A 181,846-nucleotide genomic window follows, 5' to 3' on the forward strand; every position below is an offset into this window, starting at 1 on the left:
TCCTCCGTTATCTGTCCCCGTTCCGCCTCCTGGGTTTCCTCCGTTATCTGTTCCCGTTCCGCCTCCTGGGTTTCCTCCGTTATCTGTTCCCGTTCCGCCTCCTGGGTTTCCTCCGTTATCTGTCCCCGTTCCGCCTCCTGGGTTTCCTCCGTTATCTGTTCCCGTTCCGCCTCCTGGGTTTCCTCCATTATCTGTTCCCGTTCCGCCTCCTGGGTTTCCTTCGGTGTTATTATTACTCTGTTCTGTCTTTTGAATGATAGGCTTGTTAACAGTGTTTACTAGCGGCATTATTCCATACTGCGTTTTATTAACTACATTTTCTACCTTGCTGTTATCTGTTTTTGTTCCTTCATTTTCTTTATTTGGTTCTTCTTTTTTAGGTTCTTCTTTTCCAGTACTAGTTTCTTTTTCGTAATTACCATTCAATTTCCATTCCCATGTTACAGGAGAGAAAACATCTATATTGATACTTGGATCTATTAGCTTCACATGAAGACTAATTTTCAAATCTCCCTCATTACGTGCTGATATTGCAACTGCTCCGTTTTGCAAGAATTCACTTGTACGGTCCACACCATCAATTAATAGTGAATCTGTACTTCCATATAACTCAAAGCCACTAGGAATACTTATATTCATAGTTTGTGAAGAATCCATTCGAATTACTTTCGCTGTATCACTGAATATAATCCCATCTTTAGACAAACTTGCTTTTACTTCTTTAATTGAATTCCCTAAAGATATTTTATTTACTGGTTCATAATTAAAATTATTTTCTTTATTATATTTATTCGTAAATTGGATTACGTTTTTCAGTTGTACTTTCGTTACATCAGGCAAATCACTTTGAACGATTTCTTCCATGTTCATACTAGGCAACTTTGTAATTAAATTTTCAATTTGTTGCTTGATACGAATATCTGGTTGTTTCATTAACGAATTTATAACTACTTCGTGTTGTCCATCATTTGATATAGACTTTTGTAATCGTTTAAGGATTGTCGCTTGCATGTCACTTTCTAATTTCTCTGCAAGTTCTGTATCATATTCTGACACTTGTTTTTTTACATCCGTTAAATATTTTTGTATTGTTGAAGCATCAGCTAAAATATTAGGATCTTTCTCTGAAAGTGTAAACTGATTTGCGATAATTTTATTCGCAGATTCTAATGCGCTTAACTGCTTTAAAACATCGCCTGAATTCATATCACTCATATACTGATTAAATTGATTTGTAAAATTATTCGCTAACAGATTATTATCAGTTTGTATTTTTTGAAAGTTATTAAATCCTTCTAAATACGTATTATTAGATTTATTCCCTTCATCTAATGCTTGTCCAAACCCTTTTAAAACATCTTGGAATCCTTTAAAACTATTAACAGAAATACCAGTGTAATCTTGTACCGTTTTAAATTGGTTTGTATAATTTGCCAACGGGCTATGTACATCTTTTTTATACATAGTCGTTTGATTGGTCCCTTTTTCAATTATTTTACCTATATTATCTTGTGCACCTTGCAACTTACCGATAACACTTGCAAAATAAACGTCGATGATTTGCTTATTAAAATCTTCTAAAATAGCAGAAGCTGTATTTTCTGCCTCAGCTTTCAAATCTTTATTCCCAGTTGCATTTACTTTGTAATTTAAAGTTAATTTCTCTGGAAGTTCTGAATCAATTGCAACAGCCTTTCTAGAAAAATCGTTAGGTATTACAATCATCATATTGTAATTATTATTTTTCAAACCACTTTCTGCTACACCACGACTTACTACGTACCATTCTTGTTTCGTATTTTTATTTACATTTTTAACAAATTGATCTCCAAACGCTATTTTATTACCTTCAAATACAGTACCTTGATCTTCATTTACCAATGCAACTGTCATTTTTTGCGTAGTATTCTCATTTGCTTTCTTAACATTTTGATTTAACGCTAAATAGGAGACCCCTGTTGATAACACAAGAGCTAAAATAATAAACAACAAGATGCTCCACTTGAACTTTTTCACTACCTATCACTCCTGCGACTGCGAGTCTTTTAAGTTAAAGACTTCGTATCTTACTCTAATTTTAAAGTAATTTAGCCATACAACGTATGGTTGCATGGCTAAATTATATAGTTCTTTTTATCTGTCTTATTGTAGACCGAAATTACGAGAAAGATCTTCGTCATGTCTTGCAACAGCTTCTGCAGTTTTATTAAGCTGCATATTAATTTCTTGTAATAACTCTGCGAAGTTTTGTACTTTTGGCTTTAATTGATTGAACTGTTGATCAAAACCTTCGAAAGCACGACCTTCCCATTCTCCTCTTAATTCATTTTGTAAGTTTTGTAGTTGACGTAAAATGTCCTCAATTTGATTTGCACCTTGTCCATATCGAGTCGCTTTCGATTTAAGCTCCTCTGGTGACATGCGAATTTGTCCTGCCATGAATAAATCCCCCTTAAAATTTAAAAATAGTAAAATTAACCAATAATCAATTCTACAAATTGATTATATCAATAATTTAAAAATTTCTAAACAAAAAAATGATATTTTTCCAAAATTTCTCTTTTACTATAATAACACTATATTATATAATATTAATTCAGTGTTTTTAGGCATACTCTATAAATCAACTATAAATTTAAAGAAAACCTTTTATTATATATATATCTTTAAGGACTTTTCCATTTTAAATTCCAGCAATAAAGTGCTCACTAAATCACTATTTTCCCTTCTCCACTGACTGTTCATTCTCACCAATCAAATTTTTAAACATATTGGGCTATTCCAGCTCTAAAAGCTTTCTTGTCATTATTAATCACCCCAAATAACGCTTCCTGAAGCGCAAATGTACTTTTATAAAAATACATTCGTTCCTTTACTGCTTCTAAATTAGGGTAATAGGCTGCAAATAGTTGTAAAAACTCCTCTCCATAACTAGCTAATATCCCTGCAAAATCATAAGCAGGATCCCCAATGCTCGCACCACCAAAATCTATGACTCCTGAAATATCCTTTTTTGTTGCACTATATAAAATGTTTGTCATGCCAAAATCCCCATGAACGAGACTCGGTGTAAAATTAAAATGACTCTCTTCATTTAAATACGTTTCAAAAGATAATGAAACTTCTTTTTTTGCCTCTTCTCTCATGTATGGATAAACATAATCTTTTAATTGACTATATAAACTATTTATTTCTAAATACATATCAGCACTATCATATTGCATAATACCTTCAAATATAGATAACGGAATTTCGTGCAACTCTTTTAAAAATCCCGCCAATGTGCACGCAAGTTTCTGTAATTGTTTTTCTTCATTTATTCCCGTAAAGATATTTTTCCAAAACGGGTCCCCTTCAATCATTTCATATCCTGCAAATACTTTCCCTGGTACTTCATCTTGAAACCCTTGATAACTCGGGTTGGGAATTTGAAGCGTAATGAAGGGTCTTATTTTCTCTAGCAACTGCGTTTCTATTCGCAGTTTCTGAATACCTTTTTCATATTTCGGGAAACGAAATACTATATTTTTATTTACAATTAATACATCATTATTTTGGCCTATTTCATTTATATAAGCGGATCTTATTTTTAATTCAGGACATACTCTTTGTAAATACGAAATATACTCATTTTCTTTTCTCATTCTTTCCCTCCTCCCGTTCAAGCCTATTGTTCTCACTTCAAAGTCATAATTACCTGTCTTTCAACAAAACCAAGCTCTTCGTACATCTCTTTCGCAAAATTTCCAGCAAATACATTCAAACGAATTTCTGAATAATTTTTTTGTAATTCCTTAATACCAGCCCCCATTAACTTTCTTGACAACCCTTTTCCGCGGTACTCTGGAAAAACATACAATTCGTATATAAACCCTAGTTTTTTGTGAGAAAAATAGTCCGTATTTTCCCCTATTAATATCCACCCCATTACATTGTTTTCTTTTTTAACGACTAAATAATATGCTCCCTTTTCTACAATCGGCCTTGTAATTTCAATTGCTTTCTCTGTACTTAACTGACAATTTCCCCTCGTTCCTTCAAAAAGCGATTGAGCTGCATATTGTATTATTTCGTCCGTTTCTTCCCGATTCGCCTTTTCTATCATTTTTCACAACTCTCCTCTTTAATAGGCATTAATATTGCTCGTTCAAGTTCCTCCGACTCAATCACAATTGCCATCAATCCCTGTTCCGTACTCGTTTCATGAGAGTCGTCCTTCTCCCAAAACACAGCTTGTCCCGCTTCCACCTTCACTTTTTCTTTATCTGCTCCGCATACATATCCTTCTCCGTCCACAATAAGAAGCAGCTGTGATGCAACTGCTTCATGATATCCAATTATTCCATTCTCTCGTAAATGCATAGCACCGATATGTACATTTCCTTGATGGTTTAATATTTTTGACATTATGAAATTAGATTGAAATGCTGAGATTTTCTTTCCCACTTTTTCACTAAAATCAAAAATTTTCATTACTAATCCTCCCTATACGTATAAAACCATCCTTACTGTCTGCATCATATGTCCTTCAAAATCTTCTTCAAATTCCTCTAATTGTGCAAAACCTTTCGCTTCATAAAAACGTTTTCCTTTTTCATTCGCTGCTTCTACATGAATGTATAGTTTCCGAATTCCTTTTAATTCCGTTAACCCTTTTTGTAATAAAGCACTTCCTACCCCTTTCCCTTGCTGATCTGGTAACAAATAAATCGCTCCTAATTCTGCTTCGTTTTGCAGTCTAACAGGCGAGAAATTCGCAAAGCCAATTACTTCTCCCTCGTCTTCCGCAACGAATAAATGTGTATTTTCAAGACGATATTTCATTTTTTCATCAGAATAGGCCTCGTCTAAAAATCTGTCTTGAATCTCTCTCGGAATAATTCTTTCGTATGTATCATGCCAAGCTATTTTCGCTACGGATTGTACAGCGTGAATATCTTCTTGCTTCATTTCTCTAATTACATATGTCATCTCGTTGTCTCCATTCTTTATAAATTATATTCTGCTAATATACTAGAAGAAATGGCAGAACCATTTTCATAATTCACTTTAATTAATTTTAATTTCTCAATTGAAGCTGTTGCATAATCAAATTTTTCATATATATATTCCATTACACTTAAAAACTGATTTGCATGTAACCTATTTGCAATCGTGCAATGCGGAACCCATTTTCCTGGCACGTAATATGAATTTAAATTATCATGAAAAATTTTAAAATAATCATGATAAAAATGATGAAACCTTATCAATTCATCTGTAATGGTCGGTGCTAGAAAGATTGTTCCGTTAGTAGGAAAAATTCCAACAGAAGGAAAAATTACCTCAGCCATATTCGCTTGAACAGCTACAAACTCCTCTAGTTTCTTAGTATACAAGTTAACATCTAACTCATTGTAATCAGCTAATGTAATATGAGGTTCTACTCCTGCTAATTGATTTGTGCCAATGATATTTGTTATTTCATTTTGTAATTCTATAATTTTATTAGTAAACACACGATCAAATGTAGCAATAATAGCGTACATACTTCCTTACCCCTTCGTTACATATAACGCTTCCCATTCTTCACGAATCATTCCCATTCGAATAGAATCATAGTACGTCCCGTTATAATAACGACATTTTCGCATCCTACCTTCTAAGCTCATTCCTATTTTCTCCGCTACTTTCATCATTCGTTCATTGCCAGACCAAGTCGTGATTCCTACTCTGCCAATCTCCATCTTTTCAAATAGTAAATCTCGATATAACGTTAACGCCTCTGTACCATAACCACCATTCCAGTAATTTGGATTATAAATAACAAGCCCCATCTCTAACCAACGCGTCGGTTTATATTCCCAATAAAACCCGATTGTCCCTATAATTTGACCGTTATTTTCTATAATTAAATTGGATAGAGGTTCTTCTTTTAAACGAGTTTTCATCTTCTCTTTATAAGACGAGTATTCTTGCATTGAAAACGGAAAATACGGTGCATCCCATTTTTTCCATTTTGGATTTTCTTCTTTAAATACGAGATCCCATAATGTTTTTATATCTGATTCTTCAATTGCACGAATTGTAACTTTATCCCCTTTTACTCTTACGTTTTGCATAATTTCCTCCTACACTCCTCTTTATTTCATATATAATTATAATATTTTTTCAGAAAAATCAAAACAAATATCCTTTATTATATTGTATAATTTTGTTATAAGATACCAATTATTCATGTGGAAAGCTGGTGATTCAATGAATAATCGATTTAGTATTACTTTATTTCTCACTATTATTACAACAAATATTATTCTCTATTTCTTCTTACCATTACGTATTGTTACAAAATGGGACTTCAATGGAACGCCTACATCAACAATGGATAAAAGCACTTTTGTTATCGTAAATATAATTATATGTACCTTCTTATTCTTTTTATTTTTAGCTTTATCTAAAGCAGCGAGTAACCAGAAATTTCTCCTTTGGATTGGCAACACAATTTTACTATTTTTATTTTTTGTCGATATTGTCATTGCTCTCATCGCTCTTGGCTTCACTCTTCCTCTTGATCATTTAATATTTTTAGCATTAGGGCTTTTATTTATATTAATAGGCTATTTCAGTTCCAAAATTAATACGAGTAAATCAACGGTTTCATTGGAATGGAATGATAAACACCTTGAAAAAAGAGCTTCAAATATTTGTAGTATTTCAATGATAATAGCAGGTATTTTCCTAGCCGGGCTTCCATTTATCGTTCCTGTTCCGTATAGAGGTTATGCTATAATCGTAATTATTTTAGGAATGACGCTTGCCATTTTACCGAGTACGATTTACTTACTTATGAAAGACAGCAAGCAATCTACTCATTTAAAAAGGTAATAAAAAAATAGGAGGCTCCATACCTCCTATTTCATCTTTTCTATCTCAACTAAAATACCTTTCTCTATCCAGCCTTCTACTCCGTCTCTTTTAATTAAATCATATCCTGAGCAGCTATTATCAATGAGAGACACAATGTCCCCTTTTCTTACACTTATTTGTGCACAAGAAATATCGGTTTTCACTGTGTATTCACCTGAATTAAGTTGCCTAATATATTCATTTTTCACAGAGAGTAATTTATTCGTTTCTCTTTGCTTACATACCGTATAATCTTTCATCTTCTCTATAGGATCTATGTAATAATACGGATATGTCACCCCGCCCTGCATTGATGTGTTCGCATTAAAATCCGCTATCACTTCAAACTCTGGAAAATAGTCTACATATGTATAAGAAAACGTATCACCTGCTCTTGTCCTTTGAATGATAAATGCGTTTAATTGTCCTGCTTCTTTAATCGCATTTCCACCGTCAATTGCAATAATCTTTTTCTCCTCATCAATAACTGGATTGTTAGACGGTGCCTTGTCTGAATAGTTTACAACAGGCCAATGACCGACAACTACATACTTATTTGCTCTATGTGATTTATTGAAAAACTCTGGCATTGCTATCGCATTTTTGCGCACTGTTTCTTTCCAATCTTCTTTATCATCAAGGCCAGCATGTACAAAAATATAATCTTCTGTTTCAATCGCTGTTGGTAATTCTGTTAGCCACTTTATTTCTTTTGAAAAATGCCACATCAATATGTTTTTCACTTCACAAATATCACTTTCTTCATTAACGGTAACACTCAATTCCGCTAGCCACTCATTAAAAATTGTATTCTTTCGCGTACATAAATAATTTATTAGCGCGGGATTTTCATTCACAAGTGCTTCAACTACAACTTCACAATTCCCTTCAATTACATAAACGTTTGGCTTGCTAACTACTAGATCCATCACATAGTTTACGACGCCAATGCTATTTCTTCCTTTCTCACAAAGATCACCATTAATAATTAAATAATCCTCATCTTTAAAATTAACTTTATGTAGTAGTTCATTAAAAAGATTTAATTCTCCATGAATATCAGAAATAATGATGACTCTTCCATCATTTGGTATAGATAATTTCTTTATTTTTTCCAAGTATAAACGCTCCTAACATTCTCCAAATTCAATATTCCCTTGTTATTTTCTAATATTCGACAAATTATATTACTGGACCTGTTGCTAGCTCAAATCCAGAAAAGAAAATAGGTTCCATATATTTTTAAACATGGAACCTACTTAATATTATAGCTCTTTATAAAAAGAATAGCTTACCTTATCATAGCCCTCTCTTTCATAAAAACGATGTGCATCCATTCTTGGAAACGCAGATGTAAGAACGATAGAGCTGCACCCTTTTTCTTTCCCCCATTTTTCTACATATGACAGCAGAACTTTACCATATCCTTTTGATCTGTGTGCTTCCGCAGTTACAAGATCATATACGAAAACATGTTTCTCATTATAAAAATTCGTACAAATCGCTACACCAGCTAGACTAACTGCTTCATGCTCTTCATTACGTAGCGAAAATAGTTTATAATTCTCTTCTTTCATTTTTTGAAACAAAGAACTTGCTTCTTCTCTTGAAAGTTTCGTTCGTAACTGCTGTAATACGGGAAATACATCATGTAAATCCGCTTCTGTTACTACTTCTCTAATATTCATTTTGATTCTCCCCTTACTATTTATAAAATTTTCTAAATGTTATATCATCATTATAGAAAGCCACTGCCCTTAGCTTAAGTGACAGTTTTATTCTTTTTTATAAGGCCAGTATGAAAAGGAGCGTCCACGAATGGATCTGACTATCCCATTAGTATTACAAAGTAAAACACCCCTTTACTTACAAATTTATGAATATATGAAACGAGAAATCTCTCATGGGTCACTATGTGCCGGTACACGCCTTCCTTCTCACAGAAATTTAGCAGTACAACTTAATGTGAGCCGTATTACAGTGGAATCCGCTTATCAACAATTACTAGCTGAAGGGTATGTAGAAAGCAAACCGAAACGTGGGATTTTTGTTGCAGAAGTTGATATTGATGTCATTCAAAAGAAACAGCAAATTGCGTCAAACAGTGCTAACAATAAAAAAGACGAACAATATGATTATGATTGTAGTCAAGGACTTATTGATCAAAAAGCTTTTCCAATAACAAACTGGAAAAGAGCAATACACGAAACTTTATTTCAGTATGAAAATGAATTATTTGCTAAGGAAGATCCACAAGGTGAGCTCGTTCTACGAGAACATATTTCAAAGTATTTATATCATGCTCGCGGGGTACATTCTTCACCTGATCAAATTATTATTGGAGCAGGTACGCAGCCTCTTCTTTGGCTACTACTTCAACTACTTGGTTCAAAAAAGGAATTCGGAATCGAAAACCCTGGATTTCACCGTATTCCTGCTATGATTCAAAGTTCTGGTCTTACCGTTCACCCCATCCCTTTAGATAATAAAGGGATTCATATTTCCGCTTTACGTGAATCGGGTTGTAATGTAGCGTATGTCACTCCATCTCACCAATTTCCACTTGGAATCATTATGCCGTTATCTAGAAGACTCGAGTTATTAAAATGGGCGAATGATTGTAAGGGCTATATTATTGAAGATGATTACGACGGGGAATTCCGTTATATAGGAAAACCTATTCCTTCTTTACAAGGACTAGATGCAAATGAACGCGTTATTTATATGGGAACTTTCTCGAAATCTTTTTTACCTTCTTTACGAATGGGATATATTGTTTTACCACCTCATCTGTTAAGAGCCTATGAAGAGCTTGGTGGTATGTTTAAACAAACAGTTTCTACGCTGCAACAACTTACCTTTGCCACCTTTATTCAAAATGGTGATTGGGAACGTCATATTAACCGCAGTCGGACGTTATATAAAAGAAAACATATTTCTTTAATTAAATCTATTACAAACGAGATGGGAAATAACGTTCATATACTCGGTGAACAATCCGGACTTCATATTGTACTTCACGTTCATAACGGAATGAATGAACAAGAACTTATTCATGCAGCCGCAAAAGAACGTATTAAGTTATACCCTCTCTCCACATACGATTCGGTTCATAATGTAATGGATGAGTCGTATGTATTGCTCGGTTTTGGCAGTATTCCAGAGGATTGTATCGAAACTGTAGTTCAATTACTGAAAAAGGCCTGGTTCCCTAAATAAGAATAGCTCCACGTAAGTTATACTTACGTGGAGCTATTTTCATTCACTATTTTTCTGATCTCGCTGCCCTTCCCGGACGTTTGACACCAGTTGTTTCTGTTGAATAGGAAGCTTCAATGATAGCAGTTGGATCTACAGAGAGAACGAGATCTTTCATTTTTGGATAAATGAAACGGTTTGTAATACAATAAATGATTCTCTTATGTTCTCCTAAAAAACCACCTTCTCCATGTAGATACGTAACGGATAATTGCAATTCTTTCATAAGCAGATCGCCTATTTCTTTATTTTTACCAGAAATAATCATGACGCTCTTTCCTTGATTAATACCATCTAATATGAAATCAATCATCTTCGTAACAATATAGAAAATTGCTAATGAGAACATCGCTTGTTCGATTGAAAATAAAATCGCTACAAATGTGAAAATAACTGCATTTACAGCAAGTAAAAATGTACTAATCGGTACTTTAAAGTGTTTGTTCATCCAAACCGCTAACATTTCTGATCCATCTATTGCTCCACCCATTTTAACAACAATCCCAACGCCTATTCCAAACAGTACGCCACCATAAAGTACAATTAATAATTCAGAAGTTGTAATCGCCGGAAATGGTTTTAAATAGATTAATCCGAGTGTTGTAACTACATTTGCATAAGATGTACGGATGAAGAACTTCTTCCCCATTACTTTTGCGGTAAATAGCAGGATAGGAATATTAAGTCCTAAAAACACTCCGTAAAGCGGTAATCCAGCAACTTTATTTGCCATAATAGCAATGGCCGTTACCCCGCCATCTACTAAGCCATTAGGTGCTAAAATAAGCTCTAATGAACCCGCTACAATAATCGATCCAATTGTTAATAATACGTATTCAAATACTCTTTTCATTCATTACCCCCAAAACTTATGTATTTTCTTAGTATTATTTTAACGTAATTTTACTACTGATTCAAAGATATGAGTTTATATACACAAAAGTTTCACCTTTACAGTGATTTTTTATGTAATTTATTTATAGAAACACACTTACATATTACAGTAAGTGTGCTCCAAACATTTATTTAAGTTTTGAGTATGAATTCATTTTCATTTTTAATATTTCATCAACTGCCCTATTATACCCACCAGCATTTCGAAGTGACTCTCCAACTTTACGACTATTTTCTTTAAACGTTACATCATCCATTACTTTCTCTACAGTCTCACGTAACAATTCAGAACTTAATTCTTTACGATTAATCCTTATTCCAGCCCCTACTTCAGTCACTCGTTGCGCAACTAAAGGCTGATCTCCTGTTACAGGAATTACAACTAACGGGACACCGTAATATAGTGCTTCACTCGAACTATTCATACCACCATGTGTCACGAATACATCAGCATGCTGTAATATTTCTAATTGCGGTACGTAATTATACAACTTAAAGTTATTCGGAATGTTTTCAAATTGATTTATATTTATCCTCTTACCAACTACTAATACGACTGTCGCTTCTACATCTTTAAACGCTTCAAAACATTTTTCATATAGTTCAGGTTGTTCATTAAAAACTGTTCCCATAGAAATGAAAATCAATTTTTCATCTTTTAAATCCTCCATAGAAAAGCTGTCTACTTCTTTTCGAGTAGCAATTGATGGGCCGACAAACTTATACGATTCATCGAATACATCTGAACGCGGCTGGTATTCTTTTGAAGTATATACGATAGTAATATCACCAGGATGATTCATAATATCATACATACTATTACATTTCATTCCATACTGCCTATTCCATTTTTCCATTCCCGCTAAACAAGATTGATATAATGGATTCGTTTCATCTACTTGTCTTGATTCTTGTTCATCATTAAAAGTAATGTACTGATTAAAAGCAAATGTTGTACAAGAAGAAACGCTAGGTAATTTTAAAACATTGGCTATAATACGTCCTACGGGAAAATGATTATCGTATATCAAGTAATCGTACTTTTCTCCTTTTGTTTCTTCTACAATTTGAGTCACAATACGCTCTGATGCCTCAATCATATGAGATAGCATCGTCAAAGGACTCCCACCTTCATTTACTCGTTCCATAATATTAATTTGAGAGAGGAAATTCTCAAACACTCGGAATTCTGCACCTGTTGCTTCAATCTTCTTTCTATAATCTTCAATACAATACGAAACAACTGTCTCCCCTCGCCGAATTAACTCACTTACAATAGCTAAAGTCGGATTTATATGACCTTCTCCAGGGAAATTTATTACGAGTACATTTGCCATCATATTCTCTCCTATCTAATATTATTAATAATTAATTATATTAATTAATTTAAAACTATTATAAAGGAATCTATTCTATTTCTTCACATTTTTCTCTTCATTTTATTATTGAGAAATATTTTTCATAACCAACATTATAATTCTTATAAAAGAGCGCTTAACTCTTCATTTACTGAAAATAAGAGATTTACATTCGGGTGTTTTTACAGATTTATCATCAGAAATATTATTTTGATAATTCATACAAAAGTAGAAAAATATAATTTTCACACTGATTTCTCACTATAAATTTATTTAAGTTCTATGTTGTCCCTATCATTATCCACTTGGAACATATTCTGTTATATAATGAATTTATAGAATTTACAGAAAAAGGAGCGTTTTTATGCTACAACAACTATTCACTTCACCTATTTTATCTGTCCAAACTTTACACCCAGGTTATGAAGACCATGCAAGCGATGTGTTTCTTGTTAAAACAGCAGCTGAAGAAGTTATTGTTCGTTCCTCAAAAATAACGGAAGAGCCAAACAATGATTTTTGGTGGGGATGTAAAAACCTATTTGGAATTGACCCAAGGAACGTACATCATTTAGAAGCTGTACATACATTGTTGCAAGCACATACTAATCTTCCTATCCCCGCAATATTAGAAAAACATATTTTAAATGGTCGTGAGTTCGTTGTAGCCGAAAAGTTAGTAGGTAACACAGTTCAATCTTTTATCGGGCAACCAGATTCTATTTTATTCAATCTAGGAAAAGGGCTTGCAGAAATACATAAATTTAAAACCGATTACATAGGAAATGTACCAGGCTCATTTCAAGTTACACTAGATGAATTCCAATCACACATTTTGAATGTGAGTAAAGAGATTGTGAATATGTTTTATTCCGATAATGAAAGCATACAAAATGCATTTCCTACTTTTGAATCACAACTTTCTTCCTTACCAGCACCAAAGGAATCAACGCTCGTTTTAATTGATATGGACCCTACTCAGTTTTTATCAGATGGTACAACTATTACGGGATTAGTAGATACAGAAGCCTACGCAGTTGCTCCCCGGGAGTTTGATTTTATCGGCTTAGAATATATATTTACTGAAAAAGAGGCTCATGCTTTTAAACAAGGTTACGAAACCATTATGCCCATTCCCCGTCTTGAAGAATGTAGACATCCCTATCGATATTTGTACCGATTATTATCTGTTCAGGGCAGCGTGGAGTTAGAAAAGTGGCTAAGTCATCCAGTCTATTTTTAAATACGAATGAGAGGGATTATGAAATGAATATTGAACAAAAGAAATCTTTAACAGCAAATGCAATTCAGCAAATGAAAGATTTAGCTCATATTTGCGGGGAATACGATCAAATTGATTATTCGTCAAATTTACATATAAACTTTTTAACTGCTCGTACTAATGAAGAGATAAATGATTTTCTACTTTATGACGATACTCAATTAATCGGTTCATTAAGTATGTATGACTTTGAAAGACCAACAAAACTGGAGTTAATAGGGTTTGTTCATCCGAACTATAGGAAACAACATATAGGCACTACTCTTTTACAAGCTGCAATAAAAGAAATACGAATAAGAGAGGCAGATGAAGCTCTTCTTATTACGAATGGAGATTCTATTTCCGGGAAAGAATTTGCAAAACATATGAAGTTACCTTATTTATATAGTGAATATAGTATGGAGTTCAAAGCAAAAGAAGTTCAAAAAACACCAAAGAATACTATACAGTTCCCTCTTGCCTCTTCAGAATCACTTCTTGATCTTATTGAAATTTCCAGTAAAGCTTTTGGAGATTCAGCAGAAAATACCGCTATATGGTTACAAAAAATGATGAATTCACCTTCTCATCAAGTTTACAGTGCTCTTATCAACGAAAAATTGATAGGAACGATTACAGTTTCTGAGCAAGAACAATCTACTACACTATCAGGATTCGCCGTTCATCCTTCTTATCAAGGTAAAGGATATGGTAAAGATATTCTTAGTTATATGGTACATACCCTTATTACAAAAGGAATTTCAACAATTGAATTGGACGTCGAAACGAAAAATAACCACGCTTTAAAGCTATATACACAATGTGGTTTTGAAATAAAAACGAAGCATGACTATTATAATGTAATGAATTTTGAGGAGAATACATATGTTTAAAAAACCAATTTATTCTAATTATAATATTTTTGCAGACATCTATAATAAACATTGGGGACATTTTGCTGAACACTCCTATCCAGCCTATCATAAATTCGTTTTACAAGACGCTCCTCCCCACTCCCGTATATTAGATCTTTGCTGCGGGACTGGTCATCTTACTAGGAAACTACTTGATCATAATTTTATAGTAACTGGTATAGACGGTTCTGCAAAAATGATCGAACACGCACTTCACAATGCGCCAGATGCATCCTTTATCGTCGGCGATGCACGCTTTTTTAAAGTAGATGAGCCTTTCCACTATGTCATCTCAGCAGGTGATAGTTTAAATCATATACTGACATTAGATGAGCTCAAAGATACTTTTCATCATGTTTATTTAGCATTATATGATGGAGGTACTTTTGCATTTGATATGAATATGGAGAAAGGTTTTCTTGAAAAATGGATTGCTTCATTTCATATTTCAGCGGAAGAATATGTATGTACGATTGATTCTACATATGATAACGAAAATAAAAAAGCAGAAATGAACTTTATACTATTTCAACATGATATAGATAATAATTGGAAAAGAAGTGACTTTACTTTTGAAGAAGCTTGTTATTCCAATGAAGAAATAATATCTTTGTTGAAATCCGTTGGTTTTAAGAATATTCAACTACACGGTACAAATAGAGCATTTTTCATTTGTCAAAAATAAAAAAACTGAATCATATCGATTCAGTTTTTTCTTAGTATATTTACGAAAGCAGTCGTTTCATTATTTTCTTTATAAACTCGCGGGATTCTTCTGTCTAACATACATGTAACTTCATAGTTAATTGTACCTAACATATCCGCTACTTCTTCTACCGCAATTTCTTCTTCGCCTTGTTTACCGTAGAATACTACTTCGTCCCCAACTTGTACTGGCATTGCTTTTGAAACGTCTAACATGAGCTGATCCATACAAACACGGCCAATAACAGGTACTCGAACTCCATTTATTAATGCATGCCCTTTATTAGATAACTGACGATTATAGCCATCAGCATAACCAATCGGTACAGTTGCAATCCATTCTTCACCAGTCGTTACATACGTATTCCCATAACTTACACCGCGATTCTTCTTCGCATGTTTAATATGAGCTACTTTTGATTTTAACGACAACGCAGGCTGTAAAGAAACGACTGCATGATCTACCTCTTTTGAAGGATACATTCCATATATTCCAATACCTACACGGACCATATTTTGAAATGTATTGCTAAGCTCCATTGAACCTGCACTATTTGAACTATGAATATATGGAATATGAATTCCTAATTCTTTTGCTGTATTGACAGCTTTCTCAAATAAACTTGTTTGCATATTCGTATATGATTTATCAATTTCATCTGCCGTAGAGTAATGTGTAAACATTCCTACTACCTCTACATACTCCATACGGTTTAATTCTTCTAAAAATGGTTTAACCTCTTCTTCTTGTAAACCGATACGACTCATTCCTGTATCAATTTTCACCTGAATTTGCGCTTTCTTTTGAAGACGGTTTGCGATTTCATTTATACCTTGTAAATCTTCACTTCTATAAACAGTCATCATAACGTCATATTGAATTGCCTCTTCCGCAGCTGCTACTGATGTATAACCTAAAATTAAAATCGGCACGTTAATTCCTGCTTCTCTTAACTCTATCGCTTCATCTACAAATGCAACTGCAAGCTGATTTATTCCTACTTCAATAGCAGCTTTCGCAACTTCAACCGCCCCGTGGCCATACCCATTTGCTTTTACAGCAGCCATCATTGCAATATTTTCATCATTCACACGCTTTTTAAATTCTTTTACATTATGTTTTACTGCATTTAAGTCAACTTCAATAATTGTATCTCTTCCATATTTCAAACTCATTGGTCTAACTCCTAACTCAATAATTGCATTCCATTCTATTTCACGTTTCATATGACCTTTTACAATATAATACTTTTCAATATGCTAGTCAAACTACTAGAATTTTCGGAATTTTGAGTATGATATAATACTCTTAAGAAACTATTATATACGGAGAAGAGGAGAATTACAATGTTTGTACAATCTGCATTGCATCAACTACAAGTTGCTGTTGATACTTCTATTCAAATGCTTAACCAATATAATGAAGATAGTTTAAAAATACAACCAATTCACTCGAAGCGATCTTTATTTGAAATGTGTGCACATCTTTCTCTGATTTGCCATGCGGATTTACTCATTTTAAATGGTAGTACGGATAAAGAGTTACGTACTTTTTATTTAGAATATACACCGGAAACAATTGCCCATATGCAACAAATAATGATTGAAGGATACAATCTTCTCTCTAAAACATTTCTTTCCTATTCCCAAGAAGAATTAGCAGAAGTTATGACTGCCTATTGGGGTGTTTCTTATTCTCGGTTTGAATGGTTACTTGAAATTCTCTCACATTTTTATCATCATCGTGGGCAAGTTCATATTTTATTGTGCGAGCATATGAAAGATCCTCGCATTCCTTTATTTGAGTGATTTTCCACTCATTCATTATCCAATTTACATATCATCAAATACACGTTCATTATTAATAAATAGAGAAGCAATAAATCCAATAAAAAGTAACATTCCTAATAAAATAAACGTTTGAGTATAACTTCCTATTTTCATAAGATAAATAGAAATGAGGGGTCCTATACTAGTACCTAAAAATAAAACAAAGGTATAGATAGAAACTGCTATTCCCCTTGCTTTCCCTCCCAATTGGCCGACAAGAGCAACTAAAGACGGAACGGATATAGCAATACCTATTACAAAACAGACACTCATTATGACTAGAAGGGGCAGATACGAAACAAAGCCCATTGCACTTAGACTAAAAATAGCGACCAGCAATCCACCTTGAAGAACTTTCCTTACTTCGAACCTCTTCGTTAAACGACCCGCAATTGGTGATAGAATCATACCAAATAACCCCGCTAAGCGAAAATAAAGGATTTGTTCTGCAGTTAAATTATAAGTAGGAGAGCTCAAATAATTCCCTAAAACAGTATACATATTAACAAAAGCCATCAATAAAACAAACGCAATCATATAACTCAATACTAAGCTTTTATGTGTAAAGACTTTGCCCATCTGCTTAATCGGTCCCAAAATATCAGTATAGGATTGAGATATCTCCCCTTTCGGAAGAGAATATTGAATCCATACAGCAGTAATCATATAGACCACGCTAAGAAGAAAGAACACCATATGCCATCCAAAATGTTGACTAACAACCGTACTTATTACCTGACCTACAATTCCAGCTACTAAAAAACCGGTACTAACAAATCCTATTGTTGTAACCTTTTTTTCTACTGGAAACATTTCTACAACATAAGCTAACGCTACCGGAGAAAATGTTGCTGCTGCAATACCCTGTAAGCCCCTAAAAATAACAAGCCACAATATACTATCCACAAACCCTAAGGAAAACGAAATAATCGACAGAGCAAGTAATCCAATGAAGATCACTTTTTTTCGCCCATATTTATCAGAGGTTGCCCCAAATAACAAGCAACCTATAGCAAATCCAACAGAAAATATACTGCCTGTAGCTGCAGATTGTGCTAGTGAAACATTAAAAAGATCTGAAAATAGTGCAATTAAAGGGATTGTTACATATAAGCTAGACATAACTACCATACCCGACCAACATAATACAACGGTCATTATTGTGTAATTCTTTTCACTATTTATTTCCTTTCCTATTTCCATCATAATATCTCTCCCTTATTACAATTTTTTTATCAATTTAAAACCTCTAAAGTGCGCAAAATGGTATTTCTTTAACTGCTGCTTATTTTAATTACATCGTAAAAAGTATGACTGCCTCAAAAGTTAGTCAAACATATAATAAGGTAAGCTAATTATATTCCCAAATAAATAAGTTGATCCTCATAATCAACTTATTTACCTACCTTCTCCTAATTTCACCTGCATATTTATTTGTATTTTATTTAATAGCTTCTCTAAAACTTGACGCTCTTCTTGATTAAAGTCGTCAACTAACGAAGCGCAAGATAACCAAAAAGTTGGTAAAGATTGCGTTACTAATTCTTTTCCTTTCGAAGTAATTTTCACTTTTAACCTTCTTCGATCTTCAGAATGATGAAATCTTACGATTAACTCTCGTTTCTCCATCCAATCTAATAAGCCAGTGACAGAAGCACGTGTTATCCCTAATCGACTCGCAATATCCGAAGGACTCATGTTCACTTCTTCCCCATTTGATTCCATTTCACGCAAAATAAACAACAGTAAAAAATCTAATTTACTTTCCGATATACCAAGTGGAGCTAAATCTACGTCAACAGCATCAAGAACATTATCAGACGTCCATAACATTAACAAACCAAGTTTTGCTGCGATTGGATCCGTATCCGCTGATGCTGTCTTTTTTATTAACTCTGTATACGGCCCAATCCCTAAAGGAAGAGAATCATTTTTTGAACCCATTTATCTTCACTCTCCTTTCCTTTTAATTAATTAGCTTACCTAACTACTTTTTCATTATACTCACATTTTTACTTTTATTGCAAGAATATTGTTAAACAAAAAATCCTGTCATGAAAACAGGATTTTTCAAACTGACTAGCTATTATCTTTAAATAATACGAAACTCCTTTAAGGCAAAGGAAATACCACCTTCACTTGCCTTCTTTGTAACGAAATCAGCTTTTGTTTTTAGTACTTCTCCGCCATTCCCCATCGCAATTCCTAATCCTACATATTGCAACATCTCAATATCGTTTCCACCATCACCAAAAGCAATTGCTTCTGATTTACAAATGTTTAAGTGATCCAATACTTTTTGAATTGCGGTGAGCTTCGATACTTTATTATCTTCCAATACATTTATGACATAACCATGAAAACGGTCGAATGTAAGCATTGGGTATTTTTCAATAAATTTTTGAGATTCTATTTCATCCGCATACAGACATAAACAATAGATCTCTTCAGACAAATCCTTGCTTTTTTCAGGGTACTCCCCTAAATTTAACGTCTCGCTAAGTGCTTGCATTACACGCTCATTATCTGAGGCTATTCCGTTCATTGTAAAACCCTCAGTAAAATAAGAAACGCCGTGACCATGTAATTCTGCAAACTCTGAGATATCATGAACGATTTCACTGGAAAGTACTGATTTATGTATAACTGATTCCTCACACTTAATATGTGCACCATTTGCAGAAATAAACGTATTTATGCCTAGTTCCTTAAATTGCGAACATAAGCTATATGGTCTCCCTGTTGTAACAACTACGTGAATTCCTTTATCTATTAATCTTTGTATCGCTTCTTTTGTACTTTCGTGCATACTTCTATCAATCTCACTTAAAAGCGTACCGTCAACATCAAAAAACACTACTTTGTACACGGGTCTTTACATCCCGTCCAAATGATTCGTATCATTAATGAAATGCACCGTTTTTTGTTCGCCATCAATTTCAATTAAGCTTATTCCCGTATCTCCCATTTTAAAATAATAGTCCATTGAAATGGGCATTTTGAAAAACGCACGTAATAGACTATTTATTACACCACCGTGTGCAACGATTGCTATCCGTTCATAAGTATTCTCCGTCACGATTTTAGAAAAGATTCCTTCTATTCTCATTCTAAATTCAATAAATGATTCCCCATTTTCAAAACGGTCATGAAGAAACTTTGGCTCTGGATATTTCTTTGCTTCTTCAAAAGATAAGCCTGCTTGCACTCCGTTATTAAACTCCATTAATTCCTCTTCTAGTTGAATTGGGCATCCAATTCCTTCAGCTAACGTTTCACCAGTTTCACGAGCACGCTTTAATGTACTTGCCCAAATGAAATCTGGTGGAAAATCTGCTTTCACTTTCTGTACAAGCCTTTGCACTTGCTGTCTTCCCTTTTCTGTTAATTCAAAGTCAGCTCGTCCTTCATGTACATGTAAAATATCTGCTTCGGATTCACCGTGACGTATTAATAATATTTGCACTTGTTTCCCACTCCCTTGTTTAATATCCACAAAATTCTATTATATCATATTTTAAATTTTCTTTAACAAAAATATATTACTTTGACAGTTTTTTAACCGTCTAGTAAACGTGTTATTCCACTTAACAATTCCAAACACTCTAAACTTATAATTCTTTGAAAAGTGACAAACAAAAAAGCCCTATCCATAATGGCAAAGGACTAATATTTTTTATCCTACTCAAAAATAAAAAGAGAAATGGCATCCCATTTCTCTTTTTCACTCTTATTGTTCTTTTGGTGTATCTGAAGAAGGCAATTTCTTCGCTTGTTTTTCTTTAAAGATTTCTCCAATTGCCCCGAGAGTACCAAGTGTTTCAATTGCATTAGACGGAATAAAGACTTTATTTGCTGGACCTTTTGCAACCTCAATCAATGATTCAAATGATTTATAAGCAAGTACGCGTTCATCTAAATCTGCTGCACGAAGTAATTCAATTCGATTTTGTTCTGCTTTTGCAATTTCCTCAATCGCTCTTGCTTCCCCTTGCGCTTCTAGTTCTTTTGCTTCCTTTATACCTTCAGCTTCTCGAATACGTGCTTCTTTATCACCTTCAGCCATTAAGATTTTACTTTGCTTTTCACCTTCAGCACGAAGAACTTTATCTTGTTTTGCAGCTTCAGCTTCTAAAATAATCGCACGTTTATTACGTTCTGCTTTCATTTGTTTTTCCATCGATGCTTGCACATCTTTTGGCGGATTAATATCAACAACTTCAACACGCTCAATGCGAACGCCCCATTTTTCTGTTGCTTCATCAAGTGCTAAGCGAATTTCTGTTGAAATTTTTTCACGACCAGATAGCGTTTCATCCAGTTCCATTTTACCGATAATTTGGCGCATCGTTGCAGAAGTAATATTACGAACACCATATTCATAGTTCGAAATACCATATGTCGCAAGTTCTGGTTCTACAATTTGATAGAAAATAATTGTATCAATCTCTACTTGTACATTATCTTTCGTAATTACCTTCTGCGGTGGTACATTCGTTTGTTGAATACGTAAGTCATGATATACACGAACGCGGTCTACAATTGGTATTAATAAATTTAATCCCGGCTCCATAATACGCTGAAACTTACCAAATCTTTCAACGACTCCAACTTTTTGCTGTGGAATAATTTTAATTGTTAATGCGATAAATGTAACAACAATTAGTGCGAAAATAATCGTTAATGTTAATGCTACTGCCATATTTATTCACTCTCCTTTTTTACTTGTAATATAGTACTATGCCTCTTTATAACAATAACTTTTTCTCCAGCATCAATTGGATCATCTGCAATAGCTGTCCAAATATCTCCATCCACCTTCACAATACCATTCGCTTCTTTTGTAATCGCTTGCATAACAATGCCTTTTTTACCGACAAGCATATCTACTGTATCAGTAAAACCTTTTGCTTCTCGAAAGTTTTTTGAAATTCTTTTCGTAAAGAAAGTCAATGTTAAACTTACAATTGCACCAGCAACAACTTGTAACAGTAGTGCTTCAGGAGCAAACAAAGCAATTAGACCTCCGACAACAGCTCCAATTCCAAGCCAAAGCATATAAAACGTAATCGACAACATTTCCGCAATAAATAAAATACCAGCTATTATAAACCAAATCACCCAAGCAGCCATATGCAACCCTCACTTTCTTTCTCATTTTCTATATGTATATGAAGAAAAGAATGGTTTATCCGCCCTTTCTTATACCAGGGCATTTACTACAAGCTATTGTACATATTCACTGTTATAAAAAGTATTAATAAAATACTATATTAATATATTCTTCATTATACATGAAAATCCCTTTCAAAAAGCGACAAAAAAATGAAATTCTTTCGAAAATTTAATTTTCAATTTATAATTATTTTAACTACTAAAATATTATTTTTTAGGAAGGTGGTGTGCTTGTTGCAAAACCGTTCACTAATTTACTATTTAGGCTCTAAAATATGCATTACTCTCGCTGACATCGTATACATCATGATTATTACAACTCATATGTATATCACAACGAAATCAGCTACATTAACCGCTCTTTTTCCATTAGTACAAGTCATAACTAATCTTATAGCAAATACATCTGCACCACTTATAATGAATCGTTTTTCATCTTATTCATTACTTTTCACACTACAATGGACAAAAACTGCTCTATTATTTTTATTAATGATATTATTCCCATCCCTGTCCACAAATATTGTAGCACTATTCATTTTCATTTTTTTCATTTCATTATGTAGCGGTTGGAGCGCGCCATTATTATACGGTATCCTTCCTCGCCTTACACGAAAAGAACAATTAGTAAAAGTAAATAGTATTTTTTCCTTTTCCACACAAATTGCGCAAGCCGCTGCTTATTCATTTACAAGTGTCATCGTTCTTCATATCGGTGCTACTTCTACACTCATGATGAATAACATTTTGATGATTTTTGGATGTGTTGCACTACACCTTTCATTACGTTCCCTACATACTGAACGAGTAATAGAGCCTTCTTCTTCAAAAGGCGCTGCTTTATTGGAAGGTTGGAAACTCTTATTTCAATACCCTTCTCTCCGTATCGTTACATGTATGGACTTAATTGAAACTTTCGCAGGGACAATATGGATCGGTGCTATTACAATGGCTTATGTAACGACTGTTCTTCATAAAGGAGAAGAATGGTGGGGATATATTAATACAAGTTATTATGTAGGGACGTTAATTGGCGGGATATTAGCATGGAAAATGAGTACATACATTCAAAACAATTTAATACGCTCCATGGCGATAGGCTCTCTTATGTTTAGTATTCTTACATTTTTATATGGTATGACAAGTAGCGGGTTTATTGCGCTTTTTCTATGCGTTCTAATGGGGCCATGTTATCAAATTAGAGATATTTCTCAAACGACAGTACTACAATCTAGTGTAGCCCCTACTTTATTATCAAAAATGTATACAGCTCATGGTGCAATCCTCTCGACAGCTTCTGGTCTTTCTATGCTTAGCGTTGGAATTATTACCGACCTGTTCGGTGTTCGTACTATTTATATTCTCGCTTCTTTCCTTATATTGTGCTCTGTTTGTTTATCATTTAACTTATTAAAATATGATAAAACAGAGCAAAAAGATATTTCACTTTAATTAACAAAATAAATAGGACAGGAATTCCTGTCCTATTTATTTTATTCATGATAAGTTAGGGATTTTCCGATGCTTTGTCGCTTGTTCAAAAGCGTATGCTAGTTTAATCAAGGTCCCCTCAGAAAAAGCAGTGCTTGCAAGAGTAATTCCAAACGGTCTCCCGTTATCCATATATCCCGCCGGTATTGCTATAGACGGATAACCTGCTTTCGCACATATAGTGGAGCCTATATAAGAAGGGAACAGAATCGCATCAAGATTGTATTTTTCCAGTGCAAAATCAATGCCTTGTTCTTGAGAAAAATATATATCTTCTAATCTTGCATTTAAATATTCTGGATTTCTTAACGTATTAGGAACATCTTTTCTTCTCTCCAACTTAGTTTGTCCATATTTCAAAGCTCTTTCTGCTATATTTTCATTAAACTCCATTAACTCTGAAATAGAATGCACTGGAATAGTAGAAGGTAATTTTGAAAGATAGTTATCTAAACTATGCTTTAATTCATAGAGCGATACACCCCAGCTCCATTCTCTATGAAAAGACGGAATATTAATATCCTCTACTACTGTCGCACCCCCACTACGCAACACTTCAATCGTTTCCTTAAACAATTTTTCATCATACTCACCAGTTTCATAATAATCTTTAGGTGCATTGCTAAATACACCAATCTTTGCGCCATTTAAGCCATTAACATCAAGATATTTTGTATAATCCTGCTCTGCCATACCTTCACTTTTATGAGTAGCTACATCCTTCTCATCTACCCCAGTTAAACTCCCTAGCAAAATAGAAGCATCTGTTACCGTTCTAGCAAATGGTCCCGCTGTATCCTGTGAATAAGTAAGCGGAATAATTCCCCTACGACTAATTAGACCAACAGTCGGTTTAATACCGACTACAGAGTTTTGAACAGCTGGACTCAATATAGAACCATCTGTTTCCGTTCCAACAGATACTACTGTAAAATTAGCAGCAACTGCTATCGCAGATCCTGTACTTGAGCCTCCAACAAACATATCATCCTCACCTGTACCATAAGGGTTTATTGTTTGTCCACCTCTTGCACTATATCCAGCCCACATATCAAAAGACATTCCATTTGCTAATTCTGTCATATTTGTTTTTCCTATTATCACTGCTCCTGCTTCTCGCAGCTTTGTTACGAGAAATGCATCTTCAATACTTATATTTTGTTCTAGAGCAATCGTACCTGCACTTGTATGCATAGAGTCGTTCGTTTCAATATTGTCTTTAAGTAAAACAGGTATACCGTGTAGTGGACCTCTTACACCTTTTGTTTTTCTTTCATGATCTAGCGCTTCTGCAATAAAGATAGCGTCTGGGTTGATTTCTAAAATAGAATTGATTTTTGGTCCGTCTTGATCATACTTTGCGATTCTATGAAGGTAATACATAACTAATTCTTTTGAAGTTAATTGCCCAGCTGCCATTGCTTTTTGTATATCATGAATTGTTAATTCTTTTTGTAACAGTGTATTGAACTGAACCTCCATCATCATTCTCCTTCTATAAAGCCTTTTATTGATTACATGTACCTATTAGTTTTTCATTTTCTCCACTCCTCACATATACAATTACAATCCCTTTAAAAGAATTCAACTTACCAATATAAAAACCTTTTATTTCCTGAAAAATAAAAAAAGTCTGAAACGAATGAACTTCCGCTTCAGACCCTTTTATTACTTTACATATACTTCATCTAACAAATGTAAAAACTCACCTTGTTTCCCAGCTAATGCAGGGCATTTTGCAATATCAATCCATTCGTAGCAAAATACTAAACCTTCATCTTCCTCACCGGCACTTACAGTATGTTCCCAATTATCCTTTACATCTGTTGGTAACGTTACGTGGAAAAAATGGCGTTTTTGATATTCCTTTTTCTCCTTTACATGTATGATGTAGTCGGCTAGGAATCGTTCTATGCATAAATGACGTAATCCAGACTCTTCTTGTACTTCACGTAACACTGCTGTTTCTAACGTTTCCCCTTCGTCAACTGTTCCCCCTGGTACTTGTATACCAGCTTCAGGTATATCACGATGTTTAAAAACAAGCAGTTGCATAACTCCTTCTTTTTCTCTTGTTACATACACGTGTACCTTTTTCTTATATAACACCGTCATAACCCTTCTCTCCCCTCAATTGTTCACTCTGTTACTTCTTCAAGTGTCAGTTGATTTTCATATAAATATGTAGCTTGTGGATTTCCCACATACCTCACGTGCCATGGTTCAAATCGATAGCCCGTAAGCGATTCTTTCTCTTTTGTATATCGAATGACAAAACCAAATTTATGGGCATTTTCAGAAAGCCACTGCCCTTCTTTCGTTTCACCAAAAATTGTCTCTAACTGAAACTTAGCAGATTGCGATGTAATATCCATAGCTAGTCCAGTTTGATGTTCACTCGTTCCAGGAACTGCACTCGACATTGCTGTTTTTGCTTCTCCATCTTGTTTTTTATACATCGTATTTAATGCTTTTTGTCGATCAAAAGATCTAAATCCAGAGACTGCAAAAAGGAAAATACGCTCCTTATCAGCTTGCTGAAACATTTCCTCAAGTGCCCCTGCTGCCTCTTTCCTCATTTTTTTCTTTTCTTGATCACCTTCACTTGAGTAACGTACTTTCGGAATAACTAAATCTGGCGGTCTATACCCATCTGGCAAACGCCTACTTTTATTCACAAGCACAAGTATCGAATTCGGATTACTAATGACCGCAATATCACCATCCATATTCGCAATCGTTTCTTTCGCTTTCGGAAATATGTTATTTACATTTACCTCGCGCGCCTGCTTATCCTTATACATTTTATAATTGATTCCTGCTACTCCAACAATGAGTATCATCGCTACGATACCAAGTAGTGTCCATCTTTTTTTCATATAACGACCTCTTATTTTAATAATTTGGCCATTTCATACTCATCGATGTTCTCTCCATCGATAATAAGAGCAGCTCTTTTGACACCTTCTTTCTCAAATCCAGCTTTTTTATATAGTGCCTGAGCTCTTGTATTGTGGGCCATTACCGTTAATTCTAAACGCCATACATCATGTAATCTTGCCCACTTCTCAGCATCTTTAAACAATCTCGTCCCGATACCTCGCCCGCTATACTCTTGCAAAATACCAATTACAATACTTGCTACATGTCTCTTTCTTTGAATATTATTTCCATTCACTAAAATAAACCCTACTATACTTTCTTCTTCAACTGCTACGAATATTGTTGCATATTCATTTTCTATAAAGCGATGAATCATTTGTTCTTGTTGCTCGGTTGTAAATTTTCTTTCTCCTGGTTCATATAGCATAAATTTCGTTTCTTCATCTAGTTGCTTACTTAATTGCAAAAATGGTGCTGCATCTTCTATTTTGATCTCCCTAATCACTTCTATCACCCTACCAGTTTTATAATAAAAAGTTTTCCTTGTAAAAAGATTTTCTCTACTTTCCCGAAAATCCCTTTGTAAATCTCCCAGTATAATTTGACAAATTTCGATATTAATATAACAACGACAAATTATGTCTATTCTGTGACGTCTCATCATGACAAAAAACGCAAGCATTACACTCACGTTTTTTCAGACTCTCCCACAAATTTATGTTTCATTTTATCCATTCACCTTTTCTGCCTGCCAGAAATATTCACCAAATGCTTTAGCAAGGGCATCAATCGATCGATTTAGTTCTTCCTCCGTATTATCTACGCCACCAACTTCAATTAATATCGCTTGCCCTGACAAGTCTTGATTGTAGACACCATTTCCTGTTTGGAATCCTTTTTGAATGACACCACGACTCACTCCTGGATACTTCTTGCTAATCGTCTCATGTAAAGCCGTTGCTAATTGTAAGTTCTTTTCATAATTTTTATTGCCTTTCCCTATTACGAAAGCAAGCTTTGCATATGATTTATCTCCAATTGCTTTTGTCGTAACATTCTTCCGAGCACTATCACGATGTAAATCAAAGAAGTACTGCAGTTCTTTATTGCCGGTCATTGCTTCTTGTACAATTTCCCGCGACATTTTGTAAGAACTATTACTATTTAACCCTTTACTAATCAACTTTTGGCCGACATCAGTCTTGTCGTTAGCAGCTCCAATCCCTTCACTTTCTAATTGTTCACGAAATCGTTCGCCGACTATTGAAATATTCGTGACAGAACTGGTCGCTTTATTCGGATTTGGATCGTTTGCTAAATTTAGTAACGGCAAATAAGATTCCCAGCTATGCGAATGATAAATAAACGCAACTTGTCTTTTTCCTGTCGTTTGAGCCGGTTGCTTTTTCTCTTTGTTCGTATCTGGCTTTTGAGCCTGTCCACCTTCACCAGTCCGTTCTTTTACCACTTCTTCAAGTGGAACGCTCGACTCTATCGGTAAGTTAGAATAATTTGTCCCTTCACCCGCAATTACAATTTCTGTATCGTACTTACCAAAACCAGGTAGCTCTTTGCCGACAAAACTGCGTACATCATTAAAACGAATATTCGTAGCCATCGAAAAGAGAAAAGAAGAAATCGAAAAATCTTGATTTAAATTTCGATACTCCTGTGTAAAATAATGATTCTCTTTCCCAAGTACGTACATGTAACCATTCATCGATAACTCATTTAACCAATTATATAAATACGTTGACTTTGTCTCTTTCATAGAAGTTACCATCATACTAATAAGAAAAAAAGTCGCAAGTACTGTAGCAATAATAAGTAAAATTAACTTACGTACACTTGTGAATTTCACATAAAAAAAGCCTCGATTCATACTATCACCCTCTCTATTCCAAGTTATGTACAAGCTCTAGAGAATAGACCGTCTAAATTCCGGCTATATTGTTAATGAGGTGAAATGAATTGAAGCTACTAATTGGAACATTACCCTTTGTACTATCATTTATTTTTTATTGGCTTGCTAAGCATCCTACAATCCGTGTTGCTTTACATATTTCAGCTTACTTAGCACTTTATGTACTCGGTACAATTATTTCTATTAATATATATGACGTTTTAATACAAGATTTAGTTTTTATGACAAGCATTCATGGAATTTTACTAAATCCATTTTTTCTTATATCAGGAGCGTATGTAGGGATATACACCTTGCACTTAATCTTGTCTTACATTATTACGAAAATAAAAAATGGAGCGTAATGAAATGCAACCACCATTCATCTGTCATACATGCAAAAAAAGAATTGCGCGAAAGAAAGATCTTATTACTGCCACATCGTACTTCCGCTTTTATTTATTTCACAGTGATTGCTTTAAGCGACAGCAAGTGTTCATCTCACGATTTATCCCCGTAAATACGCTTTTTAATTTCTTTCTTATTATATATGGACTTATTTTTGGTAGCATGCTTATGATTACAGAACCATCTATTATTTGGGTGATTTTCTTATTTCCCATTTTATATCGGTTTCTTTCCTATTGTTATGTTGAACGTTTTTTCTCTACATAACGTGCAGACTGTCCTCTAGGAATACTTAAACATTCCCACTCGTTTTCTTTTAACATTTTACCGATGTAAATAATTTGTCCTATATGCAAAGCATAATGAGAAATTTGTCTTTCTATTGCTTGCATGACAGTATGTGCTTCACCACGAATATATACCGTCTGTAATAAATCTTCTGGCGTTAGCACATGCATCGTTTTCAAAACATATTCCCATCCTTCATTCCATGATTTGAGTACCTCTTCCTTAGAAGAATAACCAGCTTCAAATTCAGCATCTCGGTTACGATCTATTTTTTCACCATCAGACGTTAAAAAGTCCGTCCATCTAGAACGCATATTACCATGCAGATGCTTTATAATAACCGCTATACTATTTGTTGCTTCATGAGAAGACCATTCGATTTGTTCATATGATAATTGAGAAAGCACCCGTTCCCCTTGTTTCTTTGTTGCTTTAAAATTCGAAATCGCACATTGTAAATATTCTCGTCCAATATCCATGTTCCCCCGCCTTTACACTAACTAATTTTCGTTCCATTTGGTAATTCCATATTAGGCTGTAGTAATACGACATCACCATCTTCAGGTACTCCTCCAAGAACAAGCACTTCTGATTTAAATCCAGCTACACGTTTTGGCGGAAAATTTACAACAGCAACGATTTGCTGACCGATTAAATCTTCTGGGGTATATCTCTTCGTAATTTGAGCACTCGACTGCTTAATTCCAAGCTCTCCAAAATCAATTTCTAGTTTAATTGCTGGAACTCTAGCTTTTTTAAATTCCTCTGCATGTGTTACAGTTCCAATTCTTACATCCAAAGTTAAAAAATCTTCAAAATTAGCCAATTTATCATTCCTCCCAATTATTACTTAGACAAAACACAAAAATTCCCTTTTAAAAAAAGAAAGGCGCCTAAGCACCTTTCTTTTGTAGTTCACTTGATTCATTTGATTTATAGAAGAAGAAACCGAGGATCCCGCCAATACATGATGGGATTAACCATCCTATTCCTTCATTATATAATGGTAACATTTGTAGTACGTTAGAAATCGCGTCAATTTTAATATTCGCACTTTCTAAACCGTTAAAGAAACTAATTAACAATGCGCCTAAAATAGCCCCAATATAAATGGTATTACGCTTCCCTATCCATTTATGGAAGTAAGAAAGTACAATTAATACGATTGCAACTGGATAAATGATCATTAACACTGGTAAAGTGACTGCAATTAATTGTGTTAAACCTAGGTTAGATACAATTAAACTAAACACACATACCATCGTTACAATCGCTTTATGCGAAAGTTTTGGGAATATGTTTGTAAAGAAACCAGCACAAGCTGATGTTAATCCAACAGAAGTTGTTAAACAAGCAAGTATAATAACAAGTCCTAATAAAATTTTACCACTTGTTCCATATAACTCATTTACAACATTCGTTAAAATAAGTCCACCATTCTCCGAGACACCAAGTGATGTACTCGTTGAACCAAGATAAGCAAGTGATAAATAGATTAACGTTAAACCAAGTACAGCAATAATACCTGATACTACTGTTATTTTTGCAACTTCACTACTCTCTTTTATCCCTTTAGAGCGGATAACTTGTACAACGACAATTCCAAAGACAAGTGCACTAATTGCATCCATCGTTAAATATCCTTGAATAAATCCACCAAAGAAAGCATTTTCTTTGTATGCCGCTAGCGGTGCAGCTGGTTCTCCAATCGGATCAATAATTGCCTTTCCGACAATAACAGCAACAATCAATACTAACAATGGTGTAAGAAATTTCCCGAACCAATCCACTAATTTAGATGGATTTAATGATAAATACCACGTTATTCCGAAGAAAATTATAGTGAAAAGAAATAGCATGTACCACTCTGAAACCAATGCCTCTGATAGAAATGGCTTCATACCCATTTCAAATGAAACAGCTCCCGTACGCGGAATCGCGAAAAATGGTCCAATCGCTAAATAACTAATCAATGGGAAAATAAACGCAAATACAGGGTGAACTCTAGAAGATAGCGCTTTCAAGTCCCCCTCTACAAACGCGACAGCTGTTACAGCTAATAGGGGTAATCCGACTCCCGTTACTAGGAATCCAATTGTAGCAATCCAAACATTCTCTCCAGCTTGTTGCCCTAAAACTGGTGGGAAAATTAAATTTCCTGCTCCTAAAAATAGTGCAAATAACATTAAACCAATTGCTACCGTATCACCTGGCCTTAAACGTCCCTTCATACTTTTCATTTGCATAGCACTTTTTCATTGTTTTTCTCTATTTTCACAATATGCTATGCATCCTCCTCTCTGCTCAAGATGATAAAATATGCCCCTTACAAAGCAGTGTCTTTCTCCATAATTTCTCCATTCCCCTTATTCTTACTCTAACTATTAATTTTTGATTTTTTTGAATTTTTAACTCATTAGAGTGGTATTGCGTGGAGTATAGTTGTCAGACCTCTTTGTTTTTATCACACATATAGTAACATATTTAGTTGAAAAATAAAAACATATTTTCAAATTGATTTTTTTGAAAATCAAAATTATCTACATTTTTCATTCTTTCACACAAATATTGTTACAATCTCAACTTTTATCCTATCGTTATTTTCAAATAATTTTATACACGTAACATAGTAAAAGCCATCCAACATAATTAGATGGCTTTTGTATGTTACTCTATCGTTTCAACTTCACGTGGATTTTTCATCTCTTCCACATACACAACTCTAAATCCATGATCTTCTAAATCTTTCAATAACGTCTCTAATTCACCATCGTTAAACTCTTCTCCTAATGTAAACATAATTCTACGAACTAATAAGGCATCATTATCAAAAGTCATTAAACTTTGGATACCTGTATATTTTTTTAATACTGTCGATAATTTTTGAATGGCCCCATTATAATCTTGTGTCCCAATCATGACAGAATATTTACTAGAATGAACGCCCCAAGCATCTTCTAATAACTCGAAAACCTTTTTATGCGTTAAAATTCCAAGAAAGACTCCATTTTCATCAACTACTGATAAATAAGGTAATTTTTTTATTGTAAAAAACACTTTAAAGAACGAAGAATCTTCTCTAACATAACCTTCTTTATCGTTTAATAATTGTACTACACTCTCTTCAAGCGAACCTTTATATTCTAAAATATCTACTTTGTATACATTCCCTAAATATTTCTCTTTTTTTTCATCTAAAACTGGTACACAACGATACCCAGTTTTATTTAAATGCTCCAGTGCTTCCCCTATCGTAATTGAACTTGAGCAAAATAAAACTTCCCTTTTCGGCACATAATTCCCTTTAATCCTCATAAACAGCCTCCTTATGTTAAAATACTTTCTGTGCCATAACTATATTATATTTTCAGAAAAAAATAAATGATTTATTTTACTTTTCTGAAAATTATTCATTTTCTTGTCATAATTTATTCACGTTTCATTCACTTATATCCCCTACAATACTAAATTTCTTTAAGAAAAATATATTGTAACTTACGCCAAAAAAAGCTAAAATAAGAATAAGAATTTTCTGAATATTCTAAGAGTAGGTGATTACATGTCTTTATTGCGCTCACATATATGTAAATTTATCGTTGGTGTTCTCATTATATTTATCATTAGTCCTATTCCTGCATTATTCATTACACATAAATACTCATACATAACTGGCTTTATAAGCATTTTTCATAACTTCGCACAACTTTCTTCTATGACAATTCCAAAGATTGATTGGATGCACGAATCTATCTTTTTCTCAGCAAATCAAATGGTTAACACTTCTAATCATTCAACACCGTTATTCCCTTACATATGGGAAATATATTTTTTATCGATTGTTCGTTTTACCTTTACTCTTGCAATCGGATTCTTTATCAGCTTAGGGATCGGCCATTTATTTTTTAAAGCACCTCAATCGGTTAAGAAGTTCACTTCTTTATTAAAATGGATACCGTACTCTTTTTGTACTGTATTATTACAATGCTCAGTCTTATTACTACTCCTATACATCACAAAATTGATAAAGCTTCCTTACTACTCATCTTTTATCATCGTTTGTAGTACTTCCATGATTATCGTTATGCAAGCAATAAAAAAGTGGGTTCCTTTCTTAAGTAACACAAATGAATATGAAATAAAACAATCTTCTTTCCTTGTAGATACATTGTTTTTAGCGCTTACTTCGAATCACAAATCTATTCTAGGTTCCATTATTCTTTCATTCGTTATTATGGAATGCGTTTTTCATGCAAGCGGACTATTGCAATTTATCGTTCAATTCGGCGGAAATGCCCCTGTTATTGTTACAATTAGCTTATTACTTTTGTATATCCCATATTGCATACTCTCTTTCCTTCAAACACTATGGACGACAAATCACGTTAAACAACAATCATACGCTTTAACGAGAAGTATTCCAAAACCTTAATTTGAAATAACCCTCTATAATCTGAAAGTAGGGGGTTATTCCTTTTGTATAGCGGACAAAATAACAGCAAATTCAAAAACAATTGCAGAAACATACCAATATTTACCCTTTTTCTTTGACTATTCTTTTCGTTTGGATTTATTATAAAAGTATAACATAATCGCAGGAGGTGACATCTTTATTCCAAACTACGGAATAGAGAACACACTTGGACATATTAAATATTTTTCTCATCTTTGTACTCATCCTTATTTCCGGCTTTTTCGTTGCATCAGAATTCGCTGTTGTAAAAGTACGAAAAAGTCGCATTGACCAACTTGCAAATGAAGGCAATAAACAAGCTTTAGCTGCAAGAAGTGTCCTATCTAATTTAGATGTTTATTTATCAGCTTGTCAGCTCGGGATTACGATTACTTCTTTAGGGCTTGGTTGGCTCGGTGAACCGACTGTGGAACATTTACTACGACCGCTCTTTGAAAAGATTAATATTACTGGAACAATGGCGAATACTTTATCCTTTATTATTGCTTTTAGTGTTATTACATTTTTCCATGTTGTATTAGGTGAATTAGTTCCAAAGTCTTTCGCCATTCAAAAAGCAGAAGCAATCACACTTAAGTTTGCACGACCACTTATTTTATTTGATAAAATTATGTATCCATTCATTTGGCTACTTAATAGTACGGCAATCTTTTTCACAAAACTACTCGGTTTAGAGCCTGCGAAAGAAAATGAACTTGCCCATTCTGAAGAGGAACTACGACTCATTTTAGGTGAAAGTTTCAAAAGCGGCGAAATAAACCAAACCGAATATAAATATGTAAATAATATTTTTGAATTTGACGACCGGGTCGCGAAAGAAATTATGGTCCCTCGTACAGAAATGATTTGCTTATCTACAGAAAATACGTTAGAAGAGAATATGGATATCGTCGCAACTGAAAAGTATACACGCTATCCGATCATCGAAAAAGATAAAGATGATATTATCGGTATGATCAATACGAAAGAAATATTTCACGATCAAACGAAAAACATTCATAAACCACTTGAATCTTACATACATCCAGTACTAACTGTATTTGAAACTGTTCCAATTCGCAAAACATTAGTACATCTACAAAAGAATCGCGTTCAGATGGCAATCGTTATGGATGAATATGGTGGTACTGCTGGACTTTTAACAATGGAAGATATTCTTGAAGAAATCATTGGAGAAATTCAAGATGAGTTTGATGCGGATGAATCACCTATGATTGAAAAACGTACGCCGAAGCTTACTGTTTTAGATGGGAAGGTGCTCATTTCTGAAGTAAATGATATGTTTGGCCTGCATATTGATGATAGCGATTTAGATACAATTGGAGGCTGGCTCCTCTCTCAAGCAGTTGATTTAAATATTGAAGCTGGTTATTCCATTGAATTTGCCGGTTTTCAATTTAAAGCACTAGAACTTGATGGACATCAAGTGAAAAAAATTGCGGTGCATAAATTAGACACGAAGAAGGAGTTATAAAGTGACAGTATTATTAACAATCTGTATCATTGCCTGTTTCATTGTTTCATTTCTCGCCTTTATTTATCCTATCATTCCAGGCATCCTTGCTGTCTGGGCTGGATATTTAATTTACCATTTTGGTATAAATGGCGGAGAACTAACAACTTCCTTTTGGATTATTCAAGTCATTTTCACACTATTTATTTTCATTGCTGATTTTATTGCAAATGGATATTTCTTAAAGAAATACGGGAGTTCTAAATGGGGAGAGCGTGTCGGTATGATTTCTATCATTGTCGGATCTTTCTTCTTCCCACCATTCGGTTTAATTATCATACCGTTCTTATCGGTATTTATTACAGAACTAATGCATAAAAAAGCGCCAAAAGACGCCTTTCTAGTAGGAGTTGCTACTGTAGTTGGTTTTTTAAGCAGTACAGTAGCGAAAGCTATTCTCCAAATCATTATGATTCTCATATTTGTATGTTATATCATCTTTTAATCATCCCAATTTCGGGATGGTTTTTTTAATATGAAATACCTACTCGACTATTCTTATATTTGTTTTCACTACACAGATTCCACGTAAATTGCGCTGTATCACCAACTGTTATTTTCGCTCCCCCTTCTGGTAATACATCTTTTTCAGTTCGATACACTCCTGTCACATCACCGTCTATTAAATGCGTCGGACAAACGACCGTCCAACATAAATTACTACTACTAAGTATCTTATATGCAGCTAAATGATCTTCTGCTGCTGTTGTCATTTTCCTTTTTGATTCAGCTGATTGAAAACGATATAAATTTAGATTTGTTCTTGCTTGTAAAATACCAGCTGTTCCTATTGTAATGATCTTATGAACCCCTACTTCTTCCATTTTCTTTATAATATGTGGCATACTCTTTGCCAATGTCCCATTTTGATCCGTTCCAAGTGCACTAATTACTATATCGCTTCCTTCTATCACTTTCTTTATATCATTTTCATTCCATACATTACCTTCTATAACTCGTAACCTTTCATGATTTATTTCTATTCTATTTAAATCACGCGCTAATGCAGTCACTTCAGCTGCATCCTTTAATGCTAATTTTATTATATTTGAACCTACTCGACCAGTTGCTCCCAATATACATACTTTCATTTGTTTTCCCCCTTTTTCATTCTTTCTCTATTTTTCAATAATTTTAATCAATTTTCAACAAAAAAGCTTCCTCATATATAAGAGGAAGCTCTATTATTATTTTACCCCGCTTTAACGGGCAGTAAGACCCCACCTCAAAATTCAGTAAAAACAAAGAAGTTAGATGGGGATCAACTGCCCGTAAAAGCCCGATTGGTTCAACTAATAATCAGTGGGGGATGCCCCCACTGATTAAAGTTTCACTTTATTTCTTTTCTTTAGAATCTGTAGATTTCTCAGTTCCACTTGTTTCTTTATCCTTTTTGTCCTCTTGTTGTGTTGTTGTATCGTCTTCTTTCTTCTTGTCCTCACCTTTACTACAACCTACCATTAATAAAGAACTTGCAAGTGCCATAGCAGTTAATGATTTAACCCATTTGTTCATTTGCGTTTCCTCCTTTAGATAGAATATGTACAACCCCCATATTACTCTCTATTTTTAAAGGAAAGATTGAAAAATAGTAAATAAACGGTAAATATTTGTAAATTTTCTGATAATAAATACAGACACCTATTCTTTTTTTCTCCATGAAAAGTAAAAAAACTAAGGCGCCTATCTTTCCGCCTTAGTTTCTTATGCAAACTCCTCATTTTCATATACATGTTTAATCTTATACTCTTTCTTCACAACATATTGCCATACACTATAGGCATAACGATTCATTTTCAGGAAGCAATTTTCTAAAAACGAGCGGAATTCTGGATTCGCAACTTCAACTGCTACTTGAGCGAACTTTAGTGCTAACCGTTTTAAATGCGAAATATAACAAGTTGCAATATGGACATCCCCTGTATATTTACTATCAGTCTCCTTTTCCATTTCATGAAAATGAGATGAAATTGGTTCACAAGTTATATGCTGTACATTCTCTCCTTCTTGAAAATTCACTTGTTCATTATACGCTTGCAACATATATGGTAAATGATGCTGTAATAGCTCCTTTAATTCTTCGTCTCTTACCTTTCCTGTATACTCCCCAACCTTATAAATAAGCATATAACTATACCTCATTAATTCTTTCATACAATCCATGAAAATGCCTCCCTTCTCTTTTGTCTATATGTTATAAATATGATGCTATAACATTTGCTATTCTTGCTAAAAACCAATTCCACTTACTAATTTTCTCAAAGTCTTCTTCTGAAAATCTTTTTGATTTATGAAAGTCTTCTTTTAATCGGCTCCATACGTCAGCAACAACTGTTGTATCATATATGATACAGTTAGACTCACAATTTAAATAAAAACTTCTATTATCAAAATTCGCTGTACCTATATCAACAATTTCTCCATCAATGATTGTTACTTTCCCGTGAAAAAAACCATTCCGATATTGATAGATCTCTGCTCCAGCATGGTTCATCTCTCTCAAATACGGATAGGCAGCTTGTTTTAACAATACTGCGTCGCTTTTAAATGGTACGAGAATTTTCACATTGACACCTCGGTTTAATGCACCTTTTAACTCTTTCATCATTTCTTTACTTGGTACAAAATATGGCGTAGCAATAATTAAAGACTTTTTAGCCTGCTTTAAAAGCGCTCCATATTTTTCCCATAACCCTTTTCCATTTGAAAATAAATATTGATATTTTACATGTCCAATTGCAGGTATACTTTTATGTACAGGCATTTTTTCTCCCGTATCTTCTTTCCAGTCAGCAGCAAATTTTCTTTCCATATCCGTGGCACCATTCCCGTTGACTCGCACATGATAATCACGCCACGGGCCAAATTTCGGATCTTGTCCAAGGTACTCCTTTCCAATATTAAAGCCGCCGATATATGATACTTTTCCGTCAATCGTAACAATGCGTCTATGGTTTCGTTGATGCAACGAATAGAATAAATGTTTCAATTTAGGTTTTTTACTAAACGTAAACTGGACACCATTGCTGTTTAGTTGACGAATTATCTTTTTCTTCAGCTTATATCCACCTATTCGATCAACTGACAATTTCACTTCTACTCCACTCGATGCCTTTTTCTCGAGTAACTGCAAAAATTCTTTGCTTATTTCATCTTTACCTACAATATAAAAATGGATATATATGTATTTTTCTGCATTACGTATATCCTCAAATAATTTCGTATATAACTCTTCACCGTTCGTATATAGTTGAAATTCACCTAATCGAACTTGTCCTAATTCATATTCACTAGCCATTTTTTTCCCCATTTCCACATCGATGTTCATCCATATGAATACACCTATTAAACAAAGGATTACAACGAAAAAGTGTTTCATGGATATTTTCCTTCCTCCACTTACTGTTATTTCTATATCTTCCCTTTTTTAATACAATATCATTCAAGAAAATATGTCATTACATGATATATGTCCATATCAAACGATAGCTCATTTGCATATTGTATGTTGTATCTTAAAATAAAAGGAGGAAATAACAATGGGCTTCGCACATGGTAATGGATTCGCGCTATTAGTCGTATTATTTATCCTCTTAATCATCGTCGGTGCTGCTTGCTTCTGCTAAGTAGTTATCGTCATATGATATGTGGATGAAAAAACTATAAAAGCGGACACCTATTTTTAGGTGTCCGCTTTTCATATGAAAAATATTTCCGTTTGTTATTGTACCTTTAACGACTACATATTCAACTCAAAAAGTTAATAATGTAGCTACTTTCTTACTCTCCGCCTTACGTATATGGCGTTGTTCTGCACGTAACACTGCAATGCGATGTAATTCTTTCTCTTCTTCTGTTTCAGGGATAACTCGCGGCACAGGAACCGGATTATTTTCCTTACTAAGCGCAACAAAAGTAACAAATGACGTTGCTGCTATACGTTTCTCACCTGAAATTAAATCTTCTGCTACTACCTTCACAAATACTTCCATAGAAGTTCTACCCGTCCAAATTACAAAAGATTCATAACTAACACAATCTGAAGAGCGAACAGGATGTAAGAAATCTACCCAATCCATAGATGCTGTGACACATTCTTTTCTTGCATGTCTCGTTGCTGAAATAGAAGCAACCATATCCATCTCGGCTAATATCTTCCCACCAAATAGCGTATTATGATCGTTCAAATCTGTTGGAAATACTCGGCTCGTTTTAAACACTCTAGACTCATTCGCTGTTTTCCCTTTTACTTCAGTCATTGTTATCACCTCTTTGATTATTTAACCCGCTATTTGCAGACATTAAGACTCCCACCACAAAATTCGGCTGGAGCAAAGAAGTTCGGTAAGAGTTCTATTTCCTATTAACACTAGAACGGCATGAGCTTACTATCACTACACGTTTAATATTAACAACATTCAGAACTCTTAGTCCACAAAAAAGAACCGATGTTATCAATCGGCTCCTCTAAATACATATTGTTCTTTTGGCGGTTCAACCTTATTCCATTTCGTTACTTCTAATACAGGGATATTCGCATGGAATGGCTGATAAAATTCCGTTGATATTTCTCCTTCAACTTGAATCCAATCATCATTTTTCCATTCTACACCTTCTGGTTTTTTCACTAACATACCATATACACCAGAATCCGCTACACAATGTATAATCCCGAAACGGAATAAGAAATATTGTTCTTTTTGAGAAGAGTCATCTTTGAAAACAAACCCTTTAAAAGATAATTTTTTCCCAGTAAACTCGCCAGGATAATTATAAATTGTTTCCATTCCTTTTAGAAAATCTTCATCTTTTAAAGTAATACTATCTTTCGTAACAAACTCTTTTTTCCCCTTTTCCATTACACCACGGTATCCTTCTTTCCCGTAATAAATGCTCGTATCAGGTCTTAGAAATTGCCTTGTCATAAATGGATCTGTACTTTCTGCTTGCGCAACAGGAAAATGAAATCCTTTCGCCTTAACGATATCTGAATCTAACGTTGCAATCGGGAAAAACAATCCTGAGACAATCGGAAAACAAAACAATGAGTACGAAAATGCTTTTTTCCACCATGTATTCTCATCTTTTGAATGATCATGCCCGCAATGGCTATGATCACAACTACAATCTTGTTTTTCTTGTTCTTTCTGATGTTCTTTTTGGAATACGATAATAATTTGAACGACCGTTAAAAAACCTAAAATAATAGCTGCTGTTGTTGATAAATAAGCATACTTCATATTGATATACTTCGTAATATTACCGGAAATATGAAGCTGCGCGATTAAGATTGTAAAACCTAACAATATATATGCTCGAAACATAACCTACCACCCCATCGCATAAATGAGTAGTGAGCTTGCATAAACAACAAGTGTAACTGTAACTGTAACGACAATTACAAATTTCGTTTTAAACGTTGCAAGCATCATAAACATATTTTTAATATCCACCATCGGTCCATATACGAGGAACGCGACAAGTGACGCTGTTGAAAATGTACTTTGGAATGACGAAGCAATAAACGCATCCGCTTCTGAACAAAGTGATAATATGTAAGCTAGTCCCATCATAACAGCTGGTGAAGAGAACGGCCCTTGTCCTATAGCAAGAAGTGTTGAAGTTTGTACGAACGTTTGAACTGCCGCTGCAATTAACGCACCTAATACTAAATATTTTCCCATCGAGAAAAATTCCTCAACAGCATGCGTACATACATCCCACATTTTTTTACGTAATGGACGCTTATGATTCACTTCTGGGAAGTGATCATCTCGTAATTGATGTTCTTTAAACATAAATGATAATATAATTCCAACGATAATTGCTACGATAATCGCTACAATAGAACGATACCATACCATGTGCATACTACTTCCAAAGGCAACGTATGTTGCAAATAATACGACTGGATTAATGATTGGTCCAGTTAACATAAATGCAATCCCGGCATATGGCGGAACCCCTTTTCCGATTAATCGCCTTACAATCGGAACGATTCCACATTCACAGCCCGGAAACATCATCCCTAAAAAAGTAGCCATTAAAACAGACAGAAATCGATTTTTCGGCATCCATTTTGCTACCATATCTTCTGTTACAAACATTTGAATGAATCCTGAAATAAATACACCAATGAGCACAAAAGGAAGTGCTTCGATCAATATGGAGATAAAAATTGTATTCATTTGCAGGAATGCTTTCGGTAATTGAAACAATTCCATGATGTATTTCCTCCAACTTTTCATTAACAATATGTAATTTTAACCTCATTTTATGAATTGGACAAGACTTATACGGAATTCACCCCTTTCATATACATTACATTTTATAAGTTATATTCTATTCAAAATTTAGGATTTCATAGCAAAAAAGCTGCTCTAGCGCAGTTACACAACTATGCTAGAGCAGCTTTCTTCTCATTAAAAGTAACGTTTCTTCCAAAAAACAAATGCTAATGTGAAAGATAGTGTTACACATATTATGAGTACAATTACAAAACCATGTGCTTCCCCTTCAAACGGTACCTTTACGTTCATTCCAAAGAAACTAGAAACCATCGTTGGTAACGATAAAATGATTGTAATAGACGTTAACAGTTTCATAACACTATTTAAATTATTTGATATAACGGAGCTAAAAGTATTCATCATTCCACTTAAAATGTGACTATATATTTCCGCCATTTCAATAGCCTGTTTATTTTCAATTAATACATCTTCTAATAAATCTTGATCGTCTTCATACATTTTTAAAAATGTACTATTACGCATTAATTTTTGAATTACAATTTTATTCGCCTTTAATGATGTTGTAAAGTAAACTAAACTTTTTTCAAGGCCTAGCAATGTGAAAATCTCTTTATTTTTCATCGACTTATTTAATTGATGCTCTAAATCGATTGTTTTTCTGTTAATTTGCTTTAAGTATCTTAAATAATAAGTAGAAATCGTATATAAGAGCTGAAGTGCAAAGCGTGTCTTTTTAAACGTATAAAATTCTTTAATACGTTGATTAATAAAGCGTTCAAAAATTGGGTTTTCTTCTAAACAAATTGTCACAAAGCAATCTGGCATTACAATCATACCTATTGGAATCGTGTCATAAATCGAATTTCCTTCTTCATCATGTCTAACTGTTGGAATATCCACGATTATTAAAGTATTATTGTCTTCCTTTTCAATACGAGAGCGTTCTTCATCATCTAAAGGGTCTTTAATGAAATCTAAGTCTACATTTAAAGTTTGTACTAGATATTGAATTTCTTCTTCCGTTGGATGAAGTACATTAATCCAGCAACCCTTTTGCATTTCCTCAACCTCTTGTAGTTTTCCGTTTCGGTCTGTTAAATAAATATTTAACATACTATCACCCCGATTCTTTTTACATGTAGGAATCTACCTCTCTTACATAACAGTTTTTGAACCGCCATTCTCAGCATATGAAACATACGTTTAAATTTCAATAGAAAAATTATTTTGAAAACGTTTTTATAAGAAAAATATTCTAAACAAAGAAAAAGACAGAGTGCTCTCTGCCTTAAAAAGCTTATGTTGCCTTTATAACATATTTAGAAAGCATCCACAAGTTAAAGCCAACTGAAATCGTATAACCAGCGTATGTTGAAATAATAAAACTTACATAATCGAAATAAGGAAGCAATACGATATTTAAAACTATCTTCACAATAATACCAATTACTAATCCTAGCACTGTTTTCTGTTGTTGATTAATTCCTTGTAACATCGCAGCTGTAACTGTAAAAAGCGAAAATAGTATACAGGCAGGAGCATAATACTGTAAAATAACTCTCCCCATCTCCGGATCATTTCCGGCACCAAATAAAAGAGTATATACTGGTTTTGCTAACAACATCATTCCAATTGCCGCTGGTACCGTAATTGCTACTACTAATACATTCGTCCTCGTAAAATGTTTGTACAGTAACTTCACATTCCCTGCTGTATAGGCTTTTGTCATCTCAGGTACGAGAGACATACTAAAAGCAGTCGCAACGGAAACCGGGATAAGTACAACCATCTGGACAAGACCAATTATTGCATTAATCTTCTCCGCTTCTCCTTGCATATACCCTATTTGTATAAGTAGTTTATTAATTGTAAATGTATCAATCGTCTGATACAACGGAATTGCTAAACCAACCACAACAAACGGTATTGAATATGTAAAGAGCTCCTTATACAGCGAGAAGAAAGATTTCGTTGTTTGCGGTATACTTGCCATCTCTTTTTTCTTTAAGTGCTTTCTCCTCCTTATGTAATACGCACTTAAAACTGTTAATCCACCTATCGCTCCCATAAAAGCACCGAACGTTGAAATACCAACCGCTAGCGAGATAGAAGCTTTTAAAATATATAAAACGACAAAGCTTCCTATTAATATGGTTAAGACCCGAAAAAATTGCTCAACAACTACACTTAAAGCAGAAGGCCCCATCGATTGAAACCCTTGAAAGAAGCCCCTTAATAAACTCATTACTGGTACAAGTATTAACGCAAAACTTACAATTTGAATATTATTAGTAACCGCTGTTATACTATTCCCCGTTTGATCATTTCCATCGATTACAAGTTTAGCTAAATGTGGAGCTAATATATATAGCGCTAAACATGAGATGACTCCCATTATTAACATAAAAAAGATACCACTCTTAAGTACTCTCTTAACTGTATGATAATCATTCAGTTGATCATATTTTGATACCATTTTTGAAACTGCAAGTGGTAGTCCCATCGTCGCAATGCTGAGCATAATCGTATATGGGCGATAAGCATACGTGTATAAAACGTACCCACTCGTACCGACCATTGCTGTAAACGGTATAACATATATAAATCCTAACATTTTAGATATCATCGTTGCCATCGTTAAAAATATCGTTCCACGTATAAACGGTGACCCTTTCATCACATTCCTCCGCTACGCTTTATTATTACACATTATGGACAACTCCTTTTTTTTAGAACCGAAACAAATAAAAAAAGCCAATGAACAATCATTGACTTTAACGCGCTGCTTTTTTCTTTTTTAAATACTTTAAACCGAAGTATAAAGCAACAAAGAGAACAGCTCCTATAATTATGTAATGTGTGTAATCAGATGCATACTCTTTAATGTGTCTCCAATTTCCACCAAGCTTTTCACCTAAGTATATAAATAGTATTGACCATGGAATAATCGCAACTACAGTATACAGTGTAAATAGTTTTAATGGCATCTTAGCTAATCCTGCTGGAATAGAGATTGCATGACGTACGACTGGGATAAAGCGTGCAGAAAAAATCACTCCTGCCCCGTAACGCTTAAACCAACCTTCTGCTATGTCTAAATGGTGTTTATTAATAAGTAGATATTTTCCATATTTCTCTACAACCGGACGCCCTCCGTAATATCCAAGCCAGTATAAAAAGATTTGGGCTAAAGTACCACCAATAGTTCCGGCGATAACTGCACCAACAAAACTAATTTTACCATCCGCTACTAAAAATCCAGCATACGAAAGTACAATTTCACTCGGGATAATTTCAATCATTAAAGCTAGCGCTACTCCAAAGTAACCTAAGCTTGCAAAAAATTGCAATAACTGATCTATTATGCTTGCTAACATTTTATTTTCTATCTCCTTTTTTCTTCACATACCATCCCATTATTACATAAAGGTCGCATTCTGCCAATATCTTCATTTCAACAATTTTATCGGCATAAGCATGATTAATCTATTAAAGTTTCTTTTTGAGGTTCTTTCATGTAGGCAAACATTTCTTTAATTTGCTCTTCTGTATTTCTAGCAATCGATAAATTAGGCAATTCATTCTCACCAAAAAACTCCAAATCTTCTGTTTCAATACTAGTTTTCTTTTCGCCACCAATAATCTTACAGCTAATAAAAATTTTATATACGTGTGTTGCTGAAGGCGATGGTTGATGTTTTTCTTTATCAAATATAGCGAATAGCTTAAAATCATCTACTTCATAACCCGTCTCCTCTAAAACTTCTTTTGCTGCTACTTCTGTTGGCGTATAACCGATATCGGCCCATCCACCTGGCAATGCCCATTTCCCATCACTTTTTTCTTTCACAAATAATAACTTTTCATTTTGAAAAACGACTGCTCTTATATCAACTTTTGGTGTTTGATAGCCTGTCTCACTTGCAAATAATTTCTCTACTATTTCCCAATCTGTCTTTGTGTAATGTGACATCATCGAAATGGAAATATCCCGTAATTGTTGGAAACGCTCTATATCATACACATCTTTAGAATACGTTAAACCCGCTTGGGCTATAGCTTGTATTTGTTTTACCCAATCAATCCATTTTACCGTCATGTTTCCACATCCCCCATACTCTTTTAAGTGAATAGTAAGTCAGTTTTGTTGATACATCTTTATTATACAAAAAAAGAGATTGATAATGTTCCAATCTCTTTCAAAATTAATCTAATTCATGTAAGTGGTCTTGTATATACTTTCTTCTTTTATTTATATATTCATCGATCATATCAGCTTCTTGATCAAATGTTTCTAATTTTTCTTTCATATATGGATCTTGTAGTAAATATGGACGAATCGATTCAAACAAACTTTCAACTTTCGGCATCATAAACGAAACCGTAAATTGTTCTTCTAGTATTTCTTCCAAAATACTTCGGTATTGCTTTCTAAATACAGGTATATCTAACAATCTTGCACTTAACGTGTTATAGCCTTGAATGCGAATATACTCATGATTAAGTGGTCTCCCTTGTACATCTCGCCCCCAAGTTGCATCATAATCCCACGGTATCACTTCAAATAAATTTGTTTCATCGTTATGATATAGTGCATAGTTATGAACGAAACCATCAAAGTTTTGTGTGAAAATAACGCCAGCTAACCACCTTAAATATTTATCAACATGTAGAAACTTCCCAATTTCTTTTTCATAAGCTTCCCTCGACAAAGCATTCGCTTGAAATACAAATTCACTCAGTTGTTCTTCACTATTTTTATTCGAATATTTAAATTCATAACCCGCAAAGAGCTCGGTCTTAACATCTTTATCTCTCTCACTCATTAAAGAAAAATTCGCATCATCATCTATTGCATAATAAATAGAACCACTTGGTAATCCTCTATTTTTCAAAAAGTTTTCATCAACTGATTCTAACTGTAAATATACACCTTGAATTTGACCATTAATTTTTATAAATACATGTTGTGATTTTGGTGAAAGTACACCAATATCATGAAAAAAGTCTAAAGATAATTTGTTTCGTATGAGAGACGGATCCATAAACTCAGAATTTAAATGAATTTCTTTCGCACCTTGAAATTTTTTCGGTTTATAAAACATAACATGATAAGACTTTTTCTCAAACTCACGAATATGAGCCCCCCGGTATACGATATCAATATCATACTTCTTTTTTCCATAAGTTAATTTTGCTGGCACTGGACTATCTGACCAAATGTCTTTTTTTAATTCCACTAAGTACATTGGATGAATAAAAAAATCATATGAAGGTAGCATGTTTTCTCATCCCTTCTCAGTTCTCTTCATTCAATGTATGCGCCTTGTCTTGTCCATACATCCGCTATCATCCATTTATATAAAATTACACTCTTGTCTTGTTCAGAAAGACGTCATATCTCATATCATGTTAAGGAAAAAGAATACCTTTTCACCTGAATACATGATAAGGAGGATTTCTATGAAACGTGATATTAGAAAAGCTGTTGAAGAAATCAAAAGTGCTGGGATGGAGGATTTCTTACACCAAGATCCAAGTACTTTTGAGTGCGATGATGATAAATTCTCTCATCATCGATGTACAACAGGTTGTAAATGTACAACTGGGGGTAAATGTCCAAGAACAAGATGTACTCGCGTGAAACATTGTACTTTTATTACAAAATGTACGCACGTAAAAAAATGGACATTTGTTACAAAATGTACTCGTGTGCGCGTTCAAAAATGGACATTCGTTACGAAAGTGACTCGTAGAAAAGAATGCGTTTTAGTTACAAAACGTACTCGTAGAAAACATTGTACTTTCGTTACAAAATGCATACGCTTTGAAAAGAAATTTTTCTGGACAAAACGAAGTTTCTGTAAAAAATGCGAATTCTTCCCGCATAGAGACGGTCACTCGTGCGATGATTCATGTGATCATGGCAGAGACTGTCACGATAATGGACACAAATGGAATGATTGCAAAGGCGGACATAAATTCCCATCTTGCAAAAACAAGAAATTCGATCACTTCTGGTATAAAAAACGTAATTGCTAGTTTTTATGCCTACAAAAAAAGGCCGTTTTGCGGCCTTTTTTACGTTCATTGAAAATGACTTATATCTGCAAATTGCTTCACTTCACCTTTATCTTCTTCAAATTCTATTATACTTAGACTAGCACTATGCATAAATGGATCATCCCACACATTTTCTATTTCAATACCCGCAAAATGTCCTACAAGTAGTTTTGCCGCTGCCGCATGGGAAACAATTAATATACTTTCTCCTTTATGCTTTTCTAAAAGAAGCTGTATCCCCTCAATTACCCTTTTATAAACAGACTCAAAATTTTCTCCTGATGTTGACTGAAAAAGATGTGGCTCATACCAAAACAATTGTATTTCATCTGGGTATTCCCTTTCTATATCAGCGATTGTCTGTCCTTCCCATATACCCATGTTAATTTCATAGAAATGCTCATCCGCTATTATCGGTATATCACGATCGCCCTTTATTAACTCTGCAGTATGAAGGGTTCTTTCACTCGGACTACTATAGATCGCATGGATAGATAAATCTTTCATTCGGTCTCCTAATTGCTTTGCTTGTAACATACCATTTTCAGTTAAAGCAGAATTTTTCCGGCCTTGCATTCGTTTCGATACATTCCATTCCGTCTCACCGTGCCTTGTTACATATACAGTTGTTTTCATTTCACATTCCCCCTTACCATTTTGGCCGCAATTCCCACGGTTCTACTCGTCCTACAATCCATTCATCACATTTATTCTCAATTCCTTTTATTACCCCATCCGATATTTCTTCATGGGTAAGCCATCTCCCGTATGTATCTTCTAATATAAAACCTAATATTATTCTATGGTAGCTACATCGCGTACCACCTATTTTTTGTGCGGGTATACGCGACGCTTTACTACCAAAAATATGAAAAACGTTGTATGTTTCAGACGACAAATCCACTTCTCTACATATGAATGACAACGTATCCTTCGCACTTGCGTGTACCCATGCGACAACTAATGTTATTGGGCCATTCTGCACAATTGTGCTTTTAATAGCTAGCTTTACATCGTCATCATTATGATAATCTAACGGAAGACATGTGATACTTTCTGGCGCAGCACTCTCTCGCTTAACATTTTCTAATTTCACTTTATCTCGTCCAATAATAGAAACATGAAATCCTTGCTCACAAAGCCACATAGAAACTCTCTTTAGCATTCCTGTTCCACCAATTACTAGCGCATGCAACTTCTTCCACCCTTAGTAAAATGTCATATGAGACTTATCTTCCCTATAATAGTTCAGTCGGTCTTGCAATGTCCCTGAATGAAATTCAAACTTATGGCCGTCAGGATCAACAAAATATATAGACTTACAATCCCTTACATCCCGTTCTCTTCCTTGTAAAATATGAACATCGTTTTCTTCTAATCGTTGCAGTAGACGTTCAAAGTCTTTCTGTTCAACTGAAAACGCAATATGCGTATAAGATTGATGAATCTCATTTCTCGGAATATGTGTTTCTTCATTAAGTGCTACCCATACCCCACATATATTAAAATACGCAAGTTTTCTCCCTTTAACTAATAATTCTCCTTCTAGTACTTTTTCGTAAAATATAATAGATTTTTCTAAATTAGACACTGAAAAACAAAGATGATTGATTCCCTTTAACAACTCTAATTCCTCCTATACAAATAAAAGATGAGCGAAAATTCACTCATCTTTTATTATACTATTTTTTTGTAATATATGCCCATTTATAACTGAAGTCCCCACCAAACGTATGATTCGCAATACCTTTTACGTATGGCTTCTCTAAGTAAGCCGTACTTTGTTGGTACGTAGGAGAAATGGCAGCATCTTGACCAATTAAGATTTTTTCAGCTTCTGCAAGGGCATTCCAGCGTGCTTTATCATCTTTTAATAGTTCTCCTTTTGATTTCGCTACTAAATCATCATACTTCGGATTAGAATAATCCATTTCATTAAATGAGCTTCCAGTAACAAACATATCAATATAAGTCATTGGATCTGGATAGTCCGGACTCCATGCAGATAATGAGAATTCATATTCAAATTTCTTTTCTAACTCTAGCTTTTGCTTATATGGTTGTTGTTTCAAATTCACTTTAATACCAGGTAAATTTTTCTCTAACTCTTCTTTAATAAAGTCACCCACTTTTTTACGGCTACCGTTATCATCATTTAGAAATTCTACTGTAATTGTATCTTGGCCAAGCTCTTTCTTCGCTTCTTCCCATAATTTTTTTGCTTTTTCAGCATTATCTTTGCTGTCACGGAAATTTTTATTTACAGTACGGAAATCTTTCCCATCTGGTCCTGTCGTAAATTTCTCAGGTACTAAGAAATATGCTGGTAATGATCCGTCATTTAAAATAACATTTGCAATTCCTTTTTTATCGTATGCCAGATCAATCGCTTCACGAACTTTTTGATTTTTAAACGTTGCATTTTTCTGGTTAAAACGTAAGAAATACATACGTGGATCTAACTTCGTTTTAAATTCATCCGGCTTATTCTTTTTATACTTATCAACAAATTCAGAACTTAAAATAACACGGTCCGCTTGATCACTATCATATAAGTTTACTCCCGTGCTCGTTTCCTTCACAATATTCACATTAATTTCTTCTAACTTCACAGTATCTTTATCCCAATAATTAGGGTTTTTCTTTAACTGATAACTTCGTTCATGTTTCCATTCACTCATCGTAAATGGTCCATTATATAATAGTTTATCTGCTTCTAATGCATATTTATCCCCTTGTTCTTTCACATATTTTTCATTTAAAGGGAAAAATGTAGGGAATGAAGTAAGCTCAAGGAAATATGGTGCTGGCTGTTCTAATTCTACTACTAACGTTTTATCATCCTTCGCTTTAACACCCAATTGATCTGATGGTAATTCTCCTTTATTTACTTTCTGTGCATTTTTCACATCAAATAAAATAAATGCATATTCTGCCGCTATTGCTTTATCTAATGTACGTTGCCATGCATATACAAAATCTTGTGCTCGAACTGGATCACCATTTGACCATTTCGCATCACGTAATTCAAATGTATATGTCTTTTTATCTTCACTAATCTTCACATCTTTTGCCATGCCTGGTGTTGGTTTATTATCCTTATCTAAACGATATAACCCTTCCATTGCATTTACAAAGGCACGGAATGATACAGAGTCTGTTGATTTTGACGTATCCATTGAAGGGATTTCTGCTGTTTCTAGTAAGTTTAATACTTGCTTATCTGCTGCTCCCTTATTCGATTCTTTCTTCGTTGTCGAAGCCTTCTCACCATTCCCACATCCTGCAACCAATACACTCGTCGTTAACGCAAGTGCAGCAATTGTTGTTGTCTTTCTCTTCATTCTTCCTTCCCCCAATCTATATGTATAAGTTAAATCCTATATAATATATTTCATTATACAAAAGATTCTGATTATTTTAAATATTTATTTTAACAAACATAGAAAAAAGCGGTCAGAAATTTCTTTCCAGCCGCTTTGTTGAATAGCATTTACTTGTAATCCATCCTCTATATCAAATGGATTTTGGACCTTAAATATTTCTTCCATCATCTTCAAAAACTCTTCTTCATTTTTAGATTCACCGTTAACCGTAAGTGAGTATGGTTCCACTTCACCCAATTTATAATCGACAACAAATTGAATCGCCACCTTTTGCCTTGGCGTTCCAGCGTTATATCCTTGGAATTCTACTAATTCTAACCCTTCCGTTCCACGATAATATATCCAACCTGAATTTTGAAAATAATTTTCGAAAGATTCACCTATGGAAAAGAAAGGATATTCATAAAGCGAGCTTGTACGAACCTTTTGAATAACGTCTCGATCAGTCGGAAAAAAGAAATGACTAAAAAATATGCTAGCAACTGCTAAAATAGTAACAATTGTCGCTCCCATTTTGCTCGTTCCGCCGCTATCATGGATAAGATAGTTTTCAACTGATTTATCTTTTATTTCTCTTGCTTTTATTCGGTATATACGTCTTTCCGCAAATTGATAGTATAATCCATTTGCAAAAATCCCCATTCCAAACAGAATAAAAATGAGTAATAAAAACGTAAGAGGCACCATATTAATGATTGGCAACGCTACATTAAATCCCATATAATACGAAAATGCATCACACGCTACTAATAACAACATAAATAAAGTAGCTGGTACATAATACTTACGATATCCTAGCCAGCCTATATTGAAAATAGCAGCCCAACCATTCCAGCTCCACCTAGCAATCCGCTTATTCTCAAGCTCCCATTTCCTTTTGTAATACGGATATTGTCTCCCTACATATACTTCTAATTCCTTGTCTATTAGCGAGCATCCTTCACCTTGTTCAGTATGCAAAGTCCGCTGGCAACTTTCACAATTCAACTGATCTCCCTCGCAAAGTTGCCCACAATTTATACATTTCAAAACAATCCCTCTTCCCATCCATACGTCATTTCAAAATACCTTCGTGTTTTAATAACCACTCTTTCCTCCATAAACCACCAGCATATCCAACAAGCTTTCCACTCTTTCCTATTACACGGTGACATGGAACGATTATTGAAATTGGATTCCGACTATTTGCTCCTCCTATTGCCCGTACAGCTTTTGTATTTCCAACCTTCTCTGCAATATCTAAATATGAAGCACTTACGCCGTACGGAATAGTATAAAGTGCATCCCATACATTTTTTTGAAATGATGTGCCCTCCGCAGACAGCGGGACCGTAAACTCTTTTCTTTTCCCTTTAAAATATTCATCTAACTCATTTATACATTGTTCTATCATTTCATTTTTATTTTCTTCTTGTCGTTCATCAACAAATATAACAGACGTAATTCCTTCTTGATTTGCTTTAATTTCTAGCAAACCTACTTCGCTTTCATAATAAGCCTGGTACATATGTCATCCTCCAATTCAGTTCATATTAGTCATTGTAACACGAATAAACAAAATTTTTCGTATAAGCGTTTTATTAGAGAAACAAAAAAGAGAATGGTAAAATATAAGAAAATTCAATCAAGGAGGCTATTTGATGAATTCCAAGCTTTTTTCACCTTATACAATTAAGAACGTTACACTAAAAAATCGTATCGTTATGTCGCCTATGTGTATGTATTCATCGGGGAATGAGGATGGCAGCGTTACGAATTTTCATCTCATTCATTATGGAACTCGCGCTGCTGGCCAAGTAGGTTTAGTTATGGTTGAAGCAACTGCGGTGTTAGCTGAAGGACGAATTTCTAACAAAGACTTAGGCATTTGGGATGACAACCTAATTGAAGGCTTACATAAAACGACTACTTTTATACATGATAACGGTGCAAAAGCTGCCATTCAACTCGCTCACGCCGGAAGAAAAGCTGAATTAAATACGAATGCTTTCGCTCCTTCTGCAATTCCTTTTAATGATACGATGAAAATACCAGTAGAAATGAATATACAACAAATCAAAGAGACTATATTAGCTTTTCAGAGGGCCGCGTTACGTTCAAAACAAGCCGGATTTGATATTATCGAACTACATGGCGCTCACGGTTACCTTATCAATGAATTCCTATCACCACTTACTAATAAACGAACTGATGAATACGGCGGCTCACCTGAAAACCGCTATCGTTTCTTACGCGAAATCATCGACTCTGTAAATGAAGTTTGGGACGGACCAATATTCGTTCGTATTTCAGCAAATGATTATCACCCTGACGGGCTAACGGTTCAAGATTACGTTCAGTATACAAAGTGGATGAAAGAACAGGGAATAGATTTAATCGATTGTAGTTCTGGCGCAGTTGTACCAGCACATATTGATGTGTATCCCGGTTACCAAGTACAATACGCCAAACATATTAAAGAGCATACTAAGATTGCAACTGGTGCAGTTGGATTGATTACGACTGGGTCACAAGCAGAGCAAATTTTAAATAATGACGAAGCAGATTTAATTTTCATCGGACGTGAGTTACTTCGCAATCCGTACTTCCCGAGAATTGCGGCCAATGAACTTGGCTTTGAATTACAAGAACCTCACCAATATAAGCGAGCACCAAGAAAAATTCATACGAATAAATAAAACCGAGAAGAATATGTAAGACTGAACCTAAAATAATTAATATAAGATATGCTACAGGACAACACATGTTGTTTAACAATGTAGTTTTAAGGTGTATCAACACTTTGCTTGATACACCTATTTTTTATGTTTTTTATCACCCATTTATCACTACATTCATTAAGTCAACAAATATGTTATGTCCTTTCTTTTAAAACTGCCCTCTTTACTTTAAGTACAATACTTCACAATTTTTCCACCTAAATAAATTCAATCTCTTAAAAGTGTTATCCATGTGAAAAAATACCACCTTATTAAAGAAAGGCGTTTTATAGTGAGAGTAATAAAATAGATAAATAGAAACAACTTAGTTTATTTCTATTCAAATAACGCAACCGTTGTAGCTTGGAAATAAAGTTTGATTAAATTAGACCTTAAAAAATTGAAATTATTCATACTTACTTTAAGTGTAATATAAGTTTAGACACAGAACTGTCTAGAAAATATGTAGATTTTTACAACGCTAAGAAAGTTTCAGTGAACTAAGGGGATCTAATGAGGTCAATATCTATAGACTAAAATATCATTCTCGTAGTGGGAGTCACCATATCAAAAAAGAAAATAGTAGGTTCGAACACAATTTAGACACAAAACATCCGATTCACAATTAAATATATCAATATGTTAAATGGCTAAATAATACAAACGGTATGAAGAGAATTTCTAGTCTTTTCATACCGTTTTACATTTGTTCTTAAGTTTTATATGAAATTCGTGGAAAGATAGCAGCATCTATTTTATAAATAAGGCTCAAAAGTTACCATACCTGACAATGGAAATATTAATGTAACTCTAGTTCCTATATTCACTTCAGAATCAATGGCAATTTCCATACCTAATTTTGAGCACAGTTTTTCGCATAGATACAAGCCCATTCCTGTACTTTTGCTAAATCTTCTTCCATTCTCTCCAGTAAATCCTTTCTCAAAAACTCTATTTATATCTTGAGTTACTATCCCTACTCCATTATCCTCTATATTTAGTATTACTGAGTTAGTTTTCTTAATTGAGTATATACGTATCATTTGTTCTTTGTTATTTGAGTACTTTATGGAATTTCCTAATATTTGATTAATAATAAATTCAACCCATTTCCTATCACTATATACGATTTCATTAATATCTTTTATATCTAATTTTATTCTCTTATGAATAAAATCTCTATAATTTCTTTTAATTACAGTTCTTACTACATCATCAAGTTTGATTGGTTTTATAATATAGTCTTTATTAACGTTATTGCTTCGAGAATAATACAGAACCTGTTCTACAAAACCCTCGATTCGATCCATTTGAGAGTCAATTTTATTAGTTACTTCATTTTGATTATTTTCAATTATTAGCTTTGTAGAAGCTATTGGTGTCTTAATTTCATGCACCCATGTCTCTATATATTCTCTGTAATCTATTTGCATATCTCTATAATATTTTACATTTTCATGCATATCTCTACTTACTTCTTTCAGTATAGCGTTAAGCTTTTCCCCATGTATAAAGTTTGCTTCCTTTACTACCTCTGGAAGTAAGTATTTTTTCTCCAAGTTTTCTAATATGCTGTTAATCTCATTATAATAATTTTTACATCTTATAAATTCTATAGCCATATATGAAATTAATGGAAAAAACCAAATACAAAAGACAAAAAATATGATAATGAACGGAATGTGCGCAGTCAGCAATATACCTGCTAGTATGATATATACCAGTACATTTGATAGTATTACTACTATTTTATCTTTAATAAATTCACCTATATTCATGGCATTATATACCCTAAGCTTCTTCTTGTTGCAATTGGATTTTCTATACCTATCTCTTCAAGCTTTTTTCTTAATCTATTTATATTAACAGTTAAGGTGCTATCATCCACAAAATAATCAGATTTCCATAAAGTTTCTATGAGTGAATCTCTTTTTACAATATTTCCGCGATTATTTATTAAGCATGAGAGTATTTTAACTTCATTTTTAGTTAATTCTACAGACTTGTCTTGATAAGTAACTGTTGCATTTGAAAGATTTAAATTAAAGTCTCTATAAACTAAGATATGATTCGTCTTGAAATCTCCAGTTGTTCTTCTTAAAATGTTTGTTACTCTTGCTAATAGTATTTCTGTATTATACGGCTTTGTTATAAAATCGTCTGCTCCTAAATTCATACTTATTAGTTCATCTACATCACTATCTCTGCTTGTAACCATGAAGATTGGAACATCTGAAGTTTTACGTATTTCTCTGCATATATAATAGCCATCAAACACAGGAAGATTTATGTCTAGTAATATAAGGTCTGCATTCTCACTTTCTATATATTCGATAATATGATTAAAATCTGTGGGAGCCTTTACTTCATATCCATACTTTATAAAAAAATGTTGTAATTCTTCTCTGATGATTTCATCATCTTCAATCAGAATGATTTTTTTCATGACTTTTCCCTCCCTATACAGAATATAAGACTATTACATCTTGAGAAACAAGGTGTAATAGCCTTAATGAGCATTATAAAATCAAGTATTACTTTTTACAATATTTTTATAACCGACATATGTCGTGTAGAAATATATTACATAAACTACAAGAAATACTAAGCCAGTCATCAATGCTGGTAAAGTAATGTCTACTTGTTGAAATGCGTTAATAAAATCATTAACTACATAAATTCCAACTGCAGAATGAATTAAAGCAAGAAAAACTGGAAGACTGAAGTATACGAAAGTTTGAATGAAAATCGCTTTGTCGATCATTGTTCCGTTTGAACCAATTCTCTTCAAAGATTTATATCGATCTATGCTATCACTGGCTTCTGATAATTGTTGAAGAGCTAATACAGCCATACTCGTTATTAAAAATACAATACCTATATATATCCCAATAAACAGTACGATAGTTTTCATTCCCTTAATTTCTGCACAAACTTCATCCTTTGATTTGCCTGCTATACGATTAATATTTAATTTCGGGCCATTTTCGTCATGAAATCTCCGTGCAACGTTATCATATTTTTTATTATATTCTTCTCTATTTCCATCTAAATAATTTACATTAAGTACGGATTCAATAATTTTGTAGTCTGATAAAAAATCATCATTTATAACGATTTTGAAGAAATAAGGTTGCGTATCAGAAGTGTAAAGACTCTCTTGTATAATTTTAGCGTATTTTACCAGATATTCTTTTTCTTTAATATTTACCTTATTGCTATTTTTTAATCTTTCATTTATCGAATTAAGCAACCGCTTATCATTTGATAAAAGTAAAACTTCATTGTTATTTAAAGTGATTTCCTTTTCACCTTTAAGATTTAAAATTTTATTATAATCAGATAATTCAATGAAATCCATACCGCTTTTCTTATAATCTTTACGTACTTCCGGTACTAAGTCCCCCACTTCCATTCCTGTTGGATATACATTATAAGATACATATTTTTCGTTATTACTTATTTTAAAATTAGCTTTATTTAATACGTCTTCTATAGTGTAACTTTCATCCTTATTCTCCAACGTAATACTGGCATCAAATGGTGTTACTTCTTTCGTTGTTGCGTCCATCATTCTGTTAAAGCTGATTCCTGTAGATAGGGCCACCATTGTAAGAAATAACATTAAACAGATTACAGACATGGATATAAAATTTGTATTAACCTTACTATTTATTTGTTTGATGATAAATATATTTAAACCTTTAAAATAGATTTTTTTATTCTTCTTTACAACATATAATATAAATCCAGATAAACTAAAGAAAAACAGCAATGTACCTAATATGCCAAGTATGATTGATACCATGAGCATAGGATTATTATAATTCAATCCGATTTTTAGTACAGTCACATATGCATATCCAAGTGATGCTACACACATAATAAATATGATTACATAGATAAGAGGATTTCTAAATTTTACATCTTCGTTTTTTTTACCTGCTGTTAACAAATCAATTATTTTGTATTTAGAAACAACATATACATTAAATAACATAACAAGTAAAAACATGATTCCAAAGTATAATACACTTTTACCTATAGCACCTGTTGAAATTGCAAATTTATATTTATTGATGGGCAAGTCAAATAGCTTTAATGCAAATGTAGATAACCCCTGCGATACTCCAATACCTATTATAAGTCCACTCACTAAAGATATAACGCCAACTAGAAATGTCTCTATTACTAATATTCTGGATATGTTTCTTCTTCCCATACCTAAAGTCATGTATATTCCTAATTCTTTTTTACGTTTTTTAATTAAAAAATTATTTGCATACAATATTAAACCACCTAATATTACAGATACAAATACTGACACATTTGAGATAGCGTTCATTACTGTAGGCACATACTTTCTATCTGAAGCGTTAATTTCCATAAGTGCCTTTTGTGATTCTATTGAGTTAAAGCTATAAAATATACAAACAGCCAGTGTTAGTGTTAAGAAATATATTGCATAATCTTTAAAACTTTTCTTTACATTCCCAATAGCAATCTTAGAGTACATTATTATCGTCACCTCCAAGAAGAGTTATAACTTCGATAATTTTAGTAAAGAATTCTTTTCTGGAATCATTCCCTCTTACCAACTCGATAAATATTTTTCCATCTTTAATAAAAAGAATTCTACGAGCATAGCTTGCTGTAAATGCATCATGAGTAACCATAAGTATTGTAGCTTTTAAATCCTTATTTAGACTTTCAAATCTTTCGAGTAATAATCTAGCTGATTTAGAATCTAACGATCCTGTTGGTTCATCTGCAAGTACTAAAGATGGATCTGTTACGATAGCTCTTGCCGAACCAACCCTTTGTTTTTGTCCGCCTGATATTTGATAAGGGTATTTGCTTAATACTTGTTCAATGTCTAAATATTTTGCAACCGCTTGTATTTTTTCATCAATTTTTGAATTTGCCTCACCTTTTATAGTTAACGCTAGAGCAATATTTTCATAAGCAGTAAGGGTATCTAATAAATTAAAGTCCTGAAATACAAACCCTAATTCATTTTGTCTAAACTTATCTAGTGACTTTGATTTTAACCGAGTAATGTCACTATTATTTATCATTATTTTTCCCGTAGTAACATTATCAATCGTTGATATACAGTTAAGTAATGTAGTTTTGCCACTTCCTGAAGGCCCCATTATCCCAACAAATTCTCCCTCATCTACCTTAAAACTAATATTATCTATAGCCTTTGTTACATTATCTTTATTACCATAATATTTTTCAATTTTTTCTACACTTAATATATTTCGCATTAATACTTCTCCTTTTTCATTATAAAAATTCTTTAACTCCCCTTCATTTTATATAATTTCATTAATAGTATCGGTGGAATTACATTTCATTAACATTACATTTTTGTTATATTGAGTGATACCTCTACATGTAAGTTATCAGAAATCGCAGTGGTATACGTAAGGTCTATTCGATGCCTTAACCAAATGGTCAGATAAATGTAGGGATATCGTTTCTGGTGCAAAAATGATAAGACTTATGTAATTATAGGTTATAAAAAAACTCTAGATTTTCTATGTAGCATAGAAAATCTAGAGTTTTCATTCCAAATATTGATTAAACATACTTTATCTACGTTTGGCAAACATATTGGAGAAAGAACTTTACTATTAATAAAATATCATTAATTTTCTCCCCAAAAAATATTTTAGATCAAAGGACTAGTTATCCATTTCTAATCTAACCTAATCTTAAAGTTCAAATTTTATTTAGAAACCCTTATCTTTTTTGTTTTTTAAGCATAATTTCAATCCTAAACCAATTACCACAACCACAATTGGTTATAAGAAAGTGTCATTTTCTCTAGCAATAGAGACATCTATTGAAATTGTTTCTTTCAGCTTTTAAATCGCATCAGCTGACATTCCAATCATCTCAGGTTTATGTTCTTTTAACATTTCTGTACCATAAAATCAGACGTATTTGAGACGTATGAGGGATAAAAGTAGAATTAAGATCATAAATTGGCGTGATAAAAGGAGTGGATTCCCCACTCCTCTTTCATTTTAGTATAAGTGTTAAACAACATGTATTTACTGTTAATCCAAGCCTAAAACTCTATTTCCTTTGTCTTTCAGTAAAAGCCATTCTTCTCGTTTTTTATTCTATCGTTGTAATTTCATTTGAATTATAAATATGGATACCCGATTCTTCTCGCAATGCAGTTATATACATCCCTTTCGCCACATCTTTAGCTGAAATAGGTTTATACTTTTTGAAAGCACCTTTAAATATAAAAGGAATGATACGAGATAACTTTTCAGCCATTCGTTCACCGAAACGAAATTCTTGTCGATTTCCTACTAATAAAGATGGCCTAAAAATATGAATACCACCAATGACTAACTTTTGTAATTCCTCTTCCATTCTCCCTTTAACTTGCGAATAAAAGAAAAACGATTTAGGTTTTGCTCCCATTGAAGACACAACAAGGAAATTTTGTACCCCTTGTTTTTCAGCTAAACAAGCAGCTCGTAACGTATATTCATAATCTACCTTTTTGAAATTTGCCTTTGTTTTTGCTTTTTTGATTGTTGTTCCTAGACAACTAAATACATCATCTACAGCAAAAAACTCTTTATATTCCTCTAACACCGAAAAATCTATTTGTTTTTGCTGTAACTTTTCATGTTGCCATTGCATTGGTTCCCTTACAAAAATAGTAACCGAATCGTAGTAATCTGATTCAAGTAATAGACGCGTTATCTCTTGTCCAACTAAACCACTTGCACCAAGTACTAACGCTGTTCGCTTATTCATATATGCATATACCTCTTATTTTACTTTTCTCTCCTTCAGTAAAATACAACTTTTAGGAGTTTCCTTCTCTCATTTTACCACAAGTAAAGCACTATGCGTACGCATAGTGCTTTACTCACTCTTTTTTCTCATCTTTCTCTCGCAATTTTGTTACTGTTGATGCATCTCCTAAATTACTTATTAATCTTCTTAAAAAAATTAAGACTAATGCTAATGGTAATACTACCGCTAATATCAATAAAATAGCTTCCATTAAGTAACCCAAACACTCATCCCCCTCTGCACCCTCCTTTCAAATATATGAACGTAGCGTTGTCACATATGCATGCATTCCTAAAAATAATACATCCAAATTTGACAACTTTATAACAAAAACAAATCGGAATGATTATTATTTATTGCAACTTTATAAAAGATGTATTATACTAAGTTCGCAAACTAAAACGTAATTATTCCGTTTTGTATTAAAATGATATTTTTCTTCTATAATTGGGGAAAATATATCCGTAAAAAAAGAAAAGAGGAGAACTTCATGCCTAAAAGATTGACTATATTTTCATTCTTACTTATTTTCACTTTAATTTTTACTGGCTGCTCAAATAAAAAAGAAGGTAATGCCAAGAAAGACGGAAAGCTAACTGTTTATACTACTATTTTTCCTCTTGCAGATTTTGCAAAAAAAATTGGTGGCGACTATGTAACTGTTGAAGCGATTTACCCACCTGGTGCAGATTCACATACATTTGAACCAAGTCAAAAACAAACAGTACAAGTTGCAAAAGCGGATTTATTCGTTTATAACGGTGCTGAATTAGAACCATTTGCTGAAAAAATGGAAAAAGCATTACAAAAAGAAAATGTTAAAATTGTAAATGCATCAAAAGGTATTGAATTGCGTACTTCTACTGAAGAAGAGCATCATGATCACGGAGACGGTCATAAAGAGGATGAACATCATCACGATAAAGACCCACACATTTGGTTAGACCCTACTCTAGCAATGAAACAGGCAGAAAAAATTAAAAATGCACTTGTAGAATTACAACCTGATCATAAACAAGAGTTCGAAAAAAACTTCGCAGCACTTCAAACAAAATTTACTGATTTAGATGATCAATTTAAAGCAGCTGTTGCGAATGCAAAAACGAAAGATATTTTAGTTTCTCATGCGGCTTATGGATACTGGGAACAACGCTATGGCCTGAAACAAATTGCTATCGCTGGTATTTCAGCTTCTGATGAACCATCTCAAAAACAGCTTGCTGACATTACAAAAACAGTAAAAGAACATAATCTACAATATATTTTATTTGAAACATTCTCTACACCAAAGGTAGCGTCCGTAATTCAAAAAGAGACGGGTACAAAAATTTTACGTTTAAATCATCTTGCTACTATTTCTGAAGATGACGCGAAGAGTAATAAAGATTACTTCACTTTAATGGAAGAAAACGTAAACACATTGAAAGAAGCTACTAACTAATCAACTTTTGATAAGAAGAGGCTGTCTCAAAAGGTCTTTAAACAAGACCTTTTGGAGACAGTTTTTTAGTTTAACTTTAATATGGATGAAAAATGCCCGGTTATAGTAGAAAATCAACAGATTTTCTACTATAACCGGGCATTTTTCGCTTTAGATTGAGCTGTTGTTGTCCATTTCCGTAAATTATGGGAAACACAAATAAAACCCCATTCCAGTCGATTTTTGGAAAGGCCTCTTAAGGAAAAACGTTGGAAGAAGCGATTCTATTTAATATGACCGAATACGGGTTCTACCTCTATTTTTCGTTTTGTATATAATTCTTTACCTTTTTTGTACATAAGCGTTCTCATACTTTTTTTCGCTGTTTTTGATTTTTGACAGAGACGCTGATAGATTTTGTTTCGTTTCCTTATATTTTATTGGATCTCTTCCATGCTATTACTGTAATAAGGTATTGAATCCCAAATAGGAAGATGAAAAGTGTAATGAATTTTGCTATTACTGATAACCATCCAACAAAATCTTCAGGTAAATTATATTTGTATGTGGTAGCACCTATTGCTACAAAACACAAAATAAAGGTATCACTCATTTTTTCTTTTAATTGCTCTTTATTATTAATATCTGTTTCATAAACACCAGTTAGAATAGATTTAATAAAAAAGAAAATCATATAACAAATTATAATGGCTAATGAAGCAATCCATTCTAGGAATGGGCGGTGTAGATATGTTCCCCTTATGATAATATCAATAAAAGCTAAAAGTAGGACAACAATTCCAGATTGTGCCCAAATTTTCATTTCAATTTTTTGAATTCTTTCATCTGAATGTATACTGAGTGAAAACCATTTTTTTAGTTTTTCCATTTTAGAGTTCCTTCTAAAATAATTTATCTAAACTCTTATCTAATGTTTTAGCTATACGAATACAAAGTTTCAAAGAAGGGTTAAACTTATTACTTTCAATATGACTACTGGTTTTTCGCGTAGCGTTTACAATATCGGTAAACTCCAGTTGAATTAGACTTTTTTAACTCTTGCAATTTTCTCTTTACTTATAGACTTTAAATACGTCTCATTAGTAAATGATAACTTCATACCATAAATCCCATATTCTATATATTAAATTATCATCAACGAAAATGAAATGTATATTTTACATTATGACACATATACATTACCATTCTCTTTATTTTTGTATCTAAAACTACCCTACAAATATAAGAATAGAAATTTTTCTGTAGACACCTTTTTCTTTTAGTTATTTTCGTATCCCCAATGTAACAGCAAGGAATTTATATATCCGTATTTTGGTGTACTTTCATTTGAAATGCAAATACTAATACATTGCAACTTCATCGCTTGCTTCATGTATCCCTTTATATAAAGAGATAACGTAGTGGAACTTTTTTATAAATAGTTAATCCGTCCGTGAAAATTCACTTGTGAAAAAGAAGATTTCTGTAGAGAATTTTGCACCTTTAGCTAATGTAGTTACCTAACTTATTTCCTTTATCACCCAGGCGTTCAAGTCCAACTAGTGTAAAAGTATAACTTCTCTACATGGCACCCTCTTCTGAATCCCACACTTCAATAAATTCAAAACCTTTTAATTCACTCTCTAAAATTGCATTTTTGAATTGATCTGATACTAAAAGATAGTTAGGATGGACCTTCCCATTTATATTCAATTTAAAAACTGGTTCGTGCTGGACAACATAAGGAATAAATACAAATTTTTCACATCCTATTATTAAACCTGAACTGAACTTAACTTATCAAAGATTGTTTTATTAGTATCAAGTGCTTCCAACACCCTTAAAACATGCATAGCATAGTATTTTTTTTTGTTTATGAATTAATGGTAAAAATTCAATAGTATCTCCTACTATAGGTTCTAAAACATTCTTGGCTTTTTCACTAATTATTTGTACACCAGACTTTCCCAAAAAATAGGGGAATCGCTTGGTTTTCCTTCATCTGTTACCTCAATAAACTTAGGCGTCCATGAATCTGACAAACTCACCATAGAATTAAAACTAGTTTTAAAATATTTTTTATCCTCTTCATAGTTCAATAATTGAAAGGTTTCATAATCATCAATCGAGCTTTTTAATTGCCAAATTTTCATACTTTCCCTCCTATATACTCTGTTACTTAATCAGGTTCCATTCTTTTGGTTGATTTAGTTTTATACTGCCATCTAATAACCCTAACAGCATCAGGTTAAATACCACCAAACTCTTTAATCTCTGTCAGAGTATCATATACTAACCCTATATACTCCAGTCCATGATCACCTATATGCATTGCCTCCGTAGTTACGTATTTAACCTCTATTGCTCGATATCCAGAAAAAAAACTACCCCGTTAGTAGCAGCGTTTGAATCTATTTCAAACTTTTTTATAAAATTTTGTATTTCCACAGTGCTCCCCTTGTTATATCGTACAATATGATTTGCCGCATTATAATATGGAGAATTTTGTATTAAAACTAAAATTCTCCTAAGTAAATCTAGTGATTTATTGGTATAATTAATATCACATTCCATTTTATGGATTAACCAATAAATACAGGGCTATGTTTTAGAACATATGACGAAACTACTTATTTAATATTAAACATACTAAAGTACATAGCCTTTTCTTTTTACTATTAAAAAAACATATTAAAGTAAGGAGTTATATTATAATGGCAATCTTTCAAAGTAATGTTCAAAAAGCTGAACAAATTGTTACTCAAATGAGGTTAGCTTCTAACGCAATTCAAAATGCAACAAACAAATCTATAACACACGCGACACGTACAACTTTAACTGTGAATTCCAAAGCACAGGAAGCAAATCAGCAAGCATTAGAATTAACTAGACAATTTCTTGCTGCCTTTCAGCAATCAATTGACAATATACAGTCTGTAGCAACAGAGTTTGAACGAATGGACAACGAACTACAGAAGAATTTTTAGCTTTTTTAAGAAATTGTCCTTTATCCCTTCTGTTAACTTATATATAAGCAAAAAGGTAGACGGAAAAAATGAATCAAGAAATAGAACAAAAAGTGAAGGTCTTAAGTCAGAATCTAATAAATCTATCCGAGGAGCAATACCAAAATCAACGAGCAATACAAACACAAGAACAAGCAGAAGCAGACTTTCAAGAATTAAGAATGCGCAGCCATCGCTTTTTTCATCGTATGTTAGAAACATGGCATGGTGATAAAGAACTCTCTCGCTTTTTTACCAATATACAATTAGAAACTCAACAAATTGAAAGAAACCTTTCTTATAAATTAGAAGAACAAAAGGAAACATTAATTCAAGAGAAACAAAAATTATACAATCTAGAAAATGACCTCGCCCATCAAAAACAAAAACTTGCTAGGGAGGCCAATTTATGAGTTTAAATATGTACCTTGGAGAAGTACAATCCCAAACAAACACTATGTATGCTTTTTGTACTGCTACTATACAAAGTATGGAGCAAGTAATCCAGTCTATCGACAGTTTTGTTAGTGATTCTGTCCTACAGGGTCAGACTTATGATAGTGCGAAAATGTATTTTGCAGAAACATTTCTTCCTTTAGCACAGGGAATTATTTACCTATGTGAAGAATTACTACGTCAAAATGAAGCTTTTCCTGCTGAATTTCAATCAAGAGTCGCTTCAACAGATGTAGTTGAACAAGAACTATTAGAACAAATCCGAGAAATTGACCGAATGATAGCAAGTATTGAAGTTACGAAGCAAATTATGACACTACCGGATATGGATGCAATGGTTAACCTATTTATTGAGATGCGCCGTAAAATCCAGGAAAAGTTAGAACATCTATATGAATTTAATCAAACATCTAGTAATAACTATGCTACCGCGATTCAATTAGCGGCTAGTATCGCCGCAGGCCTTGCTGAAGTTCAAAGTGGAAAAGGCTTTAGCCCTGCAAGCGGTACATTTAGTACACAAAGAATAAATATGGAATGGGCAGATTCTATTCATGAATACCTAGACAATGATATTAGGTTAGATAATAGTATAAATACAAATAATCTAATCGAATCTGGTATAATATTAGGTAGTTCTTCTGAAAAGAATATACTAGAAAAGTTTATAAAAGGGGTTTGGAATGGCTCTGGAAAATTTATTGGCGGTTTAGTAGAGACATACAATTCGTTAGACGATACAGTGACAAAGGAAAACCTAAAATATGCTGCAGGTCATCCTATAGAAACCGCATATACCATGATAAATACTTTTTCAGACACTTTTATGAATGAATTTTGGCATGGCGATGCTGAAAGTCGTACACAATGGGGAACAAATATTTTTATGGAGTTTGGTTTAGGATGGATTGGAGATAAAGGAGCAGGCCAAATTGGAAAAGTAACTTCCCTTGGAGACTCTGTAAAGTTAACGAAATTTTCAGGTGATATACCTTATATTTCAAGCCACTTACCATTAAAAGATCGATTTGCTTTTGCTGGTGAATATAATTTACGCTCTAAATTTGGTATATCTGATTTAAATCAGGCACTATCAATATATCAGTTCGCTAAAAGTAACATCGATTTAGGAAAAATTAGCGATTTATTGAAGAATAACAAACAAAAAATGACAGACGGCAGAACTGTTACACCAAAATACAGTTCTTATGAAGAAAGACTTAAAGTATCAAATAAAAACCATGGCGAATGGAAAGGTGACCGTGGAGAATCTAAATTCATTTCTAACAAAGAAAAAGTAAAAAAATATCTAGATGAAATTAAAGTTGATGGAGTAGAATATAAAAATGCAATGCCAAACTTTTCAGCTTTTTCTAGAGCTGAAATAAAAATTGATATGACTGAAATTCGTGATGGTAAAAAAGGAAATTTCGCAAAAGCCGATGAAGCATTGGCCAAGAAACTATCAACTGATGAAATGAAAATAACCAGAACAGATATCAAAAAATGGCGAACTGAGAATCGTTACACTTGGCATGAACTTAACGATTGTGAAACAATACAATTAGTACCTACTGATATAAATAGCACCTTCAAGCATTTCGGTGGAGTTGGAGAAATCAAGAAAAAAAATAGTTTAGGAGAATAAAATTATGAAAAAAATAAACCATGAATTATTTGGTGAAATTGTTCACGATTTATATTGGAGCGGGCAACAAAAGATAACTATTTTTGGACAGGTAAAAATTGTTTCTTTAACTATTGATGGTGAAGAAGATGATTTAATTTCTAAAATTCAAGAAGAAGCGTATAGTAAGTTCATTACCAATTTAAACAAACTTACAAAAGAAGCTGAACAAGCAATATTCGAGTATTACAAAGAGGAATATATGGAATATAGGGATATGGCAGTTGATGAATCTGCTGATGAAATAGCACCGATTATTAAAACTATTCAAGAACTAGGGAAATTGGTAGAACCTGTTGGATTAATTATACTACCAGATTTTGAAGATGGAATTAGAAGAGTTGGATTAATATTCAATTGTACCTGGGAAGAGGACGGTGTTGGGGTGAAATTTGAAAATGAACAAGTTGTAGAAGTTGGTTATCAAGATATTGTTATTTAAACTTTTAAATTAATGTAATAAGCTTCATTTTCTGTTACATATCAACAGCTCGTGAAATAAAAAATGCCAAAATTATCTTGGAAAAGATAGAAATAGAAATTTCATTTTAACAGGTTATCCACTTGACTAATAATAGGGAAAAAATATAGGCAATAAAAAAAGAAGCCAGAGAAGTTACAGTTTATCAGTTCTTAGCAGCAACGTTTCATTAAGATGCATTTTACGAAGAAGCAAGTACGTAATATTTACAAAATGCTATCATTTTTTTAACTGACGTTATTAAAAGCGATTATGAAGATAATGAAAAAAATAACTACATTCAGCGTTGTGCAGATGGAATTCTTTTGGGATCTTTAGATATGACACCTATAGAATAGTTATAGCAAACTCTTAAAATACTAAAAGAAGCCCTAAAAAGAAAAGAACAAAGTTGTAATTAACAAAGCCGACTTATATCGTGTTGAGTCGGCTTTACTATTATTTCACACTTACTTCAAACTTGCCGTAATATATCATGTTTCTCTCTCGAATTATGCACGCAATAAATCGGATATCCATCGACATTTGCTTTGTGTGTCGATAAACAACACTGAGTGCCCTTTCACAGAAATAAAAATGGTAAGGGCAAAACTGGTGGTTATCATCACGTAAGTATGATGGGTGAAGGAGAAATTATAAACATGGCTTATATCAGCATTTCTAATCTACTAATAGAAGGATAAACACCTACGAAATATATCTCTAAATTTTTTAAAGAATCTTTTGATATATTACTGATTAGCTTACCTGAAGAGATTTCTTTAGTTAGTGATTTGCCAATCTATCTTGTTTACTATCAATCAATTTTAACAAAATTCTTCGTTTAGGGGCTACTTTAAAATCTTAAGTTGATGGGCATGTGGCGGACACCTACTAATATTCTTGCTTTTAAATTAATTTCAGTATATTATATTCATATGATAATATAGGAATTACGGTATACAGAAAGGGATCAAATCTATTTGTAAGATTTAAATCCTTTTCAAAGATAAAAAAATTTCACCAAAACTTAATATAACTTATGCTTGTTTTTTTAAGACGTATCTAATAAAAATACATTTTTTTATCAATACAATTGTGTTTTCAATATAAATGAAAAATTTTAAATAGAAGTTTATTTACTTTCAATAATAAGAGGTAGTGTTCTAAAACATAGAAAAATAAGGCACCATACATAGTATCTGACAAACTTGAGAGGTTTTGTATGTAGTTTGCTCATCACAGATAAAAATAAAAGAGCCTTACCTATCTTGGCAAGACTCTACTAGTTTAGTTATATAATATTTACATAACAACTAAGAAACTAAAAACATATAACACCAAGTAGCAGAACCCTAATATTCCTCCTACAGCTAATACCTGTTTAGCCCAACTTTTAATTTTCAGATTACTGTAAATCACTTGTACTCTTTCCATATTTCCTCCTATTAGGGAAAACCCTTAAAGACTCACACCTCGCTATGATACCATTAAAGAATGACTAATAGAGCCTAATTTTTGTCTAAACGTATAAATATGCAATATTGCATACGAAAATGTATCGTTATAAATGTAAGCACTTACTATAATAAGGTTATAAAGATTCACACATCTTAATACAAAAACAGAGGAGAGAATAATATGGAAATCGCAATGGCAGTTTTTAAATTTATTGGTGGAGCAATCCCATTAATTCAAGAAATTCTAAAAGCATTTATGTAATTTCATTATTTAGCAATTCTTTATAAATATTATCATACAAATGATCTGTATATCAAAGATGAATTGATTTACAGATCATTTGCGTGAGCAAGGTCCTTTTAACATTATTGAGGGACTTTTTTAAATACTTAAAGGTTACGGTCACATCAAAATCAAGTTAGCAAAACAAAATGAAATTTTGATTTCGTTCAATTTGTTAATTCCCATAGGATTTACATACTTACTAACGGATAAGTTGATGTAATTTACATAGTAAATTACATCTTGGAGGAGATCAGCAGTTAGCTTTTGCTAGCTGCTCTTTTGCTCATATAAAGTAGTTTTTCTTGAGCATCCTCAGTAGCTTCTTTTCTGTCGAATTCTCCCCATCCATTACCGCTGCAAATTTCATCACCACAAGAACTACAAATTAATTCGTATTCATAGCACTCACAACCACAAGGTTCTCCACAAAGCATATTCGTATAATCAATATCTTCTTCAGCATTGTTATGGCCACACTCGTTACATTTAAAGTTGTAACCAATTTTCATTCTCCTTTCCTACCCAAATAGCGTTTTTGTTCAAATTTCTCCTGTACTTATATACGTCCCTGTATATCCAAAAACAAAAATATAGTAAAATACATTTATAAGTTCGTTTAATACTTAAATCTATTGAGAACAGGAGGTCTGTATATGAATAAAAGACTTAATGTGTTAATGAAAATTATGCCTTTCCTAAGTGTACTTTTTATCTTAATTGGAATATCTATGGCAATATTCGGTGCATTAGATCATAACCACAAAATGTTTATGGGTTCACTATTCGTAATTGTACAAGCTGCACTTGTAATTACATATACTAAGATGTTTAAAAAAATTGGTTTCTAAAACTTTGAATAAGGATTTCATTAAAAACTTACATGTATATCTTTTTCGTTATATAATTAAGATATCGATATATTAGGAGTGTTAATCATGTCAGGAACGATAATGATTTTGTTATACATTTGTTTCGGATTAAGTGCAGTTTTCAGCTTAATAAAAGAATTGAAAAAGCCACAGAAAAACCAGTTCTTGATTTTAGTTGATTCTCTAATTTTGCTAGGAGCCTTAATACTAGTAGGTAGTATCTTCATCTAAATTACATAACAAGAACTACATTAGGGAGCAAAGCAGTCTAGCGAAAGCTAACTGCTTTTTTATTAAATAACTATTTTATTAAATTTCATATATACAATCGCTTGTCCATTTCATTTGGCTCTACCCACGCATTTACTATTAGTAATACGAATTTTTCAGAGATGAATTTTATTGGACGAGTTTTTATCCTCCGCTGCATTAAATCCAGGTTCAGTCGGACCGACACTTCCACCTATGCAACCTTTTTAATTCCCTACAGGTTCCACTGGCTCAACGGGTGCTACAGGGGGAACCGGTAACACTGAGCCTTATTGGCAATACCGGACCACCTGGCATTGTTTTGCTCACATATGGCTTTAAATCTCTCATAATACGTTTTGCATTTCGGATACTCCCCATATCATAAATACTAATTACATGTCTTCTTGTTGCAAACTGTACCTTTCTAATCGTAGCGAGTATCACCACACAATGGTTGATGTTCATGTTTATCCATCTCATATTCTTTTAGATGTTTCCACTTGACCTTGTCGTCAATATACAGAACTTGCAGTATGGTGGCGTTTTCCTTCATATATATCTTCCTGGAATAAATTGCAGTTTCTCTAATCTAGATTGATCTACTGATCTACCACTACTTCTGATGCAGTAAGAGTCGGTAAACGAAAATTGAGCTTGCATTCTCCATCTTTTTTACACCCCTTGGCAAGATTTCTCCTGTAGGATATTACATACAGCAGACGATACAAAACCAAGTGCCCCTTCAACGAGCGCAATGTGCAGTGAATAAAAATATTGAGCTCACCAATGGAGATGCTCTTATTAGCATAGTGAAGCATAAACATTAAAGAGGTTGCTCAAAAGTAGCTATTCAGCTACTTTTGAGCAACCTCTTCTTTTTTATGTGTTTCTGCTTGACTTGACCAAAATAACAAGTAAAATTATCCATATTAGCTTTTAAGCTATATTAATTTAGAAAGTGAGTTGGAATTATGACTCTTCACATTTGTGAAGTAACAGAAAAAAATTGGCGTTCGGTAGCTGCTTTAAACGTCGCAAAAGACCAGCAGCAATTTATTGAAAGCAATGCGTTTTCTCTAGCAGAATCATTATATGAGAAAAACGGAACGTCAGTAGGTTTATATGATGGAGAAACACTTGTAGGATATGCAATGTATGGATGGTATTGGGAAAAACGTAAAAGCGTATGGTTAGACCGATTTATGATTGACGAGCAATATCAAGGAAAAGGATACGCAAAACGTTTCCTTCGCATACTCATTCAATTCTTACAAGATAAATTTGAATGTAAAATAATTTATTTAAGTTTGCATCCAGACAACAAACTCGCAATGGGATTATATGAATCATTTGGCTTCCGTTTAAATGGCGATATTGATGATGAAGGCCCAGTTGTAGGTGTTGTAATGGAGTTACTATTAGATGAACATACAAGCCTGTGAAAACAGGCTTTTTATCATCCTTCTTTTTTGCAATCTAGCATGTTTCTGCAAAGCACTTAGTTAAGTTCAAAAAATAAGCCTGCAATATATGCAGACTTATTTCACACACTCCTCGAAATGTTCTTGGAACCATTCTTTATTAATATCTTTTCCGATAAACACGACTTCACTTACTCGTTCTTCGCCCTCTTGCCACTCTCTATCATATGATGCAGCAAACAGTGTATGCACACCTTGGAAAACGATACGTTTATCTACTCCATCAATCGATAAAATTCCTTTGTAGCGATATAAATACTCCCCTAGCTCTTGAACGACAGCTGACATCCACTCATTTAGTTTTTGTAAATCTAACGGTCGCTCTTCGCGTAGTACAAACGACTTTACGCCTTCTAGATGATTATGCTCTTTATGAGGATAAATTTGTAACGTATCTTTCGTTTTAAACGTTTGAATTTGTAGTAACGATGGAATATCTACATCACAGTTAGTCGCCTCGATTAACTTTGCAGTTGGATTAATACCTTGCAGTTCCTGCAATAGATTTTCCTTTTCACTTTCATCCACTAAATCTAATTTATTTACTAAAACGACATCAGCAAATGCAATTTGTTCCTTTGCTTCTAGTCCTTTTTCAAAATGTTTATGTATATGATAACTATCTACTACTGTTACAACGCCGTTAATTTGGTATGCAGATTGAATCACAGGATCTAAAAAGAATGTTTGAATAATCGGACCTGGATTTGCAAGACCAGTCGTTTCAATTACTAATCCATCAAATTCCATTTTACCTTCTGCTTTTACGTCCAGTAATTGTTTTAAAGCGACTAGTAAATCTTCACGTACAGTACAACATAAACATCCATTCGTCATCTCCATAATCTCTTCTTCGACATTCATAATCAGCTGATTATCAATACCAATTTGCCCTATTTCATTTACAATCACCGCTAATTTCTGACCGTGATTTTCTGATAAAATACGATTTAATAATGTCGTTTTCCCTGATCCAAGAAAACCAGTTAATATCGTTACTGGAATCATTTCGTACATCTCCTTATAGCTATATGTTTTTACATTATAGCATATAGAGAAAATCATTTTTGTAGCAAAACATATTTATTGTATGTACGACACTGTAACTATATAATAATATGTAGCAAGAAAGCCTTTTCAAAAAATGATTCATTCATCAAGGAGGTAATTATAATGGAACGAGTTCAAATGGCCGAAACACTAGAATTTTCTCGTATTATTCAAGGTTTTTGGCGTTTAGCAGAATGGAATATGCCAAAGCAAGAGTTACTTTCTTTTATGGAAGCTTGTATGGATATGGGAATTACTACTTTCGATCATGCTGATATTTATGGCGGATATACGTGTGAAGGATTATTTGGAGAAGCATTACAACTCAAGCCTTCCTTACGCGAAGACATGCAAATTATCACAAAATGTGGAATCGCTCCCCCATCACCAAAATTTCCAGAGCGATATGTTGCGCACTACAATACGAGTACTGAGCATATAATAAAAAGCGTGGAAGACTCATTACGAAACTTACATACAGATTATATTGATGTACTGCTCATTCATCGCCCTGATCCATTTATGGATCCAAATGAAGTAGCAGAAGCGTTCTCACGCTTAAAGCAAGAAGGAAAAGTCCGTCACTTCGGTGTATCTAACTTTTTACCTTCACAGTTTAATATGTTAAGTTCTTATTTAGATTTCCCGCTCATTACAAATCAAATTGAAGTATCTGCGATGCAGCTTGAACATTTCGAAAAAGGGACAATTGATTTATGCCAAGAAAAGCGAATCAATCCTATGATTTGGTCGCCTCTTGCTGGCGGAGAAATCTTTATTGGTCAATCAGAACGTGCCGTACGTTTACGTGAAATGTTACAAAAGATTGCTACTGAACTAGATGTTACTAGCATCGATACAGTTATGTATGCATGGCTGCTTGCTCATCCAGCTAACATGATGCCAATCGTTGGATCTGGTAAATTAGATCGTGTTAAAACAGCCGCTCTTGCTACAAAAGTTGATTTAGATCGTCAACAATGGTTTACAATTTTCGAAAGCTCTAATGGACACCCTGTACCATAATACATAAAAAGAAGAGCTGTTTCTTTACAGCTCTTCTTTTTCATATGTATTTCTAGTCATGGCAAATACACACATATCCCTTAATCCATTTCCATCTACCGCTACACTCGCACTTTCCAATGTACCTTCTAACTTAAATCCTAATTTCTCAGGTATCGCTCTACTCTTCTTATTTAAAGAATCGCATCGAATTTCTACGCGGTTTGCTTTCAATTCAGTGAAAGCAAACTCCATTATACCTTTTGCAGCCTCTAGCATATAACCCTTTCCACTAAACCTTGAATCAATCCAATACCCAATTTCAAATTGAGGTATATCCCAATTAATACGATGCAATCCAGCTGATGCAATAAATTCACCTGTTTCTTTCGAAAAAACTAGTAATCTTAAATCCTCACGCTGCAAAAATTGAATATGCGATTTTCTAATGCTCACTTCTACTTCTTCCTCTGTTTGCTCTTTTTGTGCAAAAACCATCCAAGGTTTTAATTCTTTCATAGAAGCTTGAATTGCATCGTACACAGATTTACCGTCACCCGGTTTCGGCATTCGAATAAATAGCCTATCAGTATAAAATTCAGAAGGAAAATCGAATAATAACGGATTCACTTTCAACACTCCTTTTAATTCTATTATATATAATAATATCCATCTCAAACCATACAGTAAAGAAATTTCTGAATTTTACACATTTTAATCTTTTACCTCTACCGCTACACGAACTCCAGATTCAATTGCACCTTGTATCCATCCGTGATATAACGTTGTATGATCACCTGCAAAGTATAATCTCCCCTCTGGTTTTATAATCGCTGGTTGTAGCTCAGATTCTTGCCCTGCCTGAAATAGTGCAAACCCTCCGAGTGCATATGGATCCAATGTCCAACTTTTTGATATGCCAGACATGAACTCATCATATACTTGACCGCCTAATATTGTCGCTAAATTTTGTAATGTGTAATAAATACGATCACCTTTTGATAAACCATCCCATAACAACGCATCATAAGACCATGTATAGCTTCCTAACATCATAGCAGGTCCTTTTTCTCCAATTCCGTGACTTGGATAATAGGCATAACGAATTGGCAAATCCGTTATAATCCTGCCACCTAATTGCCCTTGTTCTTCCCAAAATCGACTTTTAAATTGAATCCCTATTTTCGTTGCTGGCATATAATGCAATTCACGAATTGCTTTCCATTTTTCATGAGATATAGAATTAAATGGATCTACTTCCACAAAGCGCATTGTCGAAAATGGAATTGTAATAATAACTAAATCCCCTGTAATACTACTATACTCAAAAGTTTGCTCGTTTCGATAAAAAGCTGTCACACCATTATCGTGTTGATGTAGCTTCATTAATTTTTGATTATATATAATATTTTCTTCTAATTGTGGTAAAAAGGACTTTGGTAATCTATCATTTCCGCCTACTATTTCACAAAATCCACTCTCCTCCTGCATAATGTATAAAAAGCGTAGTGTCTCAACAAATGACCTTTCCAAAAAACCTTCTAAATCTAATAAAACACCGATCATCTCAATTGTTACTGGTGAAAAGTAAGTATTATATTGATAAGGATGATACTTTAAAAATTGTCCTGTAGAGTATCTCCCAAAATCCTTTACTACAACATCCCAATTTTTCTCTGGGTTCTTTTTTATAAAATTTATAATGGGCTGTACCGCTAACAATAATAGTTCCTCAGACGTTTTCCCGACTTCATTCATTTCCACGGGATACTTTAATATACTTGGGTCCTTTTCATATTGTTTTAATGTCGTTTTCCGGCCATTTACGTAAATAATATCCGTCTCATTCCTATTAATAAACGGGCTCACCTGTAGCCCAAATTTTCTTATATATGCCATCGTTAATGTGTGCGAATACGGAATTCTCATTGCCCCAACATCTAAATATAATCCGGTATCTTCCATTCTAACCGTCTCTATGCGGCCACCTACCCGGTTGTTTGCTTCAAAAATCTTCACATCATGTCCTGCAGCCTTTAATAAAGATGCCGAAACCAACCCAGCCATACCAGCCCCTACTACTATAATTTGTTTCGGACGCGTCGTCTTCTTTAACCCTTTATTTATAACTTTTAACGTTTCATCCATTTCAGTGTTATACATTATATCTTTCTGCACAATTCCACCCCTTACTTCATAAAATGGGCATTAGTGGTTTAGTACATTTTATTCATAAATTCCTATAAACATAACAACATAGCAAGTGGAATATTCACTAAAAGTACATAAGAGGTAGCTTTCACATCTCTTCACGCTTCGTATAATATAGCAACAGCAAAGAAGGAGTGGTTGAAAATGAAACAAACTTACGACTACCACGCTACAAAGAAGTATTTAGAAGGAAAGAAACAACAACTATGCAACAAACTTAATAGTAAACAACTATCTAAAAAAGAGCGTGAACAACTAAAACTTGAGATTGATAACTACGAATATATATTAAATTTAGTCGAAATGAATTATTATGAACGGGGCTTTTCTCGTTAGAAGTGGATATAAGTGTATCCACTTCTCATTTTGAGCATTTCATTACGCATTTTTCGTAAGTAAATATATAATAGGATGTACATTAAGATTGCGAGGTATATTCTATGATCAAATTAAGTGTGTTAGACCAATCCCCTATTTCAGATGGTAGTACAGCAGCCCAAGCTTTTTCACATACAGTTACACTTGCACAAGAAGTTGAAAAATTAGGATTCACACGTTTTTGGGTATCTGAGCATCATAATTCCATCAGCCTTGCTGGTTCAAGCCCTGAAATACTTATTTCTCATATTGCAGCAAAAACGGATCGTATGAGAGTTGGTTCAGGTGGTGTTATGTTACCGCACTATAGCCCTTATAAAGTTGCTGAGAATTTCCGCGTTTTAGAAGCGCTTTATCCAAATCGTATTGATCTTGGTGTCGGCAGAGCACCTGGTGGTATGCCAATTGCAACTCGCGCACTTCAAGAAGGCAAAATGGTCTCACTTGATCAATACCCAGAACAAATTGCAGATGTTGCAATGTACTTACATGATCAAGTACCAGAAAACCATCATTATGCAAATTTAAAGGCTACTCCTGTCATTCCAACATCTCCCGAGATGTGGATGCTTGGTTCTAGCGGAGAGAGTGCAATGATTGCCGCAAAACAAGGTGCTTCTTTTGCATTTGCACAGTTCATTAACGGAAACGGTGGCCCTGAAGTAATGAATGCTTATCAGGAACAGTTCCAACCTTCTTATTTAGGAGATAAACCAAAATCAATCGTCTCTATTTTTGTTATTTGCGGAGAAACGAATGAAGAGGCGGAAAAAATTGCTTCTAGTTTAGATTTATCAATCTTATTACTAGAACAAGGAAAGCGTACAACTGGTACTCCTTCTATCGAAACTGCACAAAATTATTCATACAGCGCTTATGATTTATTCCGTATAAAAGAAAATCGTCAACGTATGATTGTCGGTGATCCATCTTCTGTGAAAGAACAAATCGTAAACTTAAGCAAAGCGTACAATACTTATGAATTTATGATTGTCACAATTACTCATCGATTTGAAGATAAATTGAATTCTTATCGCTTACTAGCAAATGCTTTTCATTTATAATGACAAAAGGGAGATACATCAGTTATGATGCATCTCCCTTTTTTACTACTTATTATTTTTGTCGTCTATATATTCAATAGCTTCTTTTAATAGTTCATCAAAATCCTTAGGGTAATCATGATTTAAATTGGGTACAACTTTAAACTCATGTTCTATATTCTTATCTCTTAATAATTGTACAAATTGCTGCGTACATTCGAAACAATCTTCATCTTGATCCCCACACACTATATATCCCTTTATATTTTTATTCTGTAGCACTTCCAATAACTCATTCCATTCATCAATCTCTGGAAGCCACGGCGCCACAAAAATAAAACCATCTACATCTATATTTTTTTGTAAAATCGTATACAAAGCTACTCTTGCACCAGCAGAAAAACCACCAATTATTAAACTTTCTACTGTATGATTTTCTATAAACGTAACGTAATGCTCTTTTAATTCTTCTTTCCCTCTATGTATATCATCCCAAACAAACCCATCTGAAAACTGAATTTGCGAAGACTGTGGTAAAGCTAACGTATAATCTTGATCCAAAACAGATTTCCAATATGGTTCTACTATTGCTATATTTTCTTGATCTCCGTGCATTGCAATAAATAGTTTTTCTTTTTTCTTACCATCTATAAATTTCACGTCTGCTCGTTCTGTTTTCTTTGCTAATTCTTCTCTCTCTTTACATAATTGAACCATTTTATGAAACTCTTCAAATTTATGTAGTGATTTTAAATCGTCGTCGGTAATTAAATATTCATTTCCATACCAAAAACCCTTTTCTATAATGGCTTCCTTCATTACATGCATCGCTTCTTCTTCAAGTCCTGCTGCACCCGCTAGTGCATATTTGAAATTATATATTTGCGCCTCATTCCCCACTATGCCTTTCGCATGCTCCATTATATAAGTGTACGCTTCCAAACTCCCTTTATTTGCGTAACAATGTAACGTTTCATTTAATAATTGAATGTAAGTCATACTATTTTTCATACACCCATTCCCCCGTAATCTTTTATAATATTTATTTCTCAAACCTTTATACCATTCTGTAATCACTGTATATAACTCACGCTAACAATACTTAATCATTACTTCTCTTCGTCCAATAAGTTTAGTATAAAGTTTAATAAACAGAAAAATCAATGTTTTCAAAAAAAAAAAAAAAAAGACAACAATATATTTATTGTTGTTCTCAATACATCTACCCACTCTTTTGTTTTTTTCTGTCCGGTTTACTTGAAACTAAATAATGTTTTTCTGAAATATATAGGTCTCTTTTTAATATACGCTTCAAATATGGTCCTAATTTTATCCCGCATATAAGACGCTCTTCACTACCTTCAACAAGTGGAAACATTTCTTTTTCTGTTACGTACTGATCTACTGCTTTTTGTACGATATCAATTTCTTTAACTAGGTTTAGATTTTCTTCTGTATGTTCAAATACCTCAAGCGTTTCCTTCGTAATAAGAAAACTATTTGTTGGAAATGCAAGTAAATACGGCTTTAACAAATCATAATTTACTGTATAATCATCATTTACTAATACTGTATAAACGATATTAGCATTCGTTTCTAGAAACTTAGCCATCGCTTGTTCTAATTCATCTTTCGTAATTTCACGCTCTTCTTTTCCAGTTCTGAAAAAGCGAAACATTGCATCGCCTCCTTTTTACTATATTATAGCATAAAAGAAAACTGAAAAATGACAAAAAAAGCCATTGAATGAATTTTTCAACGACTTTTCCCTTAATATACTTATATTTATTTTAAGAACGCACTTAGCATCCATACATGTTGTTCTAATGTTGTATGAATCGCTAACAACATGTCTGCTGATGTTTCATCGCCAGCTTCGCCAGCAACTTCCATACCTTCTTTTAATTCTTGAATAAGTGCAGAGTAATCATTCACTAATGTTTGCACCATTTCTTCTGCAGATTCCTTGCTTGTCCCTTCACTCACACTAGATGTTGCAAGATATTCTTTCATTGTCGCTAGCGGTTTACCTTCCAACGCTAAAATACGTTCTGCTAATTCATCAATATTTGTTCCAGCTTCATTGTAAAACTCTTCAAATTTCTCATGTAACGTAAAGAAGTGTGGTCCTGTCACATACCAGTGATAATTATGTAGTTTCACATATAACACATTCCAGTTTGCTACCTGCTTGTTTAATACTTCAACAACATTTGTTTTCGTACTCATACAATCCACTCCTCTTATCATTTCATAATGTTTATCTTTTAATAACCTAGTTACATGTTACCATACATTTCCTACCCTTTCGAACGATTGGCTCATATGTAACAAAGTTTTAACACCTTTAATACTTCCCTAATATCTTTTAATTCATGTATGTTTTCAAACACTTCATAAGTCTAATTGTCCAAGCTCATACATATGCATAATAGTAAATCAAGCTCATCGTAGTAGAAAGAGGGATAACATGGACAATCAACAATGGCAAGTAGCAAAGAAGGTCGCTGCTACTTATATTGGAACAGTCGTTGGAGCTGGATTTGCTACTGGACGAGAAATTGTTGAATTTTTTACAGTGAACGGATTATATGGAACAATTGGCATATGTGTAAGTGGATTTTTTTTTATTTGGCTTGGCACAAAGATGATGTTACTTTCATCACAAATTGGTGCATTTTCAGCGCAAGAATTTAACAAATATTTATTTGGGGATGTATTTGGAAATGTTGTAAACACACTATTATTACTCGTATTATTTGGTGTAACGAGCGTTATGTTATCAGGAGCTGGGGCGGTATTTGAAGAGCAACTTCGTTTACCAAGACAACTTGGTATTTTCATTATATTGATCGCCTGTCTCCTTATAGGTAGTCGCGGATTACAAGGGGTTTTTGAAGTTAATACACTTGTCGTACCTATTATGATGATTTTTATTATCGGACTTGCTATTACAACTTTTTTTCACGGTACAACTCCTATTAGTGACACTATTCCTGCAGAAAGCTGGAATATGAAGTGGATTACTAGTCCTATTACATATGTCGCCTTAAATCTTTCTCTCGCCCAAAGCGTTCTCGTCCCGTTAGCCAGTGAAGTAAAAGATCGAAAGGCCATTTTATGGGGCGGTATTTTAGGCGGTGCAGGACTTTCTTTAATTTTATTATGTAGCCATTTAGCTATTTTATCAGTCGATCAATTTTATCAATATAATATCCCAATGGCTGAAGTCATAAGAAAATTCAATGCAACTTTTCACTTTTTCTTTGTCCTTATCATTTTCGGTGAAGTGTTCACAACTTTAGTTGGTAATGTGTTCGGAATGACAAAACAAATGCAATCCATCACCAGATGGAAAAGTAACAATATTATTTTCTTCATTTTACTGATTAGTTATTGCTTTAGTTACATTGGTTACAGTGAATTACTCCACATTCTATATCCTATAATTGGATGGGTCAGCATCATTTTACTGCCAATTATTGCTTTTAAACAACTTCAAAAAACATAAAAGAAGCATCCATGTTATTGGATGCTTCTTTTATGTTCATTCACAATCATCGCATACTTCCCAGTACGGCCCCATTTCGAGTGCTAAATATGGCTTTAATTGCAACCGAATCATCCGACTAGGCATACGTTCTAAAACGAATTGAATTCCTTCTTCCTCTTCGTCTAATTCAACTTTTGAAATCGCAATTCTTTGCATAGTAGAAATAGGCATTCCATCTTTATATAAAGTGATTTTCACCTCATCATATTCATTAAAATACAATTCAACACTCATTTGATTTTTCAACAGTTCATCAACAATTTCATATTTATCATTTCGTTCCTGGATTATATATTTCCAGCCGCCTCTACCTTCTTCTTTCGGAGCTGCTTGAAATAATGTCATCAAATCCTCGTATAGCATAAGATAACCCCTCTCTTACTAAAAAACGATGAGTATTTTATATACCCTTTATCTCTATCACTATCCATATGTATTGTACCATATATCGTCGTTTTTACCGTATTCATTTGCTTCATAATTGCATGTAAAACACCTGATTCTCTTCATTATTATATGAATTGTCTCTCATTATATTTCTTAATATGCTTCTAACGCTTTCCAATCATATCAAACATAAGTAAATACACTCTTTGTCCATCCTCCGCTTAGTATTTCCTTACAATAACAAAAAAGAAGAGTGACTTTTATCACTCCCCTTAAAAGAATTTCCCCGTAGCTACTAACGCTAATACTAGTATTAAAATTGTAAATAATAATGATACAATGAAACTAAAAATAGGTAATGCTTTTTTTTCATTCTTCTTAAAGAGTAACTTTAAACTAAGAAAGATGTTTACTGGTACAAGTATAAAATAAAAATATTTAACAATTTGCACCGAACTATTCGAAAGTGTTTTTAAAATAAACACTTCAATTAAAAAGACAATAAAAAATGAAATACTTAACCAAAATGAGACATAACTAAGCCAAGAATGTCTTTTGGTACCCCAATAAACTCCCATAGTAATCTCCTTTATTTGCATTTTATATGACTATAATTATACACAAAGTTAACAAATACCTCTATTTTTCGACAAATATTATACATGATATACCTTTAAACATCATAAAAATACTCTCTATCCCATTTCATGTTACATAATAAAAACAGACTACTCCAAAATCGCATACTGCTATTTTGGAGTAGTCTGTCCTCTGTTACACTTTAAATCTTTCAATTAACCCTTGTAACTCTTCGGCCATTTGAGATAATGTACCAGCCGCCGAACTAATCTCCTCAATGGACGCTAGTTGTTCTTCTGCTGATGCTGCAACGTTTTGAGTACTCGTCGCATTGTTCTGTGCTGTCATTGCAATTTGACCTACTGAAATAGACACTTCATTTGCACCTTTTGACATCCCATTAGCCGTTTCAACCATCGTTTTAATCTGATCTGCAATTTCATTTGTAGATTGTAAAATCTCAGTAAAGTTTTGCTTCGTTTCATTCGCAATAACAAGTCCAGATTGAACTTCTTCATTTACATGCCCCATAGATTTTACCGTCTTACTCATGTCATCTTGTATTTCACATATTAATTTACTAATTTCACTAGAAGATACACTAGACTTCTCCGCCAATTTACGTACTTCATCTGCAACAATTGCAAATCCTCTTCCATGCTCTCCTGCTCTTGCAGCTTCAATTGCCGCATTCAAAGCTAGAAGATTCGTTTGATCTGCAATATTTTGAATGACTTCTAGTATGTCACCAATTTGTTTTGATTTATTATTTAGCAACTGTATAACTTCATCTGATTGTGAAACAGATTCTGCAATAGACTGCATTTGATTTACTGTTTTTCCGACTAGTTTTCCACCATCTTCTGCTTTTTCACGAGTATGAGCAGAAGCCGTGCTAATTGATGATGAACTATTTGCTACATGCTGAATTCCTTCTGTTACATCAAATAATAACATTGCACCATTTTCTACACTCGTTGTTTGCGTTGTTGCCCCGCTCGATATTTCATCCATTGCCATTGTAATTTGCTCAGTCGCTTCACTCGCTTGTCTTACACTTGCCGTTAGCTCTTCTGATGCTGCTGCAACATGTCCAGCCGAAGTATTAATTCTTCCAATTAACGTTCGCAATGCATCTGTCATCTCATTGAATCCTTTTGCAAGTTGGCCAATTTCATCATTAGAATGAATCTCGATTGTTTGCGTTAAATCTCCCTCACTTATTTCTTTAGAAGTGGCAACTAATCTTTTTAATGGCTTCGTTATAGAAAGTGTCACAAAATAAATAAGTGCTCCGCCTATAACTAATGAAATGAACATAACAATTAACATATTATAAAATACAGGCTGCGCAGCTTCAATTATTTCATTTGAGTACATCGTTCCACCGATTTTCCAACCTGTTTTTACATTTGTAGCAAATACCATTTGTTTTTCGCTGCCATCATACATATATGAAAAAGCACCATGGTTATCTTCATAAATTTTCTTCGCCCAAGAATCAGCTGCTTTTTCCCCAGATTTTTCTTGAGGATGTGCAATTATTTTTTGTTTTCCATCTAAAATGAAAGCATATCCCTTTTTACCGATATTGATTAACTTTGTTGTTTTTAATAAATTATCTAAACTTAAATCTATTGCTACAACACCGTTTTTATCTTCTGCTTGTTTTGCAATCGTTACGACAATATGTCCATTTCCTTGCGCCTTATACGGCTCAGTAACGACAATACCACCTTGTTTTGCCACTGCATCTTTATACCAAGAACGTTCTGTTGGATCATAGTCTGCTGCCATTTGTATATTTGGTTCTTGCACAAATTTCTTATCATTCCCAGCAACGTATACTTGTTCAACATCTTTATTCAAATTAATATATTGAGATAACATTTTTCTTACTTCATCTTGATTATCCCCTTGATACATATTACCTTGAATCACCCGTGCAAAATTATTTACATCATTAAATTTCGCCTCAATCATTTGATTGATTAAATTATCTAATATTTTTATATTGTCGTGAGCACTGCTCGTAATTTGTGATTCAAAATTCTTTTTAGCTGTTTGATAAGACATGCCTCCAATAATAGAGACAGCCGCAATTAAAATGACAAAAAACGAAATTAGTAGTTTTTTTGCTACTTTCATATCACGAAACCAATTTAATAGTCTACCCATTACAAACCTCCTGCTTTTCAATTTCAATAGTTAAATCTAGCGAGTTGTAAACATTTCCCATCCCTAAATTATTATTTTCATAATCTATTACGATGGATACTTTGTAAAGTTTAAACAATTAAATTCCCTTTGTCTATATATTTGAATAATATTATTATAAAATTTACAAATACAAAAAAAGCCAAAGGGAACCACCCTTTGGCTTTTCATATTTTTTTATGCTGTTTAGAAATCTTTTTCCACTTATCACGCTCTGCTCTCGCAAGAATAGCATCTTGTTTTCTCATAAAATACGCCAGTTCTCTTTGTAATTTTTTATAGCTTTGCAAACGATTTATCGTAATAATTCCGTTATCAATTGCATTATGCACTGCGCACCCTGGCTCATTTTCATGTTTACAATCCCTAAAACGGCACGTTTTTGCTAATTCTTCAATATCAGAAAATGTTGTTTGAATTGCATCGCTTCCTTCCCAAAGCTGCAGCTCCCTCATACCCGGAGTATCAATAACTAAACCACCACTCGGTAATCGGAACAATTCACGATGAGTTGTCGTATGCCTTCCTTTACTATCTTCCTCACGAATATCTCCCGTTTTTGCTACTTCAAGTCCTATGAGTGCATTTAACAAAGTGGATTTTCCAACCCCCGATGACCCGACTAAAGCAATTGTTTTTCCTGAAGAAACAAATTGCTGCAACGATTCAATACCAGTATGCTCTAAACTATCAACGACGAAGATCGGAACACCAATTGCCACAGCTTCCGTTTCAACAATTTTCTGTTCCACGTCTTCACATAAGCTACTCTTTGTTAAAACAATAACAGGCATTGCACCACTTTCATACGCTAATAGTAAATAACGTTCTATTCTTCTTACGTTAAAATCATGGTTAAGTGCATTTACTAAAAATAGATAATCTACATTTGCTGCTATTACTTGTTCTTCCGTTCGATTACCAGCCTCTTGTCTAGAAAAAGAGCTTCTTCTTTGAAAAATACGATGAATAATTGCTTTCTTTTCATTCTCTATTTTCTTTATATACACCCAATCACCAACCGCTGGATAATCTCCCTTCGTTACTGCTTCATGCCGAAACTTTCCAGACAGCTCTGCCATATATTCACCATCATTACAAATAATTCGATATATATGTTTATGCTCAAGTAAAATACGCCCTACTTCAAAGTTCTCTACAGCTTGTTCTTCAAAAAAAGAATCCCAGCCGAATGATTTTAAAATATTTTGATTCAAATTGATATCCTCCCTAGTTTGAGCTAAGCGGAAGGATCGTGCGCTCACTTATACAGTCTCGCCCTTTCCATCCACCTTTGTATTTGGTTTATTATTCATATACGTTATCTTCGCCATAATACATCACTCCGTTCTCATTTTAATTACTCTCATTATATGGAATATTTATTTAAAAAGCTACCTTATTTAACGAAATTTTCAAATATTTTATTTTTCATCATTCTAATTTGTCCACGGTGACTAACCTCATCTTCTAGCACATGAAACCACAGATAGTGCTGGTTATACGCTACACCGTTAGGCCACTTTCTTTCTGACATAAGCCATTCATCATCTTGTTCATTCAAATACTTCAGAGATTCTTCTCGAACACTTTGTAGAAGTTGTACATAATACTGTATTTCATGACCACGGATTGTTCTCCCCGCTTTCCCTAAATACAGTGCGTCTTCCCATATTTCTAATTCTTCTTTTGTAAAGTCGCGCTCTTGAAATGAAATAAGTTGATGGGCTTTTTCTATAGCTGCTATATGCTTTAGTAACGCTCCGATGGAATTCCCTCCACTCGTCATAATGAAATCTAATTGCTCAACAGATAGATCGTTTATTTCCTGTAATGTTACAGCCCTCGTATGCTCCAGCATGCTTACTAATTCCCCTATATTTTTTGTATAACCATCTACACTTCTTATTCGATAATCTATATTCATATCACGCACCCCTTTCTACATTCATATTAAGGAATAACCGCTTCATATAATAGACTAAAAGATATCAGGTTTTTCTGTTATAATTAAATTGAATTCATAATAAACCCAAACAAACTTTCTCAATATGCTTCTATGAAATATTAAAAGGAATCAATATAAAAGAATCGAATCTTATTCACTAAAAGGAGTGGATTCGATGGAAATGTATCAATGGCTAACTGCTGTTCTCGTTGGTGGCATTACTGGTTTCGTTTCCCATCTTATCAATAACCAAGGCAAGTTATTGCTTCCACGCCGTTTGAAAACTTTTTTTCACTTTGGGTTTTTGACTGATATTTTCACTGGTAGCTTAGCTGCACTTCTTGGACTCGTTCTATTCGATGTCACCTTAATAAAAGAAATTATAAAAGTATCCATTGTGACAGCTATTTCCGGTCAGACTTTCTTACTGCATCAAGCGCTTGGTGGTGAGCAGGCTAAAAATACACAAATTGGGAAAGCTGATGAAAAGATTCAAGAAATTGACAAATTATTACGACGTTAGTCTATACTTTCTTTAAAAATTATTGCTATAATAAACAATAAATATTTTCTATTGCGTCGTTTGTCAGAAGAAAGGGTGTTTCGTATGACAAAAAAGAAAATAGAAGATTTCTTAACAAACACTGAAAAAGAGGAACTGCTAGAAAACTATAAATGTTTACGAGAAGCCCGCACAAAAAGCGAAGCTAATTATTTTGGTGAAGCAGTAGACCATCTATTAAATAAAGCAAAACAACGAATTATTAAAGATGCAGGCATACATGATGAAAATGCAGCAACAGTTCAATCAAAGAGAAAAGCACTGTTTTAGTTACATTAGCTAAAACAGTGCTTTTTATTTAGAATTTTTTCTTCTTGCCATGCTATATTCTCTCTGCCTTTATTCTTCCCATTTTTACAGTTTCAAAAGTCATATAGGCCTAGAGATCAACTTAATAATATTAGCCCGTGCAAAATTTTAATAATAGGTTTATTAAATCGCTTCTTTTAAATCTGAATGCGGATTTGGTCCGTATTGATTGTCAGTTTCTTCACTTTCAATGATAAAAAATACAAGTAAAACAACGCTACCAAACGGTACAAAATTTAATAGTTGCCACCATCCTGTTTTCCCAATATCATGCAATCGTCGTGCACCAACCGAAAAACTTGGTATAATCATTACTAACATAAATAGCAACGCAATAATAGCAACTAACACCTCTGAAAATGATGATAAAAATAACAATAACCAAAAAATTACGATATTCGATAAACTAAAAGTCCAGTACTCTTTTCGCGTAGCTCTACCACTAAAATTCCCATAATTCTTTAGAGCTTTCAAATACCATTGCATTTAAATATCTCCCTTTTATCCCCAATAAAATTAAAATATGTAATTATTAACAAATAAGTAGAAATATAACACAGCATTTATGTAAAATCCATATCCTCATCTAAATTATCCTCTATTTAAATAGTTTTTTCTTTCAGCATTTTTCACATTACTTTCACATCTATTTCACAAATATAAGTAGTTCTATATGTTAAACTACATATATCCTTTTCCAAGGAACTATATGCCGATATATAAATCCCTATCTTTGTAGGGATTTTTTATTTTTGAATTCCTCATAACTTTGTTACAATACATTTCTACTACTATTTCTATACTTTTAGTAACCACTGTAATTAATAGCACATTCATGTATTCACACTCTTATTAATTCTGATTTGCAAAATATTTATACAGACTTTATGATGCAATTCCTGTTTCACTATCTTCATTAAGCTTTTCACTTTTTCTAAACAAAAATAAAGCTCCTATATATAGTAACGCAGTAAAACTACCTATAAGTATAAAATTGTGAGATGCTGCAAATAGCAGTCCTGCTATTGCAGCTCCAATCATTTGACCAATATACATAGAAGCATTAGCAAGCGCGGCTCCTGTTCCTCTTGCTACACTAGATATGTTTTGTAAGTGCCTCATCATTAATACAAACAAAATTCCTGTCACAAAAAACAAAACAAAGAACAATAACTCCACCAATACGATGTTCTTTACATGAGGAAGTAATACATATAGCACTGCTGTAAATATAATCCCACCATAGAAAGAAAGGTTATAACCAATTTTATTTACGATTCTAGGGCCAAAAATATTACCAGTTAAATTTCCTAGTCCTAATACGAGCATAGCTGTACCTACTTCATGAACTTGTAAGCCAAATTGAATGGAAAGCCATACACCCAAAAATGAAAATGCAGCAAAATTACCAGTTTGAAAAACAAAATATGCAAAATAAGAAATTGAAACCTTTGAATCTGTAAGTAATTGTTTATAGCGCTTTAAGATGTTTGTTTTACTTCCACCTATATGAACCGGTTTTATTTCTGGTAATACTACATAGATAAGAATTACAAGTAGTGCTGATAATATACCAATGATGAAGAATGGTGTTGTATAGTGTATCATTGCCAAATACGATCCAACTGGCAACCCTAAAATTTGAGAGATTGCTAACCCTGCTGTTGCAATTCCAATTGCCTTTACAATTCCCTCCTTTTCTATAAGGAGCGGAATAGATGCCCACACTTGTGGAGATACAAAGGCTGCACTTACACCTGCTAAAAATCTAAATGCTAGCATCCATAGAAAACTCGGTGCCATTCCACATAAAAACGTACTTAACGCAAAAAAACTCATTCCTATTACCATCACTGTTTTTCTGTTTAAGCCATCTGATATAGGACCAGCAATAAGCGCAAATCCAGCGTATCCTAAAGCATATGAACTCACCATCCACCCTGACAGCTCAGTTGAAACATGATACACCTTTTGTAATGTCGGTAAAAGTGGTGAAATTAAGAAAGTATCTGTACCTATCATAAACATTATCGTAAAGAATACAGCTAGTACTCTTTTCATTTAAACCTTCTCCTTTTATATAAAGTGAAACTTTAATCAGTGGGGGTTTTGTTCATCCCCCACTGATTATTAGTTGAACCAATCGGGCTTTTACGGGCAGTTGATCCCCCACCTAACTTCTTTGCTTCCGCTAAATTTTGAGGTGGGGGTCTTACTGCCCGTTAATGCGGGATAAAAAGAGGGAAGTACCCCTCTTCTCAACTAATCTTCTAAAATAGATTTAATTTCTTCCATAACCTTTTCATTCAATGAAACTTCCACCGCTCTTACACTTTCTCTTATTTGCTCCGCTCGTTTCCCACCAGGAATAACAGTATCAATTCCTTTTTTATTTAATAGCCATGCTAAAGCTAAATGTGATACTTCAAAATTCATTTCTTTAGCTAAACCTTTTAACTTCTCAACTTTTTTAAAGTTACTCTTATATGTATTTTCTTCAAATAGATTTACACTTTGACGCCAATCGTCTTCGTTCAATTTAAAATCTTCTGTATATTTTCCGCCTAGTATCCCAAAGGCAAGAGGTCCGTACGGAATAAATGAAATACCTGATTCTATACAATACGGCAAAAGTTCTTCCCCAGCAGTACGATCTAACATATTATATGGTGATTGTACAACATCTATATGTCCGTGCTGATTCGCTTCTTTTAACTGCTCTACATTAACGTTAGATATTCCAATTGAACGAATTTTCCCTTCTTCTTTTAGGCGAGTAAGCTCACCAATTGAATCTATGTAACTTGTTTCTGGATTTGTAAAATGTAAATAATATAAATCAATATAATCAGTTTGTAATCTTCTTAAGCTATTTTCCACAGCATTTCTTAAATAGCTTCTTTCATTATTAATATAAACCTCTCCATTTAATAACGGCTGTATTCCACCTTTTGTAGCAAGTACAACTTCTTGGCGTTTTCCTTTCAATACTTCCCCTACCAATTCCTCTGATCTACCGAATCCGTATGAATCTGCTGTATCAAAAAATGTAATCCCTTGCTGGATAGCTTCTTCTATTAATCGTTTTCCTTCCTCCTCATTCACATCAGCATATAAATTATGTCCCCCTACAGCGTTTGTTCCTAGCCCTAACTTTGAAATATTTAGTCCTGCCTTTTGCAATTTGGTATATTTCATTTTTTCTCCCCCTATATTTCTATTGTTCGATTATATTCGAACAATAGAAATATATCACTTTATATGTTATAGTGCAAACTATATTAACTTATACAAGCAGGTGAAAAAATGCGTACTCTCTATCATCCAAATCGAGAAGAAATTCAATTCTCTTCTGTCTTATACGCACTTAGCGATCAAATCCGTTTACAAATTGTAACTATGCTATTAGAGAAAAATGAACAATCTTGCGGTGCGTTAAACATTCCAATTGCGAAATCAACTTTATCTCACCATTTCAAAGTGTTACGTGAATCTGGTGTTATGTATACACGCCTTGAAGGCACACAACGTTTCATTTCAATTCGTGAAGATGACTTACATGCTAGATTCCCCGGTTTATTAGAGGTCGTATTACATGCGACAGAACCATACTAAAAAACATCTCATATTCATATGAGATGTTTTTAATTTTTTCTATTCTTTTAATAAAATGCAACTTTAATCAGAAGGAACTTTGTTCATCACACACTAGAAATATATACGATTCATTCTTTTTCACTTTATTTTTGTACTGGATCTTTTGGACACTTTAATTATTTGATTACATTTTATACACATCATTAATACAGGGCCGCCTATCTGTTTCAATTCCTGTAGTTGCTTATGCTCACACTCCTCCATATTATTACCTCCCTTATCATATAATTAGGTCATTTTGTAATCACCATCACTACTAAGTTCATTCCTTATTTAACCTCTGAATAAAACGTTTAAATGCCGATATCCCTTCGTCATCTCGCTTAAAAACACCAGCATCTTCAAGCGCCTGTATAAATTTCCGTCCCACTTCTTCTCTTATAATCTCCTGTACATTGTGTTCATGTATCCGATTGTCATATTTGATTTTTAATTGTTCTGCCCATCGTATATGAGGCGTTGGAATATCACTTGGAATGTTAAGTAAGAATTTTTCCACTTCCTGAAGTTCTGTTTTTAAACGCGCCGGAAGTACAGCTAACCCCATTACTTCAATCAGTCCGATATTTTCCTTTTTAATATGTTGTATTTCCGCATGAGGGTGGAAAATACCTAGCGGATGTTCTTCACTTGTACGATTGTTTCGCAAAACAAGGTCCAATTCGTATATACCATTCCGATAGCGGGCAATCGGCGTAATCGTATTATGTGGAACATCATTCGTAAATGCAAATGTATGAACAGAAGGATCACTATATCCCTTCCACCTCTCTAATATGTACTCCCCTGTATTTACTATTTGTTCTATGTCGTTACTTCTTAAGCGAATAACTGACATTGGCCATTTAATAATAGAACATTGCATTTCTGGAAAGTTAGTGAGTTCAAAAATTAAGTCGTTTGATGCATTTGCCATAGCAAATTCATAATTTCCACCTTGATAATGGTCATGTGTTAGAATAGATCCTCCTACAATAGGCAAATCTGCATTAGAACCAAGGAAATAATGCGGGAATTTTTCTACAAATTTTAACAAACGTAAAAATGTTTGACGGTCAATTTTCATATCACGGTGTTCTGAAGACAATACAATACAGTGTTCATTGAAGTATATATACGGAGAATACTGTAGAAACCAGCTTTCATCTGTAAGATTCATACGAATCATACGATGATTCGAGCGTGCTGGATGTCCAATTCTGCCTCTATATCCTTCATTCTCAATACAGAGTAAACATTTTGGATAATTTGTACTTTCCAATACTCTCTCTCTAGCAATTTGTTTCGGGTCTTTTTCCGGTTTTGATAAATTAATCGTTATATCAATGGGTCCATATTCCGTATTTACTTTATAATTTATATTTTTGGCAATTTGCTTCATTTGGATATAGTTGCTGTTTTTACTTAACTCATAGAAGTAATTTGTCGCAGCCTTCGGATTTTGTTCGTATTTTTCATAAAATAGAGAATTGATAACGGACGGTTTGGACATAAATACATCCATAATTGCACTTGCTAAAATCTCCTTCTCGTCCATTACTGCCTCAATGACTTTATGCATACAAGCATATTCAATTAACTCTTCCAATAACTCCGAAATTGCTTTCTTTGCGGGCGCTGACGCTTCCACTACAAAGTCATCTAAACGAAGTAAGGAAAGGATTTGATTCCTTGTATATATTTCATCTTCTTTTTCAATTAATTGAACTTCAATAGCACGATCAATTAACTGCTGGATAGCTTGATATATCATCAGTATATACCTCCTCTAACCTTATAGCGGTTTTCGTTGTTACGATGCAAGTTCTATGTACTTTTTATAATTTTATGAACAGACGTATAGGATAACCACCATTCTAATATACGTTGCATGAAAAAGAATTAAATACTAGATTCTCCTGTATATGCGACAGAACCATACGAAAAAACATCTCATATTCATATGAGATGTTTTTTCGTATTTGCTATTCTTTTAATAAATCTATTAATCCATTCCCTTCAGATGTACGTTCATACCCTAAAGGTACAGTTCTTTTAATAAGTTGTGCATATATTTCTGGCTCTGATAACTTTCTACCATATTCTCTCTCACACTGCTTAATGAGCAATGCCAGCGCTCCAGCAACATGCGGTGTTGCCATAGAAGTACCACTTAATACCGCATATTTTCCTTCGGGATACGTAGATAATATTTCATCACCTGGCGCCACTAAATCAATTTCTTGATTCGAATTACTAAAACATGCGATTTTCCGTTCTAAATTGACAGCGCCGACTTCAATTACTTCGGAATAAGCACCTGGGAAATCTAGTTCCTCTGTATTATCATTACAATCTCCATTATTCCCAGCAGCACATACGACGAGAACATCTTGTCTTACCGCATTTTGAATTGCTTCATGTAATTCTAGAACGTCTTGCGGGCCACCAAGTGACATTGAAATGACCCTAACTCTTTCTTTATTAGGTCCTCTCCAATTTACAGCATAATGAATCGCCTCAATAATTTGCTCATAACTTCCAGAACCATCTCCCGCTAAAACCTTTAACACTAACATTTTAGCAAGTGGTGCGACTCCTAAAACACCGACACCATTTTCAGTCGCTGCAATTGTCCCCGCTACATGAGTACCGTGTCCGTTATTATCAAGATAAATATTTGGATCCCCTTCGTAATCTTTCGTGAAATTTCTTCCACCGATAATGCGATCCTTTAAATCTATATGATTCACATCACAACCTGTATCTAATACGGCAACAACAATATCTTTTCCTTTCGCACTCTTCTCCCATACTTGTGGAGCATGAATGAGTTGTACACCTGGTGGAATTTCATTTACTTGTTCAACCACCTTATCTACTGTAAAAGGAATCAATTGTATACCTTTTTGTTTATTCGCTGTACTACTATTCATCGTAATCCCTCCTGAAAATATATTATTTTCATTTCAGACCACTTTTGAAAAGGTTTAAATGTAAAATTCGTTTTATTCGTTTCGTTTTCCTTCCTTAAAAATATTTCTCAATATAGCTTACTAATTTTATACTACTCTTTTTATTTATCTCGTAATTTTTATTCACCAAAAATCCGATTGGTACAACCAATAACAAAAATAAAAGGACCAATTTAATGGTCCTTTCATAGTTTTTAAAGAATGATATGAAATTTTAAAAATAAAATAAATTAAGACTAAGCCTCACTCTTATTTAAAAACTTCTCTATTTCTTTTATTAAATGTTTCGCTCCATCTATACTAACAGTAATGTTTCCATTTGCTAATGATATGTTTTGATTTGAAACATCACCTGTTATTTGACAAGCATTGTAAGGTTGATATTTTTGTAAAATGACTTTATCTTCTTCTACGAAAATTTCAAGTGGTGATTTGATTTGTATTCCCAATACATCACGTAATTCTTTAGGAATAACAATTCGTCCTAATTCGTCTACTTTTCGAATAACTCCTGTTGCTTTCATAATACTCCCCCCCTTACTTTCTATTATTTTTTCCACCTCGCTCTTTCCATTTTATCACTTTTTGGTAATACTTGTCTCTTTTTAGAAAATTTTGTACTCAAGTTAAAAAAACACATTTAACGAATACGTAATCTCTCTTTCAATTGTTTTAAATAACGAGATCTTATCAGTAAAAAGTAACCAACTTGAATTCCTACGAAAATACTTAATACAATCGCATTTTCTTTAAATAGTGAGTACTCAAACATCTGTCCGAGTGCAGTTAATGCTACTGCCCCATGTAATGTTGCAACGCCTATTGGAACGAAGAATAAAAGTGCCAATCGAATTGTAACTACTTTCGATAACTCTCCACTCGTTAAGCCTACTTTTCGAATCATTTCAAACAAACGAGTATCATCCTCCAAATCAGAAAACAAACGGAAGTAAAGGAAACTTCCTGCACATACGAAAAATACTATACCAATAAAGAAACCTACAAATAGAATTGGTCCTGCGATTTGTAAACTTTGGTTTTGTTCGTACTCTTCTGCACTAAACATTGCATGTTCTTCATAAATCTTCATTTGATGAGTAAGCTCTTTACCAACCTCTATTTCATCTTTCGTTCCTTCTGTTTTGTACACATAATCTTTTTCCTCTTTAAATCCTTCTTGTAATGCATCATATTGATTTTTAGAGATTACATAAACGTTACCTCTTAGTATTTTACTTAATGAAGAAGTATTAACTTTTTTCACTTTTAAAGATTCATTCAAATGTGGTAAAGTAATTTCTTTTCTTTCTTTCATCGGTGGGCCTGGTATATCGACTGATAAAAATAAAGCTTCTTTATTTGCTACAGTTTGAAATGGTTCTCCTGTTAACTTCGCATACTCCTTATAATCTGATTCTTTTATGAAAATAGCACTTCTTAAAGACTGCTCCTCTGACCTTTTCGTTGAAATAGTAGCTTTAGAAGCTGTTATACTATGCTTCTTTAATCCTTCATCAATTATCTTCAAATGCTGTGATTCATTACTATTTCCTTGCTTGGAGTGGTAATGAAACGCAATTGGTCTTTCCATAATTTCTTTCGTCATTGATGCGAAACCAACTAATGTACCTATTGCTGAAAATGCTACAGTTGAAATAATAGTTACAATAAAGAACATTCTGGCGTTGTCTCTCATACGGTAAGCTAAATCTGATAACGTAACAATATTTGTCTGTGTCCAATAGAAACGTTTACTTTTTTTACATAGTCTAATAATAAAGACACTCAACTGCTTGTACAGCAAATACGTACCAATAATGACTACCGTTGTAACAGGAATCATCATGACAAATACCATTGCACCGTGTGACATAAGTGCTCCCGCATATCCCGCACTAAGCAATATGACTGCTAATATAGAAGAAATAATGGAAGCTTTCGGTTCCGGCTTCGCTTCTGCTGATCCTCTAAACAATTTCATAATTTTATTTTTCCGAATCATTCCTGCACTAAACAATGAAATGATCATAAATAATACGAAAAACATAATACTCGTTACAACAATGGCTTTCATTGGTATGTAATAAGCTAAGGAAATATCTAATTTTAATATCATCGGAGCTACAAATATTAACATTCCAGAAAATAGCATTCCTGCAAGTATTCCAAAAATAATTGCCCCTATCCCAATCATAATATTTTCAAAGAAGATAAGACGCTTTAATTGATATTTCGTCATACCTAACATCATTAAAATTCCTAATTCACGCTTTCTCGTTTTTAAAAACATTCCCATCGAATATAAAATAAAGAAAAATGTAAATAAGTAAATAATGGACTGTGCAAAAGACATACTTACGAACACGTATTGCCCCAGTTCTCCAGCACTTAATGCCGGATGAAACGCAAAAAATGAATACACAAAAAAGGCCATAATAGCAAATGCACTACTTAAAAAATATGCTGAGTATGTTCGTCTATTTCGCGTTACATTCCGGTATGCGAGTTCTCTAATATTCATATTACTTCTCCGCCCTTCTACTAACTATGTTTTTATATTAGTAAAATACGGAAATACCTTCCATCGATTCAAATGACAAAAACCTTACATTATTGAAAGGTTTCAAAAAAATTGCTTAAACGAAGCAGTTTCATTATAATGACTACATTCATATTCATACACGCATCCTATTGTATATTCGCTAGTTTTGCGAAATAATAAAGGATAGAAGTATGTACCAATATACATATAAACTTAATTACTGCTTTAATATGAATAGGAGGAAACATAATGACATTACAAGAACAGATTATGAAAGCATTACATGTTCAGCCTGTAATTGATCCGAAAGCAGAAATCCGTAAACGTGTTGATTTCTTAAAAGATTATGTAAAAAAAACAGGTGCGAAAGGATTTGTACTTGGAATTAGTGGCGGACAAGACTCTACATTAGCTGGACGTTTAGCTCAGCTTGCAGTGGAGGAAATTCGTAATGAAGGTGGTAGCGCAACGTTTATCGCCGTGCGCCTTCCTTATAAAGTGCAAAAAGACGAAGATGATGCGCAATTAGCATTACAATTTATTCAAGCTGATCAATCTATTGCATTTGATATCGCTTCAACAGTTGATGCTTTCTCAAATCAATACGAAAACTTATTAGGTGAATCATTAACAGATTTCAATAAAGGTAACGTGAAAGCACGCATCCGTATGGTTACGCAGTACGCAATCGGTGGTCAACAAGGGCTACTTGTAATTGGAACTGATCACGCGGCAGAAGCTGTTACAGGATTCTTTACAAAATTCGGAGATGGTGGTGCAGACCTATTACCATTAACGGGATTAACGAAACGCCAAGGACGCGCTCTATTACAAGAATTAGGTGCAGACGAGCGACTTTACTTAAAAATGCCAACAGCTGATTTATTAGATGAAAAACCAGGTCAAGCTGATGAAACAGAGTTAGGTATTACGTATGATCAACTAGATGATTATTTAGAAGGTAAAGCAGTTCCAACTGACGTTGCAGAAAAAATTGAAAAACGTTACACAGTGAGCGAACATAAAAGACAAGTTCCAGCATCAATGTTTGATGATTGGTGGAAATAAATAAAACATAAAAAAGAAGCTAATCTCATTAGCTTCTTTTTTATGTTAACGATACACCCCTACTCTTTTCTCTAGTAAGTCCTGTAAACAATCCTCATGTTGTTGATTAAACAATGGTGGCATTTTGTTTAGCGGGAAAAACTTCAATTCCAACGTTTCATCACCGTCTACTTTTTGCTCTCCACCGGCAATTGAGCATGAAAAGAATATTAAAATTGACTGAGCTCTATCACCATTTGGATATGTTTGAAAATATTTTGTATACACCCCGAGAAGCTCATTTATTTCTACATCATAACCTGTTTCTTCTTTTATTTCTCGAATCGCGGTTTCTGCGGCAGATTCTCCGATTTCCATTGCACCGCCAGGAAATCCCCAAGCATTAAAATCACCTCTTTTTTGCAGTAATACTTCGCCAGATTCATTTAACACACAACCACCCGCAAAGTTTATGAGAACACAGTCGTGCCCTACTTTTTCACGTAATTCTTTTATATAATTAGCCATCCTCTTCCCCTTTTCATACATCTTCTATCACTATTTCTTATCTTTTTCAAGCAATTCAATCATTCGATCTAGCTTCTTATTCATATTAATTACATGTTGTTTTTTTGCAGCGCTGTTTTGCAATAATCTTCTAAGGAACAAAGTAAATGATAGGAAAAACAAAACGATAAGTCCGATTACTAAACAAGTATATATTAATGTAAAAATATTACTTTCGAACAAATTCATTCCAATCCCACATCCTTCCTTTTTGTATTTTATCACACAATTCTGTTTTTTAAAGTGATACATAATAAAAAGAGCACCTTTTACAGATGCTCTTCTTCATTAATTAATACGTAAATGTAATTGTCGCTAATGAATAATCTGCCATCGCACTATATGGTGCTACTTCATAAGATACACGTTTTGCACCTTTTGGCCAATTTATTTCATTTAACACTTTCTTTATATCTTGCATTGTTCCATCCATAGATTGCTTATATCGTACTTCTACCTTTTCTGGCTTAGAAGCGAATTGTTGCTGTAATTTTTTCTTAAATTCACTATAATTATCTGCCCCGTATTGTGCAGACAAATATTTTAAATTTGTTTCTTTTAACATTTGTTCATACGCAGCAGTCTTTGAACTACCCGTTTTTATTTTGTTTGTTAATTCATTAAAGTAACTTGCAGTTGCCGCCGGATATTTACTACGATCCCATTCATGATCTTTACTTAATTGCTCGTCAGACATATTAAAATATGAATATGTTACACGCCCAGCTTTATCTGGTACTGGATCATCGAATGTCGTATCAATGTGATACCATTTATTTTCAATGTTTACTAAATTCCATGCATGAGCTTGTCCATTCCCAGTGCCTGTTACAATATGATTTTGAATACCTGCTTCTTTTAACAACTCATACGTTAATAACGTATAGCCTTGGCAAACGGCAGAACGATTTGCTAATGCTTCATATGCTGTATACGCTTTATAAGACGTATCATAAGATACATGTTTCACAACATAATCATGAATCGCTTTTACTTTCTCATGCTCATCCATTCCAGGTTTTACAATTGAACCGATAATTGCTTTTGCCTGAGATTTCACATATTGTGTTTGCTCTTTTGATTCACGGTACTTAACTTGCAGTGTAAACGTATAGTTTCCTGGTAACCCTTTAATAGAATATTTAGTAGACGCTACATTATATTTTACATACTCATCTGCATCTACAATTTTATTAAACTCGCCATACAATTGGTCCATAACATTTCTAGCATTTCTATCTTTTGATTTATATGTGATTGTAATATTTTCTTCTCGATTATCAACCTGTTTTTTTAATTCTTTTCTAAAATCATTTAACAACTTTGCATCTGATTGTGATGTCGCTACAGTTGAATTCGTAGCTGCATAAGATACAGATGACGCCTGTAAGCCTCCCATTACTATAGTTGAACAAAGTGCGGCAGCTGTCACATACTTACTTGTCTTTCCCATCATGTCACTCCTTATATTCTATAACTATACGAAAAAGTATCGTATAGTTTCAGAGTATACAATACTTTTTCGTATAGGTCATATGAGATTATGCATATTTAACATTGTAAAAAGGTTGTTCTTTTTACAAGAACAACCTTTTTCATTAACAAGTTTGTAATACACAACATGTATTTTCAAAACGTCGATTTTTCAAGTCTTCATTTCCAATACAGAAATAAAGCATTCCTAAATCTCCCCACATCATATTACAATTTTTAGTATCTGAATCGATTTGGAATAAAAGCGTCATTTGCTGCGGGTCTATCCCCATATATTCTCCTGTCTCATATAATACTTCCTCTTGTACAGAAAATGGCTCACCAAACATTTGATGGTTATCATAGTTGTCTGGGATTAGTTCTTCAAGCAATTGTAAGAAACGATCTGAATCAGCCTCATCTTCAATGAAAAGCTCTGGCAATTTATATGTCAGTTCAAAAGTAGTTACACACTGGTTATAATTTGTTTGCAATTCATCGGCCCTTTGTAATTGCTCTACAGTAACATCATAATAAAGTACACGCCCCGCTTCAGTTGGATTCACATCTTCTTCAAAGTAATTTTCAATGCTAAAGAAATATAACATCCCTGTCTTAGGAAGATTGTGCTCCATACCAACATTTTGTAAATCATTTAAATTAAATTGAGCGATAAACTGTAACCGGTTTCCTTTGTACATTGGGTATTCAAATGCAGATGGTAAATCAGGAACTCCTCCCATTTTCGAACTACCTACCGCAACTGTTTCCTCCTGCTTTGGCACAACTTTCACACTAGGAAATACAGTATTAATAAGTTCTTCTTTTAAATGTGTCAGCCCATATTTATCAATTAATACTTCAATTTGTTTATTCATAAATTCTCCTTACATTTACATATTTATATCATCGCACAAAAATTATACTCCATTCTTTGTAAAAACAACAAGCCTCCAAAAAAACGGGCTCTTCCTTCATACGCGAACAAGTTAAAAAAAGCATAGTATACATTGTTCCTACAAACACGATAGTTCATTATTTCTTCCAGTACATTTTCCCCTCGTTCATTTTTATTTTTAATTTAAGGAGGAATTCCACATGGGTTACGGATATAGTTGCGGCGGTTACGGTTACGGCGGTAGTTGTGGTGGATGTGGTTATGGAGGTTTCGCTTTATTAATCGTTTTATTTATCCTTCTAATCATCATCGGAGCTAGCTGTTGGGGCGGCTTTGTAGGCTGCTAGTAAATTTAAAAACTATTGTAAAAAAGCACGTACAATACGTGCTTTTTTTCCATTTTCAAATCTTTTATTCGAAAGGAAGTATGATTGATGAAGATTGATGGTGTTTTTGAAGGAGGCGGTGTACGCGGGATTGCACATGTAGGGGCAATTTGCGCGTTAGCTGAAAAAGGCTATGAATGGGAGCGTGTAGCTGGAACATCAGCTGGTTCCATTATCGCTGCGCTCCTAGCAGCAGGATATTCTTGTTCAGAGTTAAAAACGATTATAACTGATATCGATTATAATAAATTTACGAAGAGAACCTTTATTGACAGAATCCCCTTTATCGGAAAAGGATTAAGTGCATGGACTACTCTTGGTATTTACTCCAATATATTTATAGAAGAATGGATTGAAGAATTACTTCGCAAAAAAGGAGTTCACTTATTTACAGATTTACCTGATTTAAATAAGCTTAAAATTATCGCTTCTGATATAAGTAATGGTAAAATGGTTATCTTTCCTGATGACTTACCAAACTACGGATTTTTAAATTATCGCTTCTCTATTGCTAAAGCTGTAAGAATGAGTAGTACAATCCCCTTCTTCTTTGAACCGGTAAAATGGAGAACCCCTAAATGGAAGCAACCTTGTTATATGGTTGATGGAGGGATTTTAAGCAATTACCCAATTTGGATTTTCGACTCACCTTCCTCTCCTCGCTGGCCAACATTTGGATTTCATTTCGTAAAAGATGAGATTCAAGCTGATCCTGCCCACTACAATGAGCCTATTTCCATGTTCAAAGGACTTTTTAAAACAATGATGCAAGCCCATGATTTACGTCATTTAGATAAGGAATCAAAAGCAAGAACGATTACAATTCCAACAGGATCCATTACAAGTACAAACTTTGAGTTAACAAAGGAAGAAAAAGAGTGGCTTTACAATTCTGGTTATAACGCCGCAAATAAGTTTTTACAATCTTGGAACTTCAGACAATATATCGATGACTATAGAAACGGAAATCAGGACCGAAAAACAAATCGGTATTTCCGTCAACTTGACTCATAATACTATTATTTTTCATACGAGAACACGTAACGCTTTCAAAAAAAATAAGCCTAGTAATATCATAGATTACGAGGCTTATTTACTTCCTGCTGCATCATTATTATTCGTTGCTTAAGGATACGTTAACCCTTCAGCTTCTTCCGCAGTAATAACTGTGTATCGATTTCCCGTTCGTAATCCTAACAATTCTGCTTTTTCAATTGCATCCTGCTTCGACTCCGCATAAGCAGCTAAATATTTTTCTCCATTGATAATTTGGCAAATTACGTATTGTTTCATTATTTTCTCCTCTTACTTTTTCATTAGTTGTGCAAGTTTTTTGATACCTATTTCAATTTCTTCTAACGTTGCGTATGAATAGGATAGACGCAAAAATTGGTTTGCACTTCTATCATACAAAGTACCTGGATTTAATAAAATCTTTTCTTTCAAAGCTTTGTCGAATAAGCTACGGTTCGAAACGGGTACATTCATATGTAACCAAATATAAAAACCACCTGTCGGTTCATACCATGTTGCTATATCACGACAATATTTCTCTAACATTTGCAACATAAAATCTCTACGTTTTTTCAACTTAGTTCTTACAAACTGTAAATGTTCATCATACAATCCATCTGCAAACCATTCCGCTGCAATTTGCTGGGATATAGAACTTGAACCATAATCTGTTTGCATTTTTATGTCTGCCAATCTTTGAATGACTGGCTCAGATCCAACAATCCATCCAATTCTTAACCCTGGACTAATAACTTTAGACATACTCCCAATATGTAGTACAATTCCGTTTTTATCATATGCTTTTAAAGGCTTTGAAACAGGCTCATCAAACCATAAGTCTTGGTACACCGCGTCTTCTATAATAGGCAAACCAATTTCGTTACATATTTCCATCACTTCTATTCGTTTCTTCGCATTCATACTAAAGTTCGTCGGATTATGAAAAGACGGGATTGTATATAAAATAGATGCATTAAATTGCTTCTTATATTTCGTAATATATGATGCATGTAAACCGTTCTCATCCATTGGTATACCAATTAAACGCATTCCTGCTGATTGAAAAACATTAAGAGAATATAAATAAGATGGTTTTTCTAATAAGATGGATGCCCCTTTTTGAAGAAGCCCCATAGAAATAAGTTGCAACGCTTGAATTGCTCCTGAAACAATTAATATAGAATCAGGAGTTACATCTATACCATGTCCTTTTAAATAGTCCGCAATTTTCTTCCTTAAATAGAAATTCCCTTTCGGTTCTTCATACCCAAGTATCATGCTCGACTTTAAAAGCTTATTCATAATATCTTTCATCTTTTTTTCAGGTAAAAGACTTGGCGCGAGCTCACCTGTTCCTAAACGAATTACATGCGGATAAAATTCAGCTTGATTAATCTCTTGAATAGCAGGCAGATTCGGATAATGAAGTCCTGTTTCTACATAAGACTGCCAATTAGGCGGGGGCGCGTACGTTGAAGCATTCTCATTATTATTTACAACAATTGTTCCTTTCCTGCCATTCCCTTCAATGTATCCCTTTGCCACTAGTTCATCGAAAGCCATTACAATTGTACTCCGGTTCACACCGAATGTATGTGCCAAATCTCTTTGTGAAGGCAATTTCGTTCCAACAGTCCATTCTCCATTAACGATTCTTTCTTTTATATACGTTTCTATTTGTTTATACAGAGGAGTCGCTAGAGACATATTCGGTTTCCAAACAAAGCTTTCCATCATATCACCTTATATTCTTTTTGGTTGGTAACCTCTCCAATCATATGGATGGATACAAATTTTCATTTCTTCTATACAATATACACTATCATACTGAATTAAAATAGGAGGTAATATGATGAGTGAAGCAATTATTCATGGTATCATTCTTGCATTTGGTCTTATCATTCCATTAGGTGTCCAAAATGTTTTCGTCTTTAACCAAGGTGCGAGCCAACCAAACATTTGGAGGGCAGCCCCTGTAGTATTAACTGCCTCTATATGTGATACGTTACTCATATTGATTGCAGTGCAGGGTGTCTCCCTTATACTCCTTACTTTTTCTTGGCTAACTAACACGTTATATATAATTGGATTTTTCTTTCTCCTATATATGGGCTTTGTTATTTGGAGAAGTAACCCTTCCAACGATATAAAAAAAGAAAACAGTATGCCATTAAAAAAGCAAATCCTTTTCGCTGCATCGGTTTCGTTATTAAATCCACATGCAATTTTAGATACAATCGGTGTAATCGGAACAAATTCTATTCAATACATAGAAAGTGAAAAATGGGCTTTCACACTTGCAACTATTATCGTTTCTTGGATTTGGTTTATAAGCTTAGCCTTAGCGGGGAAATTTCTAAAAAGAATAGACTCAACCGGAAAGACAATCGTATTATTAAATAAGTTTTCGGGTCTCATCATTTGGGGCGTCGCGCTTTATATGTTAAAACAAGTTATGTATTCTTAATGAACGAAAGAGAATTGCATGTTCCTTAAAACACCATGCAATTCTCTTACAGGTTATGAAGTAGGTTCCGTTTTCTGTTTTACCGTCTTTGCATCTTTTGCTGGTTTAATCCAAATCATTGCTATAACAGCACCGATACCAGCGAAAATACTTGTTACATAAAACACTTCATGGTCAGCACCTTTCATGAAAAAAGAGTATAGAGGTGGTCCAGCTGCTACACCAATAAATCGCATGGAACTATAAAATGACGTAACTGTCCCCCTTTGCTCCTTTTCAATTCCTTGTGTAATTAGGGCGTCTAAACATGGGAGTGCCATACCAATTCCTATCCCCATAATAACGAGACAAAGAAGTAGTAAATAAATCCCTTTTATAAATAAAGGAATGATGACTGATGCAGCTGCCATTAAAAAACCAATATAAATACACTTCTTCATTACATTTTGATTATCTCCAATTTTTTTACCCGCCATATATGAACTAAGTGACAGTACAAGTAACGGGATAGCAAGTACACAACCTTTCCATATACCATGTATGTCATACTTTGATTCCAGTATCGTCGACAAATAAAAGAGAATTCCGAATAAAATAAGCATAATAATTGCACCTAATACAAAAATGGCAATTAACCATCTTCCCTTTTCTCGAAACGTAGAGATAATAGATTTTATAAACTCTTTAAGTGGTGGCACTTCTCCTTCTTGTTTCTTTGCCTTTACTAGAACAAGTAATAAAACAATTGATACTATGCATAAAACTGGAATTGCCCAAAATGGTAAGAACCATACAATGGCAGCAAGAGCAGATCCTAAAATAGGGCTCAGCACTTTTCCAAATGTATTGGATGTTTCAATGATTCCTAAACCTGTACTAACTTGTTTTTCATCTTTGTATAAATCACCAACACACGGTATAACAACTGGCATTGCACCAGCAGCACCAATACCTTGAATCGCTCTACCGATCAATATCCAAGTGTAGGGATTATCAACTTTCCATGATACCCAACCAGTTATCGCTCCTCCTATAGCCGCAATCAGCAAACTCGGAACCATTATCATCTTTCGTCCCCATCTATCTGATAAATAACCAGCAATCGGTATAAGTAAAATGGCTACAATAGAGTAAATTGTAATAATCATGGATACTTGAAACGATGAAATATGTAATTTCTTTTCGATAGTCGGTAGGATTGGAATGAGCATTGAATTCCCTAATGTCATAACAAGTGGAACTGATGCAAGCGCAATTAAACAACAGTTTTCTTTTTTTAACATGTTGGCTTCGGAACCCTTTCATCGTATATTTCTGACCATATAATAGCCCTGCTGGAACGTAATTTTTCATTCCACCAGGGCTATTACATCTTTACTACTTCCCATTTACAACAAAAGAAATTGGGGAAAATATAGTATTATTCCTATTCTTTGAATCCAGTTCGCAATATATTCATACCAATTAATTGAAAAAAAAAGAAAGGAAGAATCCTTCCTTTCTCCTATAACCTTCTACAATTAGCGAGTATATCCGCCACCAAGTTGTTGTTCTGCCATCGCTACTAGACGTTTTGTAATTTCACCGCCTACAGAACCGTTTGCACGTGAAGAAGTGTCAGCTCCAAGTTGTACACCAAATTCTTGTGCAATTTCATATTTCATTTGATCTAAAGCTGCTTGTGCTCCATGTGATGCTAATTGATTAGAATTACGATTTCTAGCCATTACCAATCACCTCCTTATTTATATATAAATTGTGTTAAATTTTAATTTAAATACATGGTAATTTTTGGTTATTTATATTTTTAAAAAAAGAGTCTCTACAATGAGAGACTCTTACATCATTTTATATTAAGAAGTTACTACTTCTAAATTTCTATTTGTTAATACTTTCATTTCTTCTTTTAATATATCTTTCGCATTATGTCCAAACCATTCGAGTGAAGCAAAATGGTCAGTATCTCTCACTTCCTGAATAATCTCATTATAATTTACCACACCTTCAAATAATGGAACCATACCAATTCGACTTCCCGCTGCTGCATATACATTATTTGGTTCAAACACATGCAAATAATCTGCTGACGATATATTCTTAAAATGGTAATGTTGTATCCACGGCTTTAGTCGATGGAAGCTGTCTATTGGATCTGCACCAGACTCCCATATATGAAGAAAATCAAGGTTTATTTTCAAATTCGGATGATCTACTTCTCCTAATAATTCCAAAGTAGAAGGCAGCGTATCCGTTAACGTATTTGGATGTGTTTCTAAAAGTACATACATATTATGCTGAGCAAATACTTCACAAATCATGCGAATACGATTCACATACTCTTTTCTCTCTTGTCCCGAGAAATCTTCGCTACCTTTTTGTCCAGCAAACGTACGAATTTTGTTTGTTTTAAACCAATTAGCTAATATTGCAATTTGTTCACATTTCTCTATCGTTTTTTCAAAATCTGCTGATAATGATATGTCTAAGTAATCACTTATCATCGTAATTTCCAAGTTTTTATCCTTTAAACAATTCAATTCTCGTTCTGTCGTTTCATACTCTTGCATATACAAATTTTGTGCATGAGTCCCCCACAATTCAATTCCTTCAAAACCGTTTTCATATGCAAATTGAACAATATCAGTAAATGAAATTAATTGATGACGAAAGGAAATAGTACATAATGAATATTTCATAGGTTTGAACTCCCTTATCTTAAATTCAGTTAGCTTTTATAATACTAAGACAGACTCGTTTGTTTTCATTTCTTTCCATAATAAAAACTGTCTCTCTAATTCAGCCTTAATTTGCAGTTCAATTGCATTCATTTCATCCAACTTTTTAACAATTGATAATAACATGCCTGTATTATTCGTCATTGCCATTTTAATTGCTCGATACTGTACATTTGTAAATCCTTGTACAATATCCTCTACTCGATCACACCAATAATCAAACTCTTGCTCCGAATATTGCAACGTTTCACGGAAGTATGCAAAGGCATGTTCATAACTATATTTACGAATCGCAAGTACTGGTATTTGTTTGACTGCCGGTACAAGACCAGAAAGCGAATACCCATCTTCTTCATTTGCCATTTTTATAATTAAATTTTTCAGCTCCATAGTCAGTTCATTGTCAGTTCTTTTGAAAGTTTCTATGAAATAACTTGCTACCATTTCTTCTGTTGGCTCCTGAATTTCTTCTATATCAATGAAATACCCTCCACCAAATGGGTTATCTTGAACAGAGTGGAGCACTTTTTCTCTTTCCATATTCCCTTCCCAGCGAAAATCAGGATCTAGCATGAACCATTCTTCTTCTTTCTCCGTCTTTGATATCATCAAATAATGCGGAAACGGTTTTTGATGGAATTTATTTTCCCTCTCTGGTAATAGAGACATATCTACCATTACAATGACATAGCGATTCTCTGGCTTGTTTTCTACTAATTGTAAAAACGTTTCTACATTGCTATCCTTATCTTTTGCATGATCATACCATTCGTTCACTTTCATGCCATACAATTTTTCATACCATAATAAATAATTATCGTGGTTAATATTTTCGGAGTGATACGATATAATTCCGCCTTCTGTTATATCAAAATCGCCGTCCCATAGTCCAAAATAAAAGGGACGAAAATCTATATCGCTACGCCTTTTTATAATTTCGCAAAAACAACTCACTAAACAGTGAACTTTAATTGAAGTCATATTCTCATCCACTTTCCTAAAAGTTAATTATTCACATTTACTTCTTATACCGGCTGTAGCTCCTCCATAAAATCAAGTAAAGATCCTACAGTAAGAAATGCTTTTGGATCTACCTCATCCTCTGGAACGCATAGCTTTACATCCATTTCTATGTAAACTATGAGTTGTAACATCATTACCGAATCTATATATAAATCTTGGTTTAAACGCATCGTTTCTTCTAAATGCGTTACATTTTTTAGTTCCATTTTTTCTTTCATAATTTTCAATACTTCATTTTTTAATGTTTCACGTCTCATGTTGTAACCTCTCCCATCTCTAGTAACTTTCTACTTACTTTTCCAGTTTTATTTTTCGGAATTTCAGTTACACTTTCAATCTCATGTGGAACTTTATAAGCTGGTAAATGCTGTATACACCATTCTCTTATTCGAACCGGCTCAATATGAGAGATTACTTTCGCTTTAACTATTTCGCCCATCACAGGATGTTTCCCTCGATATACAATTGCCTCTTGAACACCTTCTAGTCGAAGCATCGTTTCTTCTACCTCTATAGGAAAGACTTTTAATCCTGAAACGTTAATCACATCATCCATGCGCCCCATAAAATGAAGGCCGCGCTCAGATTTATACCCCAAATCTTTCGTAAAAATTTCCTTATCGTTCATTTTCACTACGATTTCTTCAGGCATATTTTCATCTGAACCTATGCTTATACTCACATGAGGTAGTGGATTTCCTAAATCTAAATGGCTTTTCATATCATGACATATACTAATACAACCTGCTTCAGAACAACCGTATTGCTGCATCATATATGTTGTCATTTCTTTTAGTTTATAAAATAATGCTTCTGGCAAAGGCGCTCCGGATGTCATAATTTTATGAAACTGAAATGTTCCTTGCGGGAAACTCCCCATAATATGTAACATAAGTGGTACTGCATATATGATATGTTTTTCTGTATTGCGAACTATATTTAAGGCGAATTTAGGATTTTTATTCGTAATGATGATAGGTTTGCTTCCCCGCGTAATTGCAGATAACGTACCACATATTAGTCCGTATGAATGTGAAACAGGAGCCATAACAATCGGCACTTCATCTACTTCACAGTTTAAAGCTTCATTATAAGCCGTAATTTCTGTATCCACTTCCGCCCATGCTCTACGAATCAGTTTTGGTTCTCCTGTTGTTCCAGAACTATATTGCAATAAAGAAGGCTCTTCTAGTAAAGCGTTCACTACTTCTAATTTCGTAAAATCGCTATATTCTCCATATAATATCCCGATACAATTTGCACGCTTTGCCATTTCAATAGCCGTTTCTTTTGGCGTATCTTCATGTATAAGCAATACTGATAATTTCTTTTCTTTTAAGAAAAACACAAGCGTAATAATATCGAATGGATCTTTCAAACAAAGCGCAAATCTATTTCCTGCTGCTTTTTGAAATTGTTCCATTTCCTCATAAACTTGTAATCTCAAATCAAAATCACTTTTGCTATACTCTTGTTTATTAACGATTAGCATAATTTCCCCCTGTAACAACTGATTTTTGTTTCATAAGTTGGCTTGCTCTATACAATGGATTTGGAACTTCATGAACAAGCGATTCCACATCCATATATAATCGTCGCTTCGTTAATTGCTCAGCATAGAATGTAGGAGTGTATAGCTGAATACTTTCAAATCTATCTTTCAAGTATGGATATTTTCTAAAATGATTTTCAATTTCTTCGACAACTATCATCCAAAAAATTTCTTCTTTCCAATCATATTCGTCTGCAAGTACGAAAGCTAATTCTCCTACATTAAATAAGAACAGTGCATCTAATACCATCTCTTGTAAACATTCAATACGATTCATTTCAAAGAAATCATTCATTTTTCCATTCACATACGTTTTATGCATTTTAGTAAAGTCTGGACATTTATTCATTTCTTTTAAGAATGGACGATAAAACTCAAGTCCTTCATGGAAATCCTTTAATGCAATACGGACAGGTAGCCCTTCTTTATGAACTAAAATCATATTTTGTCCGTGTGATTCTAATGCGATTCCATGCTCTACAACAAGATGTATAACTGGTATGATCGCTTTTTGAATCAGTAATCGTAGCCAATTTTCTATCCCATATTTGTTTAACCATGCATCAATAACTGGTGTCCCGTCTTTCTCTTTTGCATATAAGCCGTTAAAGGGAACCGCATCCTCTTTCTCATTTAAATATTTATGAACGCTTTCACGCCAAATGCATCCTAATGAACCATATGTGGCTTTCTTATTCGTATCATACGTTACACTCGAAAATTCCTTTAGCAAAATAATGCGCGATTCATCCCTTAAATAAGAATCCTGACTTACGACATCACTTAACCAATTCGATATAGCTGGTGCACTCACAACTGAATATGGTTTCAGCGTACGGAGTGTTGAAGTGTTAAGTATGTTCAGCGATAACTTTACATATGGTCTCTTTGGATTCGTAACATTTCTTAACGTCCTCATCGATTGTTGCGCGCAATAATCATCCGCCGATTGTCCTAAATAAATTATATTTTTATCCTGTATATGGTCAGCGTAATTTGGAATGATGAAATTCTCCCACTGCCAAGGATGAACAGGTATAAACACGTACTGCTTTGGATCGCATCCCGCAATGTGAATTCGTTCCATATATGCTTCTAATTTATGCTCGCCTATCTCACCTTTTAAAATATTGTCATAGATTACTTCATTTTCATAACCTACAGCCGCATATTTCTTATGCGCTGCAATCCATACAATTTTTATTGGTCTCATAAATTCATATCCATATTGAAAATTGTCACGATATTGAAATCCAATTCGTGCTTTATAGCTAGGATGATATGGGTGACCGTCTATTAAATGGCACTCAAAGTCATCGTACGATTTTTGAGTATATTTCACCTTATTATGTCTTTCATATTGTGCAATCGTGTCTTTAAATATCGTTTGTTCTAATTCATGAATAAAAGAATCTAATTTCGTTTGTTCTACGTTAACAATCCGAAAAACTTCTTCCAAAAATTGAGAGACTGAGTGTATTTCTTGTTTTCCCTCTTGAACTCTTATTACTAATGAATCTATAGAGATACGTCCAAATGTCATTCGTTCTCTTCCGTAACATTCGTACGTGACACTTTTGTTGTCCTCATCAAGTCCTTGTATAAGAAAAAGAATTTGTTCTTCATTTTCTATGCGAATTGGCGTAATAATCCCCTCATAAATTAACGACTCTACTAATTGACGTAACACTCTTCTTCGTACTGAAATGTAATCTTCTGATTCAAGCGCTTTCAATATTCTCGTATGATACATGTCCACTCTCATAACTCCCTCCGCCTTACGAAAAAACACCATTATTTGTATTACGTGAAATTTTAACGTTATTTATGAACGAACAGCCACTTCTCTAACGAGCGGATTCTGTACCTGTACGTAAATTGCTTGTTCTAAAGGATTACTTAACTCATCGACATCGAAAAATCTCGTTAATAAATTTGCTTTACATGCCAACTTATCCTCTTCTAACAATTCTCTTAAAAAGGTAGAAGGTTCACGGTTATACGGAAGGAACGATTCAAGTACAGATCTTAATTCAGAGAGAAGAAATTCCTCCTTAATTAATCCTGCTGTGCCAAAACCGTTAATGAGACCAAACATATGATTAAAAATTAAGTAGTAACGAAATCTCTCATCTACAATATAATCGTCATATAAATTTCCAGTACGCTCTCCAATGCCAGCCAACTCATTATTAAGCATCTCTTTCATTGAATTACAGAAATAAAACCCTTGATTATCACGGAAATAATATTTGACCGGATAACCATCCTTTAGCTGAACAACGCTATTTTGCTGATGCGCTTCTAATGCAACACCATAACGTAAGTACATCCATACCATCGGCTTTAAAGAAATATTCATATATCGTCTAAACCAATCTAAACTTACTTCTTCACAGCTTCTACCTTCTAAATCTGCTAGTCGATGAATAATATTCGATAAACGAGTACGTTCCCCAGGTATAGCATCTTGCACTAATCCAGCAATTAAAGTAGCGTCATTTGCATGTTCACTATAAAAAGGATTCTCTCGTATAATTACTTCAAATCCAGATTCTTTTGCCCCGTAATTTAATGTAATAAATGCTGGATCACAAATAAAATCAAAACCTGGAAACTTCTCTAACACTTCACCAATTGCTGTATTTAGCATTTCCTTTCCTTCAAGACCACTCTCTAGTTCCTTCAATTTATTAATACGCATTGAATTTGTTACTTTTACTGGAAATGAAAACTTAAGCATATATTTTGATTGGGGATGATATAACGTCCTAAGTGATGATGTTGCCATATAATACTTACCGACAGGACCGATATATTCAAGTACTCCTTGATCTATCCAATCCTGTACGTATGATTGGTGTAATAGCCATTCTGCCTGAAGCGGATGAATTGGAAGTAATGAATATTCATCTTCATTACAATACTTCGATATAAATTCTTTACAAACCATCTCATCATTACGTAACTCTTCTTTTAGAATTACTGTTGTAGAATCTAACAATAATGATTTTTCATTTACTATATTTTTATGTGCCCTAAAATAATGAAGCTGACATTCTCCTTTTAATTCTGGAGAATACATTGCGCTTTTCCATTCCAAAATACCTTGTCTACTCTTTGGGGTTGGATGAGTTAAATGTCCAAATAATAAAGATTGCTCCGCTTCTATAAAGGATGTATGGAAACCGTATAATGCAGATGTATCTTCTATTCTCTCCTTTGTAAATTCTTCAATATTTTGACAACTACGAATAACTCGAAGCATAAGTTCAGCAGGATTCGTCCCTTCTCCGTAGTTGATAGACATCTCTTTTATTAAGAATGTAATAACTGTAACGTAATCTGCTTTTATAACATTCTTATTTTCTCCCATTTGATAATAAAATTGTTCTCCAAACAAATGGCGATCTGTTGCTGATTTATATATAACTTCTCCATACAAAGTAATGTGTTGTGCCGATAGCCGACAATATAAATATGTGGGGACTATATCTCTATTCAACGTATTACTGAAGATACTTTTCATTTTTTCATCCTCTGTAACCCATTCTCCACTCCCTGTTTCTCTTAAATAACAGTTTAAAAAACTTTGTAATGTTGCATGTTCTGCGATTTGTTTCGCATGCTGCATATTGGTCCTCCTCTTTATATTAAAGCTATCGAAATTTTATATAATAAACAACAATTGAATATTTCAGAATTTTTATATCTAATTTAACTTTTCTTGTTTTCTCTCTTTTCTTTAATCTAGTTAAAAATACACGAAAAAAATACTCAATTTCAAACTATATACTTACTATTTTTCATTAGTAATCCATCCAAAATAGTTAAACAAAAGAGGTATACCTTAATTGGCATACCTCTTTCAAAGAATAAGTTTACATAATAATATTATTTATATCTCTCCAACAATAGGCTGTTTCTTCTACCTGTACTCGCTCTAAAAATTTTGTATCAATTTTTTCTGGATTAAATTTTTCATAAAAATTTTTAGACGGATTATTCGTAACAACCCATACTAAAAGTGATTGCATATCATTATTTATACATTCTGATAATAGAGATTGAAATAACTTTTGTCCTATTTTCATTCCTTGATACTCTTGTAAAAGGTAGATTGCATATAATTCCCCATCACAATTATATGCACCACTTCTTTCCACTCCCCCGTCAATGAATCCGATTATTGTTTCATCTGACGTCTCTGCTACAAATCTATATTTGGATTTATCCTCTTGTTGAAAAATATTTTCCCATTGTTTTTCTCGTTGCTCATATGTTATATTTTCTAAAAATTCGTCAGCAAATATCCCTTTATACGTTGTTTTCCAGCTATCAACATGCACCTTTGCTATACCTCGTATATCATCTTTTATCGCTCTTCTAATATGTATTTCCATCATTTCTCCCCCTTGTTATTCATCATTATATCAATTTATTCCCTTAAAAATCCAAATAAAAAAAGAGTGAAGTAAATTCACTCTTTTTTATCACAATTATCTACTTTCCACTTCAACTGAAACAACACGATCAATCTCTTTCAGTGAACTATACAACTCTGTTGTATATAAATCTTCTGGAGCTAAAATAACCATTTCCAGTTGCTGAAATGCTCCATTATCTATATCTTTAATTTTCACTCGTTTCACATGCATACCTAAATTTTTAATTTGCTTAAATATACCATCTAACTCATGATGCTCTTTTACAGTAATTTTTATAGATAAATCCTTTTGTCTTAATGAATACGGACCTGCAATTTTCACAAGTTGTGGAAGTACGTTAATTGCTAAAATAATTAAAATCATAGCAACCGTCGCTTGTAAATAAAATCCTGCTCCAATCGCAATACCTAAAGCTGAAGCAGCCCACACCATAGAAGCTGTCGTTAATCCAGAAATAACATCATTACTTCTTCGTAAAATAACACCTGCCCCAAGAAAACCAATCCCACTCACAATTTGAGCAGCTAGACGCATTGGATCCATATTTGTATGTCCTGGAACAGAATATACATGTACGGCTTCAATTGAAACCATCGTAATTAAACAACTTGCTACAGAAATAACCATACTTGTTTTCACACCAAGCGGTTTATTCTTTAGCTGCCTATCTATCCCGATGAATAATCCTAAAAAGAGTGCTAAACCTAATTTGAGTAAAAATTCATATGACATATTTCCATTCTCCTTACTTTACAATGTTTCCCTTGGAATAATTCACTATAACTCTTTTATGATATCAATTCCAGTCTTTTCTATTCATTTAACGTAAAAAGCCGAAAAAACATTTGTAACGATGTTTCTCCGGCTTTTTATTATGCTTAAGATTCTTCTTTATTTCTGATCTTTCATCTTAATCTCTGCATCTTTGTAGAATGCTAATTTACTGTCATTATACTCTTTTGTAAAATTGTTAAATTGCTCTTTTGATTTTTGTGCTTCCACAGTTAATTCATTAACAGCCTTAACTTTTTCACCAATCTCTTTTAATTTCGTTTCTTTTACTTTTAATTTTTCATACAGTTCTTTTTCAGTCGCTAACGCCTTCGTATAATTTTCATTCATCTTTTGGAATGCATCATAACGGTTTTTATACGACTCTTCTACTGCTTTCGCTTGTTTTTGTAACTTCTTATCTTCAAGCTTCTCTATATTTCCTTGAACAGATTTCGTTTCTTTCTGAGCTTTTTCTAGCATTTCTTTCTCATTTTTCAATACTTTTTCACGGTCATCTACATTTGCAGTAGCTTGCTCTATCTTCTTCATAACAGCGTCATTATGATCTTTACCTTCTTGTAAAATTTGAGAATATAGTTCTTGACCTTCATTCTCTAATTTCTCTAACTTCTTCGCTTCATCAACTAATGATTTTTCTTGTGTCGCTGCTGTTTCAAAAGCTGTATATAGATTTTCTTCTGGTTTTTCACCGAAACAACCTGTTAATAGTCCTACTGATAGTGCTCCAACTACTGCTACTTTTCCATACTTCAACGTTCATTCCTCCATTACATACGGTTATCATGCCAGAAATTCACTGGGAAGTGACTCTCTTCATGATAAGCTTCAAACTCATAACCCTTTTCTTTTAACCCTTTTAAAATTGCTGGCACAGCAGCAACTGATTGTGGGTGAATGTCATGCATTAAAATAACTTCCTGTGGTTTTGTTGCATGTGTTATTACGTTTTGAGCAATTTGTGCTGCCGCTGCATCAACTTGCATTTTGTTATATTTCCAATCTAATGAATCAATTGTCCAATCCCATACTTTAAAACCGCCCTCTACCACTTTATTTCGAAGGCCTTCATTTAATCCAGGCATCGAACCGTATGGTGGACGTGTTAATTTAGGTGATTTTCCAATAATATTTGCGATTAAGCTTTGATCTTCTTTCATTTCATTTACATACTCGCCATTTTTATATAACTTCGCAAAATTATGTGTCATACTATGCATACCTACATAATGACCCTCTGCATTTTCACGTTTCACTAAATCCGGAAATTCTTTTACATTCGCTCCAATTAAAAAGAACGTCGCCTTCGCATCATGCTGTTTTAACATATTTAACAATTCAGCCGTATATTTCCCTGGGCCATCATCAAATGTAAGATAAGCAACTTTTCTTTCTTTTCCATTAAAACGACTTGGTGCCGTTTTATTCATTTCTACTTTCGGTTGTTCACTTGCAAGCTGTACTACGTTTTCTTGTTTTGCAACAGCCTTTGCTGGTGAAGTAATGGATTGAAACATGAAATACCCAATAGCTACTGCTGCAATCGCTATTAAAACGACTACTACTCGTTTAATTTTAAAAGCTTTTTCCATTCTATCGAATTCCTCTCCCTATTAATCTTATATATAAATCACCCAATATAATTATACATCTATTTATTTTATTACACTATATAAACAGACCTATATATGTATTATAGTGGGAGTTTTATCAAAATGGTTGTTCCTATTCCTTCTTTACTTATAAAATTAAGTGTGCCTCCATGAAGCTCTACCATTTTTTTAACGATGGCTAAACCGAGACCTGCACCTGTAGCATTGTTATTAATCTGGTAAAATGACTGTTCTATATATGGTAAATGCTCTTTAGCAATTCCAATCCCTTCGTCTTTCACCTTTATCACTGCTTGTCCTTCATTTTTAGTCGCTTCAATATGAATTGTACCTTTTTCATGTGAATATTTAATAGCATTTTGAACGATATTCAAGAAAATTTGCTTTAGCCTATTTCGATCTCCCATCAATTCAATTCTTTCTATCGTATTAATAAATTGAATTTGTTTCTCTTCAGCGTTAGGAGTTAATTGCCAAATCGTCTCCTCTAGTATATCGTACATTTGCACATTTTGTTTATATAAATTAAAATGATTTGATTGTAATCTTGAAAAATCTAGCAATTCTTCTACTAAATGAATCAATCGGTCTGTCTCACCTGAAATAATTCCCATGCCTTGCTTTATCTCTTCTTCTGTTAAATGATCTACCGTTTTTAACGTCTCACTCCAACCTTTAATTCCAGTTAAAGGCGTTCGTATTTCATGAGAAATAGAAGCAATGAATTCATTTTTCATCTGTTCCGCTTTTTCTATTTTATTAGACATATGATTTAAACTATATGCTAACTCACCTAATTCACCTGGATAATCCTCTTTAATTTTCTTCTTTAATGTACCTTCTGCAATTTGTGAAGAAGCATGAATAATAGATTCGATAGGTTTAACAAACGAATTCGCTAATCGTCTACTGATTAAGAATACGATACCAGAAATGACAATTCCAACTGAAATAGTAAACATAATAATTTCAATAATCTTTGCATTTACATTCGTTAAAACAGTTGTATATTTCAAAACACCGATCGTTTGTCCTTGATGAATAAGTGGACTAATCACTTCCAATTGTTTCACATTGTCTTTCGTAACAGTCACTTGATGATACATTTCTCCTTCTAGTAAAGAATACGGAATAACTACTTTACCTTCTACCTTTTGTCCACTTGACGACTGTATAATCGTACCATGTCGATCAATTAATTGTAATTCGGTTCCTTCTAACTGAAAGCTCTCAATTATATCCCCGCTGTATTCTTGCAAACGAATAAAGTATAGGGAATTGTATTCAGAGAAAAATCGCGTACTTGTCTTCGCATGAGATTCTATATATTGCACAATACCATTATAATAATATCGATAAATGGAGACTGAAAATACGACTTCAAATAATACGAGCATAAGTATAATGACCGTCATAAAATATAAAGTCACTTTTCTTTTCATCTTATACTTTCCTTCCACACATATCCTTTTCCCCACACAGTAAGAATAAATTCAGGTTCTGATGGATTACATTCTATCTTTTGGCGTAACCGCCTCATATTTACATCTACTACTTTCGTCTCACCTACATAATTCGTTCCCCAAATCATATTTAAAATTTCATCACGTGAAACCGGCTTTGAAGCCTGATTCATCAAATACTGTAATATCATATACTCTGTAGGGGTTAAATCAACTAATTGTCCACTTTTATATAATCTTTCTTCTATAACATTTAACGAAAACGGGCCAGATATGATCATATTCGCTTTTTCATCATGTACTTCTATTCTTCTTAGTAACGATTGTATACGTGCAATTAATTCCACTGGACTAAACGGTTTTGCGATATAATCATCTGCACCAATTCCTAGTCCTTGTACTTTATCTTCATTTTGTACGCGTGCGGTTAACATAATAATACCTATTTTTTTATTTTCTTCCCGGATGGATTTACAAACTTGAAAACCATCGATTCCTGGTAACATTACATCAAGCAATGCTACATCAACAGTATGTTCACATAAAATCTGTAACGCCTCTTCTCCCGTACTAGCTTCTAACACATAAAATCCAGCACGTTTCAAATTTAAGACGATAAAACTACGAATAGGCATTTCATCTTCTAAAACTAAAATTGTTGGCATAATTTCCACCTCCCTACTCTTGTTGATAATCCGCTAGCGGTTTTACATATGCTTTTACTTTTTCAAAATGTGGTTGTTTCGGTACAGCATATACGTGAGAAGCTGTTTTAACTGCTGCTTCGTATCCTTTTATTTTGAACCATTCTTTCCGCTTAAATATATGGACTTCAAGCCATAATTCTTTTGTACTTGTCTCCAAAAACTTTTGAGAATTTGATTCCTTTCGCTCATATGGTATCGTAATTTTTCCAATTAACTCTTCAGGAATTTTCACATAATATCCTTTTTCTATATCGATATATCTTTCTTCAATTGGTTTAATTCCAGATTCACTCCACTGTATGTAGCGTTCGAAAAGCGGACTATCACCATGTGATTTATCTTCCCAACCTTGTGGACGCACTGTACGAACAAATTCAATAATGCCGTCTTCATTAACATCTTTACTTTCTACAACATATTCATTGAACAAATCTTCTTTCCCATCTATAGGTAATACCTCATAATGACCCTTATCAAATTTTGCTACATACGTTATCCCTGAATGAGCGCCAACTCCTGCATCAATTACAACCGCCTTTAGTGATTTAGAAACACGGCCCATTTGTATTCTTTGAATGCTATTTATAAATGGATCGAATGATGCCTCAGATAAAGTTTTAAATTGTTCCATAAACTCAACTGTCAACTTCTCATCTTTTTCATACGTAACAAGGCTTATATCTTTCAGTCCATTTTTATTTAGATCCTCTATGAATAACTTCGTATAACTTCGATTATATATTTCCTTCATATCTTCATTTTCTTCCGAAAAAACATACATAACATGTTCTAACGATTCACGACTTACAGAAACTCCGATTAATAACTCTCGCTTCCCGTTCCCTGTAAAATCACCGACTTCAACGATATCTACATCTCCACCATCAAATCTATGCGTGGACTTTACTTTCCATCCATTTCCAACTTCTTCATAGACAGCTAAATATACGCTATGATCTTCATTCGGTAATTTATAAAATAAGATGGCTTCTTTCTTATTATCTTGTTTAAAATCCATTGACCAAATCATCTGTTTATCTTTATTAGACATTGGAGTAAGCAATCGATAATTAACAGGCAAATCTTTATCTATTTGCTCTTTTAGTTCATTAATCCATTTTTCATTGGCAGGAGCACCCATTAAACTTGTTGGAGCTTCAGACATTTTACATCCAGTCAACATAAAAATGATTCCCATAATGCCTATCCATTTCTGCATATGATATCTTTCCTTATTACAGATTTTCATTATTTTTCTTTACTTTTTGCTTCTCCAATATTCTCATACATATGAGTATAATTTTTCTAAAATAAAAAATCGTTACAGAAAAGTTACAAATCCATTCCGACAAAAAAAGATTGGCAAAGGCCAATCTTTTTTTATTATTCATTTCGAACTGGTTTTGGTGTTACACCTAAATGCTCATTTAATTTTTTTGAAATATCTTTTACATTTTTTTCGTTTGGAATGTAATAATAAATACCTCCGATACGTTTATCCGTACCTTCTATTTGCATTTTTTCCATTTCTAAATTAGATCCTGCCATATTTTTTGTAATCGCAAGCATATCATCGAAAGTTAAGTTCGTTTTCATATTTTTATCAACCGCATCAAGTAAAGAACCCATTTTGCTAATTGATTGCACAGACATCGCTTTTTTTACAATTGCTTCTATTACAAGTTGTTGTCTTTGTCCACGCATTGCGTCACTATCAATTTTACGCGTTCTTGCAAGTGCAAGTGCTTGTTCTCCATTTAAATGTTGGAAGCCTTTTTCTAAATGAATCATACCCGCTTGGTCTTTACTATCTTGCTCTGTGAAAGTAACAGGTACATCAATATCAATACCACCAAGTGAATCGACAATTTGTACGAATGATTCAAAGTTAAACTTCACATAATAATCAACAGGAACATTTAAAAATCTTTCCACTGTATCTCGTGTACTTTCAACACCACCAAATACGTGTGCGTGTGTAATTTTATCTAATTTCTTTCTAGATGGAATATATACACGTGAATCACGCGGAATACTTACTAATTTAACTGATTTATCATCTTTATTAATTGTTGCTAATAAAAGTGCATCTGTGCGAACAGCTTCACCATATTGACTTTTTCGCATTTCACTACCATCTACACCCATAATTAAAATAGAGATGTTATCCTTTAAAGGCTCAACTTCTTTATCACGTTTTGATGATTTATCAATTTGTGCATACGCATCACTTACAACAGCTTTTGCTTTATTATATATTAATGATCCATATCCTACTCCTCCAAAAATAAGTAGGAAAAATGGAATTAAAATGAACCATTTTATTGACCTTCTTTTAGAACGTTTTTTATTGCTTCTCGTATTTTGTTCTAATTCAGAGCTCATCTTCATTCGCCTCTCTTTCTCTTTCCCTAGTATAATGTATGTCTAGTATTCTTCATATTGAATTTCCTTTCAAACACCTTACATTTTTGTAAGGTTACATGATGAATCCAATATGTATTCCATTTCACATTATACTCTCGTGCTTATTTTTGGCAAGTCACTATTTTCCAACTTCAAATATTTAACACTTCGCAACATCCGAAATTACAGATTTATAAATTTATCCGTTTCGAATCCTTCAATTTTCACCTAAAAAATCAGTAATGCAACAATACATTTCATTTTATCCCTCAAGCGGTGTATACATTGTTTTCTTCCCATGATTATTAATGAAAGCGGATTTTGCTTTTAGTTTCGTCTTTTCTATTTCTATCTCTTCATTCGAGAAATTCACAATAATTTTAATATCTTTTCCATAAGAAGCAGATTGAACTAATTTATCTTCTGACAAATATGCAAAGTTCGTCATTTCTTCTTTTACTGCCTTTTCATGAACTTCATTCCAAACTTTCAGATGCTGCGTAATTTCTTGTTTATGCTTATTCCACTCTACTTCATCTAAATGGTACAACGGAGGAACATTATACAATAATTCGTATAGCATACGGTTTCCTACCTCATCTTTTACTTTCAAACTTCCCCATTCCCAGTGGTGCGTTGTAATTACAGAATCATTGTATACTAATTTATATAATGGTACTGAATATACAGGGTTTAAATATACTTGTTTATATTCTTCTTTTAACGGTACTTGTTTTGCATATTTTTCTGGAACATTTTGATTCGGTGACCAATATCCGCCTACATAATACGGACTTGTTTTATTTTTCCTCATATCTTCATCGTCCCATTTAATAACCGGTGTTTCAATACCGTGAGCAAATGCAATCGTGCTACTTGCAAAGTCATTTCCGCCTTCTGAGCCAACTACCATACCTTTTTCTTGCGCAATATAATCCATTCGTTGCAATCTTGCTTTTAAATCTTGTTCTTGTGTCGTTATATGTTTTGCCGAATAATCATCATAAATTTCACCTGTTGCATCACAATCAATAAACCATGAATTATATTTAGGTCCATTTTGTAATATATCGTTCATTCGCTCTTTTACACTAGGAAGAGATAAAGTTGGATTTAACTTTCGTCCTCTACCTAAAAATCCTTGCACTTTTTCTCCATTTTTCTTCGTCACAGTTGCCTCTTCATATAGCGATGGATCCTGAAAAGAAGCTGTATTCCAATTTTTATCTACTTTTTCGTGAATAGAATGATAAGAATCATACGGACCAACTAAATATCCTATTTTCTTAGCTTCTGTCACGAAATCAGGCTGCATATACCCTTGTTCCCAATTCGGTAGCCCAATCCATGCATTGTCTATTCCTGCCGCTTTCATTTCCTTTATAATATCCGTTCCATCTGCTTTACCCCATTTACTTACTTCTTCAACCGCATCACCGAGCGCCGACTTTAATACATGCTTATTTAAGTTATATAACTCCATCTTCGATAAGTGATCTATCCCTTTGTTTAATAACTCACTAGCGTTCTGATCAACATTTTGGAAAATATCCTTTTTATACAATTCCTTCATTGATAATACTTCATTTACATAACGCAAAATAACATTTTTTTGATACTTATCAATGAAATCTTGTTTACTTACTTGCTCAAACACACTCAGTTCTCCAGGCTCCGAACTATTCTTTTGAATAAGCCCTTTTATATGACTAAACACAGGACTATTTATTTGCTCTCTTATTTTAGGCCAATTTATGTTACTGTCAGACAAACCATTTTGATTCCAAAAATAAAAATGAGCCGCACCATAAAGTTTTTCAATCTCTTTATTTTTTCTAGCCTTTTCTTGTAATGTTTTAAATTCACCTTTTCGAGCAATATTATCCTTATACAGTTTAGCAATACTGACTGCATCATTATTTGTCACATATAATTGAAATCCATATGTTTTATTTTTATTTATACTCGGGAATTCATGTATAAAATCAAATCCTATTTTCGGATCCGAATGAAATTTCAATTCATTATTAAACATATTGTTCGCAATATATACAATGGAATATTTCGAACCATTTAGCGCAAAAAACTTCATAGAAAATGATTCAGCAAATGAATATGCATCATCCTTTAAAAACTTCTTCCAATTTTCATCATTACTCGGAATTTGTTTTCCTTCCCATAACGGAAGTGTATAATTTTCAGCTTGTACTTTCGGCCATGTAAAACTTTCTGCACCAGTCGATTCCACTTCAATATTTAAGTGATCTTTTTTCTTTTCTAGATTCACTTTTACTTTTTGATCTGGGTATTCCCAAGATGTGCGATCCTTGTCTTTTTTTACATTCGACACCTTCATTTTCGGTAACGGCTGTGATGCCTGTTCCTTTACACCATCATGTTCTACAGTTAACGTGAAAGTCTCTGGATTTACATCGTAAGTGAACTCTTTATACGTCGCTTTCTTTACTTTAGACTCTTGTACAGCCTTGTTACCTTTTACATCACACCCGACTAAAGTCGAAAATGACATCGTTGTAAGAAGACATATTGCTATCATTTTTTTCATCTTCTGCACCTCCACCACTGAATATACAGGGGCTTTGTTACAGGAATGTGGCAAAAAAATAGAACTAGCATAACGCTAGCTCTATTTTGAGTATTATAAATAAGTGTGTATGAACAACTATAATCTGCTTAAAGTATATGTAGTACAATAGTGTTTTTTCATCCCCACTAAATATAAAAGCAAATAATTCGAAGCTTTAACACTTATTTTTTAACTAAAAAAATAAGTGTATATAATACACCCTAAAACTAGCACTAAAATTACTAGCGCTGTACCTTTCCAATTCATACCACCCGTCATATCAACTGGACTACCTGATTCAGCTCTGTTGAATCCATCATGTAAAGAACCGGTAGGATTATTTTTCAATTCACTTTGCCTTATACGTTCTCTGTTTTCTTCTGGTGACTCTTTTTTCATACGATCGCCTCCAAATGAATACACGCTTTACTAAATTATACATTATTACTTTTCTTTTATATGAAAACTGAAAAGATATTTACAACAAAAAAAGCTAGCAATGCTAGCTTTTTTATAGTTCTATATGTTCTTCTTTATTTACAGTAATTCCTCTATGATCGATTTCTAGCTCACATACTTTCATAGACGTAAATACTCTCGCTAATTGCTCAGCAATTTCTTGACGCTTATCATATGGCGTTAATATAAAAATGGATGGACCTGCACCACTAAGCGCTGTGCCGTATGATCCAAACTCTTTTGCACATTTACGAATTGAGGGTAATAGCGGTACGAGTTCTAAACGATACGGCTCGTGAAAATGATCTCTTTCCATCATTTCACCTACAACTTCCCACTTCTTTTGACAAAACGCAGCTACTAATACGTTGCTGATTGCACTAGCCTTAACTGCTTCATGAAACGGAAACACATCTGGTAATACAGATCGGCTTTCCTCTGTATTTAACTCTTCATTTGGAATAAGAGAAATTACACCTAATTCCTTACTTTCAATTCTTACAACCGAAACATTCTTTCCATCAAGTGCTCCGATTACAGTTCCTCCTAATATAGAAGCCGCAACATTATCTGGATGCCCTTCAAAATTTGTTGCAATTTGAACTTTTTGATCAGTCGTTAAGTTTAAATTGCCAAGTTGATTCGCAAGCTCTATCCCTGCTACAATTGCTGCTGCACTACTTCCTAGTCCTCTTGTAAGCGGGATATTACTAGTAACTTCTATTATATGAGGTGATAAAGAAGGACATACTTTACATGCCGTGCTAACGATTAAATTTTTATCATCTGTCGGAATTGATTCTTCAAAGGAATGGATTACTTGCCATCTATCAGCTTTTTCTTTTACCACCACATCTAAATATAATGACAAAGCTATTCCTACTGAATCAAATCCAGGTCCAACATTCGCTGTACTAGCAGGAACACGAATACTTAATGGTATCACGACATAATCACCCCTTTAATATGTTCTTTAATTTGTTCTATATTATTTGAAACATTTGCAATGTCTAATGTATTAGAAGAAATTGCGATATCAGGATCTTTCAAGCCGTTTCCAGTTAAAACTGCAACAACTGTCTCTCCTTTTTTGATTTTTCCAGATTGAACATGTTTAATTACACCTGCTAATGAAGCATTTGATCCTGGCTCAGCGAAAACCCCTTCCGTTTTTGCTAATAATCTATACGCATGTAAAATTTCTTCATCTGATACCATATCTATTTCACCGTGAGACTGTTCAGCAGCCTCTACTGCATATGACCAACTTGCGGGGTTACCGATACGAATCGCTGTTGCAATTGTTTCAGGTTCTTCAATGACATGTCCTTTTACAATTGCTGCTGCTCCTTCTGCTTCAAATCCGTGAATTCTTGGCTTCTTATAGCCTTTTTCTTTCTCATATTCACAGAAACCTTTCCAGTATGCTGTAATATTTCCGGCATTCCCAACAGGAATCGCTAAAACATCTGGTGCACTTTGCAACTGGTCACAAATTTCAAATGCTGCTGTCTTTTGCCCTTCAATTCGATAAGGATTCACTGAGTTTACTAATGTAATCGGCTCTTCCGCAGCAATATTTCTTACAGCCTTAAGTGCATCATCAAAATTTCCTTCTATTGAAATGATTTCAGCTCCATAGGCGACTGCTTGCGCTAATTTTCCATGTGCAATCTTTCCTTCAGGGATTACGATTATACATTTCATTCCAAGGCGTGCCGCGTATGCTGCGGCCGATGCCGAGGTATTACCTGTTGATGCACAAATAATTGCCTCCGAACCTTCTTCTTTCGCCTTCGCAACAGCCATTACCATACCACGATCTTTAAAAGAACCTGTCGGATTCGCTCCTTCATACTTACCGTATAACTGAATTCCTAATTGTTTTGATATATTTAATAACGGAATAAGCGGTGTATTTCCTTCCATTAAGCTCACATCAGGTGTATTTCCATTCACCGGTAAATAAGAAGCATACTGTTTTAATAATCCTTTATACATATTGTTTTTCCTCCTCAATAATGTAATAACTGTTTATTTCACTTGCGACATTTTCTATCGCTCCTAGTACTCGTTCGAATTGATACTTTGAAGTTTGATGTGTCACAACAACGACTTCTGCAAGTTCACGATTTAAAGGTAATTGAATAACTTCTTTTAAACTTACAGAATAATTAACGAAACATTCTGTTATTTTTTGTAACATCCCAGGTTCATCTCGTAATGAAATACGTAAGAAATATTTCGAAACGACTTCTTCATCTCCTTGTAATTCATATGGCTCTGGTTCTTTTAACGCACTTTTATTTTTCGGGACTTGATTCATATTTTTAACGATTGAAATAATATCACTTACTACAGCAGAACCTGTCGGTAACTTCCCAGCTCCAGGTCCGTAAAACATTACTTCCCCTACTGCTTGACCGTGAACATATACTGCATTAAATTCATTATTTACATTCGATAATGGATGATGACTTGGTAAAAGAGTCGGTTCTACACTTAAATGAATGGCTGACCCTTGTTTCTCTGCTTTACCAATTAATTTCATAGTAAATCCTAATTTTTCTGCCATTTGTAAATCTTCTTTTTCGACCTTTCGAATCCCTCTTACTTGTACATCATCTAAAGAAACATTCATCGAAAAACCTAAGTTTGCAAGAATGGCTACCTTTCTCGCCGCATCTAGCCCATCTACATCCGCTGTTGGATCCGATTCTGCAAAACCTAATTTTTGGGCTTCTTGTAAAGCCTCTTCATACGACCATCCCTTTTGACTCATCTTTGTTAACATGTAATTTGTTGTACCATTTACAATCCCCATTATTTTTTCAATTTGATCTGAAGCTAATCCATCTGTTAATCCCCTTAACACCGGAATACCGCCCGCTACACTTGCTTCATAACATAGATCACAATCATTATCGTTCGCCAGTTGGAGAAGCTCTGCACCGTATACAGCCATTAAATCTTTATTTGCTGTTACGACATGTTTTTTATTTCGTAAAGCCTTAACAATATGTTGCTTTGCTTCTTCAATTCCGCCCATTACCTCTACTACAATATCAATATTTGGATCATTTAGAACTTCATCGACATGACTTGTTACTACGATCCCATCAATGCAAACATCACGTTCTTTTTCTAAGTCACGTACAACGACTGTCTTTACCTTCACTTCATACCCTGTATCAAGTGCAATTTTTTTATAATGTTCTTTCAAAATATGGACAACACCACTTCCGACCGTACCTAAGCCTAACACCCCAACATTAATAACGTTATTCATTTTCTAATCTCCTCCTACAATTTTATTTTTTATCTCTATCAATCACCTTGCTCTGCTTTTTAATCATGCAGGTGGTGGTTATTTCCGTACGTACAAATCGTTTCATGTTACAGCACCTCCTTTCAAAGTAATAAAAAAACACACTCATCCCTAGGAAAGGGACGAATGTGTTTTCGTGGTTCCACCCTTGTTCCAATCTAGACTTATTTCCTTCTAGATTGCTCAAGTTCAGATAACGGCTGATTCCGTCAATAATTACTAGATTACTCGTTCACTATTGAAGTTCAAAGGTGGTAAAATCATTTCTCGTGTTAGGAAGCTCACACCCTTGGCTTCCCTCTCTGTAAACCGTAAAAATGATTCCGTGTCCTTATCGTTACTTTTTCGCTCATGTTTATTTGTTAATTCATTATACTCGCATAAACAACAAAATCAATACTATTTTTTAATTATTTTTAATTTTCAATCTATAATTCCATAAAAAAACACACTCATCCCTAGGAAAGGGACGAATGTGTTTTCGTGGTTCCACCCTTGTTCCAATCCAGACTTATTTCCTTCTAGATTGCTCAAGTTCAGATAACGGCTGATTCCGTCAATAATTACTAGATTACTCGTTCACTATTGAAGTTCAAAGGTGGTAAAATCATTTCTCGTGTTAGGAAGCTCACACCCTTGGCTTCCCTCTCTGTAAACCGTAAAAATGATTTCATATCCTTATCGTTACTTTTCGTTCATGTCTATTTGTTAACTTATTATAGTTATCAACTTTTTAAAAAGCAAGCCTATTTTTACTAACTATTTTCAAAATCATTTTTTATTGTATTTCAAAATAGCATTATGCAACTACCACTTGATTTACCTATTTTGTTATTTCTCCAGTTTGTAAATCAACGATTCTTATATGAATATCACATTCTAAAATGTGTACATATTCACCTTACAAAACTATATCTATAAAGTTTTTTCAATACAATCTTTTCGTATAACTTTCTTCTAAAGAACGTGCAACATCTTCTTCAGAAGTATTTACTTTCGCATGCTCCAGCAACATTTTTGCTGCTGAAGGTAACTCTTTTTTATGTAACCAAGATTCTGGATCCCACATCTTAGATCGGATAAAAGCTTTTGCACAATGAATATAACACTCTTCTATTTCAACGACAATTCCAAGTAACGGATTGCGCCCATTCGCCTGCATTTCTTGCAATATCTCTTCGTCGTTTGTAATATACGCTCGGCCGTTTATCCGAAGCGTCTCCCCAAGGCCTGGAATAAAAAAGAGTAACCCTACGTATGGATTTGAAATAATGTTCAAAATGGAATCTATACGACGGTTACCTGGTCTTTCTGGAATGATAATTTGATTATTATTTAATACGAATACAAACCCAGGTGCGTCTCCTCTCGGCGAAGCATCACACTCTCCTAATTTATTTGCAGTAGATAATACTAGAAAAGGAGATTTAGACAGAAAATCTACGCAATGGTGGTCTAATGATGAAATAACTTTCTTTAACGCTCGCTCACTTGGTTGCCCCAATATTTTCCGTAATTCTTCCTCTGTTGAAATAATCGATTTTATTTCTTTACTCTCTATCCCCACTATTAACCACTCCATTTTTCTTTATTTTCCCAAAATTCAATACAGATATTGTATAATAAAATTTGCAGAAAGGGGAATTAAAATGACAGAGTGGTTAACAATATTTGATCCTGAAAGAAATACACTTGGGAAGAAATTGCGTGATGAAGTGCATCGTGACGGTGATTGGCACGAAACATTTCATTGTTGGTTTGTAGAAAAAGATGCTGAAGATATGTTCTTATATTTCCAATTACGCTCTAAAAATAAAAAAGAAGCTCCATGTATATGGGATATTACTTCAGCTGGACATATTATGCATGATGAAAAAGTAGACATCGGTGGCCTTCGTGAAATCGAAGAAGAATTGGGACTCTCTTTTCAAACGGCTGATTTAGCATACAAAGGAATTTTTAAAATAGATTATGAAATTTCAAATCTTACTGATCGTGAATTTTGTCATATGTATTTTCACAATGTCATCAATCCACTTCCATTTGCACCAGGTGAAGAAGTAGACGATGTGATGAAAGTACATGCAACCTCTTTTTTACAACTATTAAAAAAAGAGATTGCATCTTTAACAACTATTTCTGTTTTAAGCAATAAACCGATAACGATAACATTTGAAGATATTTATCCATATGATCTTGCATACTATGAATTCGTTGTAGAACAAGGAAAAGAATTACTAAAAAATAATAGTTTATAAACAAAATAGGACTCCCATTTTAAAATACTTGGGAGTCCTATTCTTAATAGTGGATGATTGACAATACCCGACTGATTTAAACTCCACTTCATTTTCTCTCTTTCGATGTTTGAAACATACTTGGCAGCGTTACAAAGCGTGCCCCTTTCGTTTTTAACTGCGGAATAAATTTATCTAGCGCCTCTACAGATCCTTGTAAATGCCCACCTGGGGTTGAATGCTGAAGGATGACACTGCCAGGAAATGAATTCCCTAACACATTATTTGTAATCGTATCAGCGCTTACTCCTTTCCAATCAACCGTATCAACACTCCACTGTACAATCATAAAGTTTTGCTCTGTCGCCCATTTCAATTGATTTTCAAGTATTTCACCGTACGGTGGACGTATAAACTTCGGTGCATAACCAGCTAAACGATTTAATATTTCTTCTGTTTTTATAATTTGATTACGGTACTCAGCATCAGTTACTTTCGCTAAATTCGGATGGCTATACGTATGATTACCAATTACATGCCCTTCATTCGCAATACGTTTTACTACATTCGGAAACTTTTCCGCATTTTCACCAAGCAAGAAGAAAGTCGCTTTTACATTATGTTGTTTTAACTTATCCAAAATTTTTGGCGTAAATTCTAAATCTGGTCCATCATCAAATGTAAGAGCGACTTCCGCTTTATTGTACGGTCCGGAAAATGCATACGCATATTTTTCGACCCACGAAAATGGTGTCCACGATCCACGCTCATATGCTTTCATTTGTACTTCATAGTTTTGAGGGATATATGCGTATGGCAATGAGCTTATATAGTCTCCATAATAAAATGAGTGATATGGCATATAGGCGTACGAAACATCTCGTTCTAGTCCCCATTCATATGGAGCAAACATTTCTGGTGAATAAAAATAATACATGATAAAAACCTCCCTAAAATTTCATATGTGATTCATCTGCACTTTGTTAGAGAAATTCCTATTCATGAACAAAAATAAGACTGTCCGTAATTAGGACAGTCTTATTGCTTACTATTATTAATAAATCGATGTACTATCTTTCGGCAAAGCTTTCACATGTTTTAAATAGCTTGTCACTCTGTCATCATCACCTTGCGGGTATTGATATCCATATGTGTTAGCAATTTCATTCGCTACTTCCCTAAATAAATTACCCATGATAAAGAATGACTCCCATATGTTTTCATATTCTGCATTAGAAAAAGTTCTTTTAAATTGCTCCCACATATCTTTTTCAATATATTGCTCGAAATGCTTCCCAAACTTTCCTGCATTACCTGTAAAGTCTGTTTTCATACCAATATGCCATTCTAGCATTACAATGAACATATCTCGTACTGGACCATCAAGCATCCCTTTCGCATAAGAAAGTTCTTCTCTCCATAGTCCTTTCCCTACATTCGTACTACACCACCAAAATTCATTACAGCAATCTAAAAACTCTTTTTCTGTAGGCTTTTTTATTAAGTAATCTTTATCGCTTGCTGGTGGAAATTCAACAATACAATTATCTTTATCCAGAAACAGTTTACTTAAACTATCTTGTCCAACGAACTTATTTATCAAATCAAATGGAACGAGCGTTAAATCAATTCGATTTCCATCCATAAACTGCATTAAATACGGAAATTTCCCGTCTTCGTCCGCTGGAATTAATGACATTTCTTCTGGCATTTGTACAATCATTATTTCTCCAAATCTATGAATCCAATTATGATTAGACGTAAAAGATTGTATATCATTTACAACATACATAATATCATAGTCTTGAAAACAATCTCTTTTCACATTTGGATTTACACGTGATCCATTCATGATAACTGCTCGGATTCTTTCATCCTCTTTTGCTGTATTTATAATTAAGTCTAACATTTCTTTTTCAGTTCTCATCTATTCCTTACCTCCAATTTTTATATAAACTTATATTTCCAAGTATGTTGGAGGTCCACGAGGTAGCTGCGTTGTACACGATACATGTTATAATTTTTGAAACATCTTTTTCATTTTCTCTCCTCCTATTTTTTTATATCTATTCTTCTAAATCGTTCACATACAAGCAATATATCATCAGAAAAATCATGACCCACTTCATTCAATTTACTTCTGAAATATCTTTCATGAATCTCCTTCCAATTTTTATAGCTTTCATCCCCTTCAGCAATTGCAAATTCTCCTGTAATTTCATTCATAGGTAATATTGTTACTTCAATTGTTTTTACAATTGCTACAGGATTTTCATCGTGATCCAAAATAACAGAGTAGTCCTCTGCAGTTGGTAACGGTATATTCTTTAATTCATAGAAGAGATATGCAGAACAAGTTGCCGTTTTCGTTCCGTCAACTACTTGCTTAGCAAGACGATTTGCGGTATCACCAAATTTCCATGCACTCACCGATTTTGGTATCTCAGCATCTTTCCAATACTCCGCCCAGTATTGTTGTGCTGCTTCATTCATTATCTCTCACTCCCCTAAACTCTACTATAAATGTAATAGACTTTCGAACCGTATCACTCTTTTACGACTGCCATTACAAACCCATCGTATCCTTTACTTCCTACAGTTTGAAGCGCAGTAGCACTTACACTTGGCTCTGCAGCTATTAATTCATAGAAGCGACGTATCCCTTGTACACGAGGATCGTTACTCGTATTGTCAATAACTTCTCCTTCACGTACTACGTTATCACCAATAATTATAGTACCAGGGCATGATAGTTTCAGTGCCCACTCAAAATAGGTAGGGTTATTTTGTTTATCAGCGTCTATGAAAATAAAATCAAATGGTTCATAATTTTCATTTTCGATTTGCCGTAAAGAATCTAAAGCTAATCCTACTCGTACTTCAATTTTATCATTCAAATTGGCACGCTCAATATTGTTACGTGCAATTTCTGCATGTTTTTCATTTGCTTCCAATGTAACAACTCGGCCTTCAGATGGCAAGCCCCTTGCAAGCCATATCGTGCTATATCCGCCTAGAGTACCAATTTCCAAAATGTTTCGAGCTCCTTGAATTTGTACTAATAGTTGCAAAAACTTCCCTTGCGTTGGCGATACATCATGTGCTGGTAAATTAGCTGCAGCGTTTGCTTGAAGAACTTCTTCTAATGTAGAATCTTTCGGTATTAATACATCACTCACATATTGATCAACAGCCGTCCATTTCTCAATCGTACTCATGTAAATACCATCCCCTTCAATTTCTCAATGCTTTTCTACCATTCACTCTTAATTATACCGAAAATTCCGTCTCATACACAAAAAATAAAGAAGAGACATCTACTCCATTACAGAATAGATATCCCTTCTTTTGTTTATAAATTTATCCCCTAAGGATTAGTAGACCAAAGTCCTGCTGATTTAATAAATGTACGTTTATTTAATTTCAGCTGCGCTACGATAAATTCTGCAATATCTTCTGCTTGCATTACTTTATCTGGGTTTCCGTCAGTTAATCCTAAATCTACAGCCATATCAGTTGCTACTGTACTTGGGGTTAGAGCTGTTACACGAATGTTATGTTTGCGAACTTCCATCGCTAACGATTCTGTTAAGCCAAGAACACCAAATTTAGAAGCGCTATATGCACTTGTTACAGGTGCACCTTTTTGTCCTGCTGTAGATGAAATGTTAATAATATCACCAGATTGTTGTTCAATCATGCTTGGTAAAGCTGCACGAGTTGCATAGTATACACCCATTAAGTTTACTTGAATGATTTTTTCCCAATCAGCAACGTCTAATTCTAAAAACTTACCGAATTTAGAAATACCAGCGTTATTAATTAAAATATCAATAGATCCTAAACCATTTTTTAACGTTTCAATTGCAGTAGTCACTTCTTTATATGAAGAAACATCAGCAGTCGCAATAACAGCTTTTACGCCTTCTGCTTCTACTTCTTTCGCTACAGCTTTTAAGTTTTCTTCTGAACGAGCTAAAAGACCGACATTTACGCCCTCTTTCGCTAATGCGATCGCTACAGCACGACCAATCCCTCTACCTGCTCCTGTAATTAAAGCATTTTTGCCTTGTAATAATTCTGCCAAGTATAACACTCCTTAATCATCTCAGTTATGTACTATATTAAAATTGTATCTATGTTTATGTAAAAAGGCAATGATGCACTTTCATGTGCGTAGGTTACTTATAGGTAACTATGGAAAGTTTTTATTGATAAGTCTCATGTTTTTTCCATAATTCATGTAAAATAAAAATAAATCCTGCATAGGAGAGTGCATGTGTATGAAAAGAAAAAAATGGTTCTTATCACTAACTGCAGTCGGACTATGTATCATATTTTTGGCTATGTACTTTATATTTGGTAATCCATTACATTATAAAGTAATAGAAAAAGATACTAGCGACTACCTCTATACTATAAAAGGCTATAAGCAAAAAGAAATACAAAGCATAACCGGAAAATATACTCTCATTTATAATATCGGCTATTATGCAGAGGTCGTATATAAAGACGAACCTTATTTTACATACTCTTATACATACGATAAGAATAAGAAAATAATACAAGACAACAGCATTTTAGGAAGACATACTGAGTCATTTGAAAGTCTTAATTTAAACTGGTCATTGTTTGACGAGTTAGTAGACGGTATTCATACAAACCTGCAAAAAAGAGGTTTAAGTGAAAAGAAAGATTATTCTATACGCTACGTTCAATTCATTGATATCGATAATGATAAAAACGGTGCAGAAGCATATGTTGACTTTAAGAAAGATAAAAAATCAGATTATTCATACCGTATGAATAACGAAGGAAAAGCTTATCAATATAGTTGCAGTAATGGAAAATGTATTTTTAAAGAGAAATAGTGTTAGAAGATATCCTCCTAACACTATTTCTCTTCAGAATTTGGAATACAAACAATAAATTCTGTCCCATTCCCCTCTTCACTCTCGACTTTTATTTTTCCTTGATGAAGGTCGAGTACCTTTTTTACGATAGCTAAACCTAATCCACTTCCTCCATAAGTGCGATTTCGTGAAGAGTCCGCTTTATAAAAACGCTCAAAAATATGTTGTTTCTGTTTTTCAGATATACCAATTCCAGTGTCACGAATACGTATTTCTACGAATTTCTCATGTTCTTGTAACTGAATTGTAATTGTGCCACGACTTGGAGTAAATTTAATACTATTATGAATTAAATTAATCCACACTTGACTCATACTTTCTTGATCGGCAGTTATATGCACTTTTTCTAAATCAAGGTCTAATTCAATTTCTTTTTCAGCCCAGAGCGGTTCACTATTTAACACAATTTGCTTTAACTGTTGATCTAATCGATAAGTCGCTTTTTCTGGTGTATACTCCTCTGACTCTAAAAGAGTTAGTTTCAGTAAATTTTGGCTTAGTTTAGATAATCTCGTCGTTTCCGTTTCAATAATGGTAAGATAATGCTTTCTTTTTTCCTCCGAAAGATTGTTATCTTGTAGTGCTCTAGCAAATCCTTTTATAGAAGTTAAAGGTGACTGTATTTCATGAGAAACATTCGATACAAATTCCTGGCGCATTTTCTCCATCGCATTCAGTTCATCTGTCATATCATTTATACTTTTTACGAGTACACCAATTTCTCCATCATACTTTTCTTCATTTCGTATTTTTACGGAGAAGTCTCCTTTTGCAATTTTTTGTATCGGTTCAATAATAGTCCAAATCATTGCCTCTCGTTTTGGTCTCATTAATATCCCAATCAATGTCCAGATAAGAACAATAAATACAAAACCGACCATATCACTAATTAGAAAGGCCACAAACGACGATACGTTTACTTCAAAAGCATTCAATATACTAGTTGCTACATAAAATGCGATAGACCAAATTATAGTGAGAAAAGAAAAAAGCGCTAATACCGCTCCCGTTACTTTCAACATCTTCAACTTACTCATTCGTTTTTTTTCCTCATTTACTTACCTCTAAGCGATACCCTAATCCTCTTATCGTTTTAATACTAAACTTCGACTTCTCTTCTTGAAACTTCTCACGTAGTCGATTAATATGAACGTCTAGTGTACGTTCATTCCCTTCAAAATCATATCCCCATACATCTTCAATTAACTGCTCTCTCGAACAAGTTCTTCCTGCTTTAGAACCTAAAGTAAAGAGCAATTCGAATTCTTTTAGCGGTAATGTGACTGTTTGTTCTCCGGCTGTAACTTCAAATGTTTTACGATTTAACAGTACATTCCCAATTTGAATCGATTGCGACACTGTAATTTGGTAACGTTTCAATAACGCCTTAACTCTCACTACTAGTTCTATAGGATCAAATGGTTTTACAAGATAATCATCGGTGCCAAGGTGAAATCCTTTTACTTTTTGAGACGTTTCCCCTTTAGCAGTTAGCATCAAAATTGGAATATCATAGTACTTCCTTAATTCAAAACATACATCAAATCCATCCATATTTGGCATCATGATATCAAGAACAACCATATCAACTTTTACTTCGTCTATTTTCTGAAGTGCATCTAGTCCATCAATTGCCTCATATGTTTGAAAACCTTCTCGTTCTAAAAATACAGAAACAAGTTCTCTAATATGCGGATCATCGTCCACTATTAAAATGTTAGGTATCAAAGAAACCACTTCCTTTCTAATTCGCATCCTTTATAAAACTTTTAAAAATGAATCATTAGTGGAGTAAAAACCCCACTGATGATTCATTTTATAATACGCCCTCTTTAATTTTCAATTGTTGCGTTGCAAATTCACGATACATATCATGTGTCTGTAATAATTCATCATGTGTACCGCTTCCTGTAAGATTCCCTTTTTCTATAAAGATAATTTTATCTGCATCCACAACAGTAGAAAGTCTATGTGCAATAACTAATGTTGTTCTGCCTTTCATTAAGTTATTTAACGCTTTCTGAACGACAGACTCTGATTTACTATCTAGACTGGAAGTTGCTTCATCTAACATAAGAATTTGTGGATTTCGAAGTAACGCTCGAGCAATCGCAATTCGTTGTCTTTGCCCTCCTGAAAGCTTCACACCACGTTCTCCAACTTCTGTTGCGTATCCGTTTGGCAAATCATGAATAAATGCATCAACATATGCCATCGCTGCTACTTTTTCAATTTCTTCATCTGTCACTTCACCCTCAACACCGTAGCAAATATTATCGCGAATTGTCCCATCGATTAATGGACTATCTTGTGATACGTAACCGATTTGACGTCGCCATGATTGCAATGAATAACTCGTAATTGATTCTTTTCCTAATTTAATAGCACCGCTAGTTGGCTCGTAAAAACGTTCTAATAGTGAGAATAACGTCGTTTTCCCGCTACCACTTGGTCCTACGATTGCTGTTACTTTTCCTGATTCAATTGTGAAATCAATATTCTTTAAAACTTGCTCTTCTTCGTTATACTCGAAATGTACATTTTCAAGAACGATCGGCTGCTTAGCATTTGTGACCTTCACACCAGTTTCATGATCTTCTACTTCATATTCTAAAATCGTATTAATTCTTTCCGTTGCACCAATCGCCTTTTGAAATTGTGTAAAGAACATAGATAATTGACTCATTGGCATTATAATTTGAACTAAATATAAAATAAACGCTACTAGTTCTCCTGTTGTTAATGCACCGCTAGAAACTCGCATTCCACCATACCCTACGATAATAACAAGCAATGCCATTAAAACAAACGACATAACTGGTGAAATTAACGCTTGCACTTTTCCCTCTTTCAAACCAAATTGTAATAGCTTTTCAATACCTTTATTTCCAGTTTCATATTCCTTTTTTTCTGTGTTCGAAGATTTCACTAAACGAATTTCTGATAACACTTGTGTTAATACACTAGTAAAAGATGCTGTTTCATCTTGAAGTGCTTTTGAAATCTTATACATTTTTCGTCCAAGCGGAACTAAAATGAGTACTGATAATGGAATAACCGTTAAAAGTAAAAGTGTCATTTTCCAATCTAAAACAAATAATACAATTAATGATCCAACAATTGAAATACCGCCTGTTAATAAATTTGACAAATGCTCAGAAATTAACGTTTTCACAACTCCTGTATCATTTGTCATACGACTAATTGTATCGCCTGTTCTATTTTGATCATAATAAGTTACCGGTAAAATAAGCACCTTTTTCCACAAACGTTCTCTCAGCCCAGCTACAATCTTCTGTCCAATATAATTTAATAAATATATAGACAATCCTGCAGCTATAGTTTGCATAATAAAGAATGCAACTAGCCCAACAATTTGCCCTGTACTAATTGAAGAAAGTGAAAAATTATCTACTAACCCCTTCGTTAACATCGGAATAAATAAACTCGCTCCCGTAGAAAGCAAACTCATTAATAATGCAAAAGCAAGAATCCCTTTCGGAGGATTTGTATCTTGAATAAGGCGTAAAAACTGCCTCCAGCTCCCTTTTTTCTTCATCTCATTTCTAACTTCCATTCCTGTTCATCTCCTCGTGTTAAACCAAACTGTTCTTTCTAAAAATAGAATACAATACGAATGTAAACTGAATGTAAACACACTTTTTCTATTTTTACAAAATATACATAAAAACGCATCTTTACAACAGATATAAACATCTGATATTATTACCTAGTACTAAATATTATTCTATGTGAATTATAAATAACCAATTTACGATACTATATAAATCTCCCGTTATTGAAAGGAGTATCCTTTTTGCAAACAAGTATACATTCCGAAAAAGAAACAATCATTTTTATTCATGGATTAGTTGGCAATCGTCGTGCCTTCAAAAAAGAGCATAAACGATTTTCCGCCTCTTACAACATTATTACTTATGACTTATTAGGTCACGGCGACGATAAAGGAGAAGCTATCGAATTTTCATTACAGCGTCTCGTAGATCAATTATTGAATTTATACGAAAAAGAAGGCATTAAAAAGGCCCATATTTGCGCTTTAAGCTACGGCTGTTATATCTCTACAATTTTTGCACAAATGCACCCAGAAAAAGTTTTGAGCATTTGTCATATTGGTGGACATTATAATAACCCTTCCCTTTTATATAACGTATTTCAAAAGTTTTGGGAGAAGCGAGGAGACGATTACTCTAAATGGCTCTCTCAATACGCAAATACTATTTTTCCAAGTGGCATATTAAAGGCAAATCCGTTCGCAGTCATTTCAAGAAATATTTATTACCGTTTCGGATTGCAATTACATTCATCAATTATTGCCCAATCATTACGGCATCGTTTAGAATTCGATTTAAAATCTAAATTAAAATCACTTCCCCACCCTATTCTATGGGTAATGGGTGAACATGATCATCTCTATAAATCTTGTCTTTTTGATTTGAAATCCATTCTTCCTAACGTTTTATATAAAGAAATACCGCTTGCAGGACATGCAGCAAACTTATTTCGCCCGAACTACTTTCATGACCTATATGCTCGATTTTTAAATGGAAAGTTACAGTAAAAACTACTACATTCCCAATTTATTCAACTATAAAAAGGCTTCCCAAGTTTCCCTGGAAAGCCTTTTCTCTATACGAAAAGTATATAAACTACTTTTTCTTAGTATGCTTTTGTGTAACCTAACATGTGCTTGCTCCAGTAAGAGTTACTTACAGAACTAATTCGTACACCAGTTGCATCAGTTTCTGCACTAATGAACTGACCGTTTCCTAAGTAAACGCCCATGTGAGAAGGACCTGATTTATAAGTATTTTGGAAGTATACTAAATCACCTGGTTGTGGATTGCTAGTTTTTGTTTTAGAGCTCCAGTATCCAGCAACTGTTTGACGAGCGCCTTTATGACCAGTTTGATTTAATACGTAGTGAATGAATCCACTGCAGTCAAAACCAGCAGGTGTTGTACCAGCAGTTCTGTATGGTGAACCATTTAAAGATCTAGCGAATCCAGCGATTGAAGATGTATCTCCACCTGTTGTTGGTTTTTGTACGTCTTTACCTGGTTGTTGAACGTTATTTGTAACGTTATTGTTATTGTTATTCGTAACGTTGTTTACTCCGCCTTTTACAAACTTAACGAAGTCTGCGCTTACGTAACCTGTACGGCCGTTATGGTTAATTTTGTACCAACCATTTTCAGCACCAGTAACGTTTAATACTGTACCGTTTGTTACGCCACCGATTACAGCGTTGTATGTAGCTGGGCCTGTACGTACTTTTAAAGCACCAGTGTTAACAACATAAGAACCACCAGTTTGAACTGTAGTAGTATTGTTGTTTGTAGTTGGTTGTTTTGTTTCGTTAGATACAGCAGAACCACCTTTTGTTACGAAGTCTTTGCTTACGTATCCAGTTCCACCATTGAAGTTGATTTTAAACCAATCTTGTACTTCACCTACAACTTGTACTGTTTTACCTTTATTTACAGAGCCTAATACTGTATGAGATGTACTTGGGCCTGTACGTACGTTAAGTGAAGAAACGTTTACTGTGTAAGTACCAGTTCCTTGTTGAACAGTAGTTCCTGTTTTACCACCAGTCGTTACGAAGTCACCACTTACATAACCAGTTTGACCGTTTACAGTTACTTTGAACCAACCGTTTTCTTGTCCAATTACTTGTAATACTTGACCTGATTTCACTTTAGAAATAACGTTATGTCCTGTACCAGCACCTGAACGTACATTTAATACATCAGCTGTTACCGTGTATTTTAATTCAGAAGTTGTTTCTACCTTTTTTGTTTCAGTTACAGTCGTTTGAGTTTGAGTTTGTCCATTAATTTCTTTTAGCGCCTCATTTGAAACTTGTGCCTGAGCAGAATCCATACCTGGAACTGCAACACCCACTACAGAAGCTGCTGCTAAACCTGCAATTACTTTTTTCATAAGTTGTCTTTACTTCCTTTCCCTACTATCCTCTTAAAAAAACTTATAAACTTAATACATTACAATATTATCAAAGTAAAATATTCATTAAGTTCCATTTTTTAACAAGAGTTTTATTTTTCACACAGAGTTCATTTTAAACGAATGAAGTGAATTCCGCGTGAACTTCATGTGAACTTTACCATTAAACTTAGTATTTTTGCAATGCTTTTTTCAATTCTCTTATGTATTTCATTGAAAATTCGACATTTCATTCATTATCTTAATATACATTTTCTATCCACTTTGAAAAACTCTATTCATCTAATCCAATGCAAAGAATGTATTTCCTAGTAAAGTCCCTTCCATGAAGCATACTCTTATCATGACAAAAAATACTTTTTTTATCAATAGTATAATATTTTCAGAAAGTTTCTTCCGATACTATCTATCGTTTATAAAAGATTTGACGATTTGTAAGATTTAACTCCAAAAATTCTGTTCTAATTTGACGAAAATACACACTCCACTACCCACTTTTCACTAACTATGGAATTTCTAGGATATTTACATTATTATATATATAGTAGTATTTTAACCAATACATATTTTATTTACCCTACACTGAAACCTATCGAACTTTTACAGGTCGGTATATTGAATTTTAAGATGGAAGTCGTATTGCCCGCAAATAATGGGATAAAAAAAGGAGGTATATTTATGAAAAACATAATAGAGGATCCTATAAATAAAAATATAGAATTGTACTATGCTTTTTTTCAATTCGTTTCAATTATTACCTTACAAAAAATATCAACTATTGAAACACGTAAAAACGAATTAAAAAATCAGATGAAAAATTCCTATCAAAAAAATCCTTATTACTTATAAAAGGTGAACAGGTTGTATCCCTGTTCACCTTTTATCCCGCATTAACGGGCAGTAAGACTCCCACCTCAAAATTCAGCGAAAGCAAAGAAGTTAGGTGGGGGATCAACTGCCCGTAAAAGCCCGATTGGTGTGGGCTGATAATCAGTGGGGGATGAACAACTCACCCACTGATTAAAGTTTCACTTTATCATTCCTACATTATTTATAAATTTTCACACGGTTTTCTAAAGGGTGGTATTCTTTTTCACCTGCAGGTACCACCGGTTTACCAAACGGCATTTGTGCAGTAAGTTTCCAATTTTCTGGAACTTCCCATTCTTTTCTCACTTCTTCATCAATTAATGGATTGTAATGCTGCAATGTAGCACCAAATCCTTCAATTTCTAAAGCTGTCCAAATTGCAAATTGTAACATTCCTGAGGATTGCTGTGACCACGTTGGGAAATTCTCTTTGTATAATGCAAAGTTTTCTTGCAGTTCTTCCACTACTTGACTGTCTTCAAAGTATAAAACCGTTCCATAACCACTTTTAAATGCATTCATTTTTTCTTCAGTAGATGCAAAGTTATTTTCAGGTACAATTTTTCGTAACGTTTCTTTCGTAATATCCCATAACTTATCATGTAGTTCTCCTAGCAAGACGACAACGCGGGCGCTCTGAGAGTTAAAAGCTGAAGGTGTATGTTTTACAGCATGATAAATCACTTCTTGAATTTTTTCATCAGAAACTACTTGCTCTTTACTAATCGCGTAAATAGATCTTCTGTCTTCAATTGCTGTGTAAAAATCTTTTGCCATCATAATTCCCTCCAATTTTCATTTGAGGCTTTTTCATATGTATACATCATATTCCGCCTCTTAAAACTTATCATTAATAAGCTTCTAACTTTAGACTATCAACAAACAATAATAAACTCAAATAATAACACTCACATTTTTCACCTTTTTACTTCCTAATGCTAACAATAAAAAGGCAATTTATTGTTACCGATAATAAGTAACAACAAATTGCCTTTCTTATATGATGATCCAACTCAGTATTTCACTTAATTAACTAAGCCAAATGCATAAGACATTAGCTTGTTCGTCTCTGTAAAACGCTTCGTTTTACCTTTCGTTCCCATTACAACAGTAATAATACGAGTATCACCTTGTTTTGCTGTACCCGTAAAACAATACCCCGCGCTATCTGTAAATCCTGTTTTTAATCCGTCTATTCCTTCTATATATAAAGCTTTATTATTTTTGTTTAACATATCATTTGTACTTGCAACATTAATATTATTAAATGCTAACTGACTTTGACGTAAGTGAGTCACTTCTAATATTTCTGGATAGTCTTTTATTAGATGATACGCCAAGTTTGCTACATCAGCAGCTGTCATCTTCGTCTCACTTCCATCAGGTTCTTGTAGTCCTGACGCATTTGCGAATTTAGCATAATCGGACATTTTTAACTGCTTTGCTTTTTCATTCATAAGCTGAACGAAATCTTTCTCTGTTTTTGCCATATGTTCAGCTAAAGCTACAGCCGAATTATTTGCTGATTCAATCATTAATGCATGGTACAAATCTTTAACAGTTAATGTGTCATTCACTTGGACTGGGATTCTCGCACCCTCTGTTTGTGCCGCTTTCGCACTCATTTTCACTGGATCTTCCCAGCGAACTTTCCCATTATGTACATTTTCTAATAGAAGGTACGCTGTCATCATCTTAGACATACTTGCTGGCGCAAAAGCTTCATTTTCATTATGTTGATAAATAATATCTCCATTACTCGCATCGATAATCATAGCTGCTTTTGCATCAATTTCCGGTGGTATGTACTTTGGTGGCACTACTTTTTCAGCTAATCCTGTTTGAGGTAGTTCTGCCACTTGTAAAGGTTGTCCCTCTATATTTGTTGCACTCTTTTGAGTTCCTTGGAATAAGAACCAACATATCCCTAAAATAATGACTACTAGGATCGTCAGCCTTCCCCATTTTAACCGCTTCATTTCAAAACTCCTTTAGCAAACCTTTTATACACTCACGTTTAACCATAACAATAATTACTTTATATCGTCAAGGCAAAAAGCATATTTATTCATCTAATACATTTATGTTACAATTAAAATACCAAAATATAAGAATATTCAATGTTATATTGTCGTAATTTAACTACTTAATAGAAAGGATTCTTACAATGCTACTTCCAAAAACATTAAAATACGGAGACACAATCGGCATTTATTCGCCCTCTTCACCAGCAACCTACACTTCTCCTAAAAGATTTGAACGAGCGAAATCTTATTTACAACAGAAAGGATTTCACATATTAGAAGGTTCACTAACAGGTCGATATGATTATTATCGCTCTGGCAGTATACAAGAGCGTGCCGAGGAACTGAATGCTTTAATAAGGAATCCTAATGTATCTTGTATTATATCAACAATTGGCGGTATGAATTCCAATTCCTTATTACCTTATATTGATTATGATGCTTTTCAAAATAATCCTAAAATAATGATTGGCTATTCAGATGCAACAGCTTTATTGCTAGGGATTTATGCCAAAACAGGAATCCCTACATTTTACGGTCCGGCACTCGTCCCCTCCTTTGGAGAATTTGAGCCTTTTGTAGATTATACATACAAATATTTTGTAGAAACATTACTACATGATCAATCGCTTCCTTACAACATAAAACAGCCTTTATTTTGGTCAGATGAATTTATTAATTGGGAAGTGAAAACGAAAGAAAAAGAACTTAGACCAAATAATTGGATTTCCGTAACAAATGGACAAGCTACTGGACGTATTATTGGTGGGAACTTAAATACAATGCAAGGAATTTTGGGTAGCCCTTATATGCCAAGCATTCAAGAAGGCGATATTTTATTTATTGAGGATAGTTCAAAAGATGCAGCTACTATTGAAAGAAGCTTTTCATTACTTAAAATTAACGGTGTATTTGATAAAGTTTCAGGTATACTTCTTGGAAAACATGAGCAATTTGATGATTGTGGTACAAAGCGCAAACCGTACGAAATATTATTAGAAGTACTGCAAAACCAAAGCATTCCTTTATTAGCTGACTTTGATTGTTGTCATACCCACCCGATGATCACTATGCCGATAGGTGTTCAAGTGAACATGGATGTAACCAATAAAACAATACATATTTTAGAAAAATGGAAGATATAAAAAACGCCTATATTATAGGAAGAAAATATTATAAACTTTCCATTAGAAAACATAAAAAAGCTCCGTTCATCACAAAACGGAGCTTTTTATTATTGTCCTAAATTTTGAACCTTCTCTTTCAACTCACGAACTTGATCAATCGTCTGCATAAGCTCAGAGTTTTTAAATTGCTCTACATCCACTTTTCCTTCTTCTATCTTCGTCATTGCCGTATCAATTAATGTATTTAACTTTTCGTTATATCCGACGATTTGCTGATGAAGATCCTTTGCTACATCAGGTGGTGTTAATTCATTGAAAGCGGGTATATCTTGTTTAATTTCACTAAGCTTCGTTTCTAATTCTTTTCGAGCCTCACTATCATTAACAGCCTTTTCAGCTAATGCTGGTGCATCATTTGCAAATGCACTTATTTCATTTACATAGTCTGTCGCTTTTTGAGCATAATCTATGGAGTTCTTTCCTTGCTCTACTAGTGAACACCCCATTAAACCAATTGAAACCATACATACTAATAAAATTGATTTGATTTTCATTTTAGACTCCCTTCGTCATTATACTTGTCTGTAATCTTCTTTATCATAACTTCTAGCTAAATCATCTACAACCTTTTTCAAATAGCTATTTAACCTCTCACATGCCCTATTATCGTTACAACATCTATTTCTATATGTACGCTAATAATATCTTCAATTATATCCATATACCCTTGTCCTATAGCTGCTCCATAGCTTAATGTAAGCCCCTTCTTTTCATACACTGACTTTGGCACTGAAAAAATAAATCTTCTCAAGTTTCTTTCATCAGCAGGCTCCATAATTAAAACAATTCCATCCTCTTCAAACATATACACTCGCCCTCCAACTTTACATTCACTATGGCTCAGTATTGCCTTTGTCAGCTAAATTTAAAACAAAAAAATAAGTTGCACATCGCTCTATAATTAAAATAAGAAGCATTAATTCTTTTTTTTAAGTTTAATGCTTCTTCAAAACTTTGATTTAATTGTCCATAATCCGTATTATACGAATTATTTCAATTCCCCTCAATTCTTCATTTCCGGACAATATAGAGTACATCAGTTTCAGATAAACCAAATTTCCTCGCACTTTTCATTCCTTGTTTTTCAGCTATGTTATACAATTCCACCTTAAATCCTACATTCATTAATCGTTGTATAAATCCTGATTGATTATAAATTCTTACATGTTCTTCATGACCAAAAGCTAATTTTCTCAATTTTGGCGTTAAAATTAATTCATTCTCTATAATAATATCTACATTCATTACGATTGGAGCTTGAATAATTCCCCATCCATTTGTTTTTAATACTCTATATAACTCTCTCATCGCTTTTTCATCATCTTGAACGTACTGTAATACATGACCACATAAAATCACATCAAATGTATCATTTTCATATGGAATTCTAGTAACATCAATTTCCTGCATTAATGGATCCTTTGGTTCAATATCTCCACACACATATATAATATTTTTATACTGAGCAAACCAACTTCTTAACTTCGCTTCTGGTGCAATATGAAGCATAGTATCATTTTCACTTAATAAATCCGTTTCCATTTCAATATATACACGATATAACCTTTCACGGTCCATCGAATCACATACCGGACAAATCCCCGTATCTTTATTCCACATCTCGAATTTGTATTTTGGAAAAGCGTAATGTTCTGGCCAAGGAGAAAATTTTTCAAATTGTTGATTGCAAAATTGACAATAGCAGACTTCTTTCTCAAATATACGATTAACTAGCTTATTTAGTTCCTTCTCTATCTTTTCATTATCAATTTGATTTAATTGACTATTTTTTACCACATCCTTAATTATTAAAACCGTATTTTCCAAACAATTAGTTAAACACTCTTTATAATCTTGCTCACAATTTAAAAACCCACTATTATATGCATCTATTATTAATTCAATCCATTCTTCAATTGTCTTTAATGTAAATTGCATTTGTTTTTGATTTTCCCCACTATGTTGTCTAAAATAACTAAGGGGTTCCTCTATATAAACTACTTTTCCTTTCTTCATCATATCTAGCCATGTTGCAATGTCATTAATAGCAGAGTAAGCCTTCCCCTTAAAACACCCAAAATCCCCTCCCAAAAATTTTCGATTAAATAGAACTGTTGTAGGCTCACCAACTACATTTTTTAAGTTTTTTAACATATAATCCCCTAATTCTTTCCCTTCAAAAAGTGTAGTTTCTTTGGCAATTTTCATATTCAATGTTGATGGTGATAATACTTTTCCATTCTCATCAATTAATTCACGATATGACGTCACAAACGAAATGTTTTCTAGACTAAAAAAACAGTTCATCATTCTTTTAATCTTTTCAGGATGAAATAAGTCATCATCTAATAAAAAGTTTATATAATCTCCATTTGCAAGTTCTATACACTTATTAAAGTTCTCTGCTTCTAATCGAGGTTTATTTTTAACATATGTAATACATTCATATTCACTTAAATATGGTTGGATCATCGCTTGAATTTCACCGTTTATACTATCGTCAGAAATTATTATTTCGATATTTTCATATGTTTGATTCAAAGCACTTTTGAGAGCTAATTCCAAGTAATGGGGTTTATTATAGGCAGGAATGAGTATACTGACTTTCGGTAAATGAGAGTTGTTATTCCGATACTGTTTTTTCTTTTCTATATTTATTTCCTTTCGCTTAATTTTTCGGTAATAGTCTAATGTATATAATATTGATGATGGAACTAATTTTTTTGCATAGTCTAGGAAATTAGTTATCGCTTTATATAACTCTTTTTCAGTAGATAAAAAACCATACTTTTCTCCAACTATAATACTATGTGAAAAATCCTCTACTCCATCCATAAGTTTATTAGATTCATTCAACTGTTGACCTGAATGTAATCGGAAGTAACTAAGTGTCTCCGCTATGTATACTGCTTTTCCTTTACTTAATAAAGATAACCATGAGGCTATATCTACATTACATAGATACCTTCTCTTATCAAAAATCCCATACGGTTCTTGTAAATCATTTTTACGAAATAAAACTGTTGTCGGTTCTCCAATATAATTTTTTTGATCCACAATTACCCTATTTCCTAGTTCTGTTCCCTCTATAATCGTATCCTCTTCAAATAAACGGACAGTTGAATAAATATGTCGTAGTTCTTTCCCTTTATCATCAATTACTTGACGATGAGATGTTACAAGCTTGATTTCATTATCTAAATCATTGAAAAAATACTTCATCATTTTTTCAATTTTATTCATATGAAATATATCATCATCCATTAAAAAATTTATATACTCACCGTTCGCTTCATTAAATAACATTAGCGCATTTTCAAATTGTCCGAGAGTTGACCTGTTTTTTATATAAATAATATTTGAATGATCACATAAGTATTTTTGTAACACATTTTCCGTTTCGTCATTCGTGCTATCATCTCCAACAATAATTTCTATATTAGAATATGTTTGTTGTAATACACTACACAATGCTTTTTCAAAGTAGCCAGGACGATTATAAGTAGGAATTAATACACTTACCAACGGAATTCGATCTATCGCCTCTTCACTTTTTTCAAAACGATTCCCCATCTTTTCCCTCCACCTTTTCGCATATTATTTATATACGCGACATAATATCACATTACTTAAACCGTATGAAACCTTTATACTTTTATGCAAGCCCATAACAAAATATCCTACTTTTCACTCCAAAATATACATATTCAATAATTTAAGCATTTGATTAACTGTTTTTTATACATTTGATTTCTATCATAAAATAATGTAAGACAAATAAAACGAAACTTTAATCAGGGGGGCTTCTCCATCCCTTCTGATTATCCCCCTCACCAATCGGACTTTTACGTACAGTTAATCTCCCGCCTAACTTCCTCACATCAGCCGGATCTTGCCCTGCAAATAGCGAGATAAATCTATACCTTAAAAAGAATATATATTTCTTAACAAAAAAATAGCTGCACCATTAGGCTTAGCTATTTTACAATTATTACTTATTCAAACTATATTCCTTTATCTAACTCATACAGCTTACGATACTTCTCGTTTTCTTTCAGAAGTTGTTCATGACTGCCTTGCATCACAATTTGGCCACGATCAAGGAATATAACTTCATCTACATGTTCAATTCCTACAAGGTGGTGTGTAATCCAAATAACAGTCTTTTCTTCTGTTGCAGAAAACATTGTTTCTATTAAAGATAATTCTGTCTTTGGATCTAAGCCAATCGTAGGTTCATCAAGTACAATAATTGGAGCCTCTTGCATTAGCGTTCTAGCAAAAGCAACCCGTTGTCTTTCTCCACCAGAAAACCTTTTCCCCATTTCATGCATTTTTGTTTGCAATCCATCTGGAAGAGAAGCTATATGCGAAGCTAATTGTGCTTTCTCTAAAGCTATCCATATCTCTTCATCCGTAGCCTCTGGTTTACCGATTCGCACATTATTTCCAATTGTCGTATCGAATAAATGCGGCTTTTGATTCAATACAGAAATATATTTTGATAAAAGATTCGTATGAGCATGTTCACTATTCAATAAAACTTCACCATGTAACGGGCTTAGCGCACCTGCTAACAATTTTAACAAAGTAGATTTTCCTGTTCCACTTCTTCCTAAAATGGCGATTTTCTTTCCTGCCTTTATTTGCAGTGATACTTCTTTCAATACAAATTCATTACTATCTGGGTAACGATACGATACATTATTTAATTCAATGTCTATATGTTTTGATGCAACATAATCTTTATCCTCATGTAATTCCTTTTCATCCTGTAAAACATCATTAGCTTCTACTTTATTTAGACGATGAGCAGATTCTACATATGATGGAATTCGATCGATGGCATCTGAAAGAGGAATAAGCGCGTTTGTGACTGATAACGTCATTAAGACGAAAGCCGCAATAACGGTAGGTGCAATCTGTTCACTTGCCGCCTCATTTCCAGTCCATATGATCATTGAAATAACTACAATCCCCACTACTAATTGAATGATACTGTCCCGAATATGATTCCAGCGCTTCATTCTTTTTTCCGTTTTTAACAACTGAGCATTTTGCTCTACATACTTATCAATGAATTCATCTTTTCTACCACTTGCTTGCCAATCAGATAACCCAAAAACAGCGTCTGTTAGTTGTTGATACAAACGGCTTCTTCCTTGCTTTAAAGTAACATGATGCTGCTTCATTAAAAGTAATGATACAAACGGAAGAAGAAAAACGATAATAGCCAACATACATGCTGCAATAAGTGCAAATACTACGTCAAATGCACCGATAACAAGTACGAATATGCTATATACAACTAATGCTAATAGACTAGGAAATATTGTACGTAAATATAGGTTTTGCAAATGCTCTATATCTTCGGATAATATACCTAACATATCGCCCGTTTGAAATCGTGAGCGAAAAAATAACGCCTGCGGTTCTACTATTCTGTATAGTTTCGTTCTCATCTTTTCTAATATGCGTAGTACGACATCGTGTCCAACTAAACGCTCTAAATAATGAAATACCGCTTGTCCTATACTAAACGCACGTGTTGCAACGATAGGAACATATACAGCCATTACATTTTCTGGTCTAAGAGCAGATTTAGAGATTAAATAACCTGAAATGAAAAGTAACATTGCACCTGAACTAACTCCAAGAAGACCAAGGAAAATAGTTAAAGTCATTCTACCTTTATTTTGCTGTATATAAGGTTTAATCCAGTTACTCATCTCTATCCCCTCTCTTTCCTGTGAAAATGTAATGCCTCATTCTTTAAAAGTTCTTCATACGTTCCGCTTTCTATCATTTCCCCTTTATTTAAAATAAGAATATGATCCATCTGTTTCATCCAGTGAAGACGATGTGTTGCAAGAAATACTAGCTTACCTTCAAACAGACGTAACATCGCTTGCTTTATTTCAAATTCAGTTTCAATATCAAGATGTGCTGTAGGCTCGTCTAATAGAATGATTGGCTTTTTGCTTAAAAGTGCACGCGCCATAGCGACACGTTGTTCTTGCCCGCCACTAAGCATACGTCCACCTTCTCCAATTCTTTCATACATCCCATTCGGAAGCGATGTAACGAGTGAACGAAGACCAACTTCATTAATAACTCTTTCCACTTCTGCATCAGTTGTATTTGTTTCATAGAAACAAATGTTATCTTTTAATGAAAGCGGGAAAATATAAGGTTGCTGCGGAATATAAGCAATATTCTTTTGCCAATCTTCGCGGGTATCCCCGTCAATTTCCACACCATTTACTATCAGCTTTCCACCCGAAGGAGTTAAAAATCCTGCTAATACATCAATTAACGTCGATTTCCCTGCCCCACTTTCACCAATTACACCTATAGCGCCAATGCCTTCCCAAGTAAAATCAATTCCCTCTAATATAGCTTTCTCAGATTCATCATTCTTTACTTTTACATCTTGTAATTTCAAGTTACTAGCGGAATTCCATATTAGACCTACATTTGATTCTTTCTTTCCTATTTCTTTTTGTTGCTGTAAAATCTCTTCTATTTGCTCCATTGCAAGTTGTCCATCTAATGTAGCATGATAATTCGCTCCAACTTGTTTAATCGGCAGAAAATATTCCGGAGATAAAATTAAAATCGTAAGGGCTGGCAATAGTACAATTGTCCCATCTATTAAACGTATCCCTAATCCGACCGCCACAAATGCGATTGATAAACTCGTAAAGAAATCTAATGCAAAAGAAGAAAGAAAAGCAACTCGCAAAGTACGCATCGTTGCTTTTCTATATCTTTTACTTACTTTTTCAATCTTTCCTTCGTGCTGTTTACTTTTACCTAAATACTTTAATGTTTCTAATCCTTTTAACGTATCTACAAAATGATTAGAAAGTACACGATACGACTCATACTGACTATCCGCCATCTTTTGCGCTGCTAATCCTAGTAGGATCATAAATATAATCACGATAGGAATCGTTACAACTAAAATGATTCCAGACTCAATATCTAGCGTAAAAACATATAGTACAATTAGTCCCGGTACGATACTACTTCTAATCATTTTAGGAATTGTTAATTCTATATATGTTTTAAACTTCTCAATACCTTCTATCGATAAGGTAACCAGATGACCAGTTCCAGCAGTTTGAACATAACGTGGACCTAATGTGAAATACGCCTCTATTAATTGTTTTCTCAGTAGCGATCCTGTTTTTTCAGCGAAACGTTCCACTAATATTTGCGATATTCGCACTAGCATATGACGTACTGCAAACGTGATTCCAAAATAAACCGTTTCATTTAACACAGATTGCACAGTTTCTCCTTGAAATAAAAACGTAATAGCCCGTGCTAAAAACACTGTTTGCGCAATAATACTTACAGCTTCTAAAATGCTAATGATTGTTAACACTACATATAAAACTCGGCTACCAGGATACGACGGAAGTCCTCTTTTTCTTTTCATTAGTACTCCAAATCTTTATCTGACTTAACAGGTTGTCTAAACACATAGAAACTCCATATTTGACTTCCCAAAACAAATGGCAATATAGCAATTGAAAAATACGTCATCAGTTTTAGTGCATAATCTCCTGATGCTGCATTATAAATTGTTAAATCGTATATTGACCCTAACGAGCTAATTAAGACACGTGGGAACATGCCGGCAAACACACTCGCACTTAGTAAAATGATTGTTAAACTCGTCATAACGAAAGCCCAACCATCTCTTCTTCTTTTATTTAATAATGTTGACGCACATAATGCTACAAAAGCTCCAATCGGAACCATAATCCACTCTGTACCATGACCAGTGAAAATATCTGTTTTCCATAACCCTACACCGGCAAAAATAAGAAGTGCTATAATTGCAAGCGGTGCAATTTTCAACGCAGCAATACGTGCACGTTCTCTTAACTTACCAGTTGTACGTATAGTAAGGAATTGCAATCCGTGAACAATACATAGCAGAAGGAACATAACTCCTCCAAGTAATGCAAATGGATGAAGTAATGGTAAGAATCCACCTACAGCATTTTTCGTTTCATCAATTGGAATACCTACCATAAAGTTAGCAATGGCAACGCCCCAAAGAACAGGCGGTAGTAAACTTCCTAAAAACATACCCCAATCCCAAAAACCTTTCCATTTATGATTGTCTATTTTCGCACGGAATTTAAAGGAAACCCCTCTTATAATTAAAGCAAGAAGCATAAATACAAACGGAATGTAAAACCCGCTAAATAAAGTTGCATACCAGTGCGGGAATGCTGCGAACATAGCCCCACCAGCACAAACAAGCCATACTTCATTCGCGTGCCAAAATGGACCAATTGTATTTAAATATATTCTTTTCTCTAAATCGTTTTCCCCTAAAAACCTTGAAACTATACCTACACCGAAATCGAATCCTTCAAGTACAAAGAAGCCTACGAATAAAATTGCAATAATGATAAACCACAACTCATTAAGAGATAACATACTCTTCCTCCTTATCAAATGGATCATGGCTTTGAGAATCCTGTTTCGTTTTCTTATTCTCATGTCCTTTAATGACACGAACGAATAAGTAAACAGTAATTCCTCCTATAATTAAATATAGTGATGTGAATGAAACTAAAGAGAATAATACTTCTCCGAACGTAACATTTGGAGATACAGCATCTTCCGTTTTCATAACACCGAAAACTACCCAAGGCTGACGTCCCATTTCAGTCATAATCCATCCTACTGTATTACCGATAAACGGTAGTGCAATTGCATACACCATTAATTTTAAATACCAATTTTTTTCAGCTAATCGATCTTTTCTTGATAAGAACCATCCGTACGCTCCTAGAAGAAGCATAAATGTTCCACTCATTACCATCGCTCTAAAACTCCAGAACATAGTGTGTACTGGCGGAATATAATCTCCAGGCCCATATTTTTCTTCATATTGCTTTTGAATTTGATTCATCCCTTCTACTTGACCGCTAAATTTATCAAATGATAAAAGACTTAGCATATAAGGGATTTGAATTTCAAACGAGTTTTCTTGCTTCTCTGCATCAATTTTCGCAAATACTGTAAATGGAGCTGGATCCTCACTCGTATTCCATAACGCTTCAGCTGCTGCCATTTTCATTGGGTGTGTCTTAATTAATTGTTGTGCTTGCGCATGACCGAAGAATAATACTAGCGCAGTTGTAAGTGTTCCAACAATGATAGAAATGCGGAACGATTTTTTAAACACTTCAGTTTCTTGAGCTTTCGTTATTTTCCATGCACTCACACCTGCAATAAAGAATGCACCAGTTGCAATTGCTGCTGTAATTGTATGCGGGAATTGTACCCATAATTGTGGGTTTTGAATAATCGCTAAGAAATCATTCATTTGTGCACGTCCATCTGCTGCCATTTCATATCCTACTGGCGATTGCATAAATGCACTTGCAGTTAAAATCCAAAATGCTGATAACATTGTTCCAATTGAAAGGAGCCAAATACATAACAAGTGAATTCGCTTCGGTAATTTGTCCTCACCGAATACCCATAAACCTAGGAATGTAGACTCTATGAAAAATGCTAATAAGCCTTCAATTGCAAGTGATGGACCAAACACATCACCCACGAAACGTGAATATGTTGACCAGTTCATGCCAAACTGGAATTCTTGTAAAATACCAGTTACTACACCTACCGCAAAGTTAACTAGGAATATTTGTGTCCAAAACTTCGTCATCTTCTTATAAATTTCTTGTCCCTTTACCACGTATAACGTTTGCATTAACGCAATGATAAAAGCTAAACCAATAGACAGCGGAACAAAAAAGTAATGGAAAATCGTTGTTGAGGCGAATTGTATTCGTGCCAATTCGAGCGTTTCCATACTACAATCACTTCCTTCATAATTTTTTATATCGTAATTTCAATTGAGTTGTATGAATAAAACAACTCAAATCTTAGAAATATAGAAAGATAAATTTGTTTATGTACTTTTAGAAAATATAAATTTTCAGTTTTCAAGATAATTACAAAAGAACTTTCTCATAAAATTTACCTTTTCACTATTTCAGTAGTGTTTTATCCGTTAATCGAATTGTATAATATACCTGCATAGTAAATTCAGCTGATTTTTGACGTATTATTGACATCATTTTGTCTGAAATATGTCTTTTGTCATTTTTTTGAATTAGATTTTTCTCATTAATAAAATGTATTTTTTTAATATAAGACTTACTTCCATATCAATAAAACAATCATTTTTCTCTTCATACACTTGACTTTCGCGCGAAAAAATGTCCTCTAAATTAACGGAGAAATCAGTTAGTTTTTGTCAAGAGAAAAATATATTTCTAAAATTCAAACACGAAATAATGTTATTCAAAAATAGAAAATCCCCTCCCTCTTTCTAGTCTAAAAATTCATTTTTTTGCCATTTTTTCAAACTAAATTAATACATAAAAAAATACCGAGAATCGATTAGACTCTCGGTATTTTTCAAATTATTTTGCTGTATGTTTTCTAATAGCCGGTAAAATTTCAGTAGCAATTAATTCAATGTTTTTCTCAATTTTATTAAGTGGTACGCCACCAAAATCAATTTGTGCCATAAAACGTTGTTGCCCAAATAATTCATATTGGTAAAGCATTTTTTCAATAATTTGTTGCGGGCTACCAACCATTAATGCGTCACGGTAATCTACTGCATTTGTGAATTGTTGCTTCGGATACCCACCACCGCGCAGTGTAAGCATACCAGCATTAATATGAGGATAGTATTCACTAAATGCATCTTGTGAATTTTTTGCTGTATAAAATAAACTCGTTGTTGCAACTGGCAAACTTGCTGGATTAAATCCACTTTGCGCCGCAGCCTCTCGGTAGGCATCTACCGATCCTTTAAAGTTAATAGCTGGGCCACCTAGTGTTGTTATCATCATTGGTACACCCGCACGTCCCGCTTTAATCGCACTAGCTGGTGGGCCACCAACTGCACGCCAAATTGGTAAGTTATTATTTTTAGCTCTCGGAATAACCGATGCATGTGCAAGCGGCGCTCTGAACTGTCCGTTCCATGTTACATGTTCCTCTTTATTAATTTTTAATAAAAGATCCATTTTCTCTTCAAATAACTCTTCATAATCATTCACATCATAACCAAGTAAACTATATCCCCCAATACGAGATCCACGACCAGCTACGATTTCTGCACGTCCATTAGAAATTAAGTCAATTGTAGCAAAATCCTCATATACTCGTACCGGATCAGATGTACTTACTATCGTTGCTGAACTTGCAATTTTTATATTTTTCGTAGCTTGTGCAATAGCTCCTAAAATAACTGTATGAGCTTGCGTTGTAAAATGCGTTTGATGACTTTCACCGACAGCAAATACATCAAGTCCAGCTTCATCCGCTAACTTAGCTGTTTCAATTAATTCATGAATTCTTTGTTCTGCACTAATTTTCTCTCCGTTATGCGGATTTAAAACATGATCCCCAATTGAATATAATCCAAACTCTATTCCTTTACTTGTATCCATACGGTATTTTTCCATAGTTGTTCTCTCCTTTAATTCTGTCGTATTCATTTTCTTCAATCACCCATCACTTGATTAGTCAATTGATGGTGTAAAAAAAATTACTCATGTGGTAATTCTTTTTTTTCGCTATGCTTATGAACTTTCGTCATTAACTCGTATAATATTTTCTGCTCTTCTTCATTTAATACATCATCAAAAAACGAAGATTGAAATGCAAGCTGCTCTGGCAACGCTCTCTCTAAAGCTGCTTCCCCTTGCTCTGTAAGACTAATTGTTTTCGTTTTCCAGTCTTGTTTTCGCACAATATATCCTTCTTTTTCAAGACGAGTTAACATTCGAGAAATGCCACCTTGTGTAACAGTAACCTTCTCAGCTAACTCCATTTGTGTTAGTGGTTGATACGTACGTATTTGCAAAAGCACATCAAATTGAGCTGTCGTTAAATCAAAACGTTTTAAAAACTCATTTGACATCTGATTACTTTGGTTCGTAAATCGTATTAAACGTAACCATATTAATGATCCTATCGTATTATCACGCATGTTTGATCACTTCCTATCGTGAATCTTACTATCACTTTACCACTCAAGTGATAGTGATGCAAGAAATAATTTCATTTTTTATATAACTCAACTTACTTGTACTTAACTAAAGGCATCACTCGTGTAGTATTAGGTCTACTTACCATTCTCTACATCTCCATAAAAAAAGGATTAAGCTCAAACGCCAATCCTTATCATGCATTTATTTTTTGTTTTTAAAACAGTATGTTTGAAATTCACACCATCTAATCTATTATTTTCTTTTATCGTACCGTAAGCATACTGGCTTCATGTAAAACCTGTATAAGTTTGCATAAAAGGCCCTTGTTTACACCAATCGGGCTTTTACGGGATAAATCATTTAAGTTCTACTTTTACTTCCTCTTTAGACATAACATCAGGTCTATAAATTAATTCAAGATTAGAATCACCTTTTTTCGCTTCAAATGTTATGGCTCCTGTTAACTTACCGTTTGGATCTACATCTTTAATTTTAAAAATATTTTTATTACTAGTTGAAAATGTATGGTCCACAATACTTCCGTCGCCTCTTTCAAGGTAAAAATCTAATGGGTTAATTCTAACTTTTTGATTACCAATATTCTCTACTGTAACATGAACAATAATAAACTCATTACCTTTTTCCAGCTTATCATATTCTGCCACTTGTGCTATTTGTACTTTATGGACTGTTAATTTTTGATTTCTAATTTGAGTAGTTTTTTCAACACTATATTCTCTTGTATCTTCATTCTTCGTATTTTCTTTTTTGGCACTACTTTGCTCTTCCTTAGTATTATTTGATACAGTTTTAGCTACTTCTTTCTTCTCATCACATGCCGATAAACTGAAAGCTAAAGTCCCTCCTAAAGTGACTGTCGCGATTTTTTTAAACATAAATTCCCTTCCCCCAATGTGAAAATGATAAAAATCCCCAAAAACTATATATTATACTAACAGATAAATGAACAGTATATTGTCGCTATGTGTCGAATGTAGTAAGGCTATATATAAGTATGAAGTCTTACTTTGCTTCATCTCTCAACTGTTCGACATATGATAAAATCTTAACAATAAGATATCTACCTTACTTACGAACTCTTTCTTCCCATAACTATGAGTATCATAAAGTTTTAAATAAGAAAAAATTCAAATAAAATGATAAAATTAAACAAAGCACTAGTATAAAGGTGGGCAGAACATGCATATTTCTAAACAATTTATAAAACCATTTCCTGAATATGAAGACATATTTTATGATGATTTGGAACAACATAAAAAGCACTTTTTACCCATTTGTTCTATAAACTTACAATGTATTGAACCGGAATTGGACGAATGGTTACATATTGTGTCAGCAAAAGAAATCCATGATGGTTGCGTGGGTGATTTCACCAAACCATTTCACACAAATTTTACGAAAGCAGATACATTAGGATTCGATGTCATTAATGGAAAATATAAATTTGAAGCGGATTGGAATTATTTCGAAATCGAACAAAATAATTCTGACATAATAGAACAAGCCTACGAGAGTAATGAAAGAAATTATCAAATCCGTAAAGAGTATTTTCAACGTAATCAAAAAATTTATCCTTATTCTAGCTTTGGAAAAGAAATAACATCTGTAGAAGTATTAGAACAAGAGTTTGCTGAAAAACAAACAAATGGCTGGGGATTAAATTATCCCGTGGTAAATGGTATCCTAGATGATGTTCGTTTTATGACAGAAGAAGGTGAAGAATTATTAGAAGACTGCGATAACGAAGACGAAATTTTTGACTTTACGAATCTTCTATATGTACCAAAAGATAAATATGGACATCCATTTACATATGTTGGATTTGTTACAGGATATTATTTTCAAGCTTATGGTGCCGATCGTATTTACTTATTCTTTAATAAAGAATTAAGAAAAGCAGTAATTTGTTTTGAATATACATAAGATAATTAAGAAAAGTCCATTTTGAACATTATTACTTGACTCAAAATGGACTTTTTATAAATAATTTATTTATATTTCAATTCCTCATCTACTGTGAAATGTGTAAAACCTCATATATTGTAATATCCTCCATCTCTTCAATTTCAGGCTTTACTTCATAAAATTCAAACTGACTATATCCCCACTTATCTGGGTTATACACTATTACATTCCCTTTACAATTTTCTGTATTCTGGACATTCTTATTAAAAATGCTAAATTGAGTCCCCCTCAATGAATTACTTTGAGAAATACTCCCTACATATTCAACAACATACTTACATTTCTTAAAATCATCCTTTACATTAACAACTAATGGAACACCTATATTTATTTGTTGCCATCCAAAAGATTGTAAAATATTATCGTAATACCCTTCAAAGATAAATTTGTTCATTCCTTCATGGCCATTCCAAATATATAAAGGTGCATAACAGTTATAGAAATTCCCATGCTTACCTGCCTCAGTCATTAAATATGCTTTAAAATTCAATTCTTGAAAACCATCCATTTTATACCCATTATCCTTTACCCTTTTCTTAATAATCTCCATATCATAATCTTTTGGCAAAATGACCTTATATTGCATTCCAATCATGTTTATCACTCACTTTCCATCTTATATACACAATGATAAGGCAATGATTGACTAACGTAAAATAGGTATAAATTATGCTTGGTATCATTTATAATGATATCGTATAAGGGGCTGTGATAAATGGAAATAAATGATCTTATTATATTCAAAACTGTAGCTAGCGAAGGTTCTATTAGTAAAGCTGCTAAAGAGTTAGGATATGTTCAGCCAAACGTAACTGAGCGAATCAAAAAATTAGAACAAGAATTAGAAACTCCTTTACTACATAGAGATAACAAAGGCGTTTCCTTGTTACCTTCTGGTGACATTTTATTAGACTACACGAATCTAATATTAACTCTAGTAGAAGAAGCAAAAGATAAAATTAAAACGAATGGTTCTTCTTATATAATTGCGACGTCACAATCTATTTTGACTAATTATGTAAGTAAGCGCATTAAAGAAAATTTCAGGAATTATCAAATATATGTAGAAAATAGTAGTCATTTGCAAAAATTACTGCAGCAACAAAAAGTTGATATGGTCATTACTTATGAGGATTACCCGGACACAGCGTTTAAAAAAGTATTTTTCACTTCAATTTCTGTAGGCTTATTAAAAGCGAAAGAAAAGTGTACCATTGACTTTTCAAAGGAACTCTTCTTCGTTAGCAATGACAAAAAGTGCCCTTTTAGAAATAGGACGATACAATTTCTAAAAGAAAATAATCTATCTCAGCATCAACTTCAACAATTAGATTCTTATTCACTCATTGAAGATTTTATAAACGATGGCAACGGAATAGCCTTTTTACCGATTAGAAATGATAAATTGGTACCAATTGAAAATGTTCCAATTGAGAAATTAACCGTTCATTTTTTTACAAATCAAAACTCTTTAAAACAAATCCCTGATGAACTATTTGATTAATATAATAGCTATAAACTAATTACATACACCAATAAAAATCCCTCCTTTACGAATCTAAAAGAGGGATTTTTATATTCTATACAATTGATTTTTCACACATTTTGCTCTACTTCTGCACTTTTCTCCTTCTTACTCTGTTTCACATTCTTCAGTCTCTTAATCGTGCCAACTAATCCTTTCGGAAAAACTAACAAGACGATAATGTACAATAAACCAAGAATAATTGTCCATCTTTCAAAAATCGGATACGCTGTGGCTAGTTCTGATAAATAATATTTCAGTGATTCAATAATTCCAGCTCCAGCAATCGCTCCAATTAACGTTCCAACTCCGCCAATCATCGTCATCAATAATGCATTTAATGTCATTTCAATTGAAAATACAGTCGTATTAACAAAGCGTAGTGTGATAACAAATAAACCACCGCTAATTGTAGCAACTACTCCTGCAACAATACTAGCAATAATTTTATAATGAAGAACTTTATATCCTAGTGCTTCCACACGTTGCTCATTTTGTGAAATTGCTTTTAATACTTTTCCAATAGAAGATTTTGTGAAAAGACGTAACAGAATAAAAATGACAATTAAACATATAAGTGTTACATAATAAAAGGTAAGACGATCACGGAATAAGTCTGGTACACCAAATGTAAAACCATCCCCTCCGTGAGTGAGACCGCGCCACTTTTCAGCAAGTACGAAAAACAACTGTGAAATAGCAAGTGTTAACATTGCATAAAAATGACTTTTCAGTCGTAAAGAAAGCAAACCGATTATATAACTAACAATTACTGAAATGATAATTGCAGCTACTATCCCTATTAAAAAGTTCGTTATAGATACTCCTTGCCGATCAAATAAAAGCGCTACGCCATATGCTCCTATTCCAAAGAACATACAGTGACCGAACGATACAATTCCGGTATATCCAAGCAATACATCAAAACTCATTGCAAAAATAGCAAAGATGAAGATTTGAGTGAACAAAATTAACAAGCTCCGTGAATCATTTACGAATGGAAATACACTTAAACAAATGAGCATACATACTCCGAAGTATACTTTAATTCGATTTGATGTGCTGTTCACCATTTCACCCCTTTTCACTAACAAGTCCATTTGGCTTCACTATTAAGAAAAATAGTAACATTAACATATTGATTGCAAGTGATAAATCCGGTATAAAATACGCTGTAAAAGCACCCGCTAATCCGACAATTAAAGATGCGATTGCTGAACCTTGTACGCTTCCTAATCCTCCAATGATTACTACTATGAAAGCTAAAATCGCATACTGCATACCCATCTCGGCGAAAATAACGCCTGAATACGGTGCTAATAAGAATCCTCCTAACGCTGCCATTCCTGCTCCTAATAAAAAGACGAAAGAAAATATTGCATTTACGTTAATACCGAGCGCTTGAACCATCTCTTTATCTATTACACCAGCGCGTATCATTAGACCTATCTTTGTTTTTTTGAGCAATAATAGTAAGGCAATGTAAATGATGATCCCAATTAAAATAACGAATAGACGATATTTAATTAATATAACGCCTTCAAATGTATAACTACCTTGTAACCATAACGGTAATTTAGCACCAATTGGATTTGGCCCCCAAAATACTTTAATACATTCACTAAGTACAAGCATTCCTCCAAGCGTCACAAGAAGCTGGCGAACATGATTTCCATATACCGGTCTAATAAGAAATCTTTCTAAAATGAATCCAAGAAACATCCCCATAGCAATTGCGCCAATTAACGCTAATACATAACTACCTGTCATATTAAATAACCAAACACCTGTAAACGCTCCCCAGGCAAATAAACCACCATGTGCGAAGTTTAGAACGCTCATTAAACCGAAAATAAGTGAAAGTCCTGATGCTAATAAAAAAATGAGCATCCCTGTTGAAATCCCATTTACAAATAAATTGATTAACACATCCATCCTTCTCACCTCAGATTCATGTTAAGAGATTCCTAAATATTTGTGACACATTTCCTTATCCTCTTTTAATTCATGCATAAAACCGTTATGAACAATTTTTCCGTTATCCATAATATAAAAGTAATCACCAATTTGACTAGCCATCATAAAGTTTTGTTCAACGAGTAAAACTGTTGTTTTCTCCTTCATTTTTAAAATAGCTATCATTAATTTTTCTATCATAATAGGGGACAAGCCTTTACTCGGCTCATCAATAAGTAATAAACCATCACTATTAATAAATGCTCTTGAAATTGCTAGCATTTGTTTTTGTCCTCCGCTTAAGAGTCCACTTTTTTTGTGCCAAAACTGCTTTAAATCTGGAAATAGTTCAAACATCCACTCAATTTTCTCTTCCGCTTCTTCTCCCTTACCCCTAGCAAGAGCGAATGTTTCTTCTACTGTCAAATCGTGAAAAATACCTTGATTTTCTGGTACATACCCTATTCCTTTCCTTGAAATTAAATGTGTAGATAATCCATTTACTTGTGAACTATCATAATAAATTTCACCATGTGCGATATGGTGAAATCCCATAACCGAACGTAATGTCGTCGTCTTCCCTGCCCCATTTCTTCCAAACAGTACAGTAATCGTTCCTTTCTCAACAGCAAGAGATACCCCTTGTAAAATATGAAACTGATCTAAATACGTCTCTATATTATTCACTTGTAATAGTGCCACTATATAATCCCCCTAAATAAGCACTTTGTACACGCTCATCTTTCATAATCTCTTCAGGCAAACCTTCAGCCAATAGCTCTCCATGGAATAAAACGATAAGATGGTCTGACAAACCTAGTACCATATCCATTTTGTGTTCAATTAGTACAATTGTACTCTCTGGATGTTTCTTAATATTTTCAATCACTTGTAAAATAGCCGGTACTTCCTCAACTGATATACCTGCCGTCGGCTCATCAAGTAGTAATACATCCGTTTTTAAAGCTAGTAACATCGCAAGCTCTAACTTTCGTTTTTCCCCATGTGCTAAATCTTTCGCTAATACATGTTCTTTCTCGTGAAGTAAGACTGTTTTTAAGAAACGTCTCGCCTCTCCCACTTGTTGCTTAAATTTTGCCGAACTCGGAAAAAAACTATAGTAATCTTGAACAAATGATTGAACACTTAAACGAACATTTTCAAGTACCGTTAACTCTGGGAATATATTTGTAAGTTGAAAAGAACGACCAATTCCTAATCGAGTTCGATCCGAAATTGATAATTTTGTAATCTCTCGTCCTTTAAAATATACTTCCCCCTTTGTTGGAGAAATTTGTCCACTTAGTAAATTAAATAACGTTGTCTTTCCTGCACCATTAGGTCCAATAATGGAAATGAGCTTTCCTTTTTGTACTGTTACATTCACATCTTTAATAACATGATGCTCGCCAAAAGATACGCAAAGATTTTTCGTTTCTAGCAAATGTGTCACGAAATCCCTCCTTTTAAAGCTTTAAGTATGAAAGAAATACGTATAAAGAGGGTGCACGCCCTCTTTATACGTAAACAACAGAAAATTCAGTCTATTTATTTTGAACTGGTGGTTCTGTCTCTTTCATCGTTAATTCTCGCTCTAATACTGGCACCGGATAGTCAACACCATCTTGCTTTTTCAATGTGATAGAATACAGTGTCTGCATCGCTTGGTGATCCTTCTCCCTAAACTTCATCTTTCCTTTCGGTGTCTCAAATTCCATTCCTTCCATTTTCTTAATCAATGTATCTACATCTGTATCACCTTTTGTTTTCTTTAAAGCTTCTACAATTGAAATTGCCGCTGACATTCCACCTGCTGTAAATAAATCTGGCACCGCACCATTAAATCGTTTTTTATGCTCTTCCACTAACCAATCATTCACCTTATTTTTCGGGAGGGTATGATAATAAACAGAAAAACCTTGCATTCCTACTAACGCATCCATCGTTTTTAATGCCGGTATATCTGGTGCACCGGTAGAAATTTTAATACCTTGCGCTTCTACATTCATATCTTTCAACTGTTTCCAAGGTGAATTTGCCCCTGCCCAAACGATAAATAAATAATCTGGTTTTGAGCTAATGATATTTTGAATATTTGCAGTAAAGTCAGTCGAATTTGTATCAGCATATTGCTCGTTTACAATATTTGCACCTAACTTCTTCGCTCCAGCTTTAAATGCCGCAATTCCTTCACGACCGTAAGCATTATCTTGTGCTAACGTTGCTATTTTCACATCTTTTTTAGCAATTGCTGCAGCACCAGCGACTGCATCTTGAGATGAATTTCTACCTGTTCTAAAAATATATTTATTCCAGTTCTTCCCGGTAATACTATCAGCTACTGCTGGTTCTACAACCATTATTTTTTCATATTCTTCAGCTAGTGGTAAAACCGCTAATGTATCACTTGAACTAGACGATCCAACTAAAAAATCAACTTTCTCTTCTTCTAATAACTTCGTAGCTTTCTTCACTGCTACATCAGCTTTCGTTTCCGTATCTTCTACAACAAACTTAATCTTCTTCCCTTCCACTTTCCCAGTTCCACCCGTTGCATAGTCTAACCCTAATTCAAATCCGTTCATTGTTTGTTTTCCATACGATTCTAATGGACCTGTTAATGATGCAAGAACCCCTACCTTAATCGTCTTCTCATCCTCTGTACTTGTTTTCTTTCCTGAACAAGCTGCCGTTATTAATAACGAACCTAAAACACAACCAGTAGCCATCATTCTTAGCCATTTACGTTTTTTCATCGACATTGTGATCCTCCCCACACTTTTCTTTCTGATAGAATCAAACACGCCAAAGTTACCCATCCGTAATTATGACTTTTTCTTTGAATAATATAAACGAGATTGTTAGTATACATGTATCTTCTCCGATTTCCATGAAACACCTTTACAATTTGATACAAATATTTTATTCCTACCTATACCGCATTCCGAAACTATTAAACTTCTATCCTTTCTAACAAGCATTTTGAGCCTCTAATACTAATTAGCTTTCTTAAAAAATTGAATTCTTTGGAGTAAACCATCTGTAATAATGATATTTCCTTGGCTATCCACATCTATTCCTTGTGGTGAGAAAAACTGCCCTGTTATACCACTAAAACTTCCAAAAGACTCTAAAAAATCCCCATTTTCATTATAAATATTCACGCGATTATTAGAAGTATCTGTGACATACACCGTATTATTTATATCGATTTCAATTCCTATTGGCAAAAAAAGATCTCCTGGACCCTCTCTCCAATTTTCTAGTGAATCTAAGTTTCCAGCTCCATGATTTGTACCCCATTTTGTAAGAAAATTACCCTCATTATCAAATTTTTGAACCCTATTATTAATACGATCCACAACATAAACATTATCTTTTGAATCAATTGCTAATTGCATAGGTTGAAAAAACTCTCCCTCTCCACTTCCTTTTCTCCCCCATTCTTTCATATATACAAAGAATGGATTAAATTTTTGAATACGATGATTTTCTGAATCAGCTATAAATATGTTTCCTTTACTATCAATAGCTATTCCAGATGGAAATTGAAAAAAACCTGGTAATACTCCAAATGAACCATATGAAGCAAGCGCTATTCCTGAATTGGTGAATTTTTGGATACGATGATTTACAGAATCAGATACATACACGTTATTGTAACGATCCGTTGCAATTTGTCTTGGAACATAAAACTGTCCCGGAAGACTTCCGTATCCTAGTGGTCCACCAGCACCAAATAAACTTCCCCACTTCCCAACAACCTTCCCAGATATATCATATTTCAAAATTCGATGATTAAAGGAATCAGATACAAAAACATTTCCATTTGTGTCTCTTTCGACATCATAAGGTCCTGCATATTGTGTATTTCCATTCCTTTCATTACCTATGGTTTTCTTCATTACCGCTGTTAGGCCTACCTCATTATATAAAAGTACACGATTATTTCCCGTATCCGTTATATAGATATTCCCTTTACCATCGGGAAGAACTTGATTAGGATAAACAAACTGAAAAAAGTTACCTACTGTATATAAAAATTGATCTTTATTTGTAAATTTCATTATCCGATTGTTATATGTATCTGCTACATATAGCGATCCAGATGTTGAGTCAAAATTTATTCCTCTTGGATGGTAGAATTGATATGGGCCTAAACCTGCAATTCCTGTTCCGATTACTCGCTTAAACTCCCCTTTTTTATCAAACACTTGAATACGATTGTTATATGTGTCTGCAATATAAACCTCATCTTGTTTATTTATCGCGATACCTTGTGGTAAAGCCATTTCTCCATTCGCCTTTCCATAACTCCCTATTGTTTGAATATACTGCCCATTCGGGCTATATTTCTGAATACGATGATTGTATTCATCCGTAATATAGTAATTGTTATCGCTATCTACTGCAATTTCCCTAGGAAACGAGAACTGCTCACTTCCTTTACCTTTTGTGCCCCAACTTTTAATAAATTGAAACTCCTCATTAAATTTTTGAATACGATAATTCGCTGTATCCGCAACTAAAATATTACCTTCTTTATCAACAGCAATACCAAATGGCATATTAAACTGCCCCGGACCTTCACCTAAAGTTCCTATCGTATCAACAACTTCTCCATTCTTATCTATTTTCAAAACCCTATTATTCCCCATATCAACAACATACAAAAATCCTTTTGCATCCCTTGCCATCGCCACCGGTGTCCTTAATAACTTAGAAGGATCTAGCTCACTCCCCCATGATTTCACATATTTTACAGCAGAGGCATTTCCTACAGAAGCAAACATCCATAGACTCACAATAACAATGAAAAAACAACATATAATTTTTTTAATAAAATCCATCTTTACTACCATCTAATCACAGTCGCTGCCCACGTATACCCAGTCCCTGCACTAACTACTACTGCAATATCTCCAGGCTGTAATTTTCCCTGTTCATTTGCAAAGTGAAGACCAATGCAAGGATCAAGCGCTGACATATGTCCATAATGATCTAAATATACAACTTGTTCTTCTTCTAGCCCTAGTCCCTGTATCAATTCTATTAACATAGAACGTTTTGTATGCAGTGGTAACAATACTTTAATATCTTTAGGAGTAAATCCACTTTTTCTTAACGCCTCCCTAATAACCTTATCAAAATTAGAGATTGAAACCCGGTCTAGACGTTCTTTCATACTATTAGGATCTATTACATCAATATAATGTTGTCGATTCTCGACTGTATCATAGCTTGCAACCTGCTTCGATCCACCAGCTGGAATACGAACATCGTCATGAAATGAACCATCCGTTATAATCGCACTGCCTAATATTTCACCGTTTCTAGCGTCCTTTTTCACTAAAGCTGCACTTCCACCATCAGCGAAATTAAACATAAAACGTGAGCGTGGATTATCATAATCTACAATTTGAGATTCTTTACATCCACCTACTAATAATATATTTTCAATTGAGTTATCGGAGTAAAGCATATCTTTTGCGACTTTGAGAGCAATAGGAAAGCAAGAACTAACATTCATAATTTCAAAAGCATAAGCATTTTTTAATCCAAGTTCATGCTGAATTTTTGGGGCACTTGACCATACGTGGTAATCTTTATGTGGACTGCCAAAATAAATGACTACATCAATAGATTGAGGATCTACTTGTAATAATATTGGCTTTGCAGCAGCAATAGCTAAATCTGATGCATGCATCGTTTCATCTGCGACATGTTTTTCATATAATCCAAACTTTTCTATAATAATATTCTCAGGGATACCTGTTTTTTGAGATAGGTCTGCCGCCGTCTCTACATCTTTTGGGAAGAAAACACCAGTCGCTTCAATCCCAATATTCATTAGACTACTCCTCCTTCTTTTGGTACCATCATAGTTGCTACACCAGTTAATACTAAATCTCCTTTTTGGTTATGACACTCCGTTAACAATTTCAAAACTCTCTTTTCTATCATAAATTCTTGTACTGTTGCCGTAGCTGTAACCGTATCTCCTATAAAGACTGGTGCTGTAAATTTAATAGTTTGTTCCATATAAACAGATCCTTTTCCAGGTAAATGAATCCCAAGCAATTGTGATAATAGACTAGAAGTTAGTAAACCATGTGCTATTCTTTGATTAAATCTAGTTTGTTTCGCATACTCATGATCAATATGAATTGGATTAAAATCCCCGCTCAAACCTGCAAATAATACAAAATCCGTTTCTGTTATTGTTTTACTACATGATGCCTGTTGACCTGTGCTATACATCATCATCTCTTCACCAACTTTTCAATTGATTTGCTAACTGTGCTTTTTGAATTTTACCAGTTGCATTTTTAGGCAATTCCTCTAGAAACACAATTTCTTTTGGAAGTTTATATTTTGCTAGAAATAAACGACAATGTTCAATGACTTCTTTTTCAGTTAATTCACTGCTACTCTTTTTCACAATAAAGGCGATTGGAATCTCCCCCCACTTTACATGTTGCCTACCAACGACCGCTACCTCATATACCTCCGAAATCTTATTAATGACCTGCTCTACTTCAAGTGGATAAATATTTTCACCACCGGAAATTATCATATCTTTTTTTCTACCGATAATGTATACAAAACCATCTTCATCAACTTTAGCTAAATCTCCCGTATATAACCAACCATCTTGAATCGTTTCTTCTGTTGCATCTGGCCGATTCCAATACTCTTTCATTACATTCGGCCCTCTTATAAGTAATTCTCCAACTTCACCAACCTCAACTTTATTTTTGTTTTCATCAATAAGTACATACTCACAAAACAGAACTGGTTTCCCAATTGATCCTACTTTATGTCTTGCATCTTCTTCTGAAAGCATAAATACGGTTGGTGATGTTTCAGTCATACCAAAGCCTTGCCCAAATAAAAATCCTCTATCTATAAATTCTCTCATCAACTCTTCTGGACATGGAGCACCACCGTTATAAAACCAGCGAACGGATTGTAAATTTGTAGTTTCAAACTTTGCACAATTAATTAATGCTTGATGAATTGTAGGTACCCCCATCACTACAGTTACTTTATGTTTTTCTATCATGGAAAGAGCTGTGGTTGGTTCGAATTTCCTTGGAATAATGATTACGCCACCTGCAAATAAAGTTGGAAATGCGAATAAACCAATTCCACCAATATGAAATAAAGGTAATAATACAATAGAGCGGTCGTGCATAGTTAAGTCAATCGCAAATGTATTGTTTAGCGCATTCCAAAACATATTTTTTTGTGTAAGTACGGCTCCTTTCGGTTTTCCTGTTGTACCTGATGTATAACATATAATAAAGGATGCGCTTTCATTTATCTCTTCAAAGTTGTCACTTTTTCTATCTTCTATTTCTTTTAAACTTTTAATCGAAATAACTCTTTGTACGTACGATACCTTATGCATTGACAGTGCCATATTTTGAAATGTTTCCTCTACAAATAAAACTGTAGTTTCACTATCTTTTAACTGAAATATAAGTTCATTTTCTGTTAATCGTATATTCAATGGAACAGCAATACATTCTACCTTTGCTATAGCAAACAAAAGTACAATATATTCCAAGCTATTTTGTGATAAAATAGCTATCCTTTCTCCTTTTTGCACATTTAAATCGTAAATTAAATAGGCTGCTACGTTACTTACATACTCATGTAACTGTTTATATGTCATTTCCTCCTCTTCTGTAATAATGGCAATGCGATCTGGATGTAAATAGGACCGTTTTTCAATCCAATAAGCAATGCCTTGCATATTTTCCCCACTCCCTTATCTCTTTCTCAATCCTTCAAATATTAATGACATCGCTGCTTCAAATACATCTTCCGGAACATCTTTCTCTTCCCAATAGCCCCATCGCATTCCTAGAAATTGCCCAATTGACATAAGACAATACGCAATTGTTTCTTTATCAAGTTGTTTAAACTCTCCCGCTTCCATACCAGCCGATAAACTTTTTAAAAATCCATTTGCGAGCTTTGCATAATACCATCTATATAAGTTATCATCAACAACTACTGCCTGTTGTACAATGTTATATAGATTAGGTCGATCTTTCACCCACCGAAAAAAAGCCTGAAAACCTCTTCTTTGTGCCTCTTCATAACTTGATATTCCCTTCATTTCTTCTTTAATAATTAAGCGTAACTCACGGTTCAATCTGCGAATCAATTCATCAAATATATCTTTTTTAGATGGAAAGTAATTATAGAAAGTTCCGTGCGCTACCTTTGCTTCTTGTGTAATATTCACAATAGAAGCCTCGTAATATCCTTTACTACCAAACACCTCTTCTGCAGCACACAATAATTTCTCTCTCGTTTCTAATCCTTTTGTTGTTAAGTTTTTTACATCCATTATTATTTTTTCTGACACCTGAATCACCTCTTAGATTTGATTATAAATATATTTCTGAATTTTACAATTATTTTTATTAGACAAAATCTGCAAGCGTTTTTCTACATATAAAAAAGGACTAACTTAATTTGAAGTTAGTCCTTTAATCTTAATTAGAATTAAGTTCTACTTTCTCTAACCCTTCAGCCAATTGTTTCTTATCTAGCCCTTCTCCTATTACTACCAAGTTCGTCGGGAAACCGAAATCTTGTTCCAGTAAAGTTGGTACCCCAAATGAATATTGGAATAGGTGCGGGTATTTATCTCCATGGAATTTCACAAATCCTTTTACACGATAAATACTATCTGGTAAATTCGAAAGCCATTCGTATAATTTATCTTGATCAATCGATTTCGTAAATTGATATGTCATCGTTTGTATATGCAAATGCTGTTTTACATGTAGTGTCTCATGTTCCCCATCATTCGTAAATTCAGCTTCTTCTATGTCTTCTAAAGATATATTACAATATTTTGTTTCAAACAATTTCGCATGATTATTTATTGCTTTCACTTCTTCAATTACTTTGTTCTTATCCGCATCTGTTAGTAAATCTGATTTATTAATTAAAATGTGGCTACCAAACTTCAATTGCTCATGCAATAATTGCTGAACGTTTGCACTTAATACTCTTCGATTTAACCACCTTACTGCATCTAAAACGACTACAATTGATTTCACTTCTAGAAAAGGTGCTAAAATTGGTGATACACACGCATCTAACACTTCAATTGGATGTGCAACACCTGTCGTTTCTATATAAATGACATCTGGTCTTTCTTGCTGATATAACGAGTGTAATTGTATTTCAAGCTCTTCTTTTAGCGTACAACAAATACATCCTTTCAGAAGTTCCCTTAAAACATTCTCTTTTCCAATAATATCTGTATCTACCGAGTATTCACCAATTTCATTCATTAATACTGCAACTTTTCTATTCTTCTTTTTCTCCGCTAACAATAAATTTTGTAATAATGTTGATTTTCCACTTCCTAAAAAGCCACCTAATATATGAATTTCTACTTTTTTCATTTGATCGACCATCCATTTCTTTATTTCAAACATATTCAAAGCGTAATAATTACGATTTATATTAATCATTTTATTAAAAGAATAGTGATTTGTAAATATATCTTCACTGTTCGTTTACTTCATAAGCAACTCGAATTCCAGACTCTATTGCTCCTTGCATCCATCCATGTGTTAATGTCGTATGCTCTCCTGCAAAGTGTACTTTGCCAGCTGGCGGCGTAATATACGGAAATAACTCGAGCTCTTGACCTGGTTCGAAAGCCGTAAATGCGCCGCAAGAATACGGATTTTGGCTCCAGCTAAAAGATGTTCCAGTAACAAACTCACTATAGACGATTTCACCGTATATTTCCGCTAAATTTTTTAATGCGTAACGTATACGATCTCTTTGCGGGAGACTATCCCACGTTAACGCCTCATCTGCCCACGTATAACTCGCTAAAACGATAGCCGCCCCTGGTGTATGAATGCCATAACTCGGATAATATGTAAATCGTATAGGTAAATCTGTAATAGATTTACCGCCACGCTGCCCCACTCTTTCCCAAAATCTACTTTTAAACTCTATCGCAATTTTAGTCGAAGCTATATAGTTTAATTCACGAATTGCCCGTCTTTTAAAATAAGAGAATAAATGATATGGCTGAACTTCTACAAATCGTAACGCTGAAAATGGAATTGTGATAATAGCAATGTCGCCTGTTACCACAAATGGATGTAACGTTTGTTCATTTGTTACTTGCATCATTACTTTATTATCTTCCTGTATAATTTTTTCTACTTTATACGACATAAAAATATTTTCTTTTAACTCCGGTAAAAATGAATTTGGTAATGTATCCATTCCGCCCGTTATCTCATAATATTTTGTCGTTGAAGTAAAAAAGATCATTTCACGTAATACTTCAATTAAAGACATTCCCATATATGCTTCCATATCTAGAAGTACCCCAATCATATCTATTGCTCCATCTGAATAATACTCGCTTAAAAATGATCCGAGCGAATATGTTTTATACTTTTTTTCAACGATGATCCAGTTTTTATTAGGATCTTTTTTTATAAAATTAAGTATTGGTTCTAATACTACTAACATTAGCTCTTCGGCTGTTTTTCCTTTTTCGTTCTCTACAATTGGATATCCAAGTATACTTGGATTTTTTTCAAACACGCTCAATCTCGTTTTAATATTATTCGTATAAATAATATCTGAAGCGGTTTTATTTACAAAAAGATTTAACGGTAATTTAAATTTACGAATGTAGGCTAAAGTTAACCCGTGTGTTTCAGGAATTCTCATTGGTCCTGCATTAAAATATAAACCAGAACTAAATGGTTCACGAATCGTATATATCCTTCCGCCTATTCGGTTATTCGCTTCTAAAATTGTTATGTTATGCCCTGCTTCTTTCAATAACGATGCTGCAACTAATCCTGAAATCCCTGCACCTGCAATAATAATCTGCTTTGGATTATTCGTTTTAACGAGCCCCACATTAATAATATGGAGCATTCTTTCCATCGTTAATGGCTGCATCATGCCCTTTTCCCCTTCGATAAAGGATTTTATTGCATTATATTCGGTTCACTCACTTCCTATGTTTCGTGCAAAGAATTGCACGGATACATTTTCAATTACTTGAATATCTTTTATAAAATGTAATAAACTAGATATGACTCTATAGAAGTAAGACGTACTATCTTACATAATAAAATCAATGAAATTGCGAGGAATTTTGAAATGAAAAAAGGTATTAACCGTGTTGTATTAGTAGGAACAGGAGCAGTTGGATGTAGTTATGCTTACTGCATGATTAACCAAGCTGTAGCTGAAGAATTTGTTTTAGTTGATGTAAACGAGGCAAAAGCTGAAGGAGAAGCGATGGACTTAAGTCATGCTGTTCCTTTTGCACCAGCTCCAACTAGAGTATGGAAAGGTAGCTACGAAGATTGTAAAGACGCTGATCTTGTAGTCATTACGGCTGGATTACCACAAAAACCAGGCGAAACACGTTTAGATTTAGTTGAAAAAAACGCGAAAATCTTTAAACAAATCGTTCGTAGTATTATGGATAGCGGATTTGATGGTATCTTCTTAATCGCAACTAACCCTGTCGATATTTTAACTTACGTAACTTGGAAAGAATCTGGTTTACCAAAAGAACGCGTAATCGGTTCTGGTACAACTCTTGATTCTGCTCGTTTCCGCTATATGTTAGGTGAGTACTTCAATATTGGTCCACACAACATTCATGCTTATATTATCGGAGAACATGGCGATACAGAACTTCCTGTTTGGAGTCACGTATCAATTGGTATTCAAAAACTACAAACGCTTCTTGATAAAGACAACACATACACGCAAGAAGATTTAGACAAAATTTTCATAAATGTTCGTGACGCAGCTTACCATATTATTGAGCGAAAAGGTGCAACTTACTATGGTATCGGTATGTCACTTCTACGTGTTACTAAGGCCATTTTAAACGACGAAAATAGTGTATTAACTGTTTCAGCATATTTAGAAGGTCAATACGGTCAAAAAGATGTTTATATCGGCGTACCTGCTGTTTTAAATCGCGGCGGTGTTCGTGAGATTTTAGAAGTGGAATTAAGTGAAGAAGAAGAATTAAAATTCGATCACTCTGTTCAAGTGTTGAAAGAAACAATGGCTCCTGTTCTGTAATCGTGAATTCAAAAAAGCAATCCAATTTACTTTGGATTGCTTTTTTTGATTGTTCCTTGAAAACATCATTTATTTTCTATCTTTTTCTATTTTTTAAACTGTTCCTCATTGTTTACATCAAGTACATCTAATAAAAAGATAAAGATTGGTATCCCGATAATAAGCCCCCATATTCCAAGGAAATGTTCTGAGAAGATGAGAATCATAAATGTATAAAAGATTGGTAAATTCGTTTTCGCAGACATAAACTTCGGATTTAAAAAGTAGCTTTCAAGAGCATGGATTACTGTAATGAACACAAGTATGTATACAACGTACATTACTCCGCCTACGTTATAAGCAATAATACAAAGTGGAAACAAGGAAATGATAACACCAGCAACTGGAATCAAACCGAGTAGAAAGACCATGACGGCCAATACAAGAAGCTGCGGAAATCCTAAAATCACAAGTGCAATTACAGTGAGTACACAATTGACAACCGCAATTAAAAACTGTGCTTCAATTACTTTACCGAACGATCTTGCAAACCTTTCACCAAAATATGCAATCTCCTCATAAAAAACCTTCAGACTACTATCTTTAAATTTCGAAGTAAATGATATTATGCGTGCTTTTTCTAACAAGAAAAATAAACTTAGAATAAGAGAGAGTAGTATTTGCAAACTGACTTTTCCTATATTTGCAATCGATTGATATATGACATCTACACCTTGTTCTATATATTTTGATACTTCCATCCCATTAATTGTTGAAAGTGCATATTTAATGATCTCATTATCAGGTGGATTTTGAAAAAACAGCCTAAACTGATAAATCAATTGGGAAATTTGTATCGTTAGCACAGGTAAATATTTATATAATGTTGTGCCGATAAAAGTAACTAATATTATATACAAACATGCGATAACAATTTTCCGATTCACTTTCAATTTCTTTGAAATAAAACGTTGAAACCGATCCATTAAAAATGTAAGTATGAACGTAATTAATATTAAATTGATCATACTTCTTAATCCATATAATACAAGCGCTACTATTATTAAAACGAGAAACCGTTGGAACCCTCTACTTCGAAAGAAATTTTTCACTTCATTCATTAAGATTTAACCTCCCCCTTCAATGGATGGAAATTGAATATATTACATTTTATGAACTTCTATAGACAATCTTTCTTACTAATTGAGAAGAATCCTTTTTTTCTTTTTATATTGTTAGATTCTTTTCATATTACCCCACTCATAGAGCTTTTTTTCGTTTACCTTTTTACAATTTTGGTGATTTTCTATTTTTAGACTGCTGCTCATACGCATATCCAATATTGAACAGTTCTTTTTCACCAAATTGCTTCCCGACAAACACTGCACCTACCGGCTCTCCATTGTCATCATATCCTGCTGGCACCGCTAATTCTGGATAACCAGCTACAGCTGATAGAAGAACTTCTTCGTTGTTAATCATAACTAAAGCATCCAAACCTTTTTCTACTAAATATCTATCTAGCTCTTTTCTTGCATTTTCTTGACTCGATCGCACTATTTTTTCAAACTCATCTTTCGTTATAGCAGATTTTTCAGATCCCTCGATTAATGTTTGTCCATACTTTATTCGTCTATTACTATCATTTTTATTAAACGCTATAATCTCTTCTAGCGATTTTACCGGTACATTTTTTTGCTGTGCAAGATAATCGTTAACATTATGTTTGAACTCATATTCTAATGTTTGCAAATTATCTACTCCCCCATCGTTTAACTGAATATCATCAGTCAATATCGCACCTGCATCTTGAAGGTCTTTTCTAATCTTCTCTGCTACTTCTTTTCTATTCTCATCTTGTCGATCTATTGAAAAAAGAACTCCTACTTTTTTCCCTATCAATCCGTCTATTGATAAGTCCTTCGTATAATCAATTCTTTCTTTATCTTTCATTTTTTCTGTCATAGCATCTTTTTCATCATAACTTACCATTATATTAAATAACGTTGCCGCATCCTTTACCGTTCTTGCCATCGGTCCTGCTGTATCAAGTGTTTCAGCTAACGGAATAATGCCAGATCTACTCACCATACCTAGTGATGGACGCAACCCAACTACTGATTGCTGCGTCGCGGGTGCTACAATTGACCCAGTCGTTTCCGTCCCGATTGCAAGTGGTGCAAAATCTGCCGCAACTACTGTAGCAGATCCAGAACTTGATCCCGATGTATCAAACGTAATCGGACCGTATGGATTCAAATTTTGTCCTTTTTTTCCGCTATATCCGCTAGGCATTGTAAAGGATAAATAATTTGCCCACTCAGACATATTCGCTTTCCCTAAAACAAACGCACCTTCTTCTTTCAACTTCTTCACGATTGTCGCATCTTCATCTGCAATCCAATCTTTTAACACATACGTGCCCGCACTTGTCGGCATCACCTTTTCTGTTTGTACATTATCTTTTACGATAACCGGCATGCCGTATAAGTTCGACTTCTTATTTGAAGACCTTTCTTTATCTAACTTTCGCGCTTCTTCCATTGCATTTGGATTAATCTCTGTAACAGCATTTAATGATATTCCATTTTGGTCATGTTCTTGTATTCTAAAAAGATAAATACTCGTTAATTCTTTATATGATAATTTTCCATCATCAATCATTTTTTGAAGCTCGTTCACAGTCGCATTTACAACCTCTTTTTCTTTTATCTTCACATTATCTATGTTAATCCCTTTCAACTGATTATGTATCGGTTTTAACACTCTATCTTTATCATATACGATACGCTCAGGTTCCTTTGGAAAATAATTTTTATACACGTAATATCCTCCGGCACATGTCAATAGGACGATCCCCCCAGCAATGGACAGCGTTATCTTTATCCACTTTTTCATGCTGTTTCCTCCGCTCTAAAAGTTGCTCAATTGTATTGAAAAAGAGAGTTATCCTTATAACCCTCTCTTATTAAAATGCTAAATGAAAAAATGAAGAATTTCAATTTAATTCATTCTTTTTTTCATTTGCTTCGCTAATAATTCCTTCACTTGATTATACGTTAACCCTGAATCCTTATTTAAACGTTTTACCTCCTCAACATCAGTACCTACCACTGTATATTTTTTCTCATCATTCATTTTTCCACTTCCCTTTCTACTGCATTATTTCTAATATTTTTCCCCTAAACTCTTATAAATTAATACAAATAAGGAAACTGTACGAAATTCAATAGCCAAAAGGGATTCAGTTACATAAGAGGAAAAGATAAAAAAATGTCGAATTTATATACATGTTGTATTTAAGGACTTGGAGGTTACATTTTGAAAACATATGAGTTTAAACAGAACATTCCAACATTAGAAGAGTACAAATACTTGTGTGATTCTGTTGGATGGACTAATTATATGAATTTTGAAGTAGCGGATACTTCACTGAAGAATTCTATTCACTGCATCACAGTGAAAGATAATGAACAAATGATTGGCATGGGGAGAATTGTTGGTGATGGAGCTATCTATTTCTATATTCAAGATATAGTGGTTCATCCGGATTATCAGAAACATGGTATTGGGAAAGAAATCATGCATCGTTTAGTTGCATACTTACATGAGAATGCCCCTGATAAGGCGTTTGTCGGTTTGTTTGCATCACAAGATAAAGAATCATTCTATGAAAAATTTGATTTTAAGGATTACTCACCAAACATGACGGGGATGTTTACTGTCATTTCAAAATAATAAACATAACAGATTTTTAATTGTAAGGAAAGACTTCGATTCATATGAAGGAAGTCGTTCTTGCAGTAAGAGTTTAACATTGCATACGAAAGGAGAGTACATATATGGCCAATATGTACTCTCCTTTCATTTAACTTTATATATATTAAATTTCTTAATAAAATTTCACTACATCTTCAGTAGGTAAGAAAGTTCTTTCTCCTGGTTGTTCATTTGGCTCACCAAATGGCATTTGTCCTACTAAGCTCCACTCTGCCGGAATGTTCCAAGTTTCTTTCACTTCAGCATCTACGATTGGATTGTAGTGTTGTAATGATGCACCAATTCCTTCAGCCGATAATAACATCCATACAGTATGTTGTAACATTGCATTTCCTTGATGAGACCAGAATGGGAACTGATCTTTATATAATGGTGCATTTTCTTGCATTTTTTCTACTGTTGCTTGATCTTCAAAGAATAACACAGTCCCAACACCTGTATGGAAACCTTTTAATCTTTCTACAGTCGCTTCAAAGTTTTCTGCTGGTACGCGGGCTCTTAGTGTTTCTTTAACAATATCCCAAAACTTTTCATGCTCTCCATCCATTAATACAACCATACGACCACTTTGCATATTGAAAGATGTTGGTGCGTGTAACGCTGTTTTTAAAACTTCTTCAATTCTTTCTTTCGTAATTGCATCGTTTTTTGTTACTTTACGAATGGAACGACGGTTCACGATTGCTTCTTTTAAGTTTGTTGTAGTTGCTGACATTTTAATTCCTCCAAATATTTGTTTTATAATTTATTTTGTTATTTCATAACAAGCGATTTAGCAATATCCATCTGTATTACATTGCATACCTTCAAATGAATTTGTTTTATCCTTTTCAATTTCTTTATCAATGACTCTTTGTAGCGTTTCTTTACTAGCAAGCCCTTGAATGACTTCATCTCCAATCATGACAGTTGGAACAGCCATAATATTCGCTTCATCATATGCATGCTGAATTGCTTCTTGATGCTTTTCTTTATATTTACGAGTTACTAACGCATCTTTAAATTCAGCTTCAGGAAGACCTACTTCTACCGCTAATTTTGTTAAAACATCAATATCTTCAATGTTTTGCTCTTCTTGGAAAAATGCTGTGAATACGCGGTGATGATACTCATTTCCTAGTCCACGTTCTTTCGCAAATTGACACCCTTCGAAAGCTAAATGTGTATATGGATGCGGAGAAACACGTGGCAAACGCATATCGATTCCTAACTTCTTCGCAGTTGGAAGAATAAAAGCATCCCATGAGCCTAATTTTTCTGGCTCATTCCATGGATCTATTTTTGAATATGGACTTGGACGTAATTCAAATGGCATCCATTCAATTTCTACATCTTTCTCTTTCGCTACTTCATCTAATGGACCTTTTGCTAAAAAACAAAATGGACATATAAAATCTGAGTATACTTTCATTTTTACAGTCATACTTTTACACCTTACCTTTATAGTTGTAATCAAATCAGTTACATTGATAATAAAAAAATATAAAATATGATTTAAGCATTCATTTTTTCTTGCAAAATTTCAAACAAATGCCCCATCGTAATATTGCTCAAAACTTCTTCCATCGCGGATTGCGCTTGTATTAATATAACTTCTAACACCGCTTGAATATTCGCTCCAATTGGACAATCTGGATTTGGTTGCTCGTGAATATGGAATAGTTTGTCTTCTTCCACTACATTCACTGCATGATACACATCTAACAATGTGATTTCATGTAAATCCTTTAATAATCCCGCACCACCTGGACCGCGATTTACATATACAAAACCAGCTTGTTTCAAGTACGACATCATTTTACGAATGACTACTGGATTTGTGTTTACACTTTCAGCTATATAGTCTGAAGTACAAAGTGAAGATGGATTGTTTTTCAAAATAGATAAAATATGAACAGCTATAGAAAAGCGGCTACTAATTTTCATCGTGATCACCACCTCGATGTAATCATTATAGTTACAACAAAAAGATAAGTCAATCCTTTTCATAGATTTTTTATAAGCAAATAAAAAAAGTGTCCCATTATGATATATGAGACACCTCTTTTTATTCTGCAAATAGCGCTTGAAATTCTTCAATAAATAGCTGCACAGCGATTGAGGAATCCTTTAATGAAGGAACAGCTAAAGCAATTTCTCTCCATACTTGTGGTTCCAATTCTCTCGTTTGCACATTCTGTGGTAAATTCGTTAAAGATAATTCGGCTAATATTGCAATACCTAGCCCTTCTTGAATCATGTTTAAAGCTGTAGTAACGGTTGATATTACATACTCAGCCCGAAGTGGTACGTTTGCTTGTTTAAACATATCAATAATGGGTGGTTCGTATCCACCCTTACATAATATAATCGGTTCATTCTCTAAATCACTAATTGTAATAGAGTCCTTCTTACAAAGAGGATGATCATCTCTTAAGATAGCAACCATTTTGCCCTTCGTTAATGGGACAATCTCCATCTCTTTATTAGGCAAAATAACAATTCCTATATCAACAACCCTCGATACTAACCAATCTTCAACCTCTTTAATCGTTCCTTCACAAAGAACAACTTCTAAGTTCGGATACTTCTCCTTAAAAAGGTTTATCATTTTGGGTAAGAAATGTGCAGAGGCACTCGGAAAACTCCCAATTCGAATCGTCCCAACTTCGTGTCCTTTCTCCATCGCAACTTCTTGTTCAATCTTCTCTACACCGTTCAAAATCTCTCTAATATGCACAAGAATTCTGTTTCCTACATCCGTAACGATTAGCCCTTTTCGTTTATCACGTATAAGAATCGTAACTCCTAACTCTGACTCAATACTTGAAATTGCATGACTTACAGCTGGCTGCGTCATATTTAACACCCGAGCAGCCTTCGTAAAACTACCTAGCTCAACAGTTTTTATTAATACTTGCAGTTGTGTAATGGTCATAACTAATCACTTATACTCCTTATAAAAAAGATTCATTTTATTTATTACAGTCGATATCATATCATAGTGAAATGAATAACAACAAGGAGGTCTTACCGTGACACAGCTTTCTCGAACTAAGACGGCCATAATCCTTACCTTTCTCGTTTTCATGTGGGGAATCAATTGGCCTTTATCTAAGTTTGCCCTGCATTATACACCACCCGTTTTATTTGCAGGCGTTCGAACTTTAATTGGAGGATTTATTTTACTCCTTTTCGCATTACCGAAATACAAAGAGTTACACTTAAAAGAAACTTGGCATTTATACGTTATTTCTTCTTTACTTAACATCATTATATTTTACGGATTACAAACTGTAGGCCTTCAATATATGCCCGCTGGGTTATTTTCCGCCATTGTATTTCTACAACCTGTTTTACTCGGCATTTTCTCATGGATTTGGCTTGAAGAATCTATGTACGGCTTAAAAATTTTCGGGCTTGTTCTTGGATTTATTGGCGTAGGTGTCATTAGCTCTAGTAGTTTAACTGGACATATTTCTATTATCGGAATCCTTCTCGCGATAGGATGCGCTATTGGCTGGGCACTTGGAACAGTATTTATTAAGAAGACTGGGCACCGCGTTAATTCCATTTGGATGGTAACACTGCAGCTTATTATTGGCGGGCTTTGCTTAATTGGATTTGGTTCAGAGTTTGAAAGCTGGTCTAGTATCGCTTGGAGTATACCATTTGTTAGCGTACTACTCTTTATTTCATTCTTTGTTATTGCAATGGGATGGCTTGCATACTTTACTCTTGTTGGAGCTGGTGAAGCAAGTAAAGTTGGGGCTTATACATTTCTTATTCCACTAATCGCTATTATTGTAAGTTCAATTTTCTTACATGAGGCCATTACTATTAGCTTATTCATCGGACTATTATTTATTGTGGTGAGTATTTGTTTCGTAAATATAAAGCCGAAAACACTTGCTGTAAGGCAGCAGGTTGAAGTGAAATAGATATAAGAAAGAGCCTACGGTTTGATATGATCCCCTTATAGTAGACAGGAAAAAGAAAGAACACTAACCTGTTTACTATGGAGGGGATTTTTTTATGGG

The 181,846-nt window shown here is 33.8% G+C and carries 187 protein-coding genes, 6 pseudogenes and 2 other annotated features; of the genes and pseudogenes, 46 read left to right on the forward strand and 147 right to left on the reverse strand.

What is annotated here, in order from left to right; genetic code table 11:
• The 8 genes from esaA to AC3WTA_RS05085 all read right to left on the reverse strand — a co-directional run.
• On the reverse strand, nucleotides 1-2,016 hold a 2,016-nt coding region (gene esaA / locus AC3WTA_RS05050; RefSeq protein WP_492332835.1), incomplete at its 3' end, for a type VII secretion protein EsaA.
• Between the two features lie 126 nt (nucleotides 2,017-2,142).
• Nucleotides 2,143-2,439 carry a WXG100 family type VII secretion target gene (locus tag AC3WTA_RS05055; protein WP_000918598.1) on the reverse strand — a complete coding sequence of 99 codons (297 nt, stop codon included), beginning with the start codon at nucleotides 2,437-2,439 and terminating at the stop codon, nucleotides 2,143-2,145.
• A 323-nt stretch (nucleotides 2,440-2,762) separates the two neighbouring features.
• Nucleotides 2,763-3,644, reverse strand: coding sequence for a phosphotransferase family protein (locus AC3WTA_RS05060; protein WP_492332836.1), 882 nt, complete (start codon nucleotides 3,642-3,644; stop codon nucleotides 2,763-2,765).
• Nucleotides 3,645-3,676: 32 nt separating this feature from the next.
• A complete protein-coding gene (locus tag AC3WTA_RS05065) occupies nucleotides 3,677-4,105 on the reverse strand; it encodes a GNAT family N-acetyltransferase (RefSeq protein ID WP_000570281.1) in 429 nt (142 codons plus the stop codon).
• Nucleotides 4,102-4,473, reverse strand: a complete 372-nt coding sequence (locus AC3WTA_RS05070) for a hypothetical protein (protein ID WP_000688084.1) — start codon at nucleotides 4,471-4,473, stop codon at nucleotides 4,102-4,104. The genes AC3WTA_RS05065 and AC3WTA_RS05070 overlap by 4 nt, the downstream gene beginning before the upstream one ends.
• Before the next feature lie 12 nt (nucleotides 4,474-4,485).
• On the reverse strand, nucleotides 4,486-4,971 hold the full coding sequence (locus AC3WTA_RS05075; RefSeq protein WP_000222829.1) for a GNAT family N-acetyltransferase: 486 nt from the start codon (nucleotides 4,969-4,971) through the stop codon (nucleotides 4,486-4,488).
• A gap of 17 nt (nucleotides 4,972-4,988) precedes the next feature.
• Nucleotides 4,989-5,528, reverse strand: coding sequence for a 2'-5' RNA ligase family protein (locus tag AC3WTA_RS05080; RefSeq protein ID WP_000270867.1), 540 nt, complete (start codon nucleotides 5,526-5,528; stop codon nucleotides 4,989-4,991).
• A 6-nt stretch (nucleotides 5,529-5,534) separates the two neighbouring features.
• On the reverse strand, nucleotides 5,535-6,101 hold the full coding sequence (locus AC3WTA_RS05085) for a GNAT family N-acetyltransferase (protein WP_492332837.1): 567 nt from the start codon (nucleotides 6,099-6,101) through the stop codon (nucleotides 5,535-5,537).
• A gap of 136 nt (nucleotides 6,102-6,237) precedes the next feature.
• Between AC3WTA_RS05085 and AC3WTA_RS05090 the strand changes: the two genes are divergently transcribed.
• Entirely contained in the window at nucleotides 6,238-6,864 is a 627-nt protein-coding gene (locus AC3WTA_RS05090) for a DUF1648 domain-containing protein (protein WP_033657809.1), read from the forward strand.
• 26 nt (nucleotides 6,865-6,890) lie between these two features.
• Here the strand turns inward: AC3WTA_RS05090 and AC3WTA_RS05095 are convergent, their stop codons facing one another.
• Entirely contained in the window at nucleotides 6,891-8,003 is a 1,113-nt protein-coding gene (locus AC3WTA_RS05095) for a metallophosphoesterase (protein WP_492332838.1), read from the reverse strand.
• Between the two features lie 147 nt (nucleotides 8,004-8,150).
• Nucleotides 8,151-8,573 carry a GNAT family N-acetyltransferase gene (locus tag AC3WTA_RS05100; protein WP_001026086.1) on the reverse strand — a complete coding sequence of 141 codons (423 nt, stop codon included), beginning with the start codon at nucleotides 8,571-8,573 and terminating at the stop codon, nucleotides 8,151-8,153.
• Between the two features lie 130 nt (nucleotides 8,574-8,703).
• On the opposite strand from AC3WTA_RS05100, the gene pdxR (AC3WTA_RS05105) reads away from it, so the two are divergent.
• On the forward strand, nucleotides 8,704-10,104 hold the full coding sequence (gene pdxR / locus AC3WTA_RS05105) for a MocR-like pyridoxine biosynthesis transcription factor PdxR (protein ID WP_000366306.1): 1,401 nt from the start codon (nucleotides 8,704-8,706) through the stop codon (nucleotides 10,102-10,104).
• A 46-nt stretch (nucleotides 10,105-10,150) separates the two neighbouring features.
• Here the strand turns inward: pdxR (AC3WTA_RS05105) and AC3WTA_RS05110 are convergent, their stop codons facing one another.
• Complete coding sequence (locus AC3WTA_RS05110; RefSeq protein WP_000831975.1) at nucleotides 10,151-10,996, reverse strand: YitT family protein; 846 nt, start codon at nucleotides 10,994-10,996, stop codon at nucleotides 10,151-10,153.
• A gap of 169 nt (nucleotides 10,997-11,165) precedes the next feature.
• Nucleotides 11,166-12,374 (reverse strand): macrolide family glycosyltransferase, encoded by a 1,209-nt coding sequence (locus AC3WTA_RS05115; protein WP_000024483.1) that lies wholly within the window; start codon nucleotides 12,372-12,374, stop codon nucleotides 11,166-11,168.
• 385 nt (nucleotides 12,375-12,759) lie between these two features.
• Here AC3WTA_RS05115 and AC3WTA_RS05120 point away from each other — a divergent pair, with 385 nt between their 5' ends.
• Genes AC3WTA_RS05120 through AC3WTA_RS05130 form a run of 3 tightly spaced genes read left to right on the forward strand, consistent with a single transcriptional unit; the run spans nucleotide 12,760 to nucleotide 15,255 of the window.
• Nucleotides 12,760-13,638 carry a hypothetical protein gene (locus tag AC3WTA_RS05120; protein WP_000941389.1) on the forward strand — a complete coding sequence of 293 codons (879 nt, stop codon included), beginning with the start codon at nucleotides 12,760-12,762 and terminating at the stop codon, nucleotides 13,636-13,638.
• A 23-nt stretch (nucleotides 13,639-13,661) separates the two neighbouring features.
• Nucleotides 13,662-14,549 carry a GNAT family N-acetyltransferase gene (locus AC3WTA_RS05125; protein ID WP_001019657.1) on the forward strand — a complete coding sequence of 296 codons (888 nt, stop codon included), beginning with the start codon at nucleotides 13,662-13,664 and terminating at the stop codon, nucleotides 14,547-14,549.
• The gene (locus AC3WTA_RS05130) at nucleotides 14,542-15,255 is read left to right on the forward strand and encodes a class I SAM-dependent methyltransferase (RefSeq protein ID WP_000474000.1); all 714 of its coding nucleotides are present in this window, start codon (nucleotides 14,542-14,544) and stop codon (nucleotides 15,253-15,255) included. Before AC3WTA_RS05125 ends, AC3WTA_RS05130 begins: the two co-directional genes overlap by 8 nt.
• 20 nt (nucleotides 15,256-15,275) lie before the next feature.
• Here AC3WTA_RS05130 and alr read toward each other — a convergent pair whose 3' ends face one another.
• A complete protein-coding gene (gene alr / locus AC3WTA_RS05135; protein ID WP_002096683.1) occupies nucleotides 15,276-16,451 on the reverse strand; it encodes an alanine racemase in 1,176 nt (391 codons plus the stop codon).
• 171 nt (nucleotides 16,452-16,622) lie between these two features.
• Between alr and AC3WTA_RS05140 the strand changes: the two genes are divergently transcribed.
• Nucleotides 16,623-17,084, forward strand: a complete 462-nt coding sequence (locus AC3WTA_RS05140; RefSeq protein ID WP_000498023.1) for a DinB family protein — start codon at nucleotides 16,623-16,625, stop codon at nucleotides 17,082-17,084.
• 24 nt (nucleotides 17,085-17,108) lie between these two features.
• Here the strand turns inward: AC3WTA_RS05140 and AC3WTA_RS05145 are convergent, their stop codons facing one another.
• The 6 genes from AC3WTA_RS05145 to AC3WTA_RS05170 form a co-directional block, all read right to left on the reverse strand.
• Nucleotides 17,109-18,308 carry an MFS transporter gene (locus AC3WTA_RS05145; protein WP_033657810.1) on the reverse strand — a complete coding sequence of 400 codons (1,200 nt, stop codon included), beginning with the start codon at nucleotides 18,306-18,308 and terminating at the stop codon, nucleotides 17,109-17,111.
• 195 nt (nucleotides 18,309-18,503) lie between these two features.
• The gene (locus AC3WTA_RS05150) at nucleotides 18,504-19,049 is read right to left on the reverse strand and encodes a MarR family winged helix-turn-helix transcriptional regulator (RefSeq protein ID WP_000534967.1); all 546 of its coding nucleotides are present in this window, start codon (nucleotides 19,047-19,049) and stop codon (nucleotides 18,504-18,506) included.
• Between the two features lie 148 nt (nucleotides 19,050-19,197).
• Nucleotides 19,198-19,974, reverse strand: coding sequence for a Cof-type HAD-IIB family hydrolase (locus tag AC3WTA_RS05155; RefSeq protein ID WP_000278953.1), 777 nt, complete (start codon nucleotides 19,972-19,974; stop codon nucleotides 19,198-19,200).
• 6 nt (nucleotides 19,975-19,980) lie between these two features.
• Entirely contained in the window at nucleotides 19,981-20,571 is a 591-nt protein-coding gene (locus AC3WTA_RS05160) for a histidine phosphatase family protein (protein WP_001166451.1), read from the reverse strand.
• A gap of 264 nt (nucleotides 20,572-20,835) precedes the next feature.
• Nucleotides 20,836-21,807: an SPFH domain-containing protein gene (locus AC3WTA_RS05165; protein ID WP_000257391.1), complete on the reverse strand. Its 972-nt coding sequence runs from the start codon at nucleotides 21,805-21,807 to the stop codon at nucleotides 20,836-20,838.
• Nucleotides 21,808-21,809: 2 nt separating this feature from the next.
• Entirely contained in the window at nucleotides 21,810-22,238 is a 429-nt protein-coding gene (locus AC3WTA_RS05170; protein ID WP_000741980.1) for an NfeD family protein, read from the reverse strand.
• A gap of 276 nt (nucleotides 22,239-22,514) precedes the next feature.
• Here AC3WTA_RS05170 and AC3WTA_RS05175 point away from each other — a divergent pair, with 276 nt between their 5' ends.
• Entirely contained in the window at nucleotides 22,515-23,732 is a 1,218-nt protein-coding gene (locus AC3WTA_RS05175) for an MFS transporter (RefSeq protein WP_001181388.1), read from the forward strand.
• A 45-nt stretch (nucleotides 23,733-23,777) separates the two neighbouring features.
• Here AC3WTA_RS05175 and AC3WTA_RS05180 read toward each other — a convergent pair whose 3' ends face one another.
• The 5 genes from AC3WTA_RS05180 to spoIIP form a co-directional block, all read right to left on the reverse strand.
• Nucleotides 23,778-25,253: an amidase family protein gene (locus AC3WTA_RS05180; RefSeq protein WP_000453672.1), complete on the reverse strand. Its 1,476-nt coding sequence runs from the start codon at nucleotides 25,251-25,253 to the stop codon at nucleotides 23,778-23,780.
• Nucleotides 25,254-25,439: 186 nt separating this feature from the next.
• Nucleotides 25,440-25,886: an NUDIX hydrolase gene (locus AC3WTA_RS05185; protein WP_000217590.1), complete on the reverse strand. Its 447-nt coding sequence runs from the start codon at nucleotides 25,884-25,886 to the stop codon at nucleotides 25,440-25,442.
• Nucleotides 25,887-25,909: 23 nt separating this feature from the next.
• The gene (locus tag AC3WTA_RS05190; RefSeq protein ID WP_000747719.1) at nucleotides 25,910-26,650 is read right to left on the reverse strand and encodes a M15 family metallopeptidase; all 741 of its coding nucleotides are present in this window, start codon (nucleotides 26,648-26,650) and stop codon (nucleotides 25,910-25,912) included.
• A gap of 11 nt (nucleotides 26,651-26,661) precedes the next feature.
• Nucleotides 26,662-27,159: a GNAT family N-acetyltransferase gene (locus AC3WTA_RS05195; RefSeq protein ID WP_117616456.1), complete on the reverse strand. Its 498-nt coding sequence runs from the start codon at nucleotides 27,157-27,159 to the stop codon at nucleotides 26,662-26,664.
• A gap of 222 nt (nucleotides 27,160-27,381) precedes the next feature.
• Nucleotides 27,382-28,536 (reverse strand): stage II sporulation protein SpoIIP, encoded by a 1,155-nt coding sequence (gene spoIIP / locus AC3WTA_RS05200; RefSeq protein WP_001079285.1) that lies wholly within the window; start codon nucleotides 28,534-28,536, stop codon nucleotides 27,382-27,384.
• A gap of 89 nt (nucleotides 28,537-28,625) precedes the next feature.
• Between spoIIP and AC3WTA_RS05205 the strand changes: the two genes are divergently transcribed.
• The gene (locus tag AC3WTA_RS05205) at nucleotides 28,626-28,922 is read left to right on the forward strand and encodes a hypothetical protein (RefSeq protein WP_340983991.1); all 297 of its coding nucleotides are present in this window, start codon (nucleotides 28,626-28,628) and stop codon (nucleotides 28,920-28,922) included.
• A gap of 4 nt (nucleotides 28,923-28,926) precedes the next feature.
• Nucleotides 28,927-29,232: a permease gene (locus AC3WTA_RS05210; RefSeq protein WP_116480642.1), complete on the forward strand. Its 306-nt coding sequence runs from the start codon at nucleotides 28,927-28,929 to the stop codon at nucleotides 29,230-29,232.
• Here AC3WTA_RS05210 and AC3WTA_RS05215 read toward each other — a convergent pair.
• The 4 genes from AC3WTA_RS05215 to cbpA all read right to left on the reverse strand — a co-directional run bounded on the left by AC3WTA_RS05215 (nucleotide 29,205) and on the right by cbpA (nucleotide 32,568).
• On the reverse strand, nucleotides 29,205-29,732 hold the full coding sequence (locus AC3WTA_RS05215) for a DUF1572 domain-containing protein (RefSeq protein ID WP_000351101.1): 528 nt from the start codon (nucleotides 29,730-29,732) through the stop codon (nucleotides 29,205-29,207). The two genes, AC3WTA_RS05210 and AC3WTA_RS05215, sit on opposite strands and share 28 nt — an antisense overlap.
• A gap of 17 nt (nucleotides 29,733-29,749) precedes the next feature.
• On the reverse strand, nucleotides 29,750-30,079 hold the full coding sequence (csaA, locus tag AC3WTA_RS05220; RefSeq protein ID WP_001263043.1) for a chaperone CsaA: 330 nt from the start codon (nucleotides 30,077-30,079) through the stop codon (nucleotides 29,750-29,752).
• A gap of 67 nt (nucleotides 30,080-30,146) precedes the next feature.
• Nucleotides 30,147-31,484, reverse strand: coding sequence for a branched-chain amino acid transport system II carrier protein BrnQ4 (gene brnQ4, locus AC3WTA_RS05225; protein ID WP_404487249.1), 1,338 nt, complete (start codon nucleotides 31,482-31,484; stop codon nucleotides 30,147-30,149).
• A gap of 436 nt (nucleotides 31,485-31,920) precedes the next feature.
• The gene (gene cbpA / locus AC3WTA_RS05230) at nucleotides 31,921-32,568 is read right to left on the reverse strand and encodes a cyclic di-AMP binding protein CbpA (protein ID WP_001220512.1); all 648 of its coding nucleotides are present in this window, start codon (nucleotides 32,566-32,568) and stop codon (nucleotides 31,921-31,923) included.
• Between the two features lie 244 nt (nucleotides 32,569-32,812).
• Between cbpA and AC3WTA_RS05235 the strand changes: the two genes are divergently transcribed.
• The 3 genes from AC3WTA_RS05235 to AC3WTA_RS05245 all read left to right on the forward strand — a co-directional run bounded on the left by AC3WTA_RS05235 (nucleotide 32,813) and on the right by AC3WTA_RS05245 (nucleotide 35,682).
• Nucleotides 32,813-33,682 (forward strand): hypothetical protein, encoded by an 870-nt coding sequence (locus AC3WTA_RS05235; RefSeq protein ID WP_000055288.1) that lies wholly within the window; start codon nucleotides 32,813-32,815, stop codon nucleotides 33,680-33,682.
• A gap of 208 nt (nucleotides 33,683-33,890) precedes the next feature.
• Nucleotides 33,891-35,198 (forward strand): hemolysin family protein, encoded by a 1,308-nt coding sequence (locus tag AC3WTA_RS05240; protein WP_000353741.1) that lies wholly within the window; start codon nucleotides 33,891-33,893, stop codon nucleotides 35,196-35,198.
• Nucleotide 35,199: 1 nt separating this feature from the next.
• Nucleotides 35,200-35,682 carry a DUF456 domain-containing protein gene (locus AC3WTA_RS05245; RefSeq protein WP_000217333.1) on the forward strand — a complete coding sequence of 161 codons (483 nt, stop codon included), beginning with the start codon at nucleotides 35,200-35,202 and terminating at the stop codon, nucleotides 35,680-35,682.
• A gap of 25 nt (nucleotides 35,683-35,707) precedes the next feature.
• Here the strand turns inward: AC3WTA_RS05245 and AC3WTA_RS05250 are convergent, their stop codons facing one another.
• The 4 genes from AC3WTA_RS05250 to cls all read right to left on the reverse strand — a co-directional run bounded on the left by AC3WTA_RS05250 (nucleotide 35,708) and on the right by cls (nucleotide 38,616).
• Nucleotides 35,708-36,328 (reverse strand): NAD(P)-dependent oxidoreductase, encoded by a 621-nt coding sequence (locus tag AC3WTA_RS05250; protein WP_000861615.1) that lies wholly within the window; start codon nucleotides 36,326-36,328, stop codon nucleotides 35,708-35,710.
• Between the two features lie 244 nt (nucleotides 36,329-36,572).
• Nucleotides 36,573-36,752, reverse strand: a complete 180-nt coding sequence (locus AC3WTA_RS05255; RefSeq protein ID WP_001045960.1) for a hypothetical protein — start codon at nucleotides 36,750-36,752, stop codon at nucleotides 36,573-36,575.
• A 189-nt stretch (nucleotides 36,753-36,941) separates the two neighbouring features.
• On the reverse strand, nucleotides 36,942-37,400 hold the full coding sequence (locus tag AC3WTA_RS05260) for a spore coat protein (protein WP_000340554.1): 459 nt from the start codon (nucleotides 37,398-37,400) through the stop codon (nucleotides 36,942-36,944).
• A 31-nt stretch (nucleotides 37,401-37,431) separates the two neighbouring features.
• Nucleotides 37,432-38,616, reverse strand: coding sequence for a cardiolipin synthase (gene cls / locus AC3WTA_RS05265; protein WP_000680136.1), 1,185 nt, complete (start codon nucleotides 38,614-38,616; stop codon nucleotides 37,432-37,434).
• 160 nt (nucleotides 38,617-38,776) lie between these two features.
• Between cls and AC3WTA_RS05270 the strand changes: the two genes are divergently transcribed.
• Nucleotides 38,777-38,863, forward strand: a complete 87-nt coding sequence (locus AC3WTA_RS05270) for a YjcZ family sporulation protein (RefSeq protein ID WP_000505094.1) — start codon at nucleotides 38,777-38,779, stop codon at nucleotides 38,861-38,863.
• A 126-nt stretch (nucleotides 38,864-38,989) separates the two neighbouring features.
• Here AC3WTA_RS05270 and AC3WTA_RS05275 read toward each other — a convergent pair whose 3' ends face one another.
• From AC3WTA_RS05275 to cotH, 8 genes are all read right to left on the reverse strand, one after another.
• On the reverse strand, nucleotides 38,990-39,496 hold the full coding sequence (locus tag AC3WTA_RS05275) for an acyl-CoA thioesterase (protein ID WP_000141167.1): 507 nt from the start codon (nucleotides 39,494-39,496) through the stop codon (nucleotides 38,990-38,992).
• A gap of 195 nt (nucleotides 39,497-39,691) precedes the next feature.
• The gene (locus AC3WTA_RS05280; RefSeq protein WP_000488062.1) at nucleotides 39,692-40,561 is read right to left on the reverse strand and encodes a TIGR03943 family putative permease subunit; all 870 of its coding nucleotides are present in this window, start codon (nucleotides 40,559-40,561) and stop codon (nucleotides 39,692-39,694) included.
• A 3-nt stretch (nucleotides 40,562-40,564) separates the two neighbouring features.
• Nucleotides 40,565-41,461 carry a permease gene (locus tag AC3WTA_RS05285; protein ID WP_000418724.1) on the reverse strand — a complete coding sequence of 299 codons (897 nt, stop codon included), beginning with the start codon at nucleotides 41,459-41,461 and terminating at the stop codon, nucleotides 40,565-40,567.
• Nucleotides 41,462-41,659: 198 nt separating this feature from the next.
• On the reverse strand, nucleotides 41,660-42,601 hold the full coding sequence (locus AC3WTA_RS05290; protein WP_000932392.1) for a magnesium transporter CorA family protein: 942 nt from the start codon (nucleotides 42,599-42,601) through the stop codon (nucleotides 41,660-41,662).
• A gap of 184 nt (nucleotides 42,602-42,785) precedes the next feature.
• On the reverse strand, nucleotides 42,786-44,165 hold the full coding sequence (locus tag AC3WTA_RS05295; protein WP_002096686.1) for a putative polysaccharide biosynthesis protein: 1,380 nt from the start codon (nucleotides 44,163-44,165) through the stop codon (nucleotides 42,786-42,788).
• Between the two features lie 97 nt (nucleotides 44,166-44,262).
• Nucleotides 44,263-44,865, reverse strand: a complete 603-nt coding sequence (gene uptA / locus AC3WTA_RS05300; protein WP_000881203.1) for an undecaprenyl phosphate transporter UptA — start codon at nucleotides 44,863-44,865, stop codon at nucleotides 44,263-44,265.
• 104 nt (nucleotides 44,866-44,969) lie between these two features.
• Nucleotides 44,970-45,587: an NUDIX hydrolase N-terminal domain-containing protein gene (locus AC3WTA_RS05305; protein ID WP_000216907.1), complete on the reverse strand. Its 618-nt coding sequence runs from the start codon at nucleotides 45,585-45,587 to the stop codon at nucleotides 44,970-44,972.
• A 106-nt stretch (nucleotides 45,588-45,693) separates the two neighbouring features.
• Nucleotides 45,694-46,770 carry a spore coat protein CotH gene (gene cotH / locus AC3WTA_RS05310; protein ID WP_492332839.1) on the reverse strand — a complete coding sequence of 359 codons (1,077 nt, stop codon included), beginning with the start codon at nucleotides 46,768-46,770 and terminating at the stop codon, nucleotides 45,694-45,696.
• 181 nt (nucleotides 46,771-46,951) lie between these two features.
• Between cotH and exsB the strand changes: the two genes are divergently transcribed.
• Entirely contained in the window at nucleotides 46,952-47,530 is a 579-nt protein-coding gene (gene exsB, locus AC3WTA_RS05315) for an exosporium protein ExsB (protein WP_000817494.1), read from the forward strand.
• Nucleotides 47,531-47,575: 45 nt separating this feature from the next.
• Here the strand turns inward: exsB and AC3WTA_RS05320 are convergent, their stop codons facing one another.
• The 6 genes from AC3WTA_RS05320 to AC3WTA_RS05345 form a co-directional block, all read right to left on the reverse strand.
• Nucleotides 47,576-48,187 (reverse strand): phosphoserine phosphatase 1, encoded by a 612-nt coding sequence (locus tag AC3WTA_RS05320; RefSeq protein WP_000859200.1) that lies wholly within the window; start codon nucleotides 48,185-48,187, stop codon nucleotides 47,576-47,578.
• 13 nt (nucleotides 48,188-48,200) lie between these two features.
• The gene (locus AC3WTA_RS05325; RefSeq protein ID WP_000543156.1) at nucleotides 48,201-48,746 is read right to left on the reverse strand and encodes a short-chain dehydrogenase; all 546 of its coding nucleotides are present in this window, start codon (nucleotides 48,744-48,746) and stop codon (nucleotides 48,201-48,203) included.
• Between the two features lie 12 nt (nucleotides 48,747-48,758).
• Nucleotides 48,759-49,175: a FosBx1 family fosfomycin resistance bacillithiol transferase gene (gene fosB / locus AC3WTA_RS05330; RefSeq protein WP_000911696.1), complete on the reverse strand. Its 417-nt coding sequence runs from the start codon at nucleotides 49,173-49,175 to the stop codon at nucleotides 48,759-48,761.
• Nucleotides 49,176-49,233: 58 nt separating this feature from the next.
• A complete protein-coding gene (locus AC3WTA_RS05335; protein WP_000824266.1) occupies nucleotides 49,234-50,895 on the reverse strand; it encodes a peptide ABC transporter substrate-binding protein in 1,662 nt (553 codons plus the stop codon).
• An 84-nt stretch (nucleotides 50,896-50,979) separates the two neighbouring features.
• Nucleotides 50,980-51,984, reverse strand: coding sequence for a DUF2628 domain-containing protein (locus tag AC3WTA_RS05340; protein ID WP_078183102.1), 1,005 nt, complete (start codon nucleotides 51,982-51,984; stop codon nucleotides 50,980-50,982).
• Nucleotides 51,985-51,991: 7 nt separating this feature from the next.
• Complete coding sequence (locus tag AC3WTA_RS05345) at nucleotides 51,992-52,444, reverse strand: methylated-DNA--[protein]-cysteine S-methyltransferase (RefSeq protein WP_000283909.1); 453 nt, start codon at nucleotides 52,442-52,444, stop codon at nucleotides 51,992-51,994.
• A gap of 133 nt (nucleotides 52,445-52,577) precedes the next feature.
• On the opposite strand from AC3WTA_RS05345, the gene namA reads away from it, so the two are divergent.
• Entirely contained in the window at nucleotides 52,578-53,615 is a 1,038-nt protein-coding gene (gene namA / locus AC3WTA_RS05350; protein WP_001086182.1) for an NADPH dehydrogenase NamA, read from the forward strand.
• Between the two features lie 776 nt (nucleotides 53,616-54,391).
• On the opposite strand, the gene AC3WTA_RS05355 is transcribed toward namA, so the two are convergent.
• The 6 genes from AC3WTA_RS05355 to AC3WTA_RS05380 all read right to left on the reverse strand — a co-directional run bounded on the left by AC3WTA_RS05355 (nucleotide 54,392) and on the right by AC3WTA_RS05380 (nucleotide 60,693).
• Complete coding sequence (locus AC3WTA_RS05355; protein ID WP_001020444.1) at nucleotides 54,392-55,414, reverse strand: sensor histidine kinase; 1,023 nt, start codon at nucleotides 55,412-55,414, stop codon at nucleotides 54,392-54,394.
• Complete coding sequence (locus AC3WTA_RS05360) at nucleotides 55,411-56,082, reverse strand: response regulator transcription factor (RefSeq protein WP_000720522.1); 672 nt, start codon at nucleotides 56,080-56,082, stop codon at nucleotides 55,411-55,413. The genes AC3WTA_RS05355 and AC3WTA_RS05360 overlap by 4 nt, the downstream gene beginning before the upstream one ends.
• 81 nt (nucleotides 56,083-56,163) lie before the next feature.
• A complete protein-coding gene (locus AC3WTA_RS05365) occupies nucleotides 56,164-58,152 on the reverse strand; it encodes an FtsX-like permease family protein (protein ID WP_000286985.1) in 1,989 nt (662 codons plus the stop codon).
• The gene (locus AC3WTA_RS05370) at nucleotides 58,142-58,909 is read right to left on the reverse strand and encodes an ABC transporter ATP-binding protein (protein WP_001244402.1); all 768 of its coding nucleotides are present in this window, start codon (nucleotides 58,907-58,909) and stop codon (nucleotides 58,142-58,144) included. The genes AC3WTA_RS05365 and AC3WTA_RS05370 overlap by 11 nt, the downstream gene beginning before the upstream one ends.
• An 859-nt stretch (nucleotides 58,910-59,768) precedes the next feature.
• Entirely contained in the window at nucleotides 59,769-60,428 is a 660-nt protein-coding gene (locus AC3WTA_RS05375) for an oxidoreductase (RefSeq protein WP_001042749.1), read from the reverse strand.
• 115 nt (nucleotides 60,429-60,543) lie between these two features.
• Nucleotides 60,544-60,693: a hypothetical protein gene (locus tag AC3WTA_RS05380; RefSeq protein WP_000540925.1), complete on the reverse strand. Its 150-nt coding sequence runs from the start codon at nucleotides 60,691-60,693 to the stop codon at nucleotides 60,544-60,546.
• Nucleotides 60,694-60,960: 267 nt separating this feature from the next.
• Between AC3WTA_RS05380 and AC3WTA_RS05385 the strand changes: the two genes are divergently transcribed.
• Nucleotides 60,961-61,911, forward strand: a complete 951-nt coding sequence (locus tag AC3WTA_RS05385; RefSeq protein WP_001126161.1) for a metal ABC transporter substrate-binding protein — start codon at nucleotides 60,961-60,963, stop codon at nucleotides 61,909-61,911.
• A gap of 128 nt (nucleotides 61,912-62,039) precedes the next feature.
• On the opposite strand, the pseudogene AC3WTA_RS05390 reads toward AC3WTA_RS05385, so the two are convergent.
• From AC3WTA_RS05390 to AC3WTA_RS05405, 4 genes and pseudogenes are all read right to left on the reverse strand, one after another.
• A pseudogene (locus AC3WTA_RS05390) lies at nucleotides 62,040-62,320 on the reverse strand (transposase); the annotation flags it as partial.
• Nucleotides 62,321-62,779: a DUF6773 family protein gene (locus AC3WTA_RS05395; protein WP_000413127.1), complete on the reverse strand. Its 459-nt coding sequence runs from the start codon at nucleotides 62,777-62,779 to the stop codon at nucleotides 62,321-62,323. It abuts the pseudogene before it with no gap.
• Between the two features lie 13 nt (nucleotides 62,780-62,792).
• Nucleotides 62,793-63,010 (reverse strand): annotated as a pseudogene (locus tag AC3WTA_RS05400) (helix-turn-helix transcriptional regulator).
• 461 nt (nucleotides 63,011-63,471) lie between these two features.
• Nucleotides 63,472-64,043: pseudogene (locus tag AC3WTA_RS05405) on the reverse strand (imm11 family protein).
• Between the two features lie 561 nt (nucleotides 64,044-64,604).
• Between AC3WTA_RS05405 and AC3WTA_RS05410 the strand changes: the two are divergent.
• From AC3WTA_RS05410 to AC3WTA_RS05430, 5 genes and pseudogenes are all read left to right on the forward strand, one after another.
• The gene (locus AC3WTA_RS05410; RefSeq protein WP_000974201.1) at nucleotides 64,605-64,877 is read left to right on the forward strand and encodes a TIGR04197 family type VII secretion effector; all 273 of its coding nucleotides are present in this window, start codon (nucleotides 64,605-64,607) and stop codon (nucleotides 64,875-64,877) included.
• A 68-nt stretch (nucleotides 64,878-64,945) separates the two neighbouring features.
• Nucleotides 64,946-65,308, forward strand: a complete 363-nt coding sequence (locus tag AC3WTA_RS05415) for a DUF3958 family protein (protein WP_001070987.1) — start codon at nucleotides 64,946-64,948, stop codon at nucleotides 65,306-65,308.
• Nucleotides 65,305-66,999, forward strand: coding sequence for an HNH endonuclease (locus AC3WTA_RS05420; protein WP_000056089.1), 1,695 nt, complete (start codon nucleotides 65,305-65,307; stop codon nucleotides 66,997-66,999). Before AC3WTA_RS05415 ends, AC3WTA_RS05420 begins: the two co-directional genes overlap by 4 nt.
• A gap of 4 nt (nucleotides 67,000-67,003) precedes the next feature.
• The gene (locus AC3WTA_RS05425; RefSeq protein WP_000723515.1) at nucleotides 67,004-67,480 is read left to right on the forward strand and encodes a DUF6985 domain-containing protein; all 477 of its coding nucleotides are present in this window, start codon (nucleotides 67,004-67,006) and stop codon (nucleotides 67,478-67,480) included.
• A 1,554-nt stretch (nucleotides 67,481-69,034) separates the two neighbouring features.
• Nucleotides 69,035-69,220: pseudogene (locus tag AC3WTA_RS05430) on the forward strand (hypothetical protein).
• A 281-nt stretch (nucleotides 69,221-69,501) separates the two neighbouring features.
• Here the strand turns inward: AC3WTA_RS05430 and AC3WTA_RS05435 are convergent.
• Complete coding sequence (locus AC3WTA_RS05435) at nucleotides 69,502-69,753, reverse strand: hypothetical protein (RefSeq protein WP_000690659.1); 252 nt, start codon at nucleotides 69,751-69,753, stop codon at nucleotides 69,502-69,504.
• A 144-nt stretch (nucleotides 69,754-69,897) separates the two neighbouring features.
• Between AC3WTA_RS05435 and AC3WTA_RS05440 the strand changes: the two genes are divergently transcribed.
• The 3 genes from AC3WTA_RS05440 (at nucleotide 69,898) to AC3WTA_RS05450 (ending at nucleotide 70,593) form a co-directional block, all read left to right on the forward strand.
• Nucleotides 69,898-70,092: a hypothetical protein gene (locus AC3WTA_RS05440; protein ID WP_001042533.1), complete on the forward strand. Its 195-nt coding sequence runs from the start codon at nucleotides 69,898-69,900 to the stop codon at nucleotides 70,090-70,092.
• Between the two features lie 87 nt (nucleotides 70,093-70,179).
• Nucleotides 70,180-70,344, forward strand: coding sequence for a hypothetical protein (locus AC3WTA_RS05445; RefSeq protein ID WP_000017081.1), 165 nt, complete (start codon nucleotides 70,180-70,182; stop codon nucleotides 70,342-70,344).
• 171 nt (nucleotides 70,345-70,515) lie between these two features.
• Complete coding sequence (locus AC3WTA_RS05450; protein WP_321141683.1) at nucleotides 70,516-70,593, forward strand: exosporium leader peptide-containing protein; 78 nt, start codon at nucleotides 70,516-70,518, stop codon at nucleotides 70,591-70,593.
• 21 nt (nucleotides 70,594-70,614) lie between these two features.
• Here AC3WTA_RS05450 and AC3WTA_RS05455 read toward each other — a convergent pair whose 3' ends face one another.
• Nucleotides 70,615-70,809, reverse strand: coding sequence for a hypothetical protein (locus AC3WTA_RS05455; RefSeq protein ID WP_371400126.1), 195 nt, complete (start codon nucleotides 70,807-70,809; stop codon nucleotides 70,615-70,617).
• Nucleotides 70,810-71,336: 527 nt separating this feature from the next.
• On the opposite strand from AC3WTA_RS05455, the gene AC3WTA_RS05460 reads away from it, so the two are divergent.
• Entirely contained in the window at nucleotides 71,337-71,807 is a 471-nt protein-coding gene (locus AC3WTA_RS05460; protein WP_000172430.1) for a GNAT family N-acetyltransferase, read from the forward strand.
• A gap of 96 nt (nucleotides 71,808-71,903) precedes the next feature.
• On the opposite strand, the gene AC3WTA_RS05465 is transcribed toward AC3WTA_RS05460, so the two are convergent.
• On the reverse strand, nucleotides 71,904-72,854 hold the full coding sequence (locus tag AC3WTA_RS05465; protein ID WP_000613444.1) for a CobW family GTP-binding protein: 951 nt from the start codon (nucleotides 72,852-72,854) through the stop codon (nucleotides 71,904-71,906).
• Nucleotides 72,855-73,019: 165 nt separating this feature from the next.
• Between AC3WTA_RS05465 and AC3WTA_RS05470 the strand changes: the two genes are divergently transcribed.
• Complete coding sequence (locus tag AC3WTA_RS05470) at nucleotides 73,020-73,922, forward strand: aldo/keto reductase (protein WP_000442777.1); 903 nt, start codon at nucleotides 73,020-73,022, stop codon at nucleotides 73,920-73,922.
• 24 nt (nucleotides 73,923-73,946) lie between these two features.
• Here AC3WTA_RS05470 and AC3WTA_RS05475 read toward each other — a convergent pair whose 3' ends face one another.
• Together AC3WTA_RS05475 and AC3WTA_RS05480 are read right to left on the reverse strand one after the other, a co-directional pair.
• The gene (locus AC3WTA_RS05475; protein ID WP_001068735.1) at nucleotides 73,947-74,531 is read right to left on the reverse strand and encodes a GNAT family N-acetyltransferase; all 585 of its coding nucleotides are present in this window, start codon (nucleotides 74,529-74,531) and stop codon (nucleotides 73,947-73,949) included.
• 84 nt (nucleotides 74,532-74,615) lie between these two features.
• A complete protein-coding gene (locus tag AC3WTA_RS05480; protein ID WP_001168148.1) occupies nucleotides 74,616-76,079 on the reverse strand; it encodes a flavin monoamine oxidase family protein in 1,464 nt (487 codons plus the stop codon).
• A 177-nt stretch (nucleotides 76,080-76,256) separates the two neighbouring features.
• Between AC3WTA_RS05480 and AC3WTA_RS05485 the strand changes: the two genes are divergently transcribed.
• Together AC3WTA_RS05485 and AC3WTA_RS05490 are read left to right on the forward strand one after the other, a co-directional pair.
• Nucleotides 76,257-76,448, forward strand: coding sequence for a DUF3896 family protein (locus tag AC3WTA_RS05485; protein ID WP_000815498.1), 192 nt, complete (start codon nucleotides 76,257-76,259; stop codon nucleotides 76,446-76,448).
• A gap of 104 nt (nucleotides 76,449-76,552) precedes the next feature.
• Nucleotides 76,553-77,554: an LLM class flavin-dependent oxidoreductase gene (locus AC3WTA_RS05490; protein ID WP_000594032.1), complete on the forward strand. Its 1,002-nt coding sequence runs from the start codon at nucleotides 76,553-76,555 to the stop codon at nucleotides 77,552-77,554.
• A gap of 45 nt (nucleotides 77,555-77,599) precedes the next feature.
• Here the strand turns inward: AC3WTA_RS05490 and AC3WTA_RS05495 are convergent, their stop codons facing one another.
• The 3 genes from AC3WTA_RS05495 to AC3WTA_RS05505 form a co-directional block, all read right to left on the reverse strand.
• On the reverse strand, nucleotides 77,600-78,544 hold the full coding sequence (locus AC3WTA_RS05495; protein WP_000798291.1) for an alpha/beta hydrolase: 945 nt from the start codon (nucleotides 78,542-78,544) through the stop codon (nucleotides 77,600-77,602).
• A 211-nt stretch (nucleotides 78,545-78,755) separates the two neighbouring features.
• Complete coding sequence (locus tag AC3WTA_RS05500) at nucleotides 78,756-79,211, reverse strand: DUF3939 domain-containing protein (RefSeq protein ID WP_000488201.1); 456 nt, start codon at nucleotides 79,209-79,211, stop codon at nucleotides 78,756-78,758.
• A gap of 107 nt (nucleotides 79,212-79,318) precedes the next feature.
• Complete coding sequence (locus AC3WTA_RS05505) at nucleotides 79,319-79,762, reverse strand: Dps family protein (RefSeq protein ID WP_000105195.1); 444 nt, start codon at nucleotides 79,760-79,762, stop codon at nucleotides 79,319-79,321.
• Nucleotides 79,763-80,003: 241 nt separating this feature from the next.
• Here AC3WTA_RS05505 and AC3WTA_RS05510 point away from each other — a divergent pair, with 241 nt between their 5' ends.
• Entirely contained in the window at nucleotides 80,004-81,044 is a 1,041-nt protein-coding gene (locus tag AC3WTA_RS05510; protein WP_000370201.1) for a YkvI family membrane protein, read from the forward strand.
• 36 nt (nucleotides 81,045-81,080) lie between these two features.
• On the opposite strand, the gene AC3WTA_RS05515 is transcribed toward AC3WTA_RS05510, so the two are convergent.
• The 6 genes and pseudogenes from AC3WTA_RS05515 to AC3WTA_RS05540 all read right to left on the reverse strand — a co-directional run bounded on the left by AC3WTA_RS05515 (nucleotide 81,081) and on the right by AC3WTA_RS05540 (nucleotide 86,196).
• Nucleotides 81,081-81,449: a DUF3979 family protein gene (locus AC3WTA_RS05515; RefSeq protein ID WP_000965083.1), complete on the reverse strand. Its 369-nt coding sequence runs from the start codon at nucleotides 81,447-81,449 to the stop codon at nucleotides 81,081-81,083.
• 296 nt (nucleotides 81,450-81,745) lie between these two features.
• Nucleotides 81,746-82,051, reverse strand: a complete 306-nt coding sequence (locus tag AC3WTA_RS05520; protein WP_000539573.1) for a hypothetical protein — start codon at nucleotides 82,049-82,051, stop codon at nucleotides 81,746-81,748.
• Nucleotides 82,052-82,247: 196 nt separating this feature from the next.
• Nucleotides 82,248-83,195, reverse strand: a complete 948-nt coding sequence (locus tag AC3WTA_RS05525; protein ID WP_412678137.1) for a methyl-accepting chemotaxis protein — start codon at nucleotides 83,193-83,195, stop codon at nucleotides 82,248-82,250.
• Nucleotides 83,190-84,230: pseudogene (locus AC3WTA_RS05530) on the reverse strand (cache domain-containing protein); the annotation flags it as partial. The gene AC3WTA_RS05525 and the pseudogene AC3WTA_RS05530, both read right to left, overlap by 6 nt.
• Nucleotides 84,231-84,436: 206 nt before the next feature.
• Complete coding sequence (rsgA, locus tag AC3WTA_RS05535) at nucleotides 84,437-85,486, reverse strand: ribosome small subunit-dependent GTPase A (RefSeq protein WP_001073092.1); 1,050 nt, start codon at nucleotides 85,484-85,486, stop codon at nucleotides 84,437-84,439.
• A gap of 182 nt (nucleotides 85,487-85,668) precedes the next feature.
• Nucleotides 85,669-86,196, reverse strand: coding sequence for a DinB family protein (locus tag AC3WTA_RS05540; RefSeq protein ID WP_001018110.1), 528 nt, complete (start codon nucleotides 86,194-86,196; stop codon nucleotides 85,669-85,671).
• A 196-nt stretch (nucleotides 86,197-86,392) separates the two neighbouring features.
• Between AC3WTA_RS05540 and AC3WTA_RS05545 the strand changes: the two genes are divergently transcribed.
• Together AC3WTA_RS05545 and AC3WTA_RS05550 are read left to right on the forward strand one after the other, a co-directional pair.
• Nucleotides 86,393-86,740: a DUF4257 domain-containing protein gene (locus tag AC3WTA_RS05545; protein WP_000426320.1), complete on the forward strand. Its 348-nt coding sequence runs from the start codon at nucleotides 86,393-86,395 to the stop codon at nucleotides 86,738-86,740.
• An 84-nt stretch (nucleotides 86,741-86,824) separates the two neighbouring features.
• Nucleotides 86,825-87,049 carry a hypothetical protein gene (locus AC3WTA_RS05550; RefSeq protein ID WP_000162604.1) on the forward strand — a complete coding sequence of 75 codons (225 nt, stop codon included), beginning with the start codon at nucleotides 86,825-86,827 and terminating at the stop codon, nucleotides 87,047-87,049.
• Nucleotides 87,050-87,211: 162 nt separating this feature from the next.
• On the opposite strand, the gene AC3WTA_RS05555 is transcribed toward AC3WTA_RS05550, so the two are convergent.
• The 4 genes and pseudogenes from AC3WTA_RS05555 to AC3WTA_RS05570 all read right to left on the reverse strand — a co-directional run bounded on the left by AC3WTA_RS05555 (nucleotide 87,212) and on the right by AC3WTA_RS05570 (nucleotide 90,286).
• Nucleotides 87,212-87,574 (reverse strand): DUF805 domain-containing protein, encoded by a 363-nt coding sequence (locus AC3WTA_RS05555; protein WP_001198798.1) that lies wholly within the window; start codon nucleotides 87,572-87,574, stop codon nucleotides 87,212-87,214.
• A gap of 143 nt (nucleotides 87,575-87,717) precedes the next feature.
• A pseudogene (locus tag AC3WTA_RS05560) lies at nucleotides 87,718-87,925 on the reverse strand (hypothetical protein).
• A 48-nt stretch (nucleotides 87,926-87,973) separates the two neighbouring features.
• The gene (locus AC3WTA_RS05565) at nucleotides 87,974-89,149 is read right to left on the reverse strand and encodes an MFS transporter (RefSeq protein WP_000832286.1); all 1,176 of its coding nucleotides are present in this window, start codon (nucleotides 89,147-89,149) and stop codon (nucleotides 87,974-87,976) included.
• 201 nt (nucleotides 89,150-89,350) lie between these two features.
• Nucleotides 89,351-90,286, reverse strand: a complete 936-nt coding sequence (locus tag AC3WTA_RS05570; protein WP_000877954.1) for an aldo/keto reductase — start codon at nucleotides 90,284-90,286, stop codon at nucleotides 89,351-89,353.
• A gap of 108 nt (nucleotides 90,287-90,394) precedes the next feature.
• Here AC3WTA_RS05570 and AC3WTA_RS05575 point away from each other — a divergent pair, with 108 nt between their 5' ends.
• Nucleotides 90,395-90,703: an ArsR/SmtB family transcription factor gene (locus AC3WTA_RS05575; RefSeq protein ID WP_001259914.1), complete on the forward strand. Its 309-nt coding sequence runs from the start codon at nucleotides 90,395-90,397 to the stop codon at nucleotides 90,701-90,703.
• 304 nt (nucleotides 90,704-91,007) lie between these two features.
• Here the strand turns inward: AC3WTA_RS05575 and galT are convergent, their stop codons facing one another.
• The 4 genes from galT to AC3WTA_RS05595 all read right to left on the reverse strand — a co-directional run bounded on the left by galT (nucleotide 91,008) and on the right by AC3WTA_RS05595 (nucleotide 96,220).
• Nucleotides 91,008-92,498, reverse strand: coding sequence for a UDP-glucose--hexose-1-phosphate uridylyltransferase (galT, locus tag AC3WTA_RS05580; RefSeq protein WP_000640225.1), 1,491 nt, complete (start codon nucleotides 92,496-92,498; stop codon nucleotides 91,008-91,010).
• Nucleotides 92,499-92,709: 211 nt separating this feature from the next.
• Nucleotides 92,710-93,660: a serine protease gene (locus AC3WTA_RS05585; protein ID WP_001089046.1), complete on the reverse strand. Its 951-nt coding sequence runs from the start codon at nucleotides 93,658-93,660 to the stop codon at nucleotides 92,710-92,712.
• 275 nt (nucleotides 93,661-93,935) lie between these two features.
• The gene (locus tag AC3WTA_RS05590; RefSeq protein WP_000648329.1) at nucleotides 93,936-94,223 is read right to left on the reverse strand and encodes an AbrB/MazE/SpoVT family DNA-binding domain-containing protein; all 288 of its coding nucleotides are present in this window, start codon (nucleotides 94,221-94,223) and stop codon (nucleotides 93,936-93,938) included.
• A gap of 116 nt (nucleotides 94,224-94,339) precedes the next feature.
• On the reverse strand, nucleotides 94,340-96,220 hold the full coding sequence (locus AC3WTA_RS05595; protein ID WP_001025973.1) for an ABC transporter permease: 1,881 nt from the start codon (nucleotides 96,218-96,220) through the stop codon (nucleotides 94,340-94,342).
• Between the two features lie 270 nt (nucleotides 96,221-96,490).
• On the opposite strand from AC3WTA_RS05595, the gene nadE reads away from it, so the two are divergent.
• A complete protein-coding gene (gene nadE, locus AC3WTA_RS05600; protein ID WP_000174887.1) occupies nucleotides 96,491-97,309 on the forward strand; it encodes an NAD(+) synthase in 819 nt (272 codons plus the stop codon).
• A 45-nt stretch (nucleotides 97,310-97,354) separates the two neighbouring features.
• Here the strand turns inward: nadE and AC3WTA_RS05605 are convergent, their stop codons facing one another.
• The 4 genes from AC3WTA_RS05605 to AC3WTA_RS05620 all read right to left on the reverse strand — a co-directional run bounded on the left by AC3WTA_RS05605 (nucleotide 97,355) and on the right by AC3WTA_RS05620 (nucleotide 100,206).
• Complete coding sequence (locus AC3WTA_RS05605) at nucleotides 97,355-97,816, reverse strand: NUDIX hydrolase (protein ID WP_000024987.1); 462 nt, start codon at nucleotides 97,814-97,816, stop codon at nucleotides 97,355-97,357.
• Between the two features lie 30 nt (nucleotides 97,817-97,846).
• A complete protein-coding gene (locus AC3WTA_RS05610; protein ID WP_002203457.1) occupies nucleotides 97,847-98,044 on the reverse strand; it encodes a DUF4083 domain-containing protein in 198 nt (65 codons plus the stop codon).
• 103 nt (nucleotides 98,045-98,147) lie between these two features.
• A complete protein-coding gene (locus tag AC3WTA_RS05615; protein WP_000520869.1) occupies nucleotides 98,148-99,308 on the reverse strand; it encodes a transglutaminase domain-containing protein in 1,161 nt (386 codons plus the stop codon).
• Nucleotides 99,309-99,453: 145 nt separating this feature from the next.
• Nucleotides 99,454-100,206, reverse strand: coding sequence for a YwqG family protein (locus tag AC3WTA_RS05620; protein ID WP_001041260.1), 753 nt, complete (start codon nucleotides 100,204-100,206; stop codon nucleotides 99,454-99,456).
• 220 nt (nucleotides 100,207-100,426) lie between these two features.
• Here AC3WTA_RS05620 and AC3WTA_RS05625 point away from each other — a divergent pair, with 220 nt between their 5' ends.
• Together AC3WTA_RS05625 and AC3WTA_RS05630 are read left to right on the forward strand one after the other, a co-directional pair.
• Complete coding sequence (locus AC3WTA_RS05625; protein ID WP_000540425.1) at nucleotides 100,427-100,573, forward strand: YjcZ family sporulation protein; 147 nt, start codon at nucleotides 100,427-100,429, stop codon at nucleotides 100,571-100,573.
• A gap of 87 nt (nucleotides 100,574-100,660) precedes the next feature.
• On the forward strand, nucleotides 100,661-101,626 hold the full coding sequence (locus tag AC3WTA_RS05630) for a patatin-like phospholipase family protein (RefSeq protein WP_000686805.1): 966 nt from the start codon (nucleotides 100,661-100,663) through the stop codon (nucleotides 101,624-101,626).
• 111 nt (nucleotides 101,627-101,737) lie between these two features.
• Here AC3WTA_RS05630 and AC3WTA_RS05635 read toward each other — a convergent pair whose 3' ends face one another.
• Nucleotides 101,738-101,905 carry a DUF3933 family protein gene (locus AC3WTA_RS05635; RefSeq protein WP_000816376.1) on the reverse strand — a complete coding sequence of 56 codons (168 nt, stop codon included), beginning with the start codon at nucleotides 101,903-101,905 and terminating at the stop codon, nucleotides 101,738-101,740.
• Nucleotides 101,906-101,917: 12 nt separating this feature from the next.
• On the reverse strand, nucleotides 101,918-103,360 hold the full coding sequence (gene pdxR, locus AC3WTA_RS05640) for a MocR-like pyridoxine biosynthesis transcription factor PdxR (RefSeq protein ID WP_000443456.1): 1,443 nt from the start codon (nucleotides 103,358-103,360) through the stop codon (nucleotides 101,918-101,920).
• Between the two features lie 118 nt (nucleotides 103,361-103,478).
• Here pdxR (AC3WTA_RS05640) and AC3WTA_RS05645 point away from each other — a divergent pair, with 118 nt between their 5' ends.
• On the forward strand, nucleotides 103,479-104,093 hold the full coding sequence (locus AC3WTA_RS05645; RefSeq protein WP_001287292.1) for a LysE/ArgO family amino acid transporter: 615 nt from the start codon (nucleotides 103,479-103,481) through the stop codon (nucleotides 104,091-104,093).
• 53 nt (nucleotides 104,094-104,146) lie between these two features.
• On the opposite strand, the gene bcbE is transcribed toward AC3WTA_RS05645, so the two are convergent.
• From bcbE to AC3WTA_RS05755, 22 genes are all read right to left on the reverse strand, one after another.
• Entirely contained in the window at nucleotides 104,147-105,376 is a 1,230-nt protein-coding gene (gene bcbE, locus AC3WTA_RS05650) for a bacillibactin exporter BcbE (protein ID WP_000913346.1), read from the reverse strand.
• A gap of 237 nt (nucleotides 105,377-105,613) precedes the next feature.
• Nucleotides 105,614-105,820, reverse strand: coding sequence for an alpha/beta-type small acid-soluble spore protein (locus tag AC3WTA_RS05655; protein WP_000113545.1), 207 nt, complete (start codon nucleotides 105,818-105,820; stop codon nucleotides 105,614-105,616).
• A 126-nt stretch (nucleotides 105,821-105,946) separates the two neighbouring features.
• A complete protein-coding gene (asbF, locus tag AC3WTA_RS05660) occupies nucleotides 105,947-106,789 on the reverse strand; it encodes a petrobactin biosynthesis 3-dehydroshikimate dehydratase AsbF (protein ID WP_000877690.1) in 843 nt (280 codons plus the stop codon).
• 36 nt (nucleotides 106,790-106,825) lie between these two features.
• On the reverse strand, nucleotides 106,826-107,809 hold the full coding sequence (asbE, locus tag AC3WTA_RS05665) for a petrobactin biosynthesis protein AsbE (RefSeq protein ID WP_000200723.1): 984 nt from the start codon (nucleotides 107,807-107,809) through the stop codon (nucleotides 106,826-106,828).
• Nucleotides 107,810-107,853: 44 nt separating this feature from the next.
• Nucleotides 107,854-108,108, reverse strand: coding sequence for a petrobactin biosynthesis protein AsbD (gene asbD, locus AC3WTA_RS05670; protein WP_001250755.1), 255 nt, complete (start codon nucleotides 108,106-108,108; stop codon nucleotides 107,854-107,856).
• On the reverse strand, nucleotides 108,105-109,343 hold the full coding sequence (asbC, locus tag AC3WTA_RS05675; protein WP_000909562.1) for a 3,4-dihydroxybenzoic acid-AMP ligase AsbC: 1,239 nt from the start codon (nucleotides 109,341-109,343) through the stop codon (nucleotides 108,105-108,107). Before asbC ends, asbD begins: the two co-directional genes overlap by 4 nt.
• On the reverse strand, nucleotides 109,330-111,168 hold the full coding sequence (locus AC3WTA_RS05680; protein ID WP_002203456.1) for an IucA/IucC family protein: 1,839 nt from the start codon (nucleotides 111,166-111,168) through the stop codon (nucleotides 109,330-109,332). The genes asbC and AC3WTA_RS05680 overlap by 14 nt, the downstream gene beginning before the upstream one ends.
• Nucleotides 111,169-111,228: 60 nt before the next feature.
• A complete protein-coding gene (locus tag AC3WTA_RS05685) occupies nucleotides 111,229-113,037 on the reverse strand; it encodes an IucA/IucC family protein (RefSeq protein WP_001163360.1) in 1,809 nt (602 codons plus the stop codon).
• 247 nt (nucleotides 113,038-113,284) lie between these two features.
• Nucleotides 113,285-113,806 (reverse strand): GNAT family N-acetyltransferase, encoded by a 522-nt coding sequence (locus tag AC3WTA_RS05690; protein WP_000402425.1) that lies wholly within the window; start codon nucleotides 113,804-113,806, stop codon nucleotides 113,285-113,287.
• A 96-nt stretch (nucleotides 113,807-113,902) separates the two neighbouring features.
• A complete protein-coding gene (locus tag AC3WTA_RS05695) occupies nucleotides 113,903-114,583 on the reverse strand; it encodes an MgtC/SapB family protein (RefSeq protein WP_000119502.1) in 681 nt (226 codons plus the stop codon).
• Nucleotides 114,584-114,742: 159 nt separating this feature from the next.
• Nucleotides 114,743-115,399, reverse strand: coding sequence for a YkyA family protein (locus tag AC3WTA_RS05700; RefSeq protein WP_000873560.1), 657 nt, complete (start codon nucleotides 115,397-115,399; stop codon nucleotides 114,743-114,745).
• Between the two features lie 14 nt (nucleotides 115,400-115,413).
• On the reverse strand, nucleotides 115,414-116,235 hold the full coding sequence (locus AC3WTA_RS05705) for a peptidoglycan-N-acetylglucosamine deacetylase (protein ID WP_000409390.1): 822 nt from the start codon (nucleotides 116,233-116,235) through the stop codon (nucleotides 115,414-115,416).
• 101 nt (nucleotides 116,236-116,336) lie between these two features.
• Nucleotides 116,337-117,698 (reverse strand): sensor histidine kinase, encoded by a 1,362-nt coding sequence (locus AC3WTA_RS05710; protein WP_000824509.1) that lies wholly within the window; start codon nucleotides 117,696-117,698, stop codon nucleotides 116,337-116,339.
• Nucleotides 117,695-118,384, reverse strand: coding sequence for a response regulator transcription factor (locus AC3WTA_RS05715; protein WP_001142159.1), 690 nt, complete (start codon nucleotides 118,382-118,384; stop codon nucleotides 117,695-117,697). The genes AC3WTA_RS05710 and AC3WTA_RS05715 overlap by 4 nt, the downstream gene beginning before the upstream one ends.
• 13 nt (nucleotides 118,385-118,397) lie before the next feature.
• Nucleotides 118,398-119,645, reverse strand: a complete 1,248-nt coding sequence (locus AC3WTA_RS05720; protein ID WP_001174819.1) for a hypothetical protein — start codon at nucleotides 119,643-119,645, stop codon at nucleotides 118,398-118,400.
• Between the two features lie 164 nt (nucleotides 119,646-119,809).
• Nucleotides 119,810-120,811 (reverse strand): LCP family protein, encoded by a 1,002-nt coding sequence (locus AC3WTA_RS05725; protein ID WP_000093640.1) that lies wholly within the window; start codon nucleotides 120,809-120,811, stop codon nucleotides 119,810-119,812.
• Between the two features lie 283 nt (nucleotides 120,812-121,094).
• Entirely contained in the window at nucleotides 121,095-123,398 is a 2,304-nt protein-coding gene (locus AC3WTA_RS05730; RefSeq protein ID WP_000738136.1) for a glycoside hydrolase, read from the reverse strand.
• Nucleotides 123,399-123,608: 210 nt separating this feature from the next.
• Entirely contained in the window at nucleotides 123,609-123,818 is a 210-nt protein-coding gene (locus tag AC3WTA_RS05735) for a DUF6366 family protein (RefSeq protein WP_000712287.1), read from the reverse strand.
• A gap of 112 nt (nucleotides 123,819-123,930) precedes the next feature.
• The gene (thrB, locus tag AC3WTA_RS05740; RefSeq protein WP_000612662.1) at nucleotides 123,931-124,824 is read right to left on the reverse strand and encodes a homoserine kinase; all 894 of its coding nucleotides are present in this window, start codon (nucleotides 124,822-124,824) and stop codon (nucleotides 123,931-123,933) included.
• Entirely contained in the window at nucleotides 124,821-125,879 is a 1,059-nt protein-coding gene (thrC, locus tag AC3WTA_RS05745) for a threonine synthase (RefSeq protein WP_000276445.1), read from the reverse strand. The genes thrB and thrC overlap by 4 nt, the downstream gene beginning before the upstream one ends.
• Complete coding sequence (locus AC3WTA_RS05750) at nucleotides 125,872-127,167, reverse strand: homoserine dehydrogenase (RefSeq protein WP_001066910.1); 1,296 nt, start codon at nucleotides 127,165-127,167, stop codon at nucleotides 125,872-125,874. The genes thrC and AC3WTA_RS05750 overlap by 8 nt, the downstream gene beginning before the upstream one ends.
• 154 nt (nucleotides 127,168-127,321) lie before the next feature.
• Nucleotides 127,322-127,553 (reverse strand) — a binding site (T-box leader).
• A gap of 115 nt (nucleotides 127,554-127,668) precedes the next feature.
• Nucleotides 127,669-127,900, reverse strand: a binding site (T-box leader).
• 234 nt (nucleotides 127,901-128,134) lie between these two features.
• Nucleotides 128,135-128,773, reverse strand: a complete 639-nt coding sequence (locus AC3WTA_RS05755; RefSeq protein WP_000510737.1) for a pyridoxamine 5'-phosphate oxidase family protein — start codon at nucleotides 128,771-128,773, stop codon at nucleotides 128,135-128,137.
• 82 nt (nucleotides 128,774-128,855) lie between these two features.
• Here AC3WTA_RS05755 and AC3WTA_RS05760 point away from each other — a divergent pair, with 82 nt between their 5' ends.
• Nucleotides 128,856-129,464, forward strand: a complete 609-nt coding sequence (locus AC3WTA_RS05760) for an NUDIX hydrolase (RefSeq protein ID WP_000141349.1) — start codon at nucleotides 128,856-128,858, stop codon at nucleotides 129,462-129,464.
• 88 nt (nucleotides 129,465-129,552) lie between these two features.
• Here AC3WTA_RS05760 and AC3WTA_RS05765 read toward each other — a convergent pair whose 3' ends face one another.
• The 5 genes from AC3WTA_RS05765 to AC3WTA_RS05785 all read right to left on the reverse strand — a co-directional run bounded on the left by AC3WTA_RS05765 (nucleotide 129,553) and on the right by AC3WTA_RS05785 (nucleotide 133,530).
• A complete protein-coding gene (locus AC3WTA_RS05765; protein WP_000291196.1) occupies nucleotides 129,553-130,380 on the reverse strand; it encodes a peptidoglycan-N-acetylglucosamine deacetylase in 828 nt (275 codons plus the stop codon).
• 117 nt (nucleotides 130,381-130,497) lie between these two features.
• Complete coding sequence (locus AC3WTA_RS05770; RefSeq protein WP_001258525.1) at nucleotides 130,498-131,370, reverse strand: aminoglycoside 6-adenylyltransferase; 873 nt, start codon at nucleotides 131,368-131,370, stop codon at nucleotides 130,498-130,500.
• Nucleotides 131,371-131,495: 125 nt separating this feature from the next.
• Nucleotides 131,496-131,936: an ASCH domain-containing protein gene (locus AC3WTA_RS05775; RefSeq protein WP_001001034.1), complete on the reverse strand. Its 441-nt coding sequence runs from the start codon at nucleotides 131,934-131,936 to the stop codon at nucleotides 131,496-131,498.
• A 53-nt stretch (nucleotides 131,937-131,989) separates the two neighbouring features.
• A complete protein-coding gene (locus AC3WTA_RS05780; RefSeq protein WP_000103840.1) occupies nucleotides 131,990-132,661 on the reverse strand; it encodes an O-methyltransferase in 672 nt (223 codons plus the stop codon).
• Between the two features lie 149 nt (nucleotides 132,662-132,810).
• Entirely contained in the window at nucleotides 132,811-133,530 is a 720-nt protein-coding gene (locus tag AC3WTA_RS05785) for a 3-ketoacyl-ACP reductase (protein WP_000818989.1), read from the reverse strand.
• A 190-nt stretch (nucleotides 133,531-133,720) separates the two neighbouring features.
• Here AC3WTA_RS05785 and AC3WTA_RS05790 point away from each other — a divergent pair, with 190 nt between their 5' ends.
• A complete protein-coding gene (locus tag AC3WTA_RS05790; RefSeq protein WP_002096691.1) occupies nucleotides 133,721-134,314 on the forward strand; it encodes a DUF3139 domain-containing protein in 594 nt (197 codons plus the stop codon).
• A gap of 23 nt (nucleotides 134,315-134,337) precedes the next feature.
• Here AC3WTA_RS05790 and hitS read toward each other — a convergent pair whose 3' ends face one another.
• The 3 genes from hitS to AC3WTA_RS05805 form a co-directional block, all read right to left on the reverse strand.
• Nucleotides 134,338-135,393, reverse strand: coding sequence for an envelope stress sensor histidine kinase HitS (hitS, locus tag AC3WTA_RS05795; protein ID WP_000040217.1), 1,056 nt, complete (start codon nucleotides 135,391-135,393; stop codon nucleotides 134,338-134,340).
• Nucleotides 135,394-135,406: 13 nt separating this feature from the next.
• On the reverse strand, nucleotides 135,407-136,084 hold the full coding sequence (hitR, locus tag AC3WTA_RS05800; protein WP_000612742.1) for an envelope stress response regulator transcription factor HitR: 678 nt from the start codon (nucleotides 136,082-136,084) through the stop codon (nucleotides 135,407-135,409).
• Nucleotides 136,085-136,172: 88 nt separating this feature from the next.
• Nucleotides 136,173-137,933 (reverse strand): ABC transporter ATP-binding protein, encoded by a 1,761-nt coding sequence (locus AC3WTA_RS05805; protein ID WP_000453875.1) that lies wholly within the window; start codon nucleotides 137,931-137,933, stop codon nucleotides 136,173-136,175.
• A 240-nt stretch (nucleotides 137,934-138,173) separates the two neighbouring features.
• On the opposite strand from AC3WTA_RS05805, the gene AC3WTA_RS05810 reads away from it, so the two are divergent.
• Complete coding sequence (locus AC3WTA_RS05810; RefSeq protein ID WP_001194960.1) at nucleotides 138,174-138,938, forward strand: alpha/beta fold hydrolase; 765 nt, start codon at nucleotides 138,174-138,176, stop codon at nucleotides 138,936-138,938.
• Between the two features lie 98 nt (nucleotides 138,939-139,036).
• Here the strand turns inward: AC3WTA_RS05810 and entFM are convergent, their stop codons facing one another.
• Nucleotides 139,037-140,323 carry an enterotoxin EntFM gene (gene entFM, locus AC3WTA_RS05815; protein WP_000755538.1) on the reverse strand — a complete coding sequence of 429 codons (1,287 nt, stop codon included), beginning with the start codon at nucleotides 140,321-140,323 and terminating at the stop codon, nucleotides 139,037-139,039.
• A gap of 699 nt (nucleotides 140,324-141,022) precedes the next feature.
• Between entFM and AC3WTA_RS05820 the strand changes: the two genes are divergently transcribed.
• Nucleotides 141,023-141,193 carry a hypothetical protein gene (locus AC3WTA_RS05820; RefSeq protein WP_000789354.1) on the forward strand — a complete coding sequence of 57 codons (171 nt, stop codon included), beginning with the start codon at nucleotides 141,023-141,025 and terminating at the stop codon, nucleotides 141,191-141,193.
• Nucleotides 141,194-141,391: 198 nt separating this feature from the next.
• On the opposite strand, the gene AC3WTA_RS05825 is transcribed toward AC3WTA_RS05820, so the two are convergent.
• On the reverse strand, nucleotides 141,392-141,994 hold the full coding sequence (locus AC3WTA_RS05825) for a nitroreductase family protein (protein ID WP_492332840.1): 603 nt from the start codon (nucleotides 141,992-141,994) through the stop codon (nucleotides 141,392-141,394).
• 245 nt (nucleotides 141,995-142,239) lie between these two features.
• Nucleotides 142,240-143,193, reverse strand: a complete 954-nt coding sequence (locus AC3WTA_RS05830; RefSeq protein ID WP_000825882.1) for a D-alanyl-D-alanine carboxypeptidase family protein — start codon at nucleotides 143,191-143,193, stop codon at nucleotides 142,240-142,242.
• A gap of 188 nt (nucleotides 143,194-143,381) precedes the next feature.
• On the opposite strand from AC3WTA_RS05830, the gene AC3WTA_RS05835 reads away from it, so the two are divergent.
• Nucleotides 143,382-144,383, forward strand: a complete 1,002-nt coding sequence (locus tag AC3WTA_RS05835) for a S66 family peptidase (RefSeq protein ID WP_000926338.1) — start codon at nucleotides 143,382-143,384, stop codon at nucleotides 144,381-144,383.
• An 89-nt stretch (nucleotides 144,384-144,472) separates the two neighbouring features.
• On the opposite strand, the gene AC3WTA_RS05840 is transcribed toward AC3WTA_RS05835, so the two are convergent.
• The 10 genes from AC3WTA_RS05840 to AC3WTA_RS05885 form a co-directional block, all read right to left on the reverse strand.
• Nucleotides 144,473-144,919, reverse strand: a complete 447-nt coding sequence (locus AC3WTA_RS05840) for a DUF6376 family protein (protein ID WP_000695196.1) — start codon at nucleotides 144,917-144,919, stop codon at nucleotides 144,473-144,475.
• Nucleotides 144,920-145,008: 89 nt separating this feature from the next.
• The gene (locus AC3WTA_RS05845) at nucleotides 145,009-145,230 is read right to left on the reverse strand and encodes a hypothetical protein (protein WP_000461289.1); all 222 of its coding nucleotides are present in this window, start codon (nucleotides 145,228-145,230) and stop codon (nucleotides 145,009-145,011) included.
• A 206-nt stretch (nucleotides 145,231-145,436) separates the two neighbouring features.
• Nucleotides 145,437-147,998 (reverse strand): glycosyltransferase, encoded by a 2,562-nt coding sequence (locus tag AC3WTA_RS05850; RefSeq protein WP_000528185.1) that lies wholly within the window; start codon nucleotides 147,996-147,998, stop codon nucleotides 145,437-145,439.
• A 431-nt stretch (nucleotides 147,999-148,429) separates the two neighbouring features.
• Nucleotides 148,430-150,154 carry a thiol reductant ABC exporter subunit CydC gene (gene cydC, locus AC3WTA_RS05855; RefSeq protein ID WP_000073468.1) on the reverse strand — a complete coding sequence of 575 codons (1,725 nt, stop codon included), beginning with the start codon at nucleotides 150,152-150,154 and terminating at the stop codon, nucleotides 148,430-148,432.
• Nucleotides 150,155-150,156: 2 nt separating this feature from the next.
• Nucleotides 150,157-151,872: a thiol reductant ABC exporter subunit CydD gene (cydD, locus tag AC3WTA_RS05860; RefSeq protein ID WP_000824081.1), complete on the reverse strand. Its 1,716-nt coding sequence runs from the start codon at nucleotides 151,870-151,872 to the stop codon at nucleotides 150,157-150,159.
• Entirely contained in the window at nucleotides 151,872-152,888 is a 1,017-nt protein-coding gene (gene cydB / locus AC3WTA_RS05865; RefSeq protein WP_000950065.1) for a cytochrome d ubiquinol oxidase subunit II, read from the reverse strand. Before cydB ends, cydD begins: the two co-directional genes overlap by 1 nt.
• A complete protein-coding gene (gene cydA / locus AC3WTA_RS05870; RefSeq protein WP_000448887.1) occupies nucleotides 152,875-154,278 on the reverse strand; it encodes a cytochrome ubiquinol oxidase subunit I in 1,404 nt (467 codons plus the stop codon). The genes cydB and cydA overlap by 14 nt, the downstream gene beginning before the upstream one ends.
• 616 nt (nucleotides 154,279-154,894) lie before the next feature.
• A complete protein-coding gene (locus tag AC3WTA_RS05875; RefSeq protein WP_000417567.1) occupies nucleotides 154,895-155,950 on the reverse strand; it encodes an LLM class flavin-dependent oxidoreductase in 1,056 nt (351 codons plus the stop codon).
• Nucleotides 155,951-156,033: 83 nt separating this feature from the next.
• Entirely contained in the window at nucleotides 156,034-156,477 is a 444-nt protein-coding gene (locus AC3WTA_RS05880) for a MarR family winged helix-turn-helix transcriptional regulator (protein WP_001205521.1), read from the reverse strand.
• A gap of 357 nt (nucleotides 156,478-156,834) precedes the next feature.
• Nucleotides 156,835-157,374, reverse strand: a complete 540-nt coding sequence (locus tag AC3WTA_RS05885) for a DUF4352 domain-containing protein (RefSeq protein ID WP_492332841.1) — start codon at nucleotides 157,372-157,374, stop codon at nucleotides 156,835-156,837.
• A 304-nt stretch (nucleotides 157,375-157,678) separates the two neighbouring features.
• Here AC3WTA_RS05885 and AC3WTA_RS05890 point away from each other — a divergent pair, with 304 nt between their 5' ends.
• Nucleotides 157,679-158,422: a hypothetical protein gene (locus tag AC3WTA_RS05890; RefSeq protein ID WP_000548209.1), complete on the forward strand. Its 744-nt coding sequence runs from the start codon at nucleotides 157,679-157,681 to the stop codon at nucleotides 158,420-158,422.
• An 88-nt stretch (nucleotides 158,423-158,510) separates the two neighbouring features.
• Here AC3WTA_RS05890 and AC3WTA_RS05895 read toward each other — a convergent pair whose 3' ends face one another.
• Nucleotides 158,511-159,059 carry a DUF4865 family protein gene (locus AC3WTA_RS05895; RefSeq protein WP_000579888.1) on the reverse strand — a complete coding sequence of 183 codons (549 nt, stop codon included), beginning with the start codon at nucleotides 159,057-159,059 and terminating at the stop codon, nucleotides 158,511-158,513.
• A gap of 120 nt (nucleotides 159,060-159,179) precedes the next feature.
• On the opposite strand from AC3WTA_RS05895, the gene AC3WTA_RS05900 reads away from it, so the two are divergent.
• A complete protein-coding gene (locus AC3WTA_RS05900; protein WP_000405001.1) occupies nucleotides 159,180-159,968 on the forward strand; it encodes a LysR family transcriptional regulator in 789 nt (262 codons plus the stop codon).
• A 92-nt stretch (nucleotides 159,969-160,060) separates the two neighbouring features.
• Here the strand turns inward: AC3WTA_RS05900 and AC3WTA_RS05905 are convergent, their stop codons facing one another.
• The 12 genes from AC3WTA_RS05905 to AC3WTA_RS05960 all read right to left on the reverse strand — a co-directional run bounded on the left by AC3WTA_RS05905 (nucleotide 160,061) and on the right by AC3WTA_RS05960 (nucleotide 172,922).
• Nucleotides 160,061-161,014: a branched-chain amino acid ABC transporter permease gene (locus AC3WTA_RS05905; protein ID WP_002096695.1), complete on the reverse strand. Its 954-nt coding sequence runs from the start codon at nucleotides 161,012-161,014 to the stop codon at nucleotides 160,061-160,063.
• Between the two features lie 49 nt (nucleotides 161,015-161,063).
• Complete coding sequence (locus AC3WTA_RS05910; protein WP_000382798.1) at nucleotides 161,064-161,924, reverse strand: branched-chain amino acid ABC transporter permease; 861 nt, start codon at nucleotides 161,922-161,924, stop codon at nucleotides 161,064-161,066.
• 21 nt (nucleotides 161,925-161,945) lie between these two features.
• Nucleotides 161,946-162,647, reverse strand: coding sequence for a branched-chain amino acid ABC transporter ATP-binding protein (locus AC3WTA_RS05915; protein WP_001196690.1), 702 nt, complete (start codon nucleotides 162,645-162,647; stop codon nucleotides 161,946-161,948).
• Complete coding sequence (locus AC3WTA_RS05920; protein ID WP_000149307.1) at nucleotides 162,625-163,398, reverse strand: ABC transporter ATP-binding protein; 774 nt, start codon at nucleotides 163,396-163,398, stop codon at nucleotides 162,625-162,627. Before AC3WTA_RS05920 ends, AC3WTA_RS05915 begins: the two co-directional genes overlap by 23 nt.
• Before the next feature lie 91 nt (nucleotides 163,399-163,489).
• A complete protein-coding gene (locus AC3WTA_RS05925; protein ID WP_000062016.1) occupies nucleotides 163,490-164,707 on the reverse strand; it encodes a substrate-binding domain-containing protein in 1,218 nt (405 codons plus the stop codon).
• 234 nt (nucleotides 164,708-164,941) lie between these two features.
• On the reverse strand, nucleotides 164,942-166,738 hold the full coding sequence (locus AC3WTA_RS05930; protein WP_492332844.1) for an NHL repeat-containing protein: 1,797 nt from the start codon (nucleotides 166,736-166,738) through the stop codon (nucleotides 164,942-164,944).
• A 62-nt stretch (nucleotides 166,739-166,800) separates the two neighbouring features.
• Nucleotides 166,801-167,796, reverse strand: a complete 996-nt coding sequence (locus AC3WTA_RS05935; RefSeq protein WP_001020497.1) for a 3-oxoacyl-ACP synthase — start codon at nucleotides 167,794-167,796, stop codon at nucleotides 166,801-166,803.
• The gene (locus tag AC3WTA_RS05940) at nucleotides 167,796-168,212 is read right to left on the reverse strand and encodes a MaoC family dehydratase (RefSeq protein ID WP_033657676.1); all 417 of its coding nucleotides are present in this window, start codon (nucleotides 168,210-168,212) and stop codon (nucleotides 167,796-167,798) included. Before AC3WTA_RS05940 ends, AC3WTA_RS05935 begins: the two co-directional genes overlap by 1 nt.
• A gap of 4 nt (nucleotides 168,213-168,216) precedes the next feature.
• Nucleotides 168,217-169,707, reverse strand: coding sequence for an o-succinylbenzoate--CoA ligase (locus AC3WTA_RS05945; RefSeq protein ID WP_001161518.1), 1,491 nt, complete (start codon nucleotides 169,705-169,707; stop codon nucleotides 168,217-168,219).
• Between the two features lie 15 nt (nucleotides 169,708-169,722).
• Nucleotides 169,723-170,328, reverse strand: coding sequence for a TetR/AcrR family transcriptional regulator (locus tag AC3WTA_RS05950; RefSeq protein ID WP_001290799.1), 606 nt, complete (start codon nucleotides 170,326-170,328; stop codon nucleotides 169,723-169,725).
• A gap of 130 nt (nucleotides 170,329-170,458) precedes the next feature.
• Entirely contained in the window at nucleotides 170,459-171,382 is a 924-nt protein-coding gene (locus AC3WTA_RS05955) for a CobW family GTP-binding protein (RefSeq protein ID WP_000754944.1), read from the reverse strand.
• Nucleotides 171,383-171,485: 103 nt separating this feature from the next.
• Complete coding sequence (locus tag AC3WTA_RS05960) at nucleotides 171,486-172,922, reverse strand: flavin monoamine oxidase family protein (RefSeq protein ID WP_000983562.1); 1,437 nt, start codon at nucleotides 172,920-172,922, stop codon at nucleotides 171,486-171,488.
• Between the two features lie 201 nt (nucleotides 172,923-173,123).
• On the opposite strand from AC3WTA_RS05960, the gene AC3WTA_RS05965 reads away from it, so the two are divergent.
• Nucleotides 173,124-174,068, forward strand: a complete 945-nt coding sequence (locus AC3WTA_RS05965; RefSeq protein WP_000715323.1) for an L-lactate dehydrogenase — start codon at nucleotides 173,124-173,126, stop codon at nucleotides 174,066-174,068.
• An 86-nt stretch (nucleotides 174,069-174,154) separates the two neighbouring features.
• Here the strand turns inward: AC3WTA_RS05965 and AC3WTA_RS05970 are convergent, their stop codons facing one another.
• From AC3WTA_RS05970 to AC3WTA_RS05980, 3 genes are all read right to left on the reverse strand, one after another.
• Nucleotides 174,155-175,168: an AI-2E family transporter gene (locus AC3WTA_RS05970; RefSeq protein ID WP_001006590.1), complete on the reverse strand. Its 1,014-nt coding sequence runs from the start codon at nucleotides 175,166-175,168 to the stop codon at nucleotides 174,155-174,157.
• Nucleotides 175,169-175,334: 166 nt separating this feature from the next.
• Nucleotides 175,335-176,945, reverse strand: coding sequence for an amidase family protein (locus AC3WTA_RS05975; protein WP_000758817.1), 1,611 nt, complete (start codon nucleotides 176,943-176,945; stop codon nucleotides 175,335-175,337).
• A 105-nt stretch (nucleotides 176,946-177,050) separates the two neighbouring features.
• Nucleotides 177,051-177,185: a hypothetical protein gene (locus AC3WTA_RS05980; RefSeq protein ID WP_000997339.1), complete on the reverse strand. Its 135-nt coding sequence runs from the start codon at nucleotides 177,183-177,185 to the stop codon at nucleotides 177,051-177,053.
• Nucleotides 177,186-177,368: 183 nt separating this feature from the next.
• Here AC3WTA_RS05980 and AC3WTA_RS05985 point away from each other — a divergent pair, with 183 nt between their 5' ends.
• Nucleotides 177,369-177,785: a GNAT family N-acetyltransferase gene (locus tag AC3WTA_RS05985; protein WP_000860623.1), complete on the forward strand. Its 417-nt coding sequence runs from the start codon at nucleotides 177,369-177,371 to the stop codon at nucleotides 177,783-177,785.
• Nucleotides 177,786-177,939: 154 nt separating this feature from the next.
• On the opposite strand, the gene AC3WTA_RS05990 is transcribed toward AC3WTA_RS05985, so the two are convergent.
• The 4 genes from AC3WTA_RS05990 to AC3WTA_RS06005 all read right to left on the reverse strand — a co-directional run bounded on the left by AC3WTA_RS05990 (nucleotide 177,940) and on the right by AC3WTA_RS06005 (nucleotide 180,744).
• Nucleotides 177,940-178,542, reverse strand: coding sequence for a nitroreductase family protein (locus AC3WTA_RS05990; RefSeq protein ID WP_001277030.1), 603 nt, complete (start codon nucleotides 178,540-178,542; stop codon nucleotides 177,940-177,942).
• 57 nt (nucleotides 178,543-178,599) lie between these two features.
• The gene (locus AC3WTA_RS05995) at nucleotides 178,600-179,250 is read right to left on the reverse strand and encodes a DsbA family oxidoreductase (protein ID WP_000216675.1); all 651 of its coding nucleotides are present in this window, start codon (nucleotides 179,248-179,250) and stop codon (nucleotides 178,600-178,602) included.
• Between the two features lie 71 nt (nucleotides 179,251-179,321).
• On the reverse strand, nucleotides 179,322-179,753 hold the full coding sequence (locus tag AC3WTA_RS06000) for an Rrf2 family transcriptional regulator (protein ID WP_000704067.1): 432 nt from the start codon (nucleotides 179,751-179,753) through the stop codon (nucleotides 179,322-179,324).
• Between the two features lie 121 nt (nucleotides 179,754-179,874).
• A complete protein-coding gene (locus AC3WTA_RS06005; RefSeq protein WP_000156767.1) occupies nucleotides 179,875-180,744 on the reverse strand; it encodes a LysR family transcriptional regulator in 870 nt (289 codons plus the stop codon).
• A 97-nt stretch (nucleotides 180,745-180,841) separates the two neighbouring features.
• Between AC3WTA_RS06005 and AC3WTA_RS06010 the strand changes: the two genes are divergently transcribed.
• Complete coding sequence (locus AC3WTA_RS06010) at nucleotides 180,842-181,747, forward strand: DMT family transporter (RefSeq protein WP_000192802.1); 906 nt, start codon at nucleotides 180,842-180,844, stop codon at nucleotides 181,745-181,747.
• The last annotated feature ends 99 nt before the right edge of the window (nucleotides 181,748-181,846 follow it).

It is taken from the genome of Bacillus sp. EB106-07-01-XG149, assembly GCF_058791555.1.

Coding starts and splice junctions, on each gene's coding strand:
- AC3WTA_RS05055 (WP_000918598.1), bottom strand. CDS start 2,439: ATGGCAGGACAAATTCGCATGTCACCAGAGGAGCTTAAATCGAAAGCG.
- AC3WTA_RS05060 (WP_492332836.1), bottom strand. CDS start 3,644: ATGAGAAAAGAAAATGAGTATATTTCGTATTTACAAAGAGTATGTCCT.
- AC3WTA_RS05065 (WP_000570281.1), bottom strand. CDS start 4,105: ATGATAGAAAAGGCGAATCGGGAAGAAACGGACGAAATAATACAATAT.
- AC3WTA_RS05070 (WP_000688084.1), bottom strand. CDS start 4,473: ATGAAAATTTTTGATTTTAGTGAAAAAGTGGGAAAGAAAATCTCAGCA.
- AC3WTA_RS05075 (WP_000222829.1), bottom strand. CDS start 4,971: ATGACATATGTAATTAGAGAAATGAAGCAAGAAGATATTCACGCTGTA.
- AC3WTA_RS05080 (WP_000270867.1), bottom strand. CDS start 5,528: ATGTACGCTATTATTGCTACATTTGATCGTGTGTTTACTAATAAAATT.
- AC3WTA_RS05085 (WP_492332837.1), bottom strand. CDS start 6,101: ATGCAAAACGTAAGAGTAAAAGGGGATAAAGTTACAATTCGTGCAATT.
- AC3WTA_RS05090 (WP_033657809.1), top strand. CDS start 6,238: ATGAATAATCGATTTAGTATTACTTTATTTCTCACTATTATTACAACA.
- AC3WTA_RS05100 (WP_001026086.1), bottom strand. CDS start 8,573: ATGAATATTAGAGAAGTAGTAACAGAAGCGGATTTACATGATGTATTT.
- pdxR (WP_000366306.1), top strand. CDS start 8,704: ATGGATCTGACTATCCCATTAGTATTACAAAGTAAAACACCCCTTTAC.
- AC3WTA_RS05110 (WP_000831975.1), bottom strand. CDS start 10,996: ATGAAAAGAGTATTTGAATACGTATTATTAACAATTGGATCGATTATT.
- AC3WTA_RS05115 (WP_000024483.1), bottom strand. CDS start 12,374: ATGGCAAATGTACTCGTAATAAATTTCCCTGGAGAAGGTCATATAAAT.
- AC3WTA_RS05120 (WP_000941389.1), top strand. CDS start 12,760: ATGCTACAACAACTATTCACTTCACCTATTTTATCTGTCCAAACTTTA.
- AC3WTA_RS05125 (WP_001019657.1), top strand. CDS start 13,662: ATGAATATTGAACAAAAGAAATCTTTAACAGCAAATGCAATTCAGCAA.
- AC3WTA_RS05130 (WP_000474000.1), top strand. CDS start 14,542: ATGTTTAAAAAACCAATTTATTCTAATTATAATATTTTTGCAGACATC.
- alr (WP_002096683.1), bottom strand. CDS start 16,451: ATGAGTTTGAAATATGGAAGAGATACAATTATTGAAGTTGACTTAAAT.
- AC3WTA_RS05140 (WP_000498023.1), top strand. CDS start 16,623: ATGTTTGTACAATCTGCATTGCATCAACTACAAGTTGCTGTTGATACT.
- AC3WTA_RS05145 (WP_033657810.1), bottom strand. CDS start 18,308: ATGGAAATAGGAAAGGAAATAAATAGTGAAAAGAATTACACAATAATG.
- AC3WTA_RS05150 (WP_000534967.1), bottom strand. CDS start 19,049: ATGGGTTCAAAAAATGATTCTCTTCCTTTAGGGATTGGGCCGTATACA.
- AC3WTA_RS05165 (WP_000257391.1), bottom strand. CDS start 21,807: ATGGCAGTAGCATTAACATTAACGATTATTTTCGCACTAATTGTTGTT.
- AC3WTA_RS05170 (WP_000741980.1), bottom strand. CDS start 22,238: ATGGCTGCTTGGGTGATTTGGTTTATAATAGCTGGTATTTTATTTATT.
- AC3WTA_RS05180 (WP_000453672.1), bottom strand. CDS start 25,253: ATGGAGGTTCAGTTCAATACACTGTTACAAAAAGAATTAACAATTCAT.
- AC3WTA_RS05185 (WP_000217590.1), bottom strand. CDS start 25,886: ATGACGGTGTTATATAAGAAAAAGGTACACGTGTATGTAACAAGAGAA.
- AC3WTA_RS05190 (WP_000747719.1), bottom strand. CDS start 26,650: ATGAAAAAAAGATGGACACTACTTGGTATCGTAGCGATGATACTCATT.
- spoIIP (WP_001079285.1), bottom strand. CDS start 28,536: ATGAATCGAGGCTTTTTTTATGTGAAATTCACAAGTGTACGTAAGTTA.
- AC3WTA_RS05210 (WP_116480642.1), top strand. CDS start 28,927: ATGCAACCACCATTCATCTGTCATACATGCAAAAAAAGAATTGCGCGA.
- AC3WTA_RS05215 (WP_000351101.1), bottom strand. CDS start 29,732: ATGGATATTGGACGAGAATATTTACAATGTGCGATTTCGAATTTTAAA.
- brnQ4 (WP_404487249.1), bottom strand. CDS start 31,484: ATGAAGGGACGTTTAAGGCCAGGTGATACGGTAGCAATTGGTTTAATG.
- cbpA (WP_001220512.1), bottom strand. CDS start 32,568: ATGAGGATTAAAGGGAATTATGTGCCGAAAAGGGAAGTTTTATTTTGC.
- AC3WTA_RS05235 (WP_000055288.1), top strand. CDS start 32,813: ATGTCTTTATTGCGCTCACATATATGTAAATTTATCGTTGGTGTTCTC.
- AC3WTA_RS05250 (WP_000861615.1), bottom strand. CDS start 36,328: ATGAAAGTATGTATATTGGGAGCAACTGGTCGAGTAGGTTCAAATATA.
- AC3WTA_RS05255 (WP_001045960.1), bottom strand. CDS start 36,752: ATGAACAAATGGGTTAAATCATTAACTGCTATGGCACTTGCAAGTTCT.
- AC3WTA_RS05260 (WP_000340554.1), bottom strand. CDS start 37,400: ATGGATTGTATGAAAGAATTAATGAGGTATAGTTATATGCTTATTTAT.
- cls (WP_000680136.1), bottom strand. CDS start 38,616: ATGAAACACTTTTTCGTTGTAATCCTTTGTTTAATAGGTGTATTCATA.
- AC3WTA_RS05270 (WP_000505094.1), top strand. CDS start 38,777: ATGGGCTTCGCACATGGTAATGGATTCGCGCTATTAGTCGTATTATTT.
- AC3WTA_RS05275 (WP_000141167.1), bottom strand. CDS start 39,496: ATGACTGAAGTAAAAGGGAAAACAGCGAATGAGTCTAGAGTGTTTAAA.
- AC3WTA_RS05280 (WP_000488062.1), bottom strand. CDS start 40,561: ATGTTTCGAGCATATATATTGTTAGGTTTTACAATCTTAATCGCGCAG.
- AC3WTA_RS05285 (WP_000418724.1), bottom strand. CDS start 41,461: ATGGAATTGTTTCAATTACCGAAAGCATTCCTGCAAATGAATACAATT.
- AC3WTA_RS05290 (WP_000932392.1), bottom strand. CDS start 42,601: ATGTTAAATATTTATTTAACAGACCGAAACGGAAAACTACAAGAGGTT.
- AC3WTA_RS05295 (WP_002096686.1), bottom strand. CDS start 44,165: ATGAAAGGGTCACCGTTTATACGTGGAACGATATTTTTAACGATGGCA.
- uptA (WP_000881203.1), bottom strand. CDS start 44,865: ATGTTAGCAAGCATAATAGATCAGTTATTGCAATTTTTTGCAAGCTTA.
- AC3WTA_RS05305 (WP_000216907.1), bottom strand. CDS start 45,587: ATGACGGTAAAATGGATTGATTGGGTAAAACAAATACAAGCTATAGCC.
- cotH (WP_492332839.1), bottom strand. CDS start 46,770: ATGCTACCTTCATATGATTTTTTTATTCATCCAATGTACTTAGTGGAA.
- exsB (WP_000817494.1), top strand. CDS start 46,952: ATGAAACGTGATATTAGAAAAGCTGTTGAAGAAATCAAAAGTGCTGGG.
- AC3WTA_RS05320 (WP_000859200.1), bottom strand. CDS start 48,187: ATGAAAACAACTGTATATGTAACAAGGCACGGTGAGACGGAATGGAAT.
- AC3WTA_RS05335 (WP_000824266.1), bottom strand. CDS start 50,895: ATGAAGAGAAAGACAACAACAATTGCTGCACTTGCGTTAACGACGAGT.
- AC3WTA_RS05340 (WP_078183102.1), bottom strand. CDS start 51,984: ATGGGAAGAGGGATTGTTTTGAAATGTATAAATTGTGGGCAACTTTGC.
- AC3WTA_RS05345 (WP_000283909.1), bottom strand. CDS start 52,444: ATGTACCAGGCTTATTATGAAAGCGAAGTAGGTTTGCTAGAAATTAAA.
- namA (WP_001086182.1), top strand. CDS start 52,578: ATGAATTCCAAGCTTTTTTCACCTTATACAATTAAGAACGTTACACTA.
- AC3WTA_RS05355 (WP_001020444.1), bottom strand. CDS start 55,414: ATGAATATAGGTGAATTTATTAAAGATAAAATAGTAGTAATACTATCA.
- AC3WTA_RS05360 (WP_000720522.1), bottom strand. CDS start 56,082: ATGAAAAAAATCATTCTGATTGAAGATGATGAAATCATCAGAGAAGAA.
- AC3WTA_RS05365 (WP_000286985.1), bottom strand. CDS start 58,152: ATGTACTCTAAGATTGCTATTGGGAATGTAAAGAAAAGTTTTAAAGAT.
- AC3WTA_RS05370 (WP_001244402.1), bottom strand. CDS start 58,909: ATGCGAAATATATTAAGTGTAGAAAAAATTGAAAAATATTATGGTAAT.
- AC3WTA_RS05375 (WP_001042749.1), bottom strand. CDS start 60,428: ATGAATAAGCGAACAGCGTTAGTACTTGGTGCAAGTGGTTTAGTTGGA.
- AC3WTA_RS05385 (WP_001126161.1), top strand. CDS start 60,961: ATGCCTAAAAGATTGACTATATTTTCATTCTTACTTATTTTCACTTTA.
- AC3WTA_RS05395 (WP_000413127.1), bottom strand. CDS start 62,779: ATGGAAAAACTAAAAAAATGGTTTTCACTCAGTATACATTCAGATGAA.
- AC3WTA_RS05410 (WP_000974201.1), top strand. CDS start 64,605: ATGGCAATCTTTCAAAGTAATGTTCAAAAAGCTGAACAAATTGTTACT.
- AC3WTA_RS05415 (WP_001070987.1), top strand. CDS start 64,946: ATGAATCAAGAAATAGAACAAAAAGTGAAGGTCTTAAGTCAGAATCTA.
- AC3WTA_RS05420 (WP_000056089.1), top strand. CDS start 65,305: ATGAGTTTAAATATGTACCTTGGAGAAGTACAATCCCAAACAAACACT.
- AC3WTA_RS05425 (WP_000723515.1), top strand. CDS start 67,004: ATGAAAAAAATAAACCATGAATTATTTGGTGAAATTGTTCACGATTTA.
- AC3WTA_RS05435 (WP_000690659.1), bottom strand. CDS start 69,753: ATGAAAATTGGTTACAACTTTAAATGTAACGAGTGTGGCCATAACAAT.
- AC3WTA_RS05440 (WP_001042533.1), top strand. CDS start 69,898: ATGAATAAAAGACTTAATGTGTTAATGAAAATTATGCCTTTCCTAAGT.
- AC3WTA_RS05445 (WP_000017081.1), top strand. CDS start 70,180: ATGTCAGGAACGATAATGATTTTGTTATACATTTGTTTCGGATTAAGT.
- AC3WTA_RS05460 (WP_000172430.1), top strand. CDS start 71,337: ATGACTCTTCACATTTGTGAAGTAACAGAAAAAAATTGGCGTTCGGTA.
- AC3WTA_RS05465 (WP_000613444.1), bottom strand. CDS start 72,854: ATGATTCCAGTAACGATATTAACTGGTTTTCTTGGATCAGGGAAAACG.
- AC3WTA_RS05470 (WP_000442777.1), top strand. CDS start 73,020: ATGGAACGAGTTCAAATGGCCGAAACACTAGAATTTTCTCGTATTATT.
- AC3WTA_RS05485 (WP_000815498.1), top strand. CDS start 76,257: ATGAAACAAACTTACGACTACCACGCTACAAAGAAGTATTTAGAAGGA.
- AC3WTA_RS05490 (WP_000594032.1), top strand. CDS start 76,553: ATGATCAAATTAAGTGTGTTAGACCAATCCCCTATTTCAGATGGTAGT.
- AC3WTA_RS05495 (WP_000798291.1), bottom strand. CDS start 78,544: ATGAAAAATAGTATGACTTACATTCAATTATTAAATGAAACGTTACAT.
- AC3WTA_RS05500 (WP_000488201.1), bottom strand. CDS start 79,211: ATGTTTCGCTTTTTCAGAACTGGAAAAGAAGAGCGTGAAATTACGAAA.
- AC3WTA_RS05505 (WP_000105195.1), bottom strand. CDS start 79,762: ATGAGTACGAAAACAAATGTTGTTGAAGTATTAAACAAGCAGGTAGCA.
- AC3WTA_RS05510 (WP_000370201.1), top strand. CDS start 80,004: ATGGACAATCAACAATGGCAAGTAGCAAAGAAGGTCGCTGCTACTTAT.
- AC3WTA_RS05515 (WP_000965083.1), bottom strand. CDS start 81,449: ATGCTATACGAGGATTTGATGACATTATTTCAAGCAGCTCCGAAAGAA.
- AC3WTA_RS05520 (WP_000539573.1), bottom strand. CDS start 82,051: ATGGGAGTTTATTGGGGTACCAAAAGACATTCTTGGCTTAGTTATGTC.
- AC3WTA_RS05525 (WP_412678137.1), bottom strand. CDS start 83,195: ATGACAGATGCATTGCGAACGTTAATTGGAAGAATTAATACTTCGGCT.
- AC3WTA_RS05540 (WP_001018110.1), bottom strand. CDS start 86,196: ATGAATATAGATTATCGAATAAGAAGTGTAGATGGTTATACAAAAAAT.
- AC3WTA_RS05545 (WP_000426320.1), top strand. CDS start 86,393: ATGGAAATGTATCAATGGCTAACTGCTGTTCTCGTTGGTGGCATTACT.
- AC3WTA_RS05550 (WP_000162604.1), top strand. CDS start 86,825: ATGACAAAAAAGAAAATAGAAGATTTCTTAACAAACACTGAAAAAGAG.
- AC3WTA_RS05555 (WP_001198798.1), bottom strand. CDS start 87,574: ATGCAATGGTATTTGAAAGCTCTAAAGAATTATGGGAATTTTAGTGGT.
- AC3WTA_RS05565 (WP_000832286.1), bottom strand. CDS start 89,149: ATGAAAAGAGTACTAGCTGTATTCTTTACGATAATGTTTATGATAGGT.
- AC3WTA_RS05570 (WP_000877954.1), bottom strand. CDS start 90,286: ATGAAATATACCAAATTGCAAAAGGCAGGACTAAATATTTCAAAGTTA.
- AC3WTA_RS05575 (WP_001259914.1), top strand. CDS start 90,395: ATGCGTACTCTCTATCATCCAAATCGAGAAGAAATTCAATTCTCTTCT.
- galT (WP_000640225.1), bottom strand. CDS start 92,498: ATGATATATCAAGCTATCCAGCAGTTAATTGATCGTGCTATTGAAGTT.
- AC3WTA_RS05585 (WP_001089046.1), bottom strand. CDS start 93,660: ATGAATAGTAGTACAGCGAATAAACAAAAAGGTATACAATTGATTCCT.
- AC3WTA_RS05590 (WP_000648329.1), bottom strand. CDS start 94,223: ATGAAAGCAACAGGAGTTATTCGAAAAGTAGACGAATTAGGACGAATT.
- AC3WTA_RS05595 (WP_001025973.1), bottom strand. CDS start 96,220: ATGAATATTAGAGAACTCGCATACCGGAATGTAACGCGAAATAGACGA.
- nadE (WP_000174887.1), top strand. CDS start 96,491: ATGACATTACAAGAACAGATTATGAAAGCATTACATGTTCAGCCTGTA.
- AC3WTA_RS05605 (WP_000024987.1), bottom strand. CDS start 97,816: ATGGCTAATTATATAAAAGAATTACGTGAAAAAGTAGGGCACGACTGT.
- AC3WTA_RS05610 (WP_002203457.1), bottom strand. CDS start 98,044: ATGAATTTGTTCGAAAGTAATATTTTTACATTAATATATACTTGTTTA.
- AC3WTA_RS05615 (WP_000520869.1), bottom strand. CDS start 99,308: ATGGGAAAGACAAGTAAGTATGTGACAGCTGCCGCACTTTGTTCAACT.
- AC3WTA_RS05620 (WP_001041260.1), bottom strand. CDS start 100,206: ATGAATAAACAAATTGAAGTATTAATTGATAAATATGGGCTGACACAT.
- AC3WTA_RS05625 (WP_000540425.1), top strand. CDS start 100,427: ATGGGTTACGGATATAGTTGCGGCGGTTACGGTTACGGCGGTAGTTGT.
- AC3WTA_RS05630 (WP_000686805.1), top strand. CDS start 100,661: ATGAAGATTGATGGTGTTTTTGAAGGAGGCGGTGTACGCGGGATTGCA.
- AC3WTA_RS05635 (WP_000816376.1), bottom strand. CDS start 101,905: ATGAAACAATACGTAATTTGCCAAATTATCAATGGAGAAAAATATTTA.
- pdxR (WP_000443456.1), bottom strand. CDS start 103,360: ATGGAAAGCTTTGTTTGGAAACCGAATATGTCTCTAGCGACTCCTCTG.
- AC3WTA_RS05645 (WP_001287292.1), top strand. CDS start 103,479: ATGAGTGAAGCAATTATTCATGGTATCATTCTTGCATTTGGTCTTATC.
- bcbE (WP_000913346.1), bottom strand. CDS start 105,376: ATGTTAAAAAAAGAAAACTGTTGTTTAATTGCGCTTGCATCAGTTCCA.
- AC3WTA_RS05655 (WP_000113545.1), bottom strand. CDS start 105,820: ATGGCTAGAAATCGTAATTCTAATCAATTAGCATCACATGGAGCACAA.
- asbF (WP_000877690.1), bottom strand. CDS start 106,789: ATGAAATATTCATTATGTACTATTTCCTTTCGTCATCAATTAATTTCA.
- asbE (WP_000200723.1), bottom strand. CDS start 107,809: ATGACTTCAATTAAAGTTCACTGTTTAGTGAGTTGTTTTTGCGAAATT.
- asbD (WP_001250755.1), bottom strand. CDS start 108,108: ATGAGACGTGAAACATTAAAAAATGAAGTATTGAAAATTATGAAAGAA.
- asbC (WP_000909562.1), bottom strand. CDS start 109,343: ATGCTAATCGTTAATAAACAAGAGTATAGCAAAAGTGATTTTGATTTG.
- AC3WTA_RS05680 (WP_002203456.1), bottom strand. CDS start 111,168: ATGAGAGTGGACATGTATCATACGAGAATATTGAAAGCGCTTGAATCA.
- AC3WTA_RS05685 (WP_001163360.1), bottom strand. CDS start 113,037: ATGCAGCATGCGAAACAAATCGCAGAACATGCAACATTACAAAGTTTT.
- AC3WTA_RS05690 (WP_000402425.1), bottom strand. CDS start 113,806: ATGGAAATACATATTAGAAGAGCGATAAAAGATGATATACGAGGTATA.
- AC3WTA_RS05695 (WP_000119502.1), bottom strand. CDS start 114,583: ATGTCATATGAATTTTTACTCAAATTAGGTTTAGCACTCTTTTTAGGA.
- AC3WTA_RS05705 (WP_000409390.1), bottom strand. CDS start 116,235: ATGGAAAAAGCTTTTAAAATTAAACGAGTAGTAGTCGTTTTAATAGCG.
- AC3WTA_RS05710 (WP_000824509.1), bottom strand. CDS start 117,698: ATGAAAAGAAAAGTGACTTTATATTTTATGACGGTCATTATACTTATG.
- AC3WTA_RS05715 (WP_001142159.1), bottom strand. CDS start 118,384: ATGCCAACAATTTTAGTTTTAGAAGATGAAATGCCTATTCGTAGTTTT.
- AC3WTA_RS05720 (WP_001174819.1), bottom strand. CDS start 119,645: ATGCAGAAATGGATAGGCATTATGGGAATCATTTTTATGTTGACTGGA.
- AC3WTA_RS05725 (WP_000093640.1), bottom strand. CDS start 120,811: ATGAGCTCTGAATTAGAACAAAATACGAGAAGCAATAAAAAACGTTCT.
- AC3WTA_RS05730 (WP_000738136.1), bottom strand. CDS start 123,398: ATGAAAAAAATGATAGCAATATGTCTTCTTACAACGATGTCATTTTCG.
- AC3WTA_RS05735 (WP_000712287.1), bottom strand. CDS start 123,818: ATGAAAAAAGAGTCACCAGAAGAAAACAGAGAACGTATAAGGCAAAGT.
- thrC (WP_000276445.1), bottom strand. CDS start 125,879: ATGTATAAAGGATTATTAAAACAGTATGCTTCTTATTTACCGGTGAAT.
- AC3WTA_RS05750 (WP_001066910.1), bottom strand. CDS start 127,167: ATGAATAACGTTATTAATGTTGGGGTGTTAGGCTTAGGTACGGTCGGA.
- AC3WTA_RS05760 (WP_000141349.1), top strand. CDS start 128,856: ATGACAGAGTGGTTAACAATATTTGATCCTGAAAGAAATACACTTGGG.
- AC3WTA_RS05765 (WP_000291196.1), bottom strand. CDS start 130,380: ATGTATTATTTTTATTCACCAGAAATGTTTGCTCCATATGAATGGGGA.
- AC3WTA_RS05770 (WP_001258525.1), bottom strand. CDS start 131,370: ATGAGAACTGAAAAAGAAATGTTAGACTTAATTATAAATACAGCAAAA.
- AC3WTA_RS05775 (WP_001001034.1), bottom strand. CDS start 131,936: ATGAATGAAGCAGCACAACAATACTGGGCGGAGTATTGGAAAGATGCT.
- AC3WTA_RS05780 (WP_000103840.1), bottom strand. CDS start 132,661: ATGAGTACGATTGAGAAATGGACGGCTGTTGATCAATATGTGAGTGAT.
- AC3WTA_RS05790 (WP_002096691.1), top strand. CDS start 133,721: ATGTGTATGAAAAGAAAAAAATGGTTCTTATCACTAACTGCAGTCGGA.
- hitS (WP_000040217.1), bottom strand. CDS start 135,393: ATGAGTAAGTTGAAGATGTTGAAAGTAACGGGAGCGGTATTAGCGCTT.
- AC3WTA_RS05805 (WP_000453875.1), bottom strand. CDS start 137,933: ATGGAAGTTAGAAATGAGATGAAGAAAAAAGGGAGCTGGAGGCAGTTT.
- entFM (WP_000755538.1), bottom strand. CDS start 140,323: ATGAAAAAAGTAATTGCAGGTTTAGCAGCAGCTTCTGTAGTGGGTGTT.
- AC3WTA_RS05820 (WP_000789354.1), top strand. CDS start 141,023: ATGAAAAACATAATAGAGGATCCTATAAATAAAAATATAGAATTGTAC.
- AC3WTA_RS05825 (WP_492332840.1), bottom strand. CDS start 141,994: ATGATGGCAAAAGATTTTTACACAGCAATTGAAGACAGAAGATCTATT.
- AC3WTA_RS05830 (WP_000825882.1), bottom strand. CDS start 143,193: ATGAAGCGGTTAAAATGGGGAAGGCTGACGATCCTAGTAGTCATTATT.
- AC3WTA_RS05835 (WP_000926338.1), top strand. CDS start 143,382: ATGCTACTTCCAAAAACATTAAAATACGGAGACACAATCGGCATTTAT.
- AC3WTA_RS05840 (WP_000695196.1), bottom strand. CDS start 144,919: ATGAAAATCAAATCAATTTTATTAGTATGTATGGTTTCAATTGGTTTA.
- AC3WTA_RS05845 (WP_000461289.1), bottom strand. CDS start 145,230: ATGTTTGAAGAGGATGGAATTGTTTTAATTATGGAGCCTGCTGATGAA.
- AC3WTA_RS05850 (WP_000528185.1), bottom strand. CDS start 147,998: ATGGGGAATCGTTTTGAAAAAAGTGAAGAGGCGATAGATCGAATTCCG.
- cydC (WP_000073468.1), bottom strand. CDS start 150,154: ATGAGTAACTGGATTAAACCTTATATACAGCAAAATAAAGGTAGAATG.
- cydD (WP_000824081.1), bottom strand. CDS start 151,872: ATGAAAAGAAAAAGAGGACTTCCGTCGTATCCTGGTAGCCGAGTTTTA.
- cydB (WP_000950065.1), bottom strand. CDS start 152,888: ATGTTATCTCTTAATGAGTTGTGGTTTATCATTATTGCAATTTTATTC.
- cydA (WP_000448887.1), bottom strand. CDS start 154,278: ATGGAAACGCTCGAATTGGCACGAATACAATTCGCCTCAACAACGATT.
- AC3WTA_RS05875 (WP_000417567.1), bottom strand. CDS start 155,950: ATGGAAAAATACCGTATGGATACAAGTAAAGGAATAGAGTTTGGATTA.
- AC3WTA_RS05880 (WP_001205521.1), bottom strand. CDS start 156,477: ATGCGTGATAATACGATAGGATCATTAATATGGTTACGTTTAATACGA.
- AC3WTA_RS05885 (WP_492332841.1), bottom strand. CDS start 157,374: ATGTTTAAAAAAATCGCGACAGTCACTTTAGGAGGGACTTTAGCTTTC.
- AC3WTA_RS05890 (WP_000548209.1), top strand. CDS start 157,679: ATGCATATTTCTAAACAATTTATAAAACCATTTCCTGAATATGAAGAC.
- AC3WTA_RS05895 (WP_000579888.1), bottom strand. CDS start 159,059: ATGATTGGAATGCAATATAAGGTCATTTTGCCAAAAGATTATGATATG.
- AC3WTA_RS05900 (WP_000405001.1), top strand. CDS start 159,180: ATGGAAATAAATGATCTTATTATATTCAAAACTGTAGCTAGCGAAGGT.
- AC3WTA_RS05905 (WP_002096695.1), bottom strand. CDS start 161,014: ATGCTCATTTGTTTAAGTGTATTTCCATTCGTAAATGATTCACGGAGC.
- AC3WTA_RS05910 (WP_000382798.1), bottom strand. CDS start 161,924: ATGGATGTGTTAATCAATTTATTTGTAAATGGGATTTCAACAGGGATG.
- AC3WTA_RS05925 (WP_000062016.1), bottom strand. CDS start 164,707: ATGTCGATGAAAAAACGTAAATGGCTAAGAATGATGGCTACTGGTTGT.
- AC3WTA_RS05930 (WP_492332844.1), bottom strand. CDS start 166,738: ATGTTTGCTTCTGTAGGAAATGCCTCTGCTGTAAAATATGTGAAATCA.
- AC3WTA_RS05935 (WP_001020497.1), bottom strand. CDS start 167,796: ATGAATATTGGGATTGAAGCGACTGGTGTTTTCTTCCCAAAAGATGTA.
- AC3WTA_RS05940 (WP_033657676.1), bottom strand. CDS start 168,212: ATGATGATGTATAGCACAGGTCAACAGGCATCATGTAGTAAAACAATA.
- AC3WTA_RS05945 (WP_001161518.1), bottom strand. CDS start 169,707: ATGCAAGGCATTGCTTATTGGATTGAAAAACGGTCCTATTTACATCCA.
- AC3WTA_RS05955 (WP_000754944.1), bottom strand. CDS start 171,382: ATGAAAAAAGTAGAAATTCATATATTAGGTGGCTTTTTAGGAAGTGGA.
- AC3WTA_RS05960 (WP_000983562.1), bottom strand. CDS start 172,922: ATGATGCAGCCATTAACGATGGAAAGAATGCTCCATATTATTAATGTG.
- AC3WTA_RS05965 (WP_000715323.1), top strand. CDS start 173,124: ATGAAAAAAGGTATTAACCGTGTTGTATTAGTAGGAACAGGAGCAGTT.
- AC3WTA_RS05970 (WP_001006590.1), bottom strand. CDS start 175,168: ATGAATGAAGTGAAAAATTTCTTTCGAAGTAGAGGGTTCCAACGGTTT.
- AC3WTA_RS05975 (WP_000758817.1), bottom strand. CDS start 176,945: ATGAAAAAGTGGATAAAGATAACGCTGTCCATTGCTGGGGGGATCGTC.
- AC3WTA_RS05980 (WP_000997339.1), bottom strand. CDS start 177,185: ATGAATGATGAGAAAAAATATACAGTGGTAGGTACTGATGTTGAGGAG.
- AC3WTA_RS05990 (WP_001277030.1), bottom strand. CDS start 178,542: ATGTCAGCAACTACAACAAACTTAAAAGAAGCAATCGTGAACCGTCGT.
- AC3WTA_RS05995 (WP_000216675.1), bottom strand. CDS start 179,250: ATGACTGTAAAAATGAAAGTATACTCAGATTTTATATGTCCATTTTGT.
- AC3WTA_RS06000 (WP_000704067.1), bottom strand. CDS start 179,753: ATGAAAATTAGTAGCCGCTTTTCTATAGCTGTTCATATTTTATCTATT.
- AC3WTA_RS06005 (WP_000156767.1), bottom strand. CDS start 180,744: ATGACCATTACACAACTGCAAGTATTAATAAAAACTGTTGAGCTAGGT.